We start from the raw sequence: 163,987 nt of genomic DNA, 5'->3' as shown, positions 1-163,987 counted from the left end.
TCCCACCGAAGTTATCAGTGTCAGAAGTCATGGGCCATCTGAAAGGAAGAACAGCAATCAGGCTGTTCAACAAGTTCCCCTACCTGCGTAAGCACAAGTTATGGGGCAATCACTTTTGGGCCAAAGGATACTGCGTGGATACAGTGGGCGTGAATGCTGAAATGATCCGTAAATATGTAAAATATCAAGAGAAGCATGAAGTTGAAGATAAACAACTGTCGCTTCATGAGGTGTGAAGAGAGGGCTCTAAGAGTCCGAACTTAGTACGCCCCTATGGGGCGGAAAACAAAGCCGCCTTCTATGAAGGCGGATTTTTACTGTCCGATCGTCAGGAATGAAAAACGGCGATCAGTGCGCTTTACCCTGTTCAATCCCGGTACCGGTCTGCGAGCGAATAAACTGTGCGCGGAAGCGTGAACGCTCCTCTGCGCCCTGCTGCGAATGGTCGGTAATGGAGAAGAGCCAGATACCGACAAAGGCTACCACCATTGAGAACAGCGCCGGATACTCATACGGGAAAATCGGCGTGGCGTTGCCCAGCACCTGTACCCACACGGTCGGGCCCAGGATCATCAGGATAACCGCGGTCAGCAGACCGAGCCAGCCGCCCACCATCGCGCCACGTGTAGTGAGTTTTGACCAGTACATCGACAGCAGGATGATCGGGAAGTTACAGCTGGCCGCAATCGAGAAGGCCAGCCCGACCATGAAGGCGATGTTCTGCTTCTCAAACAGAATACCCAGCGCAATCGCCACCACGCCCAGTGCCAGCACGGTGATTTTAGAGACCCGCAGCTCATCTTTTTCGCTTGCCTGACCTTTACGATAGACGCTGGCGTAGAGGTCATGCGACACCGCCGACGCGCCCGCCAGGGTTAAGCCTGCGACCACCGCCAGAATCGTGGCGAAGGCAACCGCAGAGATAAAGCCCAGGAAGGTGCTGCCGCCGACCGCGTTAGCCAGATGCACTGCCGCCATATTGGTGCCGCCAATCAGCGCGCCGCTGGCATCTTTAAAGGCCGGGTTCGCACCCACCAGCAGAATCGCACCGAAGCCGATAATAAAGGTCAGGAAGTAGAAGTAGCCCATAAAGCCGGTGGCCCAGAAGACGCTTTTACGCGCCTCTTTGGCATCCGCGACGGTGAAGAAGCGCATCAGAATATGCGGTAAACCTGCCGTACCAAACATCAACCCCAGCCCCAGCGACAGCGCCGAGAGAGGATCTTTGACCAGCCCGCCAGGCTGCATAATCGCGATGCCTTTGGGATGGACCGCCATCGCCTCGGTGAACAGCGTATTAAAACTGAAGTTGGCCGCCTTCATCACCATTATGGCCATAAAGGAGGCACCAAATAGCAGCAGGACTGCTTTGATGATCTGCACCCAGGTGGTCGCCAGCATGCCGCCAAACAGTACATACATCACCATCAGAATGCCGACCAGAATCACCGCAACATGGTAGTTCAGGCCGAACAGCAGCTGGATGAGTTTACCGGCACCCACCATCTGGGCGATCAGGTAGAGCGCCACCACCACCAGTGAACCGCAGGCTGACAGGGTACGGATCGGCATCTGCTTCAGACGATAGGAGGCGACATCGGCAAAGGTATAGCGACCCAGGTTGCGCAGCCGCTCGGCGATTAAAAACAGAATCATCGGCCAGCCGACCAGGAAGCCGAGCGAGTAAATCAGCCCGTCATAGCCGGAGGTGTAGACCAGCGCTGAAATGCCCAGGAACGAGGCCGCTGACATGAAGTCACCCGCCATCGCCAGGCCATTCTGGAAGCCGGTGATATTGCCGCCTGCGGTGTAGTAGTCGTTACGCGAACGGGTTCGCTTTGACGCCCAGTACGTAATCCCCAGCGTGGCACCGACGAAAATCGTAAACATGATAATCGCCTGATAGTTGGTCGCCTGGCGCTGCACCGCACCGGTGATTGCATCGGCGGCCAGCGCTGAAAACGGCAACATTAAGGCCAGCAGCCACAAGGTGAGACGGGTCATGATTTCACCTCGCTGAGGATCGCTTTGGTTAAACGGTCAAACTCACCGTTGGCGCGCCAGACATAGACGCCGGTCAGCACAAACGACATCACAATCAGCCCGACACCAATCGGGATACCGCGGGTGACGTTGGTACCGGCATGCAGCGGCGCGCCGAGCCAGCCCGGTGCAAATGCAATCAGCAGGATAAAGCCAACATAGAGCACCAGCATGATCAGCGACAGCAGCGTCGCGAATGCCTGGCGCTTACGGACTAACTCATGAAAACGGGGATTACGTTCAATCTGCTGATTGATTGCATCCTGATTCGAAAGGGCGTCATTCATCACATTTTCTCCAGAGGGCTTGCAGGCGAGAACCTCACGACAGGGCGCGGATTCAGCTGGTTATAATTTTTGTGACTAGCGAAACAGACTGCGTAGGGCGGGTGTGGCGGGAAGCGATCTTCCCGCCGGACAGCGTGCGCTTAAGGCATTTTGATCGACTGTTTCTCCTCAAGCAGTTTTTCGACGACGCCAGGATCGGCGAGGGTCGAGGTATCACCCAGGTTACTGGTATCGCCGGTGGCAATTTTGCGCAGAATACGCCGCATGATTTTGCCGGAGCGGGTTTTCGGCAGTGAGTCGGTCCAGTGCAGCACATCAGGCGTGGCGAGCGGGCCGATCTCTTTGCGAACCCACTGTCGCACCTCGGTATAGAGCTCCGGCGACGGCTCTTCGCCATGATTCAGCGTGATATAGGCATAAATCGCCTGGCCTTTGATGCTGTGCGGAATCCCGACGACGGCGGCTTCGGCAATTTTAGGATGCGACACCAGCGCCGATTCAATTTCGGCAGTGCCAAGACGGTGACCGGAGACGTTGAGCACGTCGTCGACACGTCCGGTGATCCAGTAGTAGCCATCTTCATCGCGACGGGCACCGTCACCACTGAAGTAGACGTTTTTAAAGGTAGAGAAGTAGGTCTGCTCAAAACGGTCATGGTCGCCAAAGAGGGTGCGCGCCTGTCCTGGCCAGGACTCGGTGATCACCAGATTGCCTTCACAGGCACCTTCCTGCGGCTGACCTTCGTTATCCACCAGTGCCGGTTGCACACCAAAGAACGGCCGGGTGGCGGAACCCGCTTTCAGCTCAGTCGCACCCGGCAATGGCGTGATCATGAAGCCGCCGGTTTCGGTCTGCCACCAGGTATCCACTATCGGGCAACGGCTGTTGCCGATTTTTTTGTAGTACCACTCCCAGGCTTCCGGGTTAATGGGCTCACCGACCGATCCCATAATGCGCAGGCTGCTGCGATCGGTACCTTCAATAGCCTTATCGCCTTCCGCCATCAGCGCACGGATGGCGGTGGGTGCGGTATAGAGCAGGGTGACGTTATGTTTATCGACCACTTCCGCCATGCGGCTCGGCGTGGGCCAGTTCGGCACCCCTTCAAACATCAGCGTGGTGGCACCGCACGCCAGCGGGCCATAAACCAGATAGCTGTGTCCCGTTACCCAGCCGACATCGGCAGTACACCAGTAGATATCATCCTGATGGTAATCAAAGACGAACTTAAAGGTGGTGGCGGCATAGACCAGATAACCGCCGGTGGTATGCAGTACGCCTTTAGGCTTGCCTGTAGAGCCGGAGGTATAAAGGATAAACAGTGGATCTTCCGCGCCAACTTCGGCTGCAGAGTGATTGGTGCTGGCGTCCCGCATCAGGTCATGCCACCACCGATCGCGGCCTTCAACCCAGCCCACATCTTTACCGGTGCGCTGGAACACCACCACGTTTTTCACGCTGGTGACATTCGGGTTTTTTAACGCATCATCGACATTTTTCTTCAGCGGAATGCTGCGACCGGCGCGGATCCCTTCATCGGCGGTAATCACCAGCGAGGCGCTGGAGTCGACGATGCGGCCAGCGACCGCTTCCGGTGAGAAGCCGCCAAAAATCACAGAGTGAACGGCACCGATACGCGCACAGGCCAGCATTGCCACCGCCGCTTCAGGCACCATCGGCATGTAGATCGCCACCACGTCGCCTTTTTTTACTTCCAGCAACTCAAGCACATTGGCGAAGCGACAGACTTCCGTATGCAGCTGGCGGAAGGTCAGCGTTTTACTTTCGCTGGCGTCGTCGCCTTCCCAGATAATCGCCGGGTGATCGCCGCGCGTCGCTAAATGACGGTCAAGGCAGTTTGCCGCCAGGTTGAGCGTGCCATCTTCGTACCAGCGAATGTTAATGTTACCTGGCGCAAATGAGCAGTTTTTCACCTTGCTGTAAGGTTTAATCCAGTCAAGGATTTTACCCTGTTCGCCCCAGAAACTGTCTGGATCGTCGACAGATTGCTGATACATCGCCTGGTACTGTTCAGCCGTAATCAGGGCGTTTGCTGCAATGTTCTCTGGAACGGGATGTTTGTGTATTTGGCTCATGGCGGATCTCCTTGAAGATGTTAATGATATGTCAATCAATGGTTAATTGAAGCCTGCGCCATAGCTTTGTTTCTTTTTTGCGCCACAGATCACGAGATAAACCTCTTAGGGAGAAGCGTGAAGCCGTTCTGATATTTCCGGTTAACTCTCTGGCGGCCAGGGGAAATTAAGAAGGGGTATCATTTGGGATTGTGCTGGATACAAAGCAAGCAAACGCGCCTGGCGAGTTTTTAACCCACTCTGCATAGCTATGCGTAAATTCATCTAAGTATTACTTTTCATAACAGCAGGTTAGGGATTTTTAGTGCTGGCAGCACTTTATGCTACTCAGGTGGCTAACTTTTAATCGGATCCGCCAGGGGTTGCATTTACCACAGTGAAAATGGTACTTATCTCGCCCCTGTTCTGCAGGTATCAACTCAGACCGCGTCTGAAAATGGGTATGGGAATCATCAGATTTTCATACGAGGCGCTGTTTCTAAACACCCTCTAATTTACCGGGCTTTTTGCTCACTCCCTGTGTGTATTGTCTTCTGCACCTTCGCAGTAGAGAGAAACGGGTTTTGACTGAGGAAATTACGCGTTATGAAAGGTTTTAAAATCAGCCTGGCCTGGCAGATTCTGACAGCCCTGGTGCTCGGCATCGTTGTGGGTGCTGTGTTGCATAATCAGCCAGACAATCGTGAATGGTTAGTCACCAACATTCTCAGTCCTGCAGGCGATATCTTTATTCATCTTATCAAGATGATTGTGGTACCGATTGTGATTTCATCCCTGATTGTCGGCATCGCTGGCGTGGGTGATGCAAAGAAGCTGGGACGCATCGGCGTCAAAACAATTCTCTACTTTGAAGTGATCACCACCATTGCCATTGTGGTCGGTATTACGCTGGCCAACGTATTTCAACCCGGCACCGGCATTGATATGTCAACGCTGGCAACGGTGGACATCTCTAAATATGAAGCGACCACGGCAGAGGTACAGGGCGGTCCGCACAGCCTGGTAACCACCATTCTGTCGCTGATCCCGCAGAATATTTTCGCCTCTATGGCGAAAGGCGACATGCTGCCGATTATCTTTTTCTCGGTGCTGTTTGGCTTAGGCCTGTCGTCCCTGCCGTCAGAACAGCGCGATCCGCTGGTGAACCTGTTCCGTGGCATCTCTGAAGCGATGTTTAAAGTAACGCACATGATCATGCGTTATGCGCCGGTCGGTGTGTTCGCGCTAATCGCGGTGACGATAGCTAACTTCGGTTTTGCCTCGCTGTGGCCGCTGGCTAAGCTGGTGCTGCTGGTTTATGCGGCGATTCTGTTCTTCGCCTTTGTGGTGCTGGGCGGGGTCGCGCGCTTCTGTAAGCTGCGCATCACCACGCTGATGCGTATTCTGAAAGATGAGCTGATTCTCTCTTACTCCACGTCCAGCTCGGAAACCGTGTTACCGCGCATCATGGAGAAGATGGAAGCCTACGGCGCGCCGAAAGCGATCACCAGTTTTGTGGTGCCGACCGGTTATTCATTTAACCTGGACGGGTCAACGCTGTATCAGAGTATCGCGGCGATCTTTATTGCGCAGCTGTATGGCATTGACCTGTCGCTGACCGATGAGATTGTGCTGGTCCTGACGCTGATGGTGACCTCGAAAGGGATCGCTGGCGTGCCGGGCGTATCCTTCGTGGTGCTGCTGGCTACGCTGGGCAGCGTCGGCATTCCGCTGGAAGGTCTGGCATTTATCGCCGGTGTTGACCGCATTATGGATATGGCGCGTACCGCGCTGAACGTGGTCGGTAACGCGCTGGCTGTCCTGGTGATTGCCCGCTGGGAAAACCAGTTCGACGCCGAACAGGCGAAAGCGTATGAGCTGCAGTTGCGGACGCAGACCGCAAGCTGAGAACAGCGTTAGCGTAAAGAAGGGCTCAACGAAAGTTGGGCCTTTTTTGTTGGTGTGGCTTAGTTCTTACCTGGTCAATAGAGCAGAAATGAAAGATCAGCCTTTGTGCCGTTCAGTCGGGCACAAAGACGGGCTGCGTAAAGTCGGCGTAAACCCGTCCCTGAGCCTCGGCCGCCGGTTACTCGCCTCATCCATGAGGCTCGCCCGCAAGCGGGCCAGCGCTTTACGTTGTTCAAAAACGCTCCAGGCGTTTTTGTCCATGCGGCGGACGCTTTACTCCGCTATTCATGTTTATTCGCCACACTTGTTCGAACAGCAGTAAAACAGCCTGAGGGAAGAAAAGGTTCACCTGAAGAGTAAAGCGTCCCACGCCAGGGACGGCGTGGGCCGAGCGTCATGGATGACGAATGCGTCTTTACGATCAGGTGAACCTTTTCTGACCGGCTCCGATTTCCCAGCAACACTACTCACACACCCTGCGCCCAGACCGGAATGCGCAGTGATCAAGTGCCGAATGCCCGATATCACTCATTCAGCCCACTCCCTGCAACATGACTCACCCCACATCCATTGAAAAAAGATCTCACCCAATGAATTAATCATTCGTTATGATATTTGTTAATTTGAATAATTTATTCCTTAACGGAGCCCGCCATGAAACTCGACCTCAGCCAGATGATCACCGAAGGCCGCAATCCGGCCAGCCAGAACATTGATGAACTCTCCACCGAAGCGATGCTGCGCGTCATTAATGATGAAGATAAAAAGGTGGCGCTGGCGGTTGAGGCCATCGTGCCGCAGATCGCTGCCGCCGTTGACGCCATCTGCGCTGCGTTTAAGGCAGGTGGGCGATTAATCTATTGCGGTGCGGGCACCTCCGGGCGGCTGGGCATCCTGGATGCCAGCGAATGCCCGCCCACCTTTGGCACACCCCGCGAACAGGTCATCGGCCTGATTGCCGGCGGCCATACCGCCATACTCCAGGCGGTGGAAAATGCCGAAGATAACCGGGAGCAGGGCGCGCAGGATCTGAAAGATATTCACTTCAGCCGCCACGATGTGCTGGTCGGTATCGCCGCCAGCGGCCGCACACCTTATGTGCTGGGCGCGCTGGCTTACGCTAACGAGCTTGGCGCAACCACCGTGTCGCTCACCTGTAATCCCGGCAGCGCCATGTCGCAGGTTGCCGCGATTGCGCTCACGCCGGTGGTCGGCCCGGAAGTGGTCACCGGTTCCTCCCGCATGAAAGCGGGCACCGCGCAAAAACTGGTGCTCAACATGCTCACCACCGGCTCGATGATCCGCAGCGGAAAAGTCTACGGCAACCTGATGGTTGATGTGGAAGCCACTAATCAGAAACTGGTGCAGCGCCAGGTCAACATCGTCATGCAGGCAACGGACTGTGATGACGCGACCGCCAGCGCCGCGCTCACCGCCTGTGGCGGACACTGCAAAACCGCGATCCTGATGGTGCTGGCTGACCTGGCCGCCGATGAGGCGAAAGCGCTGCTCAGTCAGCATCAGGGCTTTATCCGCCAGGCTCTGCAGGCAGCGGGAGCACGCTAATGGCGAAAATCACCGAGGCACTGTTGCGTGACATCCTGCAGGCGGTCGGTGGCCCGCAAAATATCGCGGCCTGTGGTCACTGTATGACACGGCTCCGCCTGACACTGAATCAGCCGGAACAGGCTGATCTGACAGGATTAAAAAGCCTGCCGGGCGTGCTGGGTGTAATCGACAGCGAGGCGCAGTTACAGATTGTCCTGGGGCCAGGCAAAGCGCAAACCGCCGCCGAGGGGATGCAGAGCCTGCTGACAGAGGGCGGAACAGCAGAACTCAGCCAGCTGGCAGCGCAGCAGAAGCAGCAGCTCAAAGCGAAGCAGACCAGCGGCGTGCATCAGTTTCTGTCGCGCTTCGCCACTATCTTCACCCCGCTGATCCCAGGCTTCATCGGCGCGGGACTGCTGCTGGGCTTTGCCACGCTGATTGAGCAGAGCCTCCACCTTAATGTGCCCGGCGACCACGCGCCCTGGCTGCTGCACACCGTGGCGTACATGAAAGTGTTCGGCAAAGGGCTGTTTACCTTTCTCAGCATCCTGATTGGCTACAATGCGCAAAAAGCCTTTGGCGGCAGCGGAGTCAATGGTGCCATCATCGCTTCGCTGTTTGTGCTCGGCTATGTGCCCACGGCCACCACCGGCTACTACAGCGGCATGGAGAGCTTCTTTGGCCTGACGATCGACCCGCGCGGCAACATTATCGGCGTGCTGATGGCAGCGATTATCGGGGCGTGGATTGAGAAACAGCTGCGCAAAATCATTCCCGACAACCTTGATATGATCCTGACTTCGCTATTTACGCTGGTGATTACCGGGGCCATCACCTATCTGCTGATCATGCCGCTGGGTGGTGAACTGTTTAAGGGGATGTCGTGGCTGTTTATCCACCTCAATAACAATCCCTTTGGCTGTGCGCTGCTGGCTGGGCTGTTCCTGATCGCGGTGATGTTCGGCATCCATCAGGGCTTTATTCCGGTCTACTTTGCGCTGATGGAAACGCAGGGTTTTAACTCGCTGTTCCCGATTCTGGCGATGGCGGGCGCAGGTCAGGTCGGCGCATCATTGGCACTGTGGTGCAAAGCAGAAAAAGGGGCGCTGCTGCGGGCACAGATTAAAGGGGCTATCGTGCCGGGCCTGCTGGGCGTCGGAGAACCACTCATTTATGGCGTCACGCTGCCGCGCCTCAAACCCTTTATCACCGCCTGCGGTGGCGGGGCGCTGGGCGGTTTCTTTATCGGGCTGGTAGCATGGCTGGGTTTGCCGGTTGGGATGAATACGGTATTCGGCCCTTCCGGGCTGGTCACGCTGCCGCTGATGACCTCCAGCCAGGGGATCTTCGCCGGTATGGCGGTTTACCTGGCTGGGCTGATCGTGGCCTGGGTCGGCGGATTCCTGCTGACCTGGTGGTTTGGCACCCGGAATGTTGACCTCAGCTGACTGGCTGCCGGAATTCTGAAATCCGGCTAACGGATGAATAATCACCCAAAAATGTGAAAGCCGCTGCAAAGCGGCTTTTTATTGCCAGTAATTTAACTTAATCGCTAAAGAGTAGGCGGACGCATGCCGAAAACATAAAAAAAGGTAATCGTTATTTCTCAGCCCACAGTTTTCACGCTGGCACGCAGACTGTCACGTGCAGGACGTCGGGTCTTCAAGGACTTTTGATGCGTAACAACCAGCCTGTCTCTCAGCGTGAATATCAGTTTGACGAGCATGCGACACTCATGTCGACCACCGATCTCAACAGCCACATCACTTATGCCAACGACGCCTTCATCGAAGCGAGTGGATTCTCTGCCGAAGAGATTAACGGCCAGCCGCATAACATGGTGCGTCATCCCGATATGCCACCAGAAGCGTTTGCTGATATGTGGGCGACGCTGAAACAGGGTGAACCCTGGACCGCGCTGGTTAAGAACCGCCGTAAAAATGGCGATCACTACTGGGTGCGGGCTAATGCCATTCCGGTGGTGCGCGACGGTAAAGTGCAGGGCTATATGTCAGTACGCACCAAACCCACGGCAGAGGAAGTCCGTCAGACCGAAGCGCTCTATCAGGATTTTCGTGAAGGCCGGTCCAGAGGGCGACGTTTTCACAAAGGCCTGCTGGTTCGCAGCGGCTGGCGTCGTCCCGCCTCCATTCTGAAAATGCTGCCCCTGCGCTGGCGGATCCGCAGTACGCTGCTGGCATTACTGCCCCTCTCGGTGGCAGGTGTCTGGGCGCTGGGTATGACGCACGCAGCACTGGCCGGCTTTGCCGCAGGTATGGCGGCGCTACTCACACTGAGCAGTCTGTGGCTGGAGCAGCAGATTTCACGCCCTATCGAGCGGATGTGTAAGCAGGCGCTGAGCGTGGCGACTGGTGCGAGTCACAAAGTTGAGCAGATGGATCGCGTTGATGAGGTCGGTGTCACGCTGCGCGCTATCGGTCAGCTCGGATTGATGTTCCGCTGGCTGGTGGATGATGTCAGCGGACAGGCGATCAATGTGCTGAGCGCCAGCGACGCCATCGCCCGCAGCAACAACGAACTCAGTCGCCGTACCGAACAGGCCGCGGCCAACGTGCAGCAGACCGCGGCCACCATGAATGAAATGACCGCCACAGTGAAGAGCAATACCGAAACCGCGCACGAGGCGAATAGTCTCTCAGCCAGCACCAGCCACGCTGCCAGCAAAGGTGGGGAGGTGATGAGTGAGATGATGGGCATGATGGGCGAAATTGCCGACAGTTCAAAACGGATCGCCAATATTACCAGCGTCATCGATGGCATTGCCTTCCAGACCAATATTCTGGCGCTGAATGCCGCCGTGGAAGCGGCGCGGGCCGGTGAGCAGGGCAAAGGCTTTGCCGTGGTGGCGGGTGAAGTCCGCAGCCTGGCTCAGCGCAGCGCCAAAGCCGCCAGCGAAATCAAAATGCTGGTCGAAACCAGTGCCAGCCGCGTTCAATCGGGCAATGAGCACGCCAGCGCGGCAGGCCGCACGATGCAGGATATCGTGTCGCAGGTGCAGAATGTCACCGCACTGATCGCTCAGATCAGTTCAGCTACGGCTGAACAGGCGACCGCGCTCAGTGAAGTCAGTTCAGCGGTGGAAGATCTTGATGACATCACTCATCAGAACGCCGCCCGCGTAACAGAAAGCGCCGAGGCTTCAGGTCGCATGACCCATCAGGCTAACCGGCTGGTGGAAGCGATTAGCGTGTTTCGTTAAGAGATCAGACTACGAGGCCAGCGCCTGCGTGCCGTCGCGTTCGGCACGCAGCGCGCCTGGCGACTGCCCGACAATCCGCTTGAAGGCGCGACTGAATGCCGCGATCGAGCCGTAGCCGAGATGATAAGCGACGGCTTCCACCGCTTCGCCATTGTTTACGATCCGCTGCACCGCCAGCCGCATCCGTAATTCGGTCAGATATCGCAGCGGCGTCATACCGGTAGCCGTGAGAAAGCGTCCGGCGAACACCGAACGCGAACAGCCCGCCACGCGGGCGAGTCGCGCCACCGTCCAGTTTTCGCCCGGCTCCCGATGCATCGCGGCAATCGCCTGACTCAGACGCGGATCGCGCATCGCCTGCACCAGCCCGCTACTCTGGCCGCAGCCGTTCTCTACCCAACCGCGAACTATCAACGCGGCAACCACATCAGCCAGACGCGACAGAATCCCGGCAAAGCCCGCCTGGCGGGTCCGCGATTCCCGCTCCATCGCCGCCAGAATCGGCTGAATCTCCGGGTACTGCGACAGCAGCGTACTCACCAGCATCACATCCGGCATGGTGTTGATCAGCGGTTGCATGCCGCCAAGCTCAAACGCCATGCAGGCGCTGAACAGCAGCACGCTGTGCTCGTCATTACAGGCATTTTCCGGTGCGGCAATCGCGCAGACGCTGTCGCAAATCGGCTTACTCGCCATGTTCTTAATACACTGGCAGTCCGCCTCCTCACTGGAGATCAGGCTGTGCGGCTTACCGTGCGGCACCAGCAGCGCATCGCCGCTGTTGAGCTGAAACAGTTCGCCGGAGGCGCTGCGCACCAGCAGTGAGCCGCGTCCGACAAAGTGAAACTGCGCCCGCCCCGGCGCATGCTCATAATGCAGCCCGAACGGCGCGCTTACCGCGATTCGCTGATAGTTCACGCCATACAGACGCATTCCCATCAGCAGCTCACTGGTCAGATCTCCATAGTGACTCATACGATTCCAGACGAATTATCAAAAATGAAGGTGTAAGCATCATAGATCGTCCTGACGCTCCACTCTATGCTCTCTCACACTTTTTTATCTTCCGGAGAAGCAGCATGAGTCTGACAACCGAAGTGGCTGATGAGGTTTCCTCGCCGACCCATCCCGCGTGGGGCGCAGTTTTTGCTATGGCGTTTGGGGTGTTCAGCCTGATTACCGCCGAATTTTTGCCCGTGAGTCTGCTGACGCCCATGGCAGACAGCCTCGGCGTTTCAGAAGGGCAGGCGGGACAGACCGTCACCATTACCGCCCTGGTGGCGCTGTTTACCAGTCTGGTCACCGGCAGCGTCACGCGGCGTATCGATCGCCGCATCGTGATGCTGGTGTTCTCACTGCTGCTGATCGCCTCGGCGCTGATGGTGGCATTTGCCGGTGACCTGACGGTGATATTGCTGGCACGGGTGCTGCTGGGGATGGCCATCGGCGGCTTCTGGACGCTCTCAACCGCCATTACCATGCGTCTGGTTCCCGTCGATCAGGTGCCGCGCGCGCTCTCCATTGTCTTCAGCGGGATCTCGCTGGCGACGATTATCGCCACGCCGCTTGGCAGCTATCTCGGCGGACTGGTGGGCTGGCGCAACATCTTTATGCTGACCGCCGGGCTGGGCGCGGTGGCACTGCTGTGGCAGTTCTTTACCCTGCCCGCCATGCCGGCAGAGAACAAAGCCCGCAATGGCGGCGTGCTGGCGCTCCTGCGTATCGGCGTGATGCGCTGGGGCATGCTGGCGGTGATCATGATGTTTACCGGCCACTTCGCTTTCTTCACCTATCTGCGTCCATTCCTGGAAGGCGTTGCACAGCTCAACCTTAATCAGCTGTCGCTGGCGCTGCTCGCCTTTGGCGTGGCGAACTTTTTTGGTACCTCGCTGGCGGGTTTCCTGGTCACCCGCAGCGTATCGCTGACGCTGAGCGGGATGGCGCTGTTAATGAGTGTCACTGCGCTGCTGCTGGTGAGCTTTGGCGATGTCAGCTGGATGGTAGGCGCAGGCGTGGCAATCTGGGGGATGGCATTTGGTTCGATGCCAACCGGCTGGTCAACCTGGATTTCGCGCGCGGTGCCGGATGACGCGGAATCAGGCGGCGGGTTACTGGTCGCCACCATTCAGCTGGCGATTACCGTCGGCGCGGCTGCGGGCGGCTGGATGTTTGACCTGCGCGGAGCAGGCGGCGTGTTCGTTGCCAGTGGCGTGCTTATGCTGCTGGCTGCACTGACCATCTTCACGCGGATGCGGCATCACGGTTAATCTTCTGAGGGCAGCGTATTATGCTGCCTTTTTTTATGGAATTGGGTTATTAACCTTTTGAGCGATAACTGTGCGATACGTGCTTTTTATGTTCAATTTTACTGAAATAGTTAAGCAAAACCCTCCGCTTTTTACTGATCAACTTCCGGACTAATATATCTATCAACAAGGCAGCACGCCTTACCTGATAAAAATTAACTGAGGAATTGACCATGAAATCTATCAAAACTTTTGCAGCTGTTATCGCGCTTTCTGTTCTGCCATTCGCCAGCTTCGCGCAATCTGTGACCGCCATCGACTCTACGCTGGATGGTGCGGAAGCGAAAATTGCTGCACAGGCGCAGGAAGCTGGTGCTTCATATAAAATCACTGAAGCCTATACCAATAACGGCGTTCACATGACCGCTGAACTGCTGAAATAAAACGTTCTACCCTCTTGTGCTGACAGGACGCCCTCCGGGCGTCCTGGCTTCGTTTCTCCGCGAATAATCCTGTTACTTTTCTTCATAAATAATTATCATTCTCAAAAAGAGCGTAACTCAGCCTGTGCGTCAGGCCTTTCTGGTTGCAATGTCGGGCTTTCTTATCACTGCGTCTGCAGTGGATTAACTCTGGAGAAGTTATGAAAGCGATTACCATTTCGCGCCGGACTCTGCGTCCGCTGCTACTGGCTACGGCCCTGTTCTCTGCCTCAGGATGGCTGGCAGTGCAGGCTGAGGATCTTAATCAGTCAGTGGGTAAAGGTGTTTATGAACTGGCGGTCAGCCCGAAAGATAACGCGCTGTTCGTGGCCACAGCGCAGAACAGCAGCGGTAACGGTGGCACGGTCTTCCGTCTCGACCCGGCGACGCTGGCAGTGCAGCAGGCAATCAACACTGAGCTGAAATCGTTTGGTGCGGCGATCAATCCACAAACCAACGTGCTTTATATTGGTAACACGCTAAACGGTTCGATCACCGCTATCGACGCCAGTAGCGGCAAGGTACTGAATACGCTGGTGCTGGATAGCCGTCCGCGGAGTGAGACCGTGCGTCCGCTGCAGCCGCGCCAGGTGGCGGTTGATGCGAAAACTAACCGGGTGTATATCACCGGACTGGGACCGCAGAGCGTGGTCTGGGTGGTGGATGGCAGCACGATGAAGCTTGTCAGCACCATCCCGAATACCGGCAAAATGGGCACTGGCCTGGCTGTGGATGCAGGCGCACAAAAGGTCTACGTCACCAATGCCGATGGCGAACTGGTCACGATTAATGCGCGTACAAATGCGGTTGAGAAGAAGCAGAAGATTGAGGGCGATAAAGCGCACTTCTTCCTGAACATTGCGCTGGATACGCGTGGTCAGCGCGCTTTTCTGACAGATTCAAAGCAGGCGCAGGTGCTGGTCGTGGATCTGCGTAATCAGCAGGTGATGCAGCGGATTGATGTGCCTGAATCGCTGGCGGTTCTGTTTAATGCGCAGCGTGATGAGCTTTATGTTACCCATCGCAAAGCCGGTGAAGTCAGCATCATCGACGCCAGCAGCTATAAGGTGAAGCGCACGGTAAAAACCCCGGCATTGCCTAACAGCCTGGCGCTCTCGGCGGATGGTAAGGTGCTGTACGTTAGCGTAAAACAGCCCGGCTCGCGCAAGGAACCGCCAAAAAATCCTGACAGCGTGATGCGTATTGTACTGTAAGTGATTCCTCTTCCTCTCCAGCCAGAGAGGAAGAGTCTTCCCCTGAACCACTAAACCTCTTCCGATGCCTCGCGCTTCATCTCATCATGGGGTACATCATCCAGAATCTGCTCAAAGCTGCGCAGACGCTTGTAGATCGACATCAGTTCGATCAGCGTCGACCAGGAGGCGATCAGATACTGAAACGAACCGCGCACCTGATCAAACACGTTGGTAATCTGGTTGAGTAAGCCCAGCGTAATAGTGCCTGCCACAATCGACGGGAACAGCAGGAACAGACCAAACACGTTATCGACCTGCAGATAGAGAATGCGGGTGATGTTGAAGTAGAGATAGTGAAAGTAGAGACGGAAGTAGTTAACCCGCACCCGGCTAAACAGTTCCTGTACGGTCTGCGGTTGTGCACGATCGGCATTATCTTCGCCGTAGACCAGCTCTTTACGGTAGGCGGCTTCAACCCGCTGATTACGGAACTCCAGCCCTGGCAGCTTAATTCCGACCAGCGCCAGCAAGCCGGTGCCGAACACAGACCAGAGCACTGCGGCAATCACCAGCGCGTAAGGAATATTGCCGAGGAACGGGATATCTTTTACGTGATGTGACAGCGCCACCAGTACCGGCAAAAACGCCACCAGCGTCATAATCGCCTGAATAAAACTGACACCCCAGTTTTCCAGCGTAGTTGCAAACCGCATGGTGTCTTCCTGCACACGCTGCGCGGCACCTTCCACATGACGCAGCCGCTGCCAGTTGTGCATGTAGTAGTTATTCATGGCGGTACGCCAGCGGAAAACCCAGTGGCTGATAAAGAAGGAGTTGAGAACGCCAATCACCACCGCAATTAAGGCAATGCCGAGAAAGGCGATAACCTGATGGTAAAACTCTGCAATCTGCACCGATCCCGCTTTGGTCAGCGCTTTCTGTATCAGATCATAGAACGGACCATACCAGGCATTAATAGCCACACCCACCTGCACGCCAAACCAGGTGACAAAGATAATCAGCGCGGAACCCCACACTGACCAGCGTTGCCACGGATGCGCATCAATCAGCCGCCAGGCCAGAGCAAAAATGGCTACCATGATCCAGTAATAGAGATAAAACCAAATCTGACTCGCGGCGATAAAACGAGCCGCTGTGGTCGGTAAAGGTTGTTTAATTGCTGCTTCAAAAGTCGGCCACATGCCGGGCAGATGCGCGGCAAAGCCGAACCAGGCAAAAATCGCTACTAAGCTCCAGACAGCCGCAGAGCTGAAAAACAGCGCTGGCCGCGGAAAAAAAGACTTAAACATAGGCACTCCGCTGTTGTGTGTTGCCTGTTATAACGTTTTTGGCGGGTCGCTGTCTGTAGTCTGTTGTTTCTGCTCATGACAGGACGATGATAGATGTTAATGAAATTGTGCGGTTTTGTTTCGTGGAACTAAATCTTTGTGAATGGCAGTGTTACAATATGGCGCTTTGTTACCGGTAACAAAAATCTGTCGCCCTGAATTTGCTTATAAAAACCATTACAACGCAACCCTCTACTTTTTCATACCGCTCACGATAGCGGGAATGAGGCAATGTCATGTCAGAACAAAAAAAAGGTCATTCACGCAGGGATTTTTTGCTGAAGACGATTACCCTTGCGCCTGCAATGGCGGTAGGTTCCACAGCGATGGGCGCGCTCTCTCTGCCGCTCGCCGCACAGGCGGCTGAAACCCCGGCGGGTCCACAGCAGGCGCGTGACTACCAGCCAGCCTGGTTTACCGCCGAAGAGTTTGCCTTTATTACTGCCGCCGTAGCTCGGCTGATCCCCTGCGATGAACGCGGGCCGGGTGCGCTGGAAGCTGGCGTGCCGGAGTTTATCGATCGTCAGATGAACACGCCATATGCCACGGGTTCGAACTGGTATATGCAGGGGCCGTTTAATCCCGATCTGCCGAAAGAGCTGGGCTATCAGCTGCCGCTGGTACCTCAGCAGATCTATCGTCTCGGGCTGGCCGATGCCGACAGCTACAGTAAAAAGCAGCACGGTAAGGTGTTCGCCCAGCTCAGCGGCGAGCAGCAGGATGCCTTACTGCAGGCGATGGAAAGTGGCAGTGCGGAATTCAGCCAGCTGCCAGCAAAAGTCTTCTTCAGCTTCCTGCTGCAGAACACCCGTGAAGGCTTCTTCAGCGATCCCATCCACGGCGGGAATCAGGGCATGGTCGGCTGGAAGCTGATCAACTTCCCTGGCGCACGCGCCGACTTTATGGACTGGGTAGAGCGCGGAGAACGATATCCGTTCCCGTCAGTGTCGATTCGCGGGGAGAGAAGCTAAGCATGGCTAACGAAATGAAAAAAGTGGATGCGGTGATTGTCGGCTTCGGCTGGGCAGGCGCGATTATGGCGAAAGAGCTGACCGAAGCGGGTCTTAACGTACTGGCGCTGGAGCGCGGACCGCATCGCGATACCTATCCTGATGGCTCCTATCCGCAGTCCATTGATGAGCTGACCTATAACGTCCGCAAAAAGCTGTTCCAGGATCTCTCTAAAAGCACCGTAACCATTCGTCATGACGCCTCGCAGACGGCTGTTCCCTATCGCCAGCTGGCGGCGTTTCTGCCTGGCACCGGCACCGGTGGCGCAGGTCTGCACTGGTCAGGCGTCCATTTCCGCGTTGACCCGATTGAACTGCGGATGCGCAGCCATTACGAAGAGCGCTATGGTAAGAACTTTATCCCGGAGGGCATGACGATTCAGGATTTCGGCGTCAGCTACGATGAGCTGGAGCCGTTCTTCGACAAGGCAGAGAAAGTCTTTGGCACCTCCGGCAGCGCCTGGAGCATCAAGGGGAAAGTGGTCGGCAAAGATAAAGGCGGCAACCCGTTTGCGCCGGATCGCTCCGATAACTTCCCGCTGCCCGCGCAGAAGCGAACATACTCGGCGCAACTGTTTGCTCAGGCGGCCGAGTCGGTTGGTTATCACCCTTACGATCTGCCGTCCGCCAATACTTCGGGTCCTTATACCAATACCTATGGCGCGCAGATGGGTCCGTGCAACTTCTGCGGATACTGCAGCGGCTACGCCTGCTACATGTATTCCAAAGCGTCGCCTAACGTCAACATTCTGCCCGCGCTGCGTCAGGAGCCGAAGTTTGAGCTGCGCAACAACTCGTATGTGCTGCGGGTCAATCTCAGCGATGACAAAACGCGCGCAACCGGCGTGACCTATGTGGACGGTCAGGGTCGCGAGCAGGTTCAGCCTGCTGATCTGGTGATCCTTTCCGCTTTCCAGTTCCATAATGTTCACCTGATGCTGCTGTCAGGGATCGGTAAACCCTACAACCCGATCACCAACGAAGGTACCGTAGGCCGCAACTTCGCCTATCAGAACCTCTCAACGCTCAAGGCGCTGTTTGATAAAAACACCACGACCAATCCGTTTATCGGCGCGGGTGGTGCGGGCGTGGCGGTTGATGATTTCAACGCAGATAACTTCGATCACGGGCCGCTGGGCTTTGTCGGCGGTTCGCCATTCTGGGTCAACCAGGCGGGCACCAAACCGATCTCCGGCCTGCCGGTGCCGGCGGGCACACCTGACTGGGGCAGCCAATGGAAAGCGGCGGTGGCGGATACTTACACCCACCATCTGTCGATGGATGCGCACGGCGCGCACCAGTCCTATCGCGCCAACTACCTCGATCTCGATCCCCACTACAAAGATGCCTATGGGCAGCCGCTGCTGCGCATGACCTTTGACTGGCAGGATAACGACATCAAAATGGCACAGTTTATGGTTGGCAAGATGCGCAATATCGCGGAAGCGATGAATCCGAAGATGATCATCGGTGGCGCGAAAAAGCCGGGCACCCATTTTGATTCCACGGTGTATCAGACCACCCACATCAGTGGCGGAGCAATCATGGGCGACGATCCTAAAACCAGTGCGGTGAACCGTTATCTGCAAAGCTGGGACGTGCCAAATGTGTTTGTACCAGGCGCATCCGCCTTCCCGCAGGGACTGGGTTATAACCCGACCGGCATGGTGGCGGCGCTGACCTACTGGTCAGCCAAAGCGATTCGCGAGCACTACCTGAAAAACCCCGGCCCCCTGGTGCAGGCATAAGGAGATGGCGATGAAAAATGGCATTCTGGCCCTGATTCTGGGCACCCTGACCTTTGCCGCACTGGCGGAGAGCAGCCAGGACGATCTGGTTAAACGGGGGGAGTATCTGGCACGCGCCGGTGACTGTGTGGCCTGCCACACCAGCAAAGGCGGCGCAACCTTTGCCGGTGGTCTGCCGATGGCGACACCGATTGGTACCATCTACTCCACCAATATCACGCCCGATCGCGACACCGGCATTGGCGAATACAGCTATGACGACTTCCAGAAAGCGGTGCGTCACGGCGTGGCGAAAAATGGTGATACGCTCTATCCGGCGATGCCATTTCCCTCCTACGCGGTGGTCAGCGATGAGGACATGAAGGCGCTTTATGCCTGGTTCATGCATGGCGTTGCGGCGGTTAAGCAGCCAAACCGGGAGAGCGACATTCCCTGGCCGCTGTCGATGCGCTGGCCGCTGGCGATCTGGCGCGGCATTTTTGCGCCCGATGTAAAAGCGTTCCAGCCTGCCGCCCAGGAAGATCCGGTGCTGGCGCGGGGTCGCTATCTGGTTGAAGGGCTGGGCCACTGTGGAGCCTGTCACACGCCGCGCAGCATCACCATGCAGGAGAAGGCGCTGACCAACCAGGAGGGCAGCGACTATCTGGCAGGCAGCAGTGCACCGATTGATGGCTGGACCGCCAGCAACCTGCGCGGTGACAACCGTGACGGGCTGGGACGCTGGAGCGAAGAGGATCTGCGTCAGTTCCTGCGCTATGGCCGCAACGATCACACCGCCGCGTTCGGTGGCATGACCGACGTGGTGGAACACAGTCTGCAGCACCTGAGCGAGGCCGATATCACCGCCATTGCGCGCTATCTGAAGTCGCTGGGTGCAAAAGACCCGAATCAGGCGGCGTTCAGCGTGGATGATGCCACGGCAAAAGCGCTGTGGCGTGGCGATGACAGCCAGACCGGTGCGGCGACCTACGTCGACAGCTGTGCAGCGTGCCATAAAACCGATGGCAGCGGCTATAAACGTTTCTATCCGGCACTACGCGGTAATCCGGTGGTGATGGCAGAGGATCCGACCTCGCTGATCCACATTGTGCTGGTGGGCGGACAGTTGCCTGGCGTCAATGGTGCGCCGTCGACCATCACCATGCCGGCATTCGGCTGGCGTCTGAATGATCAGCAGGTGGCGGACGTAGTGAACTTCGTGCGCAACAGCTGGGGCAACAAGGCGTCAGAACCGGTGACCGCGAAACAGGTCGCGTCGCTGCGTAAAGATGAGAAGGATCGTCTGGGCAGTGCAGACATCCGGGTGCTGGAAGGCAAATAACCCGTAGTAAAAAAGGCCGTCATCATCAGGATGACGGCCTTTTCTTTTAAATATTCTCCAGATCGATTCCGCGCGTTTTCGGCCCGTAAATCCCTACCGACAGCATCACCATCACCATGCTCAGCACGATGAACGTAATCACGCCTGCCGTTCCTGCGTACTGCAATATCATCCCAATGAGAATACTGCTGAAGACCGTTGAGAGGCGGCTGAAGGAGTAGCAGAAGCCGACTGCCCGCGCCCGGATGTGGGTCGGGAAAATCTCGGTCTGATAGGCGTGAAAGCTGAAAGTCAGCCAGGCGTTGGACCAGGTAATCAGGAAGCCGCAGAGGATCAGCAGCACCGGCTGCGTCTGGAAGGCGAACAGCGTGCCGAATACCACCGTCATCAGCGACGACAGGACGATCTGCCACTTATTTTCCAGCCTGTCGGCGTAGCGGCTGCAGATCAGCGATCCCAGCGGATAGGCCAGCGTGATGAAGAAAGCATAGAGCAGGCTGTGCGTCACCGTGGCTCCACGGCCTGACAATAGCGCAGGTAGCCAGTTGCCAAAGCCGAAAAAGCCGATTGCCTGAAAAAAGTTCATCACCACCAGCATCAGAGTGCGCTTGCGGTAAGCGGGTGACCAGATTTCACTGAAGCGTCCCTTTTTGGGCAGTTTTGCCGCTGCATCTTCAGCTGAAAACGCGGGTCCGGCCGGGATGCCGCAGCGTTGCTCCATCACCGACAGCACTTTATGCGCCTCCTGATGACGATCCTGCTGCACCAGCCAGCGTGCCGATTCCGGCAGATTTCTGCGCACCAGCCAGATCACCAGTGAACAGAGTGCGCCTGCGATCACGACCCAGCGCCAGCCTTCCAGACTGAGCAGCGTTTGCGGAATCAGCCACCAGGACATCAGCGCCACCGCAGGCACCGACAAAAACTGCACGAAAAAGGAGAAGGCAAAAGCGCGGCTGCGCAGATGGCTCGGCACCCATTCCGACAGATAAGTATCGATGGTCACCAGCTCGACGCCCAGCCCGATCCCTACCAGAAAGCGGAACAGAATGATCATCTCCGCGCTCTGCTGGAACGCCATCAGCAGCGAAAACAGCCCGTACCAGAGCAGCGCACACATAAAGGTCAGGCGGCGGCCAAAGCGATCAGCGTAGGGGGCCAGCAGGCTGGCACCGAAAAACAGACCCAGGAAGGTGGCCGAGGCGAACGCCGCCTGATCGGAGAAACCCAGCACGCCCGCCGCGCCCGTGTGAAATACGCCCGCCGACAGCAGGCCGGTGCTGATGTACCCGGTTTCAAACAGGTCATACAGTTCAAAAAAACCGCCCAGCGCCAGCAGCGTGATAAAGCGCCATAATCCGGCAGAGGAGGGCAGCGCATCAATGCGCGCGGCTAAGCTATTACGGGCCGCCAATGAAGCGTGCATCGGCGGCAGGCTGGTGGAGTGGGTGGTCATATCAGCGTGAACCTCAGGCAATGTGGATACGACTCGCAGCCGGTCAGAGGCTTATACCGTTAGCAAGCGAAGAGATAGCAGAATAATCAATTCATCTGCCAATGCCGAGAGCGTCGTTGCTGACGATTTAGCAAGATACGTTGCAGGTTTTGCCATTCATCGCAGATCAACTCCGGCATTGTGATCAGGCCAGGATCTGTTTGCAAACTCAGAGCTGTCTCTCAGTCCAATAACGCGGTAGCAGGCCCGCATGGATGCAAATGCTACAATTGCGCTATCATAGTCTCGCTTTGTTACATCTTCTTCATGGATGCAGAAAAGCTGAGCTGAAGAAGCTGACACAATCAGGGAAAGATGAGGTGTAACGTGAGTTTTTTTGACGAGCTTAAAGCATCGCTGAAAGAAGCTGTTGAGATCAAAAACGGTGCCAAAGAGCCAGGTCGTGTTACCCGCTATGCGGTGGCCGACGTGAAGACTATTCGGGCACTCAATCCATGCCCATATATCCCTCCTGCCGGAAAAGCGAGAAAGCGCCACCGATAATGCCCGCATCGGTGGCACGTTACTTTAAGGCAGTTGCGGCCAGACGCCGGGTCCAATCGGCAGTCCCAGCCAGTACCAGGCGACCAGCAGTGCTATCCAGCTGATAAAGAACACCAGCGGATAGGGGAAGATCAGCACGTAATAGGTCCCGAGCTGCGCATCTTTCTGGTAGCGCTGCAAAAAGGCCAGGAACAGCGGCAGAAACGGCGACATCGGTGCCAGCGGCAGCACGGCGGAGTCGGCGATGCGGAAAATCATCTGGGCAAAGGCGGGATGGAAGCCGAGCAGCATAAACATCGGCACGAAGACCGGGGCGAGAATCGACCAGATTGCTGAGCCGCTGGCGATAAACATGCAGAGAAACGCCGACAGGAACATCAGGCCGAGAAACGCGGGCGCACCGCTGACGCCAGCGCTCTCCAGCACGTCGGTCAGCCCGATTGCCATGAACTTGCCCATGTTGCTCCAGTTAAAGAACGCCACGAACTGCGAGAGCGGAAAGACCATCACGATAAAGCCCGCCATGCCCTTCATCGGATCGACCAGCAGCTGCGGGATATCATCCGGACGGCGGATCTGCCGGGTGACCACGCCGTAAGCAATGGCGACCACAAAGAAGAACAGAATGATGATCGGTACGATGCCCTGAATAAACGGCGAGGGAATAATGGCGCCGGTAGCGGGGTTACGCAGCGGCGCATTTTCCGGCACCACCAGCAGCGCCATCACGGCGATAAACAGCAGTGCGGCCATCCCGGCGGCCCGCAGGCCGCGGTTCTCCAGCGGCGTCAGTGCCGCCAGCTTCTCACCATTGCCCTTCCACTGCGGCAGGCGCGGCTCGACAAACTTATCGGTCAGCAACGCGCCCACAACCGTCAGCACAATCACCGAGGTGGCCATAAAGAACCAGTTATCGATGACGCTGACATGCACCGTGTCGCTGACCGCTTTCGCCGCTTCGGTGCTGATCCCCGAGAGCAGCACATCGGTGGTGACAATCAGCAGGTTGGCGGTAAAGCCTGAGGCCACACCGGCAATGGCGGCCAGCAGGCCCGCCACCGGATGACGGCCCACCGCCAGAAAGATCAGTGCGCCCAGCGGCGGCATCACTACCAGCGCGGCATCCGAGGAGATATGACTGAAAAAGGCGATAAACAGCACCATATAGCTGGCGTAACGACGGCTGACGCGCGACGCCATCTTCACCATCAGCGACTGTAACAGGCCGACCTTTTCTGCCAGTCCGGCACCAATGACCAGCGCCAGAATCGAACCCAGCGGGGTAAAGCTGCTGAAGTTCTTAATGATATTAGGCAGGATCCACTGAATGCCTGCGACGCTCAGCAGGTTATTCACCCGGACAATTTCGCCGTTGCTGGGGTTTTTTACCGCCAGGTCCAGCGCGCTGATAACGGCGGTCGCCACCATCAGAACAACAATCAAATAGACAAACAGTAAAAACGGGTTAGGTACTTTATTGCCCACACGCTCGATCCAGCTGAAAAGCCGGCCAGGGCTGCGGTTCCCGGATGTTGCTTCCATGGTATTGATTCTCGTCTTGTGTTCCCCTTATCGGTGGAGGCCCGGTCTGACGCTTGTCGTGATCTACAACAGGCGGTGAGTTCAGATTCGGCTCCGCTGAATCAGGGAAGTGTTTGCAATATTTTTTATAGTGGTCCGTATCAGAGACACGGCCATTGGCTCATTCGGCCAGTTTTGTGGGTGTGATCCCCGCCGGGATAGGGCAGTAATAAGGCTGCGCGCCACGTACCCGTTCGAACTCGGCCCTGCAGCCAGCCAGTGCCTGCGGTTCTGTTAACAGCGTTAACACCGTGGCCGCCATCACTTTACTCGCCAGAAACATCCCCTTATGCCCGATACTGGTGCGACCCTGCGCCACCAGTTGCCAGGTGTGCAGCGGCGTGCCGAAGGTAAAGCAGGGCGCAAAGCACTGTGCGGTCGGCGTTACCCAGCTGACATCGCCGACATCGGTGGAGCCATAAAGCAGCTCACGCGTGACCGCATAGGGCGCAACCTCATCCATAAACAGCCTGTCGCCCAGCTGTTCAGCCCAGGCATACCCGGCTTCGCCACCAGTGCGGGCGACATTGAGCCGGGCATTGCGCAGATCGTCATCGGTCAGGGTGGCACGCAGTTCGGCCGCAAACGCGCGCTCTTCGTCGCTGTAGTCGGGCAAACCAAACTGATGCAAATAACGCTCCATCACCGCTTCCAGCGCGCGGTTAGGCACGTAGTCCGAACAGGCTTTGTCAAAACGCACGGTCAGCGTGGTATCGGTCATCAGCGCTGCGCCCCTGGCGATATTGATGACTCTCTCATAGATCGCCTGCGCCTGAGGCAGTTCCGGGGCGCGAATCAGGTAGAGCACTTCTGCATCGGCCTGCACCACATTTGGTGAGACGCCGCCGCTGTTGGTGATGGCGTGATGCAGACGCGCCTCCTGCACGATATGCTCGCGCAGGAAGTTGGCCCCGGTATTCATCAGCGTGACGGCATCCAGTGCGCTGCGGCCCAGATGGGGTGAGTTGGCCGCGTGAGCGGCGACACCTTTGAAGCTGAAGGCCGCCTGTATATTGGCAAGCGTCCGCAGATTAAACATCCCGCTGAAACCTTCAGGATGCCAGGTCACGGCGGCATCGACGTCGTCAAACAGCCCTTCGCGTACCATAAAGGTTTTGCCCGATCCGCCCTCTTCGCCGGGGCAGCCGTAAAAGCGAACCGTGCCGCCCGTGTGATGCTGTTCCATCCACGCTTTCACGGCGCAGGCTGCAGCAACGCCTGCCGTACCGAGCAGGTTGTGACCGCAGCCATGGCCGTTGCCGTTGGCTTCCAGCGGTTGTGGTCGGGCGCAGCCCGACTGCTGGCTCAGACCGGCCAGCGCATCAAACTCGCCGAGGATGGCAATCACCGGCCTGCCGCTGCCCGCGCTGGCGATAAAGGCGGTGTCGATGCCCCCCACGCCGCGCTCTACTGTGAAACCCTCTTCCTGCAGCGCATCAGCCAGCAGAGCAGAGGAACGGGTCTCGGCGAAGCGGGTCTCAGGCGTGTCCCAGATGGCGTCGCTGAGCGTGCTGAAACGAAGCTGATGACGATTGATATAGTCGGCAATAAAGTCTTCCATCATCATGAGCCCCCAAACTGCGCCTGGTTCAGCGCCAGGATTGCCAGCAGCGTGATGGCGTCCGGCATCACCCGCTCATCAAAGTCGAATTTCGCATTGTGATGACCCGCCGCCAGCTCACAGCCAAAAATGACGTAAGAGGCCTGACCGCCGCGCTCTTTTACCCGCTCCATCATGTAGGTCGCATCTTCTGATCCTGCCGCCTGCGCTTTACGATCGACCACCGAGTCGAAGATACCGAGCGCGTCCGCCTGCTGATGGATGAAATCGACCCACGGCTGCGTCGGGGTACAGCTTCGCGCAGCACCCATCAGCGAAACTTCCTGCTCAACGCCATACATCGCTGCTGCACCGGCAATCACCCGCAGCGCCTGCTGATAAATATCGTCGTTAACCTGATTGGTCACGCCACGGGTTTCGACCTTCAGCAGAGCGCAGTCAGGCACTACGTTGCGGCCGGTTCCGGCCTGCAGCACGCCCACGTTGACCCGCGCCACGCCGCCGCTGTGCTGGGTTAAGCCATGCAGCGCCAGCGTCGCCTGTGCGGCGGCCAGCAGGGCATTGCGACCCTCTTCAGGGCGACCGCCTGCGTGGGCACCGATGCCGGTAAAGTGAACATCCAGCTTGGTGGTGGCCAGGAAGCTGTCGCTGCCGCAGACCACTTCGCCTGCCGGCACGCCGGTGCCGATGTGAATCGCGGTGAAGCGCTCAACGTCATCGACCACGCCCGCGGCGACCATCGCTTTTGCGCCGCGCACGCCCTCTTCGGCGGGCTGGAAGATCAGTTTAATCGTGCCGCTGAGCTGATCTTTCATCGCCATCAGCACTGAGGCGAGGCCCAGCCCAATGGTGGTATGACCATCGTGGCCGCAGGCGTGCATCATCCCGGCGTTACAGGAGACAAACCCTTCGCGCTGCGGCAGATGATCGGCTGCCTGGCTTTCATTGAGATCCAGTGCATCCATATCGACCCGGAAGCCCATCACCGGACCGGGACGGCCGGTCTCAAGCGTCGCCACGATGCCGCAGAATCCACCGGAGAAGTGACTGATCCACTGCGGCAGCGCGCCCTGTTGCAACGCACGTGCCTCCTGCTGCTTCAGTATGGCTTCGTCGGGCAAGCCCATCCGCGCATCGGCATCGACGACCTCACGGCCCAGCTTCAGTTGATAACCGAGCTTATGCAGTTCTTCTGCGACTAACGTCGCGGTGCGGAACTCCAGCCAGCCCGATTCGGCGTAGTGATGGAAGTCGCGACGCCACTGTTGCAGCTGTGGCAGCAGGGCGCTGATGCGGTCTGAAAGGGATTTCATCGGCTCTCTCCTCATTGTTGATTTTTTATGCACTGCGTCGAATCTACACAATGGTACTGGGCGGCATAAGATGCGAATATCTTGTGACTGATAAACAACGGTTATCGCAAAACTATGTCTGCCAATCTCAAACTTCATCAGCTGCGTGCCTTCACTGACGTGGCGCGACAGGGCAGTATCCGGGCGGCAAGCCGTCTTTCCGGGCTGTCGCAACCGGCGTTAACCAAAGCGATTCAGGAACTGGAGCGAGAGCTGGGAGCAAAGCTGTTTATCCGCCGCCAGCAGGGCGTGGTACTGACCGATATCGGTGATAACTTTTTTCGCCATGCCAGCCTGGTGCTGGCTGAGCTGCGGGTTGCAGAAGAGGATATCCAGCAGCGACTGGGGCTGGGTGGCGGTCAGGTGAACATCGGCGTGGGTGGCAGCGTGGCGCGCACCATCATGCCGCAGGTGATAAACCAGTTTCATCGCGAATACCCGCTGGTTAAGGTACGCATCGTTGAAGGCCAGCTGGTGTCGATGGTGCATGAACTGCGTCAGGGGGCGCTCGATTTCACCATCAACACCTACGATCAGAGCCATCTCGATCAGGAGCTGATGTATGAAAGGGTAATGGAGCGCGAGTATAAAGTGGTGGTGCGTAAAGGCCACCCGCTGGAAAAGGCCCGTTCTCTGGCGGCGTTACAGCAGGCGGACTGGACGATGCCAACGCCGAAAGGGAGTTACTATCGCCTGCTGCACGATTTGTTTGGCGAGCGCGGCATGGCACCCAAAATCGTGGTGACCTGTGAAACCTTTATGGCCTGCACCAGCCTGGTGGCGCAAAGCGATTTCATCAGCATTCTGTCGGTCGACGTGATTGACGATCCCATTCTGGGGCGGTCGCTGGTGGCGCTGACGCTCGACGAGCCTCTGCCGAAAGCGATCTTCTACCTGATCCAGCGCAAAGACACCGCGCTGACGCCGATGAGCAGTTATATGGCGCAACTCTTTCGGCGTTATTGTCATTAAAATCAGTGAGTAAAGCCGATCGTCTACACTGTAGAGGTACTGTAAAAAATCCACCCGACAAATAGAGGTTACGATGCAAGTCAGTCCTTATCTGTTTCTCTATGGCCGTTGTGAAGAGGCTATCGACTTTTACCTGCAGGCGACCGGGGGAGAGCTGCTCTCCAAAATGAAATTTGGTGACATGCCGGATCAGGGTGAGCAGGTCGGCGATCAGTCCGCAGCGCCGCAGCCGCCAGAAAAGATCATGCATGCCCAGCTGCGTATCGGTGACGGTGAGCTGATGCTGAGCGACGGCAACACTGAGAAGCCGCCCGCGTCTGAACATGCCGGTTACGCGGTCAGTCTTTCTACCAATGATGTTGAAGAGGGCAAAGCCTGGTTTGAGAAATTGTCGGCAGGCGGCAAGGTGACAACGGAGTGGCAGGAGACATTCTGGTCGAACGGATTCGCGATGTTCATTGATAAGTTCAACATTCCATGGCGCATCAACGTTGAGAAGCCACAGGAATAACCGAAGGTAAGATGCAGGACTGAGTTGTTAAACCTGCCTCTCAAAAGCTGGCCTGGAGGAATTAACGCCCCAGGCCAGTTTTCCTGCGCAACGGGCGCTTTTTTCAGCCGCCCGTTATCATTATCAGAAGTTATAACCCGCCACCAGGTAGTAACCCCAGCCAGTCGATTTCACTTCAAATGGTCCTTTGCCGAAGTTCAGCTCCTGACCATCTGCCCACTGTCCGCCGTTGTGGAAGTAACGCGCCACCGCAGAAATATGCCAGTGATCGTAACCCAGTGACAGAATGTGGCTGGAGGCGATGGAGTTGCTGGTACGTGATGAACCGCCTTTCTCGTTGAGGTCAGAACCCCAGTCGAAGTTGGTGAAGCCCACATAGCCCAGATTACCGCCCCACAGCTGGGTGATAGGCACGAAGTATTTCACCTTGAAGCGATAGCCATCCCAGCTGTTTTCGTTCGCCGCGCCATAGTTTTCCCACTGATATTTGGCATAGACGTTCAGCGACAGGCCGACATCGCTGTGCGTATCGATATCGGTGCCCAGACCCATATACCAGGTATTCTGGCGGTTATCGCTGTTGCGGCCCATATCGTAGATATAGTTATTGGCGAAATACCACTCCTTGAACGGACCAAAAGCCAGGCTGGTGCCGGTCAGTTTGTCGATAGAGAAGCGCGGTTCAATCTCCATAAACATCGGTGAACCGTGGTCGAACACGCCGTTGGCATTGCTGTTGCCCACGCCGAAGAAGTTAGGCACGTCCAGATAGCCATAGAAATCGAACCACTCTTTCTTCGCAAACGCTTCATATTCCAGATAAACGTCGTTGTTAAACTGCGGTCCGAAACGGGTGTGGTAGCTGCCTACCACGTTAACGCTCTGATGCCACCAGTCGGAGAGGTACTGCGGATCGCTTTCAGCAGCCTGCGCAGCACCACTCAATGAACATGCCAGCACGGCACCTGCTATCAACGTTTTAAATTTCATTATCATCAGCCACATGCTTTTGACCGCCGCACAGCAGACGCAGTCAGAGAGAAGTCGGTCCCTGGAGGGGAGTGAGGTATTCAGCAAAAAACAGCCAGTTCTTCAGCCCGCGTAGCGTGCCTGTAACAGATCGATAGAAAATAGATTTTGCTCACGTTTGTCAAAAAGTGTTGCATTACAATTCAGCTAAAATGTGATGCGCTTCACAATAATGACCGGGATCGAACGGAACCAGGCAACCGTTTACGTTGTCTGGTTCGTGATCAAACAGGCGGGATCAGGGAAGGGTGACGCGAACCTGCAAACCACAAACAGCCCCCTGTGGCGTCAGGCAGTTGGAAAGGGCGACGTGAATCTGATGTTTCTGTGCGACGTTACGCACAATGGAAAGTCCCAGCCCGCTGCCCTGGGCTTTGACATCAGGCGAACGGGTAAAACGGTCGAACGCGCGTTCGATAAAGGATTCCGGCATGCCCGGTCCATTATCGACAATATCGACCACCGTTTTGCCCGCGACCCGATGCAGTAGCACATCGACCAGGCTGCCTTCCGGCGTGTGCAACATAGCGTTACCGATCAGGTTATCGAACAGGCTGCGCAATTCGGAACGGCTGGCCTGCAGACGGTACTGCGTTGAGCCATTAAAGCCGATATCAATGCCGCGTTTGTCCGCCACCACCATCAGCTGCTCAATGCTCTCTTTCAGCAGATCTTCCAGCTCAATATGCTCCACACTGGCCACCACGCTCTGGTCATCCTGGCGTGAGACATTGAGTAACTGTGTGACCAGGTGCCGGGTACGCGTGACGCCCGCTTCCAGCTGGCTGAACTGACGGCTCGCTTCGCCGGGCTGGATGTGCTGACGCAAATTTTCCAGTTGTAACGTCACCGCTGTTACTGGTGTACGCAGCTCATGGGCAGCATCTTCCAGGAACTGACGCTGCGACGACCAGGCGTCACGTAGCTTACTCAGCAGCGAGTTGTAAGCGGCTACCAGCGGCAGAATCTCATCCGGTAAGCCCTCCGGTGAGACATTATGTGGATGATGGGTTTCCTGCGCCGCAATCTGCCGTGAAGCGACCTGCAGATCGCGCGTGATCTTACGCACCACCAGCCAGATCACCAGCAGCGACAGCGGCATCATCAGGATCATCGGAATGATCGCCGACAGCGCCCGCTTCACCATCGAGGCTTTCATGTAGCTGAGGTTGTGCATGACCTGGATGGTTTTAATCTCGCTGCCGGGCATGCCGGGCCGGGTAAAAATACGCCATTCACAGTCGTCGCACTGTCCCACATGCACATCGTGATACCCGCGCTGATTTTGCAGCGGGGCCTGCAACTCCGGCCATGAGCTGGCCCGCAACTGGCCCTGATCGTCCCAGAGCTGAACCACAAAGGCGCTCTTTGCCTTGTCCGGCGCGATAAGCATCGGCATCAGGGCGGGCATCTGTTTATTGGTGGACCAGGCATCAGCGATTTTTGCCAGCTGATCGTCCTTCATTGTGCCGACCATATCGCCGTAGCAGCTGAAAAAATACCAGGTGACGCCGCCGATCATCAGCAGATGAATAATCAGCAGGGTAGAGAGAAGTTTGTTGCGCAGTGAGCGCATAAAGCGGAAAGGTTTCATATGGCCGGAACCCGCCAGCCCAGCCCGCGCACGTTACGGATGACGTCGTTGTCCAGCTTACGCCGCATCCCGTGGATCAGCACATCGACCGCGTTGCTGCTGACTTCATCGCCCCAGCCGTAAATGCGGTTTTCCAGCTGCTCACGCGACAGAATAGCACCCGGCCGCTCCAGCAGCGCGTAGAGCAGGGCATATTCCCGCGCCGTCAGCTGCTCGCGCTGGCCTTTGTAGAGCACCTCGCGGGTCATCATATCCAGCTGGACATCGCCGCTGCCCAGCACCGAGTCTGCTGCGCCGTGGCTGCGTCGCGTAATGGCGCGCATCCGGGCCATGACTTCCTGGAGATCGAATGGTTTAAGCAGGTAGTCGTCCGCCCCGCTGTCGAGTCCCTGTATCCGCTGCGCGACCGTGTCGCGCGCGGTAAGAATCAGGACCGGCGTGGCGTCGCCGCGCCCGCGCGCCCGGCGCAGGACCTGAAGGCCATCATCGCGCGGTAAGCCGAGATCGAGCAGTACACAGCTGTAGCCGCCTTCGCTCCAGGCATTCTGGGCATAGACGCCATCGCGCACCCAATCTACTGACCAGCCCGCGCCCTGCAATGCCTGTTGCAGGTTCGCACCGATCATTTCATCATCTTCAACCAGTAACACCCGCATGGCTGATCTCCTTCATAAAGATAAGAGAGAGTTTACTCACCAATTGTTAGGCCAGAATTATCCTTCCGCCGTCATACTTCGCACTGTCGCGGCGTTGGCTGCTTTTGCTCACCCCAGTCACTGACCAATGTCAGCTCCTGGGGATTCGCGCATTTGCCGCCTTGCTACAGCACGAATTATTTTGGCGGACAATCGTCATAGCTTGCTCTGAAATGGCTCTTATCGCCCCATTCCAGCCGTTGCTAATTCTGCGCTAATTTTCTGCTAATTAAGGGATAAATTTTAGCGGGTAGAGTGGCTCCACTGCACATCAGCATCAACAGGAGGAACCATGAATCAGCGCGAGTTTATTCGGAGTTTGCTGGACTGGATTGAGAACAACTTAGGACACGATCTGCATCTGGATGAGGTGGCACGCCGCTCGGGCTATTCGCGCTGGCATCTGCAACGCCTGTTCCGCCAGCATACCGGCTTTTCACTGGCAGAATATATCCGCCAGCGCCGCTTAACCGAGTCTGCACTCAGTCTGCTAAGCAGCAACGAAGCGATATTGCAGGTGGCGATGAATTACGGCTTCGATACCCAGCAGGCCTATACCCGCACCTTTAAAAACTACTTTATGATGACGCCAGGCCAGCTGCGCCGTCAGCGTCGCGTCGAGCCGGATCGGCTGCTGTTCCCTCTGGCGATGGCCAGCTGATGCCTGATAAGACCTTTCCGTCACCGCACAGAGACGGGAAGGTCGGCCTTCGCTCTGCGCCGCTCTCCTCCTGAACTTCACCTCGCCTTTTTTGCCCGTCAGCCACAATGACCCTGCCTGAACGTGTTAGTTTGTTGCCAGCCCCCTTTACTGCCGGAGTCGGGAAACATGGAAAATGGCGCGAACATAACCGCCATGCTGGTATTTGCACGGGTTGTGGAATTACAGAGTTTCAGCGAGGCGGCACGCGCACTTGGCCTGTCCAAATCTCATGTCAGCCGGGAAATTGCCCGTCTGGAGTTGCGGCTCGGTATCCGGCTGCTGCAGCGTACCACCCGGCGGCTGGCACTGACTGAGCTGGGTCAGGCTTATTACCCCTACTGTGTGCGGATGCTGGCTGAAGTACAGCGCGCCGAGGCGTTTGTGCAGCAGGTGCATCAGTAGCCCGCTGGCCATGTCAGGCTACAGGCACCCGTCACCTTTGGCTGCCAGTGTGTGGTTCCCGTTCTCAATCGTTTTCTGCGCCGCCATCTGCATATCAACGTCGATCTCGATCTGACCGATCGCAATCACGATCGGCTGGACGATCAGGTCGATCTGGCGATTGTGATCCGATCCCGATCGCCGCAACAGGGCAATTTTCGGGTACTGAGCGATATCGAGTGGGGACTTTATGCCGCGCCCGCTTACCTGGCGCAGCAACCCGCCATCACCCATCCTGAGATGTTGCCGCGCCACGACCTGCTGCTGTTTCACGGTCCGGCGCACACCGCCGCGCTGCCGTTCCGCCGTGATAAACAGCGGCTGGCCCTGGACGTGCGCAGCCGCTTTCGCGCCAATAACAGCATGGCGCTGCTCAATGCCGCACTGGCGGGCAGCGGCATCGCTTATCTTCCGTCCTACATGGCACAGGAGGCGGTGACGCGTGGCGACATTCAGCAACTGCTGCCGGAGTGGCAGATGGATCGCCTGCAAAGCTATCTGCTGCTGCACAACACGCCTGAACCGGCGTCACCTGTGACACTGCTGTGCGATGCCCTGATTGCGGCGTTGAATCCGGACTGATTGTTGCCTGCTGACAACAGTAAGCGCCACAGAGTAACTATCCTGCGATGACTGTTGTTCATCCGCTACGCCGGTTAGCCTGTAACCCTGATCATTCAACGGATATCACCATGCAACAGTCACCCGAAGCGGCAGAGTTTCAGCACTGGCGACGTAACTTAGCGGTCTGCGTCGTCGGCTCTTTTACCACCATCGTGGCAATGACGCTGCTGCTGCCGTTTCTGCCGCTCTATGTGCAGCAACTGGGCGTTGAGCAGCCGGCAGCCATCGCCCGCTGGTCCGGGATAGCCTATGGCGCGACCTTTTTCAGCGCCGCGCTGACTGCGCCGCTGTGGGGCAGGCTGGCTGATCGCTATGGTCGTAAGCTGATGCTGATTCGGGCCAGCCTGGGGATGGCGATTGCGATGTCGCTGATCGGCATGGCGACCGCGCCGTGGCAGCTGGTGGCACTGCGGCTGCTGGCCGGGCTGCTGGGTGGCTACGCATCGGGATCGACCATTCTGGTGGCGGCGCAGACGCCAAAAGCGCAGACCGGCTGGGCGCTGGGCATCCTGTCATCCGGCATTATGGCGGGCAACGTGGTGGGCCCGCTGCTGGGTGGCGCTTTACCGCCGCTGATCGGTATTCGTCAGACGTTCTGGCTGACCGGCGCGGTCATCTTTATCGCCTTCCTCGCCACCACCTTTTTACTCAAAGAGCAGCCGCGTGCTGCTGCGACGTCACGCACAAGCCAGCCACTGTCGTCTGAGGCCGAGCCAGTGAATCATAACCTGGTGCGCCTGATGTGGCTCTCAGGCATGTTGCTGATCTTCGCCAGCATGTCGATTGAGCCGATTATCACGCTGTATGTGGGCGAGTTTGTACAGGGCGACCATCAGATTACATTAGTGGCCGGGCTGGTGATGTCTGCGGCGGCGCTGGGCACGGTGCTGGCAGCACCCCGACTGGGTCGTCTCGCCGATCGGGTAGGGCACTGGCGAGTTCTGACCGGCGGACTACTGGTCAGTGGGCTGCTGCTGATTCCGCAGGCGTTTATTACCGCGGCCTGGCAACTGGTGCTGCTGCGTTTTCTGATGGGGATGGCGCTGGGCGGATTGATGCCGTGCATTACGGCGATAATCCGTCATAACGTGCCGGGTTCACAGGTCGGGCGGATGCTGGGATATTCAACCTCGGCGCAGTATATCGGTCAGGTCAGCGGCCCGCTGTTTGGTGGGCTGGTGGGTGGGACATTCGGGATGCGGCCAGTGTTTCTGGCGACCTGCGTGGTGATGCTGTTTTGCGCCTGGCTCAACTGGCGTGAGATGCGTAAATAACGCGATCAAAAAAGGCGGACCGGAGTCCGCCTTAGGTTGTTCACAGCGTCGTGAATTACTTCTGGTCTGGCAGGGCGTAGGCAATCACATAATCGCCCAGCTTAGTACCAAACGAACCGTGCCCACCTGCTGCGATGACAACGTACTGCTTGCCATCTACTTCATAGGTCATTGGGGTCGCCTGGCCGCCTGCTGGCAGACGGGCCTGCCATAACAGCTCGCCGGTATCGGTGCTGAACGCACGCAGGTAGTTATCTGCGGTCGCGCCAATGAAGAACACCTTACCCGCGGTGGTGATAGGACCACCCAGCATCGGCATACCCATTTTGAACGGCAGCGGAACCGGTGCGCTATCGCGAACGGTACCGATACGCTGTTTCCACACCACATCGTTGGTCTTCAGATCTACCGCGGAGATGTAACCCCAGGCAGGCTGTTTACATGGCAGACCAAACGGTGACAGGAACGGATTCAGCTCGACGCCATACGGCACGCCATACTGTGGCTGAATACCGGTTTCCGTACCTGAACCACCCTCTGCGCCTTTCGGCGGCTCAATCGGGTTGCCCGGGCCACGTGGAACCAGCTTCGAGACAAACGGCAGCGCCATTGGGTTAGCAATCGCAATCTGACGATGTGGATCGACGGCAATACCGCCCCATTCGAACATACCGAGGTTACCCGGGAACACCAGCGTACCCTGCTCAGATGGCGGAGTGAACGGACCTTCATAGCGCAGGCGCTTGAAGATCACGCGGCACACCAGCTGGTCAAACATCGTTGCGCCCCACATATCCTTGTCCGTCAGGTTCTGCTTCGGACGGAAGGTCAGCTCAGAGTAGGGCTGAGTGGCGGCAACGTGGTCACCTTTGGCAGCACCCTGTGGCACTGGCGTTTCTGGCGCAGGGACCACTGGCTTGCCAGTACGGCGATCCAGGACAAAGATGTTGCCGGTTTTCGCTGGCGCGTAAACCACCGGTACGGTGTTGCCATCTTTGTCGGTGATGTCAGCCAGCGTTGGCTGCGACGGCAGATCCATATCCCACAGGTCGTGATGCACGGTCTGATAAGACCAGACCAGCTTACCGGTGGTGGCGTTCAGCGCCAGCACGCTGCTCGCATAACGCTCCTGCTCTGGTGTGCGGTTACCGCCCCAGATATCCGGTGTGGTCACACCCATTGGCAGATAAACGGTATCCAGTTTCGGATCGTACACTGCCGGTGCCCATGAGTTCGGTGAATTCATGGTAAAGGTGTGTTCATCAGCCGGAATGGCATTCGGGTCTTTCGCGCCTGGATCAAACACCCACAGCAGTTTGCCGGTATTCACATCAAAACCACGAATCACGCCTGACGGCTCGCGGGTTGAGAAGTTATCGGTTACTGCACCGGCCATTACGATGGTGGTGTTGGTAATGACTGGTGGAGAGGTCGGCTCATACATACCCGCAGTGGTAACAGGCTGTTTGTGCTGCAGATCCAGCTCACCGTTAACGCCAAATGACGGGCAACGTTCGCCGGTCTCTGCGTCCAGCGCAAACAGACGGCCATCGTTGACAGGCAGATAGATACGACGTGAGCAAAGCGCAGGCTGTGTGTTTGCCGCATCGGCGGCTGCCGGTACTTCGTGATAAGAAACACCACGGCAGGTCACGTGCTGGAAGGTTGGGTTAACCTTCATGCCCGGATCAAACTTCCACTTCTGCTTACCGGTGGCCGCATCCAGCGCAAACAGAATCTGGTGTGGTGAACAGAGATAAAGCGTGTCGCGGATTTTAATCGGGGTAACTTCGTCGGTGATTTCACCCGGATCGTTAGGCCCTTTCATGTCGCCCGTCTGGAACTGCCAGGCAACCTGCAACTCTTTCACGTTCTGGTGATTGATCTGCTTCAGCGGCGAGAAACGGGTTCCCTGCTGATCGCGCGCATAAGCGGGCCAGTCAGCATCAGGAATGTTACTCAGCGGCGCAGCCTGCGGGGCGTTGTCAGCGGTTTCTGGCACTGAACCGTTTATCACCTGCGGGTCGTTAAACACCGCATAGGCCAGCACGATAGCACTGGCAATCAGCGCCACAGCCATGGTCCCCAGCGCGGCTTTGCTGCCAGCGTTAACACTGCGATAAACAAACGGCAGGATCAGCCAGACACCAAAGATCACCAGCACATCGGTGCGTGGTGCCAGTGCCCAGAAGTCCGTACCCACTTCCCATACACCCCAGATCAGGGTGCCAATCAGCAGCAGCGCATAGAGAACCAGCGCGGTGCTTTTACGACGGGAAAGCAGATAGGCGGTGATAAGCATCACTACACCGCCGAAAACGTAATACCAGGAACCACCAATGGCGGCTAACCAGCCACCGCCAATCAGCATAAACGCGCCCGTCAGTACTGCGAACAGCACTGTCAGAAAACGAATTACGCCAAATGATGAGGAGTTTTTCCCCATAATATCGACCTCGTTTCGTTACCATAAAACACACGAAAACAACCAGATAGGTTGCTTCCAGTTATCAAGTACAAATGATTAAGGGTGTTCTTGAGTATCTCTTCCGTTAAGACAGACGATCCCTTTGTGTTAAATGTTATAGCAAAATCAGATCGAGGTTTGATTTTTTTAGCTTAAAGCGCTTAACAAATGCAGTAATACGACATTTTATGAGGGATTAAAGGACGTTAAGCGCACCGCCGTGTGCCCTTAACGCCGGAAGGCAGGATTTGTGAATCAACAGCTAATAAGATCGCCGTCCGAGCGTTGCTGTTGCCAGCCGCTGATATTTATCTCAGCAAACTGTTCAGCCGTTAAAGTGGGCGTATGACTTCGCACGATGACCTCTGCCCCTTTTTCACGAAATGTCGCCATAAAAAAGGGAAAGGTAAATTTTTCATAATTGTCATTAAAGAACGCTTCGTTTAAAACAATCCCTGAAAAAGGAAAAGATTCCAGCAGTCGCCAGTCTGCTCCCGGCGGCGCAAAATCATAAAGCCAGAAATCAAATTTCTTAGTTAATTCAAGTAGTGGCGCATAGTGTGCCGCTAAACTGGAATAATTGATTCCAATCCGGATTCGCCCATTCTGTAAATGTGAATAAGCGTCCGGTACAGCCATCATTCCCCGCAATCGCATATCATCGATTGGAATAATCATTAATGCTGCTTCAGTAGCAATTTGATTGTGTAATGAAATAATGTTGTTTGTATTAAGTGTATTGCCGATTTCCTGGTTTTGCTGAAGATAAGGGACGCTATAGCAAATGCCAGTGACATTACGCTTAACGTGATGGATTGGTTCAGTAACATAGGGGTTATATAAACTGTTTTTCATTATCTCTATGAAATGCAATAAAAAAGGATTTATTGATAATTGATCATATAAAAAGTCGCATTTTTTTAAACGCGCGAATAAATATAGATCATCTCCTTAATCCAAATCATCCTTTTGTTGCCTGAGAAAGTAAATAAACCCATTAGCGAAGAGAACATAATTCCTTTGGCGTCTGATGATGCGCTGGAATATATTCAATAGTCGGGACCAATAGGCTGGTAATAGTCAGGAGAGGTCGGATGTGCCTGTGCCGGACAGGTCTGCGTTTTGTTGTGCAGAGAGCCGGGGCGGGTGCCGCAGCCATTCAGGTCTCATCCGGTCTGTTAATTTAACATCTTCAATAACCACACCAATAACACCGCGCAACGATGCGGGCTTCCTCACCTGATTAGGGATAAGACATGGGATTTATGGCATCAACAGCGGAAGAGTCGCTGTGGCGACATCGCACATTTGTCGCGTTCTGGCTGGCGCGCACCTGTTCATCATTTGGTTTTCAGATGTTCTCGGTGGCAATCAGCTGGCAGATCTATGCGCTGACCAACAGCGCAATGGCGTTGGGGATGATTGGCCTGATGCAGTTTCTGCCGTCGGTATTGCTGGCGCTACCTGCCGGTCATCTTGCGGATCAATATGACCGGCGGCGCATTGTGCTGCTGGGGCAGCTGGTGGAATTTGCTGCACTGGTGGCATTAGTGGTGCTTACCTTATTCCATTCCGCCGATAAGACCGCACTGTGGGGGCTGGTGTTTATGATTGCGGTGGCGAAGGCACTGGAGTGGCCTGCAATGTCCTCGATGCTACCGTCGCTGGTGCCGCCTTCGATTCTGGCGCGCGCCATGGCGATGAACTCGGTAGGGGGCCAGGCGGCGGTGATTGTCGGGCCGACGATGGGCGGGCTGCTTTATGTTGCCGGGCCCCATGTTGTGTATGGCGTTTCCGGGCTGTTTTATCTGATTTCGCTGACGCTGGTGAGTCTGCTGCGTTATGAGCGTCCGGTGCAGACCCGTCTGCCGATGAATATGAAGAATCTGTTTGCCGGGATTCACTTTATCCGTGAGCGCAAAGATGTCCTTGGGGTGATTTCGCTCGATCTGTTTGCGGTGTTGCTCGGTGGCGCAACCGCGCTGCTGCCGATTTTTGCCAAAGATATTCTGCATACCGGGCCGTGGGGATTAGGGATGCTGCGCGGTGCACCCTCAGCAGGCGCATTGCTGGTGGGCATCTGGCTGAGCCGTCATAAGCTGGACAAGCATGTCGGGATGATTATGTTTGGTTCGGTGGCGGGCTTTGGTGTTGCCACGCTGGTGTTCGCGCTGTCCACGCAGCTGTGGCTGTCGCTGATTGCTCTCTGTGCGCTGGGTGGCTTTGATATGGTGAGTATGGTGATCCGGGGTGCGCTGGTGCAACTGGATACGCCGGATGCGATGCGCGGACGGGTGAATGCGGTTAACGCGATTTTTATTAATACGTCGAATCAGCTGGGCGAGTTTGAGTCGGGATTGCTGGCAGCCTGGATGGGAGCGGCACCTGCGGCAGCGATTGGCGGCATCGGTACGCTGATTGTGGTGGCGTTGTGGATGAAGCTGTTTCCGCATCTGCGGCGGCGTCAGAAGCTGGAGAATGAGGGGGATCCGGTTTAGGACTGGTTAGAAGTATGCAGCGGTCATGGGCCACTGAGCAGGCTCAGGGATCATACGCCTTGCGCAAAGACGCCTGAACGCCTTCCATGGCAGGCTCAGCGCGGACGATTACGCACCTCATCCCTGAGGTGCGCCCGTAAACGGGCCAACGCGTTGCGTTGTTCAAAAACGCTCCCGGCGTTTTTAGTACGCACCTCATCCCTGAGGTGCGCCCGTAAACGGGCCAACGCGTTGCGTTGTTCAAAAACGCTCCCGGCGTTTTTAGTACGCACCTCATCCCTGAGGTGCGCCCGTAAACGGGCCAACGCGTTGCGTTGTTCAAAAACGCTCCCGGCGTTTTTAGTACGCACCTTATCCCTGAGGTGCGCCCGTAAACGGGCCAACGCGTTGCATTGTTCAAATCGTTCCCGGCGTTTTTGTCCATGGCCCGCGATGCTTTGCTACAGGCGTATGCTCCCATCGCTTTGAGTACGTAAGTTGCCTTGGGCTGCGGAGTGGTTTGTTGGGGGCTGGTTGTGGTGAGCAGGTCTGGATCTGGTGCAGGCGTATGCTCCCATCGCTTTGCGTCTGATCGTTGCCTCAGGCTGGGGAGAAGGGAAAAGACGTTGGTTGAGCGTTGGGCAGAGTTATTACGGTGGCGCTCACCAGCAATAATGTCACTGGCCCGAAGGCCAGTACAGGAAGTGACCAGTCATACTGCCATTTTAATCCTGGGGTCAGAGGGGGAGTCCGGCCCACAGGGTGGAGCCATCAGGCCCCGGTTTTTCCCAGGTTGGCGTCAAAGGTCAGCCAGCTTTCACGCATGTCCACTACGCTGCGGGTTTTGCGCGCCTCATCGATTTTTATGGCGGTGAGGCCCGCTTCCAGCGCGTCCACCACTGAAACTTTCAGCGGTGTTCCCTGTTTAATATGTTTAACGATCTCTTCTGCCATCAGGGCATCTGCACCGTAGTGACCATCATAAGCATTGCCGCTGTAAGCGGTATCGACCTCTTTCTCACCGCTGCGCGCGTTGTGTACACGGAAGTAGTTTCGTACGAAGTCGCCTTCCGCCATGCCGTCCGTGCCCATCACACAGAAACGGCGGAACTCATCCGGGACGTTCAGGTTGGCATGGAAAGCAAGCGTCGCGCCGCCTTCATACTCAATCAGCGCAGTCTGGTAGTCGACAATATCGGCGTCGCTGTCGAAGACCGCATCGGTGCTCGACCAGCCACTCGGCTTCACGTGATAAAGCTCTGACTCAGCGGTGATCGCCCCCTGAGGCGCATGCGCCGGGGTAAAGGATTTCCGGCCACCAAAGCTGGCGACGTGAGTCGGACGCTCCTGCAACAGGCCCTGATAGAGGTCAATGTCATGGCAGCACTTCTCCAGAATGTAAGGACCGGCATACTTTTCCAGACGCCGCCAGTCGCGCTGAAAGAAGGCACCGTGATAAGGCTTGATATGTTCTGTCGCCTCAATCGAGGTGATCTCACCCAGCTGACCGGCATCGCGTGCCGCCAGCAGATCGTGATAGAGCGGGGAGTAGCGCAGCACCAGGCCGACCAGAATGCGTGCCTCGCCATACTGGCGCACCAGCTTCGCCATCGCCATGGTCTGCTCTTCATTGATTACCACCGGCTTTTCGGTAAAGACGGTATAGCCTGCCGCCAGTGCCTGACCCACATGCTCCAGATGCAGGAAGTTGGGTGAGCCAACCAGCACCACATCCATGCCGCCGTGTTCCAGCAGCGCGTCGATGGATGCAAAGGCCTGGCCAGGCGCGATACCAAAGCTGTGCAGATTAGGCAGTCCGGCCGGGGCCGGATCGTAATAACCCACCACTGAGAAGGTGTCGTCGGCGTTGCTGAACTCTTTGATCACGTGGGACAGACGAAAGCCGAGACCGATAATGCCTACTTTCATGTTAAACCCCTGTTCCTGAAATCGGATAATGCATAGCCCGCCTGTGATCGGGCACGGCTGTTGATAATCTGACCACCAACTTATTACGATAGAAAAACTAATGTCAATAACGTACTACCCGTTTTGCGGGGCTGTTTTTTGTTATAACTATGTAAAGTAAAGAAAAACCGTCGATATTCTTTTGCCATATTTATTTGTTATTGCGATTTAAGTTTTTTTATCCTATCGTTCGCTCATTATGGCTATAACCCAAAATCGGGAAGGAAGCGCGTGCAACCACACTATCTTCTTGGCATTGATGGCGGCGGTACACAGTGTCGCGCGCGGTTAACCGACCTGCAGGGCCGCGTGCTGGCGGAAGCCACTGGCGGGCCTGCCAACGTCTGGTCAGACTATGACGCGGCGCTGACCTGCGTCGGACAACTGATTGATCGGGTATTGTCACAGGCGGGATTAGCGCCAGAGGCGCTGGCGCAGACCGCACTGGTTGCCGGATTAGCGGGTGCCAATGTTTCCTCGGTGCAGGCGCGGCTCGCCAGCTGGCAGCCTGCCTGCGCGGCATTACAGGTGGTCAGCGATGTGGAGATCGCCTGTGCGGGCGCGCATAGTGGCGCTCCTGGCGCTGTCTTTATCATCGGCACCGGTAGTCAGGGCGCGGCCTGGGATGGCGAACGTTTTACGCTGCTTGGCGGCTGGGGTTTTGCCCTGTCTGATCAGGGCTCGGGCGCAGAGCTGGGCCGGCGTGCGCTGCGTCTGGCGCTGCTGGCCTATGAGTCCATTATTACGCCGACTGCCTTTACCCGGCAGTTGATGGCGCAGTTCAGTGACAGCCCGGAAACGATGCTGCTCTGGACGCGCTCAGCGACGCCGGCCGACTGGGCGCGTGTAGTGCCACAGATTTTCGCGGCCGCCGACGCGGGTGATTGTCACGCTCAGGATCTGCTGCATCAGACCGCCGCCGATATCGGTCTGATGGTGCGCCGTCTGATTGCGCTGAGCAGCGGACGGGTGGCGCTGATGGGTGGCCTGGCGACGCCAATACAGCGCTGGCTGGATAACGATATTCAGGCCAGGCTGGTCACGCCACAGGGCGATGCCCTGAGCGGGGCGCTGATACTGGCGCAGCAGCTGACGCCTGTCCGATTATCGATCTGAAACTGGCTGAGCCTTCTCAGTCAGATAACCCGAGGAATTTATGACCGCTCCCAACGTAACCGCGCGCATTCTGCGGTTGATTGTTGAAAATGCGCCGATCAGCCAGTCAGACCTGAAAGTCCGCAGCGGACTGAGCATGTCGACCGTGTCGCAGGCAACTAATCGGCTGCTGGCGCAGGAGATTGTGCAGGAGCTGGGGCTGCGTCGTGTATCGATGGGACGGCCAAAAACGCTGCTGGGACTCAATCCCGATCGCGCCAGCGTGATTGGCATTCAGCTTAATGCGGAACGTAACCTGATTGTCATGACCGATCTCAGCGGCAATCTGCTGGGCGAACAGCAGATGCCAAAAGGCACGCTGACACCGCGTCAGCTTGGCGATGCGCTGGCGAAGTTCCTGCGCGGCGTGGAGGAGAGGCGGGTCGGAGCCATTGGCCTGGCGCTGTCAGGCCTGGTCGATGCCGAAAATGGCTACTGCATCCGCTCCAAAGTGCTCGACTGGGATAATGTCCCGATTGCACGCCTGCTGGAAGAGCGTTTCTCGCTGCCGGTGTTTATCGAGAACGATGCCAACGCCATGGCGATGGCGGCGCTGGTGTTTGGGCAGCTCGGTAATGCCCAGTCAGCGGTGATCGCGACCTACGGCAAAGGGATCGGGGCGGGCATTATCCTGAATCGTCAGCTCTACCGCGGTCGTCATGGCAAGGCAGGAGAGATTGGCAACGGACTGGTAGGCGACGGCTCGCTGCGTCTGCTGGAGGATGTCGCCTCATCGCGCGCCATTCTGCAGCAGCTGGCAGAGCAGGAACCGGTGGAAAACCTCACGCTACAGGCGCTGGATCAGCGGCCAACGCCTGAGGTGCTGGCGGTACTGGAAGAGGCAGGGCGCGAGCTGGGGATTTCGCTGGCGAATCTGTCGGTGGCCTACGACCCGGATGTGGTTTATCTGGCGATGGAGCCGCACATGGCCTCACGCATTCTGCTCGATCACATCACCCAGAGCTTCCAGGCTTACCGGCTCAAACTGACGCCGCACATGACGCCGTTGCAGTTTCTGACGGAATCGAACCGGATGTGGGCGCTGGGTGCGGCGGGTTTTGCCGTCAACCGGCTGCTGGATTTGCTGGCGGCGCAGGCCGATGAAGAGCCGGTTACCTGAGTTTCCCTGCAATTAAAAACGGGCGCCGTAGCGCCCGTTTTTGTTTTCGCGCTTCCCTTAGCGCAGACGCATGCCCTGCTCATCAAACAGCAGGCAGTGCGCGGCAGAAAAGCCCAGTTCAACCTGCGTGCCCAGATCGCGCGTGGTCGCCTCGCGCTCTTCCACCACCAGCATCTGCTCGCGCCCGATATCCAGGTAGAGATAGTTGGTGTGGCCCAGCATCTCGCCATAGGCCAGCTCGCCGTGAAAGCGCTGTGCCTCCGGCGTCTGCGCGGCAGGCTGGAAGTGCTCAGGACGAATGCCCAGCGTCACGGTCTGGCCCTCGCGGCAGTCGGCGGCAATCTTCAGCACCAGCTCCTCAATTTTCAGTTCCGGCACCCGTAGCTGCACTTCACCTTCGCCGGTGGCGCTGATTTCCGCCCGCAGAAAATTCATCTTTGGCGAGCCGATAAAACCGGCCACAAACAGATTATCCGGATCGTGATAGAGCGTCAGCGGCGCGCCGACCTGCTCAATGCGGCCCTGACGTAGCACCACAATGCGGTCAGCCAGCGTCATCGCCTCCAGCTGATCGTGGGTCACATAAATCATCGTATTACCGAGTGAGGCGTGCAGCCGGGCGATCTCAATCCGCATCTGCAGACGCAGTTCGGCATCAAGGTTAGAGAGCGGTTCATCAAACAGGAAGATACGCGGATGACGGATAATCGCCCGGCCAATCGCTACGCGCTGCCGCTGTCCGCCAGAAAGCGCACGCGGCAGGCGGTCGAGCAGTTCAGTCAGGTGCAGCCGTGCTGCCGTCTGCTCAATGGCCTGGTTGATCTCCGCTTTGGACTTTTTCATCACCTCCAGCGGATAGGCCAGATTGCCGCGCACCGTCATGTTGGGGTAGAGCGCATAAGACTGAAACACCATCGCGATGCCGCGCTCGGTGGCGGGCTGCTGCGTCATGTCCTGCTCCTCAATCAGCAACTGACCGCTGCTGATCTCCTCCAGCCCCGCAATCATCCGCAGCAGCGTCGATTTGCCGCAGCCGGATGGCCCGACAAACACCACAAATTCACCGCTGTTGATCGTCAGATCGATGCCATGAATGACATTCACGTGTTCATACGACTTCTTCACATTCTGCAAGCGCAGGCTGGTCATCGGCTACCTCACTCAGAGTAACTGGCCCATGTAGATGGCATTGCTGCGCAGGATAGGGGTAAACCCCAAGCGCGCATAGAAGGCACAGACCTGCTCGTTCTGCAGGCTGACGCCAAGATGGACACCGCTGACACCCGCCGCCCGCAGCGCCGCCAGTTCATGCTCAATCATCCGGCGACCCCAGCCGCCTTTCTGCGCTGACGGCAGCAGGTTGATATGCAGATGCGCGGGCCACTGCGTCACCAGGGTGTCAGCGGCCTGGTCGGGATGGCGTATCGCGTCGAGCACCTTGCTGTCGAGCGGGGCGCTGGCGCTGCGGTCGCGATATTTCTCCTGCAGCTGCGGCCACCATTCGGCCTGAAGCTGTGCTTCAAACGCGCGGGTATCGGGCGTTGCGACGACATAACCCTGCACCTCGCCGTCCCGCTCCAGCACAAAAGCAAAGTCAGGCGCGAAGCGCGCATAGGGCACGGCAAAACGCTGGCCGGGATAATCGGGATCGGAGTAGAGCGCGCGGGCATCGCTGCCTGCATCGGCTGTTTCCAGGCAGATGCGGTAGAGCGCCGGGTAGTCCGCCGGAGTGGCCGGACGAATGACACCTTGATTCGCCATGGTCAATTCTCGTGAGTGAGGGAACCGGTCAGGGATTGAACAGATCCGCAGATGAAAGTTACGTTAATGAAAGTAGACTTAGTTTTCAAGATAGAATAATTACCTTATCGCACTAACCCGGGCGGTTCGGCAACGTTTAGCGGCGTCAGGATACACAACTGTGATCGCCAACACGCCCGGAGCGCCGCGGCTGACCGTCGTTTTAAGACCGTCCGGAAGGGAAAAGTGTGAGCGTGATAGGATTTTCATATGTTTTATCAGGACGTTATTTTGCGATTATCGTACTGGTATCTCCTGCTATTAAGAAAGTGCCTGGCGACGTTCCGCCAGGGGTAATCGTGTGAAAGCCAGCGCGGTGTGCTGAATTTCACGGCATGTCGCTGTTTATTTGCGCGCGCTCACAGCGTTGTAATTCCCACTGCAGGCTGTTTGACTTTATTTTTCCATTAAAGTAAGTATGGTTGAGTGCGTTTGTGTGCGGCTGCAGCCTGCAGGATGTCAGGCGGTGAGATGAAAGGATGCCGATCCTGGTCTGAAGAAGGTGAGCATAATGTCTGTTTCCTCCGTTCGTTCGTTCCGAATTCGCAATGTGGGTCGGCTGCTGGCAGCGGGCCTGCTGGCGGGCAGCGTTTCTCATGCCGCTCACGCCGCCGTCACTCTGAATGAGTGGGATATCTACAACTATCCGGAGCAGACTGCTGCGGTGGATGAAGGGATTAAAGAATTCTCACAGCAGAATCCCGGCATCGTGATTAACCGCTCGGTTCACTCCTTTGAAGATACCCGCATTCCGCTGAAGCTGGCACTGACTGCCGGTGATGGCCCACAGATCGCTCAGGTCAATCAGGGCGGTGGCGATATGGGTTCGCTGGTTAAAGATAAGCTGCTGCTGCCGCTCGACGGCTATGCCGCCAGCTACGGCTGGACCACGCGCTTCCCGGACTCGATTCTGAAACGTAACCGCTGGTCAGACAGCGGTGAATTTGGCAGCGGCAAGCTGTATGGCATCGCCAGCCTGGGCGAAATGGTCGGGCTCTATTACAACAAAGCGCTGCTGGATAAAGCGGGCATTGCGGTACCGAAAACGCTGGCAGAGCTGGAAAGTGCCATGGCGAAGCTGAAACAGCAGGGCACCGCGCCGATGATGCTGGGCCTGCTTGATGGCAACATGGGCCAGCAGCTGCTCAGCACCCTGTGGCAGGCGCAGATTGAGAGTCACGACCGCAAGACGCTGGATAATCTGATTTACGATGTGGGCGGTACCTTTAAAGACAGCAAGCTGGTCAATGCCGCCACCATGATGAAGAGCTGGACCGACAAAGGGTACTTCTTCCCTGGCTTCCAGGGTATTGGTCATGATGATGCGGCGACGCTGTTCCAGAACGGCCAGGCCGCGTTCCTGGTCAGCGGCACCTGGTATCTCGGCCAGTTTAAAGACAACAAGGATATTCACTTTGCCGCAATGCCTGCTGGTGACGGCGTGAAGCAGCCGCTGATGGTGGGCGGAACCGATCTGGCGTTCTCCATCACCAGCACCGCCAAAGGCAAAGATCAGCAGGAGGGTGCAGCGAAGTTCATCAACTATATGGTCTCGGATGCCATGGCAAACCGCTGGCTGAAAGTGGGCTTCCTGCCGGCCAGCACCAACAAAGCGGCCAAAATGCCGGCGGATAATCCGCTGCTGGCAGAGGCGTATCAGGTCTGGCTGACGCTCAACGACTATGACGGTTTAGGCCACTACGTGGACTGGGCGACACCAACCATGAATGCCGAGCTGAATCAGAATGTCCAGCTGCTGCTTGCGGGTCGTCAGACCGCCGATCAGATGGTGGTTAATTTTGATAATAACTATCAGCGTTACCTGAAAACCCTGAAGCATTAAGCCGGAGGCCCGGCGCATTCACTGCCGGGCCTGAGCATCGTTCTGAACCACGAGTAGGGTTATGTTGAATTTAAGCAGCTGGCGTAATTTTCTCTATGTTCTGCCTGCGGTGCTGGTCTATGCGGTGTTTCTGCTGTTCCCGCTGCTGGCCTCGCTGGGTATCAGTTTTACCGAATGGGACGGCACCTCGCTGCCGGTGTTTAGTGGCATCAGCAACTATCTGCGGATGTTCAGCGATCCGGTGTTCTGGATTGCGCTGGGCAACAACGCCATCCTGATGCTGTTCTATACCCTGTTGCCGATTGGCGTCGGCCTGCTGCTCTGCAGCTTTCTCTATGACACGCGCAACAACAGCGAACGCAGCGTGTTGCGCATTCTCTTTTTCCTGCCCTACATCATGCCGATGGCGGTACTGGGCGTGGTGTGGCGCTGGCTCTATAACCCGGCGTTTGGCCCGATCGACCAGATATTACGCGCCATCGGCCTGCCACAGCTGGCGCTCTCCTGGCTGGGTGATTTTACCTGGGCGCTGCCTGCCGTGGGGCTGGTCGCCACCTGGTACTTCTTCGGCTTCTGTCTGGTGCTGTTTATGGCGGGCCTGCAGCGCATGGATCCGTCACTGCTGGAAGCCGCCGATCTGGATGGCTCGTCACGTCGCCAGAAGTTTATGCGCATCACGCTGCCTGGCCTGCGGCCCGAACTGCGTATTGCCCTGCTGCTAACGGTGATCGCCAGCCTGAAAGCCTTTGACCTGGTCTATGTGATGACCCAGGGCGGGCCGGGCACCTCCACCATGGTCACCAACATTTTTATGTATAAGCAGGGCTTTGACCTGCACTACTTTGGCTACGCCTCGTCGGTAGCGGTGTTCAGCATGATCATTGTTCTGGGGATTAACTACCTGATCCATCTGGCCTTAAAGGAGCGTTACTGATGCGAAGCACGCCGGTGATTTCACGCGCGCTGATCTGGATCGTGGCGCTGATGACGATTCTGCCGTTTCTTATGGCGCTGATGACCTCGTTTAAAACCCAGATGGAGCTGTTTCAGGGTGTTTTCACGCTGCCCGCCTCGCTGAATTTCAAAAACTACCTGACCGCCTGGCAGCAGGGACACTTTAACGTTTACTTCCTGAATTCAGTGCTGGTGGTCATTCCGGTGGTGCTGTTCAGCGTGCTGCTCGGCATTCTGGCCGGGTTCGGTTTCGCCTGGCTGAAAATCCCCGGTAAAAAAATCATCGGGGCGATGCTGGCGCTGGGGATGGTGCTGCCGAGTGAAGCCTTTATCATTCCGCTCTATCACGAGCTGCGCTGGATGGGGCTGACCAACACTTATGTGGCGCTGATCCTGCCGCAAATCGCCCTGTCGCTGCCCTTTACCACGTTGATGATAGCCAGTGCGTTTCAGCAGGTGCCGAAAGAGCTGGTAGAAGCGGCGGTGATGGATGGCGCGTCACGCGTCAAAATTCTGTGGGGCATTCTGGTGCCCGCTATCTGGCCGACCCTGTCAACGCTGGGGCTGCTGCTGTTTATCTGGACGTGGAATGAGTTCCTGATCCCGCTGATTCTGGTCAACAAGGATGAGCTGCGCACGCTGCCGATTGGCATGATGTTTTTCCAGAATAAAAACACCATCGACATTCCGGTGCTGATGGCGGGCGCGATGATTGTGATTATGCCGCTAATCGTGGTGTTCCTGATTTTCCAGCGCAAGTTTATCAGCGGCGTCACCGAAGGGGCCGTGAAGTAATTTGTGAAGTTCCGCACGAAACGGCGTACTGGCGACCAGACAAAGGTTTACTGCGCCGTGTCGTGCTGCAATTCCTCCTCCTCAACCCTGCGGGAGACGCATGATGCACCTTTCCCTTGCTGATTTTCACCCTGTCGCCGATGGCGAAACCCTGGACACGGCCGTGTTGCAACGCGCGATGGATCAGATTGCGGCGGCAGGCGGTGGCCGTCTGACGCTGCCTGCCGGACGTTATCGCAGCGGCTGCCTGAATCTGCCTTCTGATTTTGAGCTGCGCCTTGAAGCGGGTGCGGTGCTCATCGCCAGTCCGCGGCTGGCCGACTATCAGGCGGTGCAGGCGCTGAGCTGCGCGGAAAAGTCCCACAACGTGCTGCTCTATGCGCTGGGCCAGCGCAATATCACCATTAGCGGCACTGGCCGCATCGATGGCGAGGGTGAAGCCTGGTTTGCCGCTGAGCGGGATGAGCAGGGCTATCGTCTGCCGCGTGCCGACCGGCCACGTATTATTGTGTTTGAGGATTGCGAGCAGGTGACACTGACCGCCTTTACCATTATGCAGGCACCGATGTGGACAGTGCATCTGGTGAGCTGTCGCCATGTGCATATTGACCACCTCACCATCGACAACGCCATGACCATGCCGAATACCGATGCACTGGATATCGACAGCTGCGAAGCCGTGTTTGTCAGCAACAGCTACCTCAGCGCCGCCGATGACGCTATCTGCATTAAAACCACCCATAAACCGGCCGCGCTGCGGCGTCCGGCTCGGCAGATCATGATCACCAACTGCCTGCTGCGCAGTTACAGCTGCGCCTTTAAGATCGGCACCGAAACCTGGGATGACGTCGAAGATGTCACAGTAACCGGCTGCACCATTTTTGATTCCAACCGCGGCATCGGCATTCTGTCGCGTGACGGCGGGGCGATGCGGCGTCTGCTGTTCAGTAACCTGACCTTTGCCTGTCACAACGCACCGCCCTGTCACTGGGGCAAAGCCGATCCGCTGCATATTTCGGTACGCTGCCGCGATCCCGCCATCACGCCCGGCATCGTGGAACAGGTGCAGTTCAGTAACCTGACGGGCGTAGCAGAAGGGGCGATTAACCTGCATGCGGCAGAACCGGGCTGGATACGCGATGTGGTCATCAGCCAGCTGCAGATGCGGCAGAGTGTATCGCCGATGACACAGGGACACTTCGACGTGCGTCCGCCCTGTAATCCGGACTCGCCGACCGGCATGGGGCTGGATAACGCCTACAAACTTGACCCGAAAACCGGCGAAGCCTTTGGCGTCGAGCGCTATCCCGGCGGACTGCCGGGCCTGTTCGCGCGTGGAGTAGAGAACCTGCAACTGCACAGCCTGGTGATAACACGTCCGGAGCCGCTACCGCCAGGCTGGCACCCTGAGTGCGTGGTGCAGTTGCCGGATTGATTTACAGCGCGGCGGCGATGGCGGCACCGAGCTGTTCTGTGCTGGCACTGCCGCCGAGATCGCGCGTCAGATGCTGTCCGGCCGCCAGCGTGCGTTCAATCGCATCTAACACCGCATCACCCGCCGCTTTGTAGCCGAGGTGCTCCAGCATCATCGCCCCGCACCAGATCTGCCCGATGGGATTGGCGACGCCTTTGCCAGCGATATCGGGCGCAGAACCGTGAACCGGCTCGAACAGGCTGGGGAACAAGCCTTCCGGGTTGATATTGGCGGAAGGCGCAATGCCAATGGTGCCGGTACAGGCCGGGCCGAGATCGGAGAGGATATCGCCAAACAGGTTGCTGGCGACCACCACATCAAACCAGTCCGGGTGCAGCACGAAGTTGGCGGTGAGAATATCGATGTGATATTTGTCAACGCGAACCTCGGGGAACTGGCCGGACATCGCTTCGACGCGGCTATCCCAGTAAGGCATGGTGATGGCGATGCCATTGGATTTGGTGGCGGAGGTCAGGTGTTTCTTCGGACGGCTCTGCGCCAGCTGATACGCAAACTTCAGGATACGATCGACGCCGGTGCGCGTCATCACCGTCTCCTGAATCACCACTTCACGGTCGGTGCCGGGGAACAGGGTGCCGCCAACGCTGGAATATTCACCCTCGGTGTTTTCGCGTACCACATAGAAGTCGATATCGCCGGGCTGACGATTCGCCAGCGGCGCTTTGACGCCTGGCATCAGTCGCACCGGGCGCAGGTTGACGTATTGATCGAACTCACGGCGGAACTGCAGCAGCGAGCCCCAGAGCGAAACATGGTCGGGCACCACATCGGGCCAGCCAACCGCGCCAAAGTAGATGGCATCAAAGGCTTTCAGCTGCGGGAACCAGTCGTCAGGCAGCATTTTGCCATGCTGCTGCCAGTAGTCGGCGCTGGCGTAATCGAACCACTCCCAGCGTAGCGGTATGTTAAATTTCTCTGCGGCCGCATTCATTACGCGGACGCCTTCCGGCATTACTTCTTTGCCGATGCCGTCGCCAGGGATGACGGCAATAGAGTGAATTTTGTCAGTCACAGAGTACCTTTCCGGTTGATGTTCGAATTGTGTACGCAGTATAACGGTCGATTCCGGGGAAATAATGAGCCTCAAAGGCAATCCATTGTTGAATCAAAGTAGAGAATCCCGCACCTCCACCGATGACTTAGCCTTCTTTGTTCGCCTGGCGGCGCTGGACAGTCTGACCGCGGCGGCGCGCGAACTGGGCCTGTCGCTGGCGGCGGTCAGCAAGCGTCTGAGCCAGCTGGAGCAGCGACTTGGTGTGCAGCTGCTGCGTCGCACCACGCGGCGGCTGGAGCTGACGCCGGAAGGCCGCCGTTATCTGGCAGGCGCGCGCCCGTTGCTGGATCAGCTGGTGGCGCTGGAGGAGGCGGTCAGCGGTGAAACGGCTCAACTGCGCGGCACACTTAACATCAACGCCTCATTTGGTTTTGGCCGTCGGCACATTGCGCCCTGCGTTTCGGCCTTTGCCGCGTTGCATCCGCAGCTCTCGCTGTCGCTGTCGCTCAGCAGCCAGCCGCTTAATTTTCTGGATGCGCACATGGACATTGATATCCGCGTCGGCGAACCGCCTGACTCGCGGCTGGTGGCGCGTAAACTGCGCACTAATCCGCGCATCCTTTGCTGCTCACCCGCCTATGCTGCCCGTCACGGCCTGCCCGCTACGGTGCGCGATCTGGCGCAGCACAACTGTATTTTACTGCGTCAGCACGACAGCGATTTTACGCTGTGGCGGCTGACCAGCGGCGAACAGAGCATCAGCCAGAAAGTGCGCGGCAGCCTGATTACCAACGATGGCGAAGTGGCGATGCGGCTGGCGATGGATGGGCATGGCATTCTGTTGCGTTCCTGGTGGGATGCGCAGCACAGCCTGGCATCAGGCGAGTTGCTGCATGTCTTACCCGGCTGGCAGGCAGCTGATGGCGATATTTTTGCAGTATGGCAGGCGCAGCGTCAGCTGCCGGCGCGGATCACCGCGTTTGTTGCATTTTTGCAGAGCAAACTTCAATATATTGATTAATAAGAATTTTATACAGGCGTGTTGGCGCGATGGCACGGCGGTGGACAATTCATATACCGCATAAAGCTGATTCGCCCGCTTCAGCGTGCCACTGCGTTTACAGCCTTTTTACTGATGCGTATGATTCTCATTTATTTTCTTCCCTGCCCGCTGTGCTGCGGCCAGCCGGGAGCAGCAGGTCGATAGGGGAGTGAAGTATGAAAGCGTTGTTCAGTCCACGTAAAGCGGCACTCGCACTGGCGATGGTCATCACCTTCAGCCTGACGGCATGCCAGACCGCGGTGAAAAAAGTGGATGGCGGTGCCGTAGTGATGCAGCCCTCCAGCCCCGATAACCTGATTGAGCGCGAGCTGGGTGAAGGGTTGTATGAGATGGCTTATCTGCCCGCGAAAAACGCGCTCTATGTTGCCAGCGCCCAGGGCTTTAAAGATGTCAGCGGCGGGATGATCTACCGTCTTGATGCCACCACGCTGCAGAGCACTGGCGCAGGCCACTTCGATCTGAAAAATTTTGGGCTGATTAGCGAGCCGGACGGCAGCGCACTCTACGCTACCAACTCACTGGACGGCGGTATCTCTAAGATCGATCCGGAGAACGGAAAGGTGCTGAAGCGTCTGATGTTTGACGACAAAAATGAGAAAGGGTTACCGGTCGGCACGCGTGAAATCTTTCTGCATGACGGGCTGATCTATGTCGGCGGCACAGGCGATCCGGGTGTTATCTGGGTGGTCGATGCCAAAACGCTGACCCTGAAAACCCGGATTAAAAATGCCGGGAAGTGGGTCACAGGCATTATCTTCTCGCCGGTCAGCGACCGGATCTATGCGGCGAACGGCAGCGGTGAAATCCTGGTGATCAATCCACGTAATCACAAGATCGAACAGCGTCTGACAGCCGGTGACGGGCAGGATTATCAGTTCCTGAACATGGCCGAAGATCCGGCGACAGGACGCCTGTTTGTCACGAATAATTCTAAGGCGAAAAACACCCTGGTGTTTGATGAGCGCAGCGGCAAGGTGATTAAGCGTCTTGACGTGGGCGATTCGATGGGGATTAAGTTTAACGGCAAGCGCAATGAGATTTACATCAGCCAGCTTGAGTCGAAGAAGGTGCTGCAACTGGATGGCACGACCTATGAAGTGAAAAACAGCTGGTCATTTGATCGTCACCCTGACAATCTGCTGGTCTCACCGGATGGGCAGACGCTCTATGTCACCACCAGGCCTGACTTTAATCAGCATCACAGCAGCAAAGAGCTGGACGGCGTAGCACGTATTCAGCTGAATTAAGTTAATAAATGGCGGTCGCAGGCCGTCTCAATGCTTTTATCTGATTTTCAATTTCAGTTGTTGTTTTTAATTATTAGCAACATGTTTCTTGTCTTTTTGCATGGACCTATTTCACTGGCTGGGGAATGACTTTTGCTATTCATTCTGGAATTAATGTTGTCAAAAAATTAACCATATAACCAGGTGGCTGGCTTTTTTTATTATTATCATTCCAATATTACCCCGGTTTTTTGATTGTTCCATAATATCTGGAAAGTGATTTTATTATATTTAAATTTTTCCAGAAAATGGATTTTTTTACTATTTTTTTTAGCATTCTGCTGCTGTATTGTTCCAGTAAATCAATTTTACATTTCCTGAAATAAAAGGGCTTATAAATTTACATTAAATAGCCGGAGTAAAAATAATGAGAAAGCTAAAGGAATACGAGATTAGTGTCGTAAGCGGTGGCGCTCCAGCGACGGCCGATGAGGTTAACGCTTTTTTTGAAGGTATTGTCTGGGGCGTGCTGGATGGATTACTGACTGGCGTAACCGTCGGCGGAAGCGGTAGCCGAAGCGCCGTATTTGGTATTATCTCTCAGGGCGTAGGAGCCATTGTTGGCGGTATAATTGGCCCTATCGCGGGCGGCATTATGGGTGCAATGGTTGGCAGAGATGCCGTTGCAGCGTATGCGGCTGACATCAGAAAGCAATATTCCAGCTAGTCAAAAGCATTGCATCCTCCCCTCTTCATTAAAGGTAATTTAATGAAGTTTTACTGTCGTAATAATCTTTAAATATAAGGAAATTAATCATGCGTGAATTATCTCTGATCGAAACTGAAATCGTAAGTGGCGGTGCTTTAGTGGCTACGCTGGGCGACGCAGCAGAAGGCGCTGTCTGGGGTTTTTTTGAAGGTCTGGCGACTGGCGCGGCAGTAGGCGGTAGTGCCAGCCGCAGCGCCGTATTCGGCCCTATTGCTCAGGTTGTAGGCCTGGTTTTCGGGAGCATTGTTGGACCGATCGTAGGAACCGTTATGGGCGCGCTGTGGGGTAAAGATACCGTCGCTGCCTATGGAGCGGACTTCCGCCAGAATTACGGCACCAGCGGCAGCGTAGCGCTCGTTTAATATTTTCTGAACGAAACATGATCTGAGTTGTACGATAGCGCTATTATCTATCCATAATGTTATCGATGGATTTTTACTAACGTTTTTGAAAATAAAATCACGGACGATATTCGAATACTCAGAGAGTTTAATCAAATCCGTAACGTTTCGACGTTGCGGATTTTTTTTGTGCAGTTATCTCAGTAACCTGTTGGCGAATGAGAATGTAAGCCGCACCTTAATGGCTACGGCTTACTGTTCTCATAGTCATAACAGGTTATGACTGCTCTACACCCTGGACCAGCACCACACGGTATTCCGCACCTTTCAGGCGATGCTGTTTTGCTTCCTGATATTCCGGGCTGTCATACCAGCCGTGCGCCGCTTCAACTGTCGGGAACTCCAGCACGACTACGCCGTCTGCTTCCGGTCCTTCCAGCGTCTCAAGCTGTCCATAAAACGCCAGCGGCGTAATTGGATGGTCGCCGCGCGCTTTGCCCGCTTTCTCGCCGTAAATAGCGAATTCCTCAGGGTTAGTAATTTTGTCGCGAATAAAGATGACATATGCGCTCATTGTGGGCTCCTTTACGCCTGGCGTTTATCTTCAGTGTTAATGTCAAAATCGGCTGCATCATGACGCTCATGCAGTTGATCGGCCGGGTCACCCATAACGCGGTTAACCTTGCGGCCACGGATGACGGCAGGACGCTGTGCGATCTCTTTTGCCCAGCGCACCACGTTTTTATAGGACTGCACATCCAGGAATTCGGCAGCGCCATACTGATCGTTGAGCACCATGTTGCCGTACCACGGCCAGGTGGCGATGTCGGCGATAGTGTAGTCATCACCGGCCAGATAGCGGTTATCGGCCAGTCGACGATCCAGCACGTCAAACTGGCGCTTCGCTTCCAGGGTGAAGCGGTTGATGGCGTACTCAATTTTTTCTGGCGCGTAGTGATAGAAATGGCCGAAACCCCCCCCCAGGTATGGCGCTGAGCCCTGCAGCCAGAACAGCCAGTTCAGCGTTTCAGTGCGGCCAGCGATATCTTTCGGCAGGAAGTAACCATATTTTTCTGCCAGATAGAGCAGGATATTGCCTGATTCAAATACCCGAATCGGCGGTGTAGCTGAATGGTCACTCAGCGCCGGGATTTTTGAGTTCGGGTTCACGTCGACAAAACCACTTGAAAACTGATCGCCGTCGCCGATGCGGATCAGCCAGGCATCATACTCGGCATCTTTGAGGTTAAGCGCCAGCAGCTCTTCCAGCAGGATGGTGACTTTCTGGCCGTTAGGCGTGCCGAGCGAATAGAGCTGCAGAGGGTGTTTGCCGACCGGCAACGCTTTTTCATGGGTGGGACCAGCGAACGGACGATTAGTTTTAGCGCCGTTACCTTTGGCTTCAGGGTCCCAGGTCCAGACTTTTGCGGGCTGATATGCATTTTCCGACATAATGAAAGTTCGCCTTATGGTGTGGTATTGGTCTGGAGTGTAGCAGGTGCTGCGAAGGCGGTTTAACTCTGCTGGCTGCGCGACGCCATGCTGTGACGGGCCGATGTCAGGCGGGAAGCGGCTCAGGGGAAAAGTGATCGAAAGTGTGTCAGACGGGGCGATGTTTGTCCTGCGCGGACATGACCGTGCAGCCAGCAACGACTGCACGGCAGGGAGGTTTACAGCAGTTCGCGCTCAATCAGTTCGCGGGTTTCAATCGCCTGCACCTTCATTTTTTCCGGGTAGCCAAACAGTGATGCCGCGATAATCGGTTCACCGCCAACTTTATGGCTGCGGGTGGCAAAGCCGGTGTCGCGCAGGGTTTTAAACAGGGTATCGAAGTCGACTTCACCTTCGCCTACGCCAACATGCTGGTGAATAGTGGCATCCACGCCTGGCGGGTTAACGATATAGCGACAGTGTTTCGTATGGTTCATGGTGTCGGCGATCAGCATGTGCGACAGATCGTCCCCCGCATACTCGAGCATCGGTTTCACATCGCCTTTGCCTTTGTCATAGAAGAAGGTGTGCGGCGCGCTGTAGATATACTTCACGTTATCGCTGCGGAACGACTTCACGATATCCACGGTTTCATTATTCTCTTCGCAAAAATCCCACGGGTGCGCCTGAATTTCGACGCGGATCCCTTCACGTTCGATAATCGGCAGCAACTCTTCCATTGAACGATAGAACATCTCTTCACAGATTTCCGGCTCGTTAGGCGTGCCGGAGAGTTCGGTGTTAATGACCTGCACACCCATCTCAACCGCAATCTCAATCATGCGTTTCCAGTTCTTCACCGCCGCCTGACGGCGCAGCTCATCCGGGCCGGACCAGCGATAGACCACGATAAAAGAAGAGATTTCAAGCCCGGTGGCGCTTAATGCATTCTTATACTCGGTGATAATTTCACGGCTGGCTTTGGGATGTTTATAAAACGGGTTGATCTGCGGATGCGGCGACTGTTCGATATATTTGTAGCCCCAGTCGGCCACCTGATGAACCATTCGGGTGATGCCTAAGTCTTTAATCACATCCACATCAAAAGCGATTTTCATCTTTCTGCTCCGGGCACATTAAGGTTGCTGTTCTTCATTGAAGGTCACGCCAATCTGCTGCCTGACGTTGTCCATTGTGGCCAGGGTGATAATCGCCCGATCAAGCGAATGGACAGGCGAATCGATCAGGTTCTGGCCCACACACCAGGCGAAGTGGTTAATCTCATGACAGAGCTGTTCATAGCGGTTAGTGGGTTCCTGCCATCGCAGGCGGTGACGCCGGTCGCTGGAGGTCAGGGTGAAGTCACCGGGCGCATAGAACTGGCCTGCCAGCTCCAGGGTGGCGTCACGACCGGCGATCACTGCGCCGCCCGGCGTGTTGCTGAACAGGGTAGTATTCAGCACCGACTGCATACCGTGATGATGGGTAAACAGCATCGATGTCTGACCGTTGACGCGGCCATCCGGTACAGGCTGACCACGGGCGACGATCGTGTCAGGTGCATCGCCGCCAACAAATACGCTAAGCGCCACCAGATAACTGCCGAGATCGAGCATCGGACCGCCCGCCAGATCGGCATTGAAGATGCGGTGATCCGGGGTGAAAAACTCACCATGATCGGCAATCAGCGTGTGGATATCACCGAACACGCCATCCTCCAGAAGCTGACGGATGACGTCATACTTCGGCGCAAAGTTGCACCACATCGCCTCCATACAGAGCAGGTTCGCGACAGCGGCGGCCTGTTTAAGCTGAGCCGCCTGCTGCGCATTCAGCGCCAGCGGTTTTTCGATCAGCAGATGCTTTCCGGCAGCGATCGCGCGCAGACCATCGGGAAAATGGTGGTTGTGGGGTGTCGCGATATAGACCGCATCCACATCATTCCGCGCCAGCATCGCATCGGGGTCGCCTGTGGCATAGCCGATTGACCATTTGTCAGCAAAGGCCTGTGCTTTTGCCGGATCGCGCGCAGCCACCGCCGTGATCTGCTGGTGGGTATGCTGGCGCAGCGCATGGGCAAAATGGTCGGCGATCCAGCCTGGCCCGATAATGCCCCAGCGCAGTCGCGGAACCTGGCGGGCATCGGTTATGCGTGGAGCCGGAAGCGTTGATGGGAACATTACTTTTCCTTTTTTACGTGCAGGCTGGGGGTGCTCAGAACTCCACTATAAAAAGCTCACCGTCACCGCTCTAACCTTTTGATGATGTGATCCCATCAACCGTATCGACGCGGGATTTTTACCCGTTTTAGCAAATAGACGTTTTAAAGAGAACATAGAAAGAAATGGATGTTTCATTTTGAGAGGCAGATCAAAATCAGCCGCATTTTTCTATCAAAAAAATGAGAGGAAATGGCCGTGTCGCGATAAAGTAGCGCTGTTTTAAACAACAGAGCATAAAGGCGTAGCCGTCAGCTAACGCGATCAGGAAAAGCAGGAGAAGGGTGATGCCAAAAGTGACGATGACTGCCATTGCGCAGGCGGCGGGCGTGGGGGTGGCGACGGTAGACAGGGTGCTGAACCGCCGCGCGCCGGTACGCAGTGTGACCGAGCAGAAGGTGCTGGCTGCGGCCCACGACCTGGGTTATCGCCTGACCCAGGCGCACAGCCAGACTACCCTGCCGCTGACTGCGGCCACGCTACGCGTGAGCTTTATCCTCCTGCCTGCCCGCTATTCGTTTTATCAGCAGCTGGGCGAGGCGCTGAAACAGCAGCTCAGGGCGCAGCAGCCACAGGGTAGCGAACCTGAATTCTGCTGGCATGATATTCACGAGGTTGAAGCCGTAGCGCATTCCTTGCGTCAGCTGGCCCAGCGCAGCGATGTGATTACTCTGGTGGCGCTGGATCACCCGTTGATCCGTCACGCAATCCAGGATGTTTCACGGGCAGGTGTGCGGGTTTACGCGCTGTTCTCCGATTTCTCACCCTGTGACCATGCCGGGTTTATTGGCATTGATAATCAGAAAGCAGGACGCACTGCGGCCTGGATGGCGCAACATCTGCTGCGTAAGCCGGGATGTGTTGGCGTGCTGCTGGGAGACCATCGCTTTACATGCCAGGAGAGCAGCGAAATCAGTTTTCGCTCCTACCTGCGCGAGTCGGGCATCAGTCAGCAGGTGCTGGAACCGTTAAAAACGCATGAATCGGGTGAAGGAGGCTATCAGGCGACCCGCCAGCTGCTGGAAACCCACGACGATCTGGTCATGATTTATGCGCCCTGCGGCGGCATAGAGGGCGTGATACAGGCACTGCGTGAGAGCGGTCGTACGCAGATTGATTTGCTGTGCCACGGCCCGCTGCCCGGCGATGAACTGGCGCTAATTGACGGCACCATCACGCTGATGCTGCGCCACCGTATTGATGCGATGGCGGAGGCGGTTATTGCTACCTGTCTTAGCCGCCGGATGGATCAGCCTGACCATTTTGCACAGGTGACCGTGCCCTTTGAGATCGTAACGCGTGAAAACGTGTAGAAAGAACAGGTTAGTCAGTGTTTGATAGCAATCTATCATTTAACGAAACTTTTAAACGCGATCTCTATCAAAAAATGAAACTTTCATTGTTGTGTGAGATGAAATTTTTATTTGATACTGCCAGCAGTTTTCACTACACAGGCAGATATCATGACCTTTCATATTGCGAATGCGCCCTGTAGCTGGGGCGTGGATGATCCCGCTAATCCTTTTCTGCCGCCGTGGCAGAAAGTCCTGACCGAAGCCGCGCAGGCCAGCTATCCCAGTATTGAACTCGGCCCCAGGGGCTATCTGCCAACCGATGCCGCCGAACTGACCCGGCAGCTTAATGCGCATCAGCTTTCTCTGGTGGCAGGCACGATCTTCGATGATTTGGTCAGTGAGGCGCATTTTCCGGCGCTGGTGACGCTGACCCACAATCTGTGTCGCACGCTGTCCAGCGTACCTGTTGCGACTAAAACGCCCGGAGCCAGCGCGCCTTATCTGGTGATCATTGATTTCGGCAATCCGGAGCGGGCGAAATATGCCGGTCAGTCTGAAAAAGCGCCACGGCTTTCCGCTGACGACTGGCAGCGCATGATGCAGCACATCACCATTCTTAGTGAGATCGCCTGGCAGGAGTATGGCGTGCGGCCCGTGATCCATCCGCATGCGGGTGGCTGCATTGAGTTTGCCGATGAGCTGGCACAGCTGGTCTCTGACATTCCGCATAAGGTTGCGGGTTTGTGCCTGGACACCGGCCATCTCTATTACGCCGGGATGGATCCGGTCGCTTCGCTGGAACAGTACTGGGACCGTATCGATTACCTCCATTTCAAAGACGTTAACCAGCCGGTCTGGCGTGATGCTCTCTCGCAGGGACTCGACTTTTTCACTGCCTGCGCGCAGGGGGTAATGTGCCCGCTGGGGCAGGGCGCAATCGACTATCCGGCAGTGCGTAGCTTGCTGACTGAACGTCATTATCAGGGCTGGATCACCATCGAACAGGAGCGCGATCCACGCCATGCCGACACCAGCCTGCAGGATGTGAAAGCCAGCCTGGACTATCTCCGATCAACAGGATTCTGAGGACAACAGCATGATTAACGGTAAAAAAGCAGTTAACCGCTCGCTGCGCTGGGGCATGATCGGCGGCGGCGGCACCAGCCAGATTGGCTATATTCATCGTTCGGCGGCGCAGCGTGACGGCAATTTTGCATTGCTGGCGGGGGCGTTTGATATCGACGCGGCGCGCGGCCGCGAGTTTGGTCAGGCACTGGGTGTGGCACCTGAACGCTGCTATCCCGACTACGCCAGCCTGTTCGCCGAAGAAGCCGGGCGTGAGGATGGTATTGAAGCGGTGTCGATTGCCACGCCTAACAATACCCATTTCGCCATTTGCCGTGCGGCGCTGAATGCCGGGTTGCATGTGGTGTGCGAGAAGCCGCTCTGTTTTACGGTCGAAGAGGCCGATGAGCTGGAGCAGCTTAGCCGGGAGAAGCAGAAGATTGTCGGCGTCACTTACGGCTATGCCGGGCATCAGCTGGTTCATCAGGCCAGAGAGATGATCGCTGAAGGCATACTGGGTGAGATCCGCATTGTAAATATGCAGTTTGCTCACGGCTTCCATAATGAGGCGGTGGAGTTGCAGAGTGAAAGCACCCGCTGGCGGGTTGATCCGCGCTTTGTCGGGCCGAGCTATGTATTAGGCGATCTGGCGACACATCCGCTGTTTATCGCCGAAACGATGTTACCGAAGCTGAAGGTGACGCGCCTGCTCTGTTCGCGCCAGAGCTTTGTCGCCTCGCGTGCGCCGCTGGAGGATAACGCCTTTGTGATGATGGAGTATGACAACGGCGCGGTGGGCACGCTCTGGGCCTCGGCGGTGAATGCGGGTTCCATGCACGGGCAGAAGATTCGCGTAGTCGGATCGAAAGCCAGTCTGGAGTGGTGGGATGAGCAGCCAAATCAGCTGCGCTACGAAGTGCAGGGCGAGCCGGTTCGCATTCTGGAGCGCGGCATGGGCTATCTCAGCCCGCGTGCGCTGGAAGAGGATCGCATTGGCGGAGGCCATACCGAGGGGTTATTCGAAGCCTGGTCAAATCTCTACCGCCGCTTCGCGCTGGCGATGGATGCCACCGATCGTCGTGACACCGCCTTCCTGGAGGATTTCTGGTATCCCGATGTGCATGCCGGATTAGCGGGCGTGCGCTGGGTAGCCCAGTGCGTGAAATCAGCAGATGCCGGTGCGGTCTGGGTGGAAGGGTAAGGGCGTGATAAACAAAACCTCAACCCGCCAGAGACGGGTTGAGGAAAGCGGCGTCATCTGTGTGTGCACCGCACTGCCGCTGACATTTTAATTATCACCCGTTGAAAAGGGCCGTAACAAGCAGGACAAAAAACATCCTGACCAGATAATTGCATCCACACGACATTATCAACTTTTTATCCCGGATATATCAGCCTGTAAAGCGGGACGCCAGGCAGACCTGCTCCTGATTACGTCAGGCAATACTGTGCGGGACTAAGCTATGCGTAGCGTTGAAGCGATAAAGCTAAGCGAGCTATGCTGAACAGACTGCAACACATTCTCAATGCTGCTGATCGTTCCGCCGGCAATCATATTTCGTGAGTCTTTTCCGTCTACCGTAATGATGTTGTCACGGTAAACTGTGACGTTATTGCCTTCGTCGCGAATAACAGAACTGATTTCATCTGCATATTTCCCGCCCAGTTGCAGAGCGGCTCCCTGACGACTTTGATAAGGAAGCGGTGCCTGCCATTGACCCGAAGAAATAAGGTACGTTGACTCAAATGAATTGACGCCGCTTGCTGCTGAGCTCAGGCAACTGATTCCGCTAATACGTGGGTTAATTTCCAGCAGATAAAGGCTGTTTTCCGTAACAATAAAATCGACGCAGCAGACACCATTGAACCCCAGGTGATTTAATAGGAGAATCAGTTTTGTCTGGACCTCGCCGGTTAACTGTTTGCTGAAAAGACCAGGATGACAGACGCGTATCGTATCAAAATCAGAGCGAACTCCCAGTAAACTCTGGCCGGTATAACAGGGAGGCTGGAAAAAGTAATTCCCCGGCGTACCAGCAATTTCTATGCAACCAAGCGCACCATCAATAAAGGACTCAATTAAAATATTCTTGCGCTGATTCTGACTCAGCGTCTTGATCAGCTGGTCTTTGTTACTGATTATCTCAAAACCATGCCCCATACAATCCCACAGGGGTTTCAGAATGACGGGAAAAGCAATATGGCTGACCAGTTCCTGCTCAAGTTTGTCTCTGCAGCCCGGTTTTAAAAGCTCGCCATGTGTAAATTCTCGGTCCAGAAGTTCCCAGCGCGGCGTAGGAAGGGCGAATTGCTCAAAAAGCATTTTGGTTGCTCTTTTATCGGAGAGCTTATATACAGCATTAATTGGGCCAGGGACCGCGCTGACGCCTTCTGACAAAGTGATGTCTTCAATGGTCCTTTCATTGGGAATAGACCAGGAAATAACATGGCTGACGTAAGCCGGTTGACGCTCACTTTGGGCATCGTCAATTGCGGCATCAGGCCCCATCGGAGACGAAAAGTGAGGCTGATCTTTGAGCAGCAGTCTTGAATCACTGTGCCTGCTTTTGATCGTTTCCCATGCCATTTCGAGAAAAGGTGATGCCTGGCTTATATCCAGCGAGCGGATGCAGAGTACGGGAAAATCACTCATACGATAGAGACCCTGGTGCTTTGTGAAAATTCATCCATAGCCAAAAGTATCGACTGCTCAGAATCAGCGGTAAAAATGGCCCATCCCAGACGTTCAATATTTGTTGAGCCCGGTTTTACCGGTGAATTTTCACTAACGGTAGAGCGGGTTTCAATGACGGATGCATTTTCCAGCCTGGAAGGAATTTCAAGCTGCTTTAAAACGCCTTCGGCGTCAGGCCGGACAAACTGAATGGCACAATAGCGTTTAGGCACGGCAGGTTTAAAGTCACTATCCAGCATACCGACGGCCTGGCGGGCATAGATTTCAAGCGGGTCCTGATCGGTGGAAAGGGCGACAAGGCGAGGAATATAGTCACCTGCTGGCCGTGAACAGCTCTCAATAACGCGTGGCTTTCCTTCTTTGTCTAATTTGATTTCGGTATGGCTTATGCCATTCGTGATGCCCAGGGCAATAACCGCCTGAGTGGCAACGTTCAGAATCTCATCGCGTAAGGCGTCAGGAACAGGCGCCGGGAAAATGTGTCCGGTTTCTGCACGAGCTTTGCCGGGCGTGGTGAACTTCATTGTCACACCCCAGGGCGCATATCGACCTGAGACGGAAAGGCCTTCAACACTAAACTCCTGTCCAGGAATATATTCCTGAACCAGAATTTCTTTGCTGAAAGGAATACCGTGTGGATATTCATGTGTCCATTGTGATGCGTCTTTACATGCCTGAGGAAACTCGTTGCACTCCATCAGCACTGAAACGCCAAAGGAGGCTGCATTTTCAGCCGGTTTGACCACCAGAGGAAACGCCAGCTCTTCCAGAGGAAGCTGATGCACATCATCCTTGTCGGTTAATACCGCCAGCAGTGCCGGTAACGGACACTCTGCCTTCGACAGCGTGCGGTACATGTCATATTTGTTTCTTCTGGCTCTGGAAAGCGAGGCATCCGGACCGCAAAGATCGAGCCTTTGTGCGACTTCTGCTGCGATATCTGTCAGGAACTCCCAGGCGACAACTACCCCGGAAACGCCTTTCTTCTTCGCTTCGCTGACCAGCGTCTCAATGGCCAGCTGGCGCACTGAAAAGTCCAGAAAAATGAGGTCATCAATCATGCCTGAGACTTCTTGCAGCATGGAGTCATAGACTTCTTCTGTTGTGGCGACGACTGAATGATAACCCAGTGCGCGTATTGCCTTAAGAAGCAGCTCTCCTCCCATACCGATCGGCTCAATAACCAGTATGCTTTTATTTCCATTAATAGTTGTATTCATTAACTCCTCCTTTTAAATTTTTGAATCCCAGACTAAAAGTGACTGCGGTCAGTAAGAGCAGTACTATCCAGGTGGAATGCGTATTCATATCCAGCAGCCAGCCAAAAATTGCCGGAGACAACGTCATTCCTGCCGACCAGGTCATCTGGAAGGCAGCCATGTAATTTCCATTATTTACTTCCGGGGCTAGTTTTATACTTAGCATGTTAACCGACGGCGTAGATAACATTTCTGCAAGGCTGTAAATAAGCATCGCAACAATTAACAGCCCACCAGTAACTATCTGGTTATTTAAAGTTATGCTGGCACACCAGAAAATAATGAACGAAAGAATATTCAGGTAATAAGCGAGTTTTATGTTCTGGACGGGATCGTTCTCTTTTGTCCATGATGCAATATGGGTGCTGATTAGCGCCACAATGGCCGTGTTTAAAATGACCAGTCCGCCTGAAAAAAAGGCAGGAAGGCCAAGTTGTTTGGTTGCATAAATAACAATTACGAGCGGAATAACCATTGCAGCAATAACTAAGCCAAAGTTGACAATCAGAAGCTGGCGATAGCTGGGATCGCTCAACACTTTTCTAATATTATGACTTTCTGCTTTGTTGTGGCTATTCTTTACCGTCTGCACGGCTACAGGATGCCACATCAAAAGTGCCAGGCAGGATAGAAAGTAAAGTGATGCCGACGCAATAATAATAAAATGCAGACTGCTGTCAGAATCAACAGAAAAAGCCAGTGAAGTAAAGATGGTGCCCAGTCCCAGACCAATATTCCTGATAGACGCAATAAGTCCGAACCAGGTTTGAGTCCCTTTCCCACCTGAAGCCAGTGAAACCAGCCCTCGGTTGCTCGTCCAGAAAATATGAGATCCTGCCTGGGTAAAAAACTGCGTCAGCATTATGGTAAAAGGGTCTCTGGCGAAAAGACACATGACAAAACCCGCGCCGCTGATAAAATCGCCCCATATCGACAGTTTTTTAGGACCGAGTCTGTCCAGTAACCTTCCTATCAGGACAGGTACTAAAGAGGAAAGGGCACGGCCTGTGGCAATAGCTACGCCTATTATTGAGAGCGTAAGCGTTGTCGTTCTGTCAAAGTAGATCATCATAAACGCCATGATCAATCCACCACCCGTTGCATTTAATATTGTCGATGCAACAAATAGTCTGGAACGTTTTAGGTTTGGCACTGAAATTTTTAATGTAGTTTTCACGCAGAGACCTTTAAAACTAAGTGATTAGACTGCTATTTACCGGGTTCTTCATTGAGGTAAATGCCTGATAAAATTCATCTGAAATTGTGCTGACTGCTGCCAATGTTTCCTGGGATTTCCATTTCCTGCTCAGATATTCAAGTGCGGCAATGTGGAAATCACTATTGCCCAGCTCTTTGAGGTAGTTATTGATAATGTCCCGATCGACATTTAGCTGCAGCGCATTATAAATTTTCAACAAGGTCGCGGCCTTTCTGAAAAAAGGATCGGCTATATTCTTCTCGATCTCAGACGAATTTTTAAAGTTGCCGTTTCGTGAAGCCTCTTCAGCCTGAAAAACCATTGCCAACACTTCATCAATATTTTCTGCACACGTGGTTATTTTTGTCGGGTTAATCTGGCATTCGTACATGCTTACCGGGTTCTTCATGCTGCTGATTTTCTCTGCAGTTGAGTAATGACGGTTATAGATATGGAATGTGCCTACATACCAGGATAACTTTCCGACTTTCCACCCAAGCGTATTAGCAATAATTTCGTGTAAAACGCTCCACTCAAAAAAATTAATGCCGCTGAATCCCCAGATGGCATCATTCGCGCGGACGGTAACATGTAAATCAAGATAACCGCCTCGCTGGATGAAGTGCAGCCAGTTATTACAGGGAACATCTTTTGTTTCCTGATAATCCGTTTCAGGATCAAAGATATTCATTACTGCACGTTTTGTCAGCGGATCTTCTCTAAGGCGATTCACTACTCCCTGCAACTGGTCTACTTTCCCTTTCCATTTGCGTAACCGGGGTCCGTAGGCTGCTCGCCAGGTCAGTGAGTCATCGGAATAGTCTTCTGCGCGAGGAAGATAATGTTTAAGGAAGTGCAGATCATCCCGTCCAGCGAGTACCCACATCGTTTCTGCAACCTGCGCAAAGACGTTATTATTTCTGTGGGGTAATACCAGGAATCGCTCTGTGGGATGGCTGATTTTGGTTAATGTAGAGAGAATTTCCCGTTGCTCCTGATCGCGTGAGCCAACATCGTTACCATTCATCATGATGTTATTTACGGTATTAACCAGCGCATGCGTAATATTACGATTCATGGGCGACCTCATAACCTAACTTCGCCATTTCACTTTCGATAATCTGAAAGGCATCTTCAACCTGCTGATAATCATAATGGCGACATCCATCACTGCCAGATATCATGGCTGAAACGTTTTTTTCATTTTTTCTGTAGAGCGTGATAACAGGAATACGCCAGCTGATTGCCGTCGCAATTTCATAACCTACTCCCAGACTTGGAGTTGTGACTTCAGCGACAACTACCTGGGAATGGCGCAGCCAGTGCAAATCACGGTCATGAATAAATTTGTCACCCAGGAAAGACTGACCACCATCAGATAAACTGTAATCACCCACGTGTTCGGTAATAACTTTACCGTAGCCCTTGAGCTTATTAATCAGTTTCGCGTAAACAGGAACATCATCCCGTCCGGCTCTGATTGAACCAGCAAAATAGATAACCAATCCATTGTCAATAACAGTTTCAGGCGAAAGGGTATGTACTAATTCACTCACGATGCTTCTCCATATAAGGGTTTCCTTTGACCAAAAAATAACAGTCAAGCTTTCAGTTTTTTGAAGCTTATAAAAAGAGTTTCATCCGGTTTATTAACGGAATTAATAAAGCCGGGGAGGTACTCTTACTATTTTGAAAATTTGACAAGCGACAGTGCCTTTCAGGTAATTTAACAATTCATTTTCATCAAGACTAAAATGCAGTGACATCATTGTAAATATAAGTAAAGGTACTTACACTAAGGAAAAAAATTCCACAATTGGAGGGGGGGATGGAGAGTCTGCGAGGTCTCAGGGCGTTTGTTTATACGGCTGAACTGGGCAGCTATGTTGCAGCGGCAAGGGTGTCAGGCATCTCTTCTTCAGCGATTGCAAAGAGCGTGGCGAAACTTGAAGACGAACTCGGGGTAAGGCTTTTTCATCGGACAACGCGCAGCATCGGTCTGACTGAAGAAGGGAATGTCTTCTATGAACGGTGTAAGTTCATCCTGAATGAGATTCGCGATGCCAGAGCCCTGATTGCCGAAACGCGCATCACGCCCTGCGGCAGATTACATATCAGCGTGCCGCAAATTTTCGGGCATTCCCTTTTGATGCCCATACTTCCACGTTTTATTGAAAAGTACCCTGATATACAGCTTGATATCGATTTTGAAGATCGCGTGGTGGATCTGATTGCGGAAGGAATAGATGTCGCGGTGAGAAGTGGTGAGCTGGCAGATAACCGCCTTGTGAGCAGAAAGCTGGGAGAGCAGTATTTTGTCGTCTGTGCCAGCAGAGAGTATCTAAAAACGCATGGCGTCCCTTTGAACCCTGCTGATCTGGTCCACCATCGCTGCATACATTTCAAATATCCCTCAAGTGGTCGAATCGCCAGTTGGGCTTTCTCTGCCGATTTTGAAAACCTGGACCTTCCCAGGGATCTTATATTCAACAATACTCACGCTGGGTTGCGGGCAGCCATTGATGGATCAGGCGTAGCTCATCTGCCGGTCTATGTTGCTGAAGAAGCATTTGAAAAAGAATTACTCGTCCCTTTGCTGACTGAATACATGCTGCCATTAGGATCGATGTCGCTAATCTGGCCTTCTAACCGCCATTTATCCTCGAAGGTCAGAGCATTTGTGGATTTTGTCAGCAGCGAACTGGTTCAGGGGAACTATTTTACGAATATCGGCAGTCAGACGCTGAGTGGGCCTGACGAAGCGTGAATTGAAGGGGATGGGCGAGCCACAGGAAGTGGCGAGTCTATTGAACCTTCGATAACGGGTTCGCTCTGAAAAGCAAAAACCCGCCAGAGGCGGGTTCTTTAAAGATGGTGCCCGAACCCGGAATCGAACCAGGGACACGGGGATTTTCAATCCCCTGCTCTACCGACTGAGCTATTCGGGCAACGGGGCGCATTAAACCGTAAAGGCCGCGGGTCGTCAACGGCTTTCACTAAAAAACCCCTGGAAACGTGACTGATTGCCTGATTTTCAGTCAAAGCAGGCAAAACCTCAGGCCAGCGCGCCGTTTTTGCGGCACAGCGCGATGCTGTAAACATCTTCCGCCAGTCGCTGGGCAGTGGCGACATCCTGCACATTACGCTTCACCAGCAGCTTGCTCAGGCAGCCTTCAAGGATCAGCTCCATCTGATCGGTCACCATGCTGGGGTTATCCAGCCCTTGCTCCACCAGAATGTCATGGGTGAACTGCCATGAGCCGCTTTTTTGCTGCTCGGCCAGTTGATGGATGGGCTGATCGGGCTGTGGGTAGAAGCTACAGGCGGCGATAAACAGGCAGCCCGGAAAGCGTCCTTTACTGACCTGCTCACTCAGGACTTCGTAGCGTGCCATCAGCTTCTGATCCGGTGACAGCGACACATCCAGCAGGATTTGGCGTCGCCAGGTTTCGATCTGCTGGCCATGATAGCGCAGCGCATCATAGAGCAGAGCATCACGATCGGGCCAGAACAGCTGAAGCTGCTCAAGGGTTAATTCAGTCTGTCCCGCCAGGGTTTCCAATGAGAGGGTGGCGGCAAGGCCGTTCTGTTCAAGCACATTCAATGCATGCTCGAGTATCTGTTCACGCTGCAAGTGACTCTCCTCTGGTATGCAGGCCCGGCAATTTCACCGGGCAATGACCTGACTCCAGTGTTGTTTACGGGGTAAGTTTCTGCAAATGCGCTCTGAAGTCGGCAGCATTGAGAAAACCGGTGATGCGCGAGCCGGGGATTTCACGGCCCTGCGAATCGAAGAACAAAATCGTCGGTAAACCCAGCACCTGAAGATGCTGCAACAGCGCGTTGTCGCTGGCGCTGTTGGCGGTGACGTTGGCCTGAAGCAGCTGTACCTGACGCAGGCTATCGCGCACGGAGCTATCGCTAAAGGTATATTTTTCAAACTCTTTGCAGGCGACGCACCAATCGGCGTAGAGATCGACCATGGTGATGCGGCCGCTTGCCTGCTGCAGCGCGCTTGCGAGCTGCTGCGGCGTCTGAAGAGTCTGGAACGGCAATGGAGCCACAGCATGCTGCGCGGTCTGACCGCCAAAGGCCCAGTCCTGCAACGGACGCGCGCTGATCAGCGCAGCGGCCAGCATGATAATCTGCACCACGCGCCACTTACCGCTGCTGGCGCGCAGGCTGATGCTAAACGCCCAGCCAAAGAACGCCACGCCGAGCAGGCTCCAGAGCCGCACTCCCCACGCGTCGCCCAGCACCCGTTCCAGCAGGAACACCGGCAGCGCCAGGATGACAAAACCAAAGCCCTCTTTAACTGTCTGCATCCACGGGCCGCTTTTCGGCAGCAGCCGGTTGCCAAACAGGGTCACGGCGATCAGCGGTAATCCCATGCCGACCGCATAGAGCCACAGCGTTCCGGCACCGGCCCATAGATTTCCGCTCTGCGCGATGTAGAGCAGAATGGCACTGAGCGGGGCCGTGGTGCAGGGCGAACAGATCAAACCTGCCAGCGCGCCCATCAGGAAGACGCCGGGCAGCGATCCTCCCTGCTGGCGATTGCTCCACAGGGTCAGACGGGTTTGCAGGCTGGCGGGCAGTTGCAGCGTAAACAGTCCGAACATCGACAGTGCCAGCACGATGAACAGCAGGGAAAGCGTGAACAGCACCCACGGGTGCTGCAACGCGGCCTGGAAGCGCAGACCCGCGGCCGCGACCACCATCCCCAATAACGTGTAGGTCAGCGCCATTCCCTGGACATAAACCATCGCCAGCGCAAACAGTCTGCCCAGCGAATAGTGGCGCTTGCCGCCAAGGATGATGCCGGAGATCAACGGATACATCGGCAGTACGCAGGGGGTAAATGCCACACCGATGCCTATCAATAACGCCCAGAGCGGAGAAAAGGGCAGCGAGCTGGCGGAGGCAGGTTGAGTACTGACCGGTGCTGGCACGCTGCTGGCTGCTACCTGACTTACCGGTATGCTGCGTGTCTCAGGCGGGTAACAGAATCCGGCGGCGGCACAGCCCTGATACGTGACGCTGAGCGTGGCATCAGGGCCTGCCTGTTTCAGCGTCACCGGCAGCGTCAGGTTCCGAGGATAGATCTCACTTTTGCCGAAGAATTCATCTTCATGTGGCTGACCGGCGGGCAGCGTCAGCGGCGCAATGGTCGCGTTCTGCGGCGTAATGCGGATCTGCTGGCGATAAAGGTAGTAACCCGATTTCACTTTCCAGTGCAGGTTGAGCTGCGTGCCCTGCTGGTCAAAGTCAAACGTAAACGCTTTATCGACTGGCACAAAGCGGCTGGTCGCCGGGTTTGAAAAGAGTGATGCGTGCGCCTGCAGACAGATGAACAGCGTCAGCAGGAGCGTAATTAAGCGAGAGATGCGTGCAGCCATGACAAGTATTCACTGTCTCCATATTGAACCGGCAGCGCCAGCAGTTCAGGCACGTCGTAAGGATGCGCCTGTTTGAGCAGGTCACACAGCGTCTGCTGATGATCGCTGTCGCACTTCAGCAGCATCTGGACTTCGCTGCTCTGCTCCATTTTACCCTGCCAGAGATACCATGAGGTCGCACCCGGCAGCAGGGTGACGCAGGCCGTCAGTCGGGCTTCCAGTGCCAGGGCAGCAAGTTTTTCTGCCGTGGCCTGATCGGGCACGGTGCAGAGGATCACGACAGCGTTCATCCTGTAACTCCTGTTGAAAAGAGCGCCGATGATAGCACGCTCCATCAGTAACACGATGACGGCGCTACAACAGCAATCCGCCAAAGACGAAGCCGGAGAGCACCGACAGCGCAATGGCGATCACGCCGGGAATAATAAAGGCATGGTTAAAAACAAACTTGCCAATCCGGGTTGAACCGGTGTCATCCATCTCCACGGCGGCCAGCAGGGTCGGGTAGGTCGGCAGTACGAACAGCGCCGAAACCGCCGCGAACGAAGCAATGGCCGTCAGCGGCGTCACGCCCAGCAGCAGCGCGGCGGGCATCAGTGCTTTGGTGGTGGCGGCCTGCGAGTAGAGCAGCATGGAGGCGAAGAACAGCACCAGCGCCAGCATCCACGGATAGGTTTTCAGCGTGTCGCCCGCCAGCATCTGAATATCCGCCAGATGCGCTTTGACAAAGGTATCGCCCAGCCAGGCGACGCCCATCACGCAGATACAGGCGCTCATGCCGGATTTAAAGGTGCTGGCGCTGAGGATCTCGCTGGTGTCGAGCTTGCAGGTCAGGCTGATCAGCGTAGCGATAGTCAGCATAAACACCACAATCGCTTCGTTGCGTGGCAGCGGCGGATTGACGATCAGCCCGACGCTGGCGCTGGTCGCGGTGGCATAGAGCACCACGGCCACAATACCAATCAGAAACAGCAGCACCGATTTTTTCGCGCCCGGTTTTGCCTGGAAGATGCTGGCACCGCGCAGCGTAACTTCGCCTTTAGCAAGACGAGCCTGATAGACCTCATCATCCTTCAGCTCACGGCCTAAGAAGTTCGTCACCAGTGCCGCCAGGAACAGGCCAACCATGGTTGAGGGAATGGCAATCGCCAGCAGCGTGATATAGCTGACGCCACGCGGTTCAAGCAGCGTGGCGAAGAAGACCACCGCCGCTGAAATCGGTGATGCGGTAATCGCGATCTGCGAAGCCACTACCGCAATCGACAGCGGTCGGGAAGGGCGAACACCTTGCTCCTTCGCGACTTCGGCAATCACCGGCAGCGTTGAGAACGCGGTGTGCCCGGTTCCGGCCAGCAGCGTCATCAGGTAAGTTACCAGCGGGGCCAGCAACGTGACGTGGCGCGGATGACGGCGCAGCAGGCGTTCTGCCAGGCTCACCAGATAATCCATGCCGCCCGCTACCTGCATGGCGGCGATCGCGGCGATCACCGCCATGATGATTTCGATCACATCGAAGGGGATAGCGCCGGGTGCCATGCCAAATCCCAACGTCAGCACCAGCACGCCCATGCCGCCGGCGAATCCGATACCAATGCCGCCAAGACGCGCGCCCAACCAGATCGCCATTAAGACGATAAGCAGCTCAACCACAAACATGAATCACTCCTGAAAAGTAAACCGGTAAAACCTGGGTGTGCTGTTTAACAAAAAAAAAGGCACACCGTGTTGATCGCGGTATGCCTTTGGTTAACCAGCGTCGGTTAAGCCTTACTGTTCGTTTTCATCGGTATAACGTTTCGCTTTATAAACCGGGTACATCAGGTTCTGCACCGAGAAGATATCGTCCAGCTCACTTTCCGTCAGCAGGCCGCGCTCCAGCACCACCTCACGCACGCTTTTACCGGTCTCCGCACAGATTTTACCGACGATGTCGCCGTTGTGGTGGCCGATGTAAGGGTTAAGGTAAGTGACGATACCAATCGAGTTAAAGACGTAGGCTTCGCACACCGCGCGGTTGGCGGTGATACCGTTAACGCACTTCTCCAGCAGGTTGTAGCAGGCATTCGTCAGGATGCTGATTGACTCAAACAGCGCCTGGCCAATGACCGGCTCCATCACGTTAAGTTGTAACTGACCTGCTTCAGAAGCCATCGTTACGGTAATGTCGTTGCCAATCACTTTGAAGCAGACCTGGTTTATCACTTCCGGCACCACCGGGTTCACTTTGGCCGGCATGATGGAGGAACCCGCCTGCAGCTCTGGCAGGTTGATTTCGTTCAGGCCAGCGCGCGGACCGGAGGAGAGCAGGCGCAGGTCGTTACAGATTTTTGAGAGCTTCACCGCCAGACGTTTCAGTGATGAATGGACCATCACATAAGCACCGCAGTCAGAGGTCGCTTCAATCAGATCTTCCGCGGGTACCACCGGCAGGTTGCTGACTTCCGCCAGACGCTGAACCGCAAGGTGCTGATAGCCTTCCGGCGTATTGAGGCGGGTACCGATGGCGGTCGCGCCCAGGTTCACTTCCAGCAGCAGTTCAGCGGTGCGCAAAATGCTTTTGGTCTCTTCATTCAACAGCACGCTGAAGGCGTGAAACTCCTGACCGAGGGTCATCGGCACGGCATCCTGCAACTGGGTGCGGCCCATTTTCAGGATGGTCTGGAATTCATCGGCTTTGCGCTGGAAGCCTTCGGCCAGCTGGCTGATGCCATCAAGCAGCTTCAGCAGCGAGCTGTAAACTGCGATACGAAAACCGGTCGGGTAGGCGTCGTTAGTGGACTGGCACTTGTTCACATGATCGTTAGGGTTAAGGTACTGATATTCCCCTTTCTGATGGCCCATCAGCTCAAGGCCGATGTTTGCCAGCACCTCATTGGTATTCATATTGACTGAGGTCCCGGCACCGCCCTGATAGACATCCACGGGGAACTGGTCCATACAGCGACCGTTGTTCAGTACTTCGTCGCAGGCCTTAATGATGGTATCGGCAATGTTACGCGGAATGGTCTGCAGCTCTTTATTGGCCATCGCCGCCGCTTTTTTTACCATTACCATACCGCGGACAAATTCAGGTATGTCGCTGATTTTGCTGTTGCTGATATAAAAGTTTTCAATCGCACGCAGAGTATGAACGCCATAATAGGCATCCGCCGGAACTTCGCGCATACCTAACAGGTCTTCTTCGATACGAATGTTGTTCGCCATGATAACCTTCTTGTTGTTGCCGCTAACCATCACAAAGGATGTGTTTATTTTGTTGTGGTGTGCCCGTGCCGACATATTATCCGTCTTCACAGTGGCATGTGCGATCATATTCTGATGCATAACAAAAGCACGCATGCAGATCACTTAATGCTGCCGTCTGGTTAACGATATGTGAAGTTGGTTACAAAATTAACCCCACAGGATAAATTTGACAGGATCGGTTGAAAATGGCGGCGCGGGTGCCCATCTCTTTTCTTATCATCCTCAGGATGAACGCTTTCTGCTGACCGGCACGCTGCCGTTCAGCCCTACTTACAGGAGAGTACGGTGCGCTGGATACCGTTATTAGTCTTTTTTGTTCTGGCCTGGATCGAGATTTCGCTCTTTATTCAGGTTGCACACGTCATGGGTGTGCTGCTGACCATGCTGCTGGTGGTCTTCACTTCGTGCATCGGGGTCTCGCTGGTTAAAAATCAGGGCATGAAGAACTTCATGCTGATGCAGGAGAAGCTGGCGCGTAACGAAAGCCCGGCCAGTGAGATGATCAAGAGCGTATCGCTGATTATCGCAGGCTTCCTGCTGCTGTTGCCTGGTTTCTTTACTGACCTGCTGGGCCTGTTGCTGTTACTGCCACCGGTGCAGAAGCATCTGACGCTGAAGCTGATGCCCCATCTGCGCGTCTGGCGTGGACCAGGTGCCGGACCAGACAGCGGCTACACCATGGATGGTGAGTTTGAGCGTAAAAACAGCGATCGCCTTGAGCACCATGATGATCACAAGGATCGTTAATCGCAGCGGTCACCTTTGAAAGCGCAGCCTCCGGGCTGCGTTTTTTATTTGTCGCGCCTTCTGTTCAAAAAGCCGCCACTTATCATGTTCGGGTAAAAAATTTGTTGTCCGCCCCCTTGAAAGCAGGTGGGTATGACCCTATCTCTCTGGTCACGAGGCCGGAAGCCATGCAGCCCGGTGTTCAACCCCAAAACTGAATGATTGGACTTCTCAAAGGAGAGCTATCAAATGAAAATTCGTCCATTGCACGATCGCGTTATCGTCAAGCGTAAAGAAGTTGAAGCTAAATCAGCTGGCGGCATCGTGCTGACCGGTTCTGCAGCCGGTAAATCCACCCGAGGTGAAGTTCTGGCTGTCGGCAATGGCCGCATCCTTGAGAGTGGCGACGTTAAGCCGCTGGACGTGAAGGTTGGTGACGTCGTGATCTTCAATGAAGGTTACGGTGCTAAAACCGAAAAGATCGACAACGAAGAAGTGCTGATCATCTCTGAAAGCGACATTCTGGCGATTGTTGAAGCGTAATTTTTTCGCGTAACTCACTGAACGAAACGAATTTAAGGGACAATTGAAATGGCAGCTAAAGACGTAAAATTCGGTAATGACGCTCGCGTAAAAATGCTGCGTGGCGTGAACGTACTGGCAGATGCAGTAAAAGTTACCCTGGGCCCGAAAGGCCGTAACGTGGTTCTGGATAAATCTTTTGGTGCACCGACCATCACTAAAGATGGTGTTTCTGTAGCACGTGAAATCGAACTGGAAGACAAGTTCGAAAACATGGGCGCGCAGATGGTGAAAGAAGTGGCCTCTAAAGCGAATGACGCTGCGGGCGACGGCACCACCACTGCAACCGTACTGGCACAGTCAATCATTACCGAAGGCCTTAAAGCGGTCGCAGCGGGTATGAACCCGATGGATCTGAAGCGCGGTATTGACCAGGCCGTTGTGTCTGCGGTTGAAAAACTGAAAGCGCTGTCTGTGCCTTGCTCAGACTCTAAAGCAATTGCGCAGGTTGGTACTATCTCTGCTAACTCCGATGAAACCGTAGGCCAGCTGATTGCTCAGGCGATGGAAAAAGTCGGTAAAGAAGGCGTGATCACCGTTGAAGAAGGCACCGGCCTGCAGGACGAGCTGGATGTGGTTGAAGGTATGCAGTTTGATCGTGGCTACCTGTCTCCTTACTTCATTAACAAGCCAGAAACTGGTGCGGTTGAACTGGAATCGCCGTTCATTCTGTTGGCTGACAAGAAAATTTCTAACATCCGTGAAATGCTGCCAGTGCTGGAAGCCGTTGCGAAAGCAGGCAAACCACTGCTGATCATCGCGGAAGATGTTGAAGGCGAAGCGCTGGCAACACTGGTGGTGAACACCATGCGCGGCATCGTGAAAGTCGCTGCGGTTAAAGCACCAGGCTTCGGTGACCGTCGTAAAGCTATGCTGCAGGACATCGCTATCCTGACCGGTGGTACCGTCATCTCTGAAGAGATCGGAATGGAACTGGAAAAAGCGGCGCTGGAAGATCTGGGTCAGGCTAAACGCGTTGTGATCAACAAAGACACTACCACCATCATCGACGGTGTGGGTGAAGAAGCGACAATCCAGGGCCGTGTTACCCAGATTCGTCAGCAGATCGAAGAAGCAACCTCTGACTACGACAAAGAAAAACTGCAGGAGCGCGTAGCGAAACTGGCAGGCGGCGTGGCCGTTCTGAAAGTTGGCGCAGCAACTGAAGTTGAAATGAAAGAGAAGAAAGCCCGCGTTGAAGATGCGCTGCACGCTACCCGTGCTGCTGTCGAAGAAGGTGTGGTTGCGGGTGGTGGTGTGGCGCTGGTACGCGTTGCTGCACAGCTGGCCGACCTGCGTGGTCAGAACGAAGACCAGAACGTTGGTATCAAAGTTGCGCTGCGCGCAATGGAATCTCCACTGCGTCAGATCGTCTCTAACGCCGGTGAAGAGCCATCCGTTGTTGCTAACAACGTGAAGGCGGGCGACGGTAACTACGGTTACAACGCGCAGACTGAAGAGTATGGCAACATGATCGACTTCGGTATCCTGGACCCAACCAAAGTGACCCGTTCTGCTCTGCAGTACGCGGCCTCTGTTGCGGGTTTGATGATCACTACCGAATGTATGGTCACTGACCTGCCAAAAGGCGACGCACCTGATTTAGGCGGCGGCGCTGGCGGTATGGGTGGCATGGGCGGTATGGGCGGCATGATGTAATTGCCGTTGACTGCTTAAGTCATCACAGAACCCCCGATCGGAAACGGTCGGGGGTTTTTCTTTTGGGCAGGAAAATAGTATAAGTAGTGGCGCAATCGTTCGTCTTTCCTCTTGATATCTCCCGCTGTCTGCACGCTGACTGTTGCCGCCCCGCCAGATTGGCTTACTGCCGTAAGCTCATCGGAAGGCACAAAGCTGTCAGCCTGAACACAGTATGAAATATTGAGATGATATAACGGGATTAAGGCAATGAATGTTCAGAAAAAAGCGATCTTTTTCTGCTACGCTGCCACCCGACTCTGATGATAATAAATGGGGATTACAATGCGGATTAACCTCTTGCTCGGACTGACGGCTGGCACGTTATTGCTGGCGGGCTGCAGCAGCTCTACGCAACTCTCTTCGGCAGGCGAGCGCGTGACGTTTACCGATCAGCAGCCTGCCAGTTCCTGCCAGCTTCTGGGCAACCTTACCGGCTCACAGAGCAACTGGCTGAGCGGTGCAGGCGGCGAAACCAGCGCACTGCGCGGTGCTGCTAATGATCTGCGCAATCGCGCCGCGGAGATGGGCGGCAACGTCATTTATGGTGCCACCAGCCCGACGCAAAATCTGTTATCCGCGTTCGCGCCACTCGACAGCAAAATGACCGGTCAGGTTTATAAGTGCCCATAAGGTAACAAACGCCAGCGCCAGCCTTTCTGGCGCTGTTGTTTTTACTTTTTCACCTCTTTTTTGACACTGGGTAGAGCAGGCACGAAGTCTGCCCGCACTATCGCTCCCAGCGTGGGCACAACCTCCTGTCGGCTGACCTCCATTTTCATCTCTTCTGACATGCCTGACGTATCCAGCGTGATGTTATTGACGCGCCACGGTGTCAGATAGCTAATCAGCAGGCGGCCCCGGCTATCCGTTGTGGTGCCGTACTGATTGTAAACGCCGGCCTGCGCGCTGGCCGGCATTGTCACTAACCCCATGGTTTCACCCAGCGTCTGACCGGCGGTAATGCCATCCGCATGCCACATCAGGCTGCCACTCAAATCACCATGTAATGCACGTTGCTGGCTGCCGTTTTCAAAACTGACATTGGCTTCACCCGCGTTGTACCTGTAACCCAGATTACCGGCGAGGCGTTCACTGCCATTTCGCATGGTATAGGCACCCATGCCGTAGCGCAGACTGAAATCCCGAAATGCTGTGCCGTCCATCTCCACGCCCTGGGTCACTGCACCGGCCCGATCGACCTGCGTGACGTGACTGGCGGTGAGATAATTTGAACCGAAGGTAAAAGGCAGGCTCAGGCTGAGCGCAACGGTATTTTCTGCCAGGGAGTGGCCATAACGGTTGTGGCTAGCGCTGAGGCTGATATCCACTTCTTCCCAGACCGCGCTGAGATCCAGGCTGGCGGTACGAGTGTGACTACCGGGCGCGCGTCCGGCCTGTTGTGCCCAGCCCATCGTCAGCGTGATGTCCTCAGTAAAATTGCGGCTGAGATTGAGTTCAGCACGCCAGCGGCGGTTATCCAGGCTGGCACTGCTGTAGCTGGCCTGGCTGATCTTCTCTCCCAGCGTATGAAAATGGCTGCCCGGCGGATAGTAAGCGACCAGACCATTCAGGCTGGTGTTGTTACTGAAAAACGCTTTGGCGTAGCGCAGACGCCAGACTTCACCTCTGCCCGGTGTCTTTTTGCCGCTGTCCTGAGATTGGGTGACATCAAGCGACAGCGTGCTGTCGGCGCGCAGGGCCAAGCCGATACCACTCGCCACGCTGTAGTAGGCGGCCGAGGATTGTATGCCGCCAAACAGCGTCAGATTCTGCGCGATCCCGCCAGAAAGCGTACCCTGCCAGAAGACCGGTTGCGGCAGGCTCGATTTGTACGTGGGCCGGTAGTGACCCGCCAGGACTTCATAGTTAATGACGCCTTCATGCACCAGATTGGGCAATGACACCCACGGCAGCAGACTGGTATGTTCCGTGCCGTCACTCTCTTCAACCTGCATCGTAATGGTGCTGCTACTGCTGCTACTACTGGGCAGATAGTCGCGGATGGTGAAAGATCCGGGTGGAACCTGGGTGCGATAGATCTGCGTGCCACCCTGATAAAGCGTGACCGTCGCGTCTGAGCGGGCATAGCCGGTAATCCAGGGGGCCTGACGTCGCCAGCTATTGGGATACATCGTTTCATCGCTGACCAGCGAAACACCACGCAGGGGGAGTGAAGCAAAAACTGCATCAGAAGAGGTAGAGTCCCCGATTGTCATACGAGAGCGTAATGGCGTAATACTGCGCCAGATCGCCATCGAACGGGTGTAAGAACCGTGATCGCTGGGATCGCTCCAGACGGTGTTCTGATAGCGGACCCGCCAGGGACCGACATTGAGACCGCTGTTAAAATCCAGCGTGCTGGATACACCGGTTTCATCCCACTCGCTCAACGCGCGCTCGCGATCAATATTCAGGCTGTAACTGCTGAACAGGGCGTTAATGCCATCATCCCAGCGGCTGGTGGTGACCCCGCCGAGCAGCGAGTCAAACCAGCTTTCGGGGAGCGTCAGCGTCAGCATGTTGAGGTCAGCACGATAGCGAAAAATCTCCCCCGCCAGCGCCGGTGACTGCGGATCAAGGCAACCTTCGGCAGTCCAGATCGGTTCAGCCAGCTGGCTATCCATCACGCTCCACTCTTCCAGCAGTTCATGCTGAAGACAGGGCCGCTGATGCACGATTTCCAGTGCGACGTTGCCTTTGTAGAGATGATTGACGAATAGGGTAGTTTTTTCGGCACTAGCGGCCAGTGCGCTGTAGGGCAATAGCAACAGAAGTAAAATGAGGGGAAGCATGATGACAGTCACGACAAAAACGGAAGCACCTGCTTCCGTTTTTGTCGAACAACGCCTGAAAATTAGCTGTTCAGTGCAGCAAGATTAGCGCGAGCGGTTTCCAGCTCGGAACTGACCTGCTCAACCTTGGCCTGTTTTTCAGAGATTTTATTCTGATATTTAGTGATTTTGCTGGTTTTACCCTGAGCCTGAGCTTTCTGCAGATCGGCCTGCGCTTCAGTCACTTCTTTCTGCGCTTTAACCAGTTTCTTCTCAAGTTTGGTGACTTTTTCCTGAGCTTCTTTCTGCTCTTTAACGGCGCAGTTAGTTTCAATATTAGCCAGAGCTTCTTCCAGCGCCGCGGCTTTCGCCGTGTTGCCATACTTGTTCGCCATGGTAATTTCTTTCTTCAGCTTGGCGCTGTTGATGGCAGTACAAGCGGCAACTGATGCCTGTGCAGCGCTTGCTGCGCCCAGTGTCATCATAAGGGTCAGTGCGATAGCGGATAATTTTTTCATGATAGTGCTCCTGGTTAGGTTCTCCGAGGGCCACCCTGGCTTCCTCTGGTGAGCACGATAATAGGCAGCCATACTCAGCGTCTCAATGTCAGACCAGACTCACTTTACTGTCAGACCGTCCGTGATTTTTGTAGTCTCTTCGGCCAACTCCTGACGCAGTAACCGGGTAAGACTTATCAACTCTTGCAACATTTCCGGAGCGGGATCAGGTTGCTGGCACAGCGATGTCAGCTGCGTGGCACCCAGCAGGGCAACGCCACCCTGCAGACGATGCAGCGTCGCGGAGAGCGGCGGCTGACCATCCTGCTGCCAGCAGGCAAGATCGGTTAGCGCCTCATCCAGCGCAGTGATTTGCATCTGAAGAAACGGAAGATAATGAGTGCTGGAGAGCAGAGCATCCGGCAGGGCCGCAGGTGACCAGAGCGTTGCGACAGGCTGCATGAGCTGATCCAGTTGTTTTTGTAATTCGCCCAGCGTGAGCGGCTTAGGTAAGCAGATTGTCATACCCGCTTCAGCCGCCGCTTCCAGCGTCTGTTTGTCACGATCGGCGGAGATGCCCCAGATGGTGAGGTGTGGCCAGCGCTGTTTCAAGTTACGCGTCAGGGTAAAACCGCTTTGCTGCGGCATAAGGCAGTCGGTTATCACCAGTTCAGGACTGTAGCGGGTGATGTCATCGGCGATTTGCGCCAAATCAGTACATTCAATGGCCTCATGACCGAGCCAGCGTAGCTGCTGTCGTAAAAGAAACCGGTTAGCGGGCTGATCGTCCACCACCAGCACGCAGAGCGAACGACGACTCGGGGAAGAGGGGGTGACATCAGGCTGAGAGAAGTCAGACTCTTCCAACTGCCGCAGTTGCAGGGTGACACTAAACGTCGACCCTTTACCCGGCTTGCTGTGTAACACAATATCGCCGCCCATCATGCGCGCCAGTGAACGAGAGATGTAGAGCCCCATACCGCTGCCCTGAGCGACACTCTCGCTTTCTCCCTGCGAGAAGGGCTGGAACAGGCACTGTGCTGTCGCAGGATCAATGCCTGCACCGCTGTCCTGCACGCGCAGGGTGATAAACAGTAATGCATCAGGTTTTTCATCGCAGAGAGCTTCCAGCAGAATGTCACCTGCGGAAGTGAATTTTATCGCATTGCCCAGCAGGTTAGTCACAATCTGGCGCAGACGCAGCGGGTCAGCCAGCACTTTACGGCTCAGGGCTGCATCAATGGCCAGTAGCAGGCGCAGATTCTTCTGGCGGGCAATGCTTTCATAAACAGCGGCCACAGACTCCAGCAGCGCCCGCAGTGAGACCGGTTCCGGACGCAGAATGAGCCGGTTTGCTTCCAGCCGGGTAAAGTCGAGGATTTCACTGGTCAGGCTAAGCAGTGCGTCAGTCGCTTCATAGGCGACACGCAGGGCATCGTCATCAGGATGAGTAGCCGATCGGGGCTGGCAGAGTAACTCCAGCATGCCGTTGATGGCACTGAGTGGGTTACGTATTTCATGGCTCAGGGTTGCCAGAAAGGCGTTTTGTTGCTGAACACGATGCTGTGCCTGTTGTAACGCTTTGCGCTGGCGCAGGTAACGCCAGATGAGCCAGATGAGTGCGATCAGCCAGGGGATAACCATGACCGGTAGCCACCCGAGCGGCAGGCTGGTGGGCAGATGTCGCGCTGAGATCGTGGCAGGCAACTCTGACTGCTTAGTGCTGATGATGGCGTTCATCTCTTCAGGTGGCAGGCTCATCAGCGTTTTGTCGAGAATACTGGCTAACGTGTATTGCTTACCTGCGGAGGCCAGAACCACGCGCAACGGTTCATGCCATAGCCCCTGTGTGAGCCTGAGTTGCTTAGCATAGCGACCGTTAACCAGCGGCTCAGCCACGATCAGCGGCATCAGCATGCCATCGGCTTCGCCCCGTACGATTTTATCCAAACCCTCCTGCCAGCGATTAACCGCGAGTAAATGACTGTCAGGATAGTACTCATGTAATTTTTGCTCAGGCTGTTCACCGTACAGATAGGCGAGGCGCTGCGGCAGGATATCTGCTGGCGCATTACGGGAAATCACCAGCGCGCGTGACGAGTAGAAAATCGCGCGTGAGGCCAGCAAACCCTGCTGCTGGGCGCTGTAAAGTGAGGCGCCCGCCAGCACCTCACTCTCACCCTGGCGCAGCGCAGCAAAAGCATCAGTCAGTTTTTTTTCCCGACGAATAACGAACTGCAGCCCCACACGTTTTTGTATGGCTGACAGCACATCGGCGAGGATGCCCTGAAACTGCCCCTGTTGATCGATGTAACTCAGTGGAAAATTATCGTTGAGCACCGAAACCGTCACCTGCGGATTCTCACTGAGCCATTTTTCCTCAAGCTGACTCAAATGGGGTTTGAGTTCTTGTTTGTCTCTGGCGGAAGAACCGCCGCGCCAGCGTTGCTGGATCTCGGCCTGGGTCGATTGCGGAATGCGGGACAGGAGTTTGTTAATAATCACAATCCAGTTGCGCTGATCGGGTATAGCCGCAAAGGAAAAGGCAGGCGCGGGCACGCCATGCCGGATCTCAACATCCAGCTCCTTGAGATTCTCCTGATTGATCAGGTATTGCGTGGTGATGAGATCACCGAGGTAAAGGTCGAGGTTACCGAAAGTCACGGCTTCCAGTGCCTGGCGTGTGTAATCAAAAGGGATGAACAGGGCAGACGGAAAACGTTTTTTTTCATCCTCAGCATGACTGTCATCGCGATCAACGCCAATCCGCAGCGCAGTACCTGGAGAGGCATCACTGCCTTGTCTGCTGACCAGCACCGGCAAAGAGGTACTCCATGGCTGGCTCAGAGTCAGGTGAGAAAAGAGGGCGTCATGCTGGGCAAAGGCGATAACATCAGCGGTTCCCAGCCTGAGCGCGCGCAGCGCCTCTTCACGATTTTCATACAGGATGACCGTAACCGGCAGGCGTAACGTAGCTGCGATGATGCCAAGATAATCGGCTGCGATGCCGCTGTAGTCCTGACGGCCGGGGATAAGTGAGTAGGGCGGGTTTACGGGTTTCCAGGCCGCCAGGCGCAGTGACTTTTTGCCATAAATCCACTGCCACTCCTGTTGAGTCAGCTCAGGATGTTTAAGTGAGAACTGCGTATGGGCTAATAGCTGAAGGGATTCTGCCGCAGGTGACTGGGTGCAAAACAGCAGCAGCAGAAATGCAATCCACCTCATGGCGAAGCAGCATCCGCAGCAAGCCATTCAGTTAGCTGTTCAATTGAATTTGCCCCGCTTTTTTCCAGAATCCGGGCTTTGTAAGTACTGACCGTTTTGTGGCTCAGCGCCAGCTGATCGGCAATCGCTTTATGGCTTTTGCCTTCCTGTAAGAGGCGCAGCACCACCATTTCCCTGTTGGAAAATTTAGCCAGAAGCTGACGAGGATCGCGGGTGTTATCAGATAGGGACTGGAGAGCAATTCCTGTCGGGAAAACCGTATAGCCATTCAGCAGCAGATGGCACGCAGGGAGGAGGTGCAGCAGAGAGGTCTGTTTGCTGATAAAGCCATCTGCACCAGCCTGCAGGGCGCGCCCGGCGTAGCTTTGCGCAGGCAAACCACTGTGGATCAGGATTTTACAGTCGGGATAATGCTCACGAATGCGTGGTAAGAGCAGCAGCCCATCTTCATTCTCCAGCGCGATGTCCAGTATGAGCAGTTGGGGCGCATGCTGATGCAGTTGTAACAACACCTGACCCCCACGCGAGGTCGCTACGGTAAAGCCGGGCTCTTTTTCCAGCACCGCTTTGACGGCAAAACAAATTGCCGGATGATCATCAATGACCAGAATGACACACATAAACATCCTTGTTAATGAAGTGCGTTAATCAGGGGAGAATCTACCGGTAATGTTATTCCTGACGCAACTGTAAATCTAACGGTGTTTTACTTGGCTCCCCACCAATTTCTCGCGCCAGCTTTGGCACCAGATAACCCGAGACCTGTGACAGCAGGGCACGCACCAGTTGACGGGCTTCCTCATCAGACACAAAGAAATGCGCGGCACCCTGTACCTTATCCAGCACGTGCAGATAGTAGGGCAGAATACCCGCATCAAACAACGCATTGCTCAGCGTGGCCAGCGTCCGGGCATTATCATTGACGCCACGTAGCAGCACGCTCTGATTCAGCAGGGTCACCCCGGCACGCTTCAGGCTGATCATCGCCTCGCGCAGCTCATCATCGATCTCCTGCGCATGATTGATGTGCGTCACCATCAACACCTGCAGACGGGTTTCGCTGAGCATCAGACAGAGCTGATCGGTGATGCGCGCGGGGATTACCACCGGCAAACGGCTATGGATGCGCAGACGCTTAAGGTGCGGGATCTTTTCCAGCGCTGCGATCAACCAGGCGAGCTCATGATCTTTTGCCATTAACGGATCGCCGCCGGAGAAAATGATCTCATCCAGCTCAGGATGATCGGCGATATAGTCCAGAGCAGCCTGCCAGCTCCGCTTGTTGCCGGGATTATCCTGATAGGGGAAGTGACGACGGAAGCAGTAGCGACAGTTGACCGCGCAGCCGCCTTTTACCAGCAATAACGCCCGGTTTAGGTATTTATGCAGCAATCCAGGTACAACGTTGCTTTGTTCATCGAGCGGATCGGTGCTATAACCTGGCGCATCGATGAATTCCTGACGCTGAGTCAATACCTGCAGCAGCAGTGGATCGTGCGCATCGCCTTTTTTCATCCGCCGGATGAACGCATGCGGAACACGCAGGGCGAAAAGACGCCGCGCATCCGCACCCTCTGTCAGCTCTGTGTGCTGATCCAGGGCTAAAATCCGCAGTAATTCATCAGGTTCAGTGACAACATCAGCAAGTTGCTGCAACCAATCTTCTCTGGAAGGTATTTTTAGGGTTACAATGTGTGCCATTTTTTTGGCTTAGTACCAGTATCAATTTTCGTAGAGGGCCTTCATGGCGACTTATTCTAGCAACGATTTCCGTCCCGGTCTTAAAATCATGTTTGAAGGCGAGCCATATGCCATCGAATCCAGTGAGTTCGTTAAACCGGGTAAAGGTCAGGCATTCGCACGCGTTAAAATGCGTCGCCTGCTGACGGGTTCTCGCGTTGAGAAAACTTTTAAATCCACCGACTCCGCCGAAGGCGCAGACGTGATGGATACCAACCTGAGCTACCTGTACAACGACGGTGAGTTTTACCACTTCATGCACCAGGAGAGCTTTGAGCAGTTCCCGGTTGAAGAGAAGACTGTGGGCGAAGCAGCGAAATGGCTGCAGGACAACGCAGAATGTATCGTTACGCTGTGGAACGGTCGTCCAATCGCCGTTCAGCCGCCAAACTTTATCGAAGCTGAAATCGTGGAAACCGATCCAGGCCTGAAAGGTGACACTGCGGGGACCGGCGGTAAGCCAGCCAAGCTGTCTACCGGCGCTGTGGTGAAAGTGCCATTGTTCGTGCAGGAGGGTGAAGTGGTGAAAGTTGACACCCGCTCTGGCGAATACGTGTCACGCGTAAAATAAGATTCGCAGGCGCATCTTCTGGTGCGCCTTTTTCTTGTCTGAGAGAAAAAATGATCAAGCTGGCAAAATTAATCGCATTCGCGTTGCTGGTCTCTTCTGCGCTTAGCGCCTGCAACACATTCCACGGTTTTGGTGAAGATGTCTCCCACTTAGGTGGTGCCATTTCGCGTGCGGCAAAATGACCTTAACTGATTGTCCTTTTTAGAGTCACGCCCACAGCAACTGCCTGAAATCCGGCTATGCTTAAAACGCTGTACTTTACATCCATCAAAAAGGACATTGTTATGTTAAAGAAAAGTATTGCCGCAATCTTCTCTGTACTGGTGCTCTCTTCTCTGCTGACGGCGTGTAATACCACGCGTGGCGTCGGTGAAGATGTCGAAGCGGGTGGCCAGGCGATTCAGAACAGCACGAAGTAACCTGTTATTCCAACCGGTACGAAAGACTTTTCGTACCGGCTTGTCATCGTCTGCACTATTTCTGTTTTACCCAGATTAACTCTTCGACCGGGAAACCATCCCGACGCGCCTGTTCAACCAGTTTCTCTTTTACGCCTGGCTCCAGTTGGGGTGTCCGTGACAGTATCCAGAGATAATGGCGATTCGGGCCGCACACCAGCGCATAGCGATAGTCGGGATCCAGTGCGATAACGTTATAGCCGCCGTAAAAGGGGCCAAAGAAAGAGACTTTCAGCGACGCACGCTGGGGTTCACCAGTAAAATAGGCTTTACCGACGCTCTCCTGCCAGCGCTGCTTTTTGACGTTATAGCCACGATTGATCACTTTCAGACCGCCATCTTCACGCGGGCTGTAGTGTGCCGTCACCTGCTCAAGGCCACGCTCAAAGGGATGGTTAAGGCGGGCAATCTCATACCACTGACCGAGGTAGCGCTGGCTGTCAAAGTTATCAACGACCGTGACGTTCTTTGGCGGTGTGGTGCTACAGGCAACAGAGAGAAAAGCACTCAGGCTGGCAACAACTGTTTTCCATGGAGACATAGTGGGATTCCTTTGTGATTTAACCGCTTAAGTATAGAAGCCGAAACGCTGTTTTTGGCATCGCGGGCACGAGATTGTTTGCCGCAGGCATTGCAGGTAGACTTCCCCCCCCCTAATTTGTATCAGGAGTCATCACCATGAGCGAAACGACAAGCTGGCAACCAAGCGCATCCATCGCCAATTTGTTAAAACGCGCCGCTATTTTAGCTGAAGTGCGTCGTTTCTTTGCCGATCGCGGCGTGCTGGAAGTCGATACGCCGGCGATGAGCCAGGCAACGATTACCGATATCCATCTGGTGCCGTTCCAGACGCGTTTTGTCGGGCCTGGTGCGGCGCAGGGACGCGATCTCTGGCTGATGACCAGCCCGGAATATCATATGAAACGCCTGCTGGCGGCGGGCAGTGGCCCGATCTACCAGATGGCGCGCAGCTTCCGCAATGAAGAGGCGGGACGTCACCACAACCCCGAATTTACCATGCTGGAGTGGTATCGTCCGCATTACGACATGTACCGTCTGATGAACGAAGTCGATGATCTGATGCAGCAGGTGCTGGAGTGTGACAGCGCAGAGTCGCTCTCTTATCAGCAAGCGTTCATCCGCCATCTTGAGCTGGATCCGCTGTCAGCAGATAAATCACAGTTGCGTGAAGCGGCAGAGAAGCTGGGTGAGGGCGAGCTGGCGCGTGCAGAAGAGGATCGCGATACCTTACTGATGCTGCTGTTTATGCTGGGTGTGGAACCAAAGATTGGTCAGGACAAGCCCTGCTTCGTTTATCATTTCCCGGCCAGCCAGGCAGCACTGGCGGAGATCAGTACGGAAGATCATCGTGTGGCCGAGCGTTTCGAGGTCTATTACAAGGGTATTGAGCTGGCGAACGGCTTCCGTGAACTGACCGACAGCCGTGAGCAGCGTCAGCGCTTTGAACAGGATAACCGCCGCCGTGCGGCGCGCGGCCTGCCGGTCCATCCGATTGATACCTATCTGCTGGATGCGCTGGCGCACGGTATGCCCGCCTGTTCCGGGGTCGCGCTGGGTATTGATCGGCTCATTATGCTGGCGTTAAAAGCGGAGTCACTGAGTGAGGTGATCGCCTTTCCGGTGGATCGTTGCTAAAAGTCCGGGCGAAAAGGGCAGGGATGGCCCATCGGATCGCAAAGGAAACCTACATCCCTGTAGGTCTGCCTCGCCATCCTGGCTCGGACGCTTTGCTCTTCAGATGGGCCATCCCCGCCCCTCCGGCTAAGGCATTGCTGGTAGTTTAAAACCCCGCCAATCAGCTGCTGCTATCCGGAAATTCCTGAATGGTCACCGGCAGCGTCAGCTTCTGATCGTTTCGCAGCACCTGCACATCAATTACTGAACCCGGACGAATTTCGGCCACCTGATCCATGGTCTCCTGCGCGGAGATGGCTGGCTTGCCGTTTACGCTGAGCAATACATCGTTGGCCTGAATCCCGGCTTTATCTGCCGGTCCATCTGGCGTGACCACACTGACAATAATCCCCTGAACCCGATCCAGATTGCTGCCCTGTCCGTGCAGCGGCGGCAACTCACGCCCGGTAATGCCGATATAGCCGCGGATGACCCGGCCATCACGAATCAGCTTATCCATGATTTTTGAGGCTAAGACGGTTGGAATGGCGAAGCCAATCCCTTCCGGCGTTTCGCCATCGTTACTTTTATCGAAGGTCAGGGTGTTAATGCCCATCAGCTCGCCAAGCGAGTTAATCAGCGCGCCACCGGAGTTACCCTGATTGATCGACGCATCGGTCTGCAGGAAGTTCTGACGGCCTGATGAACTCAGTCCAACCCGACCCGTGGCGCTGATAATGCCCTGCGTCACCGTCTGTCCCAGGTTATAGGGGTTACCTATCGCCATCACGACATCACCGATATGCGGTTGCCGGTTGGGATTGATCGGGATAACAGGCAGGCCAGAAGCAGTAATCTTCAGCACGGCCAGATCGGTCATGCCATCGGAACCCACCAGCGTCGCTTCAAAGAAGCGGCCATCCTGCAATGCCACGATAATCTGATCGGCATTGTTGATCACATGCTTGTTGGTCAGGATGTAGCCTTTCGTATTCATGATCACCCCTGAACCCAGGGTAGTGATGCCACGATTGTTGTTGCCATGGGCGCTGCGGTTGTAAACGTTCACAACGGCAGGCACGGCGCGGCGCACCCCCTGATTGAAGCTAAAGGGCGTTTCGTCGGCGATATTGTCGTGGTTATAGAGGGCGTCGCTGCCCATACGCAGTGCAGGCAGTGCTGCGAGCAAAATACCCGCCACAATCAGGCCCAGCACTACGGCACGCAAAAGTTTAAGAAACATGGTGTTAAATCACGCCAGGGGAGATCGCAGGGGAGAATAACATGAGAGCGGCGGACATACACGCGCTTGTGTCCGCCGTAATGCGAGGTTTATCTCAACAACAGATAGATACTTTCATCGCCGCGCACCACATTCAGTGCCAGTACCGGCGGTTTTCCTTCCAGAATTTTACGCATTTCTGCAATGGTCTGAACGCGATTGCGGTTAACGCCGATAATCACATCATCTTTCTGCAGGCCAACCTGTTCAGCCGGTGTCCCTTTTTCGATGGTATCGACCTTCACGCCTTTATCACCGGTTTTGGTCTGTCCATCACTCAGGGTTGCGCCCTGAAGTGCAGGTGACATCAGCTGAGCGCTGGCGGTACTCTGGGCGCTCTGTTCCAGCGTGACGGTAACGGTTAGCGGTTTACCTTCACGCAGCAGGCCAAGTTTAACCTGCTCGCCTGGCGGCGTGGTGCCCACTTTGACGCGTAATTCTGCGAAGCTGGTAATCGGCTTGTCGTTGATCGACGTAATGATATCGCCGGACTTCACGCCCGCTTTCTGTGCGGCAGACTGCGGTAAGACTTCTGAGACAAAGGCCCCGCGCTGCGCATCGACATTGAACGCTTTAGCCATATCCGCCGTCATTTCAGTGCCTTTGATGCCGAGCTGACCGCGCTTCACTTCACCAAATTTGATCAGCTGCTGCGCGAGGTTCATCGCCATATCGCTCGGAATCGCAAAGCCAATGCCGATGTTACCGCCGCTGGAGGCCAGAATCGCGGTGTTGATACCGATAAGCTCACCGTTAAGATTAACCAGCGCGCCGCCCGAGTTACCGCGGTTAATGGCGGCATCGGTCTGAATAAAGTTTTCCAGCCCTTCGAGATTCAGGCCGCTGCGGCCCAGCGCAGAAATAATTCCGGAGGTGGCTGTCTGCCCCAGACCAAACGGGTTACCGATCGCCACCGCGAAATCACCCACTTTCAGCTGATCGGAGTCTGCGACTTTCACCTGCGTGAGGTTTTTTGCGCCCTGAATCTGAATCAGCGCGATATCGGTCTGCTCATCATGGCCGATCAGTTTGGCTTCGTATTCGCTGCCGTCGCCAAGCTGTACGTTGATCTTATCCGCACCGTTGACCACGTGATTGTTGGTCAGCACGTAGCCTTTAGCGGCATCAATGATGACGCCAGAACCTAAGCCTTCAAATGGCTGTGGCTGATTGTTTCCGCCAGGCATCTGGCCGAAAAAACGCTTCAGGGGTTCAGGAATATCCTGAGCCTGTGCACCCGAATCAGTGCCTTCCACGTGAACACTGACCACGGCAGGTAACACTTTTTCCAGCATCGGTGCCAGACTTGGCAGCGGCTGGCCCGCAATTTGTGCTGGCAGCGTTGCCATCGCGTCTGGCGCGGCGGCAAGGCTCATCCCAATACTCAGGGCTAATGCGCTAAACAGGCGTGCTTGTTTTTTCATTGCTACAACGCTCTCGCTGCAAAAGGTGGGAGGAATTAGTAAGTGTGACAGTCGTTTGCGGTCAGGGTTCGCAAATTCAGTGGGCGCAGACAGTCTGCGCCCCAAAAAGATTAGTCGCGGGCAGGGCGCTCGCCACGCAGTAAACCGGATGCGCCTTCAGAATAGTCGCGCGGCATCTGCACCGGCACCTGATCGTTGTCCGCTTCAGCTTCAGTCAGCTGATAGGCAAACGGATTTTTCTGGCCAGGCAGATTTGGCAGCAGGTCATTCGAGCCTTTTGCCATGTGCTGATAGAGCTGACGATAGTCACGCGCCATGTTGTCCAGCAGCTCCGCGCTCTGCGCGAAGTGGTTGGTCAGCTCTTCGCGATAGTCAGCCAGCTCCGCTTTCGATTTTTCCAGCTCGTACTGCATGCTGCGCTGCTCACGCAGTTTTTTGTTGCCAAAACGCATGGCGACTGCGCCGACAATAATACCTACCACTAAACCAATTAGCCCGTATTCCCAGGTCATAATGACTCCCGTGTTATTTCCATTGTTCCGTAGGGCATTGCACCACTTCAATAACAGTCACTATAACCGTTAATCTTATGGATGTGGAACTCCGGAGCTGCATGGCTTAGTGTAGAACGGCCTTTTTTTCAGCAACCGTGGTATCAATCAGACACCATTCAGGGACTTTGAAACAATAATGCAAACCTCAACTCCGCTTGCACGCTATGAGCAGGCGCTGTCGCAGGGCGAATTCAGGCCCGATGACGTACAACGTGAAGCGATTACCCGTTTAGACGCGCTGCAGCAGGCGCTGGTTGCCCGGCAACAATCCGCCGCGCCTTCCTCATCCGGCCTGCTGGGTCGCCTCTCTAAATTGATTGGCAAAGAGAAAAACGAGACGATACAACCGGTTCGCGGGCTCTATATGTGGGGCGGTGTTGGTCGCGGTAAGACCTGGGTTATGGATCTCTTTTTTCAGTCTATTCCTGGCGATCGCAAACTGCGTCTGCACTTCCACCGCTTTATGCTGCGGGTACACGAAGAACTTACGCAGCTTCAGGGCCAGAGCGATCCGTTGCTAATTGTGGCGGACAAATTCAAAGCCGAAACCGACATCCTCTGTTTTGATGAGTTTTTTGTCTCCGATATCACCGATGCCATGCTGCTGGGCACGCTAATGGAAGCGCTGTTTGAACGCGGTATTGCGCTGGTCGCCACCTCGAACATTCCGCCGGACGATCTCTATCGCAATGGTTTGCAACGCGCGCGCTTCCTGCCTGCGATTGAGCAGATAAAACGGCACTGTGATGTGATGAACGTGGATGCCGGTATCGACTACCGGTTACGCACGCTGACCTCCGCACATCTGTGGAACTTCCCGCTCAACGCAGAGACGCATGCCGAGATGGGCCGGATGTTCAAAGCATTGTCAGGAAGTCAGCCTGAAGCGGCACCGGTTCTGGAAATTAATCATCGCCAGATGCCGACGCTGGGCGTCAGCGAAGGCGTACTGGCGATTAATTTCACGACCCTGTGTGGAGAGGGCCGCAGCCAGCATGACTACATTGCGCTGTCGCGCCGTTTTCACAGCGTGCTGCTCTATGACGTGCCGGTGATGATCTACAAAACCGAAGATCAGGCGCGCCGTTTCCTGGCGCTGGTCGATGAGTTCTATGAACGTCATGTGAAGCTAGTGGTCGCGGCGGAAACGTCACTGACCGAGATTTATCAGGGCACGCGACTGAAATTTGAATACCAGCGCTGTTTATCGCGACTTCAGGAGATGCAGAGCGAAGAGTATCTGCGCTTACCGCACCTGCCGTGAGAATAAACAGGATAAATACCGAAATAGGGTTCGATTTTTGTAACCGACTTCTCTATAATCTTGCGACCCCACGTTACAGCAAAGGATTTTTTTCCCAAATCCTCTGTGTTCCAGTAACTCTATCCGAAGGGGTGGCTTGCTGGTCAAAATGGTCGTGTGAGCCTCATTCGTTTACTTAAGCGTTTGGGATTTCACCAACGTGTAACTTAATTTGGGTAAGCTTTTCGATGAAAACTTTTACAGCTAAACCAGAAACCGTCCAACGTGACTGGTTTGTAGTTGACGCAACGGGCAAAACTTTGGGTCGCCTGGCGACTGAACTGGCGCGCCGTCTGCGTGGTAAGCATAAAGCGGAATACACTCCGCACGTTGATACGGGTGATTACATCATCGTTCTGAACGCAGAAAAAGTTGCTGTAACCGGCAACAAGCGTACTGACAAGATCTACTATCACCACACTGGCCACATCGGTGGTATCAAACAGGCGACCTTTGAAGAGATGATTGCTCGCCGTCCTGAGCGTGTGATTGAGATCGCGGTTAAAGGCATGCTGCCGAAGGGCCCGCTGGGTCGTGCTATGTACCGTAAACTGAAAGTTTACGCAGGCAACGAGCACAACCATGCGGCACAGCAACCGCAAGTTCTTGACATTTAATCGGGATTAAAGGCAATGGCTGAAACTCAAAACTACGGCACTGGTCGCCGCAAAAGCTCTACCGCTCGCGTATTCATTAAGCCGGGTAGCGGTAACATCGTTATTAACCAACGTTCTCTGGAACAGTACTTCGGTCGCGAAACTGCCCGCATGGTCGTTCGTCAGCCGCTGGAACTGCTGGATCTGGTTGGTAAATTCGATCTCTATGTCACTGTTAAAGGTGGCGGTATTTCTGGTCAGGCTGGTGCGATCCGTCACGGTATCACCCGCGCTCTGATGGAATACGACGAATCACTGCGTGGCGAACTGCGTAAAGCAGGCTTCGTTACCCGTGATGCGCGTCAGGTTGAACGTAAGAAAGTCGGCCTGCGTAAAGCACGTCGTCGTCCTCAGTTCTCCAAGCGTTAATTGTTTGCAGCTCCGGCTGTGGCAATTGGCTCAAAAAACCCGCTTCGGCGGGTTTTTTATTTTCTCTCCTCCCACGACTTCCCCGCGAAAACCGTAACGTCGCGCTCAATTTACCTGCAAAGATTCATTACTCGCCCACAAGCAGCCTAAAATCTGGTAAACTCTGTGTCACTTTGCGCCCGCAGGCCGGTGCGTTATGCGCCTTCCCACTGTCGGGGCGTCAGTATCTGTGACGCGGCTAACCAGGTTGCGTGCGAGTTCGATAAGCTGGTGAATCGCCGTGTGGTTGGCTATTCGCAGTATCTTTTTGTGAACAAACTTGGAGGTTTTCATGGCTGTCGCTGCCAACAAACGTTCGGTAATGACGCTGTTTTCTGGTCCTACTGACATTTTCAGCCATCAGGTTCGTATCGTCCTGGCGGAGAAGGGTGTCAGCGTAGAGATCGAGCAGGTCGAAATGGATAACCTGCCGCAGGATCTGATTGACCTCAATCCGTATCGCACGGTACCAACGCTGGTAGATCGTGAGCTGACGCTGTATGAATCACGCATCATCATGGAATATCTGGATGAGCGCTTTCCGCATCCTCCACTGATGCCGGTTTATCCGGTTGCCCGTGGTGACAGCCGCCTGATGATGCATCGTATCGAGCAGGACTGGTACAGCCTGATGCGGAAGGTCGAGAACAGCACGGGTCAGGAAGCCGAAGCCGCACGCAAGCAACTGCGTGAAGAGCTGCTGGCCATCGCGCCACTGTTTGGCCGTACGCCTTACTTTATGAGTGAAGAGTTCAGTCTGGTCGATTGCTACCTGGCACCGCTGTTATGGCGTCTGCCTTCTATGGGCATCGATCTCATCGGCTCGGGTTCAAAAGAGCTGAAAGGTTACATGAACCGCGTATTTGAGCGTGACTCTTTCCTTGCTTCATTAACTGAAGCTGAACGTGAAATGCGCCTGCAAGCCCGGGCTTAACGTATGGAAATGTCGCAACTTACTGCACGTCGTCCCTATCTGCTGCGCGCCTTCTATGACTGGTTGCTCGACAACCAGCTGACGCCGCATCTGGTGGTCGACATTAATCTGCCGGGTGTGCAGGTGCCGCTGGAGTATGCGCGTGATGGTCAGATTGTCCTGAACATTGCGCCACGCGCTGTCGGTAACCTCGACCTGGCCAATGATCAGGTGTCGTTCAACGCCCGCTTTGGTGGCGTTCCTCGCCAGGTTAACGTGCCGATGGCGGCGATTCTGGCGATCTATGCACGTGAAAACGGTGCCGGCACGATGTTTGAACCGGAACCGGCTTACGAGCTGGGTATGCAGGAGGCATCAGAGGGTCAGGAAGAGACCATGATGTCAGTGATTGATGGCGATCGTCCTGACGACGCCAGCGATGACGAGACACCGCCTGATGACGATCCACCGCCACGTGGCGGACGGCCTTCACTGCGCGTCGTGAAATAGCCGTGACATAACAGCGAATACCCGCCCATCCGGCGGGTATTTTTTTGCCTGTCAGCCATAAAAAAATCCGGCTGCCTGCGCAAGCCGGATTTTTCAGCAGACCTTCGCGATTAGTAGACGTCGCGCAGGTAGCGTTTCTCTTTCTTCAGCTGATCGACGTAGTCCGCAGCACGCTCGGTAGAGAGACCACCAAACTGACGAACCACTTCATACAGCGCATTATCCACATCCTTCGCCATACGTGAGGCATCGCCACAGACGTAGAAGTACGCCCCTTCCTGCAGCCACGCATAAAGCTCTGCGCCCTGTTCCAGCATCCGGCTCTGTACGTAGATTTTCTTCTCCTGATCGCGCGAGAACGCCAGATCCAGACGCGTCAGCAAGCCGTTATCCCGCCAGGCAAGTAATTCATCCTGATAGATAAAGTCATGTTCCTGATGCTGATCGCCGAAGAACAGCCAGTTTTTCCCCTGCGCGCCGGTTGCCTGGCGCTCCTGCAGGAAGGCACGGAATGGAGCAATACCCGTACCTGGTCCCACCATGATCAGCGGTGCGCTGTTGTTAGCAGGCACGCGGAACGATTTATTGGGTGAGATAAAGATAGCGGGCTTCTCACCACGACGCACGCGCTCGGCCAGATAGGTCGAGCAGACGCCACCGCGATTACGGCCGCCACTGTGATAACGCACCGAGGCAACGGTCAGGTGCACCTGGTTAGGGTGTGCTTTAGAGCTGGATGAAATAGAGTAAGCACGATGCTGCAGCGGGCGCAGCAGGGCAACAAACTCAGGCACCGCCAGCGTGCGCGTCAGCTCAAGCTGCAGCAGATCAAGGGTATCTTTGCCCCACAGCCAGACGCCCAGTGCATCTTTATCATCATGCTGTAAGACATGACGCAATTCCTGATTGGTCGTGTTCTGTCCAACCCATTCGATTAACTTGCGTGACGGCTCAGAGATTTCGAACTGATAGGTCAGCAGGTCGCCGAGGCTGCGGTCAAAGCCAGGCACTGGCGTCTGGTAATCAGCATTGAGCTGCGTCAGCAGAAGGCTGACCAGTGACGGCTCATTGACCGGAATCACGCCCAGCGCATCGCCTGCTTCATACTTCAGGCCGCTATCCGACAGGTCGAATTCGAAATGACGAATATCTTTGGCTGACTGCTCACCTGACAAACGCTTGTTGGTGATTAGCGCGGCAGCATACGGATTCGATTTGTTGCTGCCCGGGATGACCGGTGCTTCAGGCGCACTCTCCAGCACAGTGCCGCTGCTGCCCGCGCTGGCCGCAAACTGTGGCATTGAGCTGTTCAGCCATTCGCTGGACGGCTCTTCATAGTCGATATCGCAGTCAATACGATCCACCACGCGTTTCGCACCCAGCTGCTCAAGGCGCATATCAATGAACTTGCCCGCCTGGCAGAAGCCATCGTAGCCGGTATCGCCAATCGCCAGCACGGCGAAATGCATCTGCTCCAGACGCGGTGCGGTACTGGCAGAGATCGCATCCCAGAACAGCTGTGCGTTGTCCGGCATTTCACCTTCGCCATAGGTCGAGGTGACAATCAGCACATGGCGCATGGTGGCAAATACGTCAAGATCGACATCGCCCAGCGCCTGCACCACGGGCACCAGCCCTTTCGCACGGGCAGATTTCGCTGCGGTCTGCGCCAGTGCTTCGGCGTTGCCGGTCTGTGAGCCGTACAGAATGTGCAGTTGCGTGGTCGCGGCTGCGCCTGTACCCGCGGCGGGTTGCTGTTTGTCTTCTAATACCAGCAGACGGGAGTGAAGCCCCGCAAGAAAGCCAGCCAGCCAGTATTTCTGATCGCCATTAAAAGGTGCATCTTCTGGAATATAAGGAATTTTCATGGGTACTTTTACTCAATCCCGTTCTCGCCCGATATCAGTGGCGTTCTCCGGTCTGAAAGCAGTTCCGCCTCCCCGCGCCGCAGCATGTGCAGCAGGGGAGAGCGGTTCTGCCTCTGTCCGGTACAACGATTAATCCGGGCAATGATCAATTAATAATATTCAGTTCAGCCTGATCAGTATCACTGTCAGGAGAGTTTACCCACCGCAGCGGCGATTTCCGGCAATGCCGCACGTGCAAACAGCTCTTCAAAGTCAGGCAGGCGGCCCAGCACTTCCCGATTACAGGCATCCTGATACATGATCCAGCCATAGGTCGCCAGACTGTCCATGGAGCGGATGTTACGTTGCGTCAGTGCCGCTTTGTAATCTGACATACGTTTAGTACCAATCAGACTCGCCAGTTCGTCATCGCTGTAACTCTCGATGGCGGAACGGGCATGACGTTGCAGCTTGCTGATCAGCGAAAAGTCTTCCGTCATTAGCAGATTACGCACCGCTTTTTCCACCGCGGCATCTTCAACCGGCGTGCCTTTCGGCAATTTAGCCAGTGCCAGTTGCTGAGCAAAGCTCAGCACGGTGTAGTTGTTCAGCAGGACAAACATCTCCTGCGTATCGGTCGCGCCATAGGCCGGGACGGCACCATTGGCGATGGTTTTACCCTGACGCCACGCGGCTTTGAATTTCGCTACCTGATGGCCGGCCAGCGCCGTTGACAGCTCTTCGAGCAGATCTTTGCGACTCCTGGCTTTGAGGATCTCGCCGCCATCCTGATAGAGCAGCAGCGAACGCGGCATCACGTAAACAAAGTGGTGGCACTCTGTTTCCCAGTTCTCCAGCAGCCAGGCAGCACGCGGTGACTGGGTCGCCTCCAGGTGCCAGTTCAGCATGGTCAGCACGGCCTGTTTGTGCACCTGCGCCATCTCATCCTGATCGGCAATCGATCCGAACCGCACTGAATCACCTGCGGCGTGGCTGGCCAGCGATCCATACGGATCGTACTGGTAAGCAAAGCCGCCGCTCATGCCGTTGCCAAATCCTTTACCAAAGGTGCCCAGGTTAAGAATGGCACCGTTAGTCATGTATTCGCAGCAGAAGTCACCGACGCCTTCAACCACGGCCGTTGCGCCGGAGTTACGCACCGCGAAGCGGTCTCCGGCCTGACCCTGCACGAACAGACGTCCGCCGGTCGCGCCAAACAGCGCAAAGTTACCAATCAGCACGTTGCCATCGCCATCCTGCGCGCCGCCGCCCGGCGACATGACAATCAGCTCACCGCCACACTGTCCCTTGCCGACGCCATCATTGCAGGTGCCGTAGTGGGCCAGCTGCATGCCATCGTTGCAGAACGCGCCAAATGACTGACCAGCAGAACCGGTGGTGGAAATTTTTACGCTCTCAGGGGCCAGATAACGGCGGCCGCGATCGTCGGTCATCACCGCAGGCATCGCCTGCAACTGCGCCACACTCAGTTCATGGTTCAGCATGCGTTCAATGTCGATCGCTAACTGGCCGCCCACACTTTTGTTGCGGTTGTTCAGAACGATGCCGTTGCCCAGTGCGACGTCAGGATTTCCCTGCTCTACCAGCGACAGCTTCAGCTGCTCAATCCAGCCATCATCCAGCTCAAAGTCCTTCTCCAGATAGACGGGCTTGTCGATCTTCAGCTCTGGCACCACGGTCAGCATGGCGCGTAAGTCGAGTTTGCCCACTTCCAGCGGGTGATCCATCAGGTGCAGCAGGTCGGCCCGGCCACGCGCCTCACGCAGGGAACGCAGGCCCATACGTGCCAGAATCTCACGCACTTCATGCGCTACGTTGAGGAAGTACTGCGCCAGCTGACGCGGATCGCCATCAAAGGCTTCGGCATTAGTGGTTAAACCAGCCGGGCACTTAACGTTGCAGTTTTTCGCCATCACGCATTTCAGCATCATCAGCGCTGTTGTACCGAACTCAAAACTGTCACCGCCCAGCAGAGCAGATTTCACCACGTCGCTGCCGGTCTGCTGCGCGCCAGAGCAGCGCAGCTGTACTTTATCGCGCAGGCCGTTGGCGCATAGCGCCTGATGGACTTCAGCGATGCCGATTTCCGCCACGCGTCCGGTATATTTCAGGCTGGTTACCGACGCCGCGCCGGTCCCGCCGGTGTTACCCGCGACGTTAATCACGTCTGCGCCCGCTTTAGCCACGCCAACCGCGATGGTGCCGATGCCTTCAGATGAGACCAGTTTAACGATAACGCGCACCCGCGCGGCTTTACAGTCGTGGATCAGCTGCGCCAGATCTTCGATGGAGTAGGTATCGTGATGCGGCGGCGGGGAGACCAGCTCAACGCCTGGCGTACCGCCACGGGCCGCAGCAATCTCGACGGTCACTTTGGCCGCCGGTAACTGACCACCTTCGCCAGGTTTCGCGCCCTGACCAATTTTGATCTCCAGCTCTTCCAGCATCGGATCTGCCAGATAGGCAGCCCAGACGCCGAAACGACCCGAAGCCAGCTGTTTGATACGCGAGGCGCGGATGGTGCCGTGACGGGAGTAATGCTCGCCACCTTCACCACAGTTACTCATGCCGCCGACCATGTTGGTGCCGTGTGCGACCGCTTCATGAGCCGGGGCGACCAGTGCACCGTGGCTCATTGCCCCGGAAGCAAAGGTACGGGTAATTTCACAGGCTGGCTGCACGTCGCTCAGCGGCAGTGAGGGCAGGGTGGTGAAAATACGAGACAGATAATCTGCCGCTTTACCGTATGCGGTTACCTTCAGTCCGCCCGTCACCACATCGCTGCTCTCGATTTCGTCGCCAAAGCGGGATTTCAGGGCGCGAGACAGGTTCTGCAGACGTTCGCTCTCTGGCTTCAGCCCCTCAATCGCATCGGTCAGACGCAGCATAAAGTGATTCAGGCTGCCATCCACTGCTTCACACACCATGCCACGAATAGCAAAGCCGTTGTTGGTCAGCGAGTAGCGTCCAAGCTTACGGCGGAACTCCGCTTCGCTGTCGATGTGGGTCAGGTCAGCCGGGAAGGTCAGGATGTCGCGCAGGGCCGCCGGGCGACGCTTACGCTCTTCATACATCAGGCTTGAGAACTGACGGTAATCGGCCGTAATCGCAAAGTTGTTGATCACATCATCCGGGATACGCTCGAAGCTGCTGTCTTTAAAGGTCTCTGGCTTAATGCCAAAGGCGTTATCCAGTTTTGCCAGCGTCATCAGACGAATGAAGTTGTCCTCTTCGCGCGCCTTGTCGGCAAAGCGAATCGGCTCTTCGGTCATGTCGATGAAGGTCCGCACGGCGATGGTGCCGTAGGAGTGACCCGCGCCTTCTGCACGCTCTTTGAACAGGCCCAGCAAGGGCACTTCAGATTCGCCCTGAATCTTCAGCGCGCTCTGATGCCAGTCAACGGCCATTGCCGCGATGGCTGCGAAGCCTGCGCCACCCACAGGGGTTTTGATATTCGGGAAATACTTTTTCAGAACCGGATCATCGGTGTTGAGGAAGTTAGGCTCAAAGAATTCGCCGCTGCTGTAACTCTCAACGGTACAGAGACCGACTTTGCCCATGGTTTTCATCAGGGCTTTTTCGGCGGCTTTGGCATAGCGCTTAAAGGCTTTGTTACCTTCTTCACCTTCACCAAATTTTTCCTCTGCACGCATCTGTACGCCCAGCGGATAGATAGCAGAAGCCCCGAAGCCGAGGGTGGCAGCTATGTGATGCGAGGAGATGCTCTGGCCGCTTTCCACCACCAGAGAAACATCCAGACGCAGACCTTCCTGCACCAGGCGCTGGTTGATGGCAGAAACCACCAGCAGCATCGGGATTGCGGCGTGCGTTGATGAGATATGGCGGTCGGTCAGAACGGCGATGCCGCCCTGCGTCCGGGCAAAATCCACCACCTGCTGCGCCAGGTCATCAATCGCTTTTTCCAGCGCATTCGCGTTCGCAGTGGTGCTCAGCAGATCTTTGCCGATGACCGGCTCATAGAGCATCTCAAAGCGGGCGTAAGGTGCGATGGTCTGCTCGCGCAAACGCAGCATATCAAGATGGCTGAGGATGGGGCTCGGTACCACGATCTGACGCCCCTTGCTGCGGCCCAGATGGGGTTTTGCGCCCAGCGCGACACGCAGCGTCATGCCATCCACTTCGCGGATTGAGTCCAGCGGTGGGTTGGTGACCTGAGCAAAGCGCTGAGAGAAGTAGTGCGCCATGCCGCCTTCATGATCGGATAAACCGTTAATGGCGTTGCCGTAACCCATCGCGGAGATTTTCTCTGCGCCGGTGTTCAGCATCGGGTCCATCATGAATTTGAAGCTTTCCTGGTTGTAGTAGTAAGCCACAAAGCGCTGATAGGTTTTCAGATCGCCGCGATAACGCAGCGGTGAACCCTGCTGTTCTGCCGGGATCTCAGGCAAATCGTCAAGACCGACACGCGCTTCACGCAGCAGCGCTGAGTAATCTTTTTCCGCAGCCAGTTTTTCCAGCGCCTGCAGCGTGGTGTAGCTGCGTTTTTCACGATGATCGAAATAGAGCATGCCGCCCGCTTCGATACGGCCACGACGTAATACGCTTTCCGGTGGGAAGGCGATCTGACCGGCTTCCGACATCGCCCCAATATACTCAGCCGTTTCAACTGAACGCAGTGGACGCAGGCCAAGACGGTCAAGGCGGGCACCTATTACTTCGCCGTTGCCGAAGATTAATGCCGCCGGGCCGTCGTTCTTCTCTTCATAAAGAGAGAAATATTCCAGCATGTCACGCACTTCTGCTGGCAGTGAACTGTCGTTTTCCCAGGCGGGCGGCATCATTGAGACGACGGCGGTGATCAGGTCGAGGTTATCTTCCATCAGACGGCTGTGGATACTCTGATCCAGACGCGAGCTGTCAGACTGACCTTTCGGCCGCACGATTTTCTTGCCACGGGCCAGTGCCAGCGCGGACTCAGCGATGCGGTTTTTACGGTCCGTGTTCAGCTCACCGTTATGCGCCATCAGGCGGAACGGCTGGGCCATCGTGGTATGCGGATCGGTGTTGGTGGAGAAGCGGGTATGGAAAAACAGCCCGCGCACCTGATGATCGGGATCGGTCAAATCTTTGAAATAGGGGATCACTTCATTGGAGTTCAGACGGGCTTTAAACACCTGGGTGCGCGACGACAGCGACAGCGGATAGAGGCCACCAAATTCACTTTCGGTAAAGGCGCGGGCTTCAATCGTTAACAGGGCGCGGTAGATGCGTTGTTCGAAGTCGTTCTGGTCATTCACGTCCTGTGGCGCAGTGAAAATCCACTGCAGAATCGGTAACTGAAATTGTACGGCGGCCGGACGCGTCACGCTGCTGTCGAGCGGCATGTCACGCTTCATGATGACAGGCAGGCCAAAGCTGCTGAGTGTCTCATCTACCAGACGTTCAGCATTCGCGCGCAGCGCAGCATCTTTCGGCACAAAGAAGTTGCCGACGCCAAAGCGGCCTGCTTCCAGCGGCTGGCCGGTAATCTTGCGGAAGAAGTGCAGGGAAAGGTCAACGTTGACCCCCGCGCCGTCGCCAACGCCTTCCGCTGACATACCGCCACGATGTGGCACTGTGCACAGAGCGCTGTGCGCCATCTGCAGAATTTCGTGGGTCTGCTCGCCGTCCTTGCGCGTAATGAAACCTACACCACAGCTGTCACTGCCTGCTGTCGGATCATACAAGCCATAGGATTGAGGTTTTTTAGTGGACATTGAGGGTCTCCTTAACTGCTTTGACATTACCTGCACTGTTTCAGGGTCTGAGCGCAACGAGCGCTATCATTTTCATCGCCATGCTCTGTCGAGCGCGCGTCATAGCCCTGAGCATTTCTCTCCAGACATCGTTAAAACGTCCTTAATTGAGCTGCTCTCTGATTTCCGGTCTCTTAAAGGAGATGACTTAAACCGCGCGGGAGTCTTCTTGTTGCATAGATATGCCGAGACAATGGCCCGTCTGGAAAGCTTTCAGCGGATTTCCAACTTATCGGGAAAGCGTAATCAGGTCAAATAGGGCGGTCAGAGAAGGTTAACAGGCCTTTTATGCGGGTAACTTTATGAATTAATAGGTTTTTAAGGTTTAAAATGTATCACTCTGTAGCCTGGTGATCGGCCCATAAATGTGAACTGACTCACTGTAGTGCAGGCGTCAGATCTCTGCACCATGCTGGTGACAGGGTGTTAGACAGCATTAAATGCTGTTCAGAACCGTTGATGCATAGCATGTATCTGTTTTTCTTATGTCCGGCTATTTGAATGAAACAGCGGTTGGTTATAAGAAAAATTAATCAGCACGAACGTGCTTAAAATATCATTTAAGTTGAATGAGTATGCAGGTAAACAAGGTGTGCCTGCGCAACGTGACGTTGCCAGGATATTGAAAAAAGGCCATACAGAGAAATCACGGATTCGCTGGCGGCATTACAGATTATTCATTTGGCACAATCAGTCAAGGGTTTTAGGCCCTTTGTCCTTAACGTCGCCGATCGGCTATGCGAATGCACCATAAAAGCGCACTTGATCCCGCATCTCCACGCGACGTGCCGGGACGTCAGCAATCTAACTGCGCTATTATGAGGCTGTTTCTCCTCCAGGGAGTTGTTATGAAACAAATTCGTCTGTTGGCGCAGTACTACGTTGATTTAATGGTCAAGCTTGGGCTGGTGAGGTTCTCGCTGCTGCTGGCATCTGCGCTGGTGGTGCTGGCGATGATTGTCCAGATGGCGGTTACGATGGTACTGCGGGGTCATGTTGAGAGCATTGACGTGGTGCGTTCGGTCTTCTTCGGGCTGCTGATTACACCCTGGGCGGTCTATTTTCTGTCGGTGGTGGTCGATCAGCTGGAGGAGTCGCGTCAACGTCTGGCACGGCTGGTAGATAAGCTGGAAGAGATGCGAACCCGCGACCTGGAACTGAACCAGCAGATGAAAGAGACCATCACGCAGCTGAATCAGGAGATCAGCGATCGTAAGAAGGCGGAGCTGGCTCGCGAACAAGTGATGGACAAGCTGCGTGAAGAGGTGACGCGTCGCGAGCAGGCACAGATTGAGCTGGAGCAGCAATCCTCTTTCCTGCGCTCATTCCTGGATGCGTCGCCTGACCTGGTTTTCTATCGCAACATTGATAAGCAGTTCTCCGGCTGTAACCGCGCGATGGAACTGCTGACTGGCAAAAGCGAAAAGCAGCTGATTGGCCTGACGCCACGCGATATCTACGATGATGAAGCGGCAACGAAGGTGCTGGAAACGGACGAGAAGGTGTTCCGTCATAACGTCTCGCTGACCTATGAACAGTGGCTGCAATATCCCGACGGGCGCAAAGCCTGTTTCGAGATCCGTAAAGTGCCTTATTACGACCGCGTCGGTAAGCGCAGCGGGCTGATGGGCTTTGGTCGCGATATAACGGAGCGTAAGCGCTATCAGGACGCGCTAGAGAACGCCAGCCGGGAAAAGACCACCTTTATCTCTACGATCAGCCACGAGCTTCGTACGCCGCTTAATGGCATTGTCGGCCTGAGTCGTATTCTGCTGGATACCGACCTTAACCAGGAACAGCTGAAATACCTGAAAACCATCCACGTCTCTGCCATCACGCTGGGCAACATCTTTAATGACGTGATTGAGGTGGACAAAATCGAGCGCCGCAAAGTACAGCTGGATAATCAACCCCTCGACTTCACCGGTTTCCTCGCCGATTTAGAAAATCTTTCCGGCCTGCTGGCCCAGCCAAAAGGGCTGAAGTTTGTACTCGCGCCGCAACTGCCGCTACCACATATGATTTCGACGGACGGAACGCGTCTGCGTCAGATTCTATGGAACCTGATTGGTAATGCCGTGAAGTTCACTCAGCAGGGCGAAATCGTAGTGCGGGTAGCCTATGAGCAGGACGAAACGCTGCGCTTTGAGGTGCAGGACTCCGGTATGGGTATTCGTCAGGAGGAGCAGGATAAGATCTTCGCGATGTACTATCAGGTCAAAGATCAGCATGGCGGTAAACCGGCGACCGGCACCGGCATCGGGCTGGCGGTTTCACGTCGTCTGGCGCAGGCAATGGGCGGTGACATCCGCGTACATAGCGCACCAGGACAGGGATCATGCTTCACGGTTGAGATCAAAGCGCCACGCATTGCTGAAGAGGTGGAAGATGAAGGCCTGGACGACAGCCTGCCACTCCCTGCGCTGCATGTGCTGCTGGTGGAAGATATTGAGCTGAATGTGATTGTGGCACGCTCGGTGCTTGAGAAGCTGGGTTGCAGCGTCGAGGTCGCTATGACCGGCAGCGAAGCGCTGGCGATGTTCGACCCGCTGGAGTTTGATCTGGTGCTGCTGGATATTCAACTGCCCGATATGACCGGACTGGATGTCTCGCGTGCGATTCGCCAGCAGTATCAGGGAACGCATCTGCCACCGCTGGTTGCGCTGACCGCCAACGTGCTTAAAGACAAAAAAGAGTATTTCGATGCGGGAATGGATGATGTCCTGAGCAAACCGCTGGCAGTACCGGCGCTGACCGCGATGATTAAAAAGTACTGGGATTATCAGGCAGATTCGGAAGAGGAAACCACAGATGCCAGCGATGACAAAACCCGGATGCTGCTGGATGTGGCGATGCTCGAACAGTATATCGAGCTGGTTGGTCCGGCCCTGATTACCCAAAGTCTGACGATGTTTGAAAAGATGATGCCGGACTATCTTGCTGTACTGGAATCGAATCTGATGGCGCGCGATCAGAAAGGCATTGCTGAAGAGGGGCACAAGATTAAAGGGGCGGCGGGTTCGGTCGGGCTGCAGCGTTTGCAGATGCTGGCGAAACAGATCCAGAGTCCTGAATTACCGGCGTGGTGGGACAACGTTGTTGAATGGATTGACGAGCTGAAGCATGAGTGGCGACACGATGTGCAGGTATTGCGCGACTGGGTGGCAGAGCAGGATCAGTCATATGCCGGAAAAAAATGACCCCAGCCGAGGCCGGGGTGCGCGAATACTGCGCCAACACCAGGGAAAATGTTGCGACCGCTATGATTTGAATAATTAATGCAGCCGCAGGGTATTGGTTAACACTGTCATCACCTTAGCAAATTCATCTTCTCATGCGAAAAGATTCATTAAAATTTGTGATATTGAGCAGCGTTTAAATACAGAAAACATTAATTTGGCAACACAGTCAAGCAAGGAATCATTTTCTCTGCTGAATTGCTGATATTTTAATCAAATTTGTGGTTTTTGGTGTGGTTTTGACGCTGCTCAGCTGCAAAGCAAAGGTTGAGCGGCAGTAAATTAAGCTGGCATTAACATCTGCCTCCTGAGGCAGGCTAACGCGCTGATATTGCAAGTGACCGCCCTGAAATGACACGAATTATCCAAAACGATTTGGAATGATAAAAAAGAATCTAAAACTTTGGCCCTTCATTGCGCTGACATCATTGTGCTTACCGAAAGTAACCAGGGCCATAACAACGATGAGTGACGCTCTTAAACGCTGTTTATTTATACGTTATAAGCATGATTCTGTTTAAGCTTTGGGCAGTCCATCATTCATAAAAAAATAATAGTTAAGTATGTTGAATGATTTAAACCAGCGCTTATTTCCCATTATTAAGTGTTTATCTGGAAAGATGCTAAGCAGTGGCAATGAATGGAACCGATTCCTTTTTTCCGGAAGTCCTTGAACTATTTCGAACTGTTGCAGCATTTTGATGCAAAATGATTGAATAAAGTCTGGAAACCGCGATGAGGTTTCCAGCGAAATTTGTGAAAAAGCTGCTTTTCTGGCAGTGATTACATGAGTGATTGATTAAGGTCTGAAACAAGTGTGGGAAGATTGCATGAACAAGCATAAAGAAAGCGTCGGACAGCGTATCAGACGTATTATTGGCCGTATCCTGCTGGTGTGGCTGGGCGTATGGCTGGCGGGAATATTACTCTTTTCGTTCTTACCGGTACCGTTTTCAGCGGTGATGGCTGAACGACAGATTGGTGCCTGGTTACACGGTGACTTTAGTTATGTCGCCCATTCTGACTGGGTCGGACATGATGAGATTTCGCCATGGATGGGGCTGGCCGTTATCGCCTCAGAAGATCAAAAGTTTCCGGACCACTGGGGGTTCGATGTCGCGGCCATTGAATCTGTACTGGATAACAGCGATAGCCGGATGCGTGGGGCGTCCACACTGTCACAACAGACAGCCAAGAATCTGTTTCTGTGGGATGGCCGCAGCTGGGTGCGCAAAGGTCTGGAAGCGGGGCTGACAGTTGGGATTGAGACAGTCTGGACGAAGCGACGTATTCTGACCGTCTATCTTAATATTGCAGAGTTCGGGCCGGGTATCTTTGGTGTTGAGGCAGCTTCACAGCGTTATTTCCACAAGCCAGCCAGCCGGCTTACTGCAGCCGATGCTGCTTTACTGGCGGCAGTTTTGCCTAATCCTATCCGCTATCGTGCTGCTGCACCTTCAGGCTATGTCAGAGAGCGGCAGCAGTGGATAATGCGTCAGATGCGCCAGCTTGGCGGGGAAGGCTTCCTGCAGCGTAACAAGCTCGACTAAGCCTTAGTCCTCATCAAAACCCGCTTCAAACAGCTCAATGACCGCTGCCAGCGCCGGAATTTCCTCCGGGCCGCTGGCTTCAATCTCTATGTGGCCGCCTTTAGCCGAGTCGAGCATGAGCAGCGCAATCACGCTGCTGGCCTCGGCTTCCGTGCCCGCTTCGTTGCGCAGCAATACTTCGGCATCGAAGCTCTGCACCAGCTCAAATAACTTCATCGCCGGACGGGCGTGCATACCCAGCTTATTTTTGATTTCTACAGTTTGTCTGACGGTCATGATTTGCGCTTTTCCAGCGTGCGATGGCGTGACTGTACATTCTTACCGCGCGAACGGAAGTAATCCGCCAGCTGTTCTGCAATATAAACTGAGCGGTGTTTGCCACCAGTACAGCCAATTGCCACGGTAAGATAGCTGCGGTTATTGGTCTCCAGCATCGGCAGCCAGAGTTCAAGATAGCTGCGTGTCTGGTAGATAAAGTTGTGCACTTCAGTGTGGCGGTCAAGGAATGCCGCCACCGGACGATCAAGGCCGGTCATCGGGCGCAGCTTAGGATCCCAGTGGGGATTGGGCAGAAAGCGCACGTCAAAGACATAATCAGCGTCTATAGGAATGCCATGTTTGAAGCCAAAGGATTCAAATACCATGGTCAGTTCGCGTTCACGCTTGCCCAGCAGACGGGTACGCAGCATCTCGGCCAGCTCATGTACCGACATCTCTGAGGTGTCGATGATCAGATCGGCACGCGAACGCAGCGGCTCCAGCAGATCGCTCTCTTCATCGATGGCGCTCTCCAGTGACAGATTTTTGCTGGAGAGGGGATGCAGACGGCGCGTATCGCTGTAACGACGAATCAGGGTATTGCGATCGGCGTCGAGAAACAGCAACTGAGGTGAAAATGTGTCAGGCAGATTATTCAGCGCGGTTTCAAAAATTTCCGGGGATTCAGGCATATTACGAACGTCGATGCTGACCGCCGCCGAAATATTGCGTTCCGCCAGCGAGTTGGCTAACTCAGGCAGCAACACGACCGGCAGGTTATCAACGCAGTAGAACCCCATATCTTCCAGCGCACGGAGCGCCACTGACTTCCCCGAGCCTGAACGACCGCTAACGATCATCAGCACCATGACCTTCTCTCCCGTTTTAAAACCGGCACCGGGCCGGTAAAGCCGCGTTACTGCTCTGTCTGGACTTCCGTAATAATGGCATAGAGCTCTTCATCACTCTGCGCAGCACGCAGACGACGGCAAACCGTTTTATCTGCCAGACGTTTTGCCACCAGTGAAAGGGTGTGCAGGTGTGTTTTGCACTGATCAGCCGGAACCAGTAATGCAAACAGCAGATCGACCGGCTGGTTGTCGACGGCATCAAACGCAATCGGCTGCTCAAGGCTGATAAATACTCCTACCGCACGCAATGTATCCTCTTCCAGCTTGCCGTGAGGAATGGCTATTCCGTTACCTATACCGGTACTGCCCATACGTTCGCGGGTCAGAATCGCTTCGAAAAGCGTCTGGTGCGGCAGGTTGAGCTGCTTAGCGGCCAGTTCGCTGATGATTTCCAGCGCACGTTTTTTGCTCTGGCAGTGTACGCCGCTGCGGGTGCAGTCTGGCGAAAGCACTGTGCTCAATTCCAGTGTAAGATCGTTGTTCATTATCGTTTCACTTGCGTGTTCACCAGGCCATTCACCGCCAGCGCCCTGATATGTGCGACAAACGGCGCTTGCTCAGATGACAAAACGGGGCGGATTATCCGCCCCATACTGTCGGCTCTGCGCGCCAGGCGCGCGTAGCTAGCGTGAAGGTTAGTGTTTTTTCAGTTTATCTTTGTGTTTGGTCAGCTGGCGGGCGAGTTTATCAATCAGCCCATCAATTGCCGCATACATATCTTCCGCTTCGGACGTGGCGTGCAGCTCGCCACCGTTCACGTGGAGTGTTGCGTCAGCCACCTGTGTGACTTTCTCAACCTTCAGGACAATATAGACCTGATTGATATGTTCAAAATAGTGTTCCAGTTTGGCAAATTTACCGCTGACGAATTCACGCAAAGGTGGCGTGATTTCAACATGTTGCCCGGTCAGGTTCAGCTGCATAGGTCTTCCTTCTCATTTCTGTCAAACCAGCTGTTTACGCTGGTTCGATGGCGGGATGGATAAAGACTCACGATATTTGGCGACGGTACGCCGTGCCACCATGATCCCCTGATCGGATAACATGGAGGTCAGTTTACTGTCGCTCAAGGGTTTGGCTGGATTTTCCGCCGAAATTAATTTCTTCACCAGAGCACGGATCGCGGTAGAGGAGGCTTCGCCGCCACCTTCCGTATTAACGTGACTGGAGAAAAAGTACTTCAGTTCAAAAATGCCACGCGGGCTGTGAAGATACTTCTGCGTGGTCACACGGGAAATGGTTGATTCGTGCATCTCAACGGCCTGGGCGATATCGGCCAGCACCATCGGACGCATAAATTCTTCACCCTGCTCGAAGAACGCCTGCTGCTGCTCAACGATACAGCGCGTGACTTTCAGCAGCGTATCATTACGACTTTCCAGACTCTTAATCAGCCAGCGCGCTTCCTGCAGATTACTGCGAATGAACTGGCTGTCGCTGTCATTGCGCGTTGCACCACCCATTGCCGCATAGTGCTGGTTAATCTTCAGACGCGGCACGCTGTCGGCATTGAGTTCAACCGTCCAGCGGTTGCCAACCTTACGCACCAGCACGTCGGGGATAACATATTCCGGCTCGCCGGTGTTGATCGACTGACCCGGACGCGGGTCCAGCGACTGGATCAGCAGCATCGCCTCTTTCAGCACCTCTTCTTTGAGGCGCGTGACGCGCATCAGGCTGCGGAAGTCGTGATTGGCCAGTAGATCGAGATGTTCGCTGACAATCAGGCGCGCTTCAGCCAGCATCGGTGTCTCTGGTGCATACTGGGAAAGCTGAACCAGCAGACAGTCACGCAAATCGCGTGCGCCCACACCAATCGGGTCAAAGCGCTGGATGCGTTTCAGCACCGCCTCAACCTCATCCGCTTCAAGCTCATCGTTGCCGATGCTGTCGAGGATCTCCTCAAGCGAGACGGTGAGATATCCGGTGTCATCGATAGCATCGACGATAGAGGTTGCAATCGCGCGGTCGGTATCGCTGAAAGGCGTCAATTCGACCTGCCACATCAGGTAATCCTGCAGTGACTGCGTGGTTTCGCCCTGATAGACCGGCAACTCATCATCCTGATAATCGGTACCGGTGCCGGAAGGGGTGCCAGCGGTGTAGATTTCATCCCAGGTGGCATCCAGCGGCAGCTCATCAGGCATCTCTTTCTGCTCAAGCGCTTCACGAGTATCCAGCGCTTCGGCTTCCGACGATTCCCGGGAGTCAATTTCGTCATGCAGATCGGTCTGCTCAAGCAGTGGATTACTTTCCAGCGCCAGCTGTAACTCCTGCTGGAGTTCAAGCGTGGAGAGTTGCAGCAGGCGAATCGCCTGCTGCAATTGTGGAGTCATTGCCAGCTGTTGGCTGAACCTGAGTTGTAAACCTTGCTTCATAGACAGGATGGTAGTTCCCAGGTAAACATCGGTATTAACGACACCTTATCAGAGTCTGAACTCTTCACCCAAATAAACCCGCTTAACCTGCTCATCCGCAAGAATTTCATTGGGTGTGCCATGCGCAATCAGGTGGCCCTGGCTGACGATATAGGCCCGCTCACAGACCGCTAACGTTTCGCGCACGTTATGGTCGGTGATCAGCACGCCGAGGCCGCTGTCACGCAGATGCTCAATGATCTTCTTGATGTCGATAACAGAGATAGGGTCAACACCGGCAAAAGGCTCATCCAGCAGAATAAACTTTGGATTGGCAGCCAGTGCGCGGGCAATCTCAACACGACGTCGTTCACCACCCGACAGCGCCTGGCCCATGCTGTCGCGCAGGTGCTCGATGTGAAACTCTTCCATCAACTCTCGGGCGCGATCCTGGCGTTGCTCTTCGGTCAGGTCATCACGAATCTGTAATACTGCCATCAGGTTATCGTAAACGCTGAGGCGACGGAAAATCGATGCTTCCTGCGGCAGATAGCCGATGCCACGGCGCGCACGCGCATGCAGCGGCAGGATGCTGATATCTTCATCATCAATGACAATGCGGCCAGCGTCACGCGGGACAATACCGACCACCATGTAAAAGGTGGTGGTCTTACCGGCACCGTTCGGGCCGAGCAGGCCGACAATCTCGCCGGACTTTACCTGAAGACTGACATCTTCTACCACGCGACGGCCTTTATATGCCTTCGCCAGGTTTTCTGCGATTAATGTGGCCATAGCTATCAGTTACTCTTCTTTCCGCTGTTGGACGAACCTTTATCCTGAAGTTGCGACGGCACCAAAACGGTGGTGACGCGCTTGTTCTGGCCCTGGCTGTAAGCCTGCATTTTCTGCTCTTTTACCAGGTAGGTAATACGATCGCCTTTGATGTTGCTGTCCTGCTGTTCAATGAACGCATTGCCGGTCAGTTCAACGAAATCGTTAGCCAGTTCGTAGTGCAGTTTTGAGGCATGGCCCTGAACCGGCTTACCGCTGTCCTGCATCTGATAGAAAGTGGCAGGATTACCGTAGGCGTCAACGATGGTTTTCTTGCTGTCGCCGCCCGGACGGGTCACCACGACTTTATCCGCCGTGATTTTGATAGAGCCCTGCGTCACGATGACATTGCCGGTAAAGGTCGCGACATTGCCTTGCAAATCCAGCGCCTGATTCTGCGAGTCAATATTGACGGGCTTGTCCGAGTCACCGGTCAGGGCCAGCGCCGGTACGCTGGTTGCCAGTAACATACTGGCCAGTAAAATCTTCAGGCTATTTTTGTTCATTTTGAATTTCATAAGAGGTTTTGACCTTCTCGATTAACTCGGCGTTTTTTGTCCGTAAATTGCCGCGCATTTTCATGCCGGTGGAGTTAAAGCTGCGGCCATACAATGTCACCTGGTCATCAGAGGTAACGTCCTGAGTAACAAGGTTAATCTGTGCGTTATCAGTTTTGATCCGCTCAAGCTGGGAATCCTGCGTCAGCGTATTCAGCTCAACATGGCCATACAGGTAAAGCATACGATCTTTGGTGAGCTTTGCTTTATCCGCGCGTAACGTCCAGGTGGGAATTTTGTTCTCATCAAAGGTGGTCATTACCGGATTGTCGAACCAGCTCAGCTCGTCATCCGAGAAATAGGTCACTTTGTCAGAGACCAGTTTATATGACAGCGCGCCCTGCGGGTTATAAACCACAGTGTGAGAATCATCACTGGTATAGGTCGGCGACTGACTATCCGTCCCGACTGGCGTGCCATCGCCATCCTGGTTGGTAAGATTCCAGCCGATCAAAACCAGTGCAATCAAGGTCAGAATCAGCGTTATCCAACGCCTGCTTTTACTCATACTGATTGCCCTTTGGCATCCTCAAATTTGTTCTGCGCCATTAAGATCAGGTCACATACTTCGCGTACCGCGCCGCGTCCACCCGCAATCCGCGTGACATACTGCGCACGCGGCAACAGGATCGGATGTGCATCCGCCACCGCCACGCTTAATCCCACTTTCGCCATAACCGGCCAGTCGATCAGGTCGTCACCGATGTAGGCGACCTGATCATCAGAGAGAGACAGTTTATCCAGAAGTTCACGATAGGCCAAAAGCTTATCCGATTGTCCCTGATAAAGATGACGGATGCCGAGCGTTTTGCAGCGATCTTCCATCAGACGGGCATTGCGGCCGGTAATAATAGCCACTTCCACATCGGCGGTCAGTAAACAGCGTACACCGTAACCATCCCGCACGTTGAAGGCCTTCAGCTCTTCGCCATTGTTCCCCATGTAGATCACCCCGTCGGACATGACGCCATCGACGTCGCAGATCAGCAGACGAATGTTGCTGGCGCGCGCCATGACGTCAGCACTGACTGGTCCATAGCAGGTGTCAATCGTGGGAGTTGCCTGTTGCATTTTCTTTTCCTGTTCAGACTACGCCAGCGCGCAGCATGTCATGCATATGTACCACACCGAGCAGATGGTCGTCATCGGCCACCAGAATCGAGGTAATGTTTTTGGTCTGCATCAGGTTCAGGGCTTCAACCGCCAGCATATTTGGCCGGACGCGGATGCCGCCTGGCGTCATCACTTCCCCGATGGTGGCGCGCTGAAAATCGATGCCCATATCAAAGATGCGGCGCAGGTCACCATCGGTAAAGATACCTTCAATTTTCATCAGACCATCGACGATGACCGTCAGTCCCAGATTTTTGCGGGTAATCTCCAGCAGCGCATCGCGTAGTGAGGCGTCACGGTTGACGTGCGGCAGCTCATCGCCGCTGTGCATGATATCCGCTACATGCAGCAGCAGTTTGCGGCCCAGCGCACCGCCAGGATGGGAGAGGGCAAAATCTTCCGCCGTGAATCCACGCGCTTCAAGTAACGAAACTGCCAGCGCGTCGCCCATCACCAGTGTGGCTGTGGTGCTGGTGGTTGGCGCAAGGCCTAACGGACAGGCCTCCTGTGGAACATGGACACACAGATGCACATCGGCAACCCGGCCCATGGCGCTGTCAGGCCGTCCGGTTATGCAGATCAGCGTAATGTGCTGACGTTTTAACACCGGAATCAGCGCGAGGATTTCGTTCGACTCACCGCTGTTGGAGATGGCGATCACGACATCATTTTTGCTCACCATGCCCAGGTCGCCATGGCTGGCTTCGGCCGGATGAACAAAAAAGGCGGGCGTGCCTGTACTGGCAAAGGTCGCCGCCATTTTTTTGCCGATATGGCCGGACTTACCCATCCCCATTACCACCACTTTACCCTGACAGGCGTAGATCAGGGCGCAGGCACGGGCGAAATCGTCATTAATATATTGATCGAGCTGTTCCAGTCCCTCACGCTCGATGCGCAGGACGTTTTTTCCCGCCTGCTGAAAATTAAATGCTGTTGGTTGCTGATATGACATAGTGAGTCTGTCCTTGTTAGCCGTCCATGAATGTCGGCTGCATCCACAGCAGCGTCACCCAGACGAAGAAACCACAGAGTAAAATCAGGCCATTGATGCGGCCAACGCGTCGGCGACGCAGCAGGCAGAGCAGGGCAAACAGCACGCTGACGCCCAGCATCACCCAGTAATCACGGGCAAAGGCGTGATAGTCGATACTGCCGGGGTGAATCAGCGCCGGCAGGCCCAGCACAATAGCAATATTATAAATGTTGGCACCGATCAGGTTGCCTATCGCGATATCATCTTCACCTTTCAGTGCCCCGGCAATCACCGTCGCCAGCTCAGGCAGACTGGTACCCACGGCGATAAGCGTCAGGCCCATCACCAGTTCGCTGACGCCAAAATAGTCGGCAAAGGCGGTGGCATTGTCGATCACCATCCGGGTCGACATCGGCAGGATAATCAGCGCGACGGCCAGCCAGAGAAAGGCCACCGTGTTTCCGCTCTCTTCGCGGGGCAGCTCGGCCAGTTGCTCGCGCGTCAGGGTGTCGTTGTTGTCCCGTTCTGCTTTACGCGCAATGCGAATCACCACCATCAGATAAATAGCGGCGATGGCGATCAGGCCAATTCCATCCAGTCGACTAAGCTGATTGTCAAACAGCATGAATCCGCTGAGCAGGGTAACCAGCAACATCAACGGCAGTTCACGACGTATCAGATTAGAATGGACGCTGAGTGGATGCATTAGCGCAGCGGCACCCAGAATGAGTAAAATGTTGGTAATATTCGAGCCGATCGCGGTACCAACAGCCAGATCCATCTGACCATGCTGGGCCGCAGAAAAGGAGAGGATCATTTCTGGCAGCGAGGTGCCTATGCTGACCACGGTCATACCAATGATCAGTGGCGGGATGCCAAACGATCGACACAATATAGAGGCGCTAAACACCAGACGATCGGCACCATATGCCAGTAAAAGCAAACCGATAATCAGCAGTGCAGAAGCTACGAACATGAAAAATCCTTGCGTAAAAACCCGGGCCGGCAATACCTTTCCCGACCGGTTTAAGGTTCTGTTTGGCGAGACAGCCGCTGATTTTGACCGTCTGAACGGCAAAAGTAAATTTAATGACCATTTTCGCCAAATCTTAGCGGTAAGTTTCTGTAAAGCTATCGTGAATCAGGACCGAACACGCTACCATCGTACCCCATGTTTACGCCCGATCCTTACAAGAGGTAATAATGATCCAGCAGCAAACGAATCTGGTTGAGGTTCGTGGCGTGAGTTTTTCGCGCGGAGATCGCACCATCTTCGACGACATTTCGCTGACTGTGCCGAAAGGCAAAGTGACGGCGATAATGGGACCGTCAGGAATAGGGAAAACCACTCTGCTACGCTTGATTGGGGGTCAACTTCAGCCAACCAGCGGGGAAATCTTTTTCCGTGGCGAAAACATTCCGTCATTGTCTCGCGCTAAATTGTATGAAGCGCGCAAAAAGATGAGCATGCTATTCCAGTCTGGCGCGCTATTTACTGACTTAACGGTTTATGAAAATGTCGCCTGGCCGCTGCGCGAACATACCCGCCTTCCCGCACCTATTCTGCACAGCACGGTATTAATGAAGCTGGAAGCCGTGGGGCTGCGTGGTGCAGCTCAACTTAAACCGGCTGAGCTGTCGGGCGGAATGGCGCGTCGTGTGGCGCTGGCGCGCGCGATTGCGCTTGAACCGGAGCTGATCATGTTCGACGAACCTTTTGTCGGTCAGGATCCCATTACTATGGGCGTACTGGTAAAATTGATCGACGAACTTAACCATGCTCTGGGCCTGACCTGTATTGTGGTCTCGCACGACGTACCGGAAGTACTGAGTATCGCGGACTATGCCTACATCGTGGCCGGACAAAAAATTATCGCACACGGCACCACGCCGGAACTGCGAGAGAATAATGACCCGCGTGTCCGCCAGTTCATTGATGGCGATGCGGATGGTCCGGTTCCCTTCCGTTTTCCTGCCGGCGACTATCTCGCTGATTTAACCGGCTCAGGGAGTAACTAAACAGATGGTCTTGAAGGCGCTGGCGTCATTCGGTCGTCAGGGAATTGAAACGTGCGCCAGTTTTGGACGCGCAGGATTAATGCTGTTTCACGCGCTGGTAGGAAAACCCGCGTTTCGCAGACATTCGCCGCTACTGATTAAACAGCTCTATAGTGTTGGCGTGTTGTCGTTACTGATTATTGTGGTGTCTGGCCTGTTTATCGGGATGGTACTCGGACTTCAGGGTTATCTGGTACTGACCACTTACGGTGCTGAAACCAGTCTGGGTATGCTGGTGGCACTGTCGTTGCTGCGTGAGCTGGGTCCGGTCGTGACCGCGCTGCTGTTTGCCGGACGGGCAGGCTCGGCTCTCACGGCTGAAATCGGTCTGATGAAAGCCACTGAACAGCTCTCCAGCATGGAGATGATGGCGGTGGATCCGTTGCGTCGCGTCGTTTCGCCGCGCTTCTGGGCCGGTTTTATTAGCATGCCGCTACTCGCACTGATCTTTACTGCCGTTGGCATCGCTGGCGGTGCACTGGTTGGCGTGAGCTGGAAGGGAATCGATCCTGGTTTCTTCTGGTCAGCCATGCAGAACGCGGTCGATTTCCGCACCGACGTTGTTAACTGCATCATTAAAAGCGCCGTCTTTGCCGTGACGGTGACCTGGATTGCTCTTTTTAATGGCTATGACGCGATTCCCACTTCCGAAGGGATCAGTCGCGCGACAACGCGTACCGTAGTACATGCTTCACTGGCGGTGCTCGGGTTGGATTTTGTGCTGACAGCACTGATGTTTGGGAATTGATGCAATGCAAAGCAAAAAAAGCGAAATCTGGGTTGGCATTTTTATGATTATGGCGCTGATCGCCGCCTTGTTTCTCTGTCTGCGCGTCGCCGATTTAAAGTCGATGGGCACAGAGCCAACGTGGAAACTCTACGCCACGTTTGACAATATCGGTGGTCTGAAAGCCAGTTCGCCAGTCAAAATCGGCGGTGTGGTGATTGGCCGGGTAACGGACATTGAGCTTGAACCGAAAACGCTGCTGCCACGTGTCACGATGGAGATCAGCGATCAGTATGCGAATAAAATTTCAGACACCAGCTCGCTGGCGATTCGCACGCAGGGACTGCTGGGTGAGCAGTTCCTGGCGCTCAACTTAGGCTTTGACGATCCTGAACTCGGTTCGGCGATGCTGAAAGATGGCGATACGCTACGCGATACCAAGTCAGCCATGGTGCTCGAAGACCTGATTGGCCAGTTCCTTTATAAGAGCGGCGATAACAAACAAAACAGTGACAACAAGGATGCGCAGGAAGGCGACAGTGCTGCGCCTGCGGCACCGGCTCAACCTTAAAGAAGAGGGTATACCATGTTTAAACGTTTACTGATGATTGCCATGCTGGTGGTGGCCGTACCGCTGACGGCGACAGCGGCCGATCAAAGCAATCCCTACAAGCTGATGAACGAAGCGGCGGAAAAGACCTTTACCCGTCTTAAAAATGAGCAGCCTAAAATCAAGCAGGATCCAAACTACCTGCGTCAGATTGTGCGTCAGGAGCTGCTGCCCTATGTACAGATCAAATATGCGGGCGCGTTAGTGCTGGGCCGCTACTATCGTGATTCGACTCCGGCGCAGCGTGAAGCCTACTTCAGCGCCTTTGGTGACTATCTGGCCCAGGCTTATGGTCAGGCACTGGCACTCTATAACGGTCAGAGCTACCAGATTCAGCCTGAGCAGCCATTGGGCGATGCTCAGATTGTCGCCATTCGGGTCTCCATTATCGATCCTAATGGTCGCCCGCCGGTTCGCCTCGACTTCCAGTGGCGTAAAAACAGCCAGACCGGTAACTGGCAGGCTTATGACATGATCGCTGAAGGCGTCAGCATGATCACCACTAAACAAAATGAGTGGAGCGATCTGTTGCGTACTAAAGGTATCGATGGTCTGACAGCGCAACTGAAATCCTCTGCGGCACAGCCCATCACGCTGGATAAACAAAAATAATGCACGAATCGTTACGCTGGGAGCGGGAAGCCAGCACGCTATTATTGAAAGGCGAACTGGATCGCGACACGTTAATGAGCCTGTGGCAGCAACGTGAGACGCTGATCAAAGATGTCGATACCATCGATGTCGCGGCGCTGGAGCGTGTGGACTCTTCCGGACTTGCCCTGCTGGTGCACCTGCGGGAAATCGCCCGGGCACAGGGGATTACGCCACGCTTTACGGGTATCAGCGACAAACTGCACTCACTGATTACGCTTTACAATCTGCAACAGATTATTGTTTCTGCGGATAAAAGCGCCTGATTTCCGGTTGTTATGCTAAGCCCCTGTTTTCAACAGGGGCTTTTGCGTATTTAAGAGTCAGCCGCTTTCCTCTACTATGTCAGCCTTATTATTATTAAGTGAAGTTAAGCCCAATGGAAAACAGTGAAATTCAGGCCGTGCTGATGGCCGCATTGCCTTTAGACGAAGTTCATGTGATGAGCAACGATGGCAGCCATTTTCAGGTGATCGCCGTAGGCGAACTGTTTGGCGAACTGAGCCGCGTGAAAAAACAGCAGGCTGTCTACGCGCCGCTGATGGAATTCATTGCGGATAACCGCATGCATGCTGTCTCTATCAAAACCTATACTCCCGCTGAATGGGCGCGTGACCGTAAACTCAACGGTTTCTGATCCCACAGCGTGGTGAACTCGCCGTGGGCGAGTCCAATTTTTAGCTAGTTAATTGAGAGCCGTGTTAATGGACAAATTTCGTGTGCAAGGCCCCACCCGCTTAAGTGGTGAAGTAACCATTTCCGGGGCAAAGAACGCCGCGCTTCCTATTCTGTTTGCTGCCCTGCTGGCTGAAGAGCCGGTAGAGATCCAGAATGTGCCAAAGCTGCGCGACATTGATACCACCATGAAGCTGCTGAGCCAGCTGGGTGCAAAGGTGGAGCGCAACGGTTCTGTGCATGTCGATGCCAGCGCGGTAGATGTATTCTGTGCGCCTTACGATCTGGTCAAAACCATGCGTGCCTCAATCTGGGCGCTGGGCCCACTGGTCGCACGTTTTGGTCAGGGGCAGGTTTCGCTACCGGGTGGCTGCGCAATTGGCGCGCGTCCGGTTGACCTGCACATTACCGGTCTGGAGCAACTGGGTGCCGAGATCAAGCTGGAAGAGGGCTATGTTAAAGCATCAGTTAATGGCCGCCTGAAGGGCGCGCTGATTGTCATGGACAAAATCAGCGTTGGCGCAACCGTGACCATTATGAGTGCTGCGACGCTGGCGACGGGTACTACCGTAATCGAGAATGCGGCGCGTGAGCCGGAAATTGTCGATACAGCCAACTTCCTGAACACGCTGGGTGCCCGCATCAGCGGTGCAGGCACTGATAAGATCACCATCGAAGGCGTCGAGCGTCTGGGCGGCGGTGTGTACCGCGTTCTGCCGGACCGCATCGAAGCCGGCACCTTCCTGGTGGCAGCCGCCATTTCAGGCGGCAAAGTGATGTGCCACAAAGCTCAGCCCGATACGATGGATGCGGTTCTCTCTAAACTGCGTGATGCGGGTGCCGATATCGAAACCGGTGAAGACTGGATCAGTCTGGATATGCACGGCAAGCGACCAAAAGCGGTCAACGTGCGCACCGCACCTCATCCGGGTTTCCCGACCGATATGCAGGCGCAGTTCACTCTGTTAAACATGGTTGCGGAAGGCACGGGCGTGATTACCGAGACCATTTTTGAAAACCGTTTCATGCATATCCCGGAACTGATTCGTATGGGCGGACATGCTGAGATTGAGAGCAACACAGCGATCTGTCACGGGGTTGAAACTCTGTCAGGTGCGCAGGTGATGGCGACCGATTTGCGTGCGTCTGCCAGCCTGGTTCTGGCTGGTTGCATTGCGGAAGGCACGACGTTCGTTGATCGCATTTATCATATTGATCGTGGCTATGAGCACATCGAAGATAAGCTGAAAGCGATGGGCGCGAACATTGAGCGCGTCAGCGAAGAGTAATTCTGCAGAGGCGCTGAAATAGCCAGCCCCCGCGGGGGCTGGTTTTTTTTCGTCTGAGGATCGCCTGGAATCTCAGGCGTTATTCGTCTGATCGGCAGGCGTCCGGATACGTTTTCTGCGATCCAGCAGACAGTTTGTATCGGGATCGTAATAGCGGCTGGGCCAGATCTCACTAGGATGAACCTGGATCGCGTCGGCAATCAGCCATTCGCCTTTGGGCCATGGACGCGTCAGTGCATTAGCCAGCGTTGATGAACTCAGTCCTGCTGCGCGTGACAGCGCCGCCAGGGTCATACCACGCTTATGCAGTGCCGCGATAATGTCAGCCGGGTGCCAGTCTTCCTTTCTTTCTTGCATAACCTGTTCTCCTTTTCCTTGTCATTGCATCGTCCAGCGAGACGCTGGCTTTCCTTTTACCACCATCTGGAAATAGCTGGAATTTTATAGCAAATATTTCCTGTTAATTTCCAGTAATATTTGGATCCAGCGCCTGGTCTGTGTAGTGGCACGCAGCAGGAGTGCAATAGCTAAGAGGGAACAAAAAGAAGTGAGAGCAGGAGCGTAAAAACGGAGCCCGGCAGGCTCCGGGAGGGATCAGAAGTCGCGCTGAACTGACATGTGCGCCAGCGACTCCAGCGCGCTGCGCCAGGGGGATTCGGGCAGAATCCGCAAGGCTTCAATCGCTTTATCCGCTTCCTGTTCCGCGCGGCTGCGCGTCCATTCCAGCGAACCACACTGATTCATCGCTTCCAGCACCGGCTCAAGCAGATGGCGGCCATTTCCCTGCTCAATGGCTTCACGGATCATCTTCGCCTGTTCAGGCGAGCCGTGCTGCATGGCATGCAGCAGCGGCAGCGTCGGTTTGCCTTCGCTCAGGTCATCGCCGGTATTTTTACCCAGCGTCTCGCCGTCAGCACTGTAATCCAGCAAATCGTCAATTAACTGGAAAGCGGTACCCAGATAGCGCCCATAATCCTGTAGCGCTTTTTCCTCTTCAGGTGTGGCTTCAGCCAGTATCGCCGAGGCCTGCGAAGCTGCTTCAAACAGGCGTGCGGTCTTACTGTAAATCACGCGCATGTAGCTCTCTTCGGTGATATCAGGATCGTTAACGTTCATCAGCTGCAGGACTTCGCCCTCAGCAATGACGTTTACTGCCTCTGACATCAGCGCCAGGATACGCAGCGACCCCATGCTGGTCATCATCTGGAAAGCGCGGGTGTAAATAAAATCACCGACCAGCACGCTTGCCGCATTGCCAAACGCCGCGTTCGCGGTCGCTTTGCCACGACGCATATCGGATTCATCCACAACGTCGTCATGCAGCAGCGTGGCGGTGTGGATAAATTCGATCAGCGCCGCATTGGTCACGTGCAGGTCGCCCTTGTAGCCCATGGCACGTGCGGATAGCACGGCAATCATGGGGCGGATACGCTTGCCCCCACCACTGATGATGTAGTAGCCCAACTGGTTGATGAGCGAGACATCTGAATTCAGCTGGTCGAGGATGGTCTGGTTAACGGCAGCCATATCCTGTGCGGTTAATTCATTAATCTGTTCTAAGTTCATTCGTCTTTTCAGCTATGACTCGTTATCTCTGCCATGGTAAGTGGTTTACCCAGCCAGCGTTCAGGTAATCTGTTACTGATTGTACTTGAATTTTGTGCCTGAGAAACGGTTGCATTCAGCCTGTGTTTTTTTTCTGCAAGAGTGTGCAAAGTGCTCTTGTCTTCTTCTGGAGTTTTGCGTAGAATTCGCGCCCTATTGTGAATATTTAGCGCGCCGCCTGATGAACTAAAAGGCAAGCGCAGAAGCGGAGTTTTATATGTACGCGGTTTTCCAAAGTGGTGGTAAACAACACCGAGTAAGCGAAGGTCAGACCGTTCGCCTGGAAAAGCTGGACATCGCAACCGGTGAAACGATTGAGTTTGACCAGGTTCTGATGATTGCTAATGGCGAAGACGTGAAAATCGGCGCGCCACTGGTTTCAGGCGGAATGATCAAGGCAGAAGTTGTTGCTCACGGTCGTGGCGAAAAAATTAAGATCGTTAAGTTTCGTCGTCGTAAGCACTACCGTAAGCAGGCTGGCCATCGCCAGTGGTTCACTGATGTGAAAATCACTGGTATCACGGCGTAAGAGGAGATCTGACAAATGGCACATAAAAAGGCTGGTGGCTCGACTCGAAATGGTCGTGACTCCAATGCAAAACGTCTGGGTGTAAAACGTTTCGGTGGCGAATCTGTTCTGGCAGGTAGCATCATCGTTCGTCAGCGTGGCACTAAATTCCACGCCGGTACCAATGTAGGTTGTGGTCGTGACCACACCCTGTTTGCTACCGTAGACGGTAAAGTACAGTTCGAAGTTAAAGGTCCGAACAACCGTAAATACATCAGCATCGTTGCTGAGTAAGGTTGTCGTGACGCAGACGTCTGACGTCTGAACGCACGAATTGAAGGCCCCGCAGCTCCTGCGGGGCTTTTTACATTCTGCGGTCTGTCGCGGTAAAAGCGACGCATCACAAAAGTTTGCTGTACACTTTGTGTACGCACTGGCGAAAGCCAATTCTGATTTATCCGCCGCTGGTCAGCGCAGAAGACCCTGGCGGACCCGTCTGCAGAGTGCTGCAGACGATTGTGTGACGGAGATTTAAATAATGAAGTTTGTTGATGAAGCGACAATTCTGGTCGTCGCCGGCGATGGCGGTAATGGTTGCGTCAGCTTCCGCCGCGAAAAATATATCCCGAGAGGCGGCCCTGACGGGGGCGATGGTGGTGACGGCGGTGACGTTTATCTGATCGCTGATGAAAACCTCAATACCCTTATCGATTATCGTTTCGAAAAATCTTTCCGCGCCGAGCGTGGACAGAACGGCCAGAGCCGCGACTGTACCGGTAAACGTGGTAAAGATATTGAAGTTAAAGTGCCGGTCGGCACCCGGGTTATCGACCAGGGTACCGGTGAGACACTTGGCGACATGACGCGCCACGGCCAGAAACTGATGGTCGGTAAAGGCGGCTGGCATGGCCTGGGCAACACCCGTTTCAAATCGTCAGTGAACCGCAGTCCGCGCCAGAAAACCATGGGTACCCCAGGTGAAAAGCGTGACCTGCAGCTGGAACTGATGCTGCTGGCGGACGTCGGGATGCTGGGCTTACCGAATGCCGGTAAATCGACCTTTATTCGTGCCGTCTCGGCTGCCAAACCTAAAGTAGCGGACTATCCGTTTACCACCCTGGTACCAAGCCTGGGCGTAGTGCGCATGGATAGCGAGCAGAGCTTCGTCGTGGCCGATATCCCGGGTCTGATTGAAGGTGCAGCAGAGGGCGCTGGCCTGGGTATTCGCTTCCTGAAGCACCTTGAACGCTGCCGCGTGTTGCTTCACCTGATCGACATCGACCCCATTGATGAAAGCGATCCGGTTGAAAATGCCCGTATCATCCTCGGCGAGCTGGAAAAATATAGCGAGAAGCTGTTCAACAAACCACGCTGGCTGGTCTTCAACAAAATTGATCTCATCAGTGAAGAAGAAGCGCAGTCACGGGCTAAAGCGGTTGCTGAAGCGCTGGGCTGGGAAGATAAGTATTACCTGATCTCTGCCGCAAGCCAGACCGGCGTCAAAGAACTCTGCTGGGACGTGATGAGCTTCATCAACGCTAACCCGAAAGAAGCGGAGCTCGAAGAGAAGCAGCCAGAGAAAGTGGAATTCATGTGGGATGATTACCACAAAGAAACCATTGAAAACACGGTCGAAGTGGAAGATGAAGAGTGGGATGACGACTGGGATGATGAAGACGACGAAGGCGTTGAAATTATCTATCAGCGTTAACAGAACGCCTGCTACTGCGTGATAAGCGATGCCCTCTTTTAGTGCTGAAAGAGGGCATCGTTCTTTCTGCCGCTAGCGCATGACCGCTACGCTCAATCGCGCGCTGCAGCACAGCTGATCCCGACTGTTCCGAATCTCAATCTGCCAGCTCTGACTGCGTTTACCCAGATGCAGTGGACGGCAGGTCCCCCGCACCCGTCCCGCTGACACCGCACGATGATGGCTGGCGTTCACTTCAACACCGACCACGCTGCTGCCCTCTTCAACCGCCAGATACCCGGCAATCGAACCCATCGACTCCGCCAGCACCACGGAGGCGCCGCCATGCAGCAACCCGAACGGCTGCTGCGTGCGGGCATCGACTGGCATCGTCGCTTCCAGATAATCGTCACCGATTGCGGTAAAAACGATCCCCAGATGCGCCACCAGTGAGTGCTCACCGAGCGCGTTCAGTGCAGGAAGATCAATGGATCGTTTCCAGATCGCTGTCATCATCAGGCCCCCAGGGTTGCGCCGCCATCGACCACAATATCCTGCAGCGTCACATGGCTGGCAAGATCCGACGCGAGAAACAGAACGGTGGCCGCAATTTCCTGCGGCTGCGCGATTTTGCCCAGCGGAATACCCAGCTTGAACTGATCCGGGAAGCCCGCAATCATCTCCTGCTCGCCGGTCGGTGTATGCCACAGACTGCGCTGCATAGCGGTGTCAGTGGAGCCAGGCGAAACAATATTACAGCGCACACCGTAAGGCGCCATTTCCAGACCCACAGTCAGACAGAGGCTGCGCAGCGCGGCTTTTGACGCACCATAAGCGGACATGCCGATACGTGGGGCATGCGCTGAATTCGAGGCGACAGTAACGATGGCACCGGTGCGCTGTTCACGAAAGCGCGGCAGCGTCTGCTGGAACAGATTAAACGCACCGCCTGCATTGACGTTAAGACAGGCCTGCCAGTCAGCAAATGACAGCGCATCGGTGGCACCAGTACGCAGAATACCCGCTGCGTTGACCAGCACATCGATGCGCGGCTGGGCGGTCAGCACCCGCTGACACACTGATTTTACCTGCGCCGGATCGGCAATATCCATGGTGTGACAGGAAAACGGATAGTCATGATCCTGGAACCGCAGATCAAACGCCTCTACCTGCGCGCCTGCCTGATGAAAGGCCAGCGCTGTGTGGTAGCCAATGCCCTGACCGGCACCGGTCACCCAGACGATTTTACCGCTGAAGTCGGTTACATGGCTCATTCAGCAGGCTCCCGCGACAGCAGCGCCCACCAGCCGTCGATGCTCGGGTTCTTGGCCAGGCTGACAAAATCGATATCACGATGTACCTGACGCCAGCGTGCCGCCAGCGCCATCACGCGTACCGAATCCAGCCCGTAGTCGATCAGGTTTTCATCATCGTCCGGCACCTCATCATCTTCCAGCAGCGGCAGGATCAGCGCGCGCAGTTCGTCTTTGCTGAGCGGTACAGGCATCAGATCGGCGGTCATCACCACTTTTCCGCTCCGACCCGCGGTGTAGGTCAGCGCCATCATATGTTCATCACGGCTGAAGTCAGCCAGCGCATCAGCCACCATAAACGGCTGAATATTACGCATAAACGCATCCGTGGCGGTGGTCAGGCAGCCGATATGGGCATAGACGCCGGTAATAATCAGCTGATCGCGGCCCATCTCCTGCAGGATCGCCTCCAGCGGCGAGCGGTGAAACGCACTGTAGCGCCACTTGGTCAGGACCTGATCGTGCTCATCCGGTGCCAGCGCCTCCACGATCTTCTGCTGATCGGGATGTTTATTCAGGCCGGGTCCCCACATATCGTTGAGCAGCGCACGATCTTCATCGCTCTGCGCGTTGGGCTGAGCGGTGTAAAACACTGGAATACCCTGCGCTTTGCAGTAGCGTCGCAGGCGGGCAATATTGTTAACGACCTGCTCAACCAGCGGGCTGTTATCGCCCCAGAAGTTAAGGAAATAGCGCTGCATATCGTGGATCAGCAGGGCGGCACGGCCTGGCTCCAGTGTCCATTTCACCTTGTTGTTCGGCAGCTCAGTGGCGTCAGGCAGCGGATAAGAGGTCAGTTGTGGGATAGCCATTAAAATTCTCCGGACAGATCAGGCTTGCGCGCGTTGATCGGCAAGTTGTTGGCGCAGACGTTTTTTATCCACCTTGCCGACCGCGGTCAGCGGCAGGGCATCTACGCAGGTAATACGGTCGGGCAGCTTAAATTCGGCGACGCCCAGTTCACGCAGGTGACGACGCAGCGCCACCGGTTTCACCGGCTGACGCGTGACAATAAACGCGCAGCTCTTTTCACCCATCAGTTCGTCGCTCATAGAGACCAGCGCCGCGTGGATCACATCCGCATGGCGCTGCAGAAGGTTTTCGATCTCTTCAGCTGCGATCTTTTCGCCGCCCCGGTTGATCTGATCTTTTTCCCGACCCTGCACAATGATGTTGCCAGCGGGGGTAATTTCGACCAGATCGCCAGAGCAGTAGAAGCCCTGGTCATCAAAGCTGGTGGCGTTATGTTCGGGACTGTTGTAGTAGCCACGGAACGTATAAGGACCGCGCGTCATCAGGCGACCAATGGCACCGACCGGGAGCGGATGTCCCTGTTCGTCGGCAACCCATACCTCATCATCCGGAGAGATAGGGCGTCCCTGCGTAGTGAGAATGGTCTGTTCATCGTCATCCAGCCGGGTGTAATTCACCAGACCTTCCGCCATCCCAAACACCTGCTGAAGGGTACAGCCGATCTCGTTCTGGATGCGCGCGGCCAGCGTTTCGCCCAGCTTTGCGCCACCGACCTGAATACGTTGCAGTGAGGCCAGCGCGGCATTGCTGCCCCCTTCCTGAATCGCCTGCAGCCAGAGACTGGCCGCGGGTGGAACCAGGCCGGTATCAGTAACCTGATGCTTTTCAATCAGCGGGAAACAGAGGGTCGCGCTGGGATCGGCCGCTAAGATCACCTGGCCGCCCGCGTAAAAGACGCCCAGCGCGCCCGGAGAACTCATCGGGAAATTATGCGCAGCGGGCAGGGCAATCAGGTAACGGGTATCTGCGTTGACCCCGCAGATCACGTCACTTTCCCGGATGCTGTAGTAGTAATCATTGTGGGTACGCGGGATCAGTTTCGGGGTGCCGGTACTGCCGCCTGACAGCTGGAAAAAAGCGACTTCATCGCCTGCGGTCGGGGTTGCCCTGAAGTCATCTGCGGGTTCTGCCAGCAGGGCGTTGAGACTGTTTTCCGCATGAGCATCATTACGCAGGATCACCTGCTGCAGTGAAGGCTGCTCACGGCGAAGCTGCGTAATAAAGGCGTCATCGGTGAACAGGGGATGGCTGCGATCGGCAATCAACAGGCGCGGCGCGATCTGACTGGCATAGGCGGCCAGTTCGGTACGCTGATGGCTGAACAGCGCGTTAACCGGGGCGACGCCGATTTTGAACAGCGCAAACAGCGTCAGGTAAAATTCTGCCACGTTCCCAAGCTGTACCAGCGCCGTATCGCCGGGTTTCAGGCCACGTCGCTGCAGTGCCGCTGCCAGATTGTCACTCAGTGAGGCCAGCTGGCGATAGGTAAATTGCCGGTCGCCATCAATCACCGCCAGGCATTCGCTGTCGCGGTGACGATCCAGGATGTCGGTCATCGGCAGATCCAGCCAGAACCCTTTTTCACGGTAACGAGCAGCCAGATCGTCCGGCCAGCGGCTGTAAGAAATCGTCATACAGGTTCCTTTATCGCAATTATTGCAATCCAAAAGCGCGAAGCATGGTGTCGAGTTTGACGCCGGTCTCGCGCCACTCTGATTCAGGTTGTGAGTCCGCCACGATCCCCGCGCCAGCAAACAGTCGGATCCGTGGACCATTCACCGTGCCGCAGCGAATGGTAACGACCCATTCGCCATCACCCTGATCGTCACACCAGCCGACGATGCCACCAAACAGCTGACGCTCAAAGGGTTCAAGTTGCTGAATCAGCGCCTGAGCACGCTGATGCGGAAAGCCGCTGAGCGCTGGTGTCGGATGCAGCAGGCAGGCCAGTGACAGCGCATTTTCGCGATCGTCCAGTACTTCGCCCCGAATCTGCGTAGCGAGGTGCCACAGCGTCGCGGTGGTCAGCAGAGAAGGGGTTTCCGGGACCGACAGCAGGCGACTGCGTGGCTGCAGCGTCATGCGCATCGCATCCGTCACCAGCTTATGTTCATGCCGGTCTTTGGCTGACTGCATCAGGCTGTCACCTGAGGCCAGGTCACGCTGTGGATCGCTGTTGCGCGGCGCTGAACCGGCCAGCGGACAGGAGCTGAACTGGCGGCCCTGCTTACGGATCATCAGTTCAGGGCTGGCACCCACCAGCGCGCCGCCATCGGGCAGCGGCAGATGAAAGTGATAGCTGTCAGGGTTCTGCGCCACGATGCGCTGCATCAGGGCGGCCGTATCAACCGGCTGTTCCGCCACAATTTCCATCAGCCGCGACAGCACCACTTTATCCGGATCGCCGCGCTGCGTGGCTGCCACGGCCTGCGCAACCATGTCAGTGAAGGTGTCGTGATCCGGCAGCGCCGTACGGCGACGAACTTCTGGCAGATCGCTTTCAGCCGATGCGGCGCGGGCTTTCAGATCGTCACGCTGAAAGGTCTGATACGACTCAGGGATAAACAGTGCTGCGGGCTGATCCACATCGAACGGGATCGCCCCCACCAGAATGGGATGGGCTATGCCCTGTTTTCTGGCCGAGGCAAAATGATGCTGTAGTTGTTGCTGAAACTCTCCGGTCAGCTGCTCGCCCTGGTTTACCGGGGCAGTGAGTGTCGTAAAGCAGCCCTGAGTCGTCAGACTTCGCCAGGGAGAGGTAAACAGGAAGCCACGGCAGAGTGCCGGAAAATCCTGCAACAGGGGATGTTCAAATGCCCGCGATTCCACCATAATTGCACCTATAAATGATAAGATAACTAATAATGATTATCATTTGTATTATGTTGCAGTAACCTACGTCGATTAGCCAAAGGTGTCAATAAATACGCGGTGATTCGGCTGGTTTTGTTGGTTAAATCAGCACAAGTTGTCGCCCGGATTACCGGAGAGTAAAAGGATGAAAACAAATGACTAAACAGGGGGTAACGTCGGCATTAGCGCTGTTTTTCCTGAGTATCACGCTGTTCAGCGTGACCGCTGTTGCACAGAGCGGCTGGCCGCGAACGATCACCGGGGCAAAAGGTCAGGTCACCCTGGCTCAGGCACCGACTCGCATTGTCTCGACCAGTGTTACCCTGACCGGATCGCTGCTGGCAATTGATGCACCGGTCGTCGCCAGTGGCGCAACCGCACCTGGCAGCCGGCTGGCTGATGAGCAGGGATTCTTCCGGCAGTGGAGTCGTGTGGCAAAACAGCGTGGCGTAAAGCGGCTCTATATTGGTGAACCCAATGCTGAAGCGATTGCTGCAGAAGCGCCAGACCTGATTGTGGTCAGCGCCACCGGTAATGATTCAGCGATCAAACTGGCCGATCAGCTCTCAGCTATTGCGCCGGTACTGGTCGTCAACTATGACGATAAAAGCTGGCAGCAGCTGGTGACACTGCTGGGTGAGGCGACCGGACATGAGGCTGATGCTGCTGCCCGGATAAGCGAGTCCGACGCGCGTGAAAAGGCGCTGAAAGCAAAGCTGACCCTGCCTCCGCAGCCGGTTTCTGCGATGGTGTGGAACGGGGATGGTCGGGCAGTGAATCTCTGGACAGAGGCATCGGCACAGGGGAAGTTACTGCAGGAGCTGGGCTTCACGCTGGCAACGCCACCAGCGACGCTTCCGTCCGGTCACAGCATGGGACAGCGTAAAGATATTCTTCAGCTGTCAGGTGAAAATCTGGCGGCAGGCCTGAATGGACGGACTTATCTGCTGTTTGCCGCCGAAGATAACACTGCTGCGCAGGTGATGAGTAACCCTTTCCTGGAGCAAACCCCGGCGGTGCGCGCTAAAGCGGTCTATGCGCTGGGGCTGGATAGCTTTCGTCTCGACTACTACAGCGCCAGTAATTTGCTGTCACGGCTGGAAGCGCTGTTCGTGAAATCATGATGTGGCCTCGGCGGGGGCAGGCAGTTGATAGCGTCGCAGGCGGGCCATGAGCAGCCACATGACGATACCCAGCACGGTGGCTGCCAGAGCAGAGAGGGCGGCTGCCTGCTGCGGCAACAGCAGTGAACCCATCGCGCCAATGATTGCTGCACCTGTCGCATCGCCGGTGACATTCTGCGCTGTCCAGAGGCTGTTGATCCTGCCAGGCAGTGCATCGGGCGTCAGCGTCTGAATCATCGCATACTGCACCAGGCAGCTGATGGCACTGACCAAAGGCCATGAGGCAGATCAGACTCAGGCTGAACCACGGTATCAGGCTGAACAGAGCCAGTGCGACGAAGGTCGCGATGGCTCTGGCCTGACTCAGACCGCCCGGCTGTGGCGACTGCGCCAGCCGTCCGCTTGTCAGCGCACCCGTCGCAGCACCCAGCGGCACGGCGGCGAACATCAGCCCCAGGCTGATGGCATCCGCCTTCATCAGAATCTCACGCCCGACCAGCGCCGTGACGCCTGTCGCGCCGAAAAAGCCATTCCAGAGTCCTGGCACGAAGACGGCGATGACCGACGGTTAAGTGAGCAGGGCATTAATGCACAACGCGGCAAAGCCCAGGCCAGAGGTGGATCGGGCAAACAGGATCAGGCGACGGCGCTCAAGGCGATCGGCCAGCAGGCCGATAAACATACCGGCTTCGGCCAGCGTCACCGCCAGTCCTGCCAGTAGCGGCGATTGCGTCAGTTGCTGAATCTGAACCGGGACCGTCAGCGCCAGCATGCCGGGAGCGATAATCGAGATACAACGGGCGATAAACAGGGCGCGAAAGGCGGGATGGGTTTCAGCAGAGTAAGCTCGATAAAGTGGGAGGGTTTGTTCATAGAGTCCCTTTTATCCACCCATTTTCCTCATTATTGACTCTGAGAGTCATGGTAACATACAAAAAAACAGCCAATAACGATAACAAGTATCATTATCATAAAGACTCGCAATTGCGAGCTATGTTGAATCCGTGAAGGTTTAAATGTTATGCGTCCACTCCATGCAATAGCCGGTTCAGGGATAGTGCTATTGTTGCTTATCGCGCTCAGCCTGATGCTCGGTGCCAGATCTATCCCCTTTCATGATGTTACACATGCCTTACTTTCCGACTGTAGCCGCGTCGATTGTGTGATCGTGCGCGATGCCCGGCTGCCGCGAACCCTGGCGGGATTGCTGGCCGGGATCAGTTTAGGTCTGGCAGGCGCACTGATGCAGAGCCTGACGCGCAATCCACTGGCCGACCCAGGCATTCTTGGTGTTAATGCCGGAGCGGGTTTTGCGGTGGTGCTCGGCATCGCCCTCTCTGGCGCAGATTCACCTGCAGAATGGCTGGGTTTTGCTTTTATGGGCGCACTGCTGGCGTCGCTGCTGGTGGCCCTGACGGCGGCGATCGGCGGCGGGCGCGTTAATCCGCTGCGTCTGACGCTGGCAGGCGTGGCGCTGGGTGCGGTGCTGGAGGGTTTAACGTCTGGCCTGTCGCTGCTTAATCCCGATATTTACGATCATCTGCGTTTCTGGCACAGCGGTTCGCTGGATATCCGCAATTTCGCCATTCTGCGCACTGTCTTTCCGGCGGTCGTTGCCGGGAGCCTGCTGGCGCTACTGCTGGCACCTTCGCTCAACAGCCTGAGTATGGGCGGGGATATGGCAACCGCGCTGGGCACCCGTGTGATGCGTACTCAACTGGTGGGATTGCTGGCGATTGCACTGCTGAGCGGTGCGGCGACGGCGGCAGTCGGACCCATCGCCTTTGTTGGATTAATGACACCGCATCTGGCCCGCTGGCTGTTGGGCAACGATCATCGCTGGATGCTGCCGGGGACACTTGTAATCACTCCCTGTCTGCTGCTGGCCGCCGATATTCTGGGACGGCTGATGGTGCAGGGTGAACTGCGCGTGTCAATTGTTACGGCCATTCTCGGTGCGCCGATGCTGATTGTGCTGGTGCGCCGAAAGCTGGGAAGAGGGCAAATATGACACGGATGATGATCAATGCGTTACTGCTGTTGATGGCCTGCGGGGTACTGGCTTTTCTGGGCGTCACGCGCGGCACCTTACCGATCTCCGCCAGCCAGTTATGGGCACTTTTCAACGGCGAGGCGGCGCGCAATGTTCAGCTCATTGTGCTGGAGTGGCGTCTGCCGCGCGTCATGATGGCCCTGCTGATTGGTGCAGCGCTGGGCGTCAGTGGGGCGATTTTTCAGTCGCTGCTGCGCAACCCGCTGGGCAGTCCCGATATTCTGGGTTTTAACACCGGCGCTTACAGCGGCGTGCTGGTGGCGCTGGTGCTGTTCCAGCAAAACATGGAAGGGATGACGCTGGCGGCACTGGCAGGCGGGCTGCTCACGGCGGGTGTGGTCTGGCTGTTCAGCTGGCGCAACGGCGTGGAGACCTTTCGGCTGATTATTGTGGGCATCAGCGTGCGGGCGCTGCTGATGGCGCTGAACAGCTGGCTGATTATCAGTGCTTCACTGGAGGCGGCACTGAGCGCCGGGCTCTGGAGCGCCGGTTCACTTAACGGCATTACCTGGGCGAAAACCACGGTGGTGATCGCCGTGCTGCTGCTGGCGCTGCTGGCAACAGGCATGCTGGCCCGCCGCATGCGACTGCTGGAGATGGGTGACGACACGGCCTGCGCGCTGGGCGTTCCGGTTGAGCGCAGCCGCGTCATGCTGATGCTGACGGGTGTTATCCTCACCGCCGCCTCGACGGCGCTGGTCGGTCCGATCTCCTTTATTGCGCTGCTGGCACCGCAGATTGCGCGACGTCTCAGTGGTGGCACCAAAGGCGCGCTGCCGCTGGCTGCGTTGTGTGGCGCGCTGCTGTTAATCGCCGCGGATTACGCCGCGCAGCACTTTTTCCTGCCTTATCAGCTGCCGGTTGGCGTGATTACGGTCAGCCTGGGCGGACTCTATCTGATTGCGCTACTGGTGCGGGAGGCACGACGCTAATGAAAGTGACAACACGATTGCAGGGCGACGCGCTGACGCTGGGCTATGACAAAAAAATCGTGGCGGAGAATCTCTCTGTGGCGATCCCTGACGGTGAACTGACCGTGATCATCGGGCCCAACGCCTGCGGAAAATCAACGCTGCTGCGTACCTTAAGCCGCCTGGTCTCGCCGCTGCAGGGTGAGGTGCTGCTGGATGGCAATACCATTGCTCACTACGCGACCAAAGAGGTGGCACGCCGGCTAGGGCTGCTGCCGCAAAGCTCGAACGCGCCTGCGGGTATCAGCGTCAGCGAACTGGTGGCGCGCGGGCGTTATCCGCACCAGTCGTTGTTTGGGCGCTGGCGACAGGAAGATGAGGCGGCGGTGCAGCAGGCCATGCAGGCCACTGGCGTGGCCGATTTAGCGCAGCAGCAGGTTGATACGCTCTCTGGCGGTCAGCGGCAGCGGGTGTGGATTGCGATGGTGCTGGCTCAGCAGACACCGCTATTGCTGCTGGATGAACCGACCACCTGGCTGGATATTGCCCATCAGATTGAACTGCTGGAATTAATGCAGGATCTCAATCAGCAGCATGGACGAACGCTGGTGGTGGTGCTGCACGATCTTAATCAGGCGTGCCGCTACGCCAGCCATCTGATAGCGATGCGCGACGGGAAAATCGTTGCCGAAGGGAAACCGGCGGAGATTGTAACGCCGGAACTGATAGAAACGATCTATGGCCTGCGCTGCATTATCATCAGCGATCCAGTGGCCGGTACGCCGATGATTGTACCGCTGGGCAGAGGCTGACCCGCGCCCTCTCCGGCGAAAAAAGCGCAGGTCAGGACGGCTCAGGGAATCAGCGCCGCCAGACACTGCTGCAGTCGTGGGCCGATCTGCCTGAACATGCGCGGTGAGATGATTTCGACGTGCGCACAGTCCAGCGGCCAGATAGTCAGTCCGCCAACCCAGGGTGCCCAGGCGCGGCGTGCATCCTGACCGGGCTGCTGGGTCTGTTGCGCCAGGAACAGCGTGGCGTGTCCACCAAAGCGAGCACTGCGCGCCGTGGCCAGCAGGCGCACCGAACTGGCGTAGTTGGCTTCAATGGTGGCAAACAGCGCCGCCATCCCTTCACCGGCCTGCTCGCGCTGTGCCGCAATAAATTGCTCGCGCTCACGATTGACCTCTGCCAGCACCGCCGGGTCCAGCACGTGTTCACCGCGCCGTTCATCCCAGTTCTGCGTCTCTGGCGGCCAGGTATCCAGCAGCCCGAGGAAGGCGACCGTTTCACCTTCGGCCTCCAGCCGCGCGGCGATACCCTGTGCCAGCGTGCCGCCCAGCGAATAGCCCAGGAAATAGTAGGGCCCCTCTGGCTGCTGCTGGCGCACCGTCGCCAGATGTGCGTCACACACCGCATCAAGGTGCTGCGCCTGATTCAGCGGGCTGGTGATGTCAGGTGACTGAATGCCGAGCAGCGACCAGCGCGCATCCAGATAGCGCTGCAACACGCTGAACTGCCAGGCAAAACCTGAGGCGGGATGGAAGCAGAACAGCGTCGGGCCGGTAGTGCGCCGCAGTGGCAAGACCGCTTCAAATCCGGCGCGGGCTGTCTCCGCGGGTTCACTGCTAAGCAGGACGGCCAGCTTTTCTACCGTGGCGGCCACCATAATCTGACCCACCGACACCGACTGATTCAACGTCCGTCGCAGCTGCGCCGCCAGCCGCATCGCCAGCAGCGAATGGCCACCCAGCACAAAAAAATCATCCTGTGCGCTGACGGACTCACGTTCCAGCAGCGTGGCGAACGCCTGCGCCAGCGTGGTTTCCAGGCCAGGGTGCGGCGCACGCCCGGCAGCCGCAGGCCGGGTTTGTGGCAGCGGCAGCGCTTTACGATCCAGCTTGCCGTTGCTGCTGAGCGGTAGTGCCGCCAGCTGAACAATCGCCACCGGCACCATATGCGCAGGCAACTGTATCGCCAGGGTCTGGCGCATGACGTCGGCATCAATCGGGCCATCTGCGACCACATAGCCGACCAGCTGGCGGGCATCACCCTGCTGGTCACTACTGCTGCCCAGTACCACCGCATGCGTCACGGCCTGCACAATGCCAGGCAGCGCAGCCATGGCATGATCGATCTCATTCAGCTCGATGCGCTGTCCGCGGATTTTAAGCTGATCGTCGCTGCGGCCCAGATACTCCACTGCACCATCCGGCAGCCAGCGCGCCACATCGCCGGTGCGGTACATGCGGGAGCCGTTACCCCACGGATCGGCCACAAACCGGCTGGCCGTGAGGTCAGGACGATCCAGATAACCCTGTGCCAGCTGCACGCCGGTCAGCCAGAGATCGCCCGCCACCCCAGGCGGCACCGGCTGCAGGCGCGCATCCAGAATCCGTAAGCCGGTGTTCCAGACCGGGAAGCCAATCGGCACGCTGGCACCGTCGACGGCCGCCAGCGCGGGTCCGAAAGCCGGGCAGAAGCTGACATCCACTGCCGCTTCGGTCGGGCCATACAGGTTATGCAAGGGTACCCGGGTCAGCGTCTGCCACTGGCGCGATAGCTCAGTGGGCAGCGCTTCACCGCTGCAGAACACCTGGCGCAGGGTGGTGCACCTTGCTATCGCGTTGTCATCGTGCAGCGAGGCAACAAAGGCCGCCAGCATCGAGGGAACAAAATGGGTGGTGGTCACGCGGTAGCGGGCAAACAGCTGCTGCAGCGCTTCCGGGTCGCGGTGGGCATCAGGCGGTGCCATTACCAGCTGTGCGCCAGCGATCAATGGCCAGAAGAACTCCCACACCGAGACATCAAAGCTGCTCGGCGTTTTCTGCAGCACCACATCATCACCGCCGAGCGGATAACGATCCTGCATCCACAGCAGCCGGTTGACGATCGCCTCATGACTGACCAGCACGCCTTTTGGCCGACCGGTCGAGCCGGAGGTATAGATGATGTAGGCACCATCATGCGGACGCGGGTCCTGTGTCAGCACGCTATCAGTGGGGGGTAATAGAGCGTCATAAAACAGCGGCGCGACCGGTGAGAGAGCCGCCAGCCTGTCTGCCAGTTCGCGGCAGGTGATCAGCATTTTCGGCGCGGCATCTTCCAGCATCATCTTCAGCCGATCATCCGGGTAGCCGGTATCAAGCGGCAGCCAGGTTGCACCCACGCTGACAATCGCCTGTAGCGCCAGCGATAAAAAGACTGAGCGCGGCAGCGCCACGGCGACGATGTCACCCCGCGTCACACCCTGCGCAATCAGCTGTTGTCCCAGCGCGGCGACCTGCTGCTGCATCTGCTGATAAGTAAGCTCATGCGCCTCATCCGTCAGCGCCATGGCGCGCGGCGTACGCTGCGCCTGCAGCAGCAGCAGGCTGCTTAGCGTCTCTGCAGGCAGCATCACGGCAGTCTGATTGACCGCTGCCAGCTGCTGATGTTCTTCCGGCATCAGCATATCCAGCTCGCCACAGGCGCACGCTGGCCGGACGGCAAGCTGCTGAAGCAGCAGACCAAAGCGGCTGGCATGTTGCTTCAGCACGGTTTCGCTGTAGCGCTCTGCATTGGCCAGTAGTTCCAGCGTCAGGTCGCCCTGTTCGCTGAGATAGATAGCAATCTCCAGATCGCGGACCGGGCCTGACGCCAGCTGATGAGTGATGCCTTCAATGCCGGCGAAATCGAGCTGATAGTCGAACATCTTCAGGTTAATCACCGGCCCATAGAGCGGCGCGCTGTCACCCAATCGCCCCAGATCGCGCTGCACCTGTTCAGCGTCGTAACGCTGATGACGGCGCATTTTTCTGACCTCGCCCGCCAGCTGCGCGGCCAGTGCCGCCAGCGGCTGTGCCGGATCGTAATGGATGGCCACAGGCAATACGTTGATCACCGGACCGGTGGCGCAGAGCGCGGCCGAGCCGATGCGGCGCATAAAGATGAAACCAGCGGCAAAGTCGTTCTGACCGGTGAGGCGCGCCAGCCACAGCGCCACCAGCGCAAAGGCGGTGTCCGCCGCGCTGAGATTCTGCTGCTGGGTATGCGCCAGCAACGCCTGAAAGGTGTGTCGCTCCAGGGCAAATGTGTGTCGCAGCAGATCGGTGCTGGCGCTCTGACCTGCCAGCGGCAGCGCAGACAGCGAGGCGGGCGCAGGCAACTGCGCACCTTTTTCCAGCCAGAACTGGCGATCGCGCTGCCAGGCTGAAGAGTTGTGATAGCGCTGATACTCGTCGACGACCTCGCTGAACGGGACAAAGGGGCTCGGCTCCGGCGTGTCGCCGTGCTGCCAGGCGCTGTAGAGATGGGCGATACGGCGGGTCAGGGCGGTGAAGCTGAAACCATCGATCACCAGATGATGGTAGCGCTGATACCAGTACCAGTGATCCTCGCCCAGCCGAAGCAGGCTGTGATGATAGAGCGGCGCATTGCTCAGCACCCGCAGATCGCCAGACATATCCTGCTGCATCAGCGCCTGTGCGGCGGCCTCCGGATCGGCGGCATCGCGCAGATCGATCATTTCAGGCGCGCGAAAATGCTGGGGGGTAAGCCACTGCAGCGGTTCACCCTCCTGCTCGCCAAAGGCCATATTCAGCGTGTCCGCTTCCTGCATACCGGCAACGATGGCGCGAGACAGCAGCGCGCTGTTCAGCGCACCACGCAGTTCAACGAAATGCGCCACGGCGTAGGCATTGGAATAGGGGGATAACTGCTCAGCGATCCAGATGCCGGGCTGCGCGGCCACCAGCGGCAACGTTTTTTGTTCTGTCAGCGGGTTCAGAGTGGTCTCAGACATTGCGGCTCCCACTGTCCTGCGTCATGACCGGACGGATATCGTGCCAGTTTTCATTCAGCCAGCTCAGGCAACGGGCCTGTGGTTCGGGCCCATAAACAGGCTGCCACCCTGGCGGAACCGTACAAAAGGCGGGCCATAAGCTGTACTGCTGCTGATCGTTTTTCAGCACCTGACAATCCTGCTGTGGATCGTCGAAAGGATTGAGTTGTTGCATGTTAGTCTCCTGTCCGAAGTCGCCGGGCGCGTTAGCGGCGCTCTGCTGCGTATCCTTTTTCTTTTAATGGCGCACAGGCGGCGGGATATCAGTGGGTTATGGCGATTGCCATAGAGCTTTAAGGCCTGCCAGCAGCCCGCCGCGCCAGCATAGCGCATCGTGACCCCCTTCAACCGGGTGATAGCTGACCTGATGTCCTGCCGCGGTGAGATCGCGCTGAAACAGCTCGTTTGCCGCCAGAATCAGTCGTTCGCGCCGTCCCGCCTCCAGATAAAAGCGCCGGGAGGGTGCCTGCAGCAAACCCTGCTGTAACTGCTGCGGCAGCCAGCCATTCGGGTCGCCGCGCGCGGGCCACCAGAACGAACCGGAAAGACTGATGGCACCCGCAAAGGTTTCAGGCCAGGTCAGGGTAGCGTAAGCGGCCGAAAGGCCGCCAAAACTCTGTCCGGCCACCAGCGTGCTGTTGGCCCGAAACGGTGCCCACTGCTGAATTTGTGGTAACAGCTCATGCTGAATCGCCAGCCAGAAATCGGGATTACAGGTCAGCTCACGCGTGCGGTGTTCGCGGTCAATAATGTCGATCATGACATAGACCGCAGGAGGCAGTTCGCCTGCCTCAGTGAGTTGCTCAAGCGGACCGGCAACGGGCATGCTGAGCGTCCAGAACTGACCATCCAGCAGTAGTGCCAGCGGACGATCGGCAGCATCTGCCTCACCGGTGACACAAAGCCAGACCTGACGCTGATTACCCAGTCGCTGGCTGCGCCAGAGATAGTGCTGCAGCGGAATAGTGGTGGCGCGACCTTCATCAACTGCACGCCATACCTGCTGCTCAGGCGCGTGCGGCAGATGCAGCGGCGAGACGCTCATGCCGCGCCCGGCCGACCAGCTTCGCAGCGGATTGAGCGGATCGCTTTGTGCCTGCCGGAATTTCTGACCCCACCACTGGCGCAGCGCCTGCATATCAGCCTGCCCGGCAAACGTCTCTGTCTGGTTGTCAGGGATCAGGCAGTAGCTGCCGCGCCAGTCAGCAGGCAGGGTGGTTTGCCACCACCAGACATCGGTATCAGGAACAGGTGTTAAGGAGGACGGTGAGGCTGTGTGATGATGATCGGTTACGCCGGTAATGTTGATCCAGACGCGCCGGGTATCAGAGTGCAGCGGGTCACCCTGGGGGTCACGCCAGAAAAAAGTGACCTGACAGGTGCCCTTTTCGCCGGGTTCAATCAGGGGAATGCCCTGCTGCTGCCGCTGCTGCCACCAGCGTTCGCTGCCGGTCTCTTCGTTTAACCACGCCATTCGCACCATGATTCAATCACACTTGCCTGGGGTCATGCATGTTACAGATAATAGTATTGATAATTATTTGCATTTGCAATAGTGTGTTTCCGCTCAACAGGGAGCGCGCGCATTTTCTCTGCCGCATTGGATTTCAGACGGACGTAACGCGGTTCTGAAGCCGGTGTAGCGGGAGGGGGTAATGCGTTGCAGGCAAGGTTATGACCTTTTTACCGGTTCGCCGGCAGTGGCACGCTCGCTGGCACTCCAGGAACAGAAAAATGAAAAAGTTATCCCGGCTTTCGTTAGCCATTATGATTGAACTGGGTTTCGCGGCCTCTCTCATTTCTGCTGGCGCAGTGGCTGCCGAAGCCCACAGCGACCCGGCAATCAGCAACACGTCAGATACGATCCACGACGGTACCATGATGGTCACCGCCGCTGAGCAGACGCTGCAGGCCCCTGGCGTGTCGACCATTACCGCCGACGAAATCAAAAAACATCCCCCTGCGCGCGACGTCGCCGAAATCATCCGCACCATGCCCGGTGTCAACCTGACCGGTAACTCCACCAGCGGCCAGCGCGGTAACAACCGTCAGATCGATATCCGTGGTATGGGACCGGAAAATACCCTGATCCTGATCGATGGCCTGCCGGTGACCAGCCGCAATGCGGTGCGGCTTGGCTGGCGTGGCGAGCGTGACACACGCGGCGACACTAACTGGGTACCGCCAGAGATCATTGACCGGATTGACGTCATCCGCGGCCCGGCAGCGGCCCGCTACGGCAATGGCGCGGCGGGTGGTGTGGTCAATATCATCACCAAAAAAGAGATGGATAATCAGTGGCACGGCTCGTGGAGCGCCTATTATAACGTGCCGCAACACAAGGATGAGGGCGCAACGCGGCGTACCAACTTCAGTCTTGAAGGACCGCTGGGCGATGATGTCAGTTTCCGGCTCTATGGCGGTCTGGCAAAAACGCAGGCCGATGCTTACGACATCAATGAAGGTCACGCCGCAGACCGCACCGGCAGTTACGCGGGATCCTACCCGGCGGGCCGCGAAGGTTCAGTCAATAAAGATATTCATGGCCTGCTGCGCTGGGCGTTTGCACCGATGCAGGCGCTCGAAGTGGGGGCCGGTTACAGCCGTCAGGGCAACCTCTATGCTGGCGACACCCAGAACACTAATACCAACGCGCTTGTGAAAAGCAAATATGGTGACGAAACCAACCGGCTTTATCGGCAGAACTTTTCTGTTAAGTGGACCGGTGCCTGGGATAATGGCATCAGCACCACTACCTATGCGCAGTATGAAAACACCCGCAACTCGCGTCTGAATGAAGGGCTGGCGGGCGGCACTGAAGGTATATTTTCCAACAGCAACTTCAATACCATCCAGCTGGACGATGTGTTGCTGCACAGCGAGATCAGCGTGCCGTTTGAGTGGCTGGTGAATCAGACCGCAACCTTTGGCACGGAATGGAATCAGCAGCGGATGAAGGATCCTTCCTCGACGACGCAGGCCGCCAGCTACGGTTCGATTCCCGGTATTGCCACCACCGGACGCTCTCCCTATTCGCAGGCGGAAATCTTCTCACTGTTTGCGGAAGATAATATTGAGCTGACCGACAGTACCATGCTGACGCCTGGCCTGCGCTTCGATCACCATTCGATCGTCGGCGATAACTGGAGCCCGTCGCTCAACCTCTCACAGGGATTAGGCGATGAGTTCACCCTGAAAATGGGCATTGCGCGCGCTTATAAAGCGCCGAGCCTCTACCAGACTAACCCGAACTATCTGCTTTACAGCAATGGTCAGGGCTGCGCGGCCAGTGCCGGTGCCTGTTATCTGATGGGTAATGATGACCTGAAAGCGGAAAACAGCATCAACAAAGAGATTGGACTGGAATGGAAGCGCGACGGCTATCAGGCGGGCCTGACCTGGTTCCGCAACGACTATCGGAACAAAATAGAGGCAGGCACGGCCCCCACCGGCACGGCGTCTAACGGCAAAACCGATATCTACAAATGGGAAAATGTGCCAAAAGCGGTGGTTGAGGGGCTTGAAGGTACGGTTAATGTCCCGTTCTCTGATAGCGTAACGTGGAACAACAACTTCACGTATATGCTGCAAAGCAAAAATAAAGAGACCGGCGATCGCCTGTCAATTATTCCGGCGTATACGCTCAATTCTACGCTGAGCTGGCAGGCGATGCCGGATCTCTCCCTCCAGACAACCCTGACCTGGTACGGTAAACAGGTGCCGAAGAAGTATGACTATAAGGGTAACGCCGTCACCGGCAGCGCGACCGATCAGGTCAGTCCCTATTCGGTGATGGGGATGAGCGGCACCTATGATGTTAATCAGTATGCCAGCGTTACGGTCGGTATCGACAACCTCTTCGACAAGCGTCATTTCCGTCAGGGCAATGCGCAGACTACCGGCAATGCCACCACCGGCGCTTATCTTTACGGCGCGGGAGCCAATACCTTTAATGAATCGGGCCGCACATTTTATATGAGCGTGAACACCCGCTTCTGATCGGTTCAGCCATAAAAAAACGCAGCAGGTTGATCGCCTGCTGCGTTTTTATCTCTGCTTTATCAGTTGTTCTGGTTGATATCGCGGTAGAGTCGGCTCTCAAAACGCACCAGCGGAATACGGCGGGTACGCTGATCCTCCGGCGGAACCGCATAGCCGGAAAGGAACTGCACAAAAGCAACCCGCGCACCGCTGGAGGTGGTGATAAAGCCCGCCAGGTTATAGACCCCCTGCAGGGAACCGGTTTTCGCCGAGACCTTGCCATCCAGTCCCGCTTCATGCAGCCCGCCGCGATACTGCAGCGTGCCGTCATAACCCGCCAGCGGCAGCATCGAAATATAATCCAGCGTGTCGTCATTCTTCGCAATGAACTGCAACACCTGCATCATGGTTTGCGGCGAAATGAGGTCATGTCGTGACAGGCCGGAACCATCGACCTGAATGCTATTACCCATATCGACATTGGCTTTGGCTTTCAGGATACGGCGGACAGCATCCTGTCCGGCGCGGAATGTGCCGGGCACGTTGAAGTAGTGATGACCAATGGTGCGGAAGACCGTGTCGGCTATCATGTTGTCTGACTTCTTCAGCATGGTGTGCAGCAGCGTGTGCAGCGGCGCAGACTGGGTCGATGCCAGTACGGTACCTGGCTCCGTGACCTGCGTCTGGCGCACCAGATGGCCACTGTAGTCAATCTCTGACGACCGCAGCTCTGCCTTAAGGATTTCACCCGCCCAGGCCGCGCCATCCTGCACAGCAAAGGCCAGCGGCAGAGGTTCGGCACGCTGGCGCATACAGCCTGTCAGGGTGTAGCGGTTCAGCTCCCCCGGAACCACATCCAGTTCACAATATTGCCCTTCACCGCTGTTACGGCCGAGGGTGCGGACCTGGCTGTACATATGCGCCGGATAATAGGAGGCGATGCGCACAAACGCATTTTCACCCGGCGTATTAGCGCTGTAGAGCGACACCGAGAAGCAGTTTTTATCCACGATCGCGGCACCCGGCGGGGCGCTGAAGCACTGGGTCATATCATTCCACGGCCAGCCTGGTGCCATGTCATGGCTGGCAAAAACCGAGGTGTCGATAACCAGATTACCTTTGATATGGTTAATGCCCTGCTTCTTTATTGCCGCGACCATGTTGCGCAGATCCTGACGGCTTAACGTCGGATCACCGCCGAAACGGGCGACTAAATCGCCGTTCAGGGTGCCATCTATAATGGCACCCCGGGTCTCAAAAGTGGTCTGAAAACGAAAGTCGCCACCCAGTTCCAGTAACGCCGCCAGTGCTGTTACCACTTTCATGGTACTGGCGGGCAGGGCCATCTGTTTGCCGTGGTAATCAATGATCGGTGTTGATGCACCCACTTTCTGAACCATCAGCGCCAGATTGGCACCATCTGGCAGGTACTGCATGTATTCATCAACTGGCGCTGCGTGTGCCTGCAGCATAAATGCGCAGCTTAATCCGGTAACAAGTCGTGAAAATCGCATAATCTCGCGGTAACTGGCAGGTGAGGGCGTCAATACTACGTCGCTGGGCGGTGCAAAGTAAACGATGACCCGCAGGGAACTCTGGGGTAAAATACGTATCAAATTGCAAAACTCTTTTCTGGCCTGGAACCATCTCCGGGTCAGGATTCTTTTATTTGCAAAAACGGGCTAATGCGCCGCAGAGCGCTTTTTCTGCGGTCACCAGTCAGGATGACATCGTTAAACAGGAAAGAGGGCGAGGAGCTTAAATGAATCAGATTCCGATGACGTTAAGAGGCGCTGAAAGATTGCGCGAAGAGCTGAACGAGCTGAAAACCGTGAAGCGCCCGCGCATTATCGCCTCTATCGCTGAAGCACGCGAACATGGCGATTTAAAAGAGAACGCGGAATATCACGCTGCGCGTGAAGAGCAGGGTTTCTGCGAAGGCCGCATTCAGGAGATTGAAGCCAAACTCTCCAATGCACAGGTTATCGATGTTACGCAGATGCCTAAAACCGGCCGCGTGATCTTCGGTGCCACGGTAACCGTGCTGAATATCGATACCGACGAAGAGGCGACTTATCGCATCGTCGGCGATGACGAGGCGGACTTTAAGCAAAATCTGATTTCGGTCAATTCGCCAATGGCGCGGGGTCTGGTGGGCAAAGAGGCGGATGATGTTGCCATCATTAAAACCCCTGGCGGCGACGTTGAGTATGAGATCCTGAAGGTGGAATACCTTTAAAGTGTTGCTACGCTTTGAAAAGCGTTAAAGCACAATGTAAAGAAAGGAAAAAGGCCGCATTGCGGCCTTTTATCTGAGGTAAGAGCATGTCACTTTCTTTGCCCACTTAGCGTGGCAGAGAAATTTTGCTCTCTTTAGAGGGGCGATACAGCACCAGCGTTTTGCCGATCACCTGTACGTTGCTGGCACCGGTCTCACGCACGATAGCCTCGACGATCAGCTGTTTCGTTTCACGATCTTCAGAGGCGATTTTCACCTTGATCAGTTCGTGATGCGACAGAGCCTGCTCGATTTCGGCCAGCACGCCTTCAGTCAGGCCATTGCCACCCAGCATAACCACTGGCTTGAGCGGATGGGCGAGGCCCTTGAGGTGCTGTTTTTGTTTGGTACTTAGATTCATCGTAGTTTTTTACTTACTCAGGGATTGAAAACGGTTCATTCTACCGCCATCTCGGGTATATCACCAAATCGGCGCAACCCACTGCGTGCAGGTTTATCGCTACGATGACGATTCAACTGGAAATATTATGACGGGTAAAAAGCGTTCGGCCAGCTCGAGCCGCTGGCTTCAGGAACACTTTAGCGATAAATATGTACTTCAGGCGCAGAAAAAAGGGTTGCGTTCGCGCGCCTGGTTTAAACTTGATGAAATACAACAGGGTGACAAGCTTTTCAAACCCGGTATGACCGTGGTAGATCTGGGTGCTGCACCCGGTGGCTGGTCGCAGTATGTTGTACAGCAAATCGGGAACAAAGGGCGCATCATTGCCTGTGATATCCTGCCAATGGATCCGATAGTCGGTGTCGATTTCCTTCAGGGCGATTTTCGTGAAGAATCGGTGATCAATGCGCTGCTTGAGCGCGTTGGCGATCAGAAAGTTCAGGTTGTCATGTCCGATATGGCACCGAATATGAGTGGTACACCTGCCGTAGATATTCCCCGGTCGATGTATTTAGTGGAACTGGCGCTGGAGATGTGTCGGGATATCCTGGCACCTGGCGGCAGTTTTGTAGTGAAAGTGTTTCAGGGAGATGGCTTCGATGAATACCTGCGGGAAATTCGCTCCCTGTTTACGAAAGTAAAAATTCGTAAGCCGGACGCTTCGCGTTCACGTTCACGTGAAGTGTACATTGTGGCGACTGGGCGCAAACTATAACCAAATTGCTGGAGACGTCCGCAGCTTTGCTGCGATTCCATGTATGCAGGATCTATAGTACCCTACGCTATCTGTTAACACCGATGTAATATGAGGTTAATCCCTTGAGTGACATGGCGAAAAACCTGATTCTCTGGTTAGTCATCGCGGTCGTGCTGATGTCAGTATTCCAGAGCTTTGGGCCCAGCGAGTCAAATGGCCGTCGGGTTGATTATTCAACCTTCCTGTCGGAAGTGAACCAGGATCAGGTCCGCGAGGCACGTATTAACGGGCGTGAAATTAACGTCATTAAAAAAGACAGCAATAAATACACGACCTACATTCCTGTCAACGATCCCAAGTTGCTTGATAACCTCTTGACCAAAAACGTCAAAGTGGTTGGCGAACCGCCGGAAGAGCCAAGCCTGCTGGCTTCCATCTTCATTTCGTGGTTCCCGATGCTGCTGCTGATCGGTGTGTGGATCTTCTTTATGCGTCAGATGCAGGGCGGCGGCGGTAAGGGCGCGATGTCCTTCGGCAAAAGCAAAGCCCGCATGCTGACGGAAGACCAGATTAAAACCACTTTCGCCGACGTAGCGGGTTGTGACGAAGCGAAAGATGAAGTGGCTGAGCTGGTGGAATATCTGCGCGAGCCGAGCCGTTTCCAGAAGCTGGGCGGTAAAATTCCAAAAGGTGTGCTGATGGTGGGGCCACCGGGTACCGGTAAAACCCTGCTGGCAAAAGCGATTGCCGGTGAAGCCAAAGTACCTTTCTTCACTATCTCCGGTTCTGACTTTGTGGAAATGTTTGTCGGTGTCGGTGCATCCCGTGTGCGCGACATGTTCGAACAGGCCAAGAAAGCCGCACCGTGCATCATCTTTATCGATGAGATTGATGCCGTGGGTCGTCAGCGTGGGGCGGGTTTAGGCGGTGGTCATGATGAACGTGAGCAGACGCTGAACCAGATGCTGGTTGAGATGGATGGTTTCGAAGGTAACGAAGGTATTATCGTTATCGCCGCAACTAACCGTCCTGACGTACTGGACCCTGCGCTGCTGCGTCCAGGCCGCTTTGACCGTCAGGTTGTGGTCGGTCTGCCAGACGTACGTGGTCGTGAGCAGATCCTGAAAGTGCATATGCGTCGTGTGCCACTGGCAACCGACATTGATGCCGCCATCATTGCACGTGGTACGCCAGGCTTCTCAGGTGCCGATCTGGCCAACCTGGTAAACGAAGCCGCGTTGTTCGCCGCTCGTTCAAACAAGCGCGTGGTGTCGATGGTTGAGTTCGAGAAAGCGAAAGACAAAATTATGATGGGTGCGGAACGTCGCTCCATGGTAATGACGGAATCGCAGAAAGAGTCAACTGCCTACCACGAAGCGGGCCACGCCATTATTGGCCGCCTGGTGCCAGAGCATGATCCGGTGCATAAAGTCACGATTATCCCGCGCGGCCGTGCGCTGGGTGTGACCTTCTTCCTGCCTGAAGGCGACGCAATCAGCGCCAGCCGTCAGAAACTGGAAAGCCAGATTTCGACCCTGTACGGCGGTCGTCTGGCAGAAGAGATCATCTACGGTGCAGAACATGTTTCTACCGGTGCGTCGAACGACATTAAAGTCGCGACGAATCTGGCACGTAACATGGTGACGCAGTGGGGCTTCTCTGAAAAACTGGGTCCGTTGCTGTATGCAGAAGAAGAGGGTGAAGTATTCCTTGGACGTTCTGTCGCGAAAGCGAAACATATGTCTGATGAAACAGCCCGCATCATTGACCAGGAAGTTAAACACCTGATCGACAGCAACTACCAGCGTGCCCGCCGCATCCTGGGTGAGAACATGGACATTCTTCACGCGATGAAAGACGCGCTGATGAAGTATGAAACCATTGATGCCCCCCAGATCGACGACCTGATGGCACGCCGTGAAGTGCGTCCGCCAGCGGGCTGGGAAGATCCAGGCAGCAACTCAGACAGCAATGGTACGCCAAAAGCGCCACGTCCGGTTGATGAACCGCGTACGCCGAATCCAGGCAATACTATGTCAGAGCAGTACAACAAATAAGACGCATCACCGTCAGACAAAACCCCGGCTGGTCCGGGGTTTTTTACATCCAGATATTGATCAGCAAGGAGTTTTCACCATGAAGTTGTTTGCCCGTGATTCCCATCTCGATTTATCTTTTCCTCATGTGATGGGCATTCTGAATGTCACGCCGGACTCCTTTTCAGATGGTGGTAAACATAATGCGCTGGTCGATGCGCTGACGCATACCAATGAGATGGTGAATGCCGGCGCAACCATTATCGATGTAGGCGGCGAATCAACCCGTCCTGGCGCTGATGAGGTCAGTGTGGAGGAGGAGCTGGAGCGGGTCATTCCGGTGATCGATGCCATTGCCCAGCGTTTCGAAGTCTGGATTTCCGTGGACACCTCTAAAGCAGAGGTCATCCGCGAAGCCGCGCGAGTGGGTGCTCACATTATTAATGACGTGCGTTCGCTCTCTGAACCCGGCGCGCTGGAGGCGGCCGCGGCGACCGATCTGCCCGTCTGTCTGATGCATATGCAGGGTGAACCCCGCACCATGCAGCAGGCTCCCGCTTACGACAATATCTTAAGCGAAGTGGACACTTACTTCGCTCAGCAGATTGCGCGCTGTGAAGCGGCGGGTATCAAAAAAGAACGTCTGATACTCGACCCGGGCTTCGGTTTCGGTAAGAATCTCAGCCACAATTATGAACTGCTGGCCCATCTGGGCGATTTTCACCACTTCGGTCTGCCGCTGCTGGTGGGAATGTCCCGTAAATCAATGATTGGTCAGCTGTTAAATGTCGGCCCGTCACAGCGTTTAACCGGCAGCCTGAGTTGCGCGGTGATTGCAGCCATGCAGGGCGCGCAGATAATTCGCGTGCATGATGTGAAAGAGACGGCTGAAGCAATGCGCGTGGTCGAAGCGACCCGAAGAGCAAAAGGATAAACATGAGTAATCGCAAATATTTCGGTACAGATGGCATTCGCGGCAAAGTCGGTGAAGCCCCTATTACCCCCGATTTCGTCCTGAAGCTAGGCTGGGCCGCCGGGAAAGTGCTGGCGCGCCACGGTTCAAAGAAGATCATCATCGGAAAAGATACGCGTATCTCAGGCTACATGCTGGAATCAGCGCTGGAAGCGGGTCTCGCGGCGGCGGGGCTGACGGCGGCCTTTACCGGCCCGATGCCAACCCCTGCCATTGCCTACCTGACCCGCACCTTCCGCGCCGAGGCGGGCATTGTAATCTCTGCCTCGCACAACCCGTTTGATGACAACGGCATTAAGTTCTTCTCGTCCGAAGGGACAAAGCTGCCGGATGATGTCGAGGAAGCGATTGAGCTGGAGATGGAAAAGCCGATCACCTGCGTGGAATCAGCCCAGTTAGGCCGCGCCAGCCGCATTGTCGATGCCGCGGGACGTTACATCGAGTTCTGTAAGGGGACTTTCCCCAGCGAACTCAATCTGAATGGCCTGAAAATTGTGGTCGACTGTGCCAATGGTGCGACTTACCACATTGCGCCGAATGTCCTGCGCGAGCTGGGCGCGACCGTCATCGCAATCGGTGTCCAGCCAGACGGCATGAACATCAACAAAGAGTGCGGTGCCACCGATCTCAAACTGCTGCAGCAGCGTGTACTGGCGGAGAAGGCGGATATTGGTCTGGCCTACGATGGCGACGGCGACCGCATCATGATGATTGACCATCTGGGCGACAAAGTAGATGGCGACCAGATCCTCTATATCATTGCACGTGAAGCGCTGCGTCAGGGGCAGTTGCGCGGCGGTGTAGTGGGTACGCTGATGAGCAACATGGGCCTGGAATTAGCGCTGAAACAGCTCGGCATCCCGTTCACCCGTGCCAAAGTCGGTGACCGCTATGTGCTGGAGAAGATGCAGGAGAAGGGCTGGCGTCTTGGCGCTGAGAACTCCGGTCATGTGATCCTGCTGGATAAAACCACCACTGGTGACGGTATCGTGGCAAGTTTGCAAGTGCTCACTGCTATGGTGCGTAACCATATGAGCCTGCACGATCTCTGCAGTGGCATGAAGATGCTGCCACAGGTGCTGGTCAACGTACGCTTTGCCGGTGAGCACGATCCGCTGCAAAGCGAGGCGGTTAAAGCCGCAACGGCAGAGGCGGAAAAAGCCCTGGCGGGTCGCGGACGCGTTCTGTTGCGTAAGTCAGGCACTGAGCCACTGATTCGTGTGATGGTCGAAGGCGAAAATGAGGCGCAGGTCACCGAACTGGCTAATCGTATTGCCGATCAGGTCAAGGCGGTTTAACCGTCTTAAAGGCGGTTCTCAGAATACTGAACCGCCTGTAAAATCACCGGGATGGCGCTTTTTTCTGCAATCAGTTTGCGTAAGAGAAATTGCACTTGCAGAGATATGCGCCTTTGGTTAGTATTCACACCCGCTTCTGATGGGTGATGACGAGACGCCCCATCAATACTGGTTGAAGCTTTAACTGTACGATTATCGTGCAAGGAACAGGTTGAATATGTACGAAGCTCTTTTAGTTGTTTTCCTTATTGTAGCTATCGCCCTCGTGGGTATGATCATGCTGCAGCAAGGCAAAGGCGCTGATATGGGAGCCTCATTCGGTGCAGGCGCATCCGGTACGGTGTTTGGTTCTTCGGGTTCAGGTAATTTCATGACCCGTACGACTGGCATCTTAGCGGCACTGTTCTTCATCATCAGCCTGGTTCTGGGTAATCTGAACAGCAATAAAGCCTCGAAAGGAAGTGAGTGGGAAAATCTCTCTGCGCCGGCGCAGTCTTCTCAACAGACTGAAAAGCCAGCTCAACCGGTTACACCGGGCAGCGATATTCCTAAGTAAGGTCGTCAGCACAACGAATCGTTGTGGTCAGTGCAGTGCCGTGGTGGTGGAATTGGTAGACACGCTACCTTGAGGTGGTAGTGCCCGATTGGGCTTACGGGTTCAAGTCCCGTCCTCGGTACCAAATCGTAGTATCGCTTGCATTTTATGCAGGTCTGGCGTATTATTCGCCACGTTTTCGGACGCGGGGTGGAGCAGCCTGGTAGCTCGTCGGGCTCATAACCCGAAGGTCGTCGGTTCAAATCCGGCCCCCGCAACCACTTTCCCTTTGAGTTCTTTTTCAAATATACTGTATGCATCGACGGACGCATTCACGGCTATTTTTTGAAAGAAAATTCTTAGGATGGAGTCCGGGCCGCGTTGCGGCATACAGGGTCCAGTGATTAAAAGCCCCGAATATTCGGGGTTTTTTGTTATTAGCGAATCGTAATACTGGGCTATAGGCCCTTTTTTTATGTCTTGGGGGTGGGCTTGTCCACATTAGAGCAAAAATTGACAGAGTTGGTATCGGCTCCCGTAGAAGCGCTGGGTTACGAACTGGTTGGCATTGAATTCGTTCGTAGTCGCACATCTATCCTGCGCATCTATATTGATAGTGAAGATGGCATCAATGTCGATGATTGCGCCGATGTCAGCCACCAGGTAAGTGCGGTAATGGATGTTGAAGATCCGATTACGGTACCTTACAACCTTGAAGTCTCTTCACCGGGACTCGATCGTCCTCTGTTCACCGCAGAACACTACACCCGTTTTATGGGGGAAGAAGTGAGTCTGGTGTTGCGTATGGCCGTTCAGAACCGCCGTAAATGGCAGGGAACCATTAAGTCAGTTGATGGCGAGATGATCACGGTGCACGTTGAGGGTAGCGATGAAGTGTTCGCACTGAGTAATATTCAGAAAGCGAACCTGGTCCCCCACTTTTAAAAGTCCGGATTGAGGCTAACCAGGATGAACAAAGAGATCTTAGCTGTTGTAGAAGCCGTTTCTAACGAAAAAGCCCTGCCGCGTGAGAAAATCTTCGAAGCGCTGGAGAGCGCGCTGGCGACTGCGACCAAGAAAAAGTACGAACAGGAAATTGAAGTACGCGTCAGCATTGATCGCCGCAGTGGCGATTTCGATACTTTCCGCCGCTGGGAAATCGTAGAAGAGGTGACTCAGCCGACGCGCGAGATCACGCTGGATGCGGCCCGCTTCGAAGATGAAGCATTCAATCTGGGCGATTATGTCGAAGATCAGATTGAATCGGTCACCTTTGACCGTATCACCACCCAGACTGCGAAGCAGGTCATCGTGCAGAAAGTGCGCGAAGCTGAGCGCGCAATGGTGGTTGATCAGTTCCGTGAGCAGGAAGGCGAAATCATCACGGGCGTGGTGAAGAAAGTTAACCGCGACAACATCTCCCTCGACTTAGGCAACAATGCTGAAGCGGTCATTCTGCGCGAAGACATGCTGCCGCGTGAAAACTTCCGTCCAGGCGACCGTATTCGTGGCGTACTCTATTCTGTACGTCCGGAAGCGCGTGGCGCGCAGCTGTTTGTGACGCGTTCCAAACCGGAAATGCTGATTGAACTGTTCCGCATTGAGGTGCCAGAAATTGGCGAAGAACTGATTGAAATTAAAGCCGCTGCCCGTGATCCGGGTTCCCGCGCTAAAATTGCAGTCAAAACCAACGACAAACGTATCGATCCGGTGGGTGCCTGTGTGGGCATGCGCGGCGCGCGTGTTCAGGCAGTTTCCAGTGAACTGGGCGGCGAGCGTATCGATATCGTGCTGTGGGACGACAACCCGGCACAGTTTGTTATTAACGCCATGGCTCCGGCTGATGTGGCGTCAATCGTGGTTGATGAAGATAATCACACCATGGATATCGCCGTAGAAGCTGGCAATCTGGCTCAGGCGATCGGCCGTAACGGCCAAAACGTGCGTCTCGCTTCGCAGCTGAGTGGCTGGGAGCTGAACGTGATGACCGTCGATGATCTGCAGGCTAAGCATCAGGCTGAAGCGCATGCAGCGATCGATATGTTCACTAAACATCTCGACATCGACGAAGAGTTCGCCACCGTACTGGTGGAAGAGGGCTTCTCCTCGCTGGAAGAGCTGGCATACGTGCCAATCAACGAGCTGCTGGAAGTCGACGGCCTTGACGAAGAGACCATTGAAGCCCTGCGTGAACGAGCAAAAAATGCGTTAACCACCCTGGCACTGGCGAAAGAAGAGAGTCTTGGAAATCAGGAGCCCGCTCCGGATCTTCTGAATCTTGAAGGCCTCGATCGTGCGCTGGCGTTCCGCCTGGCGTCAAAAGGCGTTTGCACGCTGGAAGATCTCGCTGAGCAAGGTGTTGACGATCTGACGGATATTGAAGGCCTGTCTGATGAGCAAGCCGGCGCGCTGATTATGGCCGCACGTAATATCTGCTGGTTCGGCGATGACGCGTAATAACAGGAAGGAACAGCATGACAGATGTAACCGTAAAATCGCTGGCCGCAGAAATTCAGACTCCGGTCGATCGCCTGGTACAGCAATTTGCTGATGCGGGGATCCCCAAGTCTGAAAACGACGCGGTGACCCAGCAAGAGAAAGAAACCTTACTATCTCATCTGAACCGTGAACACGGTCAGGTCGGTTCAGCTAAGCTGACGCTGCAGCGTAAAACGCGCAGCACCTTGAATATTCCAGGCACCGGGGGTAAAAGTAAGTCGGTGCAAATTGAAGTCCGCAAAAAGCGTACCTATGTGAAGGGTGATGCAGAGGCTGAGCAAGCTCAGGCAGAAGCTGAAGCCGAGGCGCAGCGTGAAGCGGAAGAGCAGGCGCAACGCGAGGCTGAAGAGAAAGCCCGTCGCGAAGCTGAACAGAAAGCGCAACGTGAAGCCGAAGATAAAGCCAGGCGCGAAGCCGCTGAGAAGGCCAAACGTGCAGCAGCGGAAAATGACAAAGTGACAAATCAACCTACCGACGAAGTGACCAGGGCTGCGCAGTCTGACAAAGCCCGTCGCGAAGCTGAAGCAGCTGAACTGAAGCGTAAAGCGGAAGAAGAAGCTCGCCGTAAGCTCGAAGAGGCGGCCCGCCTCGTAGCCGAAGAAGCCCGCCGTCTGGCTGAAGAGAAATCAGCTGAGTGGGAAAAACCGGAAGAAGAGGATAAAGGCGACTATCACGTCACCACTTCGACCCACGCCCGTCAGGCAGAAGACGAAAACGACCGTCAGGTTGAAGCCGGCCGTGCGCGTGCGCGTACGACTGCTAAAGCTGCGCGTCCTGCGAAAAAAGGCAACAAACATTCCGAAGCTAAAACTGACCGTGAAGAAGCGCGTGCGCAGGTTCGTGGCGGTAAAGGCGGTAAGCATCGCAAACCTAGCGCACTGCAGCAGGGTTTCAACAAGCCAGCGCAGGCTGTTAACCGCGATGTTGTGATTGGCGAAACCATTACCGTAGCCGAACTGGCGAACAAAATGGCGGTGAAAGGTTCACTGGTCATCAAGGCGATGATGAAGATGGGCGCTATGGCGACTATCAACCAGGTCATCGATCAGGAAACTGCACAGCTCGTAGCCGAAGAGATGGGCCACAAAGTGACCCTGCGTCGTGAGAACGAGCTGGAAGAAGCGGTAATGGACGATCGTGATACCGATGCGGCACAGGAGTCTCGTGCGCCGGTTGTGACCATCATGGGCCACGTCGATCACGGTAAAACCTCTCTGCTGGACTATATCCGCTCCACTAAAATCGCCTCTGGCGAAGCGGGCGGTATTACACAGCACATCGGTGCTTACCACGTCGAAACCGATAACGGTATGGTCACCTTCCTGGATACCCCGGGCCACGCCGCGTTTACCGCAATGCGTGCACGTGGTGCACAGGCGACAGATATCGTTATCCTGGTCGTTGCCGCAGACGATGGCGTGATGCCGCAGACTATCGAAGCTATTCAGCACGCCAAAGCCGCTAAAGTGCCGGTTGTGGTTGCGGTGAACAAGTGCGATAAGCCAGAAGCGGATCCGGATCGCGTTAAAAACGAACTCACCCAGTACGGAATCATTCCGGAAGAGTGGGGCGGCGAAAACATGTTCGTTAATGTCTCTGCGAAAGCGGGTACCGGCATTGATGACCTGCTTAACGCTATCCTGCTGCAGGCGGAAGTCCTGGAGCTGACAGCTATCCGTGCCGGTATGGCGAGCGGTGTGGTTATCGAATCGTTCCTCGACAAAGGTCGTGGTCCGGTTGCAACCGTGCTGGTGCGTGAAGGTACGCTGAACAAAGGCGACATCGTCCTGTGTGGCTTCGAATATGGCCGTGTTCGTGCAATGCGCGATGAACTGGGTCGTGAGGTCATGGAAGCGGGTCCGTCTATTCCGGTTGAGATTCTGGGTCTGTCCGGCGTGCCGGCTGCGGGTGATGAAGCGACCGTGGTACGTGACGAGAAGAAAGCACGTGAAGTGGCGCTTTATCGTCAGGGCAAATTCCGCGAAGTTAAACTGGCTCGCCAGCAGAAATCTAAGCTTGAGAACATGTTTGCTAACATGACTGAAGGCGAAGTGTCTGAACTGAACATCGTTCTGAAAGCTGACGTTCAGGGTTCTGTGGAAGCCATCTCTGATTCCCTGCAGAAACTCTCCACCGACGAAGTGAAGGTGAAGATTGTGGGTTCAGGCGTAGGCGGGATTACCGAGACCGATGCAACCCTGGCGGCGGCTTCTAACGCCATTATCCTGGGCTTCAACGTGCGTGCCGATGCCTCTGCGCGTCGCGTCATTGACGCAGAAAGCCTGGATCTGCGCTACTACTCAGTCATCTATAACCTGATTGACGAAGTTAAAGCAGCGATGAGCGGCATGCTGGCACCAGAGTACAAACAGCAGATTATTGGTCTGGCTGCAGTGCGCGATGTGTTCAAATCACCGAAGTTTGGCGCGATTGCCGGTTGTATGGTGACCGAAGGTAACATCAAACGTCACAATCCAATCCGTGTCCTGCGTGACAACGTGGTGATTTACGAAGGCGAGCTGGAATCTCTGCGTCGCTTTAAAGATGACGTCAACGAAGTGCGTAACGGCATGGAGTGCGGTATCGGCGTGAAGAACTACAACGACGTTCGCGTTGGCGACATGATCGAAGTGTTTGAAATCATCGAAATTAAACGCACCATCGAGTAATAGACTGCTGATGTGTTGCAATTTGGGAGGCCTCTGGCCTCCCGAATTATTTGGGAGAAATAATGATGGCGAAAGAATTTGGTCGCCCGCAGCGCGTGTCACAAGAGCTGCAAAAAGAGATTGCGATGATCCTGCAGCGTGAGATTAAAGATCCACGCCTTGGCATGATGGTCACCGTATCCGGCGTTGAAGTGTCACGCGATCTTGCTTACGCAAAAGTGTTCGTGACGTTCCTCAACGACAAAGATGAAGATGCGATTAAGCATGGCCTGAAAGCGCTGAAAGAAGCGTCAGGTTACATTCGCATTCTGCTCGGCAAAGCGATGCGCCTGCGTATCGTGCCTGAGCTGACGTTCTTCTACGATAACTCGTTAGTTGAAGGGATGCGCATGTCTAACCTCGTTACCAGCGTCGTGAAGAACGATGCAGAGCGCCGTGGTCCGGATGCCACCGGCGATGACGAGGAGGCGTAATGAGTCGTCCGCGTCGTCGCGGTCGCGACGTCCATGGCGTGTTGTTGCTGGATAAGCCACAAGGCGTTTCGTCGAATGATGTCCTGCAGAAAGTGAAGCGTATCTTTAACGCCAATCGCGCAGGCCATACCGGCGCGCTTGACCCGCTGGCAACCGGCATGCTGCCGATCTGCCTGGGTGAAGCGACCAAGTTTTCACAGTATCTGCTCGATTCCGATAAACGCTATCGTGTGATTGCCCGACTGGGCGAGCGCACTGACACGTCAGATGCCGATGGCAACATCGTGCAGACGCGTCCGGTCAGCTTCAGTCAGGCCGATCTGGATAGCGTCCTTGAGAGCTTTCGCGGCGACACGCTGCAGGTGCCATCAATGTTTTCGGCGCTGAAGCATCAGGGTCGTCCGCTGTATGAATATGCGCGTCAGGGCATTGTGATTGAGCGTGAACCGCGCCCGATCACAGTCTATGAGCTGCAGTTTATTCGCTGGCAGGATAATGAGCTGGAGCTGGAAATTCACTGCTCCAAAGGCACCTATATCCGTACCATCATCGATGATCTGGGTGAAAAGCTGGGATGCGGTGCACATGTGATCATGCTGCGACGTGTACAGGTTGCCCGTTATCCGTATGAACGGATGGTGACGCTGGAACAGCTCAACACGCTGCTGGCGGAAGCCACAGAAGCGGGTATTTCACTGGAAACGCAGCTCGATCCGCTGTTGTTACCGATGGACAGCCCCGCCTCTGATTTCCCTGAAGTGAATATCCCGCCCGCCGTGGCAGATTTTTTCCGCCAGGGACAGCCGGTGCAGGCCAGCAATGCGCCTGCGCATGGGCTGGTCAGGGTATCGGAAGGCGAAGCGCGTAAGTTTATCGGTATGGCAGAAATTGCCGATGATGGCCGTCTTGCGCCACGTCGTTTAGTGGTTGAGTATCAGGATTAAGCCAGGCATTTACTTTTCGCTGATGGGGCATTTGCGTTGCTATCAGGCGCAGAGTAGAATAGCGCGGCTTTAAAGCGGGATGCTGAATTAGAGATCGGCACCCATACATTCATTTATTACTGGAGTTTATTATGTCTCTAAGCGTAGAAGCTAAAGCAGAGATCGTTGCTAAATATGGCCGTGGTGCTAACGACAGCGGTTCAACTGAAGTTCAGGTTGCCCTGTTGACCGCGCAGATTACCCATCTGCAGGGTCACTTCTCTGAGCACAAAAAAGACCATCACAGCCGCCGCGGTCTGCTGCGCATGGTATCTCAGCGTCGTAAGCTGCTGGACTACCTGAAGCGTAAAGACGTTGCACGCTACAGCAGCCTGATCGAAAGTCTCGGTCTGCGTCGCTAAGTCTGAAGAATCTGATCGTCGGGGCATTATGCGGGCTTTTGCACTGTGTGCAGCTTACGATCAGATTTGTGCGAGTTTCGTGAAGAGGGGGCCTTTATGGCCCCTTTTTTCGAGCAATCGGCAGCAATCCGGTCCAAACTGATGTATTGTTGCTTAGTGTGATCTTTAGTTTGCAGAATTTCGCGCGGCTAATGAGAGGCTTTACCGCAGGGGCGGTCGAGGGTTGTCATTAGTCGCGAGGATGCAGCTGAAGATTGGTAATCAATGGCAGGCTACAGATAGCCATGCCCCGAAGTTAAGGACTTTGATTTTGCTGAATCCGATCGTACGCAAATTCCAATATGGTCAACATACCGTCACGCTGGAAACCGGCATGATGGCTCGCCAGGCGACAGCCGCTGTGATGGTGAGCATGGACGATACTGCAGTGTTCGTCACTGTCGTAGGTCAGAAAAAATCTAAACCAGGTCAGGACTTCTTCCCACTGACCGTGAACTATCAGGAGCGTACCTACGCTGCTGGTCGTATCCCAGGCAGCTTCTTCCGTCGTGAAGGCCGTCCAAGCGAAGGCGAAACCCTGATTGCGCGTCTGATTGACCGCCCGATTCGCCCCCTGTTCCCGGAAGGTTTTGTTAACGAAGTTCAGGTTATTGCCACCGTGGTGTCTGTAAACCCACAGGTTCACCCTGACATTGTTGCCATGATCGGTGCCTCTGCGGCCCTGTCACTCTCAGGTCTGCCGTTCAATGGCCCGATTGGCTCTGCACGCGTAGGTTACATCAACGATCAGTATGTTCTGAACCCAACTGCAGATGAGCTGAAACAGTCTCGTCTGGATCTGGTCGTTGCCGGTACGCAGAATGCCGTACTGATGGTTGAATCTGAAGCTGAGATCCTGTCAGAAGAGCAGATGCTGGGAGCCGTGGTCTTTGGCCACGATCAACAGCAGATCGTTATCGAAAATATCAATGCGCTGGTTGCTGAAGCCGGTAAACCACGCTGGGACTGGCAGCCTGAAGCGGCTAATACCCCGCTGATTTCTCGCGTTGCTGCTCTGGCAGAAGCGCGCATCAGCGATGCTTACCGCATCACTGACAAGCAGGAGCGTTACACACAGGTTGGCGTCATCAAAGACGAAACTATCGCTACGCTGCTGGCTGAAGATGAAACACTGGATAGCGCCGAAATTGGCGATATCGTACATAGTCTTGAGAAGAACGTCGTTCGTACCCGCATCCTGAATGGCGAGCCACGCATCGATGGTCGTGAAAAAGATATGATCCGCGGTCTGGATGTCCGTACCGGCGTGTTGCCACGTACTCACGGTTCATCACTGTTCACCCGTGGTGAGACGCAGGCACTGGTTACGGCAACGCTGGGTACTACCCGCGATGCACAGAATCTGGATGAGCTGATGGGCGAACGTACCGACAGCTTCCTGTTCCATTACAACTTCCCTCCATACTCTGTCGGTGAAACCGGCATGGTCGGTTCGCCGAAGCGTCGTGAGATTGGTCACGGTCGTCTGGCGAAGCGTGGTGTGTTAGCGGTAATGCCTAAAGCGGAAGATTTCCCTTACACCGTGCGTGTGGTGTCTGAAATCACCGAATCTAACGGCTCTTCTTCGATGGCCTCTGTCTGTGGTGCCTCGCTGGCCCTGATGGATGCAGGTGTGCCAATCAAAGCCGCCGTTGCCGGTATCGCAATGGGTCTGGTGAAAGAAGATGAGAAGTTTGTGGTTCTGTCTGACATCCTGGGCGACGAAGATCACCTGGGCGACATGGACTTCAAGGTAGCCGGTAGCCGTGAAGGTATCACCGCGCTGCAGATGGACATCAAAATCGAAGGCATCACGCGTGAAATCATGCAGGAAGCCCTGAACCAGGCCAAGGGTGCGCGTCTGCACATTCTGGGCGTTATGGAACAGGCTATCAGCACCCCGCGTACCGAGATTTCTGAATTTGCTCCACGCATCTACACCATCAAAATCAGCTCTGACAAGATCAAAGATGTGATCGGTAAAGGCGGCTCAGTGATTCGTGCACTGACCGAAGAGACCGGCACGACGATTGAAATCGAAGATGACGGCACCGTGAAAATCGCTGCGACGGATGGTCTGAAAGCGAAAGAAGCCATTCGTCGTATCGAAGAGATCACTGCAGAAATCGAAGTGGGCCGCATTTACAGTGGTAAAGTGACCCGTATCGTTGACTTCGGTGCCTTTGTTGCTATCGGCGGCGGTAAAGAAGGTCTGGTTCACATTTCACAAATCGCTGATAAGCGCGTTGAGAAAGTGACTGACTACCTGCAGATGGGTCAGGAAGTGCCGGTTAAGGTGATGGAAGTTGATCGCCAGGGCCGCGTACGTCTGAGCATCAAAGAAGCGACAGAATCTAAGCCGCAGACTGAAGAAGCTGCAGCGGTGACCACGCCTGACGCTGAATAAGTCATTGCTGATTTGCCCCTCTTTGCCTGGCAGAGAGGGGCGTTTGTATCATCGCGAGGGCGGGAATCCTTGTGCACAGCAGGCGGATGACAGGATAGTTATCCCAATGTTTGTATTCGGGAGTGGGAAATGAAGCCTTTTCTGCGCTGGTGTTTTGTTGCGACAGCTTTGACGCTGGCAGGATGCAGCAACTCCAATTGGCGTAAGAACGAAGTTCTTGCAGTGCCTCTACAGCCCACACTGCAGCAGGAAGTGATACTGGCGCGCATGGAACAAATTCTTGCCAGTCGCGCTCTCACCGATGATGAACGCGCACAGCTGTTATATGAGCGCGGAGTGTTGTATGATAGTTTAGGTCTGCGGGCATTAGCGCGGAACGATTTTTCGCAAGCGCTGTCTATAAGACCAGATATGCCCGAAGTGTTTAACTACTTAGGCATATATTTAACGCAGGCGGGCAACTTTGATGCCGCCTATGAAGCGTTTGATTCTGTACTTGAGCTTGATCCAACTTACAACTATGCGCATTTAAACCGTGGTATCGCCCTCTATTACGGCGGTCGATACAAGTTAGCGCAAGATGATCTGCTGGCGTTTTATCAAGACGATCCTAACGATCCTTTCCGCAGTCTGTGGCTCTATCTCGTTGAACGCGAGATGGATGTCGACAAGGCAAAAGTTGCGCTTCAACAGCGTCACGACAAAGCGGTCAGAGACCAATGGGGATGGAATATTGTCGAGTTCTACCTTGGAGATATCAACGAGAAAACGTTGATGGAAAGTCTCAGGGCGGACGCAACGGATAACACCTCGCTCGCTGAACATCTCAGTGAAACCAACTTCTATTTAGGTAAGTACTACCTAAGTCTGGGGGAGAAGGACGACGCGAAAGCGTTGTTCAAACTGGCGGTGGCCAACAACGTTAACAACTTTGTTGAACACCGATACGCATTGTTGGAACTGGCGCAACTCGGCCAGGCACAAGACGATTTATCAGAATCTGACCAGCAATAGCTGACGAACTTAATTTGCCTGTAAAACCTGTTAAGTCATCATCTTAAGGGATGAAGGCTTTTCTGTTCGTCAAAACTTCTAATTTGAGCCGGTTCACACTTTTTGATGAAAATGACTGAAAGTTTTCACGACGAGTTATGTAGACTGGCCGCCGCAATCTAAGAGGCACGTGTACTACATGACTGATATTCAAACCACTTTTGCTGACCTTGGCCTGAACGCCGACATCCTTGAATCACTGAATGGCATGGGCTACGTAAAGCCATCCCCAATCCAGGCTGAGTGTATTCCTCACCTGCTGGCGGGCCGTGACGTGTTAGGCATGGCGCAGACCGGGAGTGGTAAAACTGCGGCGTTCTCACTGCCGCTGTTAAACAACATTGACCCGACTGTTAAAGCACCTCAGATCCTGGTGCTGGCACCGACCCGCGAACTGGCGGTACAGGTTGCTGAAGCAGTCACTGAATTCTCTAAACATATGCGCGGCCTGAACGTGGTTGCCCTTTACGGCGGCCAGCGTTATGACGTGCAGCTGCGTGCTCTGCGTCAGGGACCACAGGTTGTTGTGGGTACGCCTGGTCGTCTGCTTGACCACCTGAAACGCGGCACGTTAGACCTTTCTAACCTGCGCGGTCTGGTGCTGGACGAAGCAGATGAAATGCTGCGTATGGGCTTCATCGAAGACGTTGAAACCATCATGGCTCAGATCCCAGCTGGTCATCAGACTGCGCTGTTCTCTGCAACCATGCCGGAAGCGATTCGTCGTATTACTAAACGCTTCATGAAAGATCCACAGGAAGTGCGTATTCAGTCAAGCATGACGACGCGTCCTGACATCAGCCAGAGCTACTGGACCGCTTACGGTCGTAAAACAGACGCATTGGTTCGCTTCCTGGAAGCAGAAGACTTTGATGCTGCCATCATCTTCGTGCGTACCAAAAACGCAACGCTGGAAGTGGCAGAAGCGCTGGAGCGTAGTGGCTACAACAGCGCCGCGTTGAACGGTGATATGAACCAGGCACTGCGTGAGCAGACGCTGGAGCGCCTGAAAGATGGTCGTCTGGACATCCTGATTGCCACCGACGTGGCGGCCCGTGGTCTGGACGTTGAGCGTATCAGCCTGGTTGTGAACTATGACATCCCGATGGATGCAGAATCTTACGTTCACCGTATTGGTCGTACCGGTCGTGCAGGTCGTGCTGGCCGTGCGCTGCTGTTCGTTGAGAACCGCGAGCGTCGTCTGCTGCGCAATATCGAACGTACGATGAAGCTGACTATCCCTGAAGTCGAACTGCCTAACGCAGAACTGCTGGGTGAGCGTCGTCTGGCTAAGTTTGCTGCTAAAGTTCAGCAGCAGCTGGAAAGCAGCGATCTGGATCAGTACCGTGCTCTGCTGACTAAAATGCAGCCGGAAGATGAACTGGATCTGGAAACACTGGCAGCCGCACTGCTGAAAATGGCACAGGGTGAACGTCCTCTGATTCTGCCACCAGAAGCACCGCGTCCGGCACGTCGCGAATATCGCGATCGTGACGATCGTGATGGCCGTCGTGACAGCCGTGAAGCGCGTGGCGATCGTGGTCCACGTGAAAGCCGTGATGGCGATCGTCCACGTCGTGAACGTCGTGATGTTGGCGAAATGCAGCTGTACCGCATCGAAGTGGGCCGTGATGATGGTGTTGAAGTTCGTCACATCGTTGGCGCTATCGCTAACGAAGGCGACATCAGCAGCCGTTACATCGGTAATATCAAGCTGTTCGGTAACCACTCGACTATCGAGCTGCCGAAAGGCATGCCAGGCGATGTGCTGCAGCACTTTACCCGTACACGTATTCTGAACAAACCGATGAATATGCAGCTACTGGGTGATGCACAGCCAAACGAAGGCCGTGGCGATCGTCGTCCAGCGGGCGGTGAGCGTCGTAGCGGTCCTGGCGCAGCCAACCGTGAAGGTGGTCGTCGCTTCTCTTCAGAGCGTCGTGAAGGTGGTCGTGAAGGCGGCGGACGCAGCTTTAACCGTGAAGGCAGCCGTGGTCCACGTCGTGAAGATGGCGCAGCCGCTCCACGTCGCCGTGATGCATAACGATTTAGTGTGACTAGTCCTGGCATAGGTTGACACGTTATGCCGTTAAAACGCCTGATGCACTGCATCAGGCGTTTTGTATTTCAGCGACAGATGTGGCCGCTGACTGTTATAGATTTCTACTGACTCTGCCACCA

General features: G+C 55.3%; 143 protein-coding genes, 3 tRNA genes and 3 pseudogenes. 81 read left to right on the top strand and 68 right to left on the bottom strand.

All coding sequences use genetic code 11. The features are described 5' to 3' along the window. Positions 1-236, top strand: a 236-nt coding sequence (gene tnpA, locus F3I20_RS15390) for an IS200/IS605 family transposase (RefSeq protein ID WP_150019317.1), incomplete at its 5' end; no start/stop codon positions are given. Between the two features lie 112 nt (positions 237-348). Here tnpA and F3I20_RS15385 read toward each other — a convergent pair. The 3 genes from F3I20_RS15385 to acs form a co-directional block, all read right to left on the bottom strand. Beyond that, complete coding sequence (locus F3I20_RS15385) at positions 349-2,004, bottom strand: cation acetate symporter (protein ID WP_150037871.1); 1,656 nt, start codon at positions 2,002-2,004, stop codon at positions 349-351. Continuing rightward, entirely contained in the window at positions 2,001-2,330 is a 330-nt protein-coding gene (locus F3I20_RS15380; RefSeq protein WP_150011991.1) for a DUF485 domain-containing protein, read from the bottom strand. Before F3I20_RS15380 ends, F3I20_RS15385 begins: the two co-directional genes overlap by 4 nt. Positions 2,331-2,470: 140 nt before the next feature. Further along, the gene (gene acs / locus F3I20_RS15375; protein WP_150037872.1) at positions 2,471-4,426 is read right to left on the bottom strand and encodes an acetate--CoA ligase; all 1,956 of its coding nucleotides are present in this window, start codon (positions 4,424-4,426) and stop codon (positions 2,471-2,473) included. A gap of 585 nt (positions 4,427-5,011) precedes the next feature. Here acs and gltP point away from each other — a divergent pair. The 4 genes from gltP (at position 5,012) to F3I20_RS15355 (ending at position 11,081) form a co-directional block, all read left to right on the top strand. Continuing rightward, positions 5,012-6,313, top strand: coding sequence for a glutamate/aspartate:proton symporter GltP (gene gltP / locus F3I20_RS15370; protein WP_013359809.1), 1,302 nt, complete (start codon positions 5,012-5,014; stop codon positions 6,311-6,313). 654 nt (positions 6,314-6,967) lie between these two features. Beyond that, the gene (gene murQ, locus F3I20_RS15365; RefSeq protein WP_150037873.1) at positions 6,968-7,879 is read left to right on the top strand and encodes an N-acetylmuramic acid 6-phosphate etherase; all 912 of its coding nucleotides are present in this window, start codon (positions 6,968-6,970) and stop codon (positions 7,877-7,879) included. Then, on the top strand, positions 7,879-9,309 hold the full coding sequence (gene murP / locus F3I20_RS15360) for a PTS N-acetylmuramic acid transporter subunit IIBC (RefSeq protein WP_150037874.1): 1,431 nt from the start codon (positions 7,879-7,881) through the stop codon (positions 9,307-9,309). The genes murQ and murP overlap by 1 nt, the downstream gene beginning before the upstream one ends. Before the next feature lie 227 nt (positions 9,310-9,536). Next, positions 9,537-11,081, top strand: coding sequence for a methyl-accepting chemotaxis protein (locus tag F3I20_RS15355; RefSeq protein ID WP_150037875.1), 1,545 nt, complete (start codon positions 9,537-9,539; stop codon positions 11,079-11,081). A 9-nt stretch (positions 11,082-11,090) separates the two neighbouring features. Here the strand turns inward: F3I20_RS15355 and F3I20_RS15350 are convergent, their stop codons facing one another. Continuing rightward, positions 11,091-12,056 carry an AraC family transcriptional regulator gene (locus tag F3I20_RS15350; RefSeq protein ID WP_150011981.1) on the bottom strand — a complete coding sequence of 322 codons (966 nt, stop codon included), beginning with the start codon at positions 12,054-12,056 and terminating at the stop codon, positions 11,091-11,093. Between the two features lie 104 nt (positions 12,057-12,160). Between F3I20_RS15350 and F3I20_RS15345 the strand changes: the two genes are divergently transcribed. The 3 genes from F3I20_RS15345 to yncE all read left to right on the top strand — a co-directional run bounded on the left by F3I20_RS15345 (position 12,161) and on the right by yncE (position 15,023). Continuing rightward, positions 12,161-13,348: an MFS transporter gene (locus F3I20_RS15345; protein WP_150037876.1), complete on the top strand. Its 1,188-nt coding sequence runs from the start codon at positions 12,161-12,163 to the stop codon at positions 13,346-13,348. 212 nt (positions 13,349-13,560) lie between these two features. Next, a complete protein-coding gene (locus F3I20_RS15340; protein WP_009092571.1) occupies positions 13,561-13,770 on the top strand; it encodes a YdgH/BhsA/McbA family protein in 210 nt (69 codons plus the stop codon). Positions 13,771-13,970: 200 nt separating this feature from the next. Continuing rightward, positions 13,971-15,023 (top strand): 7-bladed beta-propeller protein YncE, encoded by a 1,053-nt coding sequence (gene yncE / locus F3I20_RS15335; RefSeq protein ID WP_150037877.1) that lies wholly within the window; start codon positions 13,971-13,973, stop codon positions 15,021-15,023. A gap of 50 nt (positions 15,024-15,073) precedes the next feature. On the opposite strand, the gene sbmA is transcribed toward yncE, so the two are convergent. Next, the gene (gene sbmA, locus F3I20_RS15330; RefSeq protein WP_150037878.1) at positions 15,074-16,315 is read right to left on the bottom strand and encodes a peptide antibiotic transporter SbmA; all 1,242 of its coding nucleotides are present in this window, start codon (positions 16,313-16,315) and stop codon (positions 15,074-15,076) included. A gap of 275 nt (positions 16,316-16,590) precedes the next feature. On the opposite strand from sbmA, the gene F3I20_RS15325 reads away from it, so the two are divergent. The 3 genes from F3I20_RS15325 to F3I20_RS15315 are packed head-to-tail and all read left to right on the top strand — an operon-like array spanning position 16,591 to position 20,433. Continuing rightward, positions 16,591-17,325: a gluconate 2-dehydrogenase subunit 3 family protein gene (locus F3I20_RS15325; RefSeq protein WP_150011973.1), complete on the top strand. Its 735-nt coding sequence runs from the start codon at positions 16,591-16,593 to the stop codon at positions 17,323-17,325. 2 nt (positions 17,326-17,327) lie between these two features. Then, positions 17,328-19,112 carry a GMC family oxidoreductase gene (locus F3I20_RS15320; protein ID WP_150037879.1) on the top strand — a complete coding sequence of 595 codons (1,785 nt, stop codon included), beginning with the start codon at positions 17,328-17,330 and terminating at the stop codon, positions 19,110-19,112. Positions 19,113-19,122: 10 nt separating this feature from the next. Continuing rightward, positions 19,123-20,433 carry a c-type cytochrome gene (locus tag F3I20_RS15315; protein WP_150037880.1) on the top strand — a complete coding sequence of 437 codons (1,311 nt, stop codon included), beginning with the start codon at positions 19,123-19,125 and terminating at the stop codon, positions 20,431-20,433. Positions 20,434-20,479: 46 nt separating this feature from the next. Here the strand turns inward: F3I20_RS15315 and F3I20_RS15310 are convergent, their stop codons facing one another. Further along, positions 20,480-21,889 carry an MFS transporter gene (locus F3I20_RS15310; RefSeq protein ID WP_150037881.1) on the bottom strand — a complete coding sequence of 470 codons (1,410 nt, stop codon included), beginning with the start codon at positions 21,887-21,889 and terminating at the stop codon, positions 20,480-20,482. Between the two features lie 366 nt (positions 21,890-22,255). Here F3I20_RS15310 and nadS point away from each other — a divergent pair. After that, positions 22,256-22,375 (top strand): annotated as a pseudogene (gene nadS / locus F3I20_RS23965) (NadS family protein); the annotation flags it as partial. Between the two features lie 81 nt (positions 22,376-22,456). Here the strand turns inward: nadS and abgT are convergent. From abgT to F3I20_RS15295, 3 genes are all read right to left on the bottom strand, one after another. Continuing rightward, positions 22,457-23,974, bottom strand: coding sequence for a p-aminobenzoyl-glutamate transporter (abgT, locus tag F3I20_RS15305; RefSeq protein ID WP_150011965.1), 1,518 nt, complete (start codon positions 23,972-23,974; stop codon positions 22,457-22,459). 160 nt (positions 23,975-24,134) lie between these two features. Beyond that, positions 24,135-25,577 carry a M20 family metallopeptidase gene (locus F3I20_RS15300; protein WP_150037913.1) on the bottom strand — a complete coding sequence of 481 codons (1,443 nt, stop codon included), beginning with the start codon at positions 25,575-25,577 and terminating at the stop codon, positions 24,135-24,137. Then, positions 25,577-26,887: an amidohydrolase gene (locus F3I20_RS15295; protein WP_150037882.1), complete on the bottom strand. Its 1,311-nt coding sequence runs from the start codon at positions 26,885-26,887 to the stop codon at positions 25,577-25,579. Before F3I20_RS15295 ends, F3I20_RS15300 begins: the two co-directional genes overlap by 1 nt. 114 nt (positions 26,888-27,001) lie before the next feature. Here F3I20_RS15295 and F3I20_RS15290 point away from each other — a divergent pair, with 114 nt between their 5' ends. Both F3I20_RS15290 and yjdN read left to right on the top strand, forming a co-directional pair. After that, on the top strand, positions 27,002-27,898 hold the full coding sequence (locus F3I20_RS15290; RefSeq protein ID WP_150011961.1) for a LysR family transcriptional regulator: 897 nt from the start codon (positions 27,002-27,004) through the stop codon (positions 27,896-27,898). Between the two features lie 73 nt (positions 27,899-27,971). Then, complete coding sequence (gene yjdN / locus F3I20_RS15285; protein WP_150011959.1) at positions 27,972-28,409, top strand: VOC family metalloprotein YjdN; 438 nt, start codon at positions 27,972-27,974, stop codon at positions 28,407-28,409. Positions 28,410-28,532: 123 nt separating this feature from the next. Here yjdN and F3I20_RS15280 read toward each other — a convergent pair whose 3' ends face one another. From F3I20_RS15280 to F3I20_RS15270, 3 genes are all read right to left on the bottom strand, one after another. After that, positions 28,533-29,399, bottom strand: coding sequence for a nucleoside-specific channel-forming protein Tsx (locus F3I20_RS15280; protein WP_150011957.1), 867 nt, complete (start codon positions 29,397-29,399; stop codon positions 28,533-28,535). 277 nt (positions 29,400-29,676) lie between these two features. Then, positions 29,677-31,032 (bottom strand): sensor histidine kinase, encoded by a 1,356-nt coding sequence (locus F3I20_RS15275; RefSeq protein ID WP_150037883.1) that lies wholly within the window; start codon positions 31,030-31,032, stop codon positions 29,677-29,679. Then, complete coding sequence (locus tag F3I20_RS15270) at positions 31,029-31,688, bottom strand: response regulator (RefSeq protein WP_003855687.1); 660 nt, start codon at positions 31,686-31,688, stop codon at positions 31,029-31,031. The genes F3I20_RS15275 and F3I20_RS15270 overlap by 4 nt, the downstream gene beginning before the upstream one ends. A 331-nt stretch (positions 31,689-32,019) precedes the next feature. Between F3I20_RS15270 and F3I20_RS15265 the strand changes: the two genes are divergently transcribed. The 3 genes and pseudogenes from F3I20_RS15265 (at position 32,020) to F3I20_RS15255 (ending at position 34,769) form a co-directional block, all read left to right on the top strand. Further along, a complete protein-coding gene (locus tag F3I20_RS15265) occupies positions 32,020-32,388 on the top strand; it encodes a helix-turn-helix domain-containing protein (protein ID WP_013359828.1) in 369 nt (122 codons plus the stop codon). Positions 32,389-32,556: 168 nt separating this feature from the next. Further along, positions 32,557-33,453, top strand: a pseudogene (locus F3I20_RS15260) (LysR family transcriptional regulator). 110 nt (positions 33,454-33,563) lie between these two features. Then, a complete protein-coding gene (locus F3I20_RS15255; protein WP_150037884.1) occupies positions 33,564-34,769 on the top strand; it encodes an MFS transporter in 1,206 nt (401 codons plus the stop codon). Between the two features lie 55 nt (positions 34,770-34,824). Here F3I20_RS15255 and F3I20_RS15250 read toward each other — a convergent pair whose 3' ends face one another. Both F3I20_RS15250 and F3I20_RS15245 read right to left on the bottom strand, forming a co-directional pair. Next, positions 34,825-37,215 carry a glucose/quinate/shikimate family membrane-bound PQQ-dependent dehydrogenase gene (locus F3I20_RS15250; protein WP_150037885.1) on the bottom strand — a complete coding sequence of 797 codons (2,391 nt, stop codon included), beginning with the start codon at positions 37,213-37,215 and terminating at the stop codon, positions 34,825-34,827. A 276-nt stretch (positions 37,216-37,491) separates the two neighbouring features. Beyond that, positions 37,492-38,091 carry a hypothetical protein gene (locus F3I20_RS15245; protein WP_150011943.1) on the bottom strand — a complete coding sequence of 200 codons (600 nt, stop codon included), beginning with the start codon at positions 38,089-38,091 and terminating at the stop codon, positions 37,492-37,494. Positions 38,092-38,492: 401 nt separating this feature from the next. On the opposite strand from F3I20_RS15245, the gene F3I20_RS15240 reads away from it, so the two are divergent. Next, complete coding sequence (locus tag F3I20_RS15240) at positions 38,493-39,734, top strand: MFS transporter (RefSeq protein WP_150011941.1); 1,242 nt, start codon at positions 38,493-38,495, stop codon at positions 39,732-39,734. Positions 39,735-40,484: 750 nt separating this feature from the next. On the opposite strand, the gene F3I20_RS15230 is transcribed toward F3I20_RS15240, so the two are convergent. Beyond that, positions 40,485-41,642, bottom strand: a complete 1,158-nt coding sequence (locus F3I20_RS15230) for a Gfo/Idh/MocA family protein (protein ID WP_150011939.1) — start codon at positions 41,640-41,642, stop codon at positions 40,485-40,487. 270 nt (positions 41,643-41,912) lie between these two features. On the opposite strand from F3I20_RS15230, the gene F3I20_RS15225 reads away from it, so the two are divergent. Together F3I20_RS15225 and F3I20_RS15220 are read left to right on the top strand one after the other, a co-directional pair. Beyond that, entirely contained in the window at positions 41,913-42,797 is an 885-nt protein-coding gene (locus tag F3I20_RS15225; RefSeq protein WP_150037886.1) for a glucosamine kinase nucleotide-binding domain-containing protein, read from the top strand. Between the two features lie 40 nt (positions 42,798-42,837). After that, the gene (locus F3I20_RS15220; RefSeq protein ID WP_150037887.1) at positions 42,838-43,956 is read left to right on the top strand and encodes an ROK family transcriptional regulator; all 1,119 of its coding nucleotides are present in this window, start codon (positions 42,838-42,840) and stop codon (positions 43,954-43,956) included. Between the two features lie 57 nt (positions 43,957-44,013). On the opposite strand, the gene F3I20_RS15215 is transcribed toward F3I20_RS15220, so the two are convergent. Then, entirely contained in the window at positions 44,014-45,105 is a 1,092-nt protein-coding gene (locus tag F3I20_RS15215; RefSeq protein WP_150037888.1) for an ABC transporter ATP-binding protein, read from the bottom strand. A gap of 12 nt (positions 45,106-45,117) precedes the next feature. Continuing rightward, complete coding sequence (locus tag F3I20_RS15210) at positions 45,118-45,717, bottom strand: GNAT family N-acetyltransferase (RefSeq protein WP_150011931.1); 600 nt, start codon at positions 45,715-45,717, stop codon at positions 45,118-45,120. Positions 45,718-46,267: 550 nt separating this feature from the next. Here F3I20_RS15210 and F3I20_RS15205 point away from each other — a divergent pair. From F3I20_RS15205 to F3I20_RS15190, 4 genes are all read left to right on the top strand, one after another. After that, on the top strand, positions 46,268-47,599 hold the full coding sequence (locus F3I20_RS15205; protein ID WP_150011929.1) for an extracellular solute-binding protein: 1,332 nt from the start codon (positions 46,268-46,270) through the stop codon (positions 47,597-47,599). A 61-nt stretch (positions 47,600-47,660) separates the two neighbouring features. Then, positions 47,661-48,533, top strand: a complete 873-nt coding sequence (locus F3I20_RS15200) for a carbohydrate ABC transporter permease (RefSeq protein ID WP_013359841.1) — start codon at positions 47,661-47,663, stop codon at positions 48,531-48,533. Further along, positions 48,533-49,348, top strand: coding sequence for a carbohydrate ABC transporter permease (locus F3I20_RS15195; RefSeq protein ID WP_150037889.1), 816 nt, complete (start codon positions 48,533-48,535; stop codon positions 49,346-49,348). The genes F3I20_RS15200 and F3I20_RS15195 overlap by 1 nt, the downstream gene beginning before the upstream one ends. A gap of 103 nt (positions 49,349-49,451) precedes the next feature. Then, positions 49,452-50,783, top strand: coding sequence for a glycoside hydrolase family 28 protein (locus tag F3I20_RS15190; protein WP_150037914.1), 1,332 nt, complete (start codon positions 49,452-49,454; stop codon positions 50,781-50,783). A gap of 1 nt (position 50,784) precedes the next feature. Here the strand turns inward: F3I20_RS15190 and F3I20_RS15185 are convergent, their stop codons facing one another. Further along, a complete protein-coding gene (locus F3I20_RS15185; protein ID WP_150011925.1) occupies positions 50,785-51,855 on the bottom strand; it encodes a tartrate dehydrogenase in 1,071 nt (356 codons plus the stop codon). Positions 51,856-51,919: 64 nt separating this feature from the next. Between F3I20_RS15185 and F3I20_RS15180 the strand changes: the two genes are divergently transcribed. The 4 genes from F3I20_RS15180 to F3I20_RS15165 all read left to right on the top strand — a co-directional run bounded on the left by F3I20_RS15180 (position 51,920) and on the right by F3I20_RS15165 (position 55,257). After that, a complete protein-coding gene (locus tag F3I20_RS15180; RefSeq protein WP_150011923.1) occupies positions 51,920-52,858 on the top strand; it encodes a LysR family transcriptional regulator in 939 nt (312 codons plus the stop codon). A 197-nt stretch (positions 52,859-53,055) separates the two neighbouring features. Further along, positions 53,056-54,147 (top strand): YncE family protein, encoded by a 1,092-nt coding sequence (locus F3I20_RS15175; RefSeq protein ID WP_150011921.1) that lies wholly within the window; start codon positions 53,056-53,058, stop codon positions 54,145-54,147. A gap of 406 nt (positions 54,148-54,553) precedes the next feature. Then, complete coding sequence (locus F3I20_RS15170; RefSeq protein WP_150037890.1) at positions 54,554-54,853, top strand: DUF5862 family protein; 300 nt, start codon at positions 54,554-54,556, stop codon at positions 54,851-54,853. Positions 54,854-54,942: 89 nt separating this feature from the next. After that, positions 54,943-55,257, top strand: a complete 315-nt coding sequence (locus tag F3I20_RS15165) for a DUF5862 family protein (protein WP_150037891.1) — start codon at positions 54,943-54,945, stop codon at positions 55,255-55,257. 256 nt (positions 55,258-55,513) lie between these two features. On the opposite strand, the gene F3I20_RS15160 is transcribed toward F3I20_RS15165, so the two are convergent. From F3I20_RS15160 to F3I20_RS15145, 4 genes are all read right to left on the bottom strand, one after another. Continuing rightward, complete coding sequence (locus F3I20_RS15160) at positions 55,514-55,810, bottom strand: DUF1330 domain-containing protein (RefSeq protein ID WP_150011915.1); 297 nt, start codon at positions 55,808-55,810, stop codon at positions 55,514-55,516. Between the two features lie 11 nt (positions 55,811-55,821). Then, the gene (gene yghU / locus F3I20_RS15155; RefSeq protein ID WP_150011913.1) at positions 55,822-56,688 is read right to left on the bottom strand and encodes a glutathione-dependent disulfide-bond oxidoreductase; all 867 of its coding nucleotides are present in this window, start codon (positions 56,686-56,688) and stop codon (positions 55,822-55,824) included. Between the two features lie 218 nt (positions 56,689-56,906). Next, positions 56,907-57,785: a sugar phosphate isomerase/epimerase family protein gene (locus F3I20_RS15150; RefSeq protein ID WP_150011911.1), complete on the bottom strand. Its 879-nt coding sequence runs from the start codon at positions 57,783-57,785 to the stop codon at positions 56,907-56,909. Between the two features lie 18 nt (positions 57,786-57,803). Continuing rightward, on the bottom strand, positions 57,804-58,847 hold the full coding sequence (locus F3I20_RS15145) for a Gfo/Idh/MocA family protein (RefSeq protein ID WP_150037892.1): 1,044 nt from the start codon (positions 58,845-58,847) through the stop codon (positions 57,804-57,806). A gap of 326 nt (positions 58,848-59,173) precedes the next feature. Between F3I20_RS15145 and F3I20_RS15140 the strand changes: the two genes are divergently transcribed. The 3 genes from F3I20_RS15140 (at position 59,174) to F3I20_RS15130 (ending at position 62,447) form a co-directional block, all read left to right on the top strand. Further along, entirely contained in the window at positions 59,174-60,199 is a 1,026-nt protein-coding gene (locus tag F3I20_RS15140; RefSeq protein WP_150011907.1) for a LacI family DNA-binding transcriptional regulator, read from the top strand. A 150-nt stretch (positions 60,200-60,349) separates the two neighbouring features. Further along, positions 60,350-61,267, top strand: a complete 918-nt coding sequence (locus F3I20_RS15135) for a TIM barrel protein (RefSeq protein ID WP_150011905.1) — start codon at positions 60,350-60,352, stop codon at positions 61,265-61,267. Between the two features lie 10 nt (positions 61,268-61,277). Beyond that, positions 61,278-62,447 (top strand): Gfo/Idh/MocA family protein, encoded by a 1,170-nt coding sequence (locus F3I20_RS15130; protein ID WP_150011903.1) that lies wholly within the window; start codon positions 61,278-61,280, stop codon positions 62,445-62,447. A 255-nt stretch (positions 62,448-62,702) separates the two neighbouring features. On the opposite strand, the gene F3I20_RS15125 is transcribed toward F3I20_RS15130, so the two are convergent. Genes F3I20_RS15125 through F3I20_RS15105 form a run of 5 tightly spaced genes read right to left on the bottom strand, consistent with a single transcriptional unit; the run spans position 62,703 to position 67,954 of the window. After that, on the bottom strand, positions 62,703-63,899 hold the full coding sequence (locus F3I20_RS15125) for an ATP-binding protein (RefSeq protein ID WP_150037893.1): 1,197 nt from the start codon (positions 63,897-63,899) through the stop codon (positions 62,703-62,705). Then, on the bottom strand, positions 63,896-65,161 hold the full coding sequence (locus F3I20_RS15120; protein WP_140922733.1) for an ATP-grasp domain-containing protein: 1,266 nt from the start codon (positions 65,159-65,161) through the stop codon (positions 63,896-63,898). The genes F3I20_RS15125 and F3I20_RS15120 overlap by 4 nt, the downstream gene beginning before the upstream one ends. After that, entirely contained in the window at positions 65,145-66,377 is a 1,233-nt protein-coding gene (locus F3I20_RS15115; RefSeq protein WP_150011899.1) for an MFS transporter, read from the bottom strand. The genes F3I20_RS15120 and F3I20_RS15115 overlap by 17 nt, the downstream gene beginning before the upstream one ends. A gap of 16 nt (positions 66,378-66,393) precedes the next feature. After that, entirely contained in the window at positions 66,394-67,476 is a 1,083-nt protein-coding gene (locus F3I20_RS15110; RefSeq protein ID WP_190285938.1) for a thymidylate synthase, read from the bottom strand. Continuing rightward, positions 67,466-67,954 carry a nucleoside 2-deoxyribosyltransferase gene (locus F3I20_RS15105; RefSeq protein ID WP_161731759.1) on the bottom strand — a complete coding sequence of 163 codons (489 nt, stop codon included), beginning with the start codon at positions 67,952-67,954 and terminating at the stop codon, positions 67,466-67,468. Before F3I20_RS15105 ends, F3I20_RS15110 begins: the two co-directional genes overlap by 11 nt. Positions 67,955-68,226: 272 nt before the next feature. Here F3I20_RS15105 and F3I20_RS15100 point away from each other — a divergent pair, with 272 nt between their 5' ends. Continuing rightward, positions 68,227-69,165, top strand: coding sequence for a LysR family transcriptional regulator (locus F3I20_RS15100; protein WP_150011895.1), 939 nt, complete (start codon positions 68,227-68,229; stop codon positions 69,163-69,165). 105 nt (positions 69,166-69,270) lie between these two features. Here F3I20_RS15100 and F3I20_RS15095 read toward each other — a convergent pair. From F3I20_RS15095 to aspA, 6 genes are all read right to left on the bottom strand, one after another. Beyond that, positions 69,271-69,346: transfer RNA gene (locus F3I20_RS15095), tRNA-Phe, on the bottom strand. Positions 69,347-69,453: 107 nt separating this feature from the next. Continuing rightward, on the bottom strand, positions 69,454-70,032 hold the full coding sequence (gene dicD, locus F3I20_RS15090) for a division control transcriptional repressor DicD (RefSeq protein ID WP_150011893.1): 579 nt from the start codon (positions 70,030-70,032) through the stop codon (positions 69,454-69,456). A gap of 64 nt (positions 70,033-70,096) precedes the next feature. Next, positions 70,097-71,797 carry a protein-disulfide reductase DsbD gene (locus tag F3I20_RS15085; RefSeq protein WP_150037894.1) on the bottom strand — a complete coding sequence of 567 codons (1,701 nt, stop codon included), beginning with the start codon at positions 71,795-71,797 and terminating at the stop codon, positions 70,097-70,099. After that, positions 71,773-72,087: a divalent cation tolerance protein CutA gene (gene cutA / locus F3I20_RS15080; RefSeq protein ID WP_150011889.1), complete on the bottom strand. Its 315-nt coding sequence runs from the start codon at positions 72,085-72,087 to the stop codon at positions 71,773-71,775. The genes F3I20_RS15085 and cutA overlap by 25 nt, the downstream gene beginning before the upstream one ends. A gap of 64 nt (positions 72,088-72,151) precedes the next feature. Next, on the bottom strand, positions 72,152-73,453 hold the full coding sequence (locus F3I20_RS15075) for an anaerobic C4-dicarboxylate transporter (RefSeq protein ID WP_150011887.1): 1,302 nt from the start codon (positions 73,451-73,453) through the stop codon (positions 72,152-72,154). 111 nt (positions 73,454-73,564) lie between these two features. Further along, the gene (aspA, locus tag F3I20_RS15070; RefSeq protein WP_150037895.1) at positions 73,565-75,001 is read right to left on the bottom strand and encodes an aspartate ammonia-lyase; all 1,437 of its coding nucleotides are present in this window, start codon (positions 74,999-75,001) and stop codon (positions 73,565-73,567) included. A gap of 327 nt (positions 75,002-75,328) precedes the next feature. Between aspA and F3I20_RS15065 the strand changes: the two genes are divergently transcribed. The 4 genes from F3I20_RS15065 (at position 75,329) to F3I20_RS15050 (ending at position 78,682) form a co-directional block, all read left to right on the top strand. Continuing rightward, positions 75,329-75,790, top strand: coding sequence for an FxsA family protein (locus F3I20_RS15065; protein WP_013359865.1), 462 nt, complete (start codon positions 75,329-75,331; stop codon positions 75,788-75,790). Positions 75,791-76,018: 228 nt separating this feature from the next. Then, complete coding sequence (locus F3I20_RS15060) at positions 76,019-76,312, top strand: co-chaperone GroES (protein WP_009092502.1); 294 nt, start codon at positions 76,019-76,021, stop codon at positions 76,310-76,312. A gap of 48 nt (positions 76,313-76,360) precedes the next feature. Next, positions 76,361-78,010, top strand: a complete 1,650-nt coding sequence (groL, locus tag F3I20_RS15055) for a chaperonin GroEL (protein WP_150037896.1) — start codon at positions 76,361-76,363, stop codon at positions 78,008-78,010. A gap of 324 nt (positions 78,011-78,334) precedes the next feature. Continuing rightward, positions 78,335-78,682, top strand: coding sequence for a DUF4156 domain-containing protein (locus F3I20_RS15050; protein ID WP_150011881.1), 348 nt, complete (start codon positions 78,335-78,337; stop codon positions 78,680-78,682). 41 nt (positions 78,683-78,723) lie between these two features. Here the strand turns inward: F3I20_RS15050 and F3I20_RS15045 are convergent, their stop codons facing one another. From F3I20_RS15045 to epmB, 5 genes are all read right to left on the bottom strand, one after another. After that, a complete protein-coding gene (locus F3I20_RS15045) occupies positions 78,724-80,844 on the bottom strand; it encodes a fimbria/pilus outer membrane usher protein (protein WP_150037897.1) in 2,121 nt (706 codons plus the stop codon). A gap of 62 nt (positions 80,845-80,906) precedes the next feature. Further along, positions 80,907-81,341: a DUF1090 family protein gene (locus tag F3I20_RS15040; RefSeq protein WP_190286019.1), complete on the bottom strand. Its 435-nt coding sequence runs from the start codon at positions 81,339-81,341 to the stop codon at positions 80,907-80,909. Positions 81,342-81,440: 99 nt separating this feature from the next. Then, positions 81,441-84,545: an ATP-binding protein gene (locus F3I20_RS15035; RefSeq protein WP_190286164.1), complete on the bottom strand. Its 3,105-nt coding sequence runs from the start codon at positions 84,543-84,545 to the stop codon at positions 81,441-81,443. Beyond that, the gene (locus F3I20_RS15030) at positions 84,542-85,165 is read right to left on the bottom strand and encodes a response regulator transcription factor (RefSeq protein WP_150011873.1); all 624 of its coding nucleotides are present in this window, start codon (positions 85,163-85,165) and stop codon (positions 84,542-84,544) included. The genes F3I20_RS15035 and F3I20_RS15030 overlap by 4 nt, the downstream gene beginning before the upstream one ends. Before the next feature lie 52 nt (positions 85,166-85,217). Then, positions 85,218-86,246 (bottom strand): EF-P beta-lysylation protein EpmB, encoded by a 1,029-nt coding sequence (epmB, locus tag F3I20_RS15025; protein WP_150011871.1) that lies wholly within the window; start codon positions 86,244-86,246, stop codon positions 85,218-85,220. A 43-nt stretch (positions 86,247-86,289) separates the two neighbouring features. On the opposite strand from epmB, the gene efp reads away from it, so the two are divergent. From efp to F3I20_RS15010, 3 genes are all read left to right on the top strand, one after another. After that, positions 86,290-86,856 carry an elongation factor P gene (efp, locus tag F3I20_RS15020; protein ID WP_009092495.1) on the top strand — a complete coding sequence of 189 codons (567 nt, stop codon included), beginning with the start codon at positions 86,290-86,292 and terminating at the stop codon, positions 86,854-86,856. Between the two features lie 50 nt (positions 86,857-86,906). Then, complete coding sequence (locus tag F3I20_RS15015; RefSeq protein ID WP_003848306.1) at positions 86,907-87,038, top strand: entericidin A/B family lipoprotein; 132 nt, start codon at positions 86,907-86,909, stop codon at positions 87,036-87,038. 102 nt (positions 87,039-87,140) lie between these two features. Continuing rightward, positions 87,141-87,275: an entericidin A/B family lipoprotein gene (locus F3I20_RS15010; protein ID WP_003848302.1), complete on the top strand. Its 135-nt coding sequence runs from the start codon at positions 87,141-87,143 to the stop codon at positions 87,273-87,275. 55 nt (positions 87,276-87,330) lie between these two features. Here F3I20_RS15010 and F3I20_RS15005 read toward each other — a convergent pair whose 3' ends face one another. Then, positions 87,331-87,855 (bottom strand): lipocalin family protein, encoded by a 525-nt coding sequence (locus F3I20_RS15005; RefSeq protein WP_150011869.1) that lies wholly within the window; start codon positions 87,853-87,855, stop codon positions 87,331-87,333. Between the two features lie 137 nt (positions 87,856-87,992). Between F3I20_RS15005 and epmA the strand changes: the two genes are divergently transcribed. Then, entirely contained in the window at positions 87,993-88,970 is a 978-nt protein-coding gene (gene epmA / locus F3I20_RS15000) for an elongation factor P--(R)-beta-lysine ligase (RefSeq protein WP_150011867.1), read from the top strand. A gap of 160 nt (positions 88,971-89,130) precedes the next feature. Here epmA and degS read toward each other — a convergent pair whose 3' ends face one another. The 3 genes from degS to zapG form a co-directional block, all read right to left on the bottom strand. Next, entirely contained in the window at positions 89,131-90,192 is a 1,062-nt protein-coding gene (degS, locus tag F3I20_RS14995; protein WP_150011865.1) for an outer membrane-stress sensor serine endopeptidase DegS, read from the bottom strand. Positions 90,193-90,281: 89 nt separating this feature from the next. After that, complete coding sequence (gene degQ, locus F3I20_RS14990; RefSeq protein ID WP_150037899.1) at positions 90,282-91,655, bottom strand: serine endoprotease DegQ; 1,374 nt, start codon at positions 91,653-91,655, stop codon at positions 90,282-90,284. 110 nt (positions 91,656-91,765) lie between these two features. Beyond that, positions 91,766-92,167, bottom strand: coding sequence for a Z-ring associated protein ZapG (zapG, locus tag F3I20_RS14985; RefSeq protein WP_003848291.1), 402 nt, complete (start codon positions 92,165-92,167; stop codon positions 91,766-91,768). 178 nt (positions 92,168-92,345) lie between these two features. On the opposite strand from zapG, the gene zapE reads away from it, so the two are divergent. The 5 genes from zapE (at position 92,346) to sspB (ending at position 95,999) form a co-directional block, all read left to right on the top strand. After that, positions 92,346-93,473, top strand: coding sequence for a cell division protein ZapE (gene zapE / locus F3I20_RS14980; protein ID WP_150011861.1), 1,128 nt, complete (start codon positions 92,346-92,348; stop codon positions 93,471-93,473). A 227-nt stretch (positions 93,474-93,700) separates the two neighbouring features. After that, positions 93,701-94,129 carry a 50S ribosomal protein L13 gene (rplM, locus tag F3I20_RS14975; RefSeq protein ID WP_150011859.1) on the top strand — a complete coding sequence of 143 codons (429 nt, stop codon included), beginning with the start codon at positions 93,701-93,703 and terminating at the stop codon, positions 94,127-94,129. Between the two features lie 15 nt (positions 94,130-94,144). Then, the gene (gene rpsI, locus F3I20_RS14970) at positions 94,145-94,537 is read left to right on the top strand and encodes a 30S ribosomal protein S9 (protein ID WP_008925401.1); all 393 of its coding nucleotides are present in this window, start codon (positions 94,145-94,147) and stop codon (positions 94,535-94,537) included. Positions 94,538-94,868: 331 nt separating this feature from the next. Next, positions 94,869-95,510 carry a stringent starvation protein SspA gene (gene sspA / locus F3I20_RS14965; RefSeq protein ID WP_003851135.1) on the top strand — a complete coding sequence of 214 codons (642 nt, stop codon included), beginning with the start codon at positions 94,869-94,871 and terminating at the stop codon, positions 95,508-95,510. A 3-nt stretch (positions 95,511-95,513) separates the two neighbouring features. Continuing rightward, positions 95,514-95,999: a ClpXP protease specificity-enhancing factor gene (gene sspB, locus F3I20_RS14960; protein WP_013359871.1), complete on the top strand. Its 486-nt coding sequence runs from the start codon at positions 95,514-95,516 to the stop codon at positions 95,997-95,999. A 110-nt stretch (positions 96,000-96,109) separates the two neighbouring features. On the opposite strand, the gene F3I20_RS14955 is transcribed toward sspB, so the two are convergent. Both F3I20_RS14955 and F3I20_RS14950 read right to left on the bottom strand, forming a co-directional pair. Further along, a complete protein-coding gene (locus tag F3I20_RS14955) occupies positions 96,110-97,867 on the bottom strand; it encodes a sulfite reductase subunit alpha (RefSeq protein ID WP_150037900.1) in 1,758 nt (585 codons plus the stop codon). A gap of 185 nt (positions 97,868-98,052) precedes the next feature. Continuing rightward, positions 98,053-103,584 (bottom strand): glutamate synthase-related protein, encoded by a 5,532-nt coding sequence (locus F3I20_RS14950; RefSeq protein WP_150011853.1) that lies wholly within the window; start codon positions 103,582-103,584, stop codon positions 98,053-98,055. Between the two features lie 887 nt (positions 103,585-104,471). Between F3I20_RS14950 and arcB the strand changes: the two genes are divergently transcribed. Beyond that, positions 104,472-106,823, top strand: a complete 2,352-nt coding sequence (arcB, locus tag F3I20_RS14945; protein ID WP_150019431.1) for an aerobic respiration two-component sensor histidine kinase ArcB — start codon at positions 104,472-104,474, stop codon at positions 106,821-106,823. A gap of 869 nt (positions 106,824-107,692) precedes the next feature. Beyond that, on the top strand, positions 107,693-108,412 hold the full coding sequence (mtgA, locus tag F3I20_RS14940) for a monofunctional biosynthetic peptidoglycan transglycosylase (protein WP_150011849.1): 720 nt from the start codon (positions 107,693-107,695) through the stop codon (positions 108,410-108,412). Between the two features lie 3 nt (positions 108,413-108,415). On the opposite strand, the gene npr is transcribed toward mtgA, so the two are convergent. The 11 genes from npr to F3I20_RS14885 form a co-directional block, all read right to left on the bottom strand. After that, a complete protein-coding gene (gene npr / locus F3I20_RS14935; protein ID WP_010251923.1) occupies positions 108,416-108,688 on the bottom strand; it encodes a PTS phosphocarrier protein NPr in 273 nt (90 codons plus the stop codon). Next, positions 108,685-109,539: an RNase adapter RapZ gene (rapZ, locus tag F3I20_RS14930; RefSeq protein WP_010251920.1), complete on the bottom strand. Its 855-nt coding sequence runs from the start codon at positions 109,537-109,539 to the stop codon at positions 108,685-108,687. Before rapZ ends, npr begins: the two co-directional genes overlap by 4 nt. 47 nt (positions 109,540-109,586) lie before the next feature. Then, positions 109,587-110,066: a PTS IIA-like nitrogen regulatory protein PtsN gene (ptsN, locus tag F3I20_RS14925; protein WP_013359876.1), complete on the bottom strand. Its 480-nt coding sequence runs from the start codon at positions 110,064-110,066 to the stop codon at positions 109,587-109,589. 150 nt (positions 110,067-110,216) lie between these two features. Continuing rightward, positions 110,217-110,504 carry a ribosome hibernation promoting factor gene (gene hpf / locus F3I20_RS14920; RefSeq protein ID WP_013359877.1) on the bottom strand — a complete coding sequence of 96 codons (288 nt, stop codon included), beginning with the start codon at positions 110,502-110,504 and terminating at the stop codon, positions 110,217-110,219. A gap of 21 nt (positions 110,505-110,525) precedes the next feature. After that, entirely contained in the window at positions 110,526-111,959 is a 1,434-nt protein-coding gene (gene rpoN / locus F3I20_RS14915; protein ID WP_150011847.1) for an RNA polymerase factor sigma-54, read from the bottom strand. A gap of 48 nt (positions 111,960-112,007) precedes the next feature. Beyond that, a complete protein-coding gene (lptB, locus tag F3I20_RS14910; protein WP_009092467.1) occupies positions 112,008-112,733 on the bottom strand; it encodes an LPS export ABC transporter ATP-binding protein in 726 nt (241 codons plus the stop codon). 5 nt (positions 112,734-112,738) lie between these two features. Further along, positions 112,739-113,290 carry a lipopolysaccharide ABC transporter substrate-binding protein LptA gene (gene lptA / locus F3I20_RS14905; RefSeq protein ID WP_033731276.1) on the bottom strand — a complete coding sequence of 184 codons (552 nt, stop codon included), beginning with the start codon at positions 113,288-113,290 and terminating at the stop codon, positions 112,739-112,741. Next, positions 113,265-113,837 carry an LPS export ABC transporter periplasmic protein LptC gene (lptC, locus tag F3I20_RS14900; protein ID WP_013359880.1) on the bottom strand — a complete coding sequence of 191 codons (573 nt, stop codon included), beginning with the start codon at positions 113,835-113,837 and terminating at the stop codon, positions 113,265-113,267. Before lptC ends, lptA begins: the two co-directional genes overlap by 26 nt. Continuing rightward, positions 113,834-114,400 carry a 3-deoxy-manno-octulosonate-8-phosphatase KdsC gene (gene kdsC / locus F3I20_RS14895; protein WP_150011845.1) on the bottom strand — a complete coding sequence of 189 codons (567 nt, stop codon included), beginning with the start codon at positions 114,398-114,400 and terminating at the stop codon, positions 113,834-113,836. Before kdsC ends, lptC begins: the two co-directional genes overlap by 4 nt. 13 nt (positions 114,401-114,413) lie before the next feature. After that, positions 114,414-115,397 carry an arabinose-5-phosphate isomerase KdsD gene (gene kdsD, locus F3I20_RS14890; RefSeq protein ID WP_150037901.1) on the bottom strand — a complete coding sequence of 328 codons (984 nt, stop codon included), beginning with the start codon at positions 115,395-115,397 and terminating at the stop codon, positions 114,414-114,416. A 16-nt stretch (positions 115,398-115,413) separates the two neighbouring features. Continuing rightward, the gene (locus tag F3I20_RS14885; RefSeq protein WP_150011841.1) at positions 115,414-116,394 is read right to left on the bottom strand and encodes a calcium/sodium antiporter; all 981 of its coding nucleotides are present in this window, start codon (positions 116,392-116,394) and stop codon (positions 115,414-115,416) included. On the opposite strand from F3I20_RS14885, the gene F3I20_RS23960 reads away from it, so the two are divergent. From F3I20_RS23960 to murA, 8 genes are all read left to right on the top strand, one after another. Further along, complete coding sequence (locus F3I20_RS23960) at positions 116,393-116,650, top strand: hypothetical protein (RefSeq protein ID WP_150037902.1); 258 nt, start codon at positions 116,393-116,395, stop codon at positions 116,648-116,650. The two genes, F3I20_RS14885 and F3I20_RS23960, sit on opposite strands and share 2 nt — an antisense overlap. Further along, positions 116,622-117,437, top strand: a complete 816-nt coding sequence (mlaF, locus tag F3I20_RS14880; protein ID WP_150011839.1) for a phospholipid ABC transporter ATP-binding protein MlaF — start codon at positions 116,622-116,624, stop codon at positions 117,435-117,437. The genes F3I20_RS23960 and mlaF overlap by 29 nt, the downstream gene beginning before the upstream one ends. Positions 117,438-117,441: 4 nt before the next feature. After that, positions 117,442-118,224, top strand: a complete 783-nt coding sequence (mlaE, locus tag F3I20_RS14875) for a lipid asymmetry maintenance ABC transporter permease subunit MlaE (protein ID WP_033731283.1) — start codon at positions 117,442-117,444, stop codon at positions 118,222-118,224. Between the two features lie 4 nt (positions 118,225-118,228). Then, the gene (gene mlaD / locus F3I20_RS14870) at positions 118,229-118,774 is read left to right on the top strand and encodes an outer membrane lipid asymmetry maintenance protein MlaD (RefSeq protein ID WP_033731989.1); all 546 of its coding nucleotides are present in this window, start codon (positions 118,229-118,231) and stop codon (positions 118,772-118,774) included. A gap of 15 nt (positions 118,775-118,789) precedes the next feature. Beyond that, complete coding sequence (gene mlaC / locus F3I20_RS14865; RefSeq protein WP_033731285.1) at positions 118,790-119,425, top strand: phospholipid-binding protein MlaC; 636 nt, start codon at positions 118,790-118,792, stop codon at positions 119,423-119,425. Then, a complete protein-coding gene (mlaB, locus tag F3I20_RS14860) occupies positions 119,425-119,730 on the top strand; it encodes a lipid asymmetry maintenance protein MlaB (protein WP_010251883.1) in 306 nt (101 codons plus the stop codon). The genes mlaC and mlaB overlap by 1 nt, the downstream gene beginning before the upstream one ends. A gap of 113 nt (positions 119,731-119,843) precedes the next feature. Beyond that, a complete protein-coding gene (gene ibaG, locus F3I20_RS14855) occupies positions 119,844-120,101 on the top strand; it encodes a BolA family iron metabolism protein IbaG (RefSeq protein ID WP_003851098.1) in 258 nt (85 codons plus the stop codon). 67 nt (positions 120,102-120,168) lie between these two features. Beyond that, complete coding sequence (murA, locus tag F3I20_RS14850; RefSeq protein WP_009092454.1) at positions 120,169-121,428, top strand: UDP-N-acetylglucosamine 1-carboxyvinyltransferase; 1,260 nt, start codon at positions 120,169-120,171, stop codon at positions 121,426-121,428. 72 nt (positions 121,429-121,500) lie between these two features. On the opposite strand, the gene F3I20_RS14845 is transcribed toward murA, so the two are convergent. Both F3I20_RS14845 and ispB read right to left on the bottom strand, forming a co-directional pair. Further along, on the bottom strand, positions 121,501-121,785 hold the full coding sequence (locus F3I20_RS14845) for a helix-turn-helix domain-containing protein (RefSeq protein WP_150011837.1): 285 nt from the start codon (positions 121,783-121,785) through the stop codon (positions 121,501-121,503). A gap of 237 nt (positions 121,786-122,022) precedes the next feature. Further along, a complete protein-coding gene (gene ispB, locus F3I20_RS14840) occupies positions 122,023-122,994 on the bottom strand; it encodes an octaprenyl diphosphate synthase (protein WP_008925415.1) in 972 nt (323 codons plus the stop codon). Positions 122,995-123,250: 256 nt separating this feature from the next. Here ispB and rplU point away from each other — a divergent pair, with 256 nt between their 5' ends. From rplU to cgtA, 3 genes are all read left to right on the top strand, one after another. Further along, on the top strand, positions 123,251-123,562 hold the full coding sequence (gene rplU / locus F3I20_RS14835; protein WP_008925416.1) for a 50S ribosomal protein L21: 312 nt from the start codon (positions 123,251-123,253) through the stop codon (positions 123,560-123,562). Between the two features lie 15 nt (positions 123,563-123,577). After that, on the top strand, positions 123,578-123,835 hold the full coding sequence (gene rpmA / locus F3I20_RS14830; protein ID WP_150011835.1) for a 50S ribosomal protein L27: 258 nt from the start codon (positions 123,578-123,580) through the stop codon (positions 123,833-123,835). A gap of 244 nt (positions 123,836-124,079) precedes the next feature. After that, positions 124,080-125,252, top strand: a complete 1,173-nt coding sequence (cgtA, locus tag F3I20_RS14825) for an Obg family GTPase CgtA (RefSeq protein ID WP_013359890.1) — start codon at positions 124,080-124,082, stop codon at positions 125,250-125,252. A 72-nt stretch (positions 125,253-125,324) separates the two neighbouring features. On the opposite strand, the gene F3I20_RS14820 is transcribed toward cgtA, so the two are convergent. From F3I20_RS14820 to F3I20_RS14800, 5 genes are read right to left on the bottom strand one after another with little or no spacing between them, the layout of a single operon-like run. Then, a complete protein-coding gene (locus F3I20_RS14820) occupies positions 125,325-125,744 on the bottom strand; it encodes a hotdog fold thioesterase (RefSeq protein WP_190286165.1) in 420 nt (139 codons plus the stop codon). 2 nt (positions 125,745-125,746) lie between these two features. Beyond that, positions 125,747-126,505 carry a 2,3-dihydro-2,3-dihydroxybenzoate dehydrogenase gene (gene dhbA / locus F3I20_RS14815; protein ID WP_150037904.1) on the bottom strand — a complete coding sequence of 253 codons (759 nt, stop codon included), beginning with the start codon at positions 126,503-126,505 and terminating at the stop codon, positions 125,747-125,749. Beyond that, on the bottom strand, positions 126,502-127,356 hold the full coding sequence (locus F3I20_RS14810; RefSeq protein WP_150037905.1) for an isochorismatase family protein: 855 nt from the start codon (positions 127,354-127,356) through the stop codon (positions 126,502-126,504). The genes dhbA and F3I20_RS14810 overlap by 4 nt, the downstream gene beginning before the upstream one ends. An 18-nt stretch (positions 127,357-127,374) precedes the next feature. Continuing rightward, the gene (locus F3I20_RS14805; protein ID WP_150037906.1) at positions 127,375-128,991 is read right to left on the bottom strand and encodes a (2,3-dihydroxybenzoyl)adenylate synthase; all 1,617 of its coding nucleotides are present in this window, start codon (positions 128,989-128,991) and stop codon (positions 127,375-127,377) included. 19 nt (positions 128,992-129,010) lie between these two features. Beyond that, positions 129,011-130,189: an isochorismate synthase gene (locus F3I20_RS14800; protein ID WP_150037907.1), complete on the bottom strand. Its 1,179-nt coding sequence runs from the start codon at positions 130,187-130,189 to the stop codon at positions 129,011-129,013. A gap of 176 nt (positions 130,190-130,365) precedes the next feature. Here F3I20_RS14800 and fepB point away from each other — a divergent pair, with 176 nt between their 5' ends. After that, complete coding sequence (gene fepB, locus F3I20_RS14795) at positions 130,366-131,334, top strand: Fe2+-enterobactin ABC transporter substrate-binding protein (protein WP_150037908.1); 969 nt, start codon at positions 130,366-130,368, stop codon at positions 131,332-131,334. Here fepB and F3I20_RS14790 read toward each other — a convergent pair. Continuing rightward, a pseudogene (locus tag F3I20_RS14790) lies at positions 131,329-132,207 on the bottom strand (MFS transporter). The gene fepB and the pseudogene F3I20_RS14790 sit on opposite strands and share 6 nt — an antisense overlap. Positions 132,208-132,355: 148 nt before the next feature. Between F3I20_RS14790 and fepD the strand changes: the two are divergent. From fepD to F3I20_RS14775, 3 genes are read left to right on the top strand one after another with little or no spacing between them, the layout of a single operon-like run. Further along, positions 132,356-133,345 (top strand): Fe(3+)-siderophore ABC transporter permease, encoded by a 990-nt coding sequence (fepD, locus tag F3I20_RS14785; RefSeq protein WP_150037909.1) that lies wholly within the window; start codon positions 132,356-132,358, stop codon positions 133,343-133,345. Then, positions 133,342-134,319, top strand: a complete 978-nt coding sequence (gene fepG / locus F3I20_RS14780; protein WP_150037910.1) for an iron-enterobactin ABC transporter permease — start codon at positions 133,342-133,344, stop codon at positions 134,317-134,319. Before fepD ends, fepG begins: the two co-directional genes overlap by 4 nt. Then, on the top strand, positions 134,319-135,110 hold the full coding sequence (locus tag F3I20_RS14775) for an ATP-binding cassette domain-containing protein (RefSeq protein ID WP_150037911.1): 792 nt from the start codon (positions 134,319-134,321) through the stop codon (positions 135,108-135,110). The genes fepG and F3I20_RS14775 overlap by 1 nt, the downstream gene beginning before the upstream one ends. A gap of 41 nt (positions 135,111-135,151) precedes the next feature. Here the strand turns inward: F3I20_RS14775 and F3I20_RS14770 are convergent, their stop codons facing one another. The 3 genes from F3I20_RS14770 to fes form a co-directional block, all read right to left on the bottom strand. After that, positions 135,152-139,081: an enterobactin synthase subunit F gene (locus F3I20_RS14770; RefSeq protein WP_150053536.1), complete on the bottom strand. Its 3,930-nt coding sequence runs from the start codon at positions 139,079-139,081 to the stop codon at positions 135,152-135,154. Continuing rightward, positions 139,074-139,295: an MbtH family protein gene (locus F3I20_RS14765; RefSeq protein ID WP_150011813.1), complete on the bottom strand. Its 222-nt coding sequence runs from the start codon at positions 139,293-139,295 to the stop codon at positions 139,074-139,076. Before F3I20_RS14765 ends, F3I20_RS14770 begins: the two co-directional genes overlap by 8 nt. A 96-nt stretch (positions 139,296-139,391) precedes the next feature. Beyond that, positions 139,392-140,603 (bottom strand): enterochelin esterase, encoded by a 1,212-nt coding sequence (gene fes, locus F3I20_RS14760; protein ID WP_150037912.1) that lies wholly within the window; start codon positions 140,601-140,603, stop codon positions 139,392-139,394. A 251-nt stretch (positions 140,604-140,854) separates the two neighbouring features. Here fes and F3I20_RS14755 point away from each other — a divergent pair, with 251 nt between their 5' ends. Next, complete coding sequence (locus F3I20_RS14755; protein WP_150011809.1) at positions 140,855-143,119, top strand: TonB-dependent siderophore receptor; 2,265 nt, start codon at positions 140,855-140,857, stop codon at positions 143,117-143,119. A 62-nt stretch (positions 143,120-143,181) separates the two neighbouring features. On the opposite strand, the gene dacB is transcribed toward F3I20_RS14755, so the two are convergent. After that, the gene (dacB, locus tag F3I20_RS14750) at positions 143,182-144,615 is read right to left on the bottom strand and encodes a serine-type D-Ala-D-Ala carboxypeptidase (RefSeq protein ID WP_150011807.1); all 1,434 of its coding nucleotides are present in this window, start codon (positions 144,613-144,615) and stop codon (positions 143,182-143,184) included. Positions 144,616-144,863: 248 nt separating this feature from the next. On the opposite strand from dacB, the gene greA reads away from it, so the two are divergent. Further along, a complete protein-coding gene (greA, locus tag F3I20_RS14745; RefSeq protein WP_150011805.1) occupies positions 144,864-145,340 on the top strand; it encodes a transcription elongation factor GreA in 477 nt (158 codons plus the stop codon). 106 nt (positions 145,341-145,446) lie between these two features. Here greA and yhbY read toward each other — a convergent pair whose 3' ends face one another. Further along, complete coding sequence (gene yhbY, locus F3I20_RS14740; RefSeq protein ID WP_010251809.1) at positions 145,447-145,740, bottom strand: ribosome assembly RNA-binding protein YhbY; 294 nt, start codon at positions 145,738-145,740, stop codon at positions 145,447-145,449. Positions 145,741-145,867: 127 nt separating this feature from the next. Here yhbY and rlmE point away from each other — a divergent pair, with 127 nt between their 5' ends. From rlmE to F3I20_RS14655, 17 genes are all read left to right on the top strand, one after another. Beyond that, a complete protein-coding gene (gene rlmE / locus F3I20_RS14735) occupies positions 145,868-146,497 on the top strand; it encodes a 23S rRNA (uridine(2552)-2'-O)-methyltransferase RlmE (protein ID WP_013359905.1) in 630 nt (209 codons plus the stop codon). A 113-nt stretch (positions 146,498-146,610) separates the two neighbouring features. Beyond that, positions 146,611-148,536 carry an ATP-dependent zinc metalloprotease FtsH gene (gene ftsH, locus F3I20_RS14730; protein WP_150011803.1) on the top strand — a complete coding sequence of 642 codons (1,926 nt, stop codon included), beginning with the start codon at positions 146,611-146,613 and terminating at the stop codon, positions 148,534-148,536. Positions 148,537-148,615: 79 nt separating this feature from the next. Further along, positions 148,616-149,449 carry a dihydropteroate synthase gene (gene folP / locus F3I20_RS14725; RefSeq protein WP_009092417.1) on the top strand — a complete coding sequence of 278 codons (834 nt, stop codon included), beginning with the start codon at positions 148,616-148,618 and terminating at the stop codon, positions 149,447-149,449. A 2-nt stretch (positions 149,450-149,451) separates the two neighbouring features. Beyond that, a complete protein-coding gene (gene glmM, locus F3I20_RS14720; RefSeq protein WP_150011801.1) occupies positions 149,452-150,786 on the top strand; it encodes a phosphoglucosamine mutase in 1,335 nt (444 codons plus the stop codon). 217 nt (positions 150,787-151,003) lie between these two features. Next, positions 151,004-151,342: a preprotein translocase subunit SecG gene (gene secG / locus F3I20_RS14715; RefSeq protein WP_003851074.1), complete on the top strand. Its 339-nt coding sequence runs from the start codon at positions 151,004-151,006 to the stop codon at positions 151,340-151,342. Between the two features lie 37 nt (positions 151,343-151,379). Continuing rightward, a tRNA-Leu gene (locus F3I20_RS14710) sits at positions 151,380-151,466 on the top strand. A gap of 59 nt (positions 151,467-151,525) precedes the next feature. Continuing rightward, positions 151,526-151,602: transfer RNA gene (locus F3I20_RS14705), tRNA-Met, on the top strand. A gap of 211 nt (positions 151,603-151,813) precedes the next feature. After that, the gene (rimP, locus tag F3I20_RS14700) at positions 151,814-152,266 is read left to right on the top strand and encodes a ribosome maturation factor RimP (protein ID WP_010251795.1); all 453 of its coding nucleotides are present in this window, start codon (positions 151,814-151,816) and stop codon (positions 152,264-152,266) included. Positions 152,267-152,290: 24 nt separating this feature from the next. Continuing rightward, complete coding sequence (gene nusA, locus F3I20_RS14695; RefSeq protein WP_150011799.1) at positions 152,291-153,778, top strand: transcription termination factor NusA; 1,488 nt, start codon at positions 152,291-152,293, stop codon at positions 153,776-153,778. Positions 153,779-153,795: 17 nt separating this feature from the next. After that, on the top strand, positions 153,796-156,489 hold the full coding sequence (gene infB, locus F3I20_RS14690; protein WP_150011797.1) for a translation initiation factor IF-2: 2,694 nt from the start codon (positions 153,796-153,798) through the stop codon (positions 156,487-156,489). Positions 156,490-156,554: 65 nt separating this feature from the next. After that, a complete protein-coding gene (rbfA, locus tag F3I20_RS14685; protein WP_033731320.1) occupies positions 156,555-156,962 on the top strand; it encodes a 30S ribosome-binding factor RbfA in 408 nt (135 codons plus the stop codon). Then, complete coding sequence (gene truB, locus F3I20_RS14680; RefSeq protein ID WP_150011795.1) at positions 156,962-157,906, top strand: tRNA pseudouridine(55) synthase TruB; 945 nt, start codon at positions 156,962-156,964, stop codon at positions 157,904-157,906. The genes rbfA and truB overlap by 1 nt, the downstream gene beginning before the upstream one ends. Positions 157,907-158,037: 131 nt before the next feature. Beyond that, positions 158,038-158,307: a 30S ribosomal protein S15 gene (gene rpsO, locus F3I20_RS14675; RefSeq protein ID WP_003851063.1), complete on the top strand. Its 270-nt coding sequence runs from the start codon at positions 158,038-158,040 to the stop codon at positions 158,305-158,307. Positions 158,308-158,617: 310 nt separating this feature from the next. Further along, on the top strand, positions 158,618-160,753 hold the full coding sequence (pnp, locus tag F3I20_RS14670) for a polyribonucleotide nucleotidyltransferase (protein ID WP_150011793.1): 2,136 nt from the start codon (positions 158,618-158,620) through the stop codon (positions 160,751-160,753). A gap of 129 nt (positions 160,754-160,882) precedes the next feature. After that, entirely contained in the window at positions 160,883-161,767 is an 885-nt protein-coding gene (gene nlpI / locus F3I20_RS14665; RefSeq protein ID WP_150011791.1) for a lipoprotein NlpI, read from the top strand. Positions 161,768-161,872: 105 nt separating this feature from the next. Further along, entirely contained in the window at positions 161,873-161,929 is a 57-nt protein-coding gene (gene yrbN, locus F3I20_RS24435; RefSeq protein WP_098053093.1) for a protein YrbN, read from the top strand. A 16-nt stretch (positions 161,930-161,945) separates the two neighbouring features. Continuing rightward, on the top strand, positions 161,946-163,850 hold the full coding sequence (locus F3I20_RS14655; RefSeq protein WP_150011789.1) for a DEAD/DEAH family ATP-dependent RNA helicase: 1,905 nt from the start codon (positions 161,946-161,948) through the stop codon (positions 163,848-163,850). Positions 163,851-163,987: the final 137 nt, after the last annotated feature.

The organism is Candidatus Pantoea gossypiicola (assembly GCF_008632075.1).
GTDB classification, from domain to species: Bacteria; Pseudomonadota; Gammaproteobacteria; order Enterobacterales; family Enterobacteriaceae; genus Pantoea; species Pantoea gossypiicola.
This window is presented reverse-complemented; position numbering and strand designations above follow the sequence as displayed.

What these genes read in the sequence shown, in the direction of transcription:
- F3I20_RS15045 (WP_150037897.1), bottom strand. Translation starts at nt 80,844, where the DNA reads ATGCTTCCCCTCATTTTACTTCTGTTGCTATTGCCCTACAGCGCACTG.
- F3I20_RS15380 (WP_150011991.1), bottom strand. Translation starts at nt 2,330, where the DNA reads ATGAATGACGCCCTTTCGAATCAGGATGCAATCAATCAGCAGATTGAA.
- F3I20_RS15340 (WP_009092571.1), top strand. Translation starts at nt 13,561, where the DNA reads ATGAAATCTATCAAAACTTTTGCAGCTGTTATCGCGCTTTCTGTTCTG.
- F3I20_RS15325 (WP_150011973.1), top strand. Translation starts at nt 16,591, where the DNA reads ATGTCAGAACAAAAAAAAGGTCATTCACGCAGGGATTTTTTGCTGAAG.
- F3I20_RS14845 (WP_150011837.1), bottom strand. Translation starts at nt 121,785, where the DNA reads ATGCAAGAAAGAAAGGAAGACTGGCACCCGGCTGACATTATCGCGGCA.
- ftsH (WP_150011803.1), top strand. Translation starts at nt 146,611, where the DNA reads ATGGCGAAAAACCTGATTCTCTGGTTAGTCATCGCGGTCGTGCTGATG.
- F3I20_RS15005 (WP_150011869.1), bottom strand. Translation starts at nt 87,855, where the DNA reads ATGTCTCCATGGAAAACAGTTGTTGCCAGCCTGAGTGCTTTTCTCTCT.
- fes (WP_150037912.1), bottom strand. Translation starts at nt 140,603, where the DNA reads ATGGTGCGAATGGCGTGGTTAAACGAAGAGACCGGCAGCGAACGCTGG.
- F3I20_RS15230 (WP_150011939.1), bottom strand. Translation starts at nt 41,642, where the DNA reads ATGAAAGTAGGCATTATCGGTCTCGGCTTTCGTCTGTCCCACGTGATC.
- sbmA (WP_150037878.1), bottom strand. Translation starts at nt 16,315, where the DNA reads ATGTTTAAGTCTTTTTTTCCGCGGCCAGCGCTGTTTTTCAGCTCTGCG.
- F3I20_RS15250 (WP_150037885.1), bottom strand. Translation starts at nt 37,215, where the DNA reads ATGGGGAAAAACTCCTCATCATTTGGCGTAATTCGTTTTCTGACAGTG.
- rpsI (WP_008925401.1), top strand. Translation starts at nt 94,145, where the DNA reads ATGGCTGAAACTCAAAACTACGGCACTGGTCGCCGCAAAAGCTCTACC.
- fepD (WP_150037909.1), top strand. Translation starts at nt 132,356, where the DNA reads ATGCGTCCACTCCATGCAATAGCCGGTTCAGGGATAGTGCTATTGTTG.
- F3I20_RS23960 (WP_150037902.1), top strand. Translation starts at nt 116,393, where the DNA reads ATGAAAAATCCTTGCGTAAAAACCCGGGCCGGCAATACCTTTCCCGAC.
- F3I20_RS15315 (WP_150037880.1), top strand. Translation starts at nt 19,123, where the DNA reads ATGAAAAATGGCATTCTGGCCCTGATTCTGGGCACCCTGACCTTTGCC.
- F3I20_RS15205 (WP_150011929.1), top strand. Translation starts at nt 46,268, where the DNA reads ATGTCTGTTTCCTCCGTTCGTTCGTTCCGAATTCGCAATGTGGGTCGG.
- rplM (WP_150011859.1), top strand. Translation starts at nt 93,701, where the DNA reads ATGAAAACTTTTACAGCTAAACCAGAAACCGTCCAACGTGACTGGTTT.
- infB (WP_150011797.1), top strand. Translation starts at nt 153,796, where the DNA reads ATGACAGATGTAACCGTAAAATCGCTGGCCGCAGAAATTCAGACTCCG.
- yjdN (WP_150011959.1), top strand. Translation starts at nt 27,972, where the DNA reads ATGCAAGTCAGTCCTTATCTGTTTCTCTATGGCCGTTGTGAAGAGGCT.
- F3I20_RS15075 (WP_150011887.1), bottom strand. Translation starts at nt 73,453, where the DNA reads ATGTTTGTGGTTGAGCTGCTTATCGTCTTAATGGCGATCTGGTTGGGC.
- rpmA (WP_150011835.1), top strand. Translation starts at nt 123,578, where the DNA reads ATGGCACATAAAAAGGCTGGTGGCTCGACTCGAAATGGTCGTGACTCC.
- ispB (WP_008925415.1), bottom strand. Translation starts at nt 122,994, where the DNA reads ATGAACTTAGAACAGATTAATGAATTAACCGCACAGGATATGGCTGCC.
- efp (WP_009092495.1), top strand. Translation starts at nt 86,290, where the DNA reads ATGGCGACTTATTCTAGCAACGATTTCCGTCCCGGTCTTAAAATCATG.
- fepG (WP_150037910.1), top strand. Translation starts at nt 133,342, where the DNA reads ATGACACGGATGATGATCAATGCGTTACTGCTGTTGATGGCCTGCGGG.
- kdsD (WP_150037901.1), bottom strand. Translation starts at nt 115,397, where the DNA reads ATGTCATATCAGCAACCAACAGCATTTAATTTTCAGCAGGCGGGAAAA.
- lptC (WP_013359880.1), bottom strand. Translation starts at nt 113,837, where the DNA reads ATGAGTAAAAGCAGGCGTTGGATAACGCTGATTCTGACCTTGATTGCA.
- ibaG (WP_003851098.1), top strand. Translation starts at nt 119,844, where the DNA reads ATGGAAAACAGTGAAATTCAGGCCGTGCTGATGGCCGCATTGCCTTTA.
- cutA (WP_150011889.1), bottom strand. Translation starts at nt 72,087, where the DNA reads ATGAACGCTGTCGTGATCCTCTGCACCGTGCCCGATCAGGCCACGGCA.
- F3I20_RS15295 (WP_150037882.1), bottom strand. Translation starts at nt 26,887, where the DNA reads ATGAAATCCCTTTCAGACCGCATCAGCGCCCTGCTGCCACAGCTGCAA.
- F3I20_RS15030 (WP_150011873.1), bottom strand. Translation starts at nt 85,165, where the DNA reads ATGTGTGTCATTCTGGTCATTGATGATCATCCGGCAATTTGTTTTGCC.
- folP (WP_009092417.1), top strand. Translation starts at nt 148,616, where the DNA reads ATGAAGTTGTTTGCCCGTGATTCCCATCTCGATTTATCTTTTCCTCAT.
- F3I20_RS14770 (WP_150053536.1), bottom strand. Translation starts at nt 139,081, where the DNA reads ATGTCTGAGACCACTCTGAACCCGCTGACAGAACAAAAAACGTTGCCG.
- F3I20_RS14820 (WP_190286165.1), bottom strand. Translation starts at nt 125,744, where the DNA reads ATGACAGCGATCTGGAAACGATCCATTGATCTTCCTGCACTGAACGCG.
- gltP (WP_013359809.1), top strand. Translation starts at nt 5,012, where the DNA reads ATGAAAGGTTTTAAAATCAGCCTGGCCTGGCAGATTCTGACAGCCCTG.
- F3I20_RS15255 (WP_150037884.1), top strand. Translation starts at nt 33,564, where the DNA reads ATGCAACAGTCACCCGAAGCGGCAGAGTTTCAGCACTGGCGACGTAAC.
- rbfA (WP_033731320.1), top strand. Translation starts at nt 156,555, where the DNA reads ATGGCGAAAGAATTTGGTCGCCCGCAGCGCGTGTCACAAGAGCTGCAA.
- sspB (WP_013359871.1), top strand. Translation starts at nt 95,514, where the DNA reads ATGGAAATGTCGCAACTTACTGCACGTCGTCCCTATCTGCTGCGCGCC.
- cgtA (WP_013359890.1), top strand. Translation starts at nt 124,080, where the DNA reads ATGAAGTTTGTTGATGAAGCGACAATTCTGGTCGTCGCCGGCGATGGC.
- arcB (WP_150019431.1), top strand. Translation starts at nt 104,472, where the DNA reads ATGAAACAAATTCGTCTGTTGGCGCAGTACTACGTTGATTTAATGGTC.
- F3I20_RS14950 (WP_150011853.1), bottom strand. Translation starts at nt 103,584, where the DNA reads ATGTCCACTAAAAAACCTCAATCCTATGGCTTGTATGATCCGACAGCA.
- F3I20_RS15310 (WP_150037881.1), bottom strand. Translation starts at nt 21,889, where the DNA reads ATGACCACCCACTCCACCAGCCTGCCGCCGATGCACGCTTCATTGGCG.
- mtgA (WP_150011849.1), top strand. Translation starts at nt 107,693, where the DNA reads ATGAACAAGCATAAAGAAAGCGTCGGACAGCGTATCAGACGTATTATT.
- F3I20_RS15165 (WP_150037891.1), top strand. Translation starts at nt 54,943, where the DNA reads ATGCGTGAATTATCTCTGATCGAAACTGAAATCGTAAGTGGCGGTGCT.
- F3I20_RS15280 (WP_150011957.1), bottom strand. Translation starts at nt 29,399, where the DNA reads ATGAAATTTAAAACGTTGATAGCAGGTGCCGTGCTGGCATGTTCATTG.
- F3I20_RS15150 (WP_150011911.1), bottom strand. Translation starts at nt 57,785, where the DNA reads ATGAAAATCGCTTTTGATGTGGATGTGATTAAAGACTTAGGCATCACC.
- F3I20_RS15135 (WP_150011905.1), top strand. Translation starts at nt 60,350, where the DNA reads ATGACCTTTCATATTGCGAATGCGCCCTGTAGCTGGGGCGTGGATGAT.
- F3I20_RS15355 (WP_150037875.1), top strand. Translation starts at nt 9,537, where the DNA reads ATGCGTAACAACCAGCCTGTCTCTCAGCGTGAATATCAGTTTGACGAG.
- hpf (WP_013359877.1), bottom strand. Translation starts at nt 110,504, where the DNA reads ATGCAGCTGAACCTGACCGGGCAACATGTTGAAATCACGCCACCTTTG.
- secG (WP_003851074.1), top strand. Translation starts at nt 151,004, where the DNA reads ATGTACGAAGCTCTTTTAGTTGTTTTCCTTATTGTAGCTATCGCCCTC.
- F3I20_RS15200 (WP_013359841.1), top strand. Translation starts at nt 47,661, where the DNA reads ATGTTGAATTTAAGCAGCTGGCGTAATTTTCTCTATGTTCTGCCTGCG.
- yghU (WP_150011913.1), bottom strand. Translation starts at nt 56,688, where the DNA reads ATGTCGGAAAATGCATATCAGCCCGCAAAAGTCTGGACCTGGGACCCT.
- F3I20_RS14765 (WP_150011813.1), bottom strand. Translation starts at nt 139,295, where the DNA reads ATGCAACAACTCAATCCTTTCGACGATCCACAGCAGGATTGTCAGGTG.
- F3I20_RS15110 (WP_190285938.1), bottom strand. Translation starts at nt 67,476, where the DNA reads ATGAATCGTAATATTACGCATGCGCTGGTTAATACCGTAAATAACATC.
- groL (WP_150037896.1), top strand. Translation starts at nt 76,361, where the DNA reads ATGGCAGCTAAAGACGTAAAATTCGGTAATGACGCTCGCGTAAAAATG.
- F3I20_RS15060 (WP_009092502.1), top strand. Translation starts at nt 76,019, where the DNA reads ATGAAAATTCGTCCATTGCACGATCGCGTTATCGTCAAGCGTAAAGAA.
- epmA (WP_150011867.1), top strand. Translation starts at nt 87,993, where the DNA reads ATGAGCGAAACGACAAGCTGGCAACCAAGCGCATCCATCGCCAATTTG.
- mlaD (WP_033731989.1), top strand. Translation starts at nt 118,229, where the DNA reads ATGCAAAGCAAAAAAAGCGAAATCTGGGTTGGCATTTTTATGATTATG.
- F3I20_RS15120 (WP_140922733.1), bottom strand. Translation starts at nt 65,161, where the DNA reads ATGAATACAACTATTAATGGAAATAAAAGCATACTGGTTATTGAGCCG.
- murA (WP_009092454.1), top strand. Translation starts at nt 120,169, where the DNA reads ATGGACAAATTTCGTGTGCAAGGCCCCACCCGCTTAAGTGGTGAAGTA.
- rlmE (WP_013359905.1), top strand. Translation starts at nt 145,868, where the DNA reads ATGACGGGTAAAAAGCGTTCGGCCAGCTCGAGCCGCTGGCTTCAGGAA.
- zapG (WP_003848291.1), bottom strand. Translation starts at nt 92,167, where the DNA reads ATGACCTGGGAATACGGGCTAATTGGTTTAGTGGTAGGTATTATTGTC.
- F3I20_RS15015 (WP_003848306.1), top strand. Translation starts at nt 86,907, where the DNA reads ATGATCAAGCTGGCAAAATTAATCGCATTCGCGTTGCTGGTCTCTTCT.
- F3I20_RS15130 (WP_150011903.1), top strand. Translation starts at nt 61,278, where the DNA reads ATGATTAACGGTAAAAAAGCAGTTAACCGCTCGCTGCGCTGGGGCATG.
- mlaC (WP_033731285.1), top strand. Translation starts at nt 118,790, where the DNA reads ATGTTTAAACGTTTACTGATGATTGCCATGCTGGTGGTGGCCGTACCG.
- aspA (WP_150037895.1), bottom strand. Translation starts at nt 75,001, where the DNA reads ATGGCGAACAACATTCGTATCGAAGAAGACCTGTTAGGTATGCGCGAA.
- F3I20_RS14810 (WP_150037905.1), bottom strand. Translation starts at nt 127,356, where the DNA reads ATGGCTATCCCACAACTGACCTCTTATCCGCTGCCTGACGCCACTGAG.
- zapE (WP_150011861.1), top strand. Translation starts at nt 92,346, where the DNA reads ATGCAAACCTCAACTCCGCTTGCACGCTATGAGCAGGCGCTGTCGCAG.
- F3I20_RS15010 (WP_003848302.1), top strand. Translation starts at nt 87,141, where the DNA reads ATGTTAAAGAAAAGTATTGCCGCAATCTTCTCTGTACTGGTGCTCTCT.
- dhbA (WP_150037904.1), bottom strand. Translation starts at nt 126,505, where the DNA reads ATGAGCCATGTAACCGACTTCAGCGGTAAAATCGTCTGGGTGACCGGT.
- F3I20_RS14805 (WP_150037906.1), bottom strand. Translation starts at nt 128,991, where the DNA reads ATGACGATTTCTTACAGCCGCTGGCCGGACGATCTGGCTGCTCGTTAC.
- F3I20_RS15035 (WP_190286164.1), bottom strand. Translation starts at nt 84,545, where the DNA reads ATGAGGTGGATTGCATTTCTGCTGCTGCTGTTTTGCACCCAGTCACCT.
- yncE (WP_150037877.1), top strand. Translation starts at nt 13,971, where the DNA reads ATGAAAGCGATTACCATTTCGCGCCGGACTCTGCGTCCGCTGCTACTG.
- F3I20_RS14800 (WP_150037907.1), bottom strand. Translation starts at nt 130,189, where the DNA reads ATGGTGGAATCGCGGGCATTTGAACATCCCCTGTTGCAGGATTTTCCG.
- F3I20_RS15265 (WP_013359828.1), top strand. Translation starts at nt 32,020, where the DNA reads ATGAATCAGCGCGAGTTTATTCGGAGTTTGCTGGACTGGATTGAGAAC.
- rplU (WP_008925416.1), top strand. Translation starts at nt 123,251, where the DNA reads ATGTACGCGGTTTTCCAAAGTGGTGGTAAACAACACCGAGTAAGCGAA.
- F3I20_RS15180 (WP_150011923.1), top strand. Translation starts at nt 51,920, where the DNA reads ATGAGCCTCAAAGGCAATCCATTGTTGAATCAAAGTAGAGAATCCCGC.
- ptsN (WP_013359876.1), bottom strand. Translation starts at nt 110,066, where the DNA reads ATGAACAACGATCTTACACTGGAATTGAGCACAGTGCTTTCGCCAGAC.
- lptB (WP_009092467.1), bottom strand. Translation starts at nt 112,733, where the DNA reads ATGGCCACATTAATCGCAGAAAACCTGGCGAAGGCATATAAAGGCCGT.
- F3I20_RS15210 (WP_150011931.1), bottom strand. Translation starts at nt 45,717, where the DNA reads ATGGCGAATCAAGGTGTCATTCGTCCGGCCACTCCGGCGGACTACCCG.
- rapZ (WP_010251920.1), bottom strand. Translation starts at nt 109,539, where the DNA reads ATGGTGCTGATGATCGTTAGCGGTCGTTCAGGCTCGGGGAAGTCAGTG.
- abgT (WP_150011965.1), bottom strand. Translation starts at nt 23,974, where the DNA reads ATGGAAGCAACATCCGGGAACCGCAGCCCTGGCCGGCTTTTCAGCTGG.
- mlaB (WP_010251883.1), top strand. Translation starts at nt 119,425, where the DNA reads ATGCACGAATCGTTACGCTGGGAGCGGGAAGCCAGCACGCTATTATTG.
- F3I20_RS15170 (WP_150037890.1), top strand. Translation starts at nt 54,554, where the DNA reads ATGAGAAAGCTAAAGGAATACGAGATTAGTGTCGTAAGCGGTGGCGCT.
- glmM (WP_150011801.1), top strand. Translation starts at nt 149,452, where the DNA reads ATGAGTAATCGCAAATATTTCGGTACAGATGGCATTCGCGGCAAAGTC.
- murQ (WP_150037873.1), top strand. Translation starts at nt 6,968, where the DNA reads ATGAAACTCGACCTCAGCCAGATGATCACCGAAGGCCGCAATCCGGCC.
- F3I20_RS15275 (WP_150037883.1), bottom strand. Translation starts at nt 31,032, where the DNA reads ATGAAACCTTTCCGCTTTATGCGCTCACTGCGCAACAAACTTCTCTCT.
- F3I20_RS15145 (WP_150037892.1), bottom strand. Translation starts at nt 58,847, where the DNA reads ATGTTCCCATCAACGCTTCCGGCTCCACGCATAACCGATGCCCGCCAG.
- murP (WP_150037874.1), top strand. Translation starts at nt 7,879, where the DNA reads ATGGCGAAAATCACCGAGGCACTGTTGCGTGACATCCTGCAGGCGGTC.
- fepB (WP_150037908.1), top strand. Translation starts at nt 130,366, where the DNA reads ATGACTAAACAGGGGGTAACGTCGGCATTAGCGCTGTTTTTCCTGAGT.
- F3I20_RS15290 (WP_150011961.1), top strand. Translation starts at nt 27,002, where the DNA reads ATGTCTGCCAATCTCAAACTTCATCAGCTGCGTGCCTTCACTGACGTG.
- F3I20_RS15345 (WP_150037876.1), top strand. Translation starts at nt 12,161, where the DNA reads ATGAGTCTGACAACCGAAGTGGCTGATGAGGTTTCCTCGCCGACCCAT.
- mlaE (WP_033731283.1), top strand. Translation starts at nt 117,442, where the DNA reads ATGGTCTTGAAGGCGCTGGCGTCATTCGGTCGTCAGGGAATTGAAACG.
- F3I20_RS15300 (WP_150037913.1), bottom strand. Translation starts at nt 25,577, where the DNA reads ATGATGGAAGACTTTATTGCCGACTATATCAATCGTCATCAGCTTCGT.
- kdsC (WP_150011845.1), bottom strand. Translation starts at nt 114,400, where the DNA reads ATGCAACAGGCAACTCCCACGATTGACACCTGCTATGGACCAGTCAGT.
- F3I20_RS15385 (WP_150037871.1), bottom strand. Translation starts at nt 2,004, where the DNA reads ATGACCCGTCTCACCTTGTGGCTGCTGGCCTTAATGTTGCCGTTTTCA.
- F3I20_RS15270 (WP_003855687.1), bottom strand. Translation starts at nt 31,688, where the DNA reads ATGCGGGTGTTACTGGTTGAAGATGATGAAATGATCGGTGCGAACCTG.
- F3I20_RS14885 (WP_150011841.1), bottom strand. Translation starts at nt 116,394, where the DNA reads ATGTTCGTAGCTTCTGCACTGCTGATTATCGGTTTGCTTTTACTGGCA.
- F3I20_RS15050 (WP_150011881.1), top strand. Translation starts at nt 78,335, where the DNA reads ATGCGGATTAACCTCTTGCTCGGACTGACGGCTGGCACGTTATTGCTG.
- npr (WP_010251923.1), bottom strand. Translation starts at nt 108,688, where the DNA reads ATGACCGTCAGACAAACTGTAGAAATCAAAAATAAGCTGGGTATGCAC.
- F3I20_RS15350 (WP_150011981.1), bottom strand. Translation starts at nt 12,056, where the DNA reads ATGAGTCACTATGGAGATCTGACCAGTGAGCTGCTGATGGGAATGCGT.
- F3I20_RS15125 (WP_150037893.1), bottom strand. Translation starts at nt 63,899, where the DNA reads ATGAGTGATTTTCCCGTACTCTGCATCCGCTCGCTGGATATAAGCCAG.
- F3I20_RS15220 (WP_150037887.1), top strand. Translation starts at nt 42,838, where the DNA reads ATGACCGCTCCCAACGTAACCGCGCGCATTCTGCGGTTGATTGTTGAA.
- F3I20_RS15085 (WP_150037894.1), bottom strand. Translation starts at nt 71,797, where the DNA reads ATGGCTGCACGCATCTCTCGCTTAATTACGCTCCTGCTGACGCTGTTC.
- F3I20_RS14955 (WP_150037900.1), bottom strand. Translation starts at nt 97,867, where the DNA reads ATGAAAATTCCTTATATTCCAGAAGATGCACCTTTTAATGGCGATCAG.
- F3I20_RS15320 (WP_150037879.1), top strand. Translation starts at nt 17,328, where the DNA reads ATGGCTAACGAAATGAAAAAAGTGGATGCGGTGATTGTCGGCTTCGGC.
- mlaF (WP_150011839.1), top strand. Translation starts at nt 116,622, where the DNA reads ATGATCCAGCAGCAAACGAATCTGGTTGAGGTTCGTGGCGTGAGTTTT.
- F3I20_RS15190 (WP_150037914.1), top strand. Translation starts at nt 49,452, where the DNA reads ATGCACCTTTCCCTTGCTGATTTTCACCCTGTCGCCGATGGCGAAACC.
- lptA (WP_033731276.1), bottom strand. Translation starts at nt 113,290, where the DNA reads ATGAAATTCAAAATGAACAAAAATAGCCTGAAGATTTTACTGGCCAGT.
- F3I20_RS15240 (WP_150011941.1), top strand. Translation starts at nt 38,493, where the DNA reads ATGGGATTTATGGCATCAACAGCGGAAGAGTCGCTGTGGCGACATCGC.
- nlpI (WP_150011791.1), top strand. Translation starts at nt 160,883, where the DNA reads ATGAAGCCTTTTCTGCGCTGGTGTTTTGTTGCGACAGCTTTGACGCTG.
- sspA (WP_003851135.1), top strand. Translation starts at nt 94,869, where the DNA reads ATGGCTGTCGCTGCCAACAAACGTTCGGTAATGACGCTGTTTTCTGGT.
- F3I20_RS14755 (WP_150011809.1), top strand. Translation starts at nt 140,855, where the DNA reads ATGAAAAAGTTATCCCGGCTTTCGTTAGCCATTATGATTGAACTGGGT.
- F3I20_RS15100 (WP_150011895.1), top strand. Translation starts at nt 68,227, where the DNA reads ATGGAGAGTCTGCGAGGTCTCAGGGCGTTTGTTTATACGGCTGAACTG.
- F3I20_RS14775 (WP_150037911.1), top strand. Translation starts at nt 134,319, where the DNA reads ATGAAAGTGACAACACGATTGCAGGGCGACGCGCTGACGCTGGGCTAT.
- F3I20_RS15215 (WP_150037888.1), bottom strand. Translation starts at nt 45,105, where the DNA reads ATGACCAGCCTGCGCTTGCAGAATGTGAAGAAGTCGTATGAACACGTG.
- F3I20_RS15040 (WP_190286019.1), bottom strand. Translation starts at nt 81,341, where the DNA reads ATGAAAAAATTATCCGCTATCGCACTGACCCTTATGATGACACTGGGC.
- degS (WP_150011865.1), bottom strand. Translation starts at nt 90,192, where the DNA reads ATGTTTCTTAAACTTTTGCGTGCCGTAGTGCTGGGCCTGATTGTGGCG.
- degQ (WP_150037899.1), bottom strand. Translation starts at nt 91,655, where the DNA reads ATGAAAAAACAAGCACGCCTGTTTAGCGCATTAGCCCTGAGTATTGGG.
- acs (WP_150037872.1), bottom strand. Translation starts at nt 4,426, where the DNA reads ATGAGCCAAATACACAAACATCCCGTTCCAGAGAACATTGCAGCAAAC.
- dacB (WP_150011807.1), bottom strand. Translation starts at nt 144,615, where the DNA reads ATGCGATTTTCACGACTTGTTACCGGATTAAGCTGCGCATTTATGCTG.
- F3I20_RS15245 (WP_150011943.1), bottom strand. Translation starts at nt 38,091, where the DNA reads ATGAAAAACAGTTTATATAACCCCTATGTTACTGAACCAATCCATCAC.
- rpsO (WP_003851063.1), top strand. Translation starts at nt 158,038, where the DNA reads ATGTCTCTAAGCGTAGAAGCTAAAGCAGAGATCGTTGCTAAATATGGC.
- greA (WP_150011805.1), top strand. Translation starts at nt 144,864, where the DNA reads ATGAATCAGATTCCGATGACGTTAAGAGGCGCTGAAAGATTGCGCGAA.
- F3I20_RS15140 (WP_150011907.1), top strand. Translation starts at nt 59,174, where the DNA reads ATGCCAAAAGTGACGATGACTGCCATTGCGCAGGCGGCGGGCGTGGGG.
- nusA (WP_150011799.1), top strand. Translation starts at nt 152,291, where the DNA reads ATGAACAAAGAGATCTTAGCTGTTGTAGAAGCCGTTTCTAACGAAAAA.
- F3I20_RS15195 (WP_150037889.1), top strand. Translation starts at nt 48,533, where the DNA reads ATGCGAAGCACGCCGGTGATTTCACGCGCGCTGATCTGGATCGTGGCG.
- yhbY (WP_010251809.1), bottom strand. Translation starts at nt 145,740, where the DNA reads ATGAATCTAAGTACCAAACAAAAACAGCACCTCAAGGGCCTCGCCCAT.
- F3I20_RS15160 (WP_150011915.1), bottom strand. Translation starts at nt 55,810, where the DNA reads ATGAGCGCATATGTCATCTTTATTCGCGACAAAATTACTAACCCTGAG.
- epmB (WP_150011871.1), bottom strand. Translation starts at nt 86,246, where the DNA reads ATGGCACACATTGTAACCCTAAAAATACCTTCCAGAGAAGATTGGTTG.
- F3I20_RS14655 (WP_150011789.1), top strand. Translation starts at nt 161,946, where the DNA reads ATGACTGATATTCAAACCACTTTTGCTGACCTTGGCCTGAACGCCGAC.
- truB (WP_150011795.1), top strand. Translation starts at nt 156,962, where the DNA reads ATGAGTCGTCCGCGTCGTCGCGGTCGCGACGTCCATGGCGTGTTGTTG.
- rpoN (WP_150011847.1), bottom strand. Translation starts at nt 111,959, where the DNA reads ATGAAGCAAGGTTTACAACTCAGGTTCAGCCAACAGCTGGCAATGACT.
- F3I20_RS15175 (WP_150011921.1), top strand. Translation starts at nt 53,056, where the DNA reads ATGAAAGCGTTGTTCAGTCCACGTAAAGCGGCACTCGCACTGGCGATG.